Here is a 230,686-nt window from a genome sequence, read left to right as displayed (position 1 = left end):
AACCTGATCTTTAAAGGTTCTGCAAGGAATTTCAACCATCCGATGGCGGGTGCGGCAAAAATTACCATTGCTGAAGTGGAAGAATTGGTAGAACCGGGCGTATTAGATCCTAATGAGATCCATATTCCGGGGATCATGGTGCAGAGAATTTTCCAGGGTGAAAAATTTGAAAAGAGAATTGAACAGAGAACGGTAAGACAGAAAGATTAATTCCTTTCGAAATCCGGTATTGACCATAAAAGAAAAGCGCTGAAATAATTCAGCGCTTTTTTTATTCTTGTGAAATAAGATTTTTTCTTTCCCCGATCTGTTGTCGCCACATCGCGAAATACAAACCTTTTTCTGCAATGAGATGGCTGTGAGATCCTGTTTCTATCACCTGTCCGCGTTCAAGAACATAGATTCTGTCTGCATGCATAATCGTGCTTAAACGGTGGGCAATAAGAACGGTGATCTGTTCCTTTTCTTTGGAAATATCTTTGATGGTAGAAGTTATTTCCTCTTCTGTGATGCTGTCCAGGGCTGAAGTTGCTTCATCAAAAATCAATAAATGCGGTTTTCTTAAAAGTGCTCTTGCAATGGCAATTCTTTGTTTTTCTCCACCACTCAGTTTCAGTCCGCCTTCACCAATAACGGTTTCGATACCTTTTTCAGCTCTTTCCAGCAATGCAGTACAGCTGGATTTCTTTAATGCCATTTCCAGATCTGCCTCGGTAGCATTAGGATTGACAAAAAGAAGATTTTCCTTGATGGTTCCTGCAAAAAGCTGAGTATCCTGCGTCACAAAACCAATTTGATTTCTCAGTTCATCAAAATCAAATTCTTTTCCGTTAATTCCATTGTAAAAAATATTTCCTTCCTGTGGCCTGTAAAGTCCAACCAGTAATTTAACCAACGTACTTTTTCCTGAACCACTTGGTCCCACAAAAGCAATGGTCTCGCCATTTTTCACATCAAAAGAGATATTATTTAAAGCTTTATACTGGGCTGACTGATGTTTGAAAGAAACATGCTTAAACTGTAATTCCTCAATAGCCCCGATTTGCTTGGGATGAAGCGGTTTTTCTTCCACTTCTTTCTTCATTAAATTATCAAAATTCTGAAGAGAAGCCTCTGCTTCACGGTAAGAAATAATGATATTCCCGATTTCCTGCATCGGCCCGAAAATGAAAAAACCGTAGAACATCAGAGACAGGTATTGTCCCGGAGTGACGATGTTTTTAAAAATCAACAGTAACAGCGTCATGGTGATCAGCTGCTGAAGAAAATTAACCATCGTTCCCTGAATAAAACTTAAAGAACGGATGCTTTTCACCTTTCTCAGTTCAAGTCCAAGAATCTTGTAGGTATTGTTATTTAAACGGATCACTTCCTGATTCGTTAATCCCAAACTTTTAACGATTTCTATATTTCTTAAGCTTTCGGTCGTACTTCCTGCCAGAGCGGTAGTTTCCGAAACAATATTCTTCTGAATGCTTTTGATTCTTTTACTCAATAAATTGGTGATGAAAGCAATCAGGAAAATTCCGCAGATATAAACAGGCATAATCGACCAGTGCAAACGGATCGCATACACGGAAACGAAAATGATACTGACTAAAATTCCAAAGAAAATATTAATAAAACTGGTGATGAATTTTACGGTATCTTCTCTTACTTTTGTCAAAATAGATAAGGTTTCACCACTTCTCTGATCCTCAAATTCCTGATAAGGCAATGCCATTGAATGTTTCAGACCATCTGTGAATATTTTTGCGCCAAACTTCTGAGTAATAACGCTTACCGCATAATCCTGAAAAGCTTTGGCAATTCTACTCACCATCGCCGTTCCGATAAGCAACCCCAGAAAGTAAAACACACCGTGATAAACACCACTACCGTATAAATATTGATTCAGATTTCTCGGCAGGAGTTTTTCCTTGTCAAAAAAGTTGGGATGTGTCACCAGCTGATCCAGGATATTACCCGTAATGGCCGGAGCAAATAAAGAAAAAACCTGGTTAATGGTAGCCAGCAGCAAAGAAAGCGCGATCAACCATTGGTAAGGCTTAAGGTATCTTAAAAGTATTTTCATTCTAGTAAATAATGTTGCAAAATTAGAGATATTATTTTGACTTCTGGTATTAACGTGAGCTCGCGTTGAGAAAATTAATATTATGTGGCTGAAAGCTTAAAGTTGCGGAGTACGCGGTGCGAGTTTGAGTGTCGGAGAGCTATGAAGTAAGAGGGTTTGAGTGTTTTAGAGTAGATGAGTTTGGAAGAGGGTTGTCAGTTGCTGTTTTTTTTTGTTGCTGGTTGCTGGTTGCTCTCAACCACAATCAAAAGACCATAATTTCAACCTTAAGTACAATCCCTAGTCCCTAATCCCTAATTCCTAATCCCTGCAACCTGCTATCTGCCACCTTCCTCACCTTTATCTCAACCTTAGCAACAAAGACCTTTTGTATTCAATTGAAAAGAATTAAATTGCAGTCTAAGTTTTTATTATGCTTACAAAAGAACAAATTGCTAAAAGGATTTCAAAAGAACTGAAAGACCGATATTATGTAAACCTGGGAATCGGAATCCCTACATTGGTGGCTAACTATGTTCCGGATGGTATTTCCGTAGAATTTCAGAGTGAAAACGGAGTGCTCGGAATGGGACCTTTCCCTTTCGAAGGGGAAGAAGATGCCGACATCATCAATGCCGGAAAACAGACCATTACCATCCTGCCGGGAGGCTCATTTTTCGATTCAGCCTTCAGTTTCGGGATGATCCGCGGTCAGAAAGTAGACCTTACCATCCTTGGAGCGATGGAAGTTTCTGAGAACGGTGATATTGCCAACTGGAAAATTCCGGGAAAAATGGTTAAAGGAATGGGTGGAGCAATGGACCTTGTAGCATCCGCAGAAAATATTATCGTTGCGATGATGCACGTGAACAAAGCCGGAGAAAGCAAGATCCTGAAAAAATGTACCCTTCCGCTTACAGGTGTTAACTGTGTGAAAAGAGTCGTAACCGAACTGGCTGTATTAGACGTAACTCCTCAGGGATTCAAGCTGGTAGAAAGAGCACCGGGTGTTTCAGTGGAACATATCGTAAAATCTACAGAAGCTGATCTGATCATCGAAGGTGAAATTCCTGAAATGCAATTTTAGATAAAACAAAAACCTTGTCATTGACAAGGTTTTTTTATTGAAAATATCTTTTGAACCATTCTAGTTGACATAGGAAATCGTAGCGTTAAGAAAATAAAATCTGCGAACGTTAAGAAAATTCTACTGTTTGAAGCGCGAGACAAAATTCAAATCGAATAACCCGTATAGAATTCGCGCAAGTTTAGAATTTTTAGTGAGCAGAATTTATTTTTAACGAAGAGTTCCAGGTCTTGAATTTTTGTTTCAAGACAAAAGAAAATAACCTATTTTATGTTTTCAGTTTAAGTTCAACACGACATCGTTGAAAAATCTTAATGAGAAGTTCTAACACTAACACTAACATCTAACATCTAACACTAACATCTAACATCTAACTTCTAATATCTATTTCCCATCCTGCGCCCCAAAAACCTTCTGTAAAATAGAAGTCGTTCTCATTGCAGGTGTATTTCTGATTCCGCTTTCCTTTTCCGCGACCATTTTGAACACCCCATTGATGGTTTCTGTTGTTACATATTCATTAAGATCAGTCGTTACAGCCTGTCCTGTAAAGGTGTTGTATTTGGAGATCAGGTTTTTCCAGACCGTATCAGCGCCTACTTTTCCTAATGAAGCTTTCACTTTAGGTTGAAACGCGGTAAACAGTTGACTTTGTGTTTTGGTCTGTAGATAATTGGTTGCTGCATTATCACTGCTTAACAAAATATTTTTAGCATCCGTAATCGTCATGGATGTGATCGCTTTTGTGAAAATAGGAGCAGCTTCCGTCACGGCATCCTCAGCAGCTCTGTTTAATAATTTTACGCCTTCATCCGCAAGACTTCCCATGCCCAGAGAGCGGAGAGTAGTGTCTATTTTTCTTAATTTTTCAGGCATTAAAATTTTTACGGCTTCATTTTTTAAAAATCCATCAGTCAGAGCCAGTTTCTTTACGCCATCAGTCACCCCAAGGCTTAAAGCTTCTTTTAATCCTGAAGAAATCTGTGTTGAAGTAAGACTTCCAAGATTGATGGGAGAGGTTTTGGTTGGAGTTGCTGTCGTAGTAGTTGAAGTTGTGGTTGTCTCAGCAGGTGTTTTAGGTTTCGCCGGATTGTCAAGATCAACACCGGTTTTAGTTTTAACCGTAGATTTGATAATATTTAAGAGCTGTGCCTGTGAAGAAATTGAAAATAATAATCCTGCGGCCAGTAAAATGCTTTTTCTCATTGTATTTTTTTGCAAATTTAGATGTTTTATTATTTAATAAGTTAAAATGCACCGAAGAGTTTTGGAAAATATTTATATTAGCTAAAACCTTAATCATACCCAGATGCGACGTTTTCTTCTTATATTTTCCACTCTTTTTTCCACTGTTTTTCATACTCAGGTTAAGCCTGATTTAATTCCTTATCCTCAAAGTGTTGAGTTTTCAAAAGGAGAATTTATTTTAAGTAATACAACAGCTGTAAAAGGCAATGAGAAGTCTTTTGAGTATCAGTTTTTTCTTAAATCTTTAAATAAAAACTATCAGTTAGATCTGTCAAAAAATGAACGAACTCATGGAACAGATGTCATTTTTATATCTGTGGATAAGAACAAAAAAGAAGATTATGAAATTAATGTAGCAGAAGACTTTATGTCTGTGATTGGAAAGGATGATGCAGGGCTTTTTCACGGTATTCAAACGATGCTTCAACTTATTCAGAATTCTAAAGATGGTAAAATTCCTGCTGTAAAGATCAAGGATTATCCAAAATTTGCCTGGCGCGGAATGCATCTGGATGTCTGCCGCCATTTCTTTAACGTTGACGAAGTGAAGCAATACATCGATTATCTGGCTATGTACAAGCTTAATACCTTTCACTGGCACCTGACAGACGATCAGGGCTGGAGAATTGAAATAAAAAAATATCCGAAACTTACCGAAATTGGTTCAAAACGTAAAGAATCCATGATTGGAGCTTATGTAGACAATACATTTGATGGAAAACCTTACGGCCCATATTTCTATACTCAGGAACAGATCAAAGATGTTGTTAAGTATGCTCAGCAGAGACATATCACCATCGTTCCGGAAATTGAAATGCCGGGACATGCCTTAGCTGCTTTGTCTGCATATCCTGAACTGGCCTGTACAAAAGGACCGTTTGAAGCGGCTACAAAATGGGGTGTTTTTGACGATGTGTTCTGCCCAAAAGAAGAAACTTTTACCTTTCTGGAAAATGTTCTTGATGAGGTCATGAAATTATTCCCTTCCCAATACATCCACATCGGTGGTGATGAATGTCCGAAAACAAGATGGAAAGAATGCGCCCACTGTCAGGAATTAATTAAGAAAAATAATCTGAAAGATGAACACGGTCTTCAAAGCTATTTCATCCACAGAATTGAAAAATATGTGAACAGTAAAGGCAGAAAAATCATTGGTTGGGATGAAATTCTGGAAGGTGGTCTTGCACCAAATGCCGCTGTAATGAGCTGGACTGGAGTGAATGGAGGAATTGAAGCTGCAAAATCAGGACATTTCGCAGTGATGACGCCCGGAGCGTATTGCTATTTCGATCATTATCAGGGAGATCCGCAGTCGGAGCCTAACGCTTTTGGTGGATTTACGCCTTTAGATAAAGTGTATTCTTATAATCCAATTCCCTCAGAGTTGAATGCGGAGCAGGCAAAATATATCATGGGGGTTCAGGCTAATTTATGGACAGAATATATCACCGATTTTAAACAGGTTCAATATATGATCTTCCCAAGACTCATGGCGCTTTCAGAAGTTGGATGGGGAACCGCAGACCCTAAAAATTATAAAGAATTTGAAAACAGAGTCATTAGCCAGTTCAAAGTGCTGGACAAAATGAAGGTGAATTATGCAAAAAGCATTTACAATATCTCCGGAAAAGTAATTCCTGCCGGCAATGGTGTTTCATATGAGCTTACCGTTTCGCAGGACCCGAAAGGAATCCGATATACAACGGACGGAACAGAGCCTACTCTGAATTCACAGGTGTATCAGGGACCCATCAATATTTCGAAATCTTTAACCGTTAAATCCGCTTATTTTGAGGATGGAAAACTGAAAAGTGCCGTTTCTGCACAGGAATTTGTAGTTTCAAAAACGACAGGAAAAAAAATAACTTTAGAACAGCAGCCAAGTGAAAATTATTCTTTCGGTGGCGCTTTTACTTTAGTGGATGGAATTATCGGAAATACCAGACAGCTGGGTAAAACGTGGCTTGGCTTTCAGGGGAAAGATGTCGTAGCGACTATTGATCTTGGTCAGAAGACAGGTTTTTCAGAAGTTTATTTCAATACTTTAGAAAATAAAGGAAGCTGGATCCATCTGGCGAAATCCGCGCAGATCTTTATCTCTGATGACGGTAAGAATTTTAAAATGATCAAAGAGATCGGAAAAGACGAAATCCAGAGTTCAAAAGGAAAAATAAAGTTAAACGTAGGAAGCCAGAATTCAAAATACATCAAACTCAAAATAGAAAACGCTGGCATTATTCCTGCCGGAAATCCCGGAGCTGACTCAAAAGCATGGCTATTTGTGGATGAAATTGGCGTAAATTAGCCAAAAGTTGAATGATTATTATGCAGAACGATATCCTCACTTCAGAATTTGCTACTTCACCCGAACTGGTTGATAAACTCTATCAATACGGCGTTCCCAAAAGCTATACCGAAGGAGATATTATTCTGGATGAGAATACTTCCATACGCTCTATCCCAATCATTATGAAAGGGATGATCAAAGTGATCCGAACAGACGAAGATGGAAGGGAAATTCTGCTCTATTACATAAAAACCGGAGAAAGCTGCATCATGTCCTTTCTGGGCGGAATGCACAACAAAAAAAGTATGGTAAAAGCCGAAGTGGAAGAAGATACCGAAATCCTTTTCTTACCCGTAGATAAAGCTTCATTGTTCATCAGAGAACATCCGGAATGGCTGGATTATATTTTTAAACTCTATCATAAGCGTTTTGAAGAGTTACTGGAAATCATCAATGCTATTTCTTTTAAAAAAGTAGATGAAAGACTTTTGAATCTTCTCAATAAAAAATCTGAACTTACCGGTTTTAAAACCATCGTTATCACTCACGAACAGCTAGCCAACGAGTTGGGTACCGTAAGAGTTGTCGTATCAAGACTGCTCAAACAATTGGAAGAATCCGGAAAATTAAAATTGGGTAGAAATAGAATTGCTCTTTTATAAGATCATACGAGTCCCGACCCAAGTATTTTACACCAAACGAAAATCTAAGATTTTCAAAGAACTTAAGTGTACTTCTACACGATACTATTTTAAACTTTAAATAAACTTAAGTGTCAAAAAACTTTTGCGCCTTTTGTGGTTAAAAAAATTCGTAAAAAACACCTTATGTAACAAAAGTAGCTGTAAGTTCACTCAACTATCACCATTTTTACAAAAAATAATTAAGAAAAAATGCTGGAAATTATAAAAGAACCCTGGCCCTGGTATGTAGCCGGTCCTTTGATCGGACTTACGGTTCCCGCCTTATTGATTCTTGGAAATAAATCCTTCGGAATCAGTTCTTCATTAAGACATATCTGCGCTGCATGCATTCCGGCCGGAATCAGTTTTTTCAAATACGATTGGAAGAAAGAAGCCTGGAATCTGTTTTTTGTGCTGGGAATTTTTTTCGGGGGAATGATTGCTTCCCATTTTCTGCTCAATACATCCGAAATTACCGTTAATCCGGAATTGAAAAGCGAATTGGCAGGCTACGGCATTACAGATTACACCAATCTGGTTCCTGTTCAGTTGATGAACTTTGAAAGTCTATTCACCCTTCGCGGATTCATCATGATGGTGGTCGGAGGATTTCTGGTAGGTTTCGGAACAAGATATGCAGGCGGATGTACAAGCGGACATGCGATTATGGGACTTTCCAATCTGCAATGGCCGTCATTGGTGGCAACGGTATGTTTTATGATCGGTGGTTTTATAATGGCCAATCTTATTCTGCCGGTTATTCTTTCCCTTTAAACTTTTAAAACAAAATCAATTATGAAAGATCATAAAGAAACCGATATCCGTCATCAGGATACCGACTGTACGAATGAAAGCAGTCTGAAGCATCCATGGTACTACAATCTGAAATATCTTTTGGCTGGAATTATCTTTGGAATTATTTTCGTGAAAGCCGAGGTGATAAGCTGGTTCAGAATTCAGGAGATGTTTCGCTTTCAGTCTTTTCATATGTATGGAATCATTGGAAGTGCTGTTTTGGTGGGAATGATCTCGGTTGGACTCATCAAAAAATTCAATATCAAAACAATATATGGTGAGCCTATAATCATACCTTCAAAAAAATTTAACAAAGGCCAGATCTACGGTGGATTGATCTTTGGTTTTGGTTGGGCCATTACCGGAGCATGTCCCGGACCACTTTTTGCCCAGATCGGGACGGGCGCATTGGCGGTGAGTGTAACCCTTCTCAGTGCTGTTGCAGGAACATGGGTTTATGGTTATTTCAAGGATCAACTGCCACATTGATCATTAAAAAATAAGAAAAAGACTACAGAGCTGATGCCGTGGTCTTTTTTCCTTTTATGCTAGCGGGAAAATTGCTAATTTGGGCGTCAAATACATCTCACATGCAAAGCAGACGAAACTTCATCAAAAAAACAGCCGCCGCTTCTCTGGCACTTGCTGTAAATCCCCTGGATCTCATCGCTAAAGATTTACCTGATCATTCTAAAACAGTTGGAAAGCCAATCGTTCTCTCCACCTGGAATTTTGGTCTGAAAGCCAATGAAGAAGCCTGGACTATTCTTGGAAAAGGCGGAAAAGCGCTTGATGCAGTGGAAAAAGGAGTTCGTCTGGTAGAACTGGACCCTACAGAAAGAAGTGTAGGCTATGGCGGACGTCCGGACAGGGACGGAAGAGTGACTCTTGACGCCTGTATTATGGATGAAAACTATAATATCGGTTCCGTTGCATGTTTAGAACATATCAAAAATCCTATTTCCGTGGCAAGATCGGTTATGGAAAAAACACCACACGTAATGTTGGTTGGAGACGGAGCTTTACAGTTCGCCCTTTCTCAAGGCTTTAAAAAAGAAAACCTTCTCACTCCCGAATCAGAAAAAGAATGGAAAGAATGGTTAAAAACCAGTGAATATAAGCCTGTTGCCAATATTGAAAATCACGACACCATAGGAATGATTGCTCTTGATGCACAGGGAAATCTTTCCGGAGCCTGCACTACCAGCGGAATGGCGTTCAAAATGCATGGCAGGGTAGGAGATTCTCCTATTATTGGCGCGGGTCTGTTTGTAGATAATGAAGTAGGAGCAGCTACGGCTACAGGTCATGGCGAGGAAGTGATCCGGACTGTAGGAACCCATCTTGTGGTTGAGCTGATGAGACAGGGCCGAAATCCTCAGCAGGCCTGCAAAGAAGCAGTAGAAAGGATTGTGAATATTACTAAAAGAAGAAATAAAAACCTGAAAGACATCCAGGTTGGCTTTATCGCTTTAAATAAAAAAGGGGAGTACGGTTCCTACTGTATTCAGGACGGATTTAATTTCGCAGTGTATGATCAGAAAGGAAACCGTCTTGAAAAGCCGGAATTTGCCCTGAAATAAAAATATTTTCCTACCATTCAATTCAATAAAAAAATAAATGTCAAAAATAGAAATAGCGTGTTTCAATCCGGAATCAGCAATAATTGCTTTTGAAAACGGAGCAGACAGAATCGAATTATGTGACGGATTAAGCGAAGGCGGGACAACTCCCGATTTCGAAACAATGAAAGAGCTCAGAGCAAAAATTACTATTCCGATTTTTGTAATGATCAGACCACGGGGAGGAGATTTCACTTATTCTGAAGCTGAATTGGAGCAGATGAAAAAAGAATTGGTTCAGTTGAAATCTTTAGGCGCAGATGGTTTTGTTTTTGGGATCTTAGACCAAAATGATGAGGTGATTATAGAACAAAACAAAGTCTTAGTTGAATTGGCTGATCCTCTTCCATGTACTTTTCACCGCGCTTTTGACCGCGCAACGAATCTTGAAGATTCTTTAGAAAAAGTAATTGACTGTGGTTTTAAAACCATCCTTACTTCAGGTCAGAAACCCAATGTTTCAGAAGGCAAAGAAAATTTGAAAAAACTGGTTGAACTTTCCAATAGCCGGATTGAAATTCTGGTTGGAGGAGGACTTCGCTCTACCAATATTGAGGAAATAAGGGAATTTACCAATGCTGGCTATTTTCATTCTTCAGCAATCACGGATGGAGGAGCTTTTGCCATTGCGGATGAGGTTGTAGCTTTGAAAAATATTTAAATTTTAGAAGTGATATGAGCAGTGTCTGTCATTCTGAACGGAACAAAGTGGAGTGAAAGAATCTCAATTAATAATAAAGATTCCTTCGTTCCTCGGAATGACGAAGTCAGTATTTAAAAATTTATACTTATAACATTTCTAAACTAATTCTTTGATGAATAAATCTATCCTTTTTGTTTTCCTTTTTATTCAAACTATGATGACTGGACAACTTACAGAACGAAGTTTGTCTTCGGAGAAATGGCAGTTTAAGAACACCAAAGAACAGAATTGGCTTTCTGCAAAAATTCCGGGTACCGTTCATCTGGATCTGATGGAGAATAAGGTAATTCCTGATCCTTTTAAAGATGAAAATGAAAAAAAGGTGCAATGGATAGAAAATGAGGATTGGGAGTATAAAACTAACTTTAAAGTATCTGCAAAGGAACTTAAAAATAATCATATTGATCTGGTTTTTAACGGGCTTGATACTTTTTCAGAGATCTACCTGAACGGAAAACTGTTAAAGAAAACAGATAATATGTTCAGAAAATGGAATGTTCCCGTGAAAGAGTTCCTGAAGCAAGGAGATAATGAGCTAAAGATTAAATTCAAATCGGCAGTGAAAGAAGGAAAGGAATTGGCTCAAAAAGTTCAGTTTACAATGCCGGAATCGCCCCGAAGTTTTGTGAGAAAAGCTCAGTATCAGTTTGGATGGGATTGGGGTCCGAGACTGGTGACCGCAGGAATCTGGAAGGATATACAATTGGAATTCTGGAATTCCGCTAAAATAGAGACTGTTAAATACCATCAGAACTTTTCAAATGAAGTTCTGGATTTTAATTTTGAAATTGAGATTAATGCACAGGAAACCGGGAATTATAATTTGAATATTAATCAATTGAACAAGACCGTTTCGCTTAAAAAAGGGATGAATACCATTCGTCTTCCTTATGATATGAGTGGGTTCAAACTTTGGCAGCCCAACGGTTGGGGTGAGGCAAATCTTCATGATTTTAAAATCGAACTTTTAAAAAATAAGACAGCTTTAGACCAAAAAAATATAAAAGTCGGACTTAGAACGGTAGAACTGGTTCAGGAAAAAGATGCAGCGGGAAAATCGTTTTACTTCAAAGTCAATGGAAAACCTTTGTATGCGAAAGGAACGAATTGGATCCCCGCCGACAGCTTTTCACCCAGAGTAAGCAAAGAAAAATACCGGAAACTGATTAAAGATATGAAAGAGGGCAATATGAATATGGTCCGTGTCTGGGGTGGCGGAATTTATGAAGATGATGAATTCTACAAAGCCTGTGACGAGAATGGTATTTTAGTATGGCAGGATTTTATGTTTGCGGGAAGCTTTTATCCGGCTGATGAAGCTTTTTTAAACAACGTCAGAGAAGAGGTAAAAGATCAGGTCAACAGACTTCAGAATCACCCATCTATTGCTTTATGGTGCGGCAATAATGAAGTAGATGAAGCTATTGTCAACTGGGGATACCAGAAACAGTTCAAATATTCAAAAAGCGATTCCCTACAGGTTTGGAAAGACTATAAAAAACTGTTCAATGAGGTGATTCCAAACGCATTACAGGAAAATCTTACTCAGGAAAAAAATATCTACTGGCCAAGTTCGCCATCCATCGGTTGGGGACATAAAGAAAGCCTTACCGAAGGAGATTCCCATTATTGGGGAGTTTGGTGGGGAGAACAACCGTTTGAAATCTATAATGAAAAAGTAGGCCGTTTCATGTCCGAATACGGTTTTCAGGGAATGCCAAGCCTGGAAGCTGTAAAATCTATGTTTTCCGGAGCTCCAGATCTGAATTTGCAAAATCCTACGATCAAAGCTCATGAAAAACATGGAAGAGGCTGGGAAATCATCAATGAGTACATTAAAAGAGACTATAAACTTCCCGCAGACTTTGTTCAATACAATTACATTTCCCAATTGCTGCAGGCGAGAGGTATGAGAATCGCTGTAGAAGCCCATCGTCGTGCAAAACCATACAATATGGGAACTTTATACTGGCAGTTGAACGACTGCTGGCCAGTGGTTTCATGGTCTTCCATTGATTATTTAGGAAACTGGAAAGCCCTTCAGTATCAGATGAAGCGAAGTTTTGAGCAGCAGGTTATTTTAACGGATGAAAAAGACGGTAATTTAAATTTTTACGCCATTAATGATGGAATTAAGAATTTTACTGATGTTAATTTGGAAATCAAAGCAATGAATTTTGACGGAAAGGTTGTAAAAGAAGCCAAAGCCTTTTCAAAAGAGAAAACATTGGAAAGTACTCTGAAATTTGATCCTATTGAAATCAAAAATTTAATAACCGAATCTGAAAAAAATAAAACCTTTTTACAGTTTACCTTAAAAGACAAAGATGGAAAAACCGTCGCTGTCAATAATCATTTCTTTGTTAAGCCTAAAGATTTGCATTTGACAAAACCAAATATCAAGATTAAAAGAATCAAAGCAGACGAGATTGAAATTTCTACAGATGTGCTGGCAAAAGATGTTTATCTGATAGGAGATATTCATTTCAGTGATAATTTCTTCGATCTTCTTCCCAACACTTCGAAAAAGGTTAAACTTTCTAAATCTTTGAAAAATATCGAAGTAATGAGCCTTTGGAATACTTTACAAAATTAAGAAAGTAACAGAAAACAAAAATCTGCATCATCAGCTGAATCAGCGGGAGCATAAAAAAACAAACCTCATAGGTTTCAAAAACCTATGAGGTTTAATAGTACTCAACACAGTATTAATCATCTGCAGCATAAAATTTTATCGAAGATAAAATCCTTGCGCCTTACAACACAAAGCATGCAAAAAATAGCGCCTTTGCGACAATCCAACAACAAAAAGCCTTCCGTAGTTATTGGAAGGCTTCTTTCTATATAAAATAAGTTGGTGCTAATGAATTAATTACTGAACATACGCCACATAACTTTCATTAATGGCGCCATTAGAAGTTTTTGCAAAGAAAGTATAATCTATCCAGAAATATCCGCTGCTTCCCCACGAGGTTCCCCATGAATTCTGAACTTTAAATGCCTGTTTGCTGTCATCATACCCGATCACGCAGATCGCATGTCCTCCATAATTCTGACCGGAATGGGCTTTCCAGATCCATCCTGTGCTTCCCATATTGTAAAAACTGTCATCTACACTTACGGCGATAACAACAGGAAGATTCATGCTCAATAGATTTTTTACACCTGCAATGTCAGTTTTATTCACAGTTCCCCAGCTTGTAAACTTGTGGGTACTGGCTGCGCTTTTCTGTGTCGCATTAGGTTGGGTAGAACATCCCGCATCGGTGTACGGCATTTCGTTCCAGCTGCAGACTCCCTGGTTTTTGATCAGATTAAGTCCCGCAGTTACATAAGCTCCCTGGGCACATGTTCCCACTTTGATTTGGTTGTACACATACTCCGGACTTCTGCTCTGGGTTACCCCTTTAAAATTCAGTTCGAGAGAACTGGCGGCTGCATAAGCGGTAGCCCAGGCAACGCACGAACCTTCCGATCCCTGATTACCCACTGTTGAACTTGGAATAGAGTAGCTGCTTGGAAGACTTACTTTGGCAGCCTCAGAACTTTTCCCCTTAAACTTAAGCGTCAATGCTTCTACATCTGCTTTTTCATAAGAGTTAAAAGTCTGTTCATCCACCAGTCTGGCTCCCAAAGAATACTGCTTTTGGGAAGCCTGTTCCGCTGTTGAAGTGGTGATGTCCTCATTGGAATTACAGGAGGACAGAAATAGCACGCCTAGTGCTAAAGACATTAATTTACTTTTCATATTAATTATTTTTGTGGTTTTGTAAAATTAATAATTTATTCAATATTTTGTGATTTATTATGTGGAAAATATTAAAATTTAACATTAGAAATTAGTCGTATTTAGGAATTATGTCAAGATGGAGTATTCTGAAAATGTGATGTTTATTGAATTTAATGAAATATATTCGCTTTAAATTAATTTTAAATAAGAATAGATTTTTATCATTAAAAATTACTTTTTGGAGGCCATAACTGAAAAATCAACCGTAACTTTGTACCATATTTCTTACACATTATGGTAAATTTTGTTCTGATTGCAGTGTGTATTATCGCAGGAATGGTATTCAAGGCAACAAAATCTATCCATCCTGATGCCCACAAAGGAATTAACACCTGGATTCTCTATCTGGCCCTGCCCGCAGTGTCATTTAAATACCTGCCCAAAGTAAAATGGACCACAGAGATGCTGTTCCCCATTGTGGCCACCTTTCTGATCTCTGTTTTCTGTTTCTTCTTCATGATGTTTTACAGCAAAAGTAAAGGCTATTCCAGACGGTCCAGAAGCACATTGGAACTGACGAGCGGATACAGCAATACCTCCTTTATAGGTTTTCCCCTGATCAGTGCTTTTTATGGTGAAAGCCTTTTAAGTATAGCGATTATCTGTGATCAGACCATGTTTTTTGCCCTTTCCACGATGGGAATTATTGCAGCCGTAAAAGGAGGAAGCAGATCCGGAAAAGTAAGCGCCATATTTATTCTGAAAAGACTCATTACCTTTCCTCCATTAATTGGATGCATCGCAGCACTGACCTTATCACAATTTATTGATTTCACAGCTGCAGAACCGTTTTTTGATAAATTGGCGGCAACAGTAAGTCCGCTGGCATTATTCTCAGTTGGACTTCAATTGAAATTCAACGGATGGAAAAAACTGATCCCTCAGATGTCCGCTTCTATGCTCTATAAACTAATCTTAGCTCCGGCTATCGTACTTGGTCTGGCATTACTTCTTAATATAAAAGGAGATGTAGCGAAAATTACCGTATTTGAAGCCGCAATGCCTACAGTCGTCACCTCCAGCATTATTGCAGAACAGTTCAGATTAAATACCAAGCTCACCAATCTGATCATCGGTTTTAGTATTCTCGTAGGATTCCTTACCTCTGCCGTCTGGTATTACATCACCGAATGGCTTTTCTAAATTAATAGACTGAATATTGATTCGATTAGGCTGAGCTTTTATCCGGCAGCTTAATCAGTGACGCAGTCGAACTCTTTGCCTTCTTAAAATTAAACGTTCTTTAAATCAAACTTTGCGTTTAAAAAATCATACAAATTAAAAATAATCTCTCGCAGATTATACAGATTCAGCAGAGGCCTATGTATTTTAAATCTGCATAATTTGCTCAATCCGCGAGAAATCTTTAGCCCAATATGAGCATCCATATGATGTAGATATAACAAACATATTCAATAGGAACGGGCTTTAGCCTTTTTTACGCAAAGTTCGATTTTGATGGCGCATATGGCAAGGAATGCAAAGAAGGAATCAATAAAATTGGTTCGACTCCTGCAGCTTCATCAGCGACACAGTCGAACTCTTTGGCTTCTTAAAATTCAACGTTCTTTAAATCAAACTTTGCGTTTAAAAAATCATACAAATTAAAAATAATCTCTCGCAGATTATACAGATTGAGCAGAGGCTTATGTATTTTAAATCCGCCTAATTTGCTCAATCCGCGAGAAACCTTTAGCCCGATACGAGCATCGATATGATGTACATACGACAAACATATTCAATAGAAAAAGGCTTTAACCTTTTTTACAATAATAGACAAAAATTTATCTGGGAAAACGGGAAAAGCTCAAAAAAGATAATTGTGTGTTATTTTTTACGCAAAGTTCGATTTGCTAGCGCATATGACAAGGAATGCAAAGAAGAAATCAATAAAATTGATTCGACTAAGCAAGCGTTTTATCCTGCAGCTTCATTAACGATGCAGTCGAAATCTTTGCCCTCTTAAAAACTAAACGTTCTTTTAATCAAACTTTGCGTTTAAAAAATCATACAAATTAAAAATAATCTCTCGCAGATTATACAGATTCAGCAGAGGCTTATGTATTTTAAATCCGCCTAATTTGCTCAATCCGCGAGAAACCTTTAGCCCAATGCGAGCATCCATATGATGTACGACAAACATATTCAATAGGAATGGGCTTTACCTGTTTTACTTTTTAATGATGAAATAATAACGGCTTTAGCCAAAATTTAAATTTCAAACAGTTCCTCATAACAGCAAACACAATCTCAATAAAAAATTGCAGTTCTCTAAAGAAAAATCTAATTTTACACTTTAAAATTTTCCCTTGCAGTACGTCCAAATCGTTTTACCCCTTAATTTAAAAGGATCTTTCACCTATAAAGTCCCTGAAGAGTTGATGCCGGATATTCAGCCCGGAATGCGTGTGCTAGTACCGTTTGGAGGCAAGAAAATCTATACGGGAATTGTTTTTGAACTTCACGACAATGCGCCTGAAAATTTTGTGGCCAAGGAAGTCATCAGTATTCTGGATGACCAGCCGATTCTTCCTGAAGAACAGATCAATTTCTGGAACTGGCTTTCAGATTATTATCTGTGCGGATTGGGGGAGATTTACCGTTTTGCATTTCCTTCCTCTTTAAAACTGGAAAGTGAAACCTATTTAAAATTAAAACCCAATATTACGGTTGATTTTGAAAATCTGGATGTCAATGAAATGTATCTTATTCAGGCATTGGAAGTGCGTCAGTTGATCAATTTAACGGATATTGAAGCCTTTATTCCTAAAAAAGATATCATTAAAACGATCAATTCCCTGATTGATCTGCAGTATATTGAAATAGACGAAAAAATTGCAGAAAAATATAAAGCTAAGGAAGTTGCTTATGTAAAGATTAATGATGAGGTCTTGGGTAATCAGAACCTGACGGAGATTTTGTTAAAACTGAACAAAGCTCCCAAACAGAAAGACCTTTTCCTGGCTATTTTAGAAAAACAGACTGAGCATCCTGATATTCCGGTTAAAAAATCTGAACTGTTTGAGGACGGATATTTCGGAAGCTCCCATTTCAAAGCCCTTGCTGATAAAAGTCTTGTCGAAGAATATTATATGCAGAAAGACAGGATCGAGAGTTATCAGGGAGAAATTGAAGAACTTGAAGAACTTTCCGATGAGCAGAAGGAAGCTAAAATTGAAATAGATGAAGCTTTCGAAGAAGGGAAAAATGTATTGTTGCATGGGGTAACTTCCTCAGGAAAAACACATATTTATTTAGAGAAAATTGAAGAATGCATTCAGGAAGGGAAAAATGTACTGTTCCTGCTTCCCGAAATTTCTCTGACCAAACAGATTACCCAAAGGCTGGAAAAAAAATACGGAAGACAGCTTGGTTTCTATCATCAGAAACTGACGGATTTTGAACGGGTAGAAGTCTGGAGAAGAATCAAACAAAACGATATCAAAATTCTCATAGGAACCCGGAATGCGATGTTCCTGCCGTTTAAAAATCTTGGACTGATCGTTGTGGATGAAGAGCATGACTCTGCATACAGACCAAGAGAAGCTTCCCCTAATTTCAATGCAAAAGATGCCGCACTGGTTCTAGGAAATCTGTACGGAGCGGGTGTAATCCTCGGATCAGCGACGCCTTCGGTGGAAAGCTATTACAATGCACGAAAAGATAAAATAAAATATATCTTCCTGAACGAAAGATTCGGGAATGTGAATCTTCCGGAATATGAACTCATCAACTTTAAAGAAGCCCAGGAATCTAAAAAGGTCTCCGGGAACTTTTCTTTACACCTGATAGATGAGATCAAAAAGACGGTGGATGAAAAAAATCAGGCCATTGTGCTTCATAATCGCCGTGGTTATGCGAATGTCATAGAATGTGAAACCTGTGGCTATGTCAATTACTGTTCGAACTGTGATGTTGTAATGACCTATCACAAGGCTGCGAATGAAATGAAATGCCACTACTGCGGACAGAGAGCCTCAAAGCCCAGAAGCTGCCCGAAATGCCAGTCTGAAAACCTGAATGAAAGAGGAGTAGGCGTAGAGCAGATCCATGAAGAAGTATCCAAACTCTTTCCTGACCATGAAGTAGACCGGATGGATGTAGACTCTATGCGTAAGAAATTTGCGTATGAAAAGCTATACGAAAAAATTGAAGACGGAGAAACAGACATTATCGTAGGAACGCAGATGATTTCTAAAGGTCTTGATTTTGACCATATCGAACTTGTGACTATTCCAAAAGCCGATTCCTTATTATATGTGCAGGATTTCAGGGCAGAGGAAAGAGCGTACCAGCTGATCACGCAGGTATCCGGAAGAGCAGGAAGGGTTTCTGGAAAAGGGAAAATCTTAATTCAGACCTATAACCCTGATCATTCCGTTTTTCAGCTGATTAAGATGAATAATCCGGCGAAAATCTATAAATATATTCTTACCGAACGTCAGAAATTCCACTATCCGCCGTTCACAAAACTCATTATGATCGAGCTGAAGCACCGGAAAGAAGACAAAGTGAACAGAGCTTCCCAGTTTTTAGGATCCATTTTAAGGAAATATCTTCCTGAAGAATGTGTTTTGGGACCTGAAAGAGCTCAAATTGCAAGGCTGAATAATTTATACCAATTCCAAATTATGCTTAAACTTCCACGCGGGAAAAAGTATGATGAATTTAAGAAGATGGTTTTGCTGAGTTTGAATGAATTCGATGAAATCACTGCTTATCAAAGTATTAAAAAAGACGTTTTAGTGGATTTTTAACATTTTTTAACAAACTTTAGGCTCTTTTATAAGACCTCTGTGACCCTTTATCTGACAATAATTTCTACTTTTGGTCGTTGATTAAGTGTTTGGCTCTTTAATTGGATGATTTAACTTATCATTTTTTATTGTGTCAAACTATGGAACCAAAAAAAGATAGATGGTAAATTACAGAAAATATATTTCAAGTGCAGCGGTATTGGCTTCTGGGTTTTTCCTTGCTCAATCTACCGTTTCTACCGTTCTTTATTCACAGGCTTACGATAATCAAAGAAGTACTTTGAATCTGCCTTCTCCCATTACTGCGGTAGCGGAGAAGACAATTTTGTCGGCCAAAGAGCTCGTAGACATAAATGTAAACACAATGATAGCGGATCCTGTGCTGAAAAATGCCAGTTGGGGATTCGTAGTGTATGACCCGAAAACGAAGAAGGTGATCTCTTCGTACAACGAAAATACTCCTTTAGTTCCGGCTTCTACTACCAAATTGTTGACCACGGAAACAGCGTTAAACCTTTTAGGCGAAAACTACCGTTGGATGACACAGCTGGAATATTCAGGGACTATTGATGAAAGTGGAGTTTTAAATGGAAACTTGTATCTGATAGGCAGCGGAGATCCTTCTTTAGGAACCAATAAAGCAGGAGCGTGGTCGTACAGAGACATTGTTTCAGACTTCATGAGCGGACTTTCCCGCGAAGGTATCAAAAAGGTAAATGGTGATATTATCATTCAGACAGCGCTTTTCAAAGGCAATATTACAATGCTTCCGGAAAATGTTGTATGGCTTGAAAACAATAATTACTACCTGCCTGTAGGAACTACCCGCGAGATCAATCCGGCAAACGAAAAGCTGATCGTGAAAAAATCAGGATTTGCTTCTGATAAAAAGTATTTCTACGTTTCTCCTTATGTAAACCAGATGGTATATGCTGAAAAGTATGATGGCGACGGTGTTTTAACAACAAAACTTCCAGATGCTCCGGCTTATCTTGCCAATACGTTCAGAACGACACTGGTGAAAAGTGGAATTGGAGTGACAGGAAAAGTAACGCCAAAAATGACGGATGCGGCACCTGAAAGCAGAAAACTGGTAGCAGCTTATAAATCTCCGACATTAGGTGATATTGTATTCTATACCAACCAGCATAGCGACAATTCTCTTGCAGAAGCTTTACTGAAAACAGTAGGTTATCAGAAAATGGGCGATCAGACTTCAGAATCAGGAAGAATAGTAGTAACCAACCACCTTAAAAATGAAAGCTTCGATATGATCGGGCTGAATTATATGGACGGAAGCGGACTTTCAAGAGGAAATAACGTAACGCCTATTTCTCAGGTGAAATTTCTGACTTCTTTAATGGACGAGAAATATTACAAAACCTATTTCACATCACTGCCGGTAGGAGGACAGTCCGGAACACTGAAAAGAATGTTCATCGGAACCGGAAACGGACAGGTTTTTGCTAAAACAGGAACTTTAAATAAAGTAAAAACTTTAGCAGGATATCTGAAAACCAATTCAGGGAAGACGCTTGTGTTTTCTTTAATGGTCAATAATTATTCAGGATCTGTAGATATGGTGAAGAAAAGAATGGAAAAAATTCTTGAGCCGGCTCTCGATCTTTAAACCATATTTTTTTAATATTTATAAAAACCTTTTAATCCATGATTAGAAGGTTTTTTTTATCTTTGATTACATCTAATAACCTGAGTATGAGAAAATTTTATCTTTTAATCCTAGGCTTTTTAATCTCACAGAATTTTTTTAGCCAGAAACAGGAACCCAATATTGAAATGAAAGGGCTTATCGCAAAAGAAATGAACGCTTTTACGAAAAAGATGATCACCTACAATATCAATCCTAATACCTTAAATTACGATCTACAGTACCAGAGAATGGATGTCAGTCTGGATCCTGCAGTCTATAATATTTCGGGTTCCGTGACTTCTCATTTCAAGCCCACTCAGAATATGAGCAGCATTTATTTCGATCTTTCTGATATCATGGTGGTTTCTCAGGTGCAGTACCATGGAAGTAACCTTACTTTTCAGCAGCTTCCTACTAAAGAAGTAAAGATTGATTTTCCGGCCTCGATTCCTGCCAATACGCTTGATTCACTGACGATCCATTACTCAGGAGCCCCGTCTGCAGGAAATGCTTTCACGACAACAACGCAGGGCGGAATTCCTATTTTATGCACTTTAAGTGAACCTTACGGAGCGCAGGACTGGTTTCCTACCAAGCAGAGCATGAACGATAAGATTGAAAGATTTGATCTTAAAATTACCACACCTTCACAATATAACGTAGCTTCCAATGGAAAACTGATGTCTGAAACCACGCTTCCCGGAAATCAGAAACTGACCTTCTGGAGAACAGCGTACCCTACAGCGGCCTACCTGATCGCCGTTTCCATCACCAATTTCGTTAAACTAAATGATACGATTGGTAATCCGCCGTTTCCGTTTGTGAATTATGTATATCCTTCCACGAATGCCAATACCACCAGTATGGCCAATATAGAATGGACCAAACAGGTCATGAATACTTTTGAAACCTATTTCGGGCCCTATCCTTTCCGTAACGAAAAATACGGGCATATGGAATTCAAATTCAATGGTGGAATGGAGCACCAGACGATGTCATCCATGGGCAGCTGGAGCAAACCATTAATTGCTCATGAGCTGGCCCATCAGTGGTTCGGAGATAAAGTGACTTGCGGAGCTTGGAATGATATCTGGCTGAATGAAGGTTTTGCAACATTCGGGGCTGGTCTTGCGAATGAAAAATTACTGATGACCAATGCCGAATTCAAGAATTTTCTGTTGGGAGAGATCAATAATATTACTTCTGCTCCCAATGGTTCTACGTATGTTCCGGATGCAGAGCTTTCAAGTGTAAGCAGAATTTTCAGCAACAGACTGACGTATGCAAAAGGGGCCTATATCTTGAGAATGATCAAATGGATTTTAGGAGACACCGCTTTCTATCAGGCCGTAAAAGACTATCATGGAAGACCGAATTTAGCCTACAGTTATGCCAGAACTGCAGATTTTAATGCATCGCTTTTACAGTCTACAGGAAAAGATTTCACAGGATTCTTTAATGACTGGCTGTATGGAGAAGGATATCCAAGCTATACCACAAAATGGAAACAGACGGGAAACCAGATCTTTTTCAAAGTTTCACAAACCCAGAGCAGTCCATCGGTAAGCTTTTTTGAAATGCCTTTACCCATCAAAGTCAATGGAACTGGAGGCGAGATTGCTTATTTTGCACTGAATCATACCGCTAATAACCAGGGATTTTTAGAAACCGTTTCTTTTCCGGTTGCCAGTGTTGAATTCAATTATGATTATCAGATTCTTGAGAAAAATTCTACCGTGCTTCAGGATAATACGTTAAGTGTTTCTTCCGTAGAAAAGGATGAATTTGCATTGTACCCTAATCCGGCTAAGAATGAACTGTATCTGAAAGGTTTTGAAAAAGCAGCAGAATATTTCATTCATGCTGTAGATGGGAAGTTAATTAGAAAATCACTTTATAAGCCTGGAAAAGCAATTGGAATTTCAGAGCTGGTTCCGGGGATTTATATTTTTACCATCAATGAACAGCATATCAAATTTATAAAACAGTAAAAATTCACTAAATAATCTATTTTAATTTCAATATGATCACAATAAGTGTGTTTAATTGTGAAGTAATATGGTAATCTGTATTTATTTTTGATTTAAAAAATTATATATTAATTAAAATATTGTGAAATAAATATTTATAAAAAGCCATAAATGCTATAGTTTTTTAGGTAAACATCTATTTTATATAAAATTGACCTTTTAATCTGTGATTAGAAGGTTTTTATCTATATTTAACCGAATAATTTTTCGGGAAATGAAAACACTTTACCTTTTGATTCTGAGCGGCTTGCTTCCGCAAGTGATGTACAGCCAGAATACACATGATCACAATATTGAAATGAAAGGATTGATAGCAATGGAACAGAAATCCTTTGCTCATAAGATGGCCACTTACAATGTGAGCCCCAATACGCTGAATTACGATCTTCAGTATCAGAGAATGGACATCAGTCTGGATCCTGCAGTGTATAACATTTCAGGTTCTGTAACCTCGCACTTTAAGCCTAATCAGAATATGAGCAGCATCTATTTTGATCTTAACAGTACACTTACCGTTTCTCAGGTAAAATACCACGGAACGGATTTAACGTTTCAACAGCTTTCCACAAAAGAGCTGAAGATAGATTTTCCGGCTTCTATTCCTGCCAATACGCTGGATTCCCTGACAATCAACTACTCCGGTGCTCCCTCTTCTGCTAACAGTGCTTTCTTTAATGGAAATCAGGGCGGAACGGCTGTTCTGTCTACATTGAGTGAACCTTATGGCGCACAGGATTGGTTTCCTACCAAGCAGAGCCTGAATGATAAAATTGAACGGTTCGATTTTAAAATTACCACACCTTCACAATATAACGTTGCAGCAAACGGCAAACTGATGTCTGAAACGATACTTCCGGGTTCAAAAAAACTGACCTTCTGGAGAACAGCATATCCTACAGCAGCGTATCTGATTGCCCTTTCGATTACCAATTTTACCAAATTAACCAGTACCATCGGAAATCCACCTTTTCCGTTTGTGAATTATGTATTCCCATCCACCGCTTCCAATACGACGACAATGTCTAATATTGAATGGACAAAACAGGTAATGGATACATTTGAAACCTATTTTGGACCTTATCCTTTCCGTAATGAAAAGTACGGTCATATGCAGTTCCAGTGGGGAGGTGGTATGGAACACCAGACCATGTCTTCTATGGGCAGCTGGAGCAGAAGTATTATCGCTCATGAGCTTGCCCACCAATGGTTCGGGGATAAAGTAACCTGTGCAACCTGGAATGATATCTGGCTGAATGAAGGTTTTGCCACTTTCGGGGAACATTTGGCGAATGAAAAACTCTTAATGACCAATGCCCAATTTATGAGTTTTCTGGTTGATGAAAAAAATACCGTTACCAGTGCGACCGGAGGAAGTACCTATGTTTCAGATGCAGAACTTTCCAACTCAAACCGGATTTTCAGCAGTAGACTTTCTTATGCAAAAGGAGGGTATATTGTAAGAATGATCAAATGGATTTTGGGTGATACGGCTTTCTACCAGGCCGTAAAAGATTATCACGCAAGACCGAATTTAGCCTATGGTTATGCAAGTACCGCAGATTTTAAAGCTTCATTTCTTCAGTCCAGCGGAAAAGATCTTACGGAGTTTTTTAATGACTGGCTATATGGTCAGGGATATCCAACGTATAATATCAAATGGAGACAGACCGGAAACCAAATCTTCTTTAAAGCAGGACAGACACAAAGTAATGCTTCTGTAAGCTTTTTTGAAATGCCGTTACCGATCAAAGTCAACGGAACAGGAGGGCAGACGGCTTATTTTGTTCTGAATCATACGACCAATAATCAGGGCTTCTTAGAAACCGTTCCGTTCCCTGTGGCGAGTGTTCAGTTTAATTACGAACATCAGATTCTGGATAAAAATTCTACTGTGGTTCAGGATAATACACTAAGCGTTTCTTCTGTTGAGAAAGAAGAGTTTGCACTGTATCCTAATCCGGCTAAGAATGAGCTGTATTTAAAAGGAGTTGACAGAGCAGTTGATTATTCTATTTATTCTATTGATGGGAAGCTGATCAGAAAAGCAGTATATCAGCCTGGTAAAGCAGTTGAAATATCAGAACTGGTACCGGGAACCTATATCTTTACGGTTCAGGAGAAAAATATAAAATTTGTTAAGCATTAAAATAGTCATGAAGTTTGAAGTTGGAAGAGGGAAGTGATTGCTGTCTAAAATCAGAACTAAAAGTCTGTTTATTCAGGAACAAGCCTCGAACTATCCTTGTGAAGGTTTTATTTGCCAAGGATATCAGCACCAACTTTCACTTTCTCATCTTAACGAATTTAGATTAAATAAAAAAAAACGGACCTTGAGTCCGTTTTTGTCATTTTTAGAATTGCAGTCACATAAAATAATATCCACAAAAGGCTAAAACAGCTGATAATTTGAATAAAAGTTTCAACAGCCGGAAAGAGATTAGAAGAGTGGATAGTAAAAATAGTGAGCGCGTTCAGCAGATAGTATAGCGTACAGTAATTCCATTGTTAAAATAATTTAAGGTTAAACATATTGTAATGAAGTTTTTATATCAGGAAGCTTTTGTGTCTTCTGGTAGCCCGCGCAGCTCTTTTTCTGGCCGTTTTTACTTTGTGCCGGAACCATTTTTCTTTGAAGAGTTTACGCATCATGTTATCAAAATTTCTGGTCACGACCATATTTTTAAAACCGCGCCATTTTTCAAGAAGGCTTGAAGGAAGAGCCCTTACAGAAACGGAATAGCCTTCGGTTTCATATTGTATATAATGCCACCAGCCGGAAGGGATGTAGAGCGTTTCGCCCGGATTCAGCAGCGCTTCGTAGCCGTTTAAGTAGAGAAGGGCAGGGAATTCTCTGTAGTCGGGATCTTTGATATTGGGTAAGCTGTGAAAGTTGTAAGGCAGTTTATACATCAGATCCGACTGTTCCCAAGGAAAAAGCCAGATTCTTTTGACTCCGTGAAACTGGGTGATAAAAACGTGGGACATATCGATATCAATGTGGTTTCTGGTGATAGATCCTTCGCCACCGAAGAACATGAAAGGAAGCCATTTCAGGACTTTGCCGTTCGTCACATCGTTATAATGAAGATCATCTTTAAGCTCCGGCCTGATGTTGAGCAGATTGAATAAAAACAGTCTGTGTTCTGTAGGCGTTGTGCTGATCAGATCAAGATATTCTGAAAATGTGGTCTGCCCGATCGGGCTGCTGGCCACTCTGTCCAGAGATTCCAGCTCGCTTCCATAGATGTTCACTTTATGATTTCCTGCTATTTCCTTGAAGTATTCATAATTCCACTTTTTAAAAGCAGGACTTGAAGGATCGATGAAATCTTCCATAATAATTGGAAGACGCGGTTTCATGTGATTCTGTATAAAGCTTCGGGAACTTATTGTCTTTACTTTTTCTATTGGAGTCAGTCTCATATTCCTCAGTTTAGATCACAAATATAATTATTATCCTACCAAATTAGTAGACTAATTGTGTTAAAACTGAATTTGAACCCTATTTTTACAATAAAACTTTTAAAAGCTGATATTTTAACACCTTTTTATTAAATTAGCGCATCTAAAAAATTACTAAAAAATGATCTCTGAAAAATATCTTCAACATTTACAGAACGAACTGCAAAACATTGAAAATGACGGTCTTTATAAAAGAGAAAGAATCATCACTTCCCAGCAGAGTGCAGAAATAGAAGCTAACGGAAAGAAGCTTTTAAACTTTTGTGCCAATAATTATCTGGGTCTGTCCAACAATCCGGAGGTGATGAAGGCCTCTCAGGACATGATAGAGTCACATGGTTACGGTATGTCATCTGTACGTTTCATCTGCGGAACACAGGATATTCACAAGCAATTAGAGAAGAAAATCGCGGATTTCTTAGGTCTTGAAGACACGATTTTATATGCGGCATGTTTTGATGCAAACGGAGGTGTTTTTGAACCTTTGTTTACTGAAGAAGACGCCATTATTTCAGACGAACTGAACCACGCGTCAATTATCGACGGAGTACGTCTTTGTAAATCGGCAAGATACCGTTATAAAAATAATAATATGGCTGATCTGGAAGCACAGTTAATTGCTGCTTCTGAAAAAGATCACCGTTTCAAAATCATCGTTACAGACGGAGTTTTCTCTATGGATGGTATTGTAGCAGACCTGAAAGGCGTGTGTGACCTTGCAGACAAATACAATGCTCTGGTCATGGTGGATGATTCTCACGCAACAGGTTTCATCGGAAAAACAGGTCGTGGAACACACGAAGCCAATGAAGTAATGGGCAGAGTGGATATTATCACGTCTACGCTAGGAAAAGCTTTAGGTGGTGCTTTAGGAGGATTTACGTCCGGTAAAAAAGAGATCATCGATATGCTGAGACAGCGTTCCCGTCCTTATTTATTCTCGAATTCATTAGCACCTGGTATCGTTGGAGCAGCATTGAAAGTTTTGGATATGATCTCTGACGACACTTCACTTCGTGATCAGGTGATGGAAAACGCAGAATATTTCAGAAAAGAAATGGTGGCCAAAGGATTTGATATTCCTGAAGGTGATGCTGCCATTGTTCCGGTGATGTTATACGACGCACCTCTTGCTCAGAAAATGGCTGAAAAGCTTATGGATGAAGGGATTTATGTGATCGGGTTCTTCTATCCTGTAGTACCGAAAGGAAAAGCAAGGATCAGAGTACAACTTTCTGCTGCCCACACAAGAGCCCACCTTGACAAAGCAATTGCTGCTTTTGAAAAAGTAGGTAAAGAGCTGGGTGTGATTTCTTAATTAAAATATTAAACTATTTAAAACAGGTTTTATGAAAAAAATACTTCTGATCATCGGTTTTGTATGTTTTCAAAGTTTCTCTGCACAGAGCATTATGGATTTCGATCTTAAAAATGTAGAACTGCAGGGCATGAAACCTGCGACAATAGATAAAGAAATGAAAGATATCGGGATTACAAAGATCCCTTTTGTGACGGATAATCCCGATATTATTTCAAAAATAGAAGGCCCGGAAACGGCAGCTACCATTAAAAACTTCTACACCTTTACGTATAATAACGCTAAAAAGGATGATGGTGGAGTCATGGTTTATGAGTTTAAAACAAAAACGGATCTGGATGTATTTCTTGCCAAAAACTATGAACAGTCCAACAGCAGGATTTTAGTAAAAGGTTTGTTTTGCATTAATATCTGGAGCGATTATGGCCTGCATGTAAAAGGAAAGGAAACCAGTGAAGACCATCTGAACAAGCTGGAGAAGTATTACACGAACCTCGGGGCGAAAAGAGTAAAGTTACAGGAAATGCAGCCTGTTGACGCTACCGATCAATAATTTTTATATCTACTGATGCTTTATACAATAATCAAAGCACTGCATATCATTTTTATGGTAAGCTATTTTGCGGGAATTTTCTATCTCGTAAGAATTTTCGTTTACTATAAGGATACGGACGAATTCGCTGAAGAAAAAAAGAAAATTCTTAGAGAACAGTATACTTTCATGGCCAGAAGGCTTTGGAATATCATTACCGTTCCGGCAGGGATTATTATGGCGGTTTGCGGAATTGTGATGATCTTTCTGAATACCGGGCTGATGAAAATGCCGTGGTTTCATTTAAAACTCACTTTCCTGATCGGTCTTGCCGTTTATCACTACTGGTGCTGGAAAAAAGTACTGAAACTGAAAGAGTTGAACGGACAAACCATCGAAACGCCTAACATCAAACTGAGACAGGCCAACGAGATCGCTACATTTCTTCTGTTCCTTGTGGTCTTTACCGTGATCCTGAAATCTTCAGTGATTGAATACTGGTGGCAATTAATTGCCGGATTTTTCGTTCTTGTATTTCTGATCATGATGACAGTAAAACTCGTTAATAAAAATAAAAAAAACAAATAACTGTTGAAAGTAGAAGGTGTACATGATACATTTTACTTTTTACATTGTACAGAAAAACTATGATTGCAATTTTAAAGAAGGAACTTTGGAGTTACTTTGGAAACTGGAGCGCGTGGGTCATTATCGGCGCATTCAGTCTGATTACCGCTCTTTTCCTGTTTTTTTTCGAGAATGATTCTAATATTTTCGACATCGGAATGGCCTCTCTGCAGAGCTATTTCGTACTGGTTCCATGGCTGCTGATGTTTATTATGCCTGCATTGTCTATGAAGACCTTTGCGGAAGAACAGCAGACGGGAACCCTGAACTGGTTGTTTTCGCAGCCTTTAAAAGTTTCAGACTTGGTAACAGGGAAGTTTCTTTCAGTATGGATCGTTGGGGTTTTATGCCTTATTCCGTCACTGATTTATCTTTATACCATCTATGTTTTAGGTGTTCCGGCCGGGAATATTGACCTTGGAATGACTTTCGGAAGCTATATCGGACTGATCGTGCTGATTGCAGCGTTTTCAGGCGTTGGAATTCTGGCGTCTTCCTTATCGCAGAATCAGATTATGGCGTACCTTTTGGGCGTTTTCATGTGTTTCATCATGTACTTTGGAATAGAGCAGCTGGCGAGCTACAAGCTTTTGGGCGGTGCCGATTTTGTTCTTCAGAATATAGGTTTTTATCAGCATTTTCTTGGCTTTACAAGAGGTCTTATCGATTTTAAAGATGTGGCTTATTTTATTCTGATCATCGGTGCTACGTTATTATTGTCCAACCATTTTATCTCTAAAAAGAAGTAGTATGATGAAGAAGTTCAATATTAAATCTCCATTAGGGATTTTCCTGATCGCCATAGTGCCTTTGGTGATTCTGTTTACGTATTCAGGAATCAGATTAGACTTAACAAAAGAAAAAAGATATACGCTTTCAGACAGTACGGTAAAAGTATTGGAATCTGTGAAAAAGCCGCTTACGGTAGATGTTTATCTGGAAGGAGATTTTCCGGCAAGCTTTAAGCAGCTTCAGAGTGAAACCAGATTTATGCTGGAAGAGTTCAGAAAGATCAATCCGAAGATCGATTTTAAATTCATTGATCCCATAAAGACAAAAATGTCTAAGGACACGCTAATGGCGATGGGAATGCAGCCTTCTGTTCTTCCGGACATTAAAGACGGTAAGATTACGCAGATTACGCTTTTCCCTTATGCTGTGATCAAATATGACAAAAGGGGAGTGTCTATTCCGTTGGTGGTACAGCAGGCAGGAATAGATGCAGACCAGCAGCTGACCAGATCTATTGAAGGTCTTGAATACAGCCTGGTTTCCAATATCAAGAATATCGCAGCGGATAAGAGAAAGAAAGTCGGAATCCTGGTGAATCAGGATGAGCTTGGTCCTGAAGAATTCCATGGTTTTATGCAGTTGGCGCTGGAAAATTATGATGCGGGTCCTGTAGTCCCAAAAAATCAGACAGAACTTACTCTTGAAGATCTTCCGTTACTAAAGCAAATGAGCGCTTTGGTGATTGCAAAGCCAAGAAAAGCATTTACAGATAACGAAAAAGTAATCCTTGACCAGTTCATTATGAACGGAGGGAAAACCCTTTGGATGATCGATGCAGTAAACGCTGAAATGGATACGCTGACAAGATCTCAAAAGGTAATGCCTTTCCCTGTAGATATCAATATGACGGATTTCTTTTTCAACTACGGAATCAGAATCAATCCGGCTTTGGTGAAGGACGTAAAGAAATTTGCCCTGCTGAAACTGGTAACGGGTGAAGTAGGAGGGAATCCTCAGTATACAAGCCTTCCGTGGCCGTATTTCCCGCTTGGAATTGCTGAAAATGATAATCCGATTACGAAAAATATAAACCCTGTAAAGTTTGAATTTCCGACTTCCATCGATACATTGGGCGGAAGGAAAAACATCAAAACAAAGGTTCTTTTCGAATCCAGTGAGAGAACGCTTCTGAAGCAGGTTCCCAACTATGTGGATCTTAAAGAAATTGCCAGTGTAGACAGTCTTGGTCAAATGGAAAAACCAAGCAGACCTAAGATTTTTGCTGTTGCACTGGAAGGGAAATTCAACTCTGCCTATGCATCAAGAATTGAAAGAAAAGGATATCCGGGTTTCAAAGGCCAGAGCCCTGAAAACAAAATGATCGTAATTGCTGACGGAGATGTCGGAAGAAATAAAATGCATAAAGGCGAGCCACTTCCGATGGGAATTGACCGTCTGACGAATCAGGAGTTCGGAAACGAACAATTCCTGAGAAACGCTTTGGATTATCTTCTTGATGATAGTAATCTGATGGCGCTTAGAAACAGAAACATCGAAGAAAGACTTCTGGACAGAAACCGTATCACGGAAGAAAAAGCAAACTGGCAATGGCTGAATCTACTACTGCCTCTAGTAGTAATTGGTCTGCTGGGAGGATTATTCTTCTGGATGAGGAAAAGAAAGTTTGGATAGAATATATAAAAACCACCGCGAAAAACGGTGGTTTTTTATTGGTAGTGGTCACGAGCGGGACACTCGCGCCAGCATTGTTAAATTAAATATAAACGAACTTTAGTCCGTTCATTTCCTAATCCCTAATCCCTAATCCCTAATCCCTAATCCCTAATCCCTGCTACCTATCAACTGCTACCTTAATATTTAAACGGAAGATTCACAATATCAATTACTTTTTCGCCTCTGTTGTTTTTTCCGGCTTCCCATTTCACTTGGTAAGTCGCTTTTTCAGCTGCTTTTTTTACTTCGCTGTTGAAAACTTCATTTTCTCCGTAGGTGGAAACATTCACTACAATGCCATCTGAGTTGACTTTTAGAATGATTTTCGTTTTTAAATTTGTACTGAGCGACTTAAGAACATCCGCATTTAAATTCTTTTTAACGTTTTCAATAAATGCCTTGTTTCCTTTGGGATACTGAGCAGGAAAAGCCACCATCGGCGGGGGAGGAACGGACATGTCCTGAGGCTGCCGCGATTCGAATTTGTCTTTCACTTTTTCTTCTTTTTTTACTTTCTGTGCCAACACAATTCCGAACATCAATGTCAGGATGAGTAAGATTATTTTTTTCATAATAATTAGTTTTTGGTTTTCCTGCTCTTTTAAAGTTTTTCGGATACTACTTATCTAAATCCTAAGGTAGTGAATTTAAATGATCTGATTTTTAAAGACTTTTTAACCTCAAATACCATAAATATTTTCACAAATCACACTATAACGTCATCTATATTGGTATCATTCGTGAAAATATTCGTGCAGTTTGTGTTTTAATAAACGCAAAGGTTTAGCATAACATCGAACAGTTTAAGAAATGCAAAGAGAAAAATCAATCTTCGATTGATTCGATGAAGTGTCTGTATAAAAGTTTTCTTAGTCTATTTGAGCTGAATCGACATTTGTATATATCAATTGAACATTTTCCTGAATTCCAGCGGTGACTGATTCGTTTTCTGTTTAAACAACTTACTGAAAGACTGGGGATGCTCAAAGCCCAGTTCATATGCAATCTCACTTATCGAAAGATGAGTGGTGCTGAGTCGTTCTTTGGCCAAATCAATCAGTTTATTCTGGATATGCTGCTGCGTATTTTGTTGGGTATGAATGCGCAATAAAGATCCGAGATAGTTGGGGGAAATATTCATCTCTCCGGCAACGAATTTTACGGACGGAATTCCGTTTTCTATGAGATTTCCACTGTCAAAATACCGGGAAAGGACTTCCTCAAAACGTTCCAGAAGTTCGTGACTGGACTTTTTCCGGGTGAAAAACTGCCGCTCATAAAAACGTTCGGAATAAATAAGAAGGAGCTCAATCTGGGCTGCAATCAGTTCCTGAGAGAACTTATCGATATTCGATTGGTATTCCTTTTCTATATTTTTCAGAATGTCCACGACAACTTTTTCTTCTCTGTCTGATAAGAAAAGCGCTTCATTAATATCATACTTGAAAAAGTCATACGATTTAATCTTTTTCGTAAGGGAAGTATTCCAGAGAAAATCCGGATGGACCACCAGTAGCCAGCCTGTGGGCTCTACCACAATATCAGACTTCATTTCCAATTTCAGAAACTGAAGCGGAGAAACAAAACACAAAACACCGGAATCAAAATCATATTCCTGCTGACCGTAGTTGAACTTCGCATTCACATTTCGTTTCAGCCCGATGGAGTAAAAATTCTGAATCCATTTCAGTTCATTGTCATCCATCGGATAATTGACCTTGCTGTAATCAATCAGACTGATCAAAGGATGCTCAGGATTGGGAAGATTGCAGAAGGCATGAAATTCTGAAATTGAATTGAAGCGGAAGGGAGGTTTCATGATGCTAATTTAATTTTTTTGAGTGAAACTTGGAATGTATTTTAGTTGCTAGTTGCTAGTTGCTAGTTGCTAGTTGCTAGTTGCTAGTTGCTAGTTGCTAGTTGCTGATTGATTGTTTAAGGGTTTGGCTTTGCACTGTTGAATGTACTGTATACTTTTTGTAATTATAAAGACGATGTAGTATTAGCGTTGTCATCCTGAGCATAAACTGAAGGTTTACGAACGGAGGGCACAAAGGATTTTTGTGTGGTAAAAGTTGTATAAAGTATAATGTAGATTGTACAATGTATTTATAATATTTTTATTCGACTATGCTCACATCATGACATTTTTAAAGCTATATCACCGTAGACACAGTCAGTGTTTCCCATTGTTTTGCATCACCGGTAATAGTTTTAATTTTATTATCCAGGAATTCAGCGGTGCCGCTTCCTAGTAGGAAATGAACCGGCGGATTTTGTTCCTCACTGAGTGCAATGATAGCTGCGGCTCCTTTTTCGGGGTCATTGGGCTGGTTACCGTTGATTTCGTTAAGGTGTGCCTGTTCGGAATTTCTAGCGGTTTCATACACCTGAATTGGATTTTCTGGTGTTTTTACTGAGTCTTTACTGAGAAAATCGGTACGGAAATATCCGGGATAAACCACAGTGGCATGAACTCCGAATTCTTTGATCTCTTCAGCCAGTGCTTCAGTTAGTCCCGCTACCGCAAACTTGGTTGCACAATAGATTCCCCAACCTGGAAAATTCCCGGAATACCCTCCGATTGAAGAAATATTGAATATATGTCCGGATTTCTGCTCACGAAGATAAGGAACTGTATTCCTGATGACATTCAGGGTTCCGAATACATTCACATCGAAATTGGATCTGGCTTCACCATCTGTAAGCTCTTCCAGCGTACCGATCTGCCCGTATCCTGCATTGTTGACCACTACATCAAGCTGTCCGAAATGCTCTATCGTTTTTGATACCGCTGACTGTACATCGTCATTATCCGTTAAGTTCAGTTCAATCGGTAAGAATACGTCAGATGTTTCTCCGACTTCTGAAATTAAAGACTGTGCATTTCTGGTAGCCGCTGCCACACGGTAGTTATTTTCTAATAATTTTTTCACCAAGGCCAATCCCAGACCTTTTGAGGCTCCCGTTACGAACCATACTTTTTTTGTTTCCATTTTTATTGGGTTTAAATAATGGTACAAAGATCGTGGGATCGGAAAGGGTAGACGTAGCCCAATCAATGAATGATGTAATCAGATCGTGGATGAAGAGATTTTTAAAGGACACGAGCGTGACGCTCGCGCCAGCTGGGGGAATTATAAACATAGAATTTATCATTCATATCTATGCATATGGGAATCCCTTGGAAATAATAGGTGTCTTATGATATTCTTTGGTTAATTTATCAATGAAATCTTTTACATCACTTTTATTGACACCAATTCCTAAATACATGGAATTCTTGTGGATAAGAATCATTCCTTTACGATATTGAGGATGGTTTTTATTCTTAAAGTAGAAATCATATTCCCTGTTGGGTTCAGATAAAATAAACGAAAGCATTTCAAAATAATCATCAGTTTCAAACTCTATTTTTCCAAAGTATTGAGGATAGCTAAAATATTCTTCTTTAGGCTTAAATCCGACCAACCAGTTTTTCATAAAATCAAATATAATTTCTTTATCAATGGTAGGGATGTGTATGTACAGATCCGTTAATTGAGATTCATTAATATCAGTAAAATGTTTGACAACATGTAATGTGCGATTACCCAACCTGGGCACAATAATTTCCATTATTTTAATATAGTGATCAATAGATGCAAATGATAATCCAGCCGTAAAGACTACCAGCTTGTTATTTGTTTTTAATAAATAATAAGTATAAACCAGAAAATTTTCTATCGCTGAACATGAGTTTAAGTGGTCATCTTTAAATCCTATTATATCTTCAATTTCAAGTTTTAATTTGTTCTTGCCTCTTAGTCTGTCATAACTGCTACCATAAATTTTAACCGCTTTTTCAATAGGAAAATTCACGGCGGTAAAATCTTTGTTATCAATTAAACTTTGATAATCACTGTCTATGTCTGTTACGAATAAATTCATGCTTTTCAAATGTAATCTGTAGAATTGTAAATATAATAGTTCTTTGTTTAAAATAAAACCACTGTGAAAAACAGTGGCTTATTTTTAAAACGACACGAGCATGACGCTCGCGCCAGCTTGTTTTTTTTTAAAGAACACAAGCGTGAAGCTTACGTAAGACTGGGGATATTATCTACAATTTATGAATTCTGTTAATTGAAAAAATGATATATGAAAGAAATAGAATTACTTTTAAGGGCACCAGTAAAGAAAATATATTTTTTAAATTTTTTCTTTTGCTCATCTGTCAGATAATTATAAACGTTATTATCTATGGTTAGCTGGATACTTAAATCATAGTTAGTTTTATCATTTAATAAATAGTAGTCATAAAAGAATGTATCTCCGCGCCTTATATCAAAAATATCTAATTTTATTTTTAATCTCATTTTTTCTTTTGGTGCTAAGAAGATAAGGTGATCCATCACCAACATATTTCTTTTAGCTTCAAAATCATTTTGCAGGTTATTTTCTTTTTTCCATTTGGCTATTTGCCTTCTTTCTTTAATATCTTTTTTATTTATCTTATTAATTAAATATTCATCCTCTCCAACATCATAACTCCTCATTAAAACTGTAAGAGGTTCATTAGCCACACTGTCCTTAAAGAGTAGAACTGGTGCAAAAAAATTATATGGATGGTCAAAAGAAGTAATTTCATTACCAAGCTCATCTGAGTTATAGCCTTTAAACTTTTTCTTATCAAGAGGTAAAGCATAATAGTCATTAGTCAAATTAATAATATCAATTACCATTTCACCCCTCGATGAAGAACTTTTCTCTAATGAAACTATTTTAATATCAATTTGTCCAAAAGATATAATAGATGAAAAGAAAAGTATTAGAATTATTAGTTTTTTCATTTTCCAATTTTTAATTTAGCATTATTAATAAAGACATTATATCCTTGAATTAAATTACCTATATTATTATTGACAATATCAATTGATATCTGTTCGTATCTAGCTTTTACATTTTTGGCCTCTGGACCATGAACCCTGTAAAGATAATCCTTAGCATTTGATATTTTAGGATTACCCCATTTTTCATCCCAAGAATAGGAAATAAATTCTGAAAAATACCCAAAAGCATTACTTTCATTACGCCCTTTCCTTCCTATCACTTCATAAAATTGGGGTAAAAAATAATAAGTAATTGAATGATTAATTTCATGCCCAATTGCATAAGAAAATTCTAATACATTAGAAATATTATCCATATTTAATAAAATTCTGTAGCCTTCAGCCTTTGCTACAATATCTCTTCTTTTTGTCTCTTTAAAAAATACACTTGCTTTTGGATTTTGTTTTGCGACAACATTAAGTATAGAATTTAAATCACTAAGCAGTCCAACACTTAATAACTTTGGAGCTTGTTCATACTTTGCTTTAGTATTCGCTGGATCATCAAATCCAGCCTGCTTTAACTGATCTACCATTGAAAATAAACTACTAACTGAACCAGCATTTCCAAAATAAGCTTGAGCAAAGATAATTCCACTTAAGCTGGTAAAAGATAACCCCGAAGTTGATCCGCCGCCGCCACTATCGGTTATTCCATAAAAATACTCCATTCCATCTCCCAATCCAAGAAAAGCGGAAACACTGGCACGGTCTCCCGCTCCCAAATAACTGATCATTCCTGTAATAGGTTGATTATAAGTCATACCATCTCCTTTTCTACCGGGTGCTTTTATCTTTCTTCCATCCGGATCAATGAACATGATAGGATTATTGGCGGCATAATTATAAGGTGTAAATCTTCTGTACTGCTCAGCAAGCGGATCTATTACACCCCAACGTCCAATGTCTGCCATATACATTCTGGCTCCATAATCAGTCCAGCCTGTTTCTTTTTGCAGCTCTTTTCCGTTGTACTCGTAATTGTAGGCCGGGTTTCCGGTGAGTGCATTATAGCCTTCGTGTTTTAAGCCAAACGGGTAATAATTGTTTTCTTCAAGAACTTCTGCGCTGCCCGCTGTGTTTTTAGAGTAGCTTAAGCGTACATTTCCCAGATCGGAGCGGTGTAGCTGTAAATGTAATAGTTCTTTTTTGTTTAAAATAAAACCACTGTGAAAAACAGTGGCTTATTTTAAAAGGACACGAGCGTGACTTTGGCGCCAGCTGGGAATTTTGAAAATAGGAATATAAAAAAGTATTAACTCTATGTGACATGCACTCGCATTTTTATAAACCATTACCTTCTGTAAAATCTCTTTTCAATTTATTTTTAAAATCTTCAAAGTTAGAATGAAAAAAATACGGAGGAGGTGTAGAAAAACGAAATATCAACTCATCCATAAAAAAAGCAACTCTTTCCCAACAATTATCTTCGTATTCATCATAATTATATTTATGATGAATATTCTTGCTAAATTCAACAAAATCTTCTTCTGTCAAATGGTATTTACTTTTATACAAATTTATATATTCAAATATTGAAAAGAAGAAATCTCTATACTCATCTAAAGTTAACTTTGAGAGATTTTCCGGATTAAATTCAATATATAATTTTTCTAAAATTTTTCTTATAATAATATCTTTTTCTTTCATATAATCTCTTGAGCATTTTTATAAACCATTACCTTTCGAGATAGAACTTTTCATTTTATATTTGAAATCCTCAAAGTTAGAATCCCAAAAAAATGGTGGATGGTAAGTGTATAAAACCGCTAATTCATCCATAAAAAATCTTACTCTTTCGCCACAATTATCTTCATAACCATCATCTTCATAATTATATACAAAGTCATTTGCAAATTCACTAAAATCTAAGGATGTTAAAAGATATTTATCCTTGTATAAATTTATATATTCAAACATTGAAATAATAAAATCTCTATATTCATCCAAGGTCATCTTGGAAATATTTTCTGGTCTTAGTTCAATTTGTAATTTTTCTTGAATTTGTTTTATAATTAAGTCTCTTTCTTTCATATAATTTATTTTACAGGTTGCCAAGCTGGGGCAGTGGTTTGGATTAATAGTTTATCGAAACCTTCCCCAATCATAGCCATACCATTTACACTCCTCATTTTCCCCTTGTATATTCAAGATGGTTTGTATCATTGTAAATATAATAGTTCTTTGTTTACAATAAAACCACTGCAAAAAACAGTGGTTTTTATTTTTAAAAGGACACGAGCGTGACGCTCGCGCCAGCTTGGGGAAAAAAATCTATTTCATCACCTCCTAAAAAAAACTGAACTGTTCAGTGCGGCAATCGGGAGGGAGTCTCATAATTTTCATCTTTTCAAACTTTTCATTAATTCTACTGAAAAAAATAAATTAACGAATATAAAGATCACTAAACACCAGACAATTGTATATCCTGTTCGTCTTTTTCTTTTAGGCCAATTCTCAAATAGTTCAAAATATGATTTCCATTTATTTGAAAGTGTGAAAAAATATAATGTCGTTCCTATTGCCACAACTACTGGAATAATTCCTCTTAAGTCTGTAATTGAAAGCTTACTTTTAATATTCAATACAATGCTCAAATAAGCATCAATTGTTATAAATATCCATATTTTCAAAGCAATAAGGCATATATCTGCCCTAAAGTCATTTGAAAGAAAAGGGCTGTCATTTTTACTCCAAGCTTTGTAAAGCGTATAATAGGAAAAATAGTATGCTTCCTTAATTTTCATAATTTAAAAACTTTATTTTATTTACCTCCTAGAGGAACTGGTCTCCACCCTGGCCCTAAAACGTCTCGGGTTTCTGAATATCCTTTTTCCGCTCCATTCATAAATCCCTCAAAACCTCCGGTGACAAATGACTCTGCTCCAAAGTAAAAGATGGCAGGAATAGTCCCTACACCAGTTAATCCCCATACACCTACACTAGTATTTACTCCGAACTTTGCCCCTGAAATTTTCCCATTGTACCACATGTATGAATCGGCAGCAATTCCAAATCCCACAGATACCCTTCCCGCTATTCCCCCCCATCTTGCCAATTGAGAAATTGGCATTGACACTTTTGTCATTGGCATATCTCTAAATAAACTCAGGTTTCTACCTGTAAGAGCGTAATTTCCAGATAAACCTCCTCTTATACCCTGTGTATACATTTGCTCTGATTGTACAGCTCCAGCAAAACCTGATAATGCTGCTCCTGTTCCAAAAAACCAATTTCCCTGTCCTCCTAAACTATACCACTTATTCAAAGTATTAGAAGCTTTCAATTTCAACATGTTCAATGTTCCCAGCCCTGTAACATCTGAATCGGGGTCTTCATAATCTGTCCACCATCTTAATGTATTATTCTTATTTATTAATCCACCAGTACCGCCATTAAAAAAGGCTTCCATAAGGTCTTTATACGCTTGCGTTTCTCCAAAAAGAGAGTTCCCATTTCCTCCTCCAAATCCACTTCCCCCTCCTGCATCCTGCCAGAAAGTATTCTGAGTACCATCAAACCAATCTCCACCCATTACGGTAGTAGCAGGATCAAAGTTCCAATGCCCCGAGCCATCCATCCAATTGATCTGTCCGTTTGCCATTCCGGGAACCATTCCATCAGGATCTATAAAATTAATAGGATTATTAAAAGCATAGTTATACGGAGAATGTCTTCTCATCTTTTCAGCCATCGGGTCAATTACGCCCCATCTGCCAATGTCTGAAAGATAGAATCTCGCTCCGTAGTCATACATTCCGGTTTCCTGGAGTTCCTTTCCGTTATATTTGTAACTCTGCCAGCTTCCGAAACCGCTGCTGTTTAAGCCGTTTCCTCCGGTATGGTTCAATCCGAAAGGATAATAATTGCTGGTATCTAAGATTTCAGGAGCGCCTGCGCTGTTTTTGGTGAAACTTACCCTTACATTTCCTAAATGGTCTTTGTACTGGTAAATATAACGGTTTTCCGTGAAACTGTAAAAGCCTTCTGCTGTAGGCACAAAATCAAGTTTCCATTCCGGTGTGCCGCCAATTCCCGGAAACTCATTGATGTTTTTAAATGCCTGCTGTTCAAAAGCGGTTTCGGTTCTGCAAGTCAGGCATATACCTCCGCCTCCTTCGGTATAAGAATACTGGAAACCATCTAAGTAATCTGTAATACGTGTTGTAGGTATGCTGCCTCTTCCATCTTTTGCACTGGTATAGGTTTTTCTCAGCTTGGTTCCGTCTGCACGGTACAGATAGTTTAAATTGGAACGTACAGTCTCTCCCCATGTTGTCTGCACAATCCCGAAAGTATCCGGCAGGTTCAGAAAATTATAAGTAATACTCTGAATGCCTTTGTCCTTCATGGTAATCATATTTCCGTTCAGGTCATAATCGATCATGTTGTTCCCGCCTTCATAGCCGGTATCATTCAAAGAATTTTCGGTGATCTTATCCAGTCGGTTTCCCATATACTGATAAACCAGATCATCTACCATAGTTGAGGTAGTTCCTAAAATGGGAAAAGCGTTTCTTTTTAAGGTACTGATATTCCCGTTCAGGTCGTAAGATACATGCTCATTATAATTATTATTGTAAGGACTGGTAGAATTGGGCTCCGAATAAATTCCGTCCTTAAGCCTGTTCAGAGGATCATAAACGTATGAATATCTTTTAAGGGTATTGTCGGTGGCCATTTTCCAGTCCACTTCTGTAATATTTCCATTATACTGTCCTCCGGCAACATTTGAGGCCTGAGGATTCTGATATTTCAGTTCATAACCAAATAACTGGGTTCCGAGATTGGCAGGATCATTTACTTTAACTAAAGAACCTTTCACATTATACGTGTAATTGATGCTCTGAAGATTATTTCCTACTTTTTTGTTAGAAAGCTGAGATATTTCATTGTAGGTGTTTTCTGTCATCAATTCCGGCGTATTGCCATCAATCTGATGCCATTGTTTTTTCATACGGTTCAGGTTGTCATATTCAAAAGTCTGGGAGATCACTTTTTCAGTATCTGTACTGAGTCTTTTGTGGTAGACTTTAGCCTGCTTTGTTACACCGGCAAAATCCAGTTCGGATTCCGTTTTCGAATAGCCACCCAAATGATTGATCGCATAGCTTCCAATGGGTCTTCTTTGAGTATCATAATAGACGAAGCTTTTGGTCCAGTTGTCATCTTCAATATTTTTTACAAGACTTAAGGTAGGCATCGCCAACGTATTCACCGAAGCATTCTGTGCATCGGTAATAACCGGCTGTCCCAGTATCGTCCCGGGAAAAGCAGGAGTAAAACTGTATGAAGGATAGGTATCATAATAATTGACGGATAAAAGTTTTACCCAGTTAACATTAGGATAAGTTCCGTTGGGATCATAATACACATCCATACCTTCCCGGTTAAAGAAAACGTTTTGAGTTCGTGTTGCATTGTTAGTTCCAAAACTGTTGGCATTAGCTTGCTCGGTCGTTCTTTCTCCTCCTGTGTTGATTCCGGTAAACGCAGCTCTTCCAAAACGGTCATATTTGGTATACAGCCACTGTCCCTTTGCTCTCATTAGAGCGTCCTGTACCGCTACAATCCGATCCTGTTTATCATAAACTATAAATTCCCAACCTTTTCCGGGAACTTTCTTTTCAACCAATCTGTGCCAGCCGTCATAGCGGTACTGATAGCAAAGGTTGTTTAATGTAGTATCATCAATAGAGCTGGATTGTGAAGCCAGCGGAGGGATCACATAAGCTAATTGCCCATATTCATCATATAGGTAATAAGTATCTACATTCTGATTGCCATCCTTTTTTCTGAGAAGAACCGTTTGTCCTTTTTTGTTTTTGAATTCTATACTTACATTTCCGTCTTCATTGGTGACCGTATTCTTAGACAGCGTATTGCTGCTATAATATCCCGGATTATCAATAACATATTTAGTTCTTCCTTCAAACCATGTCGTGGTAACGGTATACTTAGTGAGTTCGCCATCGCTATTGGCATCATAATTAAGATGAGCCGGTTTATTGGACCAGTCATTTCCTACTTGTACAAGCTGATTGACTCTATCTAAAGGTGAGTTTTCGAATATCTTCTCTGAATATATTTTTTCTGCACCATAGACGGCAGGAGCATTGGAAAGTGGGGATGTGTAAATGGCCCCATTCTGGGTTCCGGCCTGTGGTATGGGAAGATAGCTTTTCGCCTGTCTTCCAAACTGATCATATTCAATATGACCTACCATATCTTTTCCCTGTGGGGTTGCTTTTATATCAATCGTCTGAATGGGTTTTCCCCAACTGTCAAAATACTGTACACTTTCTGAAGCTTTTGTACAGTCGTCATTAAGGCAGGTCTTGCTGTACACATAGTTTTCGGAAGAGGTGAGATTGGTCTGTGCAAAATACATGGCTACAAACAAAAAGCTTGAAATACTTAAAATCTTTTTCATGGTTACATTAGTGTTTATAGTTGTATTGGAACTCTTTTAATGTTTTATAAGTAATAGTTCCACCAGGGTCTTTTTCCATTCTTTTCACTCTCGTCAGTCTTCCAGAAAGATCATATTCATAAACTTCCCTTAAACCGGATGGAGGCGTTGTAGTGGTAATTCCCACCAGAGGATCATAAGTATAGGTGGTTATTGAATAATTGGCTAAAGCTGATTTTTTTCTAAAATTATCCAGTGATATCAGTAATGCTGCTTCAATACCTGCATTTATATTATCGCTGTCTGATAAACTAATAATATCTGCTGCCAGTGAAGCTACCTCGCTGTAGGTTGCACCTTCCACTTTTGCAATTAAAGAAGTTTTGTTATAACCATAAATCAGGGCAGTAGCTAATCCTCCGGAATTTGAGAACTGGAGAAGATTTCCTCTGTCATCATAGAGATCCATTTTTAAACTTTCTTTTGTGCTTCCGTCTGCTATATTGGTTTCTATAACAGAGGTTGGTAATAAAGAAGCATTGCTGAATACTGTTTTTGACTTTGAAAGGGTCTTGCCATTTTCTTTGTCCTCTGTTATTACTGGTGATCCGGTCATATATGCATTCTCCAGATGAGCGTAGCCGGGAAGGTTCAGAGGATAAGTAAGGAATTTTTCTCTTATATCTCCGTCAACAACGGATTTACTATAGCTAGGTTTGAAATTTAAATTACTGATCTGAGTTTCAGACTCGTTGTTAAGTGTCCTTCCGCTTTCATAAAACAATTTATCCTTTTGAGTTGTTTTTCTTATATATGCAGGTTTGCTGAAATGTTTATCACCTAACAACAGGTTTAAATTGTATTCAACATCAGAATAAGTATCAAAATTATAGTTGATTTCTTTTGATACCAGTAATTTATTTTGTTCGTCATAAACCTCTTCCTTATAGGGCAAACCGCCTCGGGTAATGTTATAATACGGCCAAAAATAAGTAGGTAACTGCGGTGTTCCTCCGTTCTGGTACTTGGGGTAATCATGGGGTGTTTTAAACGTTTTTTTGATATACCCTTTACCATTTTCTGAAACTTTTACACTGTTGTAAAGTACATAAGCTGACGCGGGCTCACTGTCACTGTCTCTTTCACTATAAAACAAATAGCCACTGCTGCTGTTTGGTAATGTGAAAGAATCGTACCCGTAGTTTATGGTTTTCTCCGGAGTGGTGGCGGACAGACTTTTAAAATATTTGATATTTTTAATTCTTTTTCCTTCTGCAGACATTGAGTTTCTGAAAGGTCCCGGTAAAAATTTTCTTCCAATAACCTGAAAACTTCCCACGCCTTTTGCCCCATCCACTGATGAAACTTCAAGGGTGTAATTCCCCGGATTAACGGTTATATCAACCGTACCTTGAGATGATTGATACGTGAAATATTTATTCAAAATTTCCTGAGTCCCTTTTTTCAGGACAAAAGTAAGACTGGGATGAATGTCAGGTTGTGGCAATTGTGGATAGAAAGGGTCATTGGGATCAGGATTTGGAGGAATCGGATATGTAAAGTCTGAAACGTCTATGGCCAATTCAAATTTTTTAACCTTGCTGACGTCTCCAGGTATGGTGAAGTTGTAAGTTTGGGTAGTTTGAGTATTGATTGGAGAGTTTATTAGAGTTTCTTTAGTCTGAACGGCAGGGTCAAAACCATATTGGTCCAGATATGCCAAATGATCAGGATTGCTGTAGTCAAAAAACTGTTCGTTATTTTCATAATTGTAATTGACAACACCCCCAGTAGGAAGAATCATTTTTTCCAGAATACCATCGGTAGTGCGGCCTAACTCAGTTATATTTTGGTAGGTAAAAGATGTATGCTCAATTTTCACATTGTTTTTATCGTTTTTTCTGATAAAGTTTAAAACACGTTTTCTCTTGAGTGGATCGTCAAAAGGATGCGTAACAATACCATTGTTGATGGTATAACTAGAGTATATTTCCCCTGCAGGATTTTTCAGGCTGATTGTATTCAGCGTGTATGGATCATTCACTGTCTCTTTTAAATTCTCATCATAGGCAAAATCAAATACTATTTCTCCTTTTGTGGTTTTTATAGATTTTATTTTGCAATATTGATAAACAATTCTTCCTGTGCTGAGAATTTCATTTTTCTTATCATATTCCAATGTGGCGATCTCAACACCAATGGGATTAACAATCTTTGTCAGAAAATAGGATGATTTAAAGCTATGAGGAGCTACTGTGTCAGGACATGCGTATTGTCCGTAATCATATTCCTTGAAATAATATTTATAACCATTATCAGCTGTTATGGTAAAATGATCCGCCTTGAACGTTGTCGTGTTGCTATCTCTTACATACTCTATTTTAGCATTGTTCGGGCTAAGATTGATAAGCGTAAATGTATTGGCAGAAACATCTCTTTTAATTCTGAATTTTCCAGACAAACCCGGTATTGCGTAATAATAGAGATCATTGAATTCATTATTGATATGGCCCGGTCTTAAAGGATTATCATAGCATTCATCCAGATCTTCCATAATTTTTTTATAAATAACACTGGTTCCCAATAGCGACCACCCAAAACCTACATCACTGATCCGGTCAGCATTTTCATAATTCTTCACATTATAGCTTAGACTGATCGGGTAGGATATGGCATTATCAGCCATTGGAACGCTCAACAATGGAATATTTATATTGGGTATTCCGGTAGACTCATTAATAGGTATATCTGAATAGCGCGACAGTGAAGCCATGGATGGCGAGGCAATTGGATTGGTCACTACTTCACCAACATTATTTTGTGCATGCCCTTTCTGTATTCCAATGGTTAGAAAAAGTGGCAGAGCCAACATGTTTATAGATATTTTTTTCATCTTAGTTTATTTCTTAATTAATTTAGCACTCGCCGTCTTATTCGTATCTGTCTTTATCGTCACCAGATAAGCCCCCTGAATCAGATTCTGAGTATTGATCTTTGTCACCTTATTCTTCGTCTTCAAGCTCTGAAGTTGTCTTCCACCCATATCGTACAGAATAATATCAGCTTCCTTAAAACCTTGCCCTGAGCCTGTCGAATGGTCAAAGCCTATTTCTACGTAAGCATAGTCTGAAACCGGATTTGGATATATTTTAATATCTTGTTTTTCAATTAATGTATTGATCTGGCTATCTCCCAGTTTCACAATCTTCCAGTTCTCTTTTCCGAGTTCTTCCGCACTGGTTCCTGCCAGAATAATGGAGCCATCTCTGTTTAATTTTATATCTGAAAGCCTTTCTTCTTTCTTTCTGGATTCTCCTGTCACATATTTTCTCCACTGCTCATTTCCGTCCTGATTCAGGTAAAGCATCCAAAACGTTTCATCATCTGTTTGTATTTTTCCTTCTGCCTGCGTATAACCTCCTAAAAGAATTCCTTTTGAAGATTTATCATCAGCTGAATGAAGAACACTCATCCCCATCAGAATATCACGGTTTTTGAAATTGTAAGATTTCTGCCAGATTTCATCACCTCTTTCATTTAAAGAAATTAGCCAAAGATCTGTTCCTTCTTCAATTCCTACCGTTTTATTCCCTGACCTTTCAGATCTGGATTCTCCACCAATTAGGTATCCCGCTGATGTTAAGGCCAATGTTCTGATATGATCATCGCCTTTTCCTCCAAAATTCTTTTCCCATTCTACTTTTCCGGTTTTATCGAGCTTGACGATCCAGTAGTCACCTTCGCCAAAATTATCCGTAGACTTAGCAGTTCGGGACACGGAATACGAGGTTGCCGAAGTTGACTTATCCGTGGAACCCAAAACCCGGATCCCGGAACTTCTCGAGTAAACTCCCAACAACGCTCCACCATCTCTGGTAGGAATCATTTTTTCCACTTCATCCAGGCCTTTTCCACCCAGAACAGTTTCGGAAAGAACTTTACCGTTTTTATCCAATCTGGAAATCCAAACATCTTTTGAACCATAACCGCTGGTTCCCTGAGGTTCTCGAAGGGAACTTTGTCTATTTCCGGCTACAAAAAATCCAAGGTCTGTAGTCTGAATAACAGATCGTGCTTCCTCATCAGAAGAACTTCCCAGTGTTTTCTGCCAAAGTTCATCTCCAAATTCATTGATTCTGATCAGCCAGATATCGGATCCACCTTTGGAATCTTCTTTTTTATCGAGTCCTTTTCCGGAATAAGAAGTTCCGGCAAGAAGAAATCCTCCTTCCTGAGTGGCTACAGAAGCTGACAGATAATCGTGATTCTGCCCTGAGAAATATTTTTCCCAAACCTGTTCTCCTTGCTGATTCAATTTAATTAAATGAAAATCGTAACCGTTATTTTGCTTACCTGTTCCCTGAGGCTCTCGAAGGGAACTTCCCTGAATTGAGCTTCCCGAAATAAGATATTGTTGATCGATAGTTGTTGTAACCTGGCTTAGAAAATTCTGTGTAGAAGACTTAATGTCTTTCTGCCACACTACTTCCTGGGCAGACAGCCCGAGAAGTGTGCACAAGGTTAGTGCACCGGAGTAGAATCTCTTCATCTGTTTGTGTTTTAAGTTAATATTAGTTTTATAAATAATGCTGCAAATTTAACGTTTTTTAACACATTCACAAGTCTCTTTAATGAGATTTAATGTGAACTTTATCACTTCTTCGTGATTCTATGTCGCCTTTAGTTTTAATAAGGTAAAGATATCATCACATAGCGACAAAACGTGTCGTATTATAATCGTCCGGGACTAAATCTAAAGTATTACGGGAAGAGAATAATCAACAGAAATTAAAGTCTAAAGCAAAAAAAAAGAGAAACCGGAGTTTCTCTTTTATTATATATTATTTTCAGTTAAAATATTTTTATCCCTGTAAAACCGGAATGATATGTTCCCACTTCAGCTGCTGTGCATAGTCCAGTGCTGTTTTTCCGTTTTTGGATTTTACATTTTTATCGGCTCCGGCCTGCAGGGCAATTTTTACAGAAGTTAAATTTCCGGCAATTGTTTCTTTGTGAAGAAGTGTCAGGCCATTATCATCCGCATGGGTCAGTTCATCAGGATATTCCTGTAGAAATTTCACGAATTCCCCTTCCATATTTTTACTCATCGGATGCTCTGTCAGATTTTCAGGCTTTTCCTTCTGCTCGTTCACGACGAGGATATCATTGAAATCTCCGAAATCCAGCTGCCAGGCCTCATCATGTTCCTTTCTTTCATCTTCCGGCATATCGGCACGCATTTTATGAATCGTAAATCCGCCGTACGTTTTCGGTAGAAGATTTTCAGATGAAGAAAACAGTTTGGAAAGTCCTTTCGGTTTCTTTACGGCCGGAGTGATGGCAAATAACCAGTCACTGATCTCATTCAGAGGGATTTCAAAATAATCTCCGGCCTGTATATTGGTCAGATCATTGGGGTTATTGATCAGAAAACCGCTTACGGTATCACCGTCAAAATCAATTTCATTGATCCACATATGCTCCACGGTATTTTCTCCGGTTTCTGGATCCTCCTGGCTGAATAAAGCTTTCACACAGGCCAGATCAAGACCCGGTATAATCCTTCTGTTTTCCCAGGACTGCTCCCGCCAGAAATATTTAAAAGTTTCTCTTGCTTTTTCATACGCTTCGATCATTTTGGGATCTTTCCCATCAGTAAATACAAACGAATTCTCTTCCATTGTGATTGGTGATTGATAAGTTAATAGTTGATAATGATGCCGGGTTCAAAAGTGTCTGAAACACTCTTAAACCCGGCATGTTTTATTTCACTAAAGTACGAAAAAATATAAACAAATGTTTGGATTTTCCGGTAAAATTTCAATGTATTTTATTCTTTATCTGCCATTTTAGGTAGGAGGGCAGCGGTTTTGTAGTAACTTATATCTGCGTCAATCTTGCTTTGCAGATTTTTAAAAGTAGCATATTCATAATGTTCCCATTCCTCATCATTATCAGGATTGGGTGTTTTGTCTATAGCCAGTTCCAGTTTTCCGTCTTCCTGATAGCTGAATTCGATAGCGGCATATTTTTCGCCGTTTTCGTCAGAAGCGTACCAGCATTTTGTTGTTCTTTCCGGTATTGGCTGAAGCGTTTCATTATCAAGGATTTGAGAGCAGATAAAGTTTTCAGGGTCATGGTGATAAAAAACGGTCTTTGAAACTAAAGGCTTTTCATCTACAGCCAGCGAATACATTTTGTTGGTGGCAATGATGAAATCTCCGGCATGTTCTCTTTTCTCAATATCAAAAAGGTCGGATTTTTCCTTCAGGTAGTTCACGATCTCTTTTTCATCCTCCTCGTGGTTCATGAAATAATTGATGCTGTATATTTCATCTTCGGTGAGAAATTCAATCTCTTTCAGCACTTCAGAATCTTTTTCGTAATAATATAAATGATAATCGTCTAATTTCTCAGCTTTGGCTTTTGAAATCACTTCGCCAAAAATGTTTTTGTATACTTTTTTCATGTTAGTCGTTTAATGTAGGTTGTGTTACCATTGTGTTTGTGTCAGGGAAAATTGGGAATATCTTACACACCTTTAAATCCCGCAGCCTTTAGATACAATTATCCTGCTTTGGTTAAGTTGGCTTTAGGAATTTTATGCAGTTTTGTGCAGCATTTTTTCAGGATGATTATTCCTGAAGTTCAAAAACCATTGATATTTACAGTTGTGGTAGAAATTCGTTGATAGTGTTAGGATACACTTATCATTAACGGAATTGTGATCCGTTAAAGGGATTAGGGTTTTATTCTGGTTGTCTGTATGACATACCATTTGTACTTTTTCCCATAAGCATGGATGCTGTCCACGACTTTAAAATGTTTACTTCTGTACTCAGTTTTCATGGGTGTTTTTTTTGTGAGTTCAAATATATTTAAAATCAGAGAATTAAGGAATAATATCTGAATTTTTATAATAAGGATTTTTTGATAAGAAACCCGGGTATATCAGATCCATCTCTGAAGCATAAATATATGGGGTGTCTGCATTACAATGTTCGATGGCGGAAAACTCACCATGATCATCATATAAAAGCTCTACACTATACTGGAGCTGTTCGTCAAAATAATATTTTCTGATGATGACTTCTGATCTTCCGTTAAAATAATTTTCTTCCTTTTCATAAATCATCCGGTCATTGTTGTCATAAAGGCTGGTAAGATAAAACTCATCATTCTTTCCCTTACTGTAAGCTGTACTGAATTCTTTCCTGTACCTACCAATATTTTCAGTTCTTATCAAAGAAAAGTCTACCTCGTGGAATGTTTTTATCAGAGCTGAAACTATTTCCTCTTCAGATTCATATTCCGTCATATGGTATTGAAATTCAGTATTCTTATCTACATCGGCTTTGTCAAATGGAGCCGTATGCAGAAAACCTTTCCATAAAAAAAGTATCTCCTTGAGATCTGAGAAAGGAATTTCCTGGAGGTGTGTCTGCTCAGGATCAATATCCTCAAACAGGGCAGAAGTATCCGTGTATCTCATAGTGAGAAAATCAAGATAGATCTCCATGCAGGAGTCGGGATCATAGAAGCCTTCTGAAATAATGAAATCAATCTCTGAAACCATTTCATCAATGCTTTCGTCATCTTTGAAACGGCTTAGAAAATACCCCAGGAAATCATTGTCAATGCGGTGTATGGCTGTTTTCATATTCACCGTCTTATCACCGGGAAAAGTGAAGGGACGGTCTACAAAAAAGAGCTTATATTTTTCTAAAATCTGCATTATTTCATGATTAAATGTATATCAGGACAGACATTGAGATTCAATAGGTTGATTAGTTTTTTATTAAAAAGGTAAAATTTGATTTATTTTATTTCTGTTCGATATTGATTTTTATATTAAACATCTTTGATAAAGTCCTCGTATTCATAGTAAAACCTTTCAAAGCCATCCATTTTATCCCAGAAAAATTCGAAAATTTCCTGCCAGGTATTTTTGTTGAATACAGAAACATCATGTTTTTCAACCCAGATCTTACTGATGACTTTACCATTGTCAAGCGTAAAAAATTCTTCTTTTTGAAAGTCTCCTATAAAATCTTTCAAAATATCTTCCAAAGACCAGATCTTCTCATAATACGCATTCCGGAAGATTTCATCCTTCATTTCGATGTCTAATGAGACCTCCGCTTTTTTATTATCGGCATTAAATTTAAATGACATATCCTTGATCTTCGTATCATAGAGGAGCCATTTTCTGGGAAAAGACTTTCCAAAAGCCGTCCAAAATTCCTTTTTTAGCTGTTGAGCTTCTTGTTTACTGAACATGTGACAAACATAAGAATTTAATGGGAAAAGAACAACGTTATGAAAGTTAATGTATCAATTAGAGAAAATACATTTTTTCGATCATCATGTTCCCATTTATATAATTCAAACTATTTTCTTATTTTTGCTGTAATGCTTTCAAAAAAATCCCAATATGCTTTTAAAGCGCTTTCGTACCTTGTAGAAAAAAGGAATGATGGCCCGGTCCTTATATCCGAAATTGCGGAACGTAAGAAGATCCCTTTAAAGTTTTTAGAAAATATCCTGCTGGAATTAAAAAAGGCAGATATCCTTGACAGTAAAAAAGGTAAGGGAGGAGGATACTTCCTGAGAGAAAATCCTGAAAATGTGAAATTGGCCAAGATTATCAGGCTGGTGAACGGCCCTATAGCCATGCTTCCCTGTGTCAGCTTAAACTTCTATGAAAAATGTGAAGACTGCAATGAAGATCACTGCGGGCTGCATGATGTGCTCATTGAAGTGCGGGACGCCTCACTGAATATTCTCGAGAAAAAAACTTTAATGGATCTGGTTGATTAACCCGGTCCTTTTTTTTGAATAATTAGTCTACTTTTTTGGTAGGATAATATTTTTATTTGATATTTGCAGTAGCCCAAATGGCCCAATCACACTAAAAACTGCTCTGGTGCAGGTTTTAAAAGTTTCCGAGACCTTTAGATCTGCCAAAAGATCTGATCCATGAAACTGAAAAGATAGAGCAGGGGCTGTAATGATATTTAATATGATAATTTCAAGAAAAATTCAGATAAGACTCAATGTATTCTTTGTTACAGCTGCAGTCCTGCTGATCTCCGTTTTGTCCATGTACGAACTCGGCTATATGGATGAACTGCTGAATATTTTAGCCAAAGACAATTATGTATTTTATTGGATGCTTCTGGTAGGAGTTGTGGCAGAAATCGTAGCAGGATCCATGGGAATGGGCTATGGTGTGATTTGTACAACGACACTTCTTTTCCTTAATATTCCGCCTCATATTGTGAGTGCAAGTATCCATTCAGCGGAAAGTTTTACCACAGCGGCGGGAAGTTTAAGCCATATCAAACTCAAAAATGTAAGTAAAAGCCTGGTTAAAAAGCTTGCCATTCCGGCAGTCATCGGGGCGGTTATCGGAGCGGTAAGTCTTACGTATCTGGGAGAATATTATGCTAAAATCACCAAAACGATTATTGCTTTCTATACCCTTTATCTGGGAATCCAGATTTTGTCCAACGCTTTTAAAAAGAAACAGAACCGGGCCATGAAAAGAAAGACCAACCTGACAAGACTGGGTGTCATTGGTGGATTTATAGATTCATTTGCAGGAGGAGGATGGGGCCCATTGGTGACCGGAACCTTGATTAAGAATGCATTTACACCAAGATTTGCGGTGGGAAGTTCTACTGTGGCTAAATTTATATTAACCATAACGGCTGCCGTCACTTTTTTCTTTACCCTCGGAATCCAGCACTGGAATATTATCCTGGGGCTTCTGATCGGTGGAATTATCACGGCTCCTTTTTCTGCTATGCTTACGGCAAAGCTTCCGGTGAAAAAAATGTTTGTAGTCATTGGAATCCTTGTGATTGTGATGAGTTCTATAACTATTTATAAATCAGTTTTTAAATAATCTGAGTTTCTTTAGAAAGTTATAAATTATGAGTTATGAGTTTCGGGGTGATTTTGGTTGCTGGTTGCTAGTTCATGAGTTGCAGGTTGGTAGTAATTAAGCTAATAAATTATCGTCTTATGTCTCATATCTAAAATCTTGATTCTAATATTCACCATTCACTTGCGAAGCAAAATTCACCATTCACATTCTTAATTTAATTGAAAGTCTGACATCTAAAAATCTTGATTCCTAGCTCTTATTTTCCAATCTGTATTCACCATTCACTTGCGAAGCAAAATTCACCATTCACATTCTTAATTTAATTGAAAGTCTGATATCTGAAATCTGAAATCTGATGTCTAAAATAAATACCTTACGCGAACTCAGATTAAATCAGGCCGTATTTGTAGAAAAATAAATACCTGAAAAACATTTTTCGTTTTGAAAATATTCTACTTTTACACCACTAAATATTACAACATGAATTTACATATAGTAGCGCTTTTTAAGTTTAACGAAAACTATCTGATGGACGCTGTAGAACTTTTTCAAAACCTTGTAAAAGAGACGAGAAAAGAGGAAGGATGTCTTCAGTATGACCTTATCGAGGATAAAGATAACAAAGGAACCTTCTTTCTGATCGAACTGTGGGAAAGCGTTGAGCACCATAGCAGACATCTTGGACAGGATCATCTTCTTAATTTCCGTAAAGACGCTTCAAAAATGATGGAAAGCTCTGCGGAAGTGTATAAGGGGTTTAAGATTTATTGATTTTAAAGATTTAAAGATTTAAAGATTTAAAAATTGAAGGATTTAAAAATTCAGGTTAAGTAATCATAGGATCTCTTAATCTTTAAATTTTTCAATGCTTGAATCTTTCAATAAAAATAAAATACCACATAAAAGGCGGTATCAGATTCTGAAACCGCCTTTTGATTAGAAAAAATAGAAAGTATTATAATTTTGAGTTTATTTTACGATAAGCTTTTTCGTTTCCGTACTGCCTCCGAAAGTGATTTTTACCATATAATTTCCGGCAGTAAGGTGAGATAAGTTCAGATCCTGCTTGTAGAAACCAGCCTGATTGCTAAGTTCTGCAGTATGTACTATTTTCCCGGTAAGGTCATAGACCTCTATGCTTCCTTTATTGTTTGCTTTTTCTTTAACGTCAAAAAGAACAGTTACTTTTTTATCAGCCGTTGTTGGGTTTGGATAAATTCCGAAAGAAGCTTTTTTGCTTACTTCTGTAATCCCTAAAGTGGCTGTAATCTTCTTGTATTTGAAATACATATTTCCGGTTTGAGTACCTTCATTGGAAATAAAATACATTCTGTAATAGTCTGAACCCTGTTTTACATAATATACTGCATCAGAATATACTCCAGAAGTAGGCTTCCATGAATGACCGATAGTCGTAATATTACTAGAGAATGCAGTGGATGCAGGAATAGTAGATGTTGCTGTTTCCTGAGTCTCAGGTCTTACTTTGGCTACTGTGATATTTGAATTCTGAATAACCCCGGACATTCTGTACTTCATGGTTTGTGGGTTTCCTTGTTGGTCTGTATAAGGATAATCTGTGTAATATCTTGTAAACATCATATCCCAGTTGGCTCTTGAAGGCTCAAGGTTGGAAACCTTTTCACCGGTAGCAAATGAGAAGTAGTTGAAATAAGCATCATCACTTCCGTTGGCAATTGTTTTTGTTTGTGTAGCATCCCATGAAGAGGTAGCTGCATTCCATTTTGCATATTTAAAAGTATACCCTGAAAAATAATCTTCAATCATAAATTTAACAGATGCTCCCGAAGCGTACTGCATAATGAAGATTACTTTTCCTTCTACATGGTGGTTTCCCGGGTTGTATTCTCCCCATCCGTAGGTTGCGGAACCCTGTTCAAAAGCACCTTCCTGCAGGAAGTTCGTATTGTCAACATTAAAAAGTGGGGCTCCGTAAGAAGCTACGCTATTGCTAGTGATGGTATTCCAGTCAGAGGGGTTAGCAGACACCTGGTACACTTTGATATCATAAGCGTCATTAATTCTTGTTCCAAAATTAGTTGCAGAAGCTCTGTAAAAAGCTACATCCCATGAATTGGCGGGCTGTGATACTATATTATTGGCACTAAAATCGAAAAAAACACGGTTCTGGTAACTGCTCCCCATAGACAGATTAACTGTCGTGTATCCATTAGCATCCGTCTGTGCCAGTACTGTTTGTTGAACTGAAAGTGCAAACAAAGAAGTCAAAAGTAATTTTGTTTTCATAACAAGTAAAATTTATATTCTTATTTAGAATGATTCTACAAAAGTATATAATTATTTTTAATCATTCTAAATAAAAACATGATATTTATCGTGTTTCTATTTAATTCTACGATCAATATTCTTGTTTTTGGAGATAAAAAGAGCCGGCTGGAAAACTTCCAGCCGGCTTTATAAAGGGATACTGTCTAATAAACCTTATTTTTTGATGAACTTAGATTTTATGACTGAACCTTCTGCAGTTTCGATAAGGATATAGTAAACTCCTGTGTGAAGTGTACTGATATCAAATCTTTGTCCGTTTAGTTTTCCTTCTGTAGCTTTCTGTCCTGCAGCAGAATAGATTTGAATATTTTTGGGTGCTTTTGCTGATACAAACTCAAGAGCTGTATTACTAGCATTCACGGCAAACAGCATATTTTCTTTTGATTTCGCATAGTCGGCAACACCTAATGCACCGGCAGCGGTTAATACCACATCATCCATACGTAATGCTACGTGATTCACACTTGCTGTAAATCTGAATGCAATGTACTGATAAGCTGAAGCCGGCACGGTAATACTCGTTGTTGCATCCGTAGGCGATGTCAGATTAATAAGACTTCCTACAGGAGTAAAAGTAGACATATCGGTCGGGCTTGCTACAAGACCTACTTCAAGTGTTCCTGTTCCTCCGGGTGTACCCCCGATAAGAGCAGAACTGAATGATAAAGTCTGAGTACCGTTGGGAGCGACAATTTGTGGTGTGATCAGATAAAATGCCTTATTTCCAGCAAAGAAAGAATAAGCCTGAACAAAACTGTTTCCGGTTCCCGGCTCAACAGTAAGCATTGGTACCAGACTTGGGTTGGTAGGGCTTGAAGAAGGAGGGATTACCGTACTCCATCCTTTTTGAGGAAGTGAACCTGTACCTGTAGTGAAAGAACTGAAATTTTCATTTATAGATGATACTTGCGCATTCGCTGTAAAAGCCGTAAACATTAATGTTCCTAAAAGTAGTTTTAATTTCATAACATTATCTTTATTTAGAATTATTCTACAAAAATAAGTATTAATTTTTAATTGTTCTAAATAATCATAAATTTAATATTCAAATTTTATTATTGTCTACATAAAACCGGTTGTTTTTCATTATAAAATTATTCGCAAAGTATTGGAGATGGAAGAAGACATAGGGAAATGGTTTGAAATTAAAATATAATCCCTGGCTTATTTTATTGCCCTTTTTACACTAAAGCTAATCAGTTAGATTATTGAGACTTTCGCAAGTTATAAGGCTGCTGCTAACTTCCAAACTGCGTATTCCATTAATTTCTCTGTTGATCATTAATAACTCTATTTTTTCATCATATTTTAGTTTTAACAAAAAAATTATGATAAATATCAATATTTAGTTAAAAACATTTATATAGAAGCTTCCGTGGAATGACAATTCTTATGAAAAGGTAAAAAAATAAATAATATTTTTCATTATTTTTAACTATTCTAAATAAAGCGTTATATTTGCCAAAATTTTTACTCTATGAAGAAGAAGGTGCTTTCCGTTCTATCATTATCCATGGCCTTATGGATGAGTGCACAAGAAAAAGATTCTCTTAATCAGAAGAAAATAGAAGAAGTTGTCGTTACGGGACAATATACTCAGCAGTCTATTAATAAATCCATTTATAAAGTAGAAGTTATTAATGCGGAGCAGATCAAAAACATGGCTGTTACGAATGTAGCGGAGGTTCTTAATCAAAATCTTAATATCTTAATACAACCTGACAGAAGCAGTGGAGACTCCAATGCCAATATCATGGGGCTTAGTGGAGAATATACTAAAGTTCTTATTGATAATATTCCTGTGGTGAGCGATCAGGGAATGGGAAACCTGGTTGACCTTACAAAACTCAATGTAAATAATATCGAGCGTATCGAGATTGTAAAAGGATCAATGGGTGTGGAATATGGAAATAACGCTGTAGCAGGGGTTATCAATATTATTACCAAAAAGAATTATTCTAAAAAGTTTAATCTTTCCGCCAGCCTGCAGGAAGAAACAGTAGGAAAAGAGTATGACTGGTTTAAAAAAGGAAACGGACGTCATGTTCAGTCTTTAAATATCGGGTATAAATTATCAGAAAACTGGACGGTTACGGCAGATATCAACCATAATGATTTTCAGGGATATAAAGGAAAATACCAAGGATACAAATTCTTTGATCCGGATAAAGCACTCAGAGGTTACGAATGGCAGCCGAAAGATCAGCTGATAACCAACGCAGCAGTTCGATATGCAAAAAACAATACCTCTTTATTCTACAAGGTAAATTTCCTTACAGAAACCGTGAATTTTTATAATCCGCTTGTAACGGTGGATATATTGGGAGAGGGAAACAGAACATATGTATCAAATGATAAAGATTATTTTACCAAAAGATGGATTCACCAGTTTAATATCCAGACAAAACTGGGTTCAAGAATAAACTATACAGGAGATTTTTCTTACCAAAGCCAGGAAAGAAAATACCAGGATTATAAGTATGACGTCCCAAGCAGAATTGAGAAATCCAGAAATGCCAAAGAAACTTACTACAAATCAGAAGTTTTTTATTCAAGAGGTATGTTCAGCAATTTCCTTAACAGTGAAAAAATCAATTTCCAGTTAGGATACGAATTGGATAGAACGAAAGGTTTTGCGAGCAGTACTACAGGAACTTTCGGAATGACAGGGAAAGAGGATATCAGCAGAACAATTTTCAATTATGCCAATTTCTTATCAGCAGAATGGAAACTGACAAACCGTTTTTCTGTACGTCCCGGAGTAAGATTGGCATTGAGTGATCAATTTGACTCTCAGTTCAATTATTCAATGACGGCAAGATATAACTTTAATGAAAAGTCAGATATCCGTGGTGTTTTCGGATCAGCAAACAGATTTCCGACTTACGATGAGTTATATACCTATATGGTGGACAATAACCACGATATCAGAGGAAACGAAAATCTTAAACCGGAAACGGGATATTCTCTAGGTTTGTTCTGGGACTACAACATCAAAAATGCCAACGACTGGAAATTCAATTTCAGCGCTTCAGGAATGTATCTTGATGTGAAAAACAGAATTGAAAGCGTGATTGTGAGCAACAGCCCACTTAAATATACTTACTTAAATATTGACAGTTATAAATCTCTGTTATTCGGTGGAAGTGTCAATGTAAGAAAAGACAACCTGAGTTTTAACGCAGGAGTTTCTACACTGGGGATTTCACAGGCTTTAAATACAGGAAAACTTAATTCTCCGGAAGACTTTAATTTTTATGTAGAAGCTAATTTAGCTGCTAATTATACCCTTCCAAAAACCAGGACGCTTTTTGCTCTTTATTATAAATACTCAGGCGTAAGCAGACAGTATGTTCATAAGGCAAACGCTCAGGATCCATTGGATCCGGGACAGTATGTTCTTGGGGAAATCGGAGATTTTAACATGATGAATTTTACTGTTTCCCAGCCATTCTTTAAAGATCATTTTGAATTGGCTTTAGGAATAAAAAATATTTTTGATGTATCCAGCATCAGAAACACAACTGTAGCAGGTGACAGTCATAATGCCGGTTCTGGTAACCAGAATCTTTTCTACGGCAGAAGTTATTTTGCCCGTTTAAACTATAATTTTTAATAAGAATTAGAATGAAAAAAGTAATATTTTGCCTTTTATTCGGTGCTTCATTTGTATTTCAATCCTGTATTAATGATAATGAAGATCCTGTAGCGGTAGCCCCTGTTCAGGGTGCCATAGGAGATCCCAATGTAGGAGGGGCTGCACAGCCCAATCAGGTTTGGATTGACTTAAGTGAGATAGATCCGGTTACAAAAGGACCTGTACAGACTCTTACCAAAAGAACAGACTGGGATCTGGCGTTCTATTCGGGAGCCAATTTTAAAGTGGTTATCAATTCATCAATCATGATGGCTGCCGGAAAAATTCCGAACGTTACAACTTTGGATCAGGTAACAGAAGCTAGTGTGACTGCTTTGAAAAATCAGGTACAGGTTGCTAATTTTAATCCTGCCAATGTCGCTTATATTGACGATGTGAAAGGTGATTTCCCAACAGGAACTACTGCAATAGAAGAGATTAAAGCTGTAGATTCCGAAAATGCAGTATATCTTGTGAATATGGGTAAAGAAATTTACTCAGGTTCAATAGCTGTAGGATCTGTAATGACAGGTGGTGATGCAAGAGGATGGAAAAAAGTTCAGATCACAAGAGCCGGAGAAGGGTATAAAGTGAAATCAGCAGATCTTGACGGAAATAACTATTATGAAGTAACAGTAGCTAAAAATGCAGCTTACAATTATAGTTTCGTTAGTTTAAAAAATAAAAAGCCGGTATTCATTCAGCCTGAAAAAAATAAATGGGATCTGTGCTTTACAGTATTTACCAATACCATTACAGGAGCGGGAAGTTATATTTATGCTGATTTTGTAAATAATAATAATGTTGGCAAAGTAGGGGCTTATGAAGTTGTAGTTACTTCAGGCTCAGGAATTGATGCTTACAATAATTTTAAAAAGGCAGATGTAAACGATTCTAAGCTTGTTTACAATGATCATCGTGTCATTGGAGGAAACTGGAGAAATCCGGTAGGAACTAATGGGCTTGAAGTCTATGGTGACCGTTTTTATGTTATAAAAGATTCGGATGGATTTTATTTCAAACTGAAGTTTACAAGACTTACAAAAAGTAAAACAGATAATACCGGAGTAGAAGGAGAACGTGGCTTCCCTCAATTCGAGTATAAACCTTTATAATCAATCAAATAAATCGTATATCATGAAAAAAATAATCCTTGCAGCTTCTATTTTGATGGCAGTCTATTCATGCAAAAAAGAAGAAGGGGCAAAAAAAGAAAATACAACAGAAACCTCTGCTGAGGCTCCGAAAAGCAATAACAAAATCGTTACCTTAAGCGGTGGTGTTACAGAGATTGTAAGTGCATTGGGCCACGAAAAAGAAATCGTAGCAACAGACGTTACCAGTACGTATCCTGAAACATTAAAAACTACAGCTAAAGGCTTAGGTCACGTAAGATCAATGACGATTGAGCCGATCATGGCGGTAAATCCTACTTTAATTTTAGCTTCAGAAAAAGATATCAATCCTGAACTGATGACGAAGATCAAATCTTCAGGAATCAAAGTTGAGGTTTTCAAGCAGGATTACACGGTAGAAGGAACCAAAAAACTGATTGCTGATGTAGCAAAAGCTGTTGGAAATACAGATTATCAGAAATTAAACGATAAAATTGATGCTGATTTAAAGCAAATCCAGCCTATCGCTAAAAAACCTAAAGTATTATTCATCTACGCAAGAGGAAACATGCTGATGGTTTCAGGAACAAAAACACCAATGGATGCACTGATCACCCTTGCCGGTGCACAGAATGCCGTAACCGATTTCGAAGATTTCAAACCTTTGACACCGGAAGCAGTAGTAAAAGCTAATCCGGACGTTTTATTCTTCTTCTCAACCGGCCTTGAAGGCGCAGGAGGAAACGAAGGAGCTCTTAAAATGCCAGGCGTAGCACAAACCAACGCAGGTAAAAACAAGAAGATCATCGCAATGGATGGAGGGTTAGTTTCAGGTTTCGGACCTAGACTAGGAGAAGCAGCATTAGGATTAAACAAACTTTTAATTGAGAACACAAAGTAAACTGTACTTTTATCTAATAATAGGTGCCGTACTGCTTGCTATCATAGCAGTACTGGCGCTTAATACTGGAGTCTACGACTTTGGAGGAATGTCACCCTTCAAAGTTTTATGGCAATATATAAAAGGAGATCCCGACTTATCTATAAGCAACAAATATGTGATCTGGGATGTGCGGGCAGCAAGGATCATTATGGCCATTTTAATAGGAAGCATGCTGGCAGTTTCAGGAACCGGTCTGCAGGGGCTTTTCAAAAACCCTCTGGCGACAGGAGATCTGATAGGTCTTACATCAGGAGCCACACTACTGGCGGCAATTGCCATTGTTTTAGGAGGGCATTTCAAACAGTATCTTCCTGAAGCCGTACAATTTTCAATAGTAGGCATTGCAGCATTTATTGGTTCCTTTTTATCCATGATGCTTGTCTACAGGATTTCTACGGCTGGCGGAAAAACCAATGTCGTGATGATGCTTCTTTCTGGAGTAGCCATTACCGCAATCGGGTTTTCAATCACCGGATTTTTGATCTATATCTCAAAAGACGAGCAGCTCAGAGACCTTACGTTCTGGAATCTGGGAAGTCTGGCAGCAGCAACCTGGACAAAGAATATTATTTTAGCAGTTGTTCTGGTCATTTCTTACATCATTCTACTTCCCAAAGGAAAGGCTTTAAATGCCATGATGCTGGGAGAAAAAGATGCACAGCATTTAGGAATCAATGTGGAAAAGCTTAAAAAGCAGATCATTATTATTGTAGCATTAATGGTGGGAACGTGTGTGGCATTTTCAGGAACCATAGGATTTGTAGGACTTATTGTCCCTTACATTCTAAGACTTTTGTTTAAATCGAATTACACATTTATCCTGCCTTTATCAGCCATATGCGGAAGTATATTACTGTTGACGGCAGATACGTTCAGCAGAAGCATTGTAGAACCTTCGGAACTTCCGATCGGGATTCTTACAGCACTGATGGGAGGTCCTATTTTTATTGCTATTTTAGTTAAATTCAAAAAATCTCTGTAATGATAAAGGCACATCAGATCAGTTACAAACACAAAGACTTCCATATTCTGGACGGGATAGATGTTGCTCTTGGATACGGTGAATTTCTTGCCATTGTAGGTCCGAACGGAGCCGGAAAATCAAGTTTGCTGAGTGTTTTGGCTAATGAGATCAAATCCAGACAGAAAATACTGTTTAAAGATAAAGATATCACCCAATGGGATGTGAGAGAACTGTCTCAGCACAAGGCTAAATTTTCACAGCACAACAGCAATGATATTCCGCTTGATGTAAAAGATGTGATCATGATGGGAAGGTATCCCTATTTTGATGCCCAACCCGGAAAAGAAGATCTTGAAGCCATGAATAATATGATGTACGAAACCGACATTTTTCATCTTAAAGACAGAGAGTACAATACCCTGTCCGGAGGTGAAAAGCAGCGTGTACATCTTTCAAGAGTCATGGCGCAGCTCGAAAATGAAATTGCCCACAAACTGGTCTTTCTGGATGAGCCGCTGAATAATTTAGACATCAAACATCAGTACAAGGCTTTGGAAATTATTAAAAAATTCACCAAAAAAGCCAACAGCGCTATCGTTGTACTGCATGATCTGAATCTGGCAGCCCAGTTTGCCGACAAAATTTTATTAATGAAATCAGGAAAGGTTTCCGCATACGGAACGCCACAGGAAGTATTCACGGCTGAAAATATCAGCCATGCCTATAATTTTCCGTGCACCATCTGCGAACACCCAATCACCAATAACCCAATGATCATTTTTGGATAACCATGGAAAAAGATGAATTAAAAATCCTCGCTCAGAACCTTGCCAATCCACAGGGAGAAAAAGGAATTGAGATCGGCGAGATGATGAACGCTACGAATATCAGCATGACCTTAGAAAGCGTCAAAACGCTTTTAATAGAAGATGATGAACACATCCTTGAAATAGGACACGGAAATGCCGGACATCTGAAAAATATTTTAAGCAGAGCCCAAAATCTGAAATACACAGGAGTAGATATTTCTGAAACCATGTACAATGAAGCGAAAAAGCTCAACAAAGACTTTGAAAGCCAGGCCGATTTTGTATTGTATGAAGGAAAAAAACTTCCCTTTGAAGATAAAACTTTTGATAAAATATTTACCGTCAATACCGTTTATTTCTGGGAAAACCCGGTTGAGTTTCTCAATGAGATCTACAGAGTTTTAAAGAATGACGGAACTTTCGTTCTTACTTTCGGACAGAGAAAATTCATGGAAACGCTGCCGTTTACGGAATACAATTTCACCATGTACAGCAACAGCGAAATGGAGGAGCTGGTTTCCAAAAGCCACTTCAAGAGAATGAAGATTTCTGAAAAAGAGGAAGATATTCAAAGCAAATCCGGAAACGAAACGATCCACAGAATTTATACAGTTTTAACCATAAAAAAATAAAATAATGAGCACGTTAGTTAATGATTTAAAGGAAAAATGGGAAGCTCTGAAAGCAGAAAATCCACATATAAGAATAAGAAACGCTGCGGCACAGTTGGGCGTAAGCGAAGCTGAATTATTGGTAACAAGCATTGGAGAAGGCGTTACGGTTCTGAATGCTGATTTTCCTGCTATCCTTACCGAAGCAGAGAAGCTTGGAAAAGTAATGGCGCTTACCCGCAATGACGAGTGTGTGCACGAAAGAAAAGGAATCTACCAGAACGGTGATTTCAGCAGCCCTCACGCACAGCTTTTCGTAGGAGAAGATATTGACCTTAGAATATTCCTTAACCACTGGAAATCTGCATTTGCAGTAGTGGAAGGAGATAAAAAAAGCCTTCAGTTTTTTGGAAAAGACGGTCTTGCCCTTCATAAGATCTATCTGACAAAAAATAGTGAAGAAGCAGCTTTCGATGCGATTGTAGAGCAATTCAAGGCAGAAGATCAGAACCAGGCGTTTGCTGTTGAGGCGGTGGCTCCAAAAGCACCTGAAAAGGCAGATGCTGAAATTGATGCTGAAGGATTCAAAAAAGCATGGACAGAATTAAAAGATACCCACGATTTCTTTATGATGACAAGAAAATTCGGGGTAAGCAGAACTCAGGCATTAAGATTAGCACCTGAAGGATTTGCTAAAAAAATAGATAATGCTAAAGTGGTGAATGTTCTTGAAGATGCTTCAGAAAAGAATATTCCGATTATGGTATTCGTTGGAAACAGAGGAATTATCCAGATCCACACCGGAAATGTGAAGAAAACACTTTGGCACCAGCAATGGTTCAATGTAATGGATCCGGATTTCAACTTACACCTGGATGTGACGAAAATTGCAGAAGCATGGATCGTGAAGAAACCTACTGAAGACGGAGAAGTAACGGCTATCGAAGTATTCAACAAAGAAGGAGACTTCATCGTTCAGTTCTTCGGAAAGAGAAAGCCGGGAATCCCTGAACTTCAGGAGTGGAAAGATCTTGTAGCAGAATTAGAGAAATAATAATTAGATGATTTTGAATGGGCCGTTTTGTTTTTTAATTCAAGACGGCCTTTTGTTTTTGATGCAGATCACTAGATTTGCTTAAGAATAAATAAATAGCAAATTTTTTTAACCACAAAAGTCACAAAAGTTTATTAAAGACTTTAGTTATTTCTAAAGTTAATACATTGCGCATAAGAAGTACACTTAAGTTCTGTGAAAATCTTTGATTTTCTGCTTATGTATTCTTAATGTTTTAAAATAGTAAAGCTTTTGAAACTAAAGTGTTTAAATAAGTTAAAAGTCTTTTGTGACTTTTGTGGTTAAAAATCAGTGTGCAAATTTGTGTTATTTGTGCAGCAACATTTGTGTAATTTGTGTTTAAATCAATTAAAATCAGCGTAAAAATTTGTATAATTTGTGTTTAAATAAAATAAAAATGAAGAATATTTTCATAGTCGTTTTGCTGGCAGGTTTTTGCTCATTAAGCGGGCAGGATATCAAAGCCTATCAGTTTTATGATAAGAAAGGGAAAGAAGTAAAGACCGAAAAACTGGTTAAAGAACTGGCTGAATATGATGTGGTTTTCTTTGGTGAAAATCATAACAGTTCTATCAACCACTGGCTTCAGCTGAAGGTGACGGAAGGTTTATTCCAGAAGAAAAACGGACAGATCATCCTGGGTGCAGAAATGTTCGAAAGAGATAATCAGGCGCAGCTGAATCAATATCTGGAAGGGAAATTTGATGCTAAAACATTAAAAGACTCTGCCCGTCTATGGAACAATTACGCGACGGATTACAAGCCGTTGGTTGATTTTGCTAAAGCTAAAAAGCTGAATTTTATCGCTACCAATATCCCAAGAAGATATGCGTCTCAAACGGCAAAAGAAGGCCTGGAATCTCTGAATAAATTAAGTGATAAAGAGAAATCTTATATCGCTCAGCTTCCGATTAAAGTGACACTGGATACTCCTGGATATCAGGAAATGAAAGCAATGATGGGTGATCATGCGGAAGGTACGAAAGTGATGAATTTCATCTCGGCACAGGCTACTAAAGATGCTACCATGGCTGAATCTATCCTGAAGAGTATGCAGGCCGGAAAAACGTTTATCCATTACAACGGAAATTATCACAGCAAGGAATTCGGTGGAATCTACTGGTACATCAAGCAGAAGAACCCGAATCTTAAGATGGCGGTGATCTCTGTTTTTGAATCTGAAGATCCTGAACTAAAAGTTCCTGCGAAAGAATATAGCCCGACAGATTTCAATCTGATCATTCCGGCTGATATGACGAAAACATTTTAAAATTCAATAGAAACGGGCTGTGGTCCGTTTTTTTGTTTTAAATAGACAAATTGTTTAAATTTTTTAATAGGAAAAACGCAAAGGAACGCAATTTTTTTCTAATTCGAATGCCTTAAGGCGCAAGGATTTTATCTCCGATAAAATTGTATAACGTTGTCATTACTAGGAGCACATCGACGAAGCAATCTCGTCCTTACCCTTGCTGAAAATCTTAGATTTTCTTGCGCCTTAAAATATCCTCATTTATGTTTAAGCTTTGCGTTTCTTTGCGCTTTTCCAACTATAAAAGGATATAATAAATGTCTGACAGCATAGTTTCAGGACTTTATCCGAAAGGTTTGAATATTTCATGATACCTGAATAAATACTTTTAAAATTCAATAGGAACGGGCTGTAGCCCGTTTAATTTATAAAAATAGCCAAAGAGGGCTTCAGCCCAATTATAGGTTTGAAACACATTAGCTATCTTTGCATCACAAATAGTAAAAATGAAAAAATTATCTTTTCTGCTCATCCTTTTTATTGGTTTTATCAACGCACAAAAATTGACCTCTGGTGAGATTTCTATCATTAATAAAGGGGATATCAATACGGCGATGCCAATTTATCAGACGACAGATGCTGATCAGCATAAAACTTTATTGAATCTTTCCTCAGAAATCAACCCAGTGGAGCTCAATACCGCTGTTTTAGTGAAAAGAATGAAAGAATCTTTGCTTTCAACAGACGGTGGAGTAGGCATTGCGGCACCACAGGTCGGAATCAACAGAAAAGTGATCTGGGTACAGCGTTTTGACAAAGAAGGAAATCCAATAGAATACTTCATCAATCCGGTGATTGTCTGGAGATCAGAATTACAAAACCTCGGCCCGGAAGGAGATTTATCCATTCCCGAATTCAGGGATCAGTTTTACAGAAGCAAAGTGATTCAGTTAGAATATGTGGATTTGAAAGGGCAGAAGTATTCAGAGATTGTGGAAGGTTTTACCGCGGTAATTTTTCAGCATGAAATAGACCATCTTTTCGGAATCCTGATTTCAGATAAAAAAGAAAAAGAGAAGAATGATTCTTATAAGAAAGTGGATGCTTTTAAGAAAAGCGATTCTACGACGAGATAATATCTGATAGAAGCCTTATCTACTGTTGTTCCTTGTATATTTACATTTCGGGAAATTACTACAGCCCCAGAAAGCCCCATATTGACCATTTCTTTTAATAAGGTTCCCCCCACAATCTGGGCATGGAATATTTCGGTTGATAGTAGAGTTGGCTATTACTTTTTTATCTTCAGTACGACTGTTTTTCCTTGCAGTGAGGATTGTTGCGACAATTTCGTTCTTGGTCCGTTCATATATATAAGCTGAGTCATATTTTTTTATGGTTTTGATTAACTTATTGGTATAAACAACATCAGTATATGTTTTGGTCTTTAGGGTTGCCCTTTTTGTAAATGTAATTATTGAGTAATATCGCAAATAAGGATAGTTTTTCAGGACGTGTTTTAAAGCATAAATATGACCCTGATTTTGTAAAATAGGATTGTAAAACTTACGTCTGTACTTATAAATAACCTGAAACCAATACCTGTCTTTTTCATAGCCTAAAATCCAGCCTTTATAATTCTTGGTTTCAATAACAAATATTCCATAATCTGAAACAATAATGTGATCTATTTGTGAAATGGAGCCTTTAATCTTTAATTCTATATTATTCAGGACAATATATTCTTTACTGTTTAATCTTTTAAGAATTTCAGAAACCCTGCGTTCACCAATATATCCTTTTATTTTTGGAGTATAGTATTTAATTAATAGGAAGAATGCTGCCAGAACTGATAGAGAAATAATTAAAAAACTATGATCCATGATGTCTGTATACTAATTCTGTTAGTGTTTTTTTGTTTTCCACTAGTAAATAAAAAATCTGCCTCCAAAGAAACAGATTTTTTATTAAAAAGGAATTAAACTTAGTTATTCGTAACAACAATTTTCACCTCCATATTATTTCTGGTCGCATTGGAATAAGGACAAATCTGGTGAGCCTTTTCCGTTAAAGCCTGTGCTTCTTCGATAGAAACTCCCGGAATATTCACATCCAGTTCTGCTGCCAGACCGAAGCCTCCGTTTTCAATCTGTCCGATGCTGATCTTAGCAGTTACTGTAGTTTCTCCTGTTTTGGTTTTCGCTAAACTGATCACTCTGTTAAGCGCACTGTCAAAACACGCCGAATATCCGGCTGCAAAAAGCATTTCAGGATTGGCAAAATCATCATTACCACCTCCTAAAGCTTTAGGCATTCTTACTTCAAGATCCAAAACTCCGTTTTCACTTTTTACATGGCCGTTTCTTCCGCCTTGTGCAGTTACCTGCGTTGTATATAACGTTTTCATTTATTTTTCTATTTTGTTTAATATTTTTTGGATAGTTTCCTTAAGATGAATAAGATCTTCTGTTTCTATTCCGATCTTATTCTTTATTTTTCCGGGAATTTCACATGCCTTTTGCTGTAGCTTTTTCCCAGCTTCAGTCAGGAAGACTTCAACCACTCTTTCATCCTCTTTTTTTCTTTTTCGGTCGATGATTCCCTTGCTCTCCAGTCTTTTTAGAAGAGGTGTTAAAGTTCCGCTGTCCAGAAAAAGTTTGTCGCCAATATGGCTCACTGCAAGACCGTCGTTTTCCCATAATACCATCAAAACGAGATACTGCGGATACGTAATGTCGATCTCATCAAGAAATGGCCGGTAAAGTCCCGTAATCTCCTTTGCAATCACATAAAGCGGAAAGCAGATCTGGTTGTCTAGTTGTAACGATTTTGAATTTTCCATAAGGCTGAGCATGAAAGGTTTGTTGTGAATATATTACTTTATGATGATAAATTCCTCCATAGGAACTCTCACTTTTTTCATCGTTGAAAGCCAGTCTTTTTCCTCATCTCTATATCCAAGATACAGAAGGCTGACACTTTTTAATCCTAATTCTTTTAATCCAAGAATTTCATCTACCACTTCATTGCTGAAACCTTCTGCCGGTGTACTGTCGATTTTTAATTCCGCAGCCTGAGCCAAAGCAAAACCTAAAGCAATATAAGTCTGACGCGCTGTATGGGCAAAATGTTCCGCAGAAGTCTGATTGCCATACATTTGTTTAAGCATATCTGTATAACTTCCAAAACGGCCCTGTGGCAGTTCTCTTACATCGGTATGATGGTCATACACTTTATCAATTTTTTCATTGGAGTAGCTGTCCCACGCGGCAAACACCAAAACGTGAGAAGAGTCTCTCATCACTTCAGGGTTTAGAGCTCCCGCTACCATTTTTTCTTTTAATTCCTGGTTTTCCACTACAATGATACGGAAAGGCTGAAGTCCTGATGAAGTAGGAGCCAGTCTCGCTGCTTCTAAAATAGTATTAAGATCTTCCTGTGATACTTTTTTTGACGGATCATACGCTTTTACTGCGTGTCTCCATTGTAGGTCTTGTATTAATGACATTTCTATTATTTTAAATTATATTTCTTTATGTAATCATCCCGAAAAATCCGGTGATGAATTTCTTTAGCAAATGTATAACTAATTAAATTGTGTGCAATTTAATTTTAATAGATTTAATTTATAGCGATTTTAGAGAAAAGCTAAATAGGGGTAGTATGGGTTGGAAAGTTTGAGGGTTTTAGGGTTTTAGAGTAGATGAGTTTGAAAGAGGGTTATCAAGTTGCTGGTTAAAAAACGTTCGGGGTTGCTTGTTTGTTGTAAATAAAATGCACAATCTCGGTCTAAACCTTTACCACAACCTTAGTCTAATGTCTGACATCTTGGTTGTTGGTTCTTGAATCTATCATTCACCTTTCACTTGCGAAGCAAAATTCACCATTGACATTTCTAAATGGTAGCCTCAACCTAAAATCAGATATCTAAAACAAATGTTTTATCCCGAACTCACGTTAAAACAATAAAAATCCCCATCATTCTCTGTGATGGGGGATTTTGAAGGATGTGGTTGGTTTTTTTCATCGGCCTGCTTTAAGTGCAGTATTTCGATTGGAAGGAGAGGAAATCCGTGTTAGGGAACTTCATTCACCTGTTTGATAATATTGGTGTTGTTTTCTATACCTATATTATATGCTTTTCCTCTTTTTTTACTCTCGCTTGTTTTTTCCAGAAGGGTTTTATAATCTTCCGCTTTTTTAGACAGGTAAAAAATTTGTGGACTTATTCCAATGGATACACGGGTGAATTCCTCCGGTTTTTCCGGATCTTCAGTGACATCAGTGATGACAGAGTTATTATACCAGGTCAGGTTCTGTGAACTTGAGTTTCCGGAACAGGATGTGATCATAAATAGTAGTAATAGTATATAAGTCCAGGGTTTCATAGAAAAAATATTTAGTAAACAGCTCCTGCAATTAAATTATTAAAACTGCAGAAGCTGTATAAGTTAATTAAAATCCACAGCTTCCAACATTTGGAGCCGGAGATGGAGAACATCCTGAAAGTGATGAGAATATAGTAAGTACACAATTCGTGTTCACTAAGTTATTGTCATACAGATAAGAATTGGAAGGGCTTCTGTAGTATACATTTCCTGCAGTATTAACGTAAGATGATACTGAAGCAGATCCGCAAGTCGTGTTGATACAAGCGTTTCTCCATGCCGTGTCCGTTACAGGTCCGCTAGGGAAAAGGGAAGGATCTATGATTCTTTTTTCAGTAACGCCGGATGCATTTTTATAGCTTACCAGAATGGCCACGTGATAACTCCATGCAACGCAGCAGGTACCGGTAGATGCTTTTAAGTTTCCGTATACAAACTGTTTTTCACAGTCGTAGCCGTTGTTGATCAGGATTTGTCTCATTTTGTGAGCTCTGGCATAGCATCCGTCTACAGGATATCTGAAAGTAATACATGGAGATGACGCTGTAGAAGTACCGCACGCCTGATTTTTGATCAGGGTAAACATGCTGTTCAGCGTAGCTACGTTGGGAAGAACGCTGGTAAGTTTGTTCGTTTCATTTTTAACCTCTTTGGTATAAGCAGATTTGAAAAAGCGAACATCTTCTTCGCTTCCTTTTTCTACTTTCGCAATTTCATGCGTGTTTGGCTTGATGAAAACCTGAATTGGAGATTCGTTTTTCACGGCTTCTCTGATCAGGCTGATGTACGCTTCATTTTCCTTTGTAGGCGTGATGGTATAGAACTGAGCTGTAACGATGAAAGATACTTTCAGGGTACCGTTTTCATCTTCTATTCCCACAGGAATCGTTTTTCCAAGATCAGTCAAAGGCTTTTTGCTCGTTTCGTTCTGACTCATTGGCTGTTCTGCGTTAGAGTCGTTACAGGCATTGAATGACAAGGCTGCCACGAATACCATCATTGATAACAGAAATTTTCTCATAATTTTCATAGTTTGGTGGTTAGTAATAAAATGTATTTATCTAAGTTTTGGTGTGTGTCGTTTTCCAATGAATAATTAAAAAAAATAGTTCACTTTAATGTGATATTAAAAGTAGACAAAAATAGTATACTGACAAATTATTTTCCAATAAAATGTTAAATATTTTAACATATGCTTGAATTAAACCAGTATTTTAGGGTATTGGGATGGGTTTTTAATATCAATATATCGGTAAAATTTCGATAGTCGTAAAACTTAAATTGAAAGCAGAGAGTGACAAGGTGTGTGTTTTGAGACTTAAAAATGTAAAAAGCTACTAATAAAAACATATAAAAAATGTCTGCTTATCATTTTAAATGTTTCATAATCGCAAGGGTAAACAAAGGTTTTTCGAAATGAAACAACTTTAATAAAGATAAACAAAGGCATTCCATTTAAGAGAGTAAAACAAAAGACATTGGAAAAATCTCAAAAATTCAGAAGTTTTGATTGATTTGAAAATCTTGTATTTCGGAGATAAGTGAAACGCCTTTGTTTATCTTACTTTAAAGAAATCAAAATTAATTCTTTGTTTTTCTTTGCGTTAAAGAAACAAAGCATTCTATACCTTATGTATTTGCAACTCATTAAATAATACAAAAAGAAAACCGGCTGTAGAACTACGGCCGGTTTTTATTGTTATTGCGAAGGATATATTATTTGTTTACAAGCTCAGCGCCGAAAACATCTGCAAAATGTTTTCTGATCTTAGCTTTCAGATCTTCCACTTCCTCAGTAGTCAGATCTCTTTCAAGTTCTCTTTTTACAGAAGTCACCTGCTTATCTTTGATCCCGCAAGGAACAATGTATTCAAAGTAACGCATATCAGTATTAACGTTTAGAGCAAAACCGTGAAGCGTTACCCATCGTGATGCTTTCACACCCATTGCGCAGATTTTTCTGGCATAAGGTTTCCCCACATCCAGCCAAACTCCGGTTTCTCCGGGTGAACGTTCCCCTTTGATTCCAAATTCAGCAATGGCCCTGATGATCACTTCTTCCAGATTCCTCATATACAGATGAATATCCGTAAAGAAGTTTTCAAGATCCAGAACAGGATAGCCAACAATCTGTCCGAAACCATGATAAGTAATATCTCCACCACGGTTCACTTTCACGAAAGTAGCGTCAATTTCCTTCAGTTTGTCGGTTCCGGCAAGCATATTTTCTTCATGACCGCTTTTTCCCAGAGTGTACACATGAGGATGTTCCACCAATAAGAAATGGTTGGATGTCGTTATATGCTCTTCTGCCGGTAAATCACGGTTTTTAATTTTGGTATCAATGATATTTTTCATCAGGCTCTCCTGATAATCCCAGGCGGGCTGATATTCTTTGATACCCAGATCTTCAAATTCTACTGATTTATTTTGATTTGTATTCATACGTTGCTGTCTGTTTTCTTAATGAGCATGGAGTTTTGACGTCCTGCCATTTTTCTGACATACAAATTTAGTGAATTTTAACCTTTTATAGAATGGATAAAATCTATGGCAGCATTCTTCCAGTCTTTATGATTCAAGAGCGTATGCACAAAGGCCGTTCCGATAATTCCACCGTCTGCTTTTTCAGTCACATTTTCAAAATCTTCTTTAGATTTAATCCCGAAACCAATCATTACAGGGTTCTTAATCGGAAGGGAAGCCAGCCTTGACAGATAGTTTTCATTTTTCAGAACCGCATTGTCATTTCCGGTGGTTGACGATGAACTTACCGCATACAGAAACCCGGAACTTAAAGAATCTAAGTATAAAATTCTCTCGTCGGAAGTTTCAGGAGTTACCAGAAACGTAAAATTAAGGTTATATTTTTTTATGATCTGCTGATAATTATTTTCAAATTCAATCGGAGGAAGATCAGGAATGATAAGCCCCGAAACTCCGCTTTCCGAACATTCTTTACAGAACTCTTCAAAACCGAAACTCAAAACCGGGTTGATGTAGCCCATCAGAATAATGGGGATATGTATTTTATCTTTGACGGTTTTCAGCTGGGAAAACAGTTTTTCAATGGTCATTCCGTTCTTTAAAGCCTGCTCATGAGCCTGCTGGATCACCGGACCATCTGCTACCGGATCCGAATAAGGCATCCCGATTTCCATCATATCCGCTCCGGACTGCTGGATCAGTTGTATAATATCAGCGGTATCTTCCAGTTGCGGAATTCCTGCTGTGAAGTATATGTTTAGTTTTTTCATTTTTTTTTGTATTAATGTATAGGGTAAAAAGTACAAAGTATAATGTACAAAGTATTAGGTAGAGATACATTGTACATTTTACATCCGACATTTTACAGATTCTTCAAATACGTTTCCATATCCTTATCTCCACGTCCGCTCAGGCAGATCACGACAATATCATTTTCCTTAAATTTCTTTTTATCCAAAACGGCGAGAGCATGAGAACTTTCCAGCGCCGGGATAATTCCTTCCAGTTTTGTCAGTTCAAAAGCAGATTGTAAAGCTTCCTCATCATTGATACTGAAAAATTCAGCGCGTTTCTCTTTAAATAGATGAGCATGAAACGGCCCGATTCCCGGATAATCAAGTCCTGCAGAGATCGAATGGGGTTCAATAACCTGTCCGTCTCCGGTTTGCATCACAAGACTTTTACTTCCATGAAGAACGCCTAATGTTCCCAGGAAAGTGGTCGCAGCTGATTTTCCGGAATCAACACCTAATCCTCCAGCTTCCGCAGCAATGATCTTCACCTCTTTTTCTTCCACAAAATGATAGAAAGTTCCCGCGGCATTACTTCCTCCACCTACACAGGCGATCACATAATCCGGATTTTCCCTTCCTATTTTCTCTTTCAACTGCTCCCTGATCTCTTTTGAAATAATACTTTGAAATCTGGCCACTAAATCAGGAAACGGATGAGGACCTACCACACTTCCGATGACATAATGGGTGGTCACAGGATTATTGATCCAGTCTCTAAGAGCTTCGTTCACTGCGTCTTTCAGTGTTTTTGAACCTGAGGTTGCCGGAATAACTTCTGCCCCCAGCATTTTCATTCTTGCCACATTCGGAGCCTGTCGCTGGATGTCAATCTCACCCATGTAAACGATGCATTCCAGACCCAGTAAAGCACAGGCCGTAGCGGTAGCCACGCCATGTTGTCCTGCACCGGTTTCAGCAATAATTCTGGTTTTCCCCAAACGTTTTGCTAAAAGAACCTGTCCCAAGGCATTGTTGATTTTATGGGCTCCGGTATGGTTGAGGTCTTCTCTTTTTAAATAGATCTGAGTATTGTATTTCTGGCTTAAATTCTTAGCGAAATAGAGTGGTGTAGCACGTCCCACGTAGTTTTTAAGCAGGTCCTGATACTCATTCTGAAACTCCCCGGATTCTATAATCTCAAGATAGTTTTTCTGCAGTTCCTCTACATTCGGGTACAGCATTTCTGGGATGAAAGCGCCTCCGAATTCACCATAATATCCGTGTTCATCAGGGTTTTTATAATTCATTGTATTATTCTTTAGTGATTAAATAAGCATTGTTTTCCGGGCCAAGCTGTCTGAGCAGTTCTTTTGTTTCTCCGGAAGTATTAAAAATTAAAATATCATCATCTTCAGAGCTGATCCATCCGGTTTCATCATTTTCAAGGATGGCTTTGGCTTTATCTTCCAAAATTTCAATATCACAGAGATGATAAAACGGGCGCAGATCTGTAAAACAGAATCCTATAGTTTCAAGATTCCTCTGAATGATATTTTCTGTAAAAGACCGGACCAAATGCGATCCGTATCCTTTTTTCTCCTGAGCAGAAACCAGACCAACCGCCTCTGCAAAAGAATATTGTTTTCCGGAGATCTTCAGCACAAAATCAAAATTAAGCCGGATAACCGAAAGTATTTCACCTTCAGAGCCCAATAGTAAATGAAATTCCGAATCTTTAAAGGACCTGCGAAAGTCTGAAGGTGTCATCTCGCTCCATTCCTGAACTTCCCACAGGTTTAAAATAAATCCTGTCTCGTGATCCGTCAGTTCGTTTGGTTTTTTAATTTGATAATTCATCAGTTAAGCTGTTGATAAAATGGATGTTATGGTTTCGTTGCTGTCTTGTTATCAGTTTTTTATGATGCATAAATTCAATTTTGCTGGTGAGGTCTATTAATGTCGCCGTATCTATTTTAGATTCATACATCGTGACCGCAATTTCCAGGTTGTCAATTAAAAAATAAGGATCGGAATCTTCATAAAGCAAAAAAATCTTTGCATAAATCTTTCCGAGGTCATATTTAATATTCGCCTTAACATGGCTGTCTAAAAATTTATCCGAAATAATAACCAGATAATAGCTGTTCCAAAGGCTGATCCTTTCAAAGAAATACTGGATATCACTTTCATCAAAGCTTTTGATAATGCCTATAAATTCCTGCAACTGCCCGTCTATCGTCCAATATTCCGTATCACTGTCATTTTGAGAAACAAAATTATACAGAGACTGTATTTTTTTATTCCCGAATTTTGGCGGAAATAAGGTTTTATAAAATGTTTTTTTTAACTGATGTATGTTCATCATTTTTGTGTGTATTTTTTTAGAGAGTCCCGAAGGGACGATTTAACTGTAGTAAAGGATGAAGTCCTTTACTTCTACCATTGCATTTAATCCCAAACGTATTTTTCATCATAATCAATATGATGCTTTTCCAACATTTCAATCACTTCATCCTTGAATTTCTGTTTCTGATGATGTATCCGCTGGGTTCTGATGTAATTGGTAAGCCTGTTCACTTCATCTCTACAAACTGAAAAAGCTCCATATCCATCCTGCCAGAAAAAGTTTTCATATTGAGGTCCTTTAGTCTTCATCCATTTCGAAGAATGAGCCTTGATTTCTTGAACCAGTTTCATCAACGGTATTTTCCGTGAAAGAAGACATAAAATATGGATATGATCATCAGTTCCGCCTATCTGCAGGGCCGGGCTTTCAAAATCCTTACACAATACGGCAATATAAGAAAACAACTCTTTCTCTATTTCTTCATCAATGAGATCCTGCCGGTACTTGGTACTGAAAACAATGTGGATGTAGTTTTTTACTAGGGACTGGGGCATTTTATTTGTGTTTTTTATCAATCGGACTGTATCCGATCTTTTGTTAAATCGTCCCTTTGGGACTCTTTCGGTATAATTTTTATTTTTTCTGTGTTTTTATTAATCGGACTGTATCCGATCTTTTGTTAAATCGTCCCTTTGGGACTCTTTCGATATAATTTTTTTATTTTTTCCAGGTCTTTATTTCCCGGTTCTATTTCAAATTTTGAATTGATATCAACAGCAAATGGCTTTTGATTCAAAAGGTTGATATCTTCGATGTTTTCTTCTGAAATTCCACCACTCAGAAGATAGGGAAGAGGAATATCTAATTCATTTAATAAGGTCCAGTCGAACTGTTTCCCTGTTCCTCCGAATGCTTTTCCGTCTGTATCGAAAAGGAAAAAGTCGACAATTGAACGGTGAGAACTCATCGTGTTTACTATTTTTTTTCTGGTTTCAGGATCATTATTCCCGATTCTGATCACCTTTATGATTTTACTATCCGGCTGCAGTTTTTGTCTTAATTCAATAATAAAATCTTCACTTTCATCACCATGCAGCTGAATAAGGTTTAAGCCTGCCTGTTCTGCAATTTGAACAATTCTGTCAGTTTCTTCATTCACAAAAACGCCCGTTTTCCCCTGATGACCAATTTTAGCAATATCTTCCGGTTTCAAATGATTCAGAACATATCTCGGCGATTTTTCATAGAAAATAAAGCCAAGAAAATCTGCTTTCAAGGAAATCAATTCCTGAATCTGATCCGGTTTTGTTAAACCACAGACTTTGAGTTGAGGAAACAGGTTGTCAGTTTCAGCTTTCTGGTTCATAAAATTCATAAAGTTCTTATTTCGCAGTTAATTCATTCCGTTTACGCATCATCAAATCACCACATCACCACATCATCAAATCGTCACATCATCAAATCGCCAAAGTAAAGTCTTCAAACGCTTTCGCCGGATCTTCATTCCTCATAAAATATTCTCCCATCAGAAAACTGTCAAATCCTTTTTCCTTTAAATATGTAAAATCTTCGAGATTATAAATGCCACTTTCAGCAACAGATAACACATCTTTCGGAAGCTGGTCTTTTAACTGTACCGAATGCTGAAGATCAACTTTAAAGTCTTTTAAATTTCTGTTATTAATCCCTACAAGATCAATGTTAGCATTACAATGTTTCAGTTCTTCTTCGGTATGGATTTCCAATAAAACCTCCAGATCCAGTTCATGTGCTAATGCTGTGAACTCCTGAACCTGATTGGGTGACAGGCATGCTGCAATCAGTAAAACCACATCAGCTCCAATGCTTTTGGCTTCATAAAACTGGTATTCATCCACCATAAAATCCTTTCTGAGAATAGGAATGTTGATGTGCTTCCTTACATTCAGAATATCATCAAAACTACCTCCAAAAAAGTCTTTGTCAGTAAGAATTGAAATTCCTGATGCTCCAAAATGTTCATATGCAGAAGCTACTTCCAGAGGCTGAACCTGATCATTGATGATTCCTTTTGACGGAGATTTTCTTTTAAATTCAGCAATAATTCCGCTTTTGTTTTTTACAGATTCTTTCAGAGAAAAAGTTTTTCTTCCGAAAAATTCAGAATTTTTCAGTTGATCAATGGAAATTCCAGCTTTTGAAACTGCAATTTCTTCTTTTTTCCTTGCAATAATTGTATCGAGTATTGTCATTTTTTTTAAAACTAGAAGTTAGAAATTAGATTTTAGAAGTTAGATGTGCAGGAGTATAGTTTAAAGTTTTCACTATCAACTGACAACCAACAACTAGTTATCCATTCACCAATAATTCAAGGCTTCTCAGTGCTTTTCCGCTTTCCAGACTTTCTTTAGCCATTAAGAGACAGTCTTCATAAGTTCCGAATTTCTGAGTGTGGAAGAGGGCAGTGGATGCATTGGCAAGAACTACAGAGTTTTGTTGTATTGAACCGTTTCCTTCCAGAATATTCCTGAAGATCTTCGCAGATTCCTGAGGCGTTTCACCAGCCAGAATACTTTCCGGACTTACGGACTCAAATCCCAGATCTTCCGCTGAGTAAATCTCTTCACCATTTTTCGTAATGATTTTGCTGTCTTGGGTAAGACTTATCTCATCATAACCATCCAATCCATGTACAAGGATAAATTCACGTTCTTCTTTCTGTAACAGATATTGATAAATTCTTGCAATTTCAAGATTGTAAACGCCAATCACGGAATATTTCGGTTTTGCAGGATTGACCAATGGGCCCAAAAGATTGAAAAATGTTCTCAGTCCCAACGCTTTTCTCAAAGCACCTACAGACTGAAGGGCAGGATGAAAATACGGAGCGTGCAGGAAACAGATATTGGCTTTATCAAGATCTTTATTCAACTCGTCTGAATTGTTTTTGAACTGATAACCAAGTTCTTCCATGACATTGGATGATCCGGTAGTAGCAGATGCCCCGTAATTTCCGTGTTTGGCCACTTTCTGTCCTGTTCCTGCAACCACAAAGCTTGCTAGTGTCGATATATTGATGGTGTTTTTACCATCGCCTCCAGTTCCCACAATGTCCATCGTATCATGGTGGTCAAGATGTACAGGAACAGCCATCTGCAGAAGAGCTTCCCTGAAACCTTCCAGTTCTTTTAAGGTAATATTCCGCATCAGAAAAACACTGATAAAGGCGGTCACTTCTGCCGAATTAAATTTATTCTGAGCAATCTCAATCATGGTTGCTTTCGCCTCAGATTTAGACAAAGTGTGATGATTGAACAGGTATTGTAGTATTTCTTTCATTTGTGGAGTTTTTGTGGCGGTGGGAATTTCTATAGTTTTCAATGTAAAAGAAAGTTTTTGATAATAATTTCTCCATCCGGAGTTAAAATGCTTTCAGGGTGGAACTGTACCCCATGCACATCATAGGTTTTATGCTGCAGAGCCATGATCATTCCGTCCTTATCTACAGCCGTGATTTCAAGATCTTCCGGGAAACCTTCCGGATTGACTGCCCAGCTGTGGTATCTTCCCACTTCCATTCCTGAAGTCAGATTTTTGAAAATTTTGGTATTTTCTTTCACCAACTCAGCAGAGGTTGCTACCCCGTGAAAAATTTCTGAAAGATTGATCAGGCTTCCTCCAAAAGCTTCTGCGATAGCCTGTTGGCCAAGACATACGCCAAGAATACTTTTAGTAGAAGCATATTCTCTGATCAAATCGAGTAATATTCCAGCTTCTTCGGGTATTCCAGGGCCTGGAGAAAGGATAATTTTATCATATTTTCCGATCTCTTCCAAAGTAATCTGATCGTTTCTTACGACATCTACTTTCTGATCCAGAATTCGTTCAATGATCTGGACAAGGTTGTACGTAAAGCTGTCATAGTTATCAAAAACCAGAACTTTAAGTTGAGTAGGAGTTTCCGGTTGGTTTATATTGTTGCTCATTTTTTGTTTTTTTATGGGTTGGGGTAGGTTTGCTAGTTGCTAGTTGCTAGTTGCTAGTTGCTAGTTGCTAGTTATTGTTGACTTATCACTCATCACTTTTAACTCATCACTATTTTTCCGGCTTTGTCTACCGCTTTTTTCAGTGCATTTAATTTATTGTTCACTTCCTGCAATTCATTTTCAGGGACAGATTTTGCAACCAGTCCGGCTCCAGCCTGATAATAAAGGGTATTGTTTCTGCTTAAAAAAGTACGGATCATAATCGCCTGGTTACAGGTTCCGTTTAATCCGATCATTCCAATGCAGCCTCCGTAATAACCTCGGGAGTCTTTTTCATATTGATCAATGAGCTGAAGGGCTTTATGTTTTGGGGCGCCGCTTAAAGTTCCCTGGGGAAATGTAGCGGAAACCATATCAAGCGGATTGATATTTTCCGGAAGTTCAGCAGTCACTTCACTTACCATATGAATCACATGGGAGAAAAGCTGGATTTCCTTAAGTTTGGTAACGGTTACGTTTTTGCCCAGTTTTCCAAGATCATTTCTGGCAAGGTCTACAAGCATGGTGTGTTCTGCATTTTCCTTCGGATCGTTTTTCAAAGCCTCAATAGACTGCAGATCCGTTTCCAGATGTCCTGTTCTTTTAAAAGTTCCTGCAATAGGGTGGATGATGGCTTTATTGTCCTTAATAATCAACTGACTTTCAGGGCTTGATCCGAATAATTTATAATTTCCGTAATCAAAAAAGAAAAGATAAGGCGATGGATTGATATTTCTTAGGGCACGGTACACATTGAATTCGTCCCCTTTGAATTTCTGTTCAAACCTTCTGCTTAATACCAGTTGGAAAACATCCCCTCTCATGCAGTGTTTTTGAGCTGTTTTTACCAGTTCGATATATTCTTCATCGGTAAGATTAGAAGTTTCGTTTTCTACTTTTTCGAAAGGGTAGACCGGAGTATTCTGGTTTTTGATCAGATTTTCAAGCAGATAAAGTTCTGATTTTAAGCCTGGAATCTGATTTTCAATAATGTGCATCTCATCGTTGTAGTGGTTAATCGCAATGACATATTGATAGAGTCTGTAACGAAGAATCGGAATTTCAACTTCCGGACTCTGTGGCTTCAAATGAATATCCTCAAAGAACTGTACCGCTTCAAAACTGGTATATCCAAAAAGGCTCTGAGCCGTCTGTTCAATAGGATCGTGCGTGGTTTCACACTCGAAAGTACTTTGAAATTCATCAAAGATATCAGTCAGGTTTTTATCTCCGATCAACTGCTTTACAGGATCTGAACCCGGAAGTTTGATTTCAAATTCAGTCAGGTTTTTCACTTCAATTCCTGCCACAGCATTCACGGCAATAAAGGAAAAGTTATTGTCAATATTCTTGGAATCTGAACTTTCCAAAAGAATCGTATCCCTAAAGCGGTCTCTGATCTGCAGATAGATATTCATCGGAGTATAAAGATCTCCCAGTGTTTTCTTTGAATCGGTTTTTATTTTAATTTTTTGAGTAGTCATCTGACGTGTATTTTTGTTTTGAGTGAAATAAAAAAAGGCTTTAACGGAATCCGTCAAAGCCTATATATTGTGTATTTTAATTATTCTGCTAAACCATTAGCAACATGACAATACCTCCAGACCCGACGAAGAGTTTGAAAGCCACCACCAAATATTGTTGCTCATGTTAATCATGTGACAAATGTAGAAATTTTTTTTATACAAAAACAAGAAAAAGTCCAAAAATTAAAAAACTTAAAATAGAAATCCTTTATTTAAGCTGCTTCAATTCTGTTTTTAATTCCTCGATTTTTTCTTTGTATTCTTCACGGTCATAGCTTTTTAGATAATCTTCCAGTGCGGCAATATATTCTTCTATGAATTCTTTATTTGTTCTGTCCGCCTCATATTTGATCTTAGCAGATTCTATTGGAGCCAATTTTTCATACTTCAGTCTATTGCTTCCTTCCTCAGACTGATCGTAAAGAATCACGATGTTTTTCTCGTACCTCGGTATATATTTTACAGGAAAATTTTGGCCCATCGCAGGAATTCTGATGGCATTCTCAATCGGGTAGATGGTTGCACTGGTCGTCGAAAAGAAGGTTGAAGTAAATTTTCCGTCCTGTTTTTTAACAATCGCTTCGTAATCATGAATATACATGTCATTCAGCGTTGAATTGGTCTCTACATCGGAAGTGATGATCGCCGTACTTTCAATACCGTATTTATTTAAAAACCAAGCATTAAGATATTGTCCGGCAACACCATTCAATATTGCTAAAGGGATAATAGGAGCAAGAAACCATGCTTTTTTGGTCACAAAAGAAAGCAGGCTAAAGAATGCCAGCAGAATAACCACGGTATAAAAACCATGATGACTGGTGAAAAACAGAATTTTGGAGATGAAAATCATAGCTTAAATTTAAAACTATCGGTACAAATAATCATTATCTAAACATTAATTTTCCGGAGAAATATTGGTAACGCGAACATTTGTCATGAGTTTAAACGCTTATTTTTTATATTTTTGTCTAAATTTTATAGAAAAAATAATGAGAAAAGTATTAGCAATTGCATTTATCGGAAGTTTATTAGTGGTAAACTGTTCTAAGAAACCAGATCATTCATTACAGGACAGCAACACGATGCTTGAAGAACCTGAAACTACGACAGTAGTAGATTCTACAGCTAAGAAAGCAGCTCCTGCTGCCGCTGCAACCCCTGCACCAGCTACTCCTGAAGCAGCTAAAACAGATTCTACTGCAGCAAAAAAATAATGAAAAAACTCCTTTTGGCAGGAGCTATGGGATTTTTGATCCTATCCTGTTCTAAAAAAGAAAATACGGAGGCACAGGGTGTACCCGCTGAGACATCCGCTGTTTCAGAGCCGGTAAAAGCTAATCTTTCAGGTGACCAGATCATCGAAACATTAGACTGCTCAGGATGCCATGCCGTGAATGAGAGAATGATAGGACCTTCTTACAAAGAGATCGCAGAAAAATACTCTGATAAAGATATTGAAATGCTGGCCTCAAAGATCATAGAAGGCGGAAGCGGAGTTTGGGGAGGCGTTCCGATGGCTCCTCATCCACAGGTATCTAAAGAAGATGCTAAAAAAATGGTAGAATATATTTTGAGTCAGAAAAAATAAATATGACTACTGAAAAATCCAGTCTGCACACAAGAAATCTGCATCGTAATCCCTATGATTTTGATCAGCTTATTTCTTGTGTGCCAGAACTGAAACACTATGTTTTCGTTAATGCTTACCAAACCAAGACCATTAACTTCAGTCTTCCCAAAGCGGTCAAACTGCTTAATCAGGCGTTACTTTTACATTTTTACAACATTAAAAACTGGGATATTCCTGAGACCAACCTGTGTCCTCCTATTCCCGGACGTGCTGATTATATCCATTATATCGCAGATCTTTTAGCGGAACAGCAAGCTGAAATCCTGACCTGGACTTCTGTATCAGGTTTAGATATCGGAACGGGAGCGAATCTTGTTTATCCCTTGCTAGCCCACCGATCTTACGGGTGGAAAATGCTTGGAACAGATATCAATAAAGGTTCGTTAGACAATGCACAGCAAATTTTAGATCACAATCCGGATTTATCACCTGCTATCGATTTAAAACAACAGCCCGATTCCCATCATATCTTCAAAAATATCATCGAGGCCGGTGACCGTTTTACATTTTCTATGTGCAATCCTCCTTTCCATGATTCTGAAGAATCTGCCATGAAGGGAAATCTCAGAAAAACAAAAAATATCAATAAATCAAAAACTAAAAAACCTTCACTTAATTTTGGCGGACAGCAGTCGGAATTGTGGTGTGAAGGTGGTGAGATCGCTTTTATCTCAAAAATGATTGAGGAAAGTGTTCAGTATTCCTCACAGGTTCTATGGTTTACATGTCTGGTTTCTAAAAAAGATAATCTTCCTAAGCTAAATTCCCTTTTAAAGAAAGTCAAAGCAGTAGATGTCAAAACCATTGATATGGCTCAGGGACAGAAAATAAGCAGAATGCTGGCGTGGACTTTTGCTCCCCAGAAAGAGAGGAAAGCTTGGTTTTAAAGTGAATGGTGAATTTTGCTGCGCAAGTCAATGGTCAATGTTAATCTGGGTGAATAGTTTTAATGGCCGGAGATAATGTCAATAGTGAATTTTGCTGCGCAAGTTAATTGTCAATAATTAATTTGTTCAAAGAAATTTCCTGTGAGCCGATTCAAAATGGATGGTTTACTTTACTGTTCACACTATCCTCTAATCAATTCACTACAAGGTAGATTCACTATTGAGCATTCACATTTAAACCGTTATTCGTCAATGATAACCTCCATCAATAAATTCACTGCGAAGCATATTGACCATTCACCATTCACATTTAACTGCTATTCCTAATGATAATCACCATTAATAAATTCCCTGCGAAGCAAATTCACCATTGCCCATTAACAATTAAAAAATCATCATTGACAAATCACTAAAAATGCCTAAATTTGTACGCTTTTAGAAAAATAAGAAATGCAATTATCAGAACAAGAAATCATTAGAAGAGAAAAGCTGAACAAGCTTACTGAAATGGGAATAAATGCGTTCCCTGCGGAGGAGTATACGATTACAGATACTACAGAATCTATAAAACAGGATTTTTCTGAGAATAAACAGGTGAAGATCGCTGGTAGATTGATGTCCCGCAGAATTCAGGGGAAGGCTTCTTTTGCTGAATTGCAGGACTCTAAGGGTAAAATTCAGGTGTATTTCAACAGAGACGAGATCTGCCCGGGTGATGATAAAGAACTGTACAATGAAGTGTACAAGCACCTTTTGGATATCGGAGATATTATCGGTATCGAAGGAACTTTATTCACGACTCAGGTAGGGGAAATGACGATTTTAGTAAAGAACTTTACGCTTCTTACTAAAGCTTTACGTCCGCTTCCTCAGGCTAAAACTGACGAAAATGGAGTAGTTCACGACGGATTTACAGATCCTGAACTGAGATACAGACAGCGTTATGTAGATTTAACGGTTAATCCACAGGTGAAAGAAATCTTCGTAAAAAGAACAAAAATGTTCAATGCGATGAGGACTTTCTTCAATGATGCCGGATATTTTGAGGTGGAAACACCAATCCTGCAGTCGATTCCGGGAGGAGCGGCAGCAAAACCGTTTATCACGCACCATAATGCTTTAGATATTCCATTATATTTAAGAATCGCGAACGAATTATATCTGAAAAGACTGATCGTTGGTGGTTTTGACGGGGTGTATGAGTTCTCTAAAAACTTCAGAAATGAAGGGATGGACAGAACACACAACCCTGAATTTACAGCGATGGAGATCTATGTAGCGTACAAAGACTACAACTGGATGATGGATTTCACGGAAAAACTGTTAGAATTCTGTGCCACTCAGGTGAACGGAAGTGCGGAATCTACTTTCGGAGAACATACGATCAACTGGAAAGCGCCTTATCCAAGAGTTTCTATGACGGAAGCGATCCAGAAATATACAGGTTTCGATATCACCGGAAAAACTGAACAGGAACTGTTTGATTTTGCTAAATCTATCGGAATTGACGTGAATGAAACGATGGGTAAAGGAAAATTAATTGATGAGATCTTCGGTGAAAAGTGTGAAGGAAACTTCATTCAGCCGACATTCATCACAGATTATCCGATTGAAATGTCTCCATTGACGAAGAAACACAGAAGCAAAGAAGGATTAACAGAGCGTTTTGAATTAATGGTTTGCGGAAAAGAAATTGCTAATGCCTATTCCGAGCTGAATGACCCGATTGACCAGAGAGAGCGTTTCGAATCGCAAATGGCTCTGTCAGAAAGAGGAGATGATGAAGCAATGTTCATCGACCAGGATTTCTTAAGAGCATTGGAATATGGTATGCCTCCAACTTCCGGATTGGGAATTGGGATGGACAGACTGATCATGTTCCTGACAAACAATGCATCCATCCAGGAAGTATTATTCTTCCCTCAGATGAGACCGGAAAAAACGGTTCCTCAGATTGAACTGGGTGAAGATGAAAAAGTGATTCTTGAAATTTTGAAATCAGGAGAACAGCTTGCCTTAAATGATGTGAAACAACAAAGCCAGCTTTCCGGTAAAAAATGGGACAAAGCATCTAAAACTTTGACTAAGAATAATCTGGTGAAAGTAGAGAAGATTGATGAGGTTCTTTTAATGAAACTCGTATAAGCTTACTTTAAAATAAATAAAAACCGGCACAGAATCACTCTGTGCCGGTTTGTTTTTTCCATTTCCGCAACTGAGCCGCGAAATTCTTGAAAGGCGCTGCGGTATTGATATGGATCCATTTCCAGACAGGCCATTTGGCTGGTGTGGTCGCCCATTTTCTCTGTTCAGGAATGAATAAAGTGTCGTGATCCAAAGTCTCAATCCACTCTATAATTTTATTAACCTGATTCTTCAGCATTTCTCTTTGCTGATCAAGGCTGTATGTTTCATACTTATGATAAAAAGATTCGTAAAGTCCTCCTAAATTGTTCCACTTATATCCCTGCGCAGGAGTCTGTACCGTTATTCCTTTCTTTTCATCAGATTCCCACTGCAATAAAAGGCTGGTCCACCCCAGCTGATAAGATATATTCTGTGAAGGACTTTTATCAACTCCCGGTTTCAGAAGATCTTTTTTGTCCTCGGAAATGTCATTAAACTCTTTATCATAAAGCAGATAATTCTTTTTTATCGCTTCTACCAGTTCGGTTTTGTCTGTATACTGAATCATATCTTACTTTCTCTGCTTACTGAATGAAGCCATCAGATAAAATAAAAACGGAAGGATAAACAAAGAACCGAGCATCAGTGCCCAACCCAAAGCATTAATGGTTTTTGGTGGCGCCATATGCTCCAGTAACGAAAGATGTTGTCCGTTTCCAAGCAGGATGATGTCGGGATTGTGCTGATAGGTAGCTGCAATCAGGATCATCACCATCTGAAAACCTGCCAATGCCCGTACAGGAAGGAGCTTTCTCCGATGAAGGGCTCGAAGGATCAATCCTAAAGCTACAGTGGCAAAGGAAATCGCCATGATGCCCAATGGTTTTGAAAACACCCACATTACAAGAGGAATATCAGAAATATAAGCGGTCAAAAATACCAGCATCCCCGTAACCACGACAAAAACCATCGTCTGTCTGGATTTTTTGATCATCAGGGTAAGATCCATTTTGTCACGGGTTTCCCTTAATGAAAAGATAGAAGCCAGATAAGCGCAAAGTGCCACGGTAAAAAGACCTACCGAAACACCGAACCAGTTCAGCCAGCTGAATATATATAAGTCTAAAAATCCAACGGCGTCAGGATTGATCGAATGAGAAACCGTTGCAGCTGCTATCAGTCCTAAGAAAAACGGAGTCAGGAGGCTTGCATAATAGAAAACCTGCGTATATAAAACCTGCATATTGTCTTTCACCGCATCATAATGTCTGAAGGTAAAAGCGGTTCCCCTTGCAATAATACCTAAAAGCATCAGAACCAGTGGAATATGAAGGTAGGTGGACATTGTGGTGTAGATCTCAGGAAATCCTACAAAAAGGATCACGATCGCAATGATCAGCCACATATGATTGGCTTCCCATACCGGTGCGATGGATTCGTACATAATCTCCTGGGTTTTGTGACGGGCTTTTTTATGGGTGAAAAGCTCTACAATTCCGGCTCCGAAATCAGCGCCGCCCAGAATGATATACAGGCAGATAGAAAGCCATAGAAATCCTATTACAACGTAGATCATGATTTTTTGTTTTTATCGTTAAACTGAGCGTCTGTAGGGTCGTAAAGTTTAGGTACCATCTGGATCTGTCTCTTTAAAAGGAAGATGATGATCAATGATAATGATACGAAAATAGCGGTAAAGAAGTAAAAAGAATACTGTATTCCCGGCATTGGCGTTACTGCATCTACAGTTTTCATAATTCCGTAGATGATCCACGGCTGTCTTCCTACTTCGGTCACTGTCCATCCTGCTTCCAGAGCTATATATCCGAAAGGAGTCGCGAACAGGAATATTTTTAAAAGCCAGTTTTTAGTCAGCCATTCCTTTTTAAAGAAGAAGGCATACAGATAAATACTTCCGATAATGATCATCACCACTCCGAAAAAGATCATAATTTGAAAGGCATAGTGAACAACAGCTACCGGAGGCCACTCGTCTCTTGGAAAATCATTTAATCCTTTCACTTCATGATTGAAATCGTTGCTCACCAAAAAGCTTAATACTTTTGGAATTTTAATGGCATATTTTACTTCACCTTTCTCCTGATCAGGAATTCCGCCGATAATGAAGGGGGCTCCTTTTTCAGTTTCAAAGTGAGCTTCCATCGCTGCCAGTTTTATAGGTTGTCTTTCAGCAACAGATTTAGCGGCTACGTCACCACTTAAAGGCGCTCCGAATGCTCCGATTAAAGCAAATCCGGCCGCGATTCTGAATGCTTTGGTATGGAATTCCACATTCTTTTTCTTCATAATTAAAAAGGCGTGAACGCCTGCAACGGCAAATCCTGTTGCGCAGAATGCAGCCACCGTCATATGAAGAGCCTGAGGAAACCAGGCATCATTGAACATCGCTTTGATAGGATCTATATTTAAATACTGCCCGTTGATATAATCGAAACCTGTCGGTGAATTCATCCATGCATTAGCGGCAACCACAAGAATACCGGAAGCCAGTCCGCTTAAGCCTACCAGAAATCCACAAAACCAATGGAACCATTTATTGAATTTTTCCCAGCCATATAAAAAGAACCCGATGGCAATGGCTTCAATAAAAAATGCGGTTCCCTCAAGAGAAAACGGCATTCCGAAGATCGGTCCGGCGTGTTTCATAAATCCCGGCCACAGAAGTCCAAGTTCAAATGAAAGCATGGTTCCTGAAACGGCACCGGTAGCAAACAGAATCGCAACTCCTTTGCTCCAGGCTTTCGTAAGGCCTTTGTATACTTCATTATTGGTCTTAAGGTATTTCCAGTGAGCGAAGGCCATCAGAAAGGGCATCACCATTCCCACACAGGCGAAAATGATATGAAAGCCCAGCGAGAGAGCCATCTGCGCGCGGGCTGCAATAAAATCATCCATATAATCAACTTTTGAGTAAATAAATTTAAGCATAAAATACGGATGTAGAATATGATTTTATACAGATGCTATTTGGGAAATAGGTAATAACTTTAAACTTTTTTAGATAAAACAGGGCTCCTGATTTTAATAAAAACTCTAGACTTTTTTGACATATTTTAACTTTCATAAGTCGAAAAAAATCACGATATTTGTAGGTCTTTGCATTAGGCAAAATTTATTAATTTTATATGAGTCAAAAACAATATACAGCTAGCAGTATCCAGGCCTTAGAGGGTATGGAACACGTTCGACTAAGACCATCAATGTACATTGGAGATGTAGGAGTAAGAGGTCTTCATCATTTGGTTTATGAAGTAGTAGATAACTCTATTGACGAGGCTTTGGCAGGGTATTGCGATACCATTTTGGTAACGATCCACAAAGGAGAGAGCATTTCTGTAAAAGATAACGGTAGAGGGATTCCTGTAGATTTTCACGAAAAAGAACAAAAATCTGCTTTAGAGGTTGTCATGACTAAAATCGGGGCAGGTGGAAAATTTGATAAAGATTCTTACAAAGTATCCGGAGGTCTTCACGGAGTAGGGGTATCTTGTGTGAATGCACTTTCTACTTTATTGGTGGCTACAGTAAGCCTTAACGGTAAATTATATCAACAAAAATATTCAGAGGGAAAAGCCCTTGCAGATGTTGCTGAAATAGGAACTACCGCTGAGAGAGGAACAGAAGTTTTCTTCCAGCCGGATGCTACCATCTTTCAGGAAACTACTTACAACTACGATACTCTTGCAACAAGATTACGTGAACTGGCTTTCCTTAACAAAGGAATTACCATCACACTTGTTGATGAGAGAGCAGAAAACGAAGACGGATCTTTCGCGATGGAAGTTTTCCATTCAGAAGGAGGTTTGAAAGAGTTTGTTGAATTTATCGACGGAAACAGAGAATCTATCATGGAGAATGTAATCTTCATGGAAGCAGAAAGAGATGATATTCCGGTAGAAGTGGCGATGCGTTATAACACGTCATTCAGTGAGAATCTTCACTCTTACGTAAACAATATCAATACCCATGAAGGGGGAACTCACCTTGCAGGTTTCAGACGTGCTTTGACAAGAACACTGAAGAAATATGCTGATGATTTAGGTATTCCTCAGAAAGAAAAAGTAGAAATTACCGGTGATGACTTCCGTGAAGGATTGACCGCTGTGATTTCTGTAAAAGTAATGGAACCTCAGTTTGAAGGACAGACCAAAACGAAACTGGGAAACTCTGAAGTTTCAGGAGCTGTAGATAAAATTGTAGGGGAGATGCTTACCAACTTCCTTGAAGAGAACCCAAATGAGGCGAAAATTATCGTACAAAAGGTAGTTTTAGCCGCAAAAGCAAGACAGGCAGCAAAGAAAGCCCGTGAGATGGTTCAGAGAAAATCTCCAATGGGAGGTTCAGGACTTCCGGGGAAACTATCCGACTGTTCATCTAAAGATCCGGCAGAATCTGAACTATTCTTAGTAGAGGGAGATTCCGCAGGTGGAACTGCTAAGCAAGGTAGAGACAGACATTTCCAGGCTATTTTACCATTAAGAGGTAAGATTCTGAACGTTGAAAAATCAATGCTTCACAAAGTATATGACAACGAGGAAATTAAAAATATCTATACCGCTCTTGGAGTTTCTGTAGGTACAGAAGAAGACAGCAAAGCCCTGAATATGGCTAAGCTGAGATATCATAAAGTAGTGATCATGACCGATGCCGATATTGACGGATCTCACATCTCTACCCTGATTCTTACCTTCTTCTTCAGATTTATGAAGGAACTTATCGAGAACGGATATATCTACATTGCTCAGCCACCTTTATATTTATTAAAGAAAGGAAACAAAAAGATATATGCCTACAACGAGAAAGAGCGTGAAGAATTCACTTTGGAAATGGCTCCGGACGGAAAAGGTGTAGAAGTTCAGCGTTATAAAGGTCTTGGGGAAATGAATCCTGAGCAGCTTTGGGAAACAACCCTGAACCCTGAACACAGAATCTTAAAGCAGGTAACGATTGATAATGCAGTGGAAGCCGATAGTATTTTCTCAATGTTAATGGGAGATGAGGTGCCGCCAAGAAGAGAATTTATCGAGAAAAATGCAAAATATGCGAAGATTGACGCATAATTGTTATTAAAAATATATTAAGAAAAGCTTCTATTTATTAGAAGCTTTTTTTATATTTGGTGAAAACCAATAAAAAATAATAATATGTTAACTCTTTTACAAACAGACCCTTATGATGGGGCTGATGCAATGTCTGGTGCAGCCGCTGCAGGACTGGGAATGGGCTCTATGATCTTCGGATTGCTGATTTATTTATTTTATGGATACTGTATGTATAAAATATTTCGGAAAGCAGGCAGAGAAGATGCATGGGCGGCTTTTGTTCCTATCTATAATATCATCGTACTGCTTGATATTGTTAAGAAACCGATCTGGTGGTTCATCTTATTCCTTATTCCTTTCGTGAACCTATTTGCTTCATGGGTAGTGAATGACAGACTGGCAAAAGGCTTTGGAAAAGAAACTCCGGTGTATACCATTCTTCTTTTCTTTTTTGGGTTTATTTTCGTGCCGGTCCTTGCTTTCGGCAGTGATAAGTACGACAGCAACAGGATTCCAAATGATTAATAATTTATAAAAAAATACAATGAAGACTTCAGAAATGGAGTCTTTTTTTGTGCCTTACTACAAAATTTTAAAATTTAATAAATTATTATTTTAAAGACATTTGATGTTGGAAATTGTAAAATTTCCTTATTTGGAGATATAATTTGCTTAAATAGTAATATAAATAGATTTTAAAAGTGAAGACTTTTCTGTGGTATTAATATTTGTGTTAAAAATAAAAAATTAACATTTATTAAGATTTTATTATTTTTGCCTGATTTTAATAACTATGATGAAAATATTAATTCTAGGTGCACTATCTACAGCTTCTGTATATTTTGCCCAAACCTATCAGGCATCTGCCATTCCCGAAAATTTAAAGAAAAATGCTGATGTAGTGATCAGAAAAGATTTTACAACGGCTCAGATTAATAAAATTGATGAAATCAAATACCAGTTCAATACGGTAACTACGGTCTTAAATAAAGATGGTGACTCTAAAGCTTTGATTTATATCCCTTATAAAAAGGGTGATAATATTTCGGACGTGAAGGTGACTATTTATGATAAAGCAGGAAAAAAGGTGAAAAGTTTTTCGAAATCTGATTTTGGAGACTTTGCCAACAATAGCCAGGGCGTATTTTATTCTGACAACAGGATTTTAGGGTTGTCCTATACTTCAGCCTATTATCCTTATACCATTGATTTTTCTTATCAGATCACCAATGATAATACCATTTTTATTCCTGATTTTGTGCCGTTTTCCTCACCACATATATCGCTTGAAGAAGCGCAGTTTAAAATAATCAATAAATCAGGGATTGAGCTCAGAACCAAAACATATCCTTCAAAATATAACTATGGATCTGTTGTAGCCAACGATAACGGAACCGAAAAAACATATGCTTATAAAAATATTCCTGCCATCGATGATGCTAAAATGCTTCCGCAGCCTGTAAAAATTTTACCGAAAGTGAGTTTTGCTTTGGCTAAATTCAATCTGGAGGGAAAGCAGGGAACGCTGAACAACTGGACAGATTTTGGAATCTGGTATTATACCAACCTTGTAGAGCCTGTTTCTGCACCTACTCCTGCTATTAAAGCTGAGGTGGCTGCTTTGAAATTAGAAGGTTCCACTGAAGAAAAGGTGAAAAAACTCTACCAGTATATGCAGACAAAAACCAGATATATATTCGTAGGACTTGGTATCGGAGGATGGCTTCCCATGCTTCCGGATGAAGTACAGAAAAAAGGATACGGAGACTGTAAAGGGCTTACCAATTATATGAAAACCCTGTTGAATGAAGCAGGTATTCCTTCCAATTATTGCGTTATTAACTCCGGTTCATCGGAGGTGTCGTTTGATCCTGATTTTCCTGCCATGGGTGGAAATCATGCGATCCTGATGGTTCCTACCGAAAAAGGAACTATCTGGCTGGAAAATACCTCTCAGCAGATCGCTTTTAACCATTTGGGATACAGTACGACAGACCGGAATGTTCTTGCCGTCACCAAAAAAGGAATCGAGCTTATCAACACACCAACATATACGGCAGAACAGAACAGAGAGAAGCAGAATCTGAAAATTACCCTTAATGAAGACAGTACCATAAAAGGAGATGGGCAGTTTTCCTATACCGGAAGCCAGTATGACACTAATCTTTTTTATGCCTATCTCTCGCCAAAAGAAAAGATCGAATCCATGAAAAGCAGATTTGATGTTCTGAATTTTGAGAAAGTGGAAATGAAAGACTTTGTGAATGATAAAGACAATGCGGTTGTGAAATTCAATTTGGATTTTAAAGCCAATAATTATTCTAAAACAACAGGGGAGAGTATGATTTTCAGGGCAGTGCCTATTTTCTCCAATGATCATTACAAAGCTGATGAAAACAGAGAACTACCTTTTGAAATAGGACAGTCTTTTGAGGATGAATATGAAATAGATTTTGTACTTCCCAAGAATTATAAAATAGACGAAGTTCCACAAAATGTTACCGTTAATTCCGAATTTGGAACCTACAAACTGACGCTTGTAAAAAACGGTGAATCATTGAAAGTTAACCGTTTCATTAAGATTAATAAAGGGATTTTTCCAAAAGAGAAATACAACGACTATGTGAGCTTTCGTAAAAAAGCATTAAATGGAGATAATGCTAAAATATTAATAACAAAAATTTAAAACATAAGCATGAGAAAAGTATTATTAATAGCTTTCTGTTCTGGGATTTTGATCTCTGTAAACGGTCAGAAACATGAATTTCTGGATCCGCCTAAATTTAGCGATGCCGATCTTAGCAAACCAAAATCTTTGCTGGATGAGAATGCACCTGCTGAGATTTTGTACAGATCAGTACATTTTAATATAGATCCGGCTACGGGAAATTTGCGTAAAAGTGTTTTCAGTAGAGTTAAAATCTATGATAAGGATAAGGCGGAAGAATGGCTAAATCTTGAAATTCCACTTTATCTGAGCTCGGAAAGAGAAACACTGGAAAAGATAAAAGCAGCTACTTACAATCTTGAGAATGGTGCTTCCGTAGCCACAAAAGTAGATAAGAGTTCAAAATATAAAAGTAAGGAAAGTAAATATGTTACCATCAATAAATTTGCTTTCCCCAACGTAAAGAACGGGTCAGTTATTGAGTATCAGTATGAGATTTTATCTCCCTATTTATATTCTGTTCCGCAGGTGCTTATAGAAACCGATGTACCATCCCTTTATACAGAATATATTCTGGATACGCCGGTGAATATATCGTACAATGTAAATTATACGGGATCATTAGTTCCAAGATACAGAGAAGTAGAAGAAAAAGGAATGTATGGATTGGATTATAAAACATACAGATTCGGATATGAAAATCTGAAGGGCTTCAAAACGGAAAAATTTATTAAAAACGATAAAAACTACCGGACCAAAATAAGTGCTGAACTTCATTCCACCATGTTCTCGAAGTTGCAAATGTATTCATCATCATGGGAAGAAATTAAGGATAATCTGTATCTCAGTAATGATTTCGGAGATGAACTGAAAAGAACAAAATTGGCTAAAGAACAAATTCCTGCTACGGTTTCAGCGATGAAATCTGAAAAAGAAAAGGCTGATGCTATTTTTGAATACGTGAAAAATACTTTTATCTGGAATAAGGACAAAGGGATTACGACAGATGAGGGAATAAAAAAAATGCTGGAGACGAAAACTGGAAATGCTGCTGAAATTAATCTTTTTTTAGTCACTATGCTTAGAGAAGCTGGACTGAAGGCAGATCCGCTCATTATTTCCACGGTAGACCATGGTCTTATCAATTTAGCTTCTCCAAGTGTGAACAGTGCCAACTTTGTCATTGCTGCCGTCAGAATAAAAGACAGTTATCAGTTGTATGATGCTACCTCAAAACAGTCCTCTGCCAACAATCTTCCGCCAAGAGACTGGAATGAATACGGTATTTTGATCGCAAAAGATAAAATATTACACATTCAGATGCCCAACCTGTCATCTAGTTTTAACTACCTTACTGCCGAAGCAAAGGTCAATGAAGACGGAAGTATTTCGGGAACCTATTCTGATAAAGATACCGGTACTTATGCAATGTTTGCCAAAGAAAGTTACGATGAAAATACTGAAAAATATAAAAAACAGTATAAAGACAATTTCTCAATAGATTTTACAGGAATTGACTCGAAAATTTTGCAAAACGGAGATTTTGAAAGTACCATGAAGTTTTCTACAGACAATATGATTGATAAGGTAGGAAAAAAAATGATTATCAATCCGATGCTTTTCCTTATAAAAAATTCTAATGAATTTGATCAGACGGAAGAAAGAAAATACCCCATAGACTTTATATCTTCTTACACTAAAGTGAAAAAAGTAATTTTGGAGATACCGGAAGGTTATATGATTGAGACAATGCCTAAAAACAAGAAAATTGTTACGAACGACAAAGAAATAGAGTACAGCTATGTGGCTGAGCAGAAAGGAAACAAACTGGAAATTATTTCTACGACAAAGGTGGTAAGTCCGAACTATCCTAAAGAATATTATCCTGCATTTAAGCAGATTTGGGGAACCGCTTCAAAAAGTGAAAACCAGGTAATCAGCCTGATTAAAAAATCGTAAAGAACAATTTGATTTAGATCTTTAGATTAAATAAAAAATAATTTTACAAAACCATTCATTTTTTGAATGGTTTTTGTATTAATACTAAAAAAATAAATTATGAAAAATACGATTGCCGTTCTGGCAGTTTCTTCTTTTCTTGCTTTTTCAGCATGTAAAAAGGCAGAAAATACAACTACACCTTCTGATAAGACCACTACAACACAGCCTGAAAAACTGGTCGTTGACTCTGTAAAAGTGAGTGATTCTTCAAAGATTGCAGACTCATTGAGCGTGAAATTCACTTCAAAATTACTTGTTTTTCCAACGTTGAAAGAAAAAAAGCTCTTAGACAGTATTTATTTTCATGAGCAGGGAATTAAAGATTTTTCTCAAAAGGGATTACAAGCTTATCTGGATAATCAGAAAAATGAGTACTTCAAATCTACGAAAAGTGAAAGCACAGACTGGCTTTCAGATATTTCCTATGCCCAAAGCTGGTATACAAATTCCTATATGGATTTGATCTCTAATGTGAATGATTATATGCACATCGGATATGTATGGAGCTCATATGAAGGTGGTGCCCATGATAATTTCGGATTTTCAGAAAGAGTTTTTGATCTTAAAAACAATAGAAAACTGGAACTTAAAGATGTGACTTCAATGCCAAAAGCCAAACTGGAAGCGCTGTTGATGAAAAATCTTAATAAGGTAAAAAGCGGAACAACAGATGCTGAAGGAGAGGTGAAAAACTCAGATATGCTATTGGTAGAAGTTATTCCGGCTACAAATAATTTCTATTTTGACCAGAAGAATTTGTATTTCCATTACAGTCCGTACGAAATCGCCGCTTTTGCAGCCGGAGATATTGTTATTCCTGTTTCCTGGGATGAACTGAAAGGAACGCTGAATGCAGAATTTAAAGAAAGAATGAAAATAAAGTAAATTAATGCTTCCGGATCAGGAAGCATTTTCTATTTTTGCGGTAATGGAAAAAGCAGCTTTTATCATTAATCCCTTTTCGGCCAAAAAAAATTATCAGCCGTTTCTTGACGAACTCAAAAAAAAGGTTGACAATCCTTTGTATTATATCTCTGAATCTATCCCGGGGACAGATGATTTTATTAAGGCGAATTTTGACAATGTTGATATTTTTGTGGCCATAGGAGGTGACGGAACCATCTCCACTGTGGCAAGAAATCTTATTAATACAGAAAAAATTCTGGCTATATTTCCGGCAGGATCAGGGAATGGCTTTTCCAATGAAACTAAATTCAATAAAAATCTGGATGAACTTCTGGAAAAAATTAAAGCCAAAGCATTCAGGAAAATTGATACTTTTACGGTGAATGACAGACTGTCGATCAACGTTTCAGGTACCGGATTTGACGGGAAAGTGGTAAAAGAATTTGAAAAAACCACCCGCGGATTCAAAAATTACATCAAAGTCTCTCTGAAGACATTCTTTAATTATAAACCCATCAAGGTTCAGTTTACCGACGAAGCTTACCAGCAGTACAACGGAAGATACCTGATGCTGAATATTGCCAATACCCGACAGTTCGGAAACAACGCTTACATTGCTCCCAATGCAAGTAAAAGTGACGGATTGGTTGATATGGTACTGGTGAAAAAATTCCCACTGACCTATTCAGCGCTTTTTGCGTTCAGGATGTTCACCAAGAGACTGAAGGATGATGAATATGTAACCTACCTTCCCGTTTCAGAAATTTCATTTAAAGTAACCACCAAAAACTGGCATCTCGACGGAGAGTTTAACAAAATAGAATCACCGGTTCATGTGAAGGTCTTGCCTGCAAGTCTGAATATTTTAGTGTAAGGTAAAGGTAAAGGTAAAGGTAAAGGTAAAGGTAAAGGTAAAGGTAAAGGGCGGCCCGGAATAAAAAATAACCAAAAAATTCAATAGGGGTGGGCTTCAGCCCACCTTCACGAAACAAACCGCTATCCCTTTGGCTTTAGCCAAAATCTAAAAATAATAAAACACAAACTCCACAAAAGGTTTAACATCATCATCTGTGAAAATCTGCTTCATCTGTGGTTAAAAAGAATAATTAACTTAAATTCTCTTTTATTTTCCAATCTGAAAACCTAAATTTTTTTTCACAAAAAGTTTTGCTGAGTGTCAACTACAAATACCTAAACTTCCAGCTTCTTCTCAATCTCAGCCGGATGATTCAGACAATACTGTAGCTGCTCTTTATCCAACTGCTTTTCCCAGTTTGCCACAACTACCGTAGCTACAGAATTTCCAATAACATTCGTCAAAGCCCTACATTCGCTCATAAACTTATCAATTCCCAGAATTAAAGTCATTCCGGCAATCGGAATCTCAGGAACGACAGCCAATGTTGCAGCCAGCGTCACAAATCCTGCTCCTGTAACACCTGCGGCCCCTTTTGAACTTAGCATTGCTACCAAAAGCAACATTAACTGTTTCTCTAAAGGAAGATCAATATTCAGAGCTTGAGCGATAAAAAGAGATGCCAGTGTCATATAAATATTGGTTCCATCCAGATTGAAAGAATATCCGGTAGGAACTACCAGTCCAACAATAGCTCTCGAACAACCAGCTTTTTCCAGTTTTTCCATAATTCCGGGAAGTGCGGATTCGGATGAACTGGTTCCTAAAACCAACAGAAGTTCCTCTTTCAGATAAAACATCAGTTTAAAAATACTGAATCCGTTGTACCAGGCAACCGCTCCCAAAACCAGTACCACAAAAAGGATAGAGGTGATATAGAAAGTCCCCACTAAAAAGATCAGATTCAGTACCGAATGGAGACCATATTTTCCGATGGTGAATGCCATTGCCCCAAAAGCCCCGATCGGAGCCAGTTTCATGAGCATATGGACAATTTTGAAAATCGGAGTAGACAGATCCTGTAAAAAATCGGTTACTTTTTGACTTTTTTCTTTGGTTAAAACAAGAGCAACACCCATTAAGATAGCCACCAGAAGGACCTGAAGTATATTTTCGCCAACCAATGGACTGAAAAGTGTTTCAGGAATAATATTCATGATAAAACCTGTCAGTGTAGAGTCATGAGCTTTCTGCTGATATTGTGAAACATCGCCGGATAGAGTAGCGGGGTCAATATTTAAACCATGTCCCGGTTGCAGAATATTCCCGACAATCAGTCCTATGATTAATGCTAAAGTTGAAAATGTAAAAAAATAGATCATTGCTTTTACAGCAATACGGCCTACTTTTTTGAGATCGGTCATATGAGCGATTCCTAAAGTCAGGGTAATGAAGATCACCGGAGCGATAATCATTTTCACCAATTTGATGAATCCGTCGCCGAGAGGTTTCATTTTTTCACCCAATTCAGGATAAAATCTTCCTAAAAGTATACCGGCTATTATGGCAATAATGACTTGAAAATAAAGCTGATGATAGAATTGTTTCGCTTTCAAAGGATTCTTTTTTAGATTTTGAAGCCGGAAAATTAAGAATTTTTATCTTAAAACATGACGAAAGTCAGTTAAATTGATGAATTGGGAAGGAGATGGAGAAAATGAAGATGGGAGATGGGGGTTCTGGAAGTTTTCAGTTTCGGTTTAAGGGATCATTTGCAAAACTTGGCAAAGAGATGAAATTTTTTCAAAGATTCTTTCGGGATATAGTGTTTGCTTAATCGAATCAATGCAATTGATTCACTCTTTATATTCTTAAAGTTATGCGGCCTCAGAATCAAACTTTGCGTTAAAAAAGCTCATCCATTCCCAAGTTTTGAAATTGATTCGGTTTAAGTCTTATGATTGAATTTGGCGTTACAGAAATGAAAAATGCTTCGACTCCGCTCAGTATGACAATGTAGATAAGTAAGTCATGATGAGTGGAGTCGAAGCATATATTGTAATGATAACAAAATTATTCTACCGCAACAGAATCATCCCCGCGGCCATCTGCCACAGCATGAATGTTTCCATTGTCATCCATTAGAATCAGTTCTGTTTTTCCGATGTATTTTATTTTTTCGATCACATAATTTTTGCTTTTTAAGGCTGAGATCGTACTTTCCGGAAAATTATTTTCTACCGTGATTTTCTCCGGAAGCCACTGATGATGGAATTTCGGAGCATTCACAGAGATATTGGCATTCAGTTTAAAATCAACCACATTCACAATAGATTGATAGACAGATGTGGGAATGGTAGTTCCTCCGGGAGTTCCCACCACCATATATGGCTTTCCATTTTTAAGCAGGATCGTAGGAGTCATGGAAGAAAGCATTCTTTTGTTAGGCTGAATAGAATTAGCTTCTCCACCCACAGCTCCAAACATATTCGGAACTCCCGGTTTGATGGAGAAGTCATCCATTTCATTATTTAAAAAGAATCCTGCACCCGAAACCACGACTTTGCTTCCATAATATCCGTTAAGCGTAGTGGTCACAGAAGCTGTGTTTCCGTCTTTATCGATCACGGAAATATGAGTGGTTTGTGTAGATTCATTCGGTTGGCTGATGATTTTTCCCACTTCAGCGCTCGGTGTGGCTTTGCTGAAACTGAAACTTTTCCATCTGCTTTTTAGGTAAGCATCAGAAGTCAGGTAAGTGGTTTTATCCTCGATGAAATCAGGATCACCCATGTATTCCGCCCGGTCTGCAAAAGCTCTTCTTTCAGCTTCAGTCATGATCTGTACAGCCTCCGTTGAATTCTGCTGATACTTTTCCAGATTTTCATATCCTGCCATGGTCAGCATTTGGGCAAGTAATACACCGCCGCTCGAAGGCAGAGGCATAGTAACCACTCGGCTTCCTTTATAGTCAAATTCCAAAGGCTTTCTTTCTACAGCTTTATAATTTTTAAGATCTTCCAAAGTCATGATCCCGTTTCCTTTTTTCATTTCGGAAACCATAAGGTCAGCTGTTTTTCCTTCGTAAAATCCTTTTGCGCCCTGTTTTTGGATTAATTGAAGCGTGGCAGCCAATTCTTTCTGTACCAGAATATCACCTGCTTTCCACGGAGTATCTTTTACAAAAGCGATAGCTGATGTGTTATGTTTAAGGAATTTTTCTCTGTGGGTATTCAGCATTTCAGCTTCCATTTCTGTGATGGCAAATCCTTTTTCCGCTAAATCAATAGCAGGTTGGATGATTTTATCCATCGGAAGTTTACAGTATTTCAAAGTAGCATAAAATCCGGCTATACTTCCCGGTACCCCTACAGCAAGTCTTCCGTATTGGGAAAGATCTGTATTGGCTTTTCCGTTTTTATCAACATACATATCCCTTGAAGCTTTCTTGGGAGCTGTTTCTCTATAATCCAGCGTGAATTTTTCGCCGTTATTTTTAACCCCTACTAAAAAACCGCCGCCGCCGATATTTCCAGCCTGAGGATAAACCACGGCCAGCGCATACTGTGTAGCAACAACAGCATCATAGGCATTTCCGCCCATCTTCATCATTTGTGCACCTGCTTCACTCGCAAGAGGATGGGCAGATACCACTGCACCTTTATTTTTTATTTTTACTTCCTTGACAATGTTGAAATCAGTAAACTGTGCCCAGTATGCATTTCCGGCAAACAGTACTGCTGCAATAAAAAGCTTCTTCATAAGATTTTGTTTAAAACAAAAGTAGATATTTTTTTAATGAAAGTACAGGTGTTTATCTCTATAAAAGCCATTGAAAGATTGAGTTGTTATTAATTATGCATTTGATATTAAAAAAATAAATAGTATTTATAAATATTCAGTAAAAGCAACTATTGTTTGGTTGTTTTTCAAAAAGGTTCTGTTTTAATTCGATTTATTGTATTTTTTATATCATCCGAATTACTACTTTTGAAAAAAAACACATATGAAAAAAAATTACCAGAAAATCGCTTTGTTGGGAGCATTGGTTTTTATTTCCGCAAATATCGATGCCCAAATCAAGGATTCTGTAAAAACAAACCAGGTAGATGAAGTAAAGATCACTGTTGGCTCAAGAAATAAAGCCAGAGTAGCTACTGATACTCCCGTTCCTGTAGATGTTATCAATATTGGATCTCAGTCGGTTTTAAGCCCGCAGACCGATCTGAATCAGATTTTAAATTATGCGGCACCTTCTTTTACGTCAAACTCTACAACGGTAGCCGACGGAACAGACCATGTGGATCCTGCTCAACTGAGAGGGCTTGGTCCGGATCAGGTTCTCGTACTTCTGAATGGAAAGAGAAGACATACTTCTTCTTTGGTGAACATCAATGGTTCACCGGGACGAGGTTCTGTGGGGACAGACCTCAATGCCATTCCTGCATTTGCTATTGAGAGGCTGGAAGTACTCAGAGACGGAGCTTCCGCGCAGTATGGTTCCGATGCCATCGCAGGAGTCATCAATGTCATTATGAAAAAAAACACCAATGCTTTTACGGCTGCCATTACGGCGGGGGCATTCAATTCAAAAGGAGCTAATGATCATCGTGGAGGATGGGACGGAGGAAAATACCAGATTGACTTAAATTATGGAACTAAAATAGGAACAAACGGCTTCATTAATTTCACCGGAAGTTTATTGAGCAGAGACGACACCCGACGGGCAAAATCCGCAACAGGAGATATTTTTAATGCGTATAATGCCATTGAACAGAGAGCTTTGGAAAATGGAGTGAATATTTCTTCACTGTTTGGAAACATTGCCAGCACCCCGAATCAGCAGCAGATCATCAACCTGATTCATCAGTTTGCACCTAAAGTGGGATATTTTACAGCACAGCAGCAAGCGGATATTCAGGCGGCCAATACGATTACCCAGCTACAGAATTTATTAAAAGGTGATGTGACTGAAAACGAATTAGCTTACAGAAAACTGACGAGGGACGACTTTAATATGAGAGTAGGACAGTCTAAATTAACATCCGGCCAGCTTTTTATGAACTCTGAATTTGATCTTTCATCTTCTGTGAAAGGCTATGTTTTTGGAGGCATTTCCTACAGGGACGGTAATGCAGCAGGATTTTACAGAAGACCGAATGTGGCCAGAACTTCTACATCATTGTATCCAAACGGTTTTTTACCGGAAATAGCGTCTGATGTGATTGATCTTTCTTTCGCCGGCGGATTCAAAGGAAAACTGGGGAAAATAAATTATGATATCAGCAATACATTCGGTCAGAATACCTTCGACTATACCATCAAAAATACAGCTAATGCATCCATGATATATCCAGGTAAAAGAGAATTTGATGCAGGAGGATTAAGTTTTTCACAAAATACAGTCAATGCGGATTTTGATACGAAAATAGACTGGCTGAAAGGTTTTAACGTCGCTTTTGGTGGTGAAGCAAGATTTGAAAGATATAAAATAACCAATGGAGAAGAAGCTTCGTGGGCGCTTTATGACATCAATGGAAGAATCCAGACGCCAGCAACTGTTACTTCTTTAAAACCTACGGATTTCTTTGGGAGTACAAGGCCGGGCGGATCACAGGTTTTCCCGGGTTTCAGACCTGCAAATGCTTTAAATAAAGGAAGACAGTCTGTAGCGGCTTATGTAGATACAGAACTTGATGTTACCGATAAATGGCTGTTGAGCGCAGCTTTGCGGTATGAAAACTATTCAGATTTCGGATCTACATTCAATTATAAAATAGCAACACGGTATAAACTGACGGATCAGATCAACTTAAGAGCGGCTCATTCAACAGGATTCAGGGCTCCTTCCTTGCAGCAGATCTATTTCAATGCCACGGCCACTCAATTTGTAGGCGGGACTTCATTTGAAGTAGGAACATTTTCAAATGATTCAGCTGCGGCCAGGCTTCTTGGTATTCCACAGCTAAAACAGGAAGAATCAACAAGTTATTCTACGGGTTTTACCGCAAAAATTCCACAGGCCAACCTTACTTTTACAGTTGACGGATATTATATCAAGATAAAGAACAGGGTAGTCCTTACGGATCAGTTTTCAAGACCGGCGGGTACTTACGCGGCCGGAAGTCCTGAAAAAAATCTACAGGATCTTTTTGATCAGGCCAATGCCAATGCCGCTACATTTTTTGCGAATGCTATTGATACCCAGACCAAAGGAGTGGAAGGCGTGATTTCTCACAGAGGTAAATTTTCGGAAAAACTTTCGTTAAATTCAGATTTGGCGGTAACGGTGTCGAAAACCAACAGAGTAGGAGAGATTCATGGTTCAGAGGCTTTGATCAAGGCCGGACAGATCAATCGTTATTATTCGGAATCCAGCAGAATATATCTTGAAGAAGCAATTCCGAGATTTAAAGCATCTCTGAACAATGCTTTGGAAATCAGTAGATTCAACGTGCTTGTAAGAAATGTGTATTTCGGAAAAGTTACAGATCCCAATCCAATGGATGCCAACGGAGATGGTATTATCTCCGGTGCCATTATTAACGGCCAGGCTGTGGCAACAGAGCATCCTGTGTGGGGTGGAAAGGTTATTACAGATCTTTCGGTGGGTTATAAATTCAGTGATAGCTTTAGACTAACCATTGGAGCGAATAACCTGTTTGATATTTATCCTGATCAAAATTTGGGCCCGGCTACAGTGAAAACTCCGGCTCTGGACAATTCCGGTAATTTGATTTACGTCTCAGGCGCTGCACCTGTGGATCTTACGAATCAGAACCAGTTCGTTTATTCCAGAAACACTTCCCAGTTCGGGATGAACGGGAGATTTCTTTTTGCCCGGGTAAATCTGAGCTTTTAACGATTTCTTTTCAGATATGATGAAAAAGGTGTGTTTTTACATACCTTTTTTATTTTGGTTGATATGATTTTTTTACTTTTGTACAACTCTAAAAAAATATGTAAAAATGGAATCCTATACGGAAAGAATATTGATTACAGGTGCTTTGGGACAGATCGGCACCGAACTGACGAACAGACTTGTTGAAATCCATGGAGCTGACAATGTAGTAGCATCCGGACTGGACAGATGGCAAAAGGGAATTACCGCTGCCGGACATTACGAAAGAATGGATGTTACCAATACACAGCTGGTAAGACAGGTGATTAAAGACTATGAGATCACTACAGTGTATCACCTGGCATCGCTTTTATCAGGGACTTCAGAAAAGCAGCCTATTTTCGCCTGGAAACTGAATCTTGAGCCTCTTCTTCATTTTTGTGAATTGGCAAAGGAAGGGCTTCTTAAAAAGATCTTCTGGCCTAGTTCAATCGCTGTATTCGGGAAAGGAATTCCGAAACATGATGTAGCACAGGATGTGGTTTTAAATCCTACTACCGTCTATGGTATCTCCAAAATGGCAGGAGAAAAGTGGTGCGAATATTATTTTGACAAGCATGGAGTAGATGTAAGAAGTATCAGATACCCGGGACTTATTTCATGGAAAACACCTGCCGGAGGGGGGACTACAGATTACGCTGTTGAGATTTTTTACGAAGCTATCGAGGAAGGAAAATACACAAGTTTCATTTCTGAAGATACAGGAATGCCGATGCTTTATATGGATGATGCGATCAACGCAACTCTGAAATTAATGGAAGCTCCGAAGGAAAGTCTTACCGTTCGTTCGTCTTATAATTTAGGAGGAATGTCATTTACCCCGAAAGAACTTGCCGAAGAAATCAAGAAAGAAATACCGGAATTTACGATCGATTACAAACCGGATTTCAGACAGGCGATTGCAGATTCATGGCCGGCATCCATCGATGATTCTGTAGCGAAAAAAGACTGGGGACTGACCTATGATTTCGGAATTTCTGAAATGTCGAAGGACATGATCAAGAATCTTAAAGTGAAATTGAATAAAAATTAATTACTTAAAGTTAATGTTTAAATATGTTTTATTTTAACATTTGATTTTTAATTACTTATAAATACTATCTAAAATTTAATTTAAATGATTTTACTGACTTTTAACATCTTAAATATAGAGGCTGAAGCCAAAAACAGCGTGCAGATTTCTGATGAAGAAAGACTGAAGATCACAGAAGATAACACCAAAGCTATTCTTCGCATTTTAGATATTCATGACATCAAAGCCAGTTTTTTTGTGGAGATTTCCATCGCGGAAAAACTGCAGAATTTAATAAAAGCAATTTCATCCAAAGGGCATGAAATTGCTTTTTATAATTTCAATTCAAATCTTCAGGAAATTGAAGAAGTCAAAAAAAATATTCAGGATCTTCTCGAAAAACAGATCAGAGGAATCCGGCAGAAAGATTGTAAGTTGCCTCAGGAAAATCTGAAATCGCTGGAGTTTAATTACGTCTCCAATATCGATAATGCAGATGTTCTTTTTCCATTCAAACGACTGAAAAGGGATACCGAAATTAATGAAGAGGATGGGCTTAGTATTGTACCTGAAAGTATCTCACCATACAGTCAGCTTCCGTATAATGATTTTGTGTTTCAGATCCTGCCGATGAACTATTATCAGAGTATGGTTTTTGAAACCCTGAAGAATGATGATTTTGTTTTAATCTATCTAAACTCGTGGCAGTTCACCGATTTTAAAAAATACCGATTCGATATTCCGTTTTACAGAAGCCTCTTTTCAGGAAAGAAAATGGAAGATAAGCTCGACGCTCTTCTTACCTGGGTGAATGAACATGATATGGCGACCTCGCGGATGAAGGATTATATTTTTTAGGTGATAGGTGGCAGATATTAGGGATTAGGGATTAGGGATTAGGGATTTTGCCGAAGGTCGAAACTATGGCCTTTTGATTTGTGTTTTGAGTGGTATTGATGTGAATAGTGAATTTTGCTCCGCAAGTGAATGGTGAATTTTTGGAGTGGATGTTAGATTAGATTTCAGACATCAGACATCAGATGTAAAAAATGATGTAACTATAAACATGCAACGTTATTTTCAACTAGCAACTAGCAACTAGCAACTAGCAACTAGCAACCAGTAACCTGACAACCCTCTTTCAAACTCATCTACTCTAAAACCCTCAGACTCTCAAACGCTCTCACTCTCTCACTCAAAACTAGCTAAGTTCAAACAGCGTAATCTCAGGCAATACACCCACTCTTCCCGGATAGCCCAGAACACCGAATCCTCTGTTTACGTACAGCATTTTTCCTTCGCTTTCGTATAAATCGGCCCATTTTGGGTAACGGTACTGAACGGGAGACCATTTAACGTTTTTCAGATCTAAACCGAACTGCATTCCGTGTGTGTGGCCTGAAAGTGTCAAATGAATGTTTCCGGGGTGTTTTTTGACTACGTAATCGAAATGGGTAGGGTCATGGCTCATCAGGATTTTCGGAGCAGATTCCGGTACGCCTTTTAAAGCATCATCAATCTTTCCGAATTGAGGAAATGGTTTTAATCCCCAGTTTTCAACCCCAAGAATATACAATTTTTCTCCGTTTCTCTCGATCACTCTGTGTTCGTTTCTCAGCATATCAAAACCTGCCTGTCTTTCATAGTCGATAAGCGTGTCGAGGTTTTTCTTCTTGGCATCAAGAGAAGTCCATGTTACGTAGTCTCCGTAATCATGATTTCCAAGTACTGCAAGTTTTCCGTCTTTGGCTTTTATCTTTGAAAATAACGGAATGAAAGGTTTAAATTCATCAGAAATATTATTCACCATATCGCCAGTAAAAAGCACGAGATCAGGGTTTTGCTTGTTGATCAGATCAATGGCATGCTGAAGTTTTGATGGATCTGAAAAACTTCCGCTGTGAACATCAGAAATCTGAATCACTTTATAACCCTCAAAATTTTTCGAAAGCCCCGGAATTTTTACTTTTATTCTTCTTACAGTATGCCTGTATTTTCCAAACGTAATTCCATCGATGAAAAGGGCAGAAAGAACGCCTCCAAGGCCTAGTCCAACGATGCTCAGGAATTTTCTTCTTTCAGGGAAGAAATTTTCCTGTGGTCGTGTTAATCCGATTAAATAGCCTCCGGTTCTGAAAATATCGTCAATTAATAAAAACAGAACCACAAAGATTTTTGGAAGTATAAAGATCAGGAATAACGAAATGGTGATCTGTACCCTAACGGAGCTTTTATCTGTTCTTTGGAAATGAGTAATTTCATAGGCAAAAATCGCGTAAACGGTCAAAGATATCACCCAATACCCAAGCCTGATCCAGAAATTATCTGTTAATGTTCTTATAGCCTGATAGATATAAACTTCCAGAACCAAAAAGATAGCGGCAATGATCAAAAAATTTCTCTGCATGATAAATCTAAAAAAGCACAAAGAATATGTTTCCCTGTGCTTTATATTTTTTTGTTAATTAAATATTTTAAGGAAATCTGTAAACGATAGCATTGATGTTCATTCCGGCACCTACCGAAGTCATCACAATGTTACCTTTATCTTTAAACGTTTGACCCTCCATTTTTCCTTTAATTATTAAATCATACATCGTAGGAATAGTTGCTACAGACGTATTACCAAGGTTCTGAATGGTCATAGGAGAGATCGCATGGTCGTAATCTTTCACATCATAAAGCTTGTGAAGTCTTTCGATCATGGCGTAATCCATTTTTGCATTCGCCTGGTGAATAAGGATTTTGTCAATGTTTTCGATAGAAAGTCCCGCATCTTCAATCGTTTCCTTGATCGCTGAAGGAACGTTTTTAAGGGCGTACTCATAGATTTTTCTTCCCTGCATTCTTACATAAAGACGTCTTTGATCTACGTTTGCGTTGATAGAAGAAGCGTTTTCAAGATAACACAGTTCCGGACCGTTGTCACAGATGGTGTTGTGAGCAATGATGCCTACGTTTTCCTCATCCGTAGCCTGTACAACTACCGCACCGGCACCGTCAGCAAAAATCATTCTGTTTCTGTCATGCGGATCTGTAACACGGCTTAATGTTTCTGCACCTACCACAAGAATCGTTTTTGCAGCTTTTGCCTTGATAAGGTTGTCGGCAAGGATCATGGCTTCTACCCATCCCGGACATCCGAAAATCATATCATAAGTGATGCATTTTCTGTTTTTAATGCCCAGCTTATTTTTCACTCTTGCTGCCATATTAGGCATGAAATTCACATATCCGTCTACAGTAACTTCTCCAAAGTTGCTTGCGTAAATAATGTAGTCAAGGTCCTCGCCGTTTATTTTAGCGTCCTCCAGGGCTGCTTTTGCAGCTTCAGAACCGATCTGTGAGTTGGAAAGATCGTCTTCAATAAATCTTCTGTTTTCTATTTCTGTGATTTCTACAAACTTCGCGATGGTTTCTTCTGCAGGTTTTTCAATCTTAACTCCGTCTTCAGTGTAGAACTCAGAATCCATGAAATAATCTCTACCAATAACTCTGTTAGGAATATAGGATCCGGAACCAATAATGATCGTATTCGGCATTCGTTTAAATGATTTTTTAAAGATGCAAAGTTAATAATTAATATTAATAACGGAGAATTAAAAATATTATTAAATTTGCAAAAATTGTACTTTACAATCGTATGAAAAACAACTCGTCCTTAAAAGGCTTACTTATTGCAGCTGTGGTGTTTATCGTTGCCTTTGGGGTCTACTTCTTTTTTTTAGCCAAGAAAAATTATTTTGTAGTAGACAACCCTACTCCCAATACCTATTATTTTAAAATCAATAATGGTTCTGAGGGAATAATTTCAGCGGGACAGTATGTTCACGTGGATATCAAAAAGGGGAAAAATTCCATCAAGGTTTTCGACCAGAATAAGAAAATGCTCTATGATTCTGCATTTGAAGTAAATAAGATTCGTGGGCTGATTAACATCGCACATCAGGATTATTATATTAATGATCAATATTATGGGTACAATCTTAAAAAAGATTCATTACTTTTGGCCCTGGACAAAATCACAATAGACGGAAAAGATTATTTCGGAGGAGCGAGACGCTTCAACAAGCTTTATACTGAAGATTTTTATTACAATGTGGATGAGGATTACGATAAAGTAATCAAAAACATTCAGCAGGTGGAATCGAGATCAAAGATTTTCAGAAAGCAGGATTTCCTAAATTATTACAAAGAATATTACAAGTTTTAAGTTTTGACAAAAGATATTACCAAAGTTACTCCCTACAATTCTGAGGCTACTAAAAAAAGTCAGGTAGAGGATATGTTCGACAATATTGCACCGAAGTACGACCTTCTGAATCATGTTTTATCTATGAAAATTGATGTTTTATGGAGAAATACATTGGTGAAAATGATGAAAAAAGACAACCCGCAGGAAGTGCTGGATGTGGCTACAGGAACGGGAGATTTAGCAATCACGATTGAAAAAGGAACCGATGCAAAAGTAATTGGTTTAGATTTATCACAACAAATGCTGAATGTTGGCGTTATTAAAATAAAAAAACTTAAATTAGACGGCAAAATTTCCATGCAAAAAGGAGATGCAGAAAATTTACCTTTCGAGGACAATAGATTCGATGCTGTTTCCGTTGCATTTGGAGTAAGGAATTTTGAAAACCTTACCAAAGGTTTGGCAGAATTAAGAAGAGTAGTTAAAGATAACAAGAGTGTTTATATACTGGAGTTTTCAAAGGTTGAGGGGTTCTTAGGTCCATTTTATATGTTTTATTTCAAAAACATATTACCTGCCATCGGCAGACTGGTATCCAAAGATAATAGGGCGTATACATACCTTCCGGATTCTGTAAATGCTTTTCCTTTCGGGGAGAAGATGAAGCAAATTCTTTTAGATACAGGATTTAAGAAAGTAGAATATAAAAAGCTAAGTTTAGGTATAGCCACAATTTATAAAGCAACAAAGTAACCTATGAATAAATTTCTATTAAGAGCACTGGTTTTAGCCTCAGTTAATATTGCTGTTTTTGCAGATGCGCAATTCAGAACCCGAAACAGAATGGATAAGTTGGAAGACTTTGACGAGCAGAAATTCAGTTGGGGTTTTTATTTGAACGGCAACAGGCTAGACTACCGTATCGTCCTTCATCCAAGATATGGTGCGGAAGGTAATCAGAATCTTGTTAAATCCAGAGAAAGCTACAGTTTCGGGGCCGGTTTGATCGCCAAGTGGAGACTGAATGATAATCTGGACCTAAGATTGGAGCCAGGCTTGCAATTTGCTCAAAGGCAGTTGATTTTTAATACCCAGTCCAATGACCAGTATGCTGCCGGTACATTGACTAATCCACCTTTTTTCCCGATCGCTTTAACTGAGAAAGATAAAGTAAGAGAGATTAAATCTACTTTGGTAGACATCCCTGTATTATTGGAACTTCACGGTAACAGATGGTACAATTCAAGACCGTATATCGCAGGAGGAGTGAACTATATCGTGAATCTTCAGTCTAATTCTGATTCTGTGGATGACAACATGCAGCAGGTTTTCAGATCGACTACGCATAATTTTGCATGGTCTGCTGAAATGGGAATTCAGTTTTACTTCAATAAATTCAAACTAACGCCGGCGATCAGAGGAACATTCTTCATGAACAACGAGAAAGTGGCTGATAATGAGACTACACCTCCATACTGGGCGACAGCAATGTCAACGCTTCAGACAAGAGCAGTGATGTTTGTATTGAAATTCGAATAAGAAAACAGACATAAAAAATACAAAAGGAGGTGCATCTGCATCTCCTTTTTTCGTAGCAAATCAAAATATAGAGACATTTATTTTTGTTACTGTTATTATTTTTTTATTTTTGTTGCTAGTTAGAATATACAAAACCTGAAATGCTTCAAGATTTAGAAAACAATTTTTCAGAATTAGAGAGAAAGATTTTCCTTTTACAAAAGAATTATAAAAGTCTTACTGAAAGATTATCCGACTTAACTGTGGAGCATGAAGAACTGAAAACGAAATATGATGAGGAGAGAAGAAGAAATCAGGTATTAGCAGAAGAACAAAAAAATATAAAACTTTATTCAGCAATATCAGGGAATCCTGAACACAACAGATTAATGAAAAACCATATCAACAGATTGGTAAAAGAAATTGATTTCTGTATTGCGCAGCTTCAAAACAGTGGATTATAATGGAGGTAAGAAGAATAACCATCAACATTGCAGGAAGGGTATATCCGCTGAACGTGCCGGCCGCAGAGGAGGAAACTCTGCGCAAGGTAGGAAAGCAGATCGAAAATATGATTAAAGATTTTGAACAGAACTTCGATGTCAGAGACAAACAGGATGCTTTGGCGATGTGTGCCCTTAAACTGGGAACCAACGCGGAAGTCGTTTCTCTGAACTACGAAAAAAATATAAATTCTACCAACGAAAGATTAGTGCAGATTAATCAGTCGTTGAATGAAATCGGGAAATAGAATTCTTTTCCCGTCAGACTGCCTACAATAATTCTAACACATTTAAGGTAAACTCAACGCTAAACAATTACCGAGCAAATGTCCGCTGAATGGCGTGCCGGGTCTCCCGGATTACAGACAGAGGAAATCAGTTCAAATCGTGTTGATTAGGAGTTTACTCTCAATCCCTGAATTGTTGTAGGTTTTTTTTATTTAGATAAGTGTAAGACAATTAAAACTCAATATATATTATGACAACAGCCATTATAGTCGGCGTTATTTGCTTAGTTATTGGCGCAGTGATAGGGATTCTTTTCTCTAAGAGCTCGCTGAATACCAAGGCAAAATTTATTGTAGATGATGCAAAGAAAAATGCCGAAAACCTTATAGAAAAAGCAAATGTTCAAGCTGAATCCATAAAGAAAGAAAAGAACCTACAGGCCAAAGAAAAGTTTTTGGAGCTGAAATCTCAGCATGATGCGGATATCCAATCCCGTGAGAAAAAAATGCAGGAGGTAGAAAAAAGAACCAAAGACAAGGAACACAAGCTGAATGACGAGCTTAGCAAGACCGGAAAACTTGAAAAAGACCTGGACAGACAGATTGCAGATTATGCTAAGAAAAATGAGATCTTAGATAGAAAGCAGCAGGAACTTGATGTAGCAACCACGAAAAAAGTGGAGATTTTGGAAAAAATCGCTAATTATACTGCTGAAGAAGCTAAAGCAGAATTGGTAGAAACCATGAAGGCAGAGGCTAAAACAAGAGCTCAGGCACACGTTCAGAGCATTATGGAGGAAGCACAGCTGAATGCTAAGAACGAAGCCAGAAAAATCGTTGTTCAGACGATTCAGAGAATTGGGACAGAACAGGCTATTGAAAACTCAGTATCTGTTTTCAACATTGAATCTGACGAGGTAAAAGGTAGAATCATCGGTAGAGAAGGTAGAAATATCCGTGCTTTGGAAGCAATGACGGGCGTGGAGATTATCGTAGATGATACTCCTGAAGCTATTCTTCTTTCATGTTTTGATCCGGTAAGAAGAGAAATCGCAAGATTATCCCTACACAGATTGGTGACGGACGGAAGAATCCACCCGGCAAGAATCGAAGAAGTAGTAGAAAAAACAAAAAAACAGATCGAAGAAGAGATCATTGAAGTAGGAAAAAGAACGATCATTGATTTAGGAATCCACGGATTACACCCGGAACTGATCAAGATTGTAGGTAGAATGAAATACCGTTCTTCTTACGGACAAAACTTACTGCAGCACTCAAGAGAAGTAGCAAACATTGCTGCAACGATGGCTGCAGAATTAGGATTGAACGTAAAATTAGCGAAAAGAGCAGGTCTTTTACACGATATCGGTAAAGTTCCTGAGCAGGAATCTGAACTTCCTCACGCTTTACTGGGAATGCAGTGGGCTGAAAAGTATGGTGAAAATGCAGAAGTTGTTAACGCAATCGGAGCTCACCACGACGAAATTGAAATGAAGTCATTATTATCACCGATCATCCAGGTAGCTGATGCCATCTCAGGAGCAAGACCGGGAGCAAGAAGACAGGTCCTTGAATCTTACATCCAGAGACTGAAAGATCTTGAATCTGCAGCCTTAAGTTTCGATGGCGTATCAAGCGCTTATGCGATCCAGGCAGGTAGAGAACTGAGAGTAATGGTAGAAAGCGGAAAAGTGAATGATGAAGTAGCCAACCAGCTTTCTTACGATATATCTGAAAAAATCCAGAATGAACTGACGTATCCGGGACAGGTAAAAGTAACGGTAATCAGAGAAACAAGAGCTGTGAATATTGCAAGATAATAACAGAAAAAGATATTTTATAAAAACCTTTCAAGAAATTGAAAGGTTTTTTATTTTTATCAAAACTTAAAAATGCAAGAACTGTCTTTGTCTTCAAAACTGAAGTACATCTTTTCAATCCCCGTTATCATTTCCGCTCTGGGCTATTTCGTAGACATCTATGACCTGCTTTTATTCGGTATCGTAAGAATTCCAAGTTTAAAAGCTTTAGGCCTGAATCCCGACACTGACGGAACCTTTATTCTCAACTGTCAGATGGTAGGACTCCTTATCGGTGGTGTGTTCTGGGGAATTTTTGGAGACAAAAAAGGACGACTCTCCGTACTTTTCGGTTCTATTCTGGTGTATTCTCTGGCTAATATCGCCTGTGGATTTCTTCCTTACTTTCCGAAAGAGCATCTCGTGTACCAATACGCGGGTTTAAGGTTTATCGCGGGAATAGGACTCGCCGGAGAGCTTGGAGCAGGAATTACCCTTGTTTCTGAAAGTCTCCCGAAGAATTTAAGAGCCATCGGAACTTCCGTGGTAGCCGGATTTGGACTGATGGGTGCTGTTGTGGCTCAGCTTACCGTAGAATTGGCCGGAGGTTGGAATATTTCCTACATCATCGGAGGAATTATGGGAATTATGCTGTTGTTGCTGAGAATCAGTGTTTCGGAATCCGGGATTTATAAAAACATAGTGCATAAAAGCGTCTCAAAAGGCAATTTTCTCTCCTTCTTTACCAATAAAGACCGGCTGACCAGATATCTCAAATGTATTGCCGTAGGATTGCCCACCTGGTATTGCATAGGGATTCTTGCTGTTTTAGCCAATCAGTTTGCTCCTGAATTAGGCATTAAGGATCTGAATCCCGGAAAGGCCATTATGTGGGCTTATATAGGCATTTCTGTCGGTGATCTGATGAGTGGGTTTATTTCCCATGCTTTGAAATCCCGGAAGATGGCTATTTTTTATATGCTGCTGTTCACAATAGTGGGTGTAGCGATTATGCTGTTTGGGAATACCAATACGGAAACAAAATATTATATGTTCTGTGTCTGGCTGGGCTTAGGAACCGGATATTGGGCGATGTTTGTGACCCTTGCTGCCGAACAGTTCGGGACTAATATCAGAAATACAGCGACCACCACCGTTCCCAATATGGTAAGAGGTCTGGTACCTGTAATGATTCTGGCGTTTGATCTGCTTAAAAATAATTTCACGGTGATCATCAGTGCGGCAGTGGTTGGATTGGTGGTCTTTGGGCTGGCCTTTTATTCGGCACTCACGATTTCCGAAACGCATAATAAAGACCTTGAATTTACCGAATAATTAATGTTGTTTAAGAAATGTTCAGATTGGGAATTGCAATTATATCGTAATAAACATAATGAAATCAACGTATTATTAAAATTTTATTTAAATTATGTTGCGAATAATTAATATTTGTTTAACTTTGAAAGGTAACAAAACTATATTGTTTAATCTCAAACCAAATCATGTAACACTATGAAAAACGCTAAGAAATTAAGAAAAGCAGATCTAAAGAACATTATCGGAGGAATCAGCGGAAAACCGGATTTATCACTTTGCGGATGCAGTTGCTCAGGCTCTGTAACCGGACCTTGGTATTGCGTACAGCATATCGCTTGTACGCAAGGGTACAACTGTGGCGAGTCTGCAATTTAAGACTGTATATCAGTAAGAAAACTAAAACATTTCCACATTTAATACGCAAAAGCCTTTTGGGACCTTCCAAAAGGTTTTTGTCATTTTAAAGTTTAGATGAAAATTGATTAAAAACAAATTAATTTTTAGCAAAAGCTTCGAGTCTGAATTTTTAATTGATTTCTCTCAAAAAAATAACAAGGTTTTTCACGCTTAATAATATCCATAAACATCTTTGAAAATCTGTCTTAGTGTTTAAATCTCTTTACATTATTGTTTTTTACCACAGATTTTCACAGAGGAACACAGATTTTTAATCACATGGGATATAAATTTTCATTAATAATAAAAATTCTACAGCTGGAAAAACGCAATCATCTGTGAAAATTTGTGTAATCTGTGGTTAAAAATAAAATAGATTAGTTGGTAATGTAAACCAAACTCCCCACACTTATGGTAATCCATAAAATAACAGCCACAGCCAGCGGCTTGATTCCTATCGTTTTTAAAGTCCGGATCGAAAGAGTAGACCCGATAAAGAATAAAGTAAGATTCAGTCCTGATTTAGCTACTGCGGTGACAGAGTTGCTCAAGCCATCAAAAACAGGAAAATAAGTATTCAGAAGAATAGCAAGGATAAACCACCCGATAAACCACGGTATTTTAATTTTCGACTCTTTGTTTTTAAAAATAAACATCGTGATCACAGAAACCGGGATAATCCATAAGGCACGGGCCAGTTTCACCGTAGTGGCTATTTTTAAAGCTTCATTTCCATACTTTCCGGCCGCTCCAACCACAGAACTGGTATCATGGATTCCCACCGCACACCAAAGCCCAAACTGTTCCTGAGAAAGATGCAGCATATGCCCGATAGCCGGATAAATAAACAGCGCTACAGAATTCAAGGTGAAAATAATAGCAAGACCTAAAGAAATTTCCTTTGTACCCGGCTTGATGATAGGAGAAACAGCTGCGATAGCACTTCCGCCACAGATCGCAGTTCCGGCAGAGATCAGGTAAGAAAGTTTTTTCTCAAGCTTAAATACTCTTCCAAGAATATAGCCGAGAACCATCACCGTGAAAATACTGACAACCGTTAAAAAGAATCCTGTCTTCCCCGCCTGAAGCGCTTCATTCAGTTTGAGCCCAAAACCCAGTCCTACAATAGAGATCTGAAGCAACAAATGAATGTATCTGTGCAAATGCTTTTCGAACGGATTACCAATGAGAACAGCTAAACCAAAACCTAAAGCCAGGGCTATCGGAGAAGAAACCAGCGGGGTAAGACATACAACACCGAGTACAATAAAAAAAGTTTTTCGGATCATTTCATTTTGGATGAGCTCTTTCATAAGATAAGTTTTGAAATCAGACTCCAAAATTCCGAAATATAGTATTACAAAGTAAATCGTATTTTATTATGATGAATAACTTTTGGTTATGGATTGTGAGGTGGGAAAGTTTGAGGGTAGGAGGGTTTGAGGGTTTGAGAGTGGGAGAGTTTGAGAGTCCGAGTGTTTGTAGAGTAAATGAGTTGGGAATAGGGTTGTCAGTTGCTAGTTGCTGGTTGAAAATAACGTTGCTGGTTTATAACGATGCCTTATTTTACATCTGTTGTCTGTGTCTGTTGTTTGAAATCTGACGTCTCTAATATCTGTCCCAAAAATTCACCATTCACTTGCGAAGCAAATTCACCATTGACATCTATTCCGTCTAAAATCAGATCAAAAGACCATAGTTTCAAACTGCGTCACTATCCCTAATCCCTGCTACCTGCAACCTATCATCTAACATTTAACTTCTCACAAATCTCAAAAATAGTCTAATCATCTCCGACTGTTCCCCTTTCGGAAGAATAAAGTGAAAATTTCTTTCAATACTGAAATTCCTGATATCTATGATGGTCAGCGTATTGTTTTTTAATTCGTTTAAAATGGTACTGATCGACAAAAAGGCCATACAGTCCGAATGTAAAAGATAGTTTTTGATGCTTTCACTGCTTCCCAGCTGCATAACCGTGTTGAGCTCTTCGATATTGATTCCTTTTTCCTTTAAACGGTTTTGGATGAATTCCTGAGTACCGGAGCCCTGCTCACGGAAGATCAAGTTTAAGTCGTATAGATCTTTTAGGTTTAACGTTTTCTGAGCTAATGGATGATTAGCTTTTGCGGTAAGAACAATCTCATCAGCTTTAAAAATTTTATAGTCAAAGAAAGATGATTGAGATTCTCCTTCAATAATTCCGAGGTCTATTTTCCCTTCTTTTAAAAGTTCGGAAATAATTTCGGTATTGTGGGCGATCAGTTCGATCTTAATTTCTTTGTAATACGTATTGAATTTAGCCAGGAGTTCAGGCAAAACATATTGTGCAACGCTGGTACTGGCTCCGATAATCAGCTTTCCTTTATGCTGTTCATTCACCTGACTGATCTCAAATTCCAGATCACGGTAGAGATTCCGGATCTTTTCTGCATATTCATATAGAATTTTTCCACTCTGGGTAAGATGTACAGAAGTTCCTTTACGGTCAAACAGTTTTGTACCAAGCTGACTTTCAATTTCTTTAATATGTTTGGTTACAGCAGGTTGGGAAATGTGAAGTTCCTCAGCAGCTTTCGTAAAACTCAGTCTTGAGGCAGCGGTATGGAAAACTTTTAATCTGTAGTCAAACATGGATGGAGCTTATGGTAACAAATTTAGTGAAATTATACGGGTTGGGGAGTTTGAGAGTTGGAGAGTTTGAGGGTTTGAGAGTTTTAGAGTTTGAGTTGTATTGAGTTTTAGGAAGAAAAAAGCAAGATTCAAGAGTCAAGAACCAAAATTCTAGATGTCAGACAATGATTCATTATCTTAATTACTATCAACCAGCAACTAGCAACTAGCAACCAACCAGCAACCAACTCTCCAACTCAAACTTCCTTACAAATCTGAAAAAGACTTCCCTCCATCACTTTCATACCTTCGGTTTTTCGTTTCACCGATCTTTTGTTTTGTATAAATGCTGTTGTGGCCGGAAAGCAAGTAGGAAACAACGCAGGCAATAGCGATATAAACACCTGATTCTGCCCCGAACAGCTCAATCCCCATCAGCATACACGCCAATGGAGTATTGGTAGCTCCGGCAAACACGGCTACAAAGCCCATTCCTGCAAGCAGTCCGAACGGTAATGGAATAAACAGGGATAATGCACTCCCAAGAGTAGCTCCGATGAAAAATAAAGGTGTGACTTCGCCCCCTTTAAACCCTGCAGAAAGAGTAATGATGGTAAAAACCATTTTTAAAGCAAAATCGTAGAGTGGAAGCTGTTGTTTAAAAGATTCCAGAATGACAGGGATTCCCAGTCCGATATATCTTGTGGTTCCCATAGCAAAAACTGCAAAAGCAACAATAATCCCACCGACTACAGGACGAAACGGAGGATATTTAATCTTAGATTTAAAGACAGATCCAGTCCGGTGAATCATTCTGCTGAATCCTGCAGCACAGATTCCAAAAGCAATTCCGGCGAGAATACTATATAAAATGGGCAGAAATTCCAGTTTGGGAATAAGGTCTATATGGTAATGGGTATGTTTGACATTCCAGAGATTGGTGGTCAAGTCTGCGAGAATAGCTGAAGCAAAAGCCGGGAAGATAGCATTATACCGTATTCTTCCGATCAGGAAAACTTCCAGTGCAAAAACGGCTCCGGCCAACGGTGTTCCGAAAATTGATCCAAAACCCGCGGCAATGGCAGCGATAAGCAGAATTTTCCTTTCATTCTTATCAAGTTTAAAGGGTTTGCTGAGCTGGTCTGCAATAGCTCCCGCCATCTGTAACGCCGTTCCTTCACGCCCGGCTGATCCTCCGAAAAAATGCGTAACAATGGTTCCCAGGTACACAAATGGAGCCATTTTAAACGGAATAATTTCTTTCGGATCATGAATATTGTCAATGAGCAGATTGTTTCCTGCTTCTACATCTTTTCCGTAATAATGGTATAAAAGGCCAATAAGAAAACCGGCAACAGGAAGCAGGGCAATGAGCCAGATATGACTTTCTCTGAATTGGGTTGCCCATTCCAGAGACTGTAAAAATTCCGCAGAAGCTGTTCCTACTAATCCACCAATCAGAATACTGATGCACAGCCATTTTGAAATATAAGGCAGGGCAGGGTATTTTCTAAAAAATAATTGGGTATGAAAAATTGCTTTTCTATGAAGTGTCCGTTGTTTTTTTGACATAATAATCCTGATCAGTTATTGGTTAATAATCTCTTAATCAGGCGTCATCAGCTTCTGTAAAGCGGTTGGGTAAGGAAGAGCACCATTTCCTTTATTATGCAAATATAATTATTCTTTGTGAATTTTAAAACTCTTTGAAGTGATGGAAAATTCAAAAGAGTTTCTATTTAACCTGAGTTCGGGATAAGAAATTAAGATTAAGAGGTTGGAAGATGGAAGCTGGAGGATGGAAGTTACTGTTGGACAGTAAGTATTTAACAATTTCTTTTAAATGTATTGAAATAGTTTTAAAAAGATTAATAAAAACACACTCTATTTCAACCTTTGGATTTCAATAACTTCCCTCTTCGAGCTTCTGACTTCCTTTCTTAATCATAAAAACGGAAATGCCTTATCCCGAACTCAAGTTATTTATAAGAACGGTTTCATTTCATCCTCAATCTGCGTTCTGAGATCCATCAGGCGTTTAGCATATTTTTCCTGTTGTTTTTCTTCTTCCGTTTCAGGAATCCATGCAGGGACAGGGAGTTTTTTTCCGTTTTCATCTACTGCCACAAAAACAATGATACAATGGGTCTTTTTAACAAAAGTAGGCTGCTTCAGGTTTCTTGAGAAAACGTTGATCGCAATATGCATACTCGATTTTCCGGTATAAATCACCTGTGCATCTACTTTTACCACTTCCCCGATTTTGATGGGCTCATAGAAACGGATTCCCCCGACATAAACGGTTACCGAATAATTTCCACTCCATGTCGTGGCACATGCATAACCTGCCTGATCGATCCATTTCATGACGCTTCCTCCATGTACATTTCCTCCATAATTCACATCTGAAGGCTCCGAAATAAACTGAAAAGTGATGGGCTTGTTCTGCATCTTTATAAAATTTTAATAAAGTTATTTAATAATTTCCAGAATTTTAGATTAAATCCTACTTTTGAAAGACGAAACTTCAATGAAGAAGGAAATTTAACCTATAACAGCTTTAAAAAATAACAATGAAGAAAGTATTCCACCTTAATACATGTGATACCTGCAGAAAAATTCTTGCACAGTTTGACCTTGCAGACTGGGAACTTCGCGAGATCAAAAAAGAACCCATCACCAAAGAAGAACTGGCAGCGATGTATAAAAAAACAAAATCATACGAAGCCCTGTTCAGCAAAAAATCTACACAGATTAAACTAAGAGGCCTGGACGCAAAATCTCTTGAAGAAAAGGATTTCAAAGACTTGCTTCTGGATCACTACACTTTTTTGAAACGCCCGGTTTTTATTACGGATAATGAAATATTTGTAGGAAATGATAAGAAGAATGTAGAAGCTCTGAGAGAATTCTTTGGAGTGGAAGACTAAAAAATTAAACTAAGCCTGTTGACATAAGATTCTAAATCCCATCAACAGAAAATGAATCAAATAAAAGAGCTACAGATAAATTCAGTAGCTCTTTGTGTTATAGAAATTGAAAATTAAAGCCTTATTATTATGTGATGGTGTATGTTTTTTCGGTCGTTACTGTATAAGTTTCTGAAACCACATTGTCTACAAACTTCCATTCTGCCAGTGAGCTTGCGGAAGTAAATTTCACCTGCAGATATCCTCTTTTATAGAGATTGGCATATTCCAGATCATCTATAAGTATCGAAAACGCCTGAGCCAGTTCTATAGCCTGTGTAGGATCGGAAGTTATTCCAAGATAACCTTCCAGTCCGGGAGAAGATACGGAGCTGCAAGCCAGTTCTGTTCCGATGAAATTTCCCTGTGCATCTGTCAGTTTCCCCAGCCAGGCATTGTGGGTGTCTCCTGCAAGGACTACTACTTTTTTTCCTGCCAGAATAGAGTAGAGCTGCTCTCTCTCCATGAAATACCCATCCCATGCATCCAGATTGTAAGGTAATGTTGTGGTGACTCTTGCTATTTCCTGCGGGGTAAGTGTAGGATCGTGCTGTAGATGTCTCATTTTAAGAACAATAAGCTGGGTAATGGTGTTTTTAAGCAGCAGCATTGTTGCAGGCTGTGCACTTCCGTATTGTTTTATTTCTGCGAGGATTTTATTTAACACCATCAGCATTTCAGCAGGCACCATCATTTTGGTCATTAAAATCTGCTGTCCCAATACTTTCCATTTTGCGGTATCTGCATTGATCTGAGAACCCAGCCACTGCATCTGCTCACTACCGATCAGCCTTCTGCCGGGGCTTAAGAAATCAGTTTTAAACCTTGCCTGATCAAAGTTTCCTGCGGCATCCAGATAATCTGAGTAGTCAAGCTGCTTATCTCTTGCAATTACTCTTGTATCCATCATATAAAGAGACACGATGTTTCCGAAGTTAAAGGTTCTGTAGATTCTCATATCCTTGCCCGTTTTTAAAGGAATGTATTCGCTGTAAGCCTGAAATGCTGCCATTTTTCTGACCTCAAAACTTCCTTCATTAGGCTGATGATTCTCTGCTCCGGATTTATAAGTGTCGTTGGCGAATTCATGATCATCCCAAACGCAGATAAAAGGTTTCTTTTGATGAAGAAGCATAAGATTCTTGTCTCCTCTGTATTGTCTGTATCTTTCACGGTAATCGGCGAGGGTAAGGATTTCCTTCGCCGGTTGATGAGCTCTTCCCAGCGGATTGGTGTAAGGATTGGTTCCATACTGTCCAGGAGCGTATTCATAGATGTAATCTCCAAGATGAACCACTACATCGGCGTCAGATTGGGCTATTGCTCCATATACATTGAAAAGCCCTGCAGGAAAATTGGAACAGGAAACCACGGCCATTTTCACTTCGTTTACAGAATCTGTTTTTGATGGTAGAGTGAGCGTTTCTCCTGTGATGCTGCTTTCTTTGGTCTTAATATTGTAAAACCTGTAATAGTATTTTGTATGAGAAGGAATGTTCTGAACGTCCACTGCAACTGTGAAATCATTCACTGAAGTTACATTCACCTGTCCTTTCCTCACTATATCGGAAAAGCTACTGTTTCTGCTTACTTCCCAGATAATTTCGGCATTAATACCTGTGGAATACCTTGTCCAGATAATGACTCCTGTTTCTGAGGGATCAAAACTGGCTACTCCGGTTTCAAATCCTGCATTTTTCAGATTATCCGGAGCATTTCCGATGTCGGTAAAATCATCATTGGTACAACTTTCAATTAAAGGAGCTATCAGGATTCCTCCCGCAGCCAATAATGAATGTTTAAGAAATTTTCGTCTGTTGATTGAGTTATTATTTTCCATCAATTATTTTTCCCTGCAAAAAAAGATAATTGGAAGAACAAGTCTATTAACTCAGCTTTAATTATACTTTATGATTATTTAATCAGGATAATTTTAAAATAACAGGAATTAATATTTATTAGCTTTTTTTAAATGATTAATTATTAAAGACTTATATTTATTATCACCAAAAAATATGACCATGACAAAAAACTTTTTAAAAACAAAGAATCTTACAAGATCAGCATTAAAAGAGATTATCGGAGGTGTTAGACCACCGATTGTTAACTGCTTTACTCTTTGCGGACCTGGCGGCGGCGTTATTTCCAACACTCCGGGAGTCGGCGATGCCTGCAGTCCGGACAGAAAGGTTTGCTGTATCTGCTATTAATCACAAAAAAAGGCTGTAAAATGAATTACAGCCTTTTTTTGAATATTTTTTTGAACAATTATACGAAAGGAGCTTTCACTACTTTTGCAGGAATGTTCTTATTTCTTACCTGAATAAAAATTTCAGAACCCAGTTTGAAATGAGGTTTGTCTACATAAGCAAGACCCAAACCTACCTTTTTCATTGGAGACTGTGTTCCTGAAGTTACTTTTCCAATTACATTTCCTTCTGCATCCACTACCGGATAATCATGTCTTGGAACTCCTTTATCCTGAAGTTCAAAACCTACAAGCTTTCTCGTAACACCTTCTTCTTTCTGTTTTGCGAAAGTTTCCTTAGAAACAAAATCTTTATCGAATTTAGTGATCCATCCCAATCCTGCTTCAATAGGAGAAGTCGTATCATCAATATCATTTCCGTAAAGACAGAAACCTTTTTCCAATCTTAAAGTATCTCTTGCAGCAAGTCCTGCAGGAACAATTCCTTCCGCTTCACCTGCATTGATGATCGCATCCCAAAGCTCAACAGCATTTTCGTTGTTGAAGTAGATCTCGAATCCACCACTTCCTGTATAACCTGTGTTCGAAATGATCACATTGTTTACACCGGCAACGCTTCCTACGGCAAAATGATAGTAAGGAATTTCAGAAAGATTGGTATCTGTAAGCTTCTGAAGGATCTCAGTAGCTCTTGGTCCCTGAACCGCCAATAATGACATCTCGTCAGAAGCATTGGTCATCTGAGCACCGAATGTGTTATATTTTGAGATATGATTCCAGTCTTTTTCAATATTTGACGCGTTTACTACTACAAAATATTTGTCGTCTTCCATTTTGTAAACAATAAGGTCGTCCACGATTCCTCCGTTTTCGTTAGGAAGGCAAGAATATTGAGCTTTACCGTTTTCAAGAGCATCTACATTATTGGTCGTCACAAACTGTAAAAGGTCTTTAGATCCCGGTCCTTCAATAAAAAACTGTCCCATGTGCGAAACATCGAACAATCCTGCTTTTTCTCTTACTGCAAAATGCTCGTCTGTTACACCAGAATACTGTACAGGCATTTCAAAACCTGCAAAAGGTACGATTTTAGCGCCCAAAGAAACGTGTTTATCGTATAAGGCTGTTTTCTTCATATTTAATTTTTATTTCTTTATTTTAAAGCTGTTGAAAGTTTCGTTGAATAGGTTCATATAATTTCCGTTCCAGAACTTCTGGCCACAGTTGATGGAAACAAGATACAGATCTTTGTCCTTCTGAAATGCCCTGGTGATCCAGAACAGTTTCTCCTTTTCATCAAAATACTCGTAAAAATATTCTGTATAGCCTTTTCTGCCTTTGTTTTCCTTTATTTTGCTTTCCGGCTCTTCAGATTTATAAAGTGCCAGAATAAATTTTTTCATGTCTGCTTTGGGAAGTTCAAGTCCGTGATATTCTGAAATGGTAATCGCTCCAACTTCATTGGATGGGAAAATATTCACAATATCGCTGTCATTGGTAGATCGCCAGCCTTCCGGAACATTGATAGAGTAGCCGGGACTGTCATACACTTTTGCTTTCTGGGCAAAAAACAAACTTGCCGATAAAAAAGCGGATACGAGCAGTATTTTTTTCATCAGTTAAAAATGGTGTTTATATTCTTCAAGGATAATTTTAAACCACTCCGTAAAATGGCCGGGATTTTCAGCGATTTCTTTGTCCAGATTTTCTGTGGAAATGAATCTTACTTCTTCCACTTCTTCAGGGTTTAAATTGAAATCCGTTTCATGTGTTCCTACAAATACGTGGTCGAGTTCATGTTCCCAAAGACCACCTCCTACATCTGCTTTATAGATAAAATTAAACTTTTCCGAAAGCTCAGCTTCAATTCCAAGTTCCTCTTTTATTCTGCGTTTGGCTCCTTCCAGATATGTTTCGCCTTCTCTTGGATGAGAACATACTGCATTGGTCCATTGGTTGGGAGAATGGTATTTTCCGGACGCTCTTTTCTGAAGAAGCATCTCTCCTTTGCTGTTGAACAAAAAGACGGAAAAAGCACGGTGCAGAAGACCGTTGATGTGAGCCTGCTGCTTTTCCATAAGACCCAAAACTTCATCTTCAGGATTTACTAAAACTACAAATTCTTCCATTTCTACAAATGTAAGCCTTATAAATGTATTTTGAAAATTTTTAGTGCAACATCATAGGGCTGAAACGAATGATAGAGGTCATGAAAATGAAATAACCTGAGTTTTACGGAGTGTCGGTTTCATGTTATGGATGAGTAAATATTAACTAAAAACTGCTTTTCATATTCATATACTTTCAAACCTTTATCCCCTAAACTCATCACTCATCATTTTAAAACTCATCACTCTTTAATAATGTACCGATACGGATCAAAAGTGCAGACAGCCCTGCAAAAAGCAGGACAATCCAAAAAGCGTTCATCACAACTTTCATTAATCCTAATTGAGTAACATCAATGAAAGGATAGGGATAAAATCCAGAAAACGCGCCACGAACCAGAATGTATACAAAATAGATAACCGGATACACTGCCCACTTTGGGATCATGCGATAGGTTAAAGCTTTCTTATTTTCATACAGATACCAATAGATTAGAACCAGAATCGGGATGATGCTGTGAAGAAGTTCATCTGCGACGCGCTGCATTCCTGTAGGATTCCATGTCTGACGTAAAAGGATCTGGTAAATGAGACCTACGATAAGGATGTAAACTGTAAGAGCGCTTAAAATACCTGAATTTTCCGGTTTTGAAAGGTTGCTTCTCAAGGACTGATACGTAAAATAAAGTGCTGCGAGCAAATTCGTAAGGATGGTAAAATAACTGAAAAACCTGATTGTAGTTTCTCCGAATGGCAATTTGCTGGTTTCAAGCATTAAATAATACTGGATGGTAAGAGCAAACCAACCTGTAAAACAGAAGAGCAGAGATAAGATTCTTTTCATAAAGAAAATGTGTTTAAGGTTTATAAAGATAACAGGTCGGATTTAATTTCTTACTAATTGTGAAAATGAAATTATAAATGAGAAAATTTTTAACCATAACGGATGAAAATGTGAATAAATTATTTATATTATACATTAAATACTAGTTTTAGTAGTAAATTTTTAACTTAAACTAAGTTTAATGTTTCACTTACTTAGAAAAGGCTTAACTTTGCATCTTAATAATTACTGATGGAATTAGAATACAAAGAGCATTTAAGTCCTATTCTTAAGGACGGGGTAAAAAATTATTTAATAGACATAGACGGTACCATTACAGATGACGTTCCGAATGAAGAACCGGAAAGAATGGTTACCTGCGAACCTTACCCGGATGCACTTGAAACAGTGAATAAATGGTATGACGAAGGACACCAGATCTGTTTCTTTACATCAAGAACAGAAAACCTGAAACAAATCACCATCGACTGGCTGGACAAGCACGGCTTCAAATACCACAGCGTACTCTGCGGAAAACCAAGAGGAGGCAACTATCACTGGATAGACAACCACCTGGTAAGAGCTACACGATATAAAGGCAGATTTACAGACCTTGTAGAAAAGCAGGTAACTATTGAAGTTTTCAAAGAAGATTAAGAAAACATATACAAAGATTTAAAAATTGAATGATGAAAGTGTACGCACTGAAATTCTTTAATTTTTAAATCTTTTCACTTTTAATATCAATTGTATTTATGAAAGTTTTAGCAAATGACGGTCTGGATCAATCTGGAATTGATGCCCTGGCTGAGAAAGGGTTTGAAGTGATCACTGCAAAAGTTCCGCAGGAGTTTTTGGTAGATTACATTAATGAGCATAAGATCCGCACCCTGCTGGTAAGGAGTGCTACACAGGTAAGAAAAGATATTATTGATGGATGTCCGTCGATAGAAATTATCGGACGTGGTGGTGTAGGAATGGATAATATTGATGTGGATTATGCGAGAGAAAAAGGAATTCATGTGATCAATACACCATCTGCTTCTTCAGAATCGGTGGCTGAACTTGTTTTTGCCCACTTATTTTCAGGAGCTAGATTTCTTCAGGATTCAAACAGAAAAATGCCTTTAGTAGGAGATACAGAATTTGCAGGTCTTAAAAAAGCATATACTGCCGGCATCGAATTAAGAGGAAAAACCATTGGTATCGTTGGAATGGGAAGAATAGGACAGGAGGTTGCAAGAATTGCTCTTGGATTAGGAATGAGAGTGGTGGCAGCGGATAACAATGTTGGGAAGGCAAGCATTAAAGTTAAATTTTACAACAATCAGTTCATCAATGTGGATATTGAAACTGAGCCGCTTCAGGAGGTATTGAAGCATTCAGACTTTATTACGCTTCACGTTCCGGCTCAGAAAGACGGATACATGATAGGGAAAAATGAATTTGATATGATGAAAGACGGTGTTGCCATCGTGAACTGCTCAAGAGGCGGTGTTATTGATGAATCCGCTTTGATTGATGCTTTGGATTCAGGTAAAGTGAAATTTGCAGGATTGGATGTGTTCATCAATGAGCCTAATCCTTCTAAAACCATATTAAATCACTCTAAGATCTCCCTGACTCCTCACACCGGTGCTTCTACTCTGGAAGCTCAGGACAGAATCGGGCTTTCTCTGGCAGAACAGATCTCAAGTATTTTACAGATTCAGTAATCACTGAACCGAATAAAAATAAAAAAGCACCTCAATTGGAGGTGCTTTTGTTTTATATATTATTCTTGCTTTTAAGAAGATCTCTGATCTCCGTCAGCAATTGTTGGTCTGCAGTAGGTCCTGCCGGAGCAGCCTCATCTTTCTTAATGATTTTATTGGCTCCTTTAATGATCCAGAACAGAACCAAAGCGATACAAAGGAAGCTGATCACCGCAGAAAGGAAATTACCGTAAGTAACGCCATTCCACGATAGTTTTGAAATATTTTCTGCCCCTGCAGCTTTTAATGCCGGATTCAGTAAAAGCGGAGTGATCACGTCTTCTACCAGTGAGGAAACAATTTTCCCGAATGCTCCACCAATGATAACACCGACGGCCAGGTCAAGTACATTACCCTTAAAAGCAAAGGCTTTAAATTCATTAACAAATCCCATAATTTATATTTTTTTTAATTAGTATACACACAAAAATAGAATTAAAAAATGTAAAAAACATAACTTTTCAGTGTTTTTTTTATTCCATAAATATTGAATTATTGCTTGTGTTTATAAGATCTTTGAAGTGAGATTGTGGTTTTAATTAAATTTTTTACTGGTAAAATAATATCAGTGGATTTTTATTAAGATGATTGGCCCTGAAGCAGAACTTTCGTAATTTGGTGAAAAGTTTGACCTCGTTTTATGAAAATATTTACCGCAGAACAAATACGCCGCTGGGATGCATTTACCATTTCACACGAACCTGTTTCCTCCATACAGCTTATGGAAAGGGCTTCCGAAGCATTAGCCGGCTGGATTTCCGAAAACTGCAAAAATCACAAGAAAATTGCCCTGTTTTGTGGCAACGGAAACAATGGTGGCGATGGATTTGCTGTCGCCAGAATATTATACATGAAAGGCTTCGATGTAGATATTTTTGTAAAGTATACCAAAGGCAAGTTTTCAGATGATGCTTCTGTTAATGTAAAGCGGCTTCGGGATCTCTCCGGAATTTCGGTCAGAGAATTCAAAGAAGCGGATCAGTATAATTTTGATGCCAAAACGGTTGTTATTGATGCCCTTTTCGGAACCGGTTTATCAAGACCTTTGGAAGGAATCTTTAAGGAATTGGTTGAAGTGCTGAATGAGGAAAACTGCATTAAAATTTCTATAGATCTTCCCTCAGGACTTCCTGCCGATCATATGCCTGAAAGTGATGCTGCGATTTTTAAAGCAGATTATACATTAAGCTTTCAAAGCTGGAAAAAGAGTTTTCTCCATCCTGAAACAGGAAAATACACCGGGAAAGTCATCATTTTAGATATAGGACTGCATGCAGGATATCTACAGACGGAAACTACGAAAGATTTTGTCATTAATGAAAAGCTTGTCGATGGTATTTTTAAGCCCAGACAGGATTTTTCACACAAAGGGACGTATGGAAAAGTAACCATTGCCGGAGGAAGCTTTGGTAAAATAGGAGCAGCAGTACTGGCCACTCAATCTGCACTGAAAACAGGAGCCGGTCTTACTTTTACATTGGCACCAAGATGCGGATATGAAATTTTGCAGATATCCTGTCCTGAAGCGATGTTTACAGAAGGTGGGAGTGAATTCATAGACAATTTCGAAACAGAAAATGAAACAGTTTATGGAATAGGACCGGGATTGGGAACTCACGAAGAAACTCAGAAAGGACTGCTGGATTTTCTAAAAAGATATACTAAGCCTTTGATTTTGGATGCCGATGCATTGAATATCATCTCAAAAGACTCTAAAAATTTAACACTGATTCCTAAATTATCAGTGATCACGCCGCATCCCAAGGAATTTGAAAGACTATTTGGAAGTACGGAAAACTCTTTTGAAAGACTGAAACTGGCCCGAGAAAAAGCTGCAGAATTGAATATATACATTGTCCTGAAAGACCATCACACACAGATAGTGAGCCCGGACGGGAATGTATTTTATAATATCACCGGAAATGCAGGGCTTGCCAAAGGTGGAAGTGGAGATATTCTTACCGGAATTCTGACTTCTCTCATGGCACAGGGATATTCTCAGGAAGATGCCTGTATTTTGGGAGTCTGGCTTCACGGAAGAGCTGCCGATCTGGCTGCTGGAAAATATTCTAAAGAATCAATGCTTCCTACGGATGTCATCAATACATTTGGAAGTGTCTTTGACGAACTGAACAGGAGAAACGGAGTGAAACTTTAGAGTTAGAGCGTTTGAGAGTCGGAGTGTTTGAGAGTTAATAGTTTTGCCAGTTGCCAGTTTGTTGTAGGTAAGATACTTTATCTCAATCTAAACCTTTGCCTCAGCCTCAGTCTGAAGTCTGAAATCTGATGTCTAGCATCTTGGTTCTTGGTTCTTGACTCTCTCCCAAACTCAGCTTCAATAGAAAAAGGGCAAATTCACTCAATGTAAATTTGCCCTTTCATTTTATAATTTCCTATTAATCAGGTTTTTCGTTTTCTGCCTGAGTGATTTTGAATTTCTTAGAAATAATCATAATAACTACCCCTGCGATCATAAACGGAATGGAAAGTACCTGTCCCGTATTCAGTCCGCCAATCTGGATGAACTCATCGCCCTGAGGTTCTTTAAGGAATTCTACAAAGAATCTTACAGCCCAAAGAATGATAAAGAATAGTCCGAACAACCATCCCTGCTGATATTTTTTGTTTGTTTTTCTGTATAATACCCATAACAGGATGAACAGTAGAAAATATCCGGCAGCTTCAAGAAGTTGACCAGGGTAACGTGGAACGGTAGGGCCGTATTCACTGCTCTGTTGTGGGAAAAGAATAGCCAATGGAGAATTAGGATCAACAGCTTTTCCTACGATTTCAGAATTGAAAAAATTACCGATTCTTACAAAAGCACCGCCTAGAGCAACCACAATCCCGATTCTGTCATACACCCAGAAAGGATTTTTTTTAATGATCTTGAATGAATAATATAGAGTGGTGAAAATCAGAGCTATCGTTGCGCCGTGGCTTGCAAGTCCTGAAAATCCCGTGAATTTAAATCCGTTTTTTGTACTGATAGGTAAAAATACGCTCCAGAAATCCTCCTTAAAAAGTTCCGGCTGATAGAAAATAACGTGTCCCAATCTTGCTCCTAAGATGGTACCAATCAAAGTCCATGTGAAAAGCGGCTCCAAGTATTTCTGGTTGACATTATCAATTTTAAAGATTCTCAGCATTAAAACATATCCGAAACCAAAGGCGAAAACGAACATCAGGCTATAAAAATGCAGGGTAACCGGGCCTAGCTGAATTCCTTTTGAAGGATCCCAGATTTTGAAAGGTGTTTCAAGCGCTACGGATTCAGATGCGGTGATGGGTTTTGCTGATTTTACAGCATATTTGAATGCGGTGATATTGTCTTTGGTAGCAGGTGTTTCGATCAGTTTGAAATTTTTATCGAAAAGCTGATATTTGAAGGTTTTGTATTTCGCTAAAGTGATAATACTTGATTCGAAATAAGCAGGTTCAAAATTAGACTCGTTAAAGATGACCAGTACATTGCTGTCCGTCGTTTTTTCTGGAAAAGCATTAAGATCAATCACCTCTGTGGTGGAATAGATCTTTACAGGAACACTGGTTCCGTTTACTTTCAGAGTTCCGTCCGATAAACCTCCCGGATAATCCTGGGCGAATGCGAACTGGGTGATAAACGCAAATAAGACGAGATAAATTCTGAAAAATAGGTTACTCATTTCTATTGATTTAATAGTTTGTTACTGATTTAATTTTTTCCGAGGAACAGGGTCGTAGCCGCTGCCTCCCCACGGATGACATTTTGAAATTCTTTTGATCCCCATCCATAATCCCCTGAAAACACCATGCACCTGAAGCGCTTCCACCATATAGTGAGAGCAGGTAGGTTCGTAACGGCAGTTTTTCGGAAGTAAGGGCGAAATAAACCACTGGTAAAATTTTATCAAAATTACCAAAGGAAAACTAATGATTTTATTGAATGTAAGTTTCAAAACAATGCAAAAATAGGGTAAAAAATTTAAAATTAGTTTAATTTTGTTATAAGTTTCAGGGATTCAAAACCTGAATCTGTTCATCAAAAAAATTAAAATATCTTGAGCCAAAATACTCCATTAGCCGAAAAATTAAGACCTAAAACCCTGGAAGAAGTTCTTGGGCAGGAACATCTTACCGGCGAAAAAGGCACGATCAGGAAGATGATCGAAAATAATGCCTTGAATTCACTGATTCTATGGGGACCTCCGGGAACAGGAAAAACAACGCTGGCGGAAATTATTTCTGAAAAATCAGGGAGGAAGTTTTATAAGCTTTCAGCAGTTTCTTCAGGAGTGAAGGATGTACGTGACGTTATTGAGGATGCTAAAAAACAGAATTTATTTTCAGGAAAATCTCCCATTTTATTCATAGACGAGATTCACAGGTTCAATAAATCACAGCAGGATTCACTTTTGCATGCGGTAGAGAAAGGCTGGATTGTTTTGATAGGTGCTACCACAGAGAACCCAAGTTTTGAAGTGGTGTCTGCTCTTTTGTCGAGAAGTCAGGTGTATATTTTGAAAGCACTGAGCTATGAAAAGCTTGAAGAATTGATTGATACGGCTTCACAGAGATACAATAAAGACGAAGGAACTCATTTTAAAATTGTAGAAAAAGAAGCATTCATCCAGTATTCCGGTGGAGATGCCAGAAAACTGATCAATTCAGTGGAGCTGGTCCTTAACCAATACATGAACTCCAGTAAGGAAGAGATCACCAATGCAGATGTTCTGGATATTTTGCAGGAAACCATGGCGCTGTATGATAAAAACGGCGAGCAGCATTATGATATTATCTCAGCTTTTATAAAATCTATGCGTGGCGGTGACCCGAACGGTGCTGTGTACTGGTTGGCAAGAATGATCGCGGGAGGAGAGGATATCAAATTTATTGCAAGAAGAATGCTGATTCTCGCTGCTGAAGATATCGGTCTCGCGAATCCTAATGCTTTGGTGATCGCGAATAACTGTTTCCAAGCGGTGAATGTGATCGGGAATCCGGAATCGAGGATTATTTTAAGTGAAACAGCGGTATATCTGGCCGTTTCTCCGAAAAGTAATTCAACCTATATGGCGATCAATGATGCGCTGGCTCTGGTGAAGCAAACCGGAAATCTGCCTGTGCCCCTGCATTTGAGAAATGCACCAACCAAACTTATGAAAGATCTGGATTACGGTAAAGAATATAAATATGCCCATTCTTATGAAGGGAATTTCGTAGACCAGGATTTTCTGCCGGAAGAGATTAAAAATGCAAAATTATACCAGCCTGGTAATAATGCCACAGAAAAGAAAATCTACGAAGAGCTCAAGAAAAAGTGGAGCAACAGATATTAAAAAAAACAAAAGGATACATTCGCGGTATCCTTTTGTTACTATATAGTTGTTAATAATCTATTTATAATTGGCTACTTTTAAGAAAAGCGTTTTCTTACCGTTATAATCTTTAACTTCTGTGCTACCTATAATGTCACCATAAATCTTTACACTGGTGTCAGGGAACTCATAACCTTCAATAACAACCGCTGTATTTTCAGGAAGTCCGTATTGTTCGTTCAGCTGAGCAAGAGATATTCTGTCCAAACCACCAAGTCCGTTTTTGAATTTTACTTCCGTAAGACCTTTTTCAGCAAGGAAACTGTACTTTTTTAAACTTTGAGGAAGTCCAGCAGCATTTTTATAAACATTTGAACTCTGAACTATAGATTTTCTTGCACTAAACATGTCGGTGGTACCGACAATATCATTGGCAACTGCAAACTTTACAGAAGGATTCTTCTGTGCAGATAATGCTACAGATGACAATATTAAAAAAGAATAGAGTATTTTTTTCATAACCGGGATATGTAACTGTTAAAAACTGGATAAATATAATTAATTTTTATAAAATGTGAATGAATTTTTGGGATATTTTAAATATTGCTTATAAATAAAATGTTTTATTAGGGATTTTTGATTTTTGAAATGTGGTAATTTAAGATAGGATGATGGAGGATGGAAGAGTGAAGTTGTGGCGGTCTGAAGGGAAAGTATAATTATCTTTTATGAATAGAACCTCCCTCATCACTCTTCGTGCTTCCAGCTCAATTGCCCTGTTCCTCTTCCTTCTTGTCTACCATATTTTTAATAATATTCTTCAGTCTCTGGAACGTAAAAGAGCTTAGCAATAAAATAACGCCCAATATAATGAATGCCGTAATTCTTGAGATATTATCCATCTGCCACACATCATAGCTGTACAGTTTCAGAACCATAATTGCTAAAAGGATAAAGCCCATTCTGCTGTATTCCGGAATATTCTTTTTTAAACTGATGTAAATAAAAATACTTGCCAGAACAGTCCATATAATAGGAAGGTAGAGGATGTTGAAATGCTCCCTGGCTTTATAAAGTAGAGAGACATCAGTCACAGAACTTAAAAGATAAGTGTTGTAAAACCCGCAGCTTACCGCAATGACGATGGTCGCTGAAATAGCCAGATAGGATGGTTTTGTTTTGTAAAAACCGGAAATGGCAGAAGCATTCCATACCATATATATAAAAGGAATCCAGTAAAGAAAATGAATTGAATAAAACCCAAAACTAAGTTTTTTATGTAAAACGGCCGTAGCAACTTCTGATGCAGCAAATGAAGCATTGAAAATAATAAGGATAAGGAACAGATAAACCAGTCCGATCTGGATGGTGCTGTCGATATCAAGCTTTTTCCTGAACAGGATCAATACAAAAATATAATAGATACTGAACAGAAACCCGATACTGCTCATAGCTGACCATGGCATATCTGAAATGTGATAAATAATTTCAAGCAGCAACGCGAGATAGATGACACCATAGCTTACAACAGCGAAAACATTTTCAAAGAAACTCTCTACCTGTTTTCCGGTCTCATTGATCCTTTTCAATAAAAAGAGGTTGAAGATAGTAGTACTAATCGTCACAAGGCTGGTTAAAAATACCGGATTGAAAACGATACTCATGTCTTTTGTATTGAAATATTCCGACCATGTCATCAACTGTGCGATGATTACCAGTGGAAACAGAACATAAAAACAGGTCTTGAAAATAGTATGTCCACTTTTTTTCCAGATATAAAGAAGAAGGGAAGCTTCTATCGCCCAAACACTCGTGATAAGATGTGTTTTAAATTGAAGCGCAACTGCTACCGTGATCAGACTGATCGTCAACGCTGCAAAAATTGAATAGCTGAAGCCAAAATTTTTCTTTCCGTATTCTTTCACCAGAAGTACAGCATTGGCTGCCGCAAAAACAAGCGGGAAGATAATAACCGGTTCATAGCTTAAGGTTTTAAATATATAGATCAGTCCGATAATGCTTGAGAAATTAATCAGAACAAGCATTAAGGTATCCCAGGTTGAAAGTGTATTCTTTTTAAAATAATCCTGAAGAGCAAACAGGTAGAAAATAATATAACTGATCATATAAAATAGGATACTCAGCAATTGAGGCTCCTCCGAAGTCCAGTAAAATAAGTAAACAGTCGTAAAAGCATAAGCCGTCCATCCCACACTTTTCCAATGTTTAAGGAATGAGGCTGCCAGCATACCAATATTCAGAAGCGTGATATAAGTAAACAGGAAAGGGTAGTTGCTCTGTCCGGTACTGATCATCAGCGGAGCGGTAAAACCTCCCAGCAGAGCAATAATAATTATGACTTCACTTTTATAATAATAGGCAAGAACGATGGAAATAATGGTAATTAAGGTGGTGACAACGAACGCTGTATTCTGGGTAAACAGATGGTATTCCCGGAAAGCAATCGTAGTGGTAAAATACAAAACGGCAATTCCGCCTCCTGTAATGATAGACGCAAAAACCGCGTAATTTTTTCGCAGAAAGTGTCCTGTCAGCATAATCCCTGCTCCGGCTGCCAGACCCAATCCCGCTCTTGGCGCTTCTCCGATCCAGTTTTTATCTATGGCATATTTTACAAAATAACCGATTCCAAGAACCAGTGTGAAAATACCGACGATGGTCAGAATGTTTTGTTTTAAAAAATCAAAAACAGGTTCCAGCCAGTCTTTTTGTGGTGGTGAAGGAACTTCCTCAATGGCTCTCTCTTCATGCATGGTATGTTCCTGTATCGGATGAGGTACTGCCTGTTCTGCTGAAGGTTCCTGCTCCTGTATATTCTGTTGATGAACTACAATATTTTTTTGCGGCTGGTTGATTTTAGAATTCAGATCACCAACCTCCTTCTCCAGTCTTCTGATCTTATTATTAAGATGGCTGAAGACAAAGATGACTGCTATAATTAATATCGTCAGGAGAATTTCACTCATTCTTTAGTTTTTATCAAATATAAAGCAAATGTTTTTAACCCTATTAAAAATTAATCCATCACATATTCTGTGATGGATTAACTGTGCAGAGCGATTAAATTATGTTCTTAATTAATTTGAAACTTTGTATACGTAGAAAGATCCTACACTGGCTCCTAATAATCCGATATCAAGAGCAGAAGATCCTGTTAGTCCAAATGAGATTTTGTCTCCCGCCTGGAACGTATACAGGGAAGCAATCGTACTTTCGGAGATAGTTAAACTTAAAACCAATGGAACGGTAAGACCACTGAATGAACGGCTGTCAATAAGAGTTCCTACACCCGCCCTGTTTCTGAATATACCAATTCCCGGAGTATTTGTTAGGATAGCAGCCTGAAGGCCCGAACCGTAACGGAACGAAAATCCTACATTGTAAACACCATTGGACGGAATCGTATACGTATTGTCCGTATCCGAGAACAAGGCTGCAGATCCTACTGATCTTTCGGCCGCTAAAAAGTTGACAGCCCTGAAACCTGCTGGGAAAAGACCTAAGCTCAGAAGTGAGATTCCGGTCGTCTTTTTAGCTGAATAAACGCTTGTGTTGGTATTGGCGGCTGTGGAAGCAGCATCAACAATAACCTGTGGATCCACTTTAGCAACCTGAAATGTTCCCTGGTTGACTGCCATGATCTCATAACCCGGTAATGCTGTCACCATAGGCGTGTCACGAATCTTTAAAGTACCGTTTACATCCAAAGCAGCACTTGGAGTTGTTGTGTTAATTCCTACTTGGGAAAAAGCGGAAACCGCGGATAAAGCTAAAATTAAGCTGTAGATTTTGGTTTTCATGAGTAAGTTTTTTAATTAGTTTTCATATTTTAAAATGCAAAAATCGTGCCTGTTTTATGATTTATTTAACTATATATGAATAATTGTATTAATTTTTTAAACAAATGTTTATTATTTGATATATATTATTTCGTAATGTCGTTATGTGTCTTTATTTTTAAATCTTTTAACGAAGGTAAAAATAGATAATTAATTTTATATATCACTAATAAAGGATTTAATTTATCTTAAAAAATTACCTGATACTGTCACTTTTTGTGACATATTGTGCTGCAATTGTGTCAGTGATCTCTGTAGTGGCAGGGTTTCTAACAAAAAACACTGCCGTGTGAGGCAGTGTTTTTCTTATTTAAGTTAATATTTTTTAGCTTTCCAGAAGAAACTCTTTATAATTTCCTAAGAAATCAACTTCCGCGTTGATAGATTGAAGTTCCAGAAGAGCATTTCCATGCAGGATATCTTCCCATTTTCCCTGTACGTTGATAAAGAAAAAATAATTACCGAGTCCTGTTTTCAGGGTTCTGGATTCAATTTTACTGAGGTTCATTTTTCTCCAGGCAAAAACAGACAGAACCTGATGAAGTCCACCCGGATGATCTTCCGGAAGATTGATCAGCATCCCGGATTTTTCACCCAAAACTTCAAGTCTGTCATTTTCATAAGAAGACTGTTGTTTAGAAATAACGATAAATCGTGTATGGTTCTGCTCAAAATCCTGAATATTTCTGTGGACAATATTTAATCCATACAAATTGGCAGCAAACTGATTGGCGACTGCAGCAATTTTCAAATCCTTATTTTCTGAAACAAATTTTGCTGCTGCGGCTGTAGAGGAGAAATCCTGTCTGGTGATATCCTTAAATCGGCTGTCCAGAAAATGAAAGCTTTGTGCTAAAGCCTGCGGATGTGAATAAATCTTTTCTATATCCTCCATTCTGTTTTCGGGATGAATCATCAGATGGTGGGCAATAGGCATGACCCCTTCTGCTTGTATTTTGATGGAAGGGGTTTTGTACAGATAATCCAGCGTCATAGAAACTGTTCCTTCAATGGAATTTTCCAATGGGACTACAGCTTTATCAGCTTCTCCTTTTTCAACGGCATTAAAACAGTCTAAAATATTAGCCTGTGGCAGAAGTTCCCCATCCGGAAAAAGCTGTGTGGCCGCAAGCTGTGTGAAACTTGCATGAGGGCCCAAAAATGCGATCTTCATATGTAGTATATATAAGTGTAGATGAACGTATCATTTAAATTGGAAGTGCAAAGATGCAAATTAGTTTAAAAACAACCACCTTTAATGAATGCATTCCTTCCTCTTACCTGTAACTTCCCACCTCTATCTCCAATTTACTGACGGCAACCTAAAATCTGCAACCTGCTATCTAAAATCTACCTAAAACCTATTCCTTCCAGTGCTCTTCAATCAGCTTCATCAGAAAATCCGGACACCTGATCACTTTATTGGTTTTGGCGTCTAAAAAGAAGAGGGTAGTGGAGGCTTCTGTGATTTTTACCTGCTCCTCATTGAAAATTTCGTACTCAAATTCTATCCTTACGCCTGGAATTTTTTTTACATAAGTATGAATTTCTAATTTTTGGTCATACAGTGCCGGGCGGATATATTTGATTTTATAGTCCGAAACCGGAAGCCAAATTCCTTGGTTTTCAATTTCATCGTATGCCATTCCTATGTTTCTGAACAGTTCAACTCTGCCAATCTCGAAGTACTGTGCATAGTTCCCATAGTACACATATTTCATTGGGTCCGTTTCTCCGTAACGTACTCGTATTGAGTGTGTTGTGTGTATCATTCTTAGTCCTTATTTATGCATACAAATATATTTTTAAATAATCAATACCTGCAATATTTTTTTTTGAAAAGAAAAAATTGGACCTTTGTCTTCCTTCTACAAAAAGTACTAACAACGAACTAATCGGGGCATAAATATGGATGAAAATTTAATGATGATATGGCAGAAGTGCCTTCAGTTCATGCGGGATAATTTGAACGCAGCTGAGGACAATTCTGATCTAAAGAAGCTTGAAAAATCCTTCGACATGCTATTCGATAAGGTACAGCCACTTTCGTTGGTTGCCAATAACCTTACGCTTATAGTGCCGAGCGATTTTTACAAGGAATATATTGAGGATAATTACCTATCCCTGCTTTCTGCTGCCCTGAAGAAAAATCTTGGAAAAGGAGTTAAATTGTGGTACTCTGTCATGGAAAACAGGCCTACCGGAGAGGAAAAGCCAATGACTATGAATATGAAGGGGAAAAGCGTTCCTACACCAAAAATGCAGGAAACAATGCCACAGGGATTCTCTGCCAATATTGTTAATCCTTTTGTAGTTCCGGGAATCAGAAAAGTAAATATAGATTCTAACCTGAAGTCGGACTATTCTTTTGATAATTATATAGAAGGAGAGAGTAATAAATTCGCTGCCACGGTAGCCAGATCTATTGCTAAAAGACCAGGAGCAACAGCTTTCAACCCATTATTCCTTCACGGAGGATATGGAGTTGGAAAGACCCACCTGGGACAGGCAGTAGGCCTTGAGGTAAAAAGCCAGTTTCCGGATAAAGTAGTTCTTTATCTGTCTTCTGAGAAATTCATCCAGCAGTTTATATCTGCTGCGAAAGCCCATAAGCAAACTGAGTTTGCGAACTTCTACCAGATGGTTGATGTTTTGATCATTGATGATATTCAGTTCCTGTCCGGAAAATCTGCCACACAGGACAGTTTCTTCCACATCTTTGACCACCTTCACCAGAACGGAAAGCAGATCATCCTTACATCAGATAAGGCGCCTGCAGATATTATGGATATTCAGGAAAGAATTGTTTCCCGTTTCAAATGGGGACTTTCTGCCGAAATCAAATCTCCGGATCTTTCTACAAGAAGACAGATCATCGTAGATAAATTAAGCAGAGACGGAATTGTTCTTCCTGGTGATATGCTTGATTTCCTTGCTGCAGAAGCTAAAACGAACGTGAGAGAGCTTATCGGGGTCATCAACTCTGTGATTGCTTATTCTACAGTATATAAAACAGACTTAAGTCTTGAATTGCTGAAAGACACCATTAATAAGATTGCAGCGAACCAGAAAAAAGTCATCAACATTCCTTACATTCAGGAGGTGGTGTGCGACTATTTTGGAATCAAAAAAGAACAGCTTCTTTCTAAGACAAGAAAAAGAGAAATTGCCCTTCCAAGACAGTTGGCGATGTATTTCTCAAAAGAATTAACGAATGCTACCTTTACAAAGATCGGTGAAGAGATGGGCGGAAAAGACCATTCAACGGTTATGTACGCTTGTGATACCATTAAAGATGTATCAAAGATCGACAAAGAGGTAAAAAAATACGTTAAAGATCTTGCTGAAAGAATCAAAAAATAGAAAATAATTTAACTGAATAAATTGAAATGGAGAATAGTTTTATTCTTCATTTTTTATTTAGTTTTGCTTCTGCTGAACAGTGGTAAAATCTTTAAATCTTTAAATTATCTAATCTTTCAATTAAAAAAAGCGATATGAAAATACTGATGGTCTGTCTCGGGAATATTTGCAGAAGTCCTTTAGCAGAAGGAATTATGAAGACAAAAGTTCCTGAAAACTTTTTTGTAGACTCCGCAGGAACTATTTCCATGCATGAAGGAAAGCATCCCGACAAAAGAGCAATAAAGACAGCGGCCCATCACAATATTGATATAGCCAACCAGAAATCCCGACCGATTACCAAAGCTGATTTTGACACCTTTGACAAAATCTACTGCATGGATATTGACGTGTATGAAGATGTGATTTCAAAGACTAGAAATGAAGACCAGCGCCAGAAAGTTTCATTATTTCTGGAAGCTGCAGGTGATCACAAAAATGCTGAGGTTTCGGATCCGTACTGGGGAGATATGAATGATTTTGAAGAGGTTTTTCAGTTGCTGGACCGTGGATGTGAGTCTATTAAAAAGCAAATCCTGGCTTAAATAAACCCGCTCAGGGAAGTGGTATTTTTACACAGGGAAAGAAATTCTTACCTTTGTTAAAATAAACGACGAATGGAAATTTCAGCCATCACATTTTCCATTGAACTCGCTCATCATTTCAAACAACCCTCTTTGCAAGAAAGAACTAAAAAACAATAAAATGCTTTTTTTACTCCCCGCTTATTTATCTGAAAACACTTCTATCACTCATTTTTCACCCGTTTTGAAAGAGTACATCATGCAGACCGATTACTTCTTTGTAGAAAACGAAAAAACAGCCAGAAAAGTGGTTAAATTCTTTGCTCCTGAAAAGAAGCAATCTGAGCTGAAGCTGTTTCTGCTGGATAAATACACGGAAAATGCTGACATCAAAGAAGCTCAGAATCTGATGCTGCAGGGACAGGATTTCGGACTCCTTTCTGAGGCGGGGCTTCCATGCATCGCTGATCCCGGAAACCTTATTGTGAAATGGTGTCATGAGAAAAATATCAGAGTAATCCCGCTTTCAGGGCCTTCCTCTATTATTTTAGCTTTGATTTCCAGTGGATTCAACGGCCAGGAATTTACCTTCCATGGTTATCTTCCGATAGATAAAAGTGAGAAGAAAAAGCAGATCCAGCGTCTCGAAAGTCTGGTGCAGCAAACCGGATATTCTCAGATCTTTATGGAAACTCCGTACAGAAATAATCCGCTTTTTGAAGATTTGACCAAATTTTTATCTCCGAACACCAAGCTGTGTATCGCAGCCAATATCAACGATCCTGAACATGAATTTATTCAGACAAAAACCATCAACGATTGGAAAAAAGCAAAGCCGGAGCTTCATAAAATTCCTGCTGTATTTGTACTTGGAAAATAAAAGGTTCAAGAGATAAAACTTCCGAATTTACACTCATTAATTTTACGTCAAAACACTGATTGGTACTAAGAAAAGTGGTAGCTATCGGTGGTTTTGTTGTGTTTGAATTTGAAGATAATTCTTTTGATGTCTTTAATTGAAATAATTTATTAACATAATTAATTTATGTTGATTAATATTAATCATAATTATATTTATTTAAGTTAATTTTTAATTAAATGTATTAATTGCAATATGTTTTTCTAAATTTGAGTACTGCTTTAACGAATTCCGTTTTACTACGCTTCAATAGCTAATCTCGTGCGTTTGATCAAACACAGATTTGAAAATACTGAAGTCCCATTTTTATTAAAAACATGGCGACTACAAAATAGAGTGGAGTCTTTCCGTGGGATTAGCAAACCTTAACAAAAACACCTTAAATAATTAAATATGATTAAACTTAGAATCTTTTTTTCAGCACTATTGTTGTGCATTCTGACATTTTCATCAACACAGCTATCGGCCCATGGCTATGTAATGAGTCCGGCTTCGAGAGGCTACCAGGGAAGTCTTGACAAAGCTACACTGGGTTACACCGCAGCATTGGGAATATATGGCAGCGTAATTAATGAACCGGGCTCTCTTGAAGCCAAAAAAGGATTTCCGGCGTTCGGTCCGGCAGACGGAATGATTGCTTCTGCAAATGGAAGTATTGGAGGAAACACTATTCTGGATATCCAAACTGCTGACCGATGGAAGAAAACCAATATCACAACCGGAGTGAATACTTTTATCTGGAAGTATCTCGCTTATCACGCCACTGCAAAATGGCATTATTATATGACGAAACCGGGCTGGAATCCCAATCAGCCACTTTCCCGTCAAAACCTAGAGTTGATAGGCGAGGTAATTCATAACGGGACGCCGCCACAGGACAATATACCGCATCATATTACCATTCCGGCCAATCGTCAGGGGTACCATGTTATTCTTGCCGTTTGGGATGTGGCAGATACTGCCAATGCATTTTATAATGTAATCGATGTGAATGTACAGTCTACGGTAACGCCTACACAACCGGCTACACCAACCGGATTGGCCAAAATAAGCGTAACAAACTCTTCTGCAAAAATTGGCTGGACACCACAATCGGATGCTGCCTCTTACACGGTTTTTCGTAACGGACAGGCTGTGCAGACTGTAAATGTTCCTGAATTTGAAGATCAGGGTTTATCTGCCAATACAAATTATACTTATGAAGTACAGGCGAAAGGCTCTACTGGACTAACTTCACAGAAAAGTACACCACTTATTGTAAAAACGAATGACCAAAGCACGCCTGAAAAACCTGTAGCTCCATCGAATCTCCACTCAATGGGCGTCACTGAAAACTCTGTTTCGCTGATGTGGATGGCTTCAACACATACATTGGGCATTAAAAATTATCAGGTCTTTGAGAATGGAGTCAAGGTTGCGGAAACAACACAAACCAGTTTCGTACGTACAGGTTTAACCCAGGATACTGAATACCGTTACACTGTAAAAGCTGTCGCGCAGAACGATCAAATCTCTGATGCCAGTAATGAATTAAAAATCAGGACAAAAAAAATAGAAGGCGGAAATGGGCAAGTGTACTGCGGATCACAGCAATATAATCCGGCTAATGCTTATCCAACAGCTCAGACAAGCGTATTCTATGCCTGCAAAATCTGGAAAAATAAATGGTATGCCAATCCGAATGAAGTTCCTGGTAACAATATGGTTTGGGAAGAGATAAGCGCATGTACGGAAGGTCCGAACTGTCAGACAAGCGGTCCTGTTACCTATTGCGGATCTCAGTCCTATAATCCGGCAAAGGCTTATGCGACTGCCGGTACCAAAGTGTTCCACGCCTGCAAAATCTGGGAAAACAAATGGTATGCAAATCCGGGAGAAGCACCTGGAAGCAATGCAGTCTGGAAAGTGGTAAGCAATTGCAATGAAGGAATGGAATGTGCTGCGGGGCGAAATAATCAACAAGATGAACTTTCAGTCATTGTATCTGATAACCTGATCAATTTCGCACCGGAAAGCTATTACGGAAAAATCAGTGAAGTGAAGGTATTTAATACACAGGGACTTCAGATGCTTTCTTCCGGGAATATTTCAAAGAATAGCTTGAATATCAGTACTCTTCAACGCGGAATCTATTTTGTGAAAATTCAGTATAAAGATGGAGGAAGTGTGACTAAAACGATCAAAAAGTAATCGCAAGAAATAATACATCATGAATAAAAAGCCGTCTTCATCGTAAGGCGGCCTTTCTATTAAATTTTATGGACAAAATTGAAAAATTAAATCCGGAAACAGGATGCTGGAAATTCATAAAAATGTACAGTAGTACTGATTTCAGACCTCAATAGCTTCCTTCTTCCATCTTCGGACTTCCTGACTTCTTTCAACATTTAACAGCCCTTAACATCCGCTTTGCATCATTCTTGTGTTACAGAGGATATAACACCAAAAAAATAAATTATGTCAGACAAGAAATTAGCAGGACTTTGGATCGATACGGAAAAGGCAATTGTTGTAAAAAATCACGATGCTCAGAATGCATTCAAGTTTTTCCTTTGCAGCCCGGTAAAAGCAGAAATACAGCATGGAAACTCCAGTGAGAACGCCGCGAATAATGCAGAACGTACGAACAGGGTCAAGTTCTTTAAAGAAGTGGAACATCTTCTGACCAATTCCCAGGAGGTTTATATTACAGGCCCGGGAACTATTCAGGAAGAGCTGAAAAACTATCTTCATGATACGGCTCAATTTAAAAACCTTAAAATAACTTTAGATACGGCACAGAAGATGTCGGACGAGCAGGTGCTCGAAACGGTTAAAGATTATTTCAATGCTTAAGTCATTGATAGTGCAGTAAAAATCCGGATATCACTGATATCCGGATTTTTATTATGATTAAAGTACTGAATGTTATAGGTTGATTATTATCCCGAAGCCAAAACCACGAAACCCGCATCCCGAAAAACTCAGGCTATTTTGGTCTTCCCGCTTTCCACTTTCTCCATAGATAAATAATGATCGGGATGAGTAATAAAAACGGCCAGAATGAGATAATTCCCAATAGAAAACTTACAAAGCTATTCCAGCCTTCCGTTACAGAATCTCCGAAACGGCTTCCAAAACCAATTTTCGAAGTGGCAGAGCTTCTCACTTTTTCTTTGTATAAACTCAAATTGAGTGTACTGTAATTCACACGGTCATCAATAAACCGAAGTCTGCCTTCTGCAACATCTATTTCATCTTCCAGTTCACGGATTTTCTCCTGGATTTCAATCATATCTTTCGTGGTAGAAGCACTTCTGAGCATGTCACGGTACTTTTCCAGATAGATTCTTTTATTGGCTAATTTGATGGAAACATCGGTATATTCTTCCGTGACATCATCAGACGAAATATTTTTGGACAAAACAGAGCCCATACCGTCAGAAAAAGAATTGATCAGCGCATCGAAATTTTTATGCGGGACACGGATCACAAGATCCAGATTATCGTCTACATCCGTGTTTTGAAACTGTTCCGTTTGGATATAAGCATTATTTTTTTTCAGAATATCTGCCACCTGACTCTGGGCTTTTTTAATGTCTCCCACTTGAAGTTTCATATTCCCGTTTTTAATGACTTTTTTGGCGATAGTGTCAATCTTTTTTGGGGCTACGGAAGGTTGCTCTGATGTATTAACGGGTTCTAATTTTTCAGAAACAGAGCTGGCAGGGGCCATCTGATGAACTTCTTGTGGAGGAGGAGGAGCCTCTTCTTTGTATTTAACAATATCAATTGATTTATCGGCTGCCGGAGAGGAATTGGCAACGTCCAGTTCGGATTTCTTGCATGCGCTCATCAAAAGGAGCATACATAAAGGTAAAAATAATTTTCTCATGAATATTTTTTAAAGAATTTTATCAAAAATTATGCTTAAAACTTTAATTGATTAAAAATTCATATTATTTTATTGAAATACTTGTGATTTAATTATTTTAGTTAAGTTTAAATATCATTTGAAATCTAAATTATTTTCTATTTTTATTGAATGAAAAAAAGTCTTTTAGCATTTGTGTTTTCTCCATTCTTACTATATGCCCAGGAAGTTCCCAAACTTACCGATGAAATGGCATCTAAACTACTGGAAAAACCCCTTCACTGCATCAATCAGGAATATCCAAACAAAACAGCTCACATCATCAATAACGCCGGTGAGGTTACTTTGACTCCAAAAGACCTTCATCCGAGTTTTTATGGATGTTTCGACTGGCACAGCTCCGTTCACGGACACTGGATGCTTGTAAGATTATTGAAGACAAAACCTAATCTGGCCAATGCAAAAGACATTGAAAAAATTCTTGAAAATTCGTTAAATAAAGAAAATCTACAGACCGAAGCTGATTATTTCACAAAATATCAACTGACCACCACGTTTGAAAGAACCTATGGCTGGGCTTGGTTGTTAAAGCTGGATGAAGAGCTGACCACCTGGAATCATCCTAAAGCTAAGATCTGGCATGAGAATTTAAAACCATTAACAGATAAGATCTTACAGTCATGGAAGGCTTATCTTCCCAAACAAACCTACCCGAACAGAACCGGAGTTCATCCCAATACCGCTTTTGGTCTTGCATTCGCCATCGATTGGGCTAAAGCGAATCACGATGTGGAATTCGAGAATCAGCTAAAGGAAAAAGCAAAATATTTTTACGGTAAAGATCAGAAAACACCGGCCTATCTTGAACCGGATGGATCTGACTTCTTTTCGCCAAGTCTTGAAATTGCAGACTTGATGAGGAGAGTATTGCCTCAAAAAGAATTCGTTCTGTGGCTGAACAATTTCTACGAGAAGAGAAGCTTGGAGAATATTGAAAAAATCCCTGTAGTCAGTGATCTGAGCGATTACCAGACCGTTCATTTGGTTGGACTTTCTTTCTCCAAAGCCTGGTGTATGAAAGGAATCTCCAAAGCACTTCCTGACGGGCATCCATTGAAAAAAGACTTTAAAAAAACAGCCGATGTATTTTTAGCGAACGGACTTCCTTTGCTGTTTCAGGGAAATTATGGCGGAGACCACTGGCTGGCGAGCTTTGCGGTTTACTCTCTTGAGGACTAAAATATTGTAGGCGCAGAATATATTGGCTACATTTGTGTTATGTCAGCTTTAGAAAAATTCGGTGTTGAAATTTTCACTCAGCATAATATTTTCGAGAGAATTTCTGCGGATAAACCTTTCCGTCCGGAAAATCCTGCCTTTATATTTATTAAATCAGGGACTATAAAGCTCCGTCAGCATTTCAGCGATCTGGAGCTTTCTGCCAATATGTTTATGGTCACCGATCCTCAGACAATTTATGAGATGGTTTCCGTGAGCGGCGATTTCCAGTCCAGGATGGTTTCTTATAAAAGAGAATTTATTTCCGCGTTATCGTTGAAATTCAATAGGTTGATTACTTACCGTTATTTCCGCCAGCAGATGAATAAAGGAGTTCCTTTTCCCGAAAGTGAAATGGAAGTAGTCTGGAAAAGTGTCAATTTTCTTAAATATATTTTGGATTCAGAAACCGAAATGCTTTACAAAAAGGAAATGGTAGAGCATCTTTTCTCTGTTTTCTGCTATCAGATGGCCGGAATTATTTCAAAAGAGGATAATTATTCCATGAACCAGATGTCCAGACAGGAAGAGATCGTTTTTGTATTTCTCACAGATCTGGCCGAACATCATCTGACGGAAAGAACTGTTGAGTTCTATGCCGAGCGGCAGTCGATTACAACCAGACATCTTTCCTCGGTCGTAAAATCCATTACAGGAAAGTCTGCCAGCCAGATCATCGCTTTGATTGTGATGAACGAAGCAAAAGTGCTTTTAAACTCCTCCAATAAACCGGTTTCGGAAGTTTCTTCTATCCTTGGTTTCAGTGATCAGTACGCGTTTTCCCACTTTTTTAAAAAGCATCTGGAAGTAAGCCCGAGACAGTACAGACATCAGTTCGAAAGCTAGAATCTTACATTTGAACATCTTTTTCCAAAATTCAAACATTTGATTGAATTTGTTGTCGCCGTAACTTTGTATTCGTAAAACAAGGTAAAATGACAAATAACATAAAAACAGCACTATCACTCGTGATAGCTCTATTCCCTGCGCTGTTTTTTTCTCAACAGATCAAACAGATGACCGCAGGTGAAGCCGCCGATCTGGCTGTGAAAAACCACCAGCAGTTAAAAGTGGCTGCCCAGAATATTGACATTGCAAAACAGAACACAAACGTTGTAAAACTTCAGCAGCTTCCCAACATCACAGCATCTACCAGTCAGTTCTATTTAGGAGATGCGGTAGCTATCGATAAAGATTTTTCAAACTCTACTAACGTTCCGATGCCTCATTACGGAAGCTCATATGCTGTACAGGCTACTCAACTGATCTTTAAAGGAGGTTTGGTAAGCAAATCCATTGAAATGGCAGGTCTTCGCGAGCAGCTTTCTGAACTGGATCTGGAGAAAAACAAGCTTGATGTAAAATTTCTGGTGATCTCCAATTATCTGGATGTCTACAAAATGTTCAATCAGGAAACTGTTTTTGAGAATAACAAAAAACTCGCTCAGGAACGTCTGAAAAATATTCAGAAGTTCTATCAGCAGGGGATGGTAACCCGTAATGAAGTCATCCGTGGAGAGTTGGCCATCAAAAACCTTGATCAAGGCATTCTGACGCTGACGAATAATAAAAAGATCCTTAATTATAATTTAAATATTGCTCTGGGGCTTCCTTCCGAAACAGAGATCGTTCCCGTTGAAAGTTTAACGGACAAGGAATCCGGAATCGGTATGGATTACTATATGGATCTTGCCCACGAAAGTAATCCACAGCTGAAATCAGCAAAGAAAAACATTGATGTGGCGGATAAAAACATTGAGATCATTAAAACAGATCAGATGCCGACATTATCCGGTTTTGGAGGGTATACTTTACAGCGTCCGATTACGAACAGAAATCCTGTTTTGGATATGTATTCCGGAGGATGGCAGGCTGGTGTTTCACTGAGTTATAATATCGATAATTTATACAAGACCAAAGAAAAAGTAAAGCTTGGTGAATTGCAGAAAACGCAGGCTGGTGATGCGGTGACACTGGTTCAGCAAAATGTAGATATGGCAGTGAATGCAGCCTATGTAAAATACCAGGAATCGATCCAGCAGGCTGACATTCTGAATGATTCGAAAAGACTGGCAGAAGAAAACTACAAAATTACAGAAGCCAAATACTTAAACCAATTGGCGGTACAGGCTGAAATGATCGATGCACAGAATCAGAAACTTCAGTCGGAGCTGGATTTTGCCAATGCCGAGATCAATGTACTGTATCAATATTATAACCTGCTGAAGGCTGCAGGAACGCTTTAATTTTAAAACTGAAAATCAAGATAATGGAAAACAAGGAACAAACCACTCAAAATACTCAGGCCGCTCCGGTACAGTCAGGAGCAGCCGTTAAAAAGAAACAGAATAAAAAGAATAAAATAAGAGCCATCATTTCCAATACGGTTGTCTTTCTGGTAATTGGATTCGGGCTTTTCTGGCTGGTCCGTGAATATTTCCACATCGGAGACAAAACCTACACGGAAGCGGCTCAGGTAGAGGAGTTCATTAACCCGATCAATACAAGGGTTTCGGCTTATATCAAAGACATCAAATTCATCGAACACCAGAAGGTGAAAAAAGGAGATACTTTGGTTATTCTGGATAAAAATGAAATATTAACCCAACTGGGTCAGGCTGAAGCTGCTTATCAGAATGCGATGGCACAGAGATCGGCAACAAGTTCATCCGTTAATACCGTTTCCAATAACGTAAGTGTGATGGAATCCAATATTGCAGGAGCAAAAGCCAGACTTTGGAACGCAGAGCAGAATTTAAACCGATATAAAAATCTTCTCGCTGCAGAAGCGGTGACCAGACAGCAATATGATCAGATCAAAACAGAATATGATGCTCAGAAAGCGGCGTATGAGACTCTGGTGAATCAGAAGCAGTCGGCGAACCTTTCTACCACTGAGGTGAAAAGCAAACTGGGAATTAATGATGCTGAGATTAAAAGAACAAAAGCAGCACTGGATATGGCAAAAATTAATCTTTCCTATACCGTGATCACAGCTCCATACGATGGAATTATGGGACGCAGAACAATCTCTGAAGGGCAATTGATTCAACCGGGTCAGCAGGTTGCTACCATCGTTCTGAACGGTCAGAAATGGGTAACTGCTAACTTCCTGGAAAGACAGATGCCGAATATTAAGATCGGTCAAAAAATGACAATGACGGCTGATGCTTTGGGAGGAAAGACATTTGAAGGAGTAGTCACTGCTATTTCCGCAGCGACAGGTTCAAGATATTCAAGCGTGCCTACAGACAATTCTACGGGTAACTTTATCAAAGTACAGCAGAGAATTCCGGTAAGAATAGAATTCAGCGCTTCCAATAAAAAAGAAGATCTGGAAAAACTGAGCGCGGGGATGAATATGAATGTGAATATTAACTAGGATTGAAAGATTTAAACATTTAATGATTGAAAGATTTTAGAAGGGAGGCCGGAAGTCTGAAGAGAGAAGTTGATGCAGACAGATCATAACTTCCGGCCCCTTTCTAATAATTTCTAATCTTTTTAAACGGAACTTATTGGGAATACAGAAGTATGCAGGCTAAGATAAACTTCCATCTCCCGTCTTTCCGCTTCCATCCTCTAACTTCTAACCTCTAATATCTAATTTCTAAATTCATGTACAACAAAGGACTATATAACGACTGGGTACCAAAACCCGTACAGCTCTTGCTCATCGTACTGCTACTGGCAGTGGTGATGCCGCTGGGTGGGGTATATACAGGAAACATCAGTTATCTGGTGAGTGGTACCGGGGCGATGACAGAATATTTTATGTGGGCGAACTATGCAACCACAATAGGAATGGGGGCTTGTATGCCTATCGTTATCAGACTGAAGATGAGATTCAAGGTCAGGGATAAAATGGCGGTGCTGCTCGTACTTTTGGGAGTGTTGAGCTATATTAATGCGACAACGATGCAGCCAATGATCTTCGTATTTACTGCTCTGGGAATCGGGTTTTTAAAAATGATGGTGACCATAGAGCTGTTTCTTCCGCTTATGGTGATGGTTGGAAACAGAGGAATGTTTTACGGACTGTTTTACACCTTTGTTTTGGCAATGAACCAGGTGGCGGCTTATTATGCGGCGGTGGTTTCCATTAATTACAACTGGCAGCATTTCTATGTGATTGCAGCGGTATTATGTTTTATACTTGCCCTGATCCATTGGATCTTTATGCACAATAAATACTTTGCATTAAAAGTTCCGTTGCATTACATCGACTGGATGAGTATCATGCTGTTTGTATCTACATTTATGTTTTCCGCATATTTTTTTTCTTTCGGGAAACAGCAGGACTGGTGGAATTCGAGAAATATTATGAATGCGAGTATTGCAGCTTTTGTAAGCTTTGCTTTGTTGGTGGTTCGTCAGTTCACCTTAAAAAGACCTTATTTATCATTTAAAATTTTCAAAAAAAATAATGTGCAGCACGGCCTGTTTATGCTATTGTGGTTGGGAATGTTCTTAGGAACGACATCGCTTCAGAATACTTTTGCGGTAGGAGTTCTCGGATATGATCAGCAGACGAATGCAGGACTGAATCTGCTCATGGTTCCCGGAATTATTCTGGCAGGTGTGATTGCCGTATTCTGGTTCAAAAAAGAAATACCATTGAAAATGTACATCTTCTCGGGGTTTTCGGCGATGATGGGGTATGCATTGATCATGTACTTTTCGATGGTTTTAGAATTCAATTATGAGAACTGGTACCTGCCGATGTTTTTAAAAGGATTCGGAATGTGTTCGCTGTTTATTTCAGTATGGTTTTATACCCTGGATAAACTTGAAATGGATGATATGCTGGCGGCAATCGGGCTGGTTTTGGTATGGAGAACGTTTCTGGCGGTGGGATTCTTTTCAGCATTGTATTCATGGTTCCAGTACCGTTTTCAGATTACAGCGGTAGGAGATCTTGCGGTGTACATCGACGGAATGACGGTGACTCCCCAGACTTTGGCGGCCAATATGAAGACCCTTCAGCTGAACGCCATCATTGTATCCGGCAAAAAGATCTTCGGATACATTATTCTGGTAGGTTTTGGAGTCCTCTTGTATGTCATGACGCATCATTTCGGAAAAGAAAGATTCCAGTATCTGAGATTCATCAGAGTGCTTGGTGGTAAATCTGTGATTGCGAGAAGAAGACTCCGCGAACGGAAACAATTATTAGAAGAAATAAAAGACGCAGCCGGGCCTGCGGTGTAAAGATACCTTGTTTTTCATGAGTAAGATCCTTGGCTTTGCGAAGTCCGGGATCTTACGTTTTTATGGCTACAGATAAAACATACCTTCGGACTCAATAAAGTGGTTATGAGTTTTAAATGATGAGTTATTATTTAAGAGGTGCGGAATTTGGGACTTGAAAATATATTGGGTCAACGCCTGTAAAGCTTGAGGAAAATATAAGTTTTTTTTAACGCAAAGGTTTATATAATAATTATGCATAGTTTAAAGGTTGCAAAGACGGAATCGATCTCTGATCGATTTGATTAAGCGGACGTTTAGTACTGATCGCTTCATCAGTGACGCAGTCACACTCTTTGCCTTCCTCAAAGCTGAACGTTAAGAAAATGAAACTTTGCGTTAAAAACTTCTCTGCATTACAAATTTTGAAATTGATATAGTATATGGATGTAAGTGGCAGTTCTTGGCTTAAGCCACAAAACCCCGCATCCCGAAACGTTATAAGATGCTCAGATGTATACTTTGAGCATCCTGAAATCATTAGAAAAACAAATGTCCTGTCCCGGATGCAAGCCTTTTTAATGAAATATGAATAATTTCATATCTTGCTGTTTTTATTTAGAAAGAATAAAAATTAAATTTGGAGGTTTATAAAACTTGAGAAGAAAGAATGAAAAAGCAGTATGCATTCATAGGTCTGTTAGCTTCGGGAGTCGTATTTTCCCAGACAGCGAATGATTCTATAGCCTCTAAAGGTATTGATGATGTAGTGATCGTGGCATCCAGAAAACCTACAAAGATCTCGGATATCCCGGGCACGGTTTGGGTGGTTCAGAAAGAAAAAATTCAGGAACAGGCGAAAAGTGGAGTTCCTATCAAAGAAATGCTTGCCATCCTGATCCCGAGTATGGACATTGGGCCGCAGGGAAGAACCAACTATGGACAAAACATGAGGGGCCGTTCTGCATTAGTCATGATAGACGGTGTTTCGTTGAACAGTATCAGAGCCATCAGCCGTCAGCTGGACGCTATTGATCCGTTTAATATCGAAAGAATTGAAGTCCTTTCCGGAGCCAGCTCTATTTATGGAGGAAATGCAACCGGCGGTATCATTAATATCATCACAAAAACACCTCCAAAAAACGGGATCAGCGGAGAAACGGAATTAGGAGCCAGAACCGGATTCATGGGTAAAGATGATCACGATTTCCGTGCAGCACAGGCTATTGCAGTAAAAGGGGATCAATTTTTCGGAAGACTAGGGGTTGCGTACCAGCAGAATGGTGGTGTTTACGGTGCCGATGAAAAACAGGTTTTAACCGATATTACCCAAACCGACCTTCAGTACAACCAGTCTATTGATATATTGGCAACAGGAGGTTATAAATTTAATAATAAGCATAAAATCACGGCATCCCTTCAGTATTACAATTCTAAATTTAATGGAGACAGAAGTCTTTATTTAGGCCAGAATTTAAGTGCCTTTACGACAAAGAATGCTAACCTTCTGGAAATGCGTGACGGTTTTTCATCCGATAAAAATATAGGAACGGAGCGTTTCATGGGAACGGTGGCCTACAACGGAAACAATATTTTAGGAGGTCAGGATCTGTATGTACAGTTTGCAGCAAGAGGGGAGAAGTTAGGATTTTACCCTTTTCCCGGAAATGTTACTTTACAGAGTGGAAGTAAGGCTTACATGTCTTCTTCGCAACAGGATACCTATTATTCCGGGGTAAAAGCATTATTGTCGAAATCATGGAAAAGCCTTAATGTGACCTATGGAGTAGATATTGATCTTGAAAAATTCGAAGGAGCTCAGTCAGTATATGATATTGCTACAACAATGTCTAGCGGAGGTCTGGTAAACGCAACTCAATACAGTCTCGGAAGATATCCTACCAACCATTCCCAGAGTTATGCAGGATATGTTCAGGCTAAATATGACATCTTACCCAAACTTCAGATCAATGGAGGAATCCGTTATCAGAATATGAATGTAAAAGTAGATGATTTCGTAGGTTCTGTGCAGCAAACGCAAGTTGCCATGGGATACGGAGCTTCAGCTTCTGCTATTCCGGGTGGAGAAAGTTCGTATAATGTAACATTGGCGAATGCCGGTTTACTTTATAAATTCAATGAACAGCATCAGGCTTGGGGAACATTCTCACAAGGGGTGAGTCTGGCAGATCCATCGAAATATTACGGAATAGGTGTTTATAAGCTGAATGGGGCAAACTGGGATGTAACTTCAAGTATCAATGTAAAAGAACAGCCGTTACAAGCCATCAAAACCAATCAGTTTGAAGTGGGGTATCGTATCAACAAAGGCGGATTGAGAGGACAGATCGCAGGTTTCTTAAGTAATTCGGATAAAACGGTTACGGTTGATAGAAAAACCTTCCAGATCCTTGTGAATGATCTTAAGCTGAGAAATATGGGGATAGAAGCTGAGGTTTCTTACTCCATGAACAATGGCGTTTATTTTGGAGCCAGCGGACTTTTGATCAAATCGGAAGTTGATAATAATGGCGAATGGAAGAAGCAGGAAATTTATAATGCTTCCCCTTCAAAATTGGTGACCTACATCGGATATAACGTTAAAAGCTGGTCATTCAGGTTCCAGTCTTTACAGAATTTCAAACTGACGGACGATCTTAAGAATGAAATTGATGGTTACAATACTTCAGATGTAATGGTAGGATACCGTTTCGACTGGGGTAAATTCAATCTGGGAATCCAGAATATTTTCAACACCGATTATCAAACCATCTGGAGCAAGCGTTCCCAGGTTTTATATTCTACCTACGGACTTCCTGAACTGTTCAATTATAAAGGAAGAGGAAGAACATTTAACCTGTCTTATACCTTTGATTTTTAAAAATTTAAATCGAGCCGTTTAGCCTTGATTTAAATACATCATATAATAACAGATCCGGCTTCTCATCATCAACGGAAGCCGGATTTTAACTTTAAAAATTCAGTTATGGCTAAAATTCAAACAGGCCGCATTGTTGCGGAAATGACGAGAAAAGAGTATATCACTGATCATTATATCAGAGTCTATCTGTATTCTCCGGAAGCTCATTTGTTTAAAAATACCACCATCGGAGATAATAATAAGATTGCTGTACCTCCGGTAGGTCTGGATGAAATTCATTTTCCGACACTGGATGAAAACCGTCAATGGGTATATCCTCCGAAAGAAGTGGCTCCTGCCGTAAGAACCTACACCCACAGAGGGATTGATCTTGAGAAAAATGAACTGATCATTGATTTTGTAGACCATGGCGATGGCGGTCCTGCATCAAAATGGGCCCGTGAATCTGAAGCCGGATCCAAACTCGGCATTATGATGAGAACCGAAGCAAAAGAAATGTATCCCGAAGTTGAATGGTACCTGTTTGTAGGAGATGCTACTGCCATTCCTGTTCTGAGCGCGATGCTGGAAACCCTGCCGGAAACAGCAAAAGGAGTCTGCATCATCGAAGTTCACGGAAAAGAAGATGAGCAGATTCTTGAAACCAAAGCTGATATCGAATTTAAATGGCTTCATAACGCCACTCCACACATCAGCAGTGAAATGGCGGATACCGTAAAAAAAATCACCCTTCCGGAAACCACGAAATTCGGTTATGTGGCAGCAGAATTTTCAAGTGTTAAAGAAATCCGTACCTACCTCAGAAAAGAAAAAAACTGGACTGCACAGGAACTTAACGCGTATTCTTACTGGAAAGCCGGTGTAGCGGAAAATGAATCGGAGAAGGATAGACATAAGGAGAAGGATTCGATGGGATAGGTGGGAGATGGTAGGTTTTAGGTTGCAGGGATTAGGGATTAGGGATTAGGGATTAGGGATTAGGGATTTTCGCAGTTGTGAATTATGGTCTTTGATTTGATTTTTTTTTGCGAGATAGATGTCAATGGTGAATTTTGCTTTGCAAGTGAATGGTGAGTGGTGGATTCAAGATTCAAAAGCCAGGAAGCAAGATATCAGATGTCATCAGACGCTGAATTTATTAACTTAATTACTACAAACTAGCAACAAGCAACCGAAAAACCAGCAACTAAAAAACCAGTAATCAACAACTAACAACGTCTTCAGACTCATTTACTCTAAAACTCTCAAACACTAAAACTCTTGCAACCTTCACCCGAAAACCCCTATCTTTGCACTTTTAAAGACGACAATGAAAGATTTAATGGGTAAGGCAGTCTGGGATTATTTTCACAACGAAAATCCTGAGGATCTGCAGACAGAAACTTCAATATCGGAACTGGATGAACTTCCGGTAGATTATCTTTTCAGAGATTTTGAAGAGATGAACGGTATTGAGCAGAAAGCACTTGAACTTGCTCAGGGGAAAGTACTGGACATTGGTGCCGGTGCGGGTTCCCATGCTTTATATCTTCAGAATGAGAGGAATCTTGATGTTTGGGCGCTGGATATTTCACCAAAATCTATTGAAGTCTGCCAATTGAGAGGAATCAAAAAAGCGGTATGTAAAAACATGGTGGATTTTTCGGGAGAAACTTTTGATACGGTTCTGCTTCTGATGAACGGAACCGGAATTTTTGAAAGCCTGGAAAAAATTGATACCTATCTTCAGAAACTGTACACTTTAGTAAGCGACAATGGTCAGATCCTGATCGACAGTACGGATATTCTGTATATGTTCGACCGTGATGAAGATGGCGGCGTTTATATTCCGGCAGGTGGTTATTATGGTGAACTGGATTATATTGTTCATTATAAAGGAGAATCTGAAAACCCAATCAAATGGCTTTATCTTGATTATACAACCCTGAAAAATGCGGCTGAAAATAATGGCTTTACCATAGAAAAAGTAATGCAGGATGAAGATTCTTATCTCGCAAAACTGACTAAAAAATAAACATTTCCCCGTCATTGCGAGTATAGCGAAGCAATCTTAATATTCTTATTTACTAAACTCATCCTTAATGGTTTTATTTTTGAACCGTTAAGATTGTTTAAGTTTTTAAGATCATTAAGTTTAAGCTTTGCCTAAGAGATTGGTTCGCTGCACTCGCAATGACAAGACAAAATAAAAAAGACACACGATTTTTCGTGTGTCTTTTGTTTTATCTGAAATATAGGGTTTATCCTATCTCAATACCGTTTTCTACATTGCTGTCATCCGGTGTTACGAAAGATAGTTTTCCGTCTGGTTTTGTCGTTAACAAGAACATTCCCTGAGACTCAATTCCTCTGATCTTTCTAGGAGCAAGATTGAGTAAGATCATCACCTGCTTTCCGATCAGTTCTTCCGGGGTGAAGCTTTCTGCAACACCAGAAACCACAGTTCTGATATCAACGCCTGTATCTACTTTGAACTTTAATAATTTATCCGCTTTTTCTACTTTTTCAGCTTCTAAAATGGTGGCTGTTCTAAGATCTATTTTAGCAAAATCATCAAAAGAAATTTCTTCTTTCATAGGGTTGGCGTTAGGGTTTGTTTTTTTATTGTTTTGTTTGGTCTGCTCCAGTTTTTCAATTTGAGCTTCGATGACACTGTCTTCAATTTTTGAGAAAAGAAGAGAAGCTTCATTGATTTTATGACCTGTTTCTATTAAAACAGATTGGGTTTCAACATCGCTCCAGTTCACCTGTTCAGCATTGAACATCGTTAATAATTTTTCAGAGCTGAAAGGCATAAACGGTTCACATAACTGAGCTAAAGCTACAGCCAGTTGAGCACCTACAAATAAAGACTGCGCTGCTTTTTCAGGACTGTCCTTAATCGTTTTCCAAGGTTCTTCAGCCTGAAGATACTGGTTTCCGAAACGGGCAAGATTCATTAATGCGGTTAATGCATTTCTGAATTCGTAATTTTCTAAGAATCCTGAGATTTCTTTAGCCGCTTTATTGATTTCTTCCAGTTCAGGACTATTGATGTCTCCCTGAGGAACAACACCGTCATAATATTTATGGATAAGAACGGCCACTCTATTGATAAAGTTTCCGAAAATTCCTACCAACTCAGAATTATTTTTAGTCTGGAAATCTTTCCATGTAAAATTATTATCCTTTGTTTCAGGAGCTGATGAAAGAAGGGCATATCTTAAAACATCCTGTTGTCCAGGGAATTCTTCTACATATTCATGCGCCCATACTGCCCAGTTTCTGGATGTTGAGATCTTATCGTTCTCAAGGTTTAAGAATTCAAACGCAGGAACATTTTTCGGCATGATATAATCACCGTGAGCCTTCATCATCGCAGGGAAAATAATACAGTGGAATACAATATTATCTTTTCCGATGAAATGCACTAGGTCACTGCTTTCGCTCTGCCAGTAATCTTTCCAGTCTTTTCCGTTTTTCTCCGCCCATTCCTGAGTGAAAGAAATATATCCGATAGGCGCATCAAACCAAACATAAAGCACTTTCCCTTCCGCATTCGGAAGAGGAACAGGAACGCCCCAGTTCAGATCTCTGGTCATAGCACGTGGCTTTAAACCATCGTTTAACCATGATTTAACCTGTCCGTAAACATTCGGCTTCCAGTCGTCTTTATGACCTTCAATGATCCATTCGTTGAGGAAGTCTTCGTATTCATTTAAAGGAAGATACCAGTTTTTGGTGTCTTTAAGAATCGGAACATTTCCGCTTAACATCGATTTCGGATTGATCAGTTCTGAAGGAGATAGGGTAGAACCACACTTTTCGCACTGGTCTCCGTAAGCATTTTCATTACCACAGTTCGGGCAGGTTCCTACAATATATCGGTCTGCCAGGAATTCTCCGGCCTGCTCGTCAAAATACTGCTCAGAAACCTCTTCCGTGAATTTCCCTTTTTCGTAAAGAACTTTAAAGAAATCCTGACTGGTTTCGTAATGCTTTTTAGAAGTCGTTCTGGAATACTCATCAAATGAAATTCCAAGATCTGAAAAAGATTTTTTAATGATTTCGTGATATTTATCTACAATATCCTGAGGGGTTACTCCTTCTTTTTTTGCTCTGATGGTAATAGGAATTCCGTGCTCATCCGACCCGCAGATAAACGCTACATCTTTTCCTAATCTCCTCTGAAATCTTGCGTAGACATCCGCAGGAATATATACACCTGCCAAATGTCCTATATGAACCGGTCCGTTTGCATAAGGCAAAGCTGCCGTAATCATCTTTCTGTTTGACATTTTATAGTAAAGTTTTAACGGCAAAGATAAGGAATATCTCACTAAAACCGCCTAAACTTCCACTATAATAAGTTTTTTACTATCCGGAAAGCGTTTAAAGTTAAATTTAGTTAAACAAATGTTTAACATGATGTTAATATTTCATAGGTATTATGCATGACATACATTAGTGTAATTTATTGAAAAACAGATATTTAATTTTAAATAGTCAATCAATTTACATAAAATTATCCAAATTTTTAATAATATTAACGTAATTCTATTTTTTTTATAAATTGCAAAACTGTTAACACAGCTTTTTAAAACGAAACTAAAAAAACGATATTGTGAAAAATTTTACAACGGTATTAAAAATTGCACCGGCCTTTTTACTGGCCAGTTCAATAATACATGCGCAGACCCAAGACTCTCTCACTAAGGAGAAAAAGATCGAGGAGGTGGTACTGATCGGGTATGGAAAGCAGAAGAAAACGGATTTAACGGGTTCTATCACCGCTTTGTCTACAGCAGATTTTAACAAAGGAGCTGTCACCACGGCGGAAGGTCTTATCAACGGAAGATCTGCGGGTTTGGTGATTACCCAATCAGGAACACCCGGGAGTGAAGCTACGATCAGAATCAGGGGAGGATCTTCTCTGAATGCCAGTAACGATCCATTGCTGGTAGTAGATGGTTTGCCACTCGATGGGGTCTCATTATCCACCATTAATCCCAATGATATTGAGTCCTTTTCCATTCTGAAAGATGCGGCGTCTACCGCTATTTATGGTTCCAGAGGGTCAAACGGGGTTATCCTGATTGCCACAAAAAAAGGAAGTAAGAAACTTCGTGTGTCATTAAATGCCTTTACAACAGTCAATACTTTGGCCAAAAAAATTAAGGTATACTCAGGAGATGAATTCAGAAGCATAATTAATCAGTATGCACCTGGAAAAGCAAATTTGTTGGGTACGGCTAATACAGACTGGCAGGATGAAATTTTCAGAACCTCAGTGACTTCTGATATTAATGCGTCGGTGTCAGGAAGTCTGTTTGGAAAAGTTCCTGCCCGTTTTTCCGTAGACAATATGGATAATTCGGGATTGCTGATTACGTCCAGATTCAGGAGAACTACGGCTAACGTTGCATTGAGTCCAAGTTTCTTTGATGATCACCTTAAATTCAATATTACAGGGACCTATTCTTATACTTTCCAAAATAAAGGGAATGAAGATGCTATAAAAAATGCCATTTCCTATGACCCCACACAATCTGTATATGATGTAAATTCCCCATATGCCGGATATAGAGAGTGGATAGCTCCTGGTACTAACCGACCGACTGGTGTAGCTAACCCTGTCAGCATGCTTAGAAATAAAAGTGATGTTCAGAATTTCAAAAGATTTTTCGGAAACATCAATATGGACTATAAATTTCATTTTCTTCCGGATCTGAGATTGATCGTGAACGCAGGTCTTGACAGTAAAGAGCTGGACGGGCATGTGACCACCAATCAATACTCAAGAAACGGCTATTACTCTGTGAAAAATGTTTTCGGATTTTACGGGGAAGATTCCTATTCCGACGAAAGTATCCTGAACAAGAATGCAAACGTTCAGCTGAACTATACCAAAACTTTCGGGAAGTTCAATCTGGAAGCTATGGGAGGCTATGAGTATCAGAACTATCATAAAGTAAGCTCGGCATCGGGGAATACACTGCTATACACCCTTGATCCTGAGAATAACCGGTATAATCCGGATTCTAAACCGGACGTAAACCTGCAGGCTTTCTTCGGAAGATTAAACCTGGGATTTGCAAGTAAGTACCTGCTTACCATTAATTACAGAAGGGACGGATCTTCCCGTTTCAGTAAGGACAACCGATGGGGGAATTTTGGAGGTGTTGCTGCTGCCTGGAAAATTTCAGAAGAGAATTTCTTAAAGGGGAACACTGCCGTTTCAGATTTAAAACTGAGAGCGAGTGTTGGGAAAACCGGTCAGCAGGATATCGGGATTTACAGATATGATTATTTTAAAACTTATAATGTTTCCTCTACGCTTTATTACCAGTTTGGAAACCAGTTTTATGAAATTGCAAAAGCAAATGGCTATAACCAGAACCTTAAATGGGAAGAGAGCTTGAAGTATAATCTGGGACTGGATTTCGGGTTCTTGCAAAATAGAATCAAAGGGACCTTGGATTTTTATATGGCAGATACAAAAGACCTGTTATCAATAGTACCGGAAGGACCTTTAGAGAACTTAAGAATCATCGGACCTAAAAATATCGGTAAACTTCAGTCTAAAGGGATCGACCTTGGATTGGATGTAAAAGCTATACAAAAGGAGAATTTTACCCTGAATTTCAATTATAATGTATCCTACAACAATGTAGACATTAAGGAGCTTGAAGTAAATGGAATTGATAAAGGAGGTGTTGGTTTGGGAGGTTTTGTACAGACGTTCAGAGAAGGCTATTCCCCTTACGCATTCTGGGTATATCAGCAGATCTATGATGCAAACGGAAGACCGGTAGAAGGTGCTTATGTAGACAGAAATGGCGACGGAACCATAACTTCTGCGGATAAATACAATTACAAAAAACCTCAGGCAGATGTGACCATGGGATTGATGACCAATGCGACTATCGGTAAACACTGGGATTTTTCAATGGGTTGGAGAGCAAGTATCGGAAACTATGTATACGACAGGATTTCAGCAGACAGGGCTCACGTAGGAAATATCAATAACACGGTAGACAATACCATCAATAATGCTCCTGTAGATTTCAGTTCCACGAATTTTTTAACGGCAAACAAAATGTCTGATTATTATCTGAAAAACGGAAGTTTCCTGAAGTTGGATAATGTGACCGTAGGATACACCTTTAAAAATTTCATTGGGAATAACGCTTCCCTGAGGATATATGGGGCTGCACAGAATGTTCTTATTATTACCAAGTACAAAAACCTTGACCCCGAAATATTTAACAACGGGATTGATGATTCGATCTACCCGAGAGCGAGAATGTTTACTCTAGGTATTAATGCTAATTTTTAATCCGCTTTTACAATGAAACTTAACAGAATAAAAATATTTAAATTAAGAAATTTAGCCATCGCAGGTTTATTTCTTTTTACAACTTCATCTTGCTTAAATGATCTGGATGTAGAAGTAAACGACGACGAATTATTTACATCAGAGCAGTTTTATACCAATCCGGCTGCCTATAAACAATTCCTTGCTAAAATATATGCAGGACTGGCTGTAACCGGGCAAAAGGCTGGAAACGGAGAATCTGATTTGGGAGACGAAGCTGACGGTGGCCCGAATGAAGGCTTTTCACAATACCTTAGAGGATATTGGCAGTTGCAGGAATTAACCACCGATGAAGCCATTATTGCCTGGGGAGAAAGTGATAACCCTACCATCAAAGACCTGAATTTCAATAACTGGAATGCAGATAATGTTTTCAACGAGGCATTTTTTGCAAGGATATTCTTTCAGATAAGCCTTGTCAATGAGTATTTAAGAGAAACTACCGATGAAAAACTCGCCTCAAGAGGAGTTGCGGAAGATCTAAAGGCTCAGATAAAATTGTACAGAGCTGAGGTAAGGTTTTTAAGAGCTTTATCCTACTATCACGCGATAGATATTTATGGGAAGATGCCTTTTGCTACAGAAAATGATCCCCTGCTTACGAAACCTGTCATGCAGACAAGAGATTTTATGTTCAATTATGTAATCAATGAATTGAATGCTATAGAAGGTGAACTGCCTGCTCCAAGAATGAATGAATACGGAAGAGCAGATAAAGCCGCAGTCTGGATGCTGAAAGCAAAATTATATCTGAATGCCAAAGTGTATACCGGCGCAGATAAAAGTACCGAAGCTCTGGCAGAAGTAGAGAAAGTAATCGGTTCTACGTATAAAATAGCCCAGATTCCTTATGCTAACTTATTTAAAGCGGACAATCATATCAATGGTGCTCAGGAAGAAATCATTTTCCCGATAGCTTTTGATGGAGTTAAAACACGAACTTTTGGAGGAACTACATTCCTTGTTCATGCCAACTGTACCAATGAAGTAGGAGTAACCTTAGGAGTAGACTACGGATGGCAGGGATACAGAGTAAGACAGGAGTTTATGCAGTCAGCAGGAAGTACAGATCCCAGAATAATGAAAGTGCCTGGAAATACAGATCCTGCTTCTATTGCAGACTATCTGAAATTTGATCAGGGAACAAAACTGATCAAATTCTCCAACAAAACATCAACAGGAGCGAATGGAAGCGATGCTAATTTCGTGGATGCTGATTTTCCGCTCTTCAGAATGGCGGATGCCTATTTGATGTATGCTGAGCTTGCGGTAGTCAATGGAAAAGGAAGCCCTGCTACAGCTTTAAATTACATCAATGCACTTAGAACAAGAGCTCTTGCACCTACGGTACAGCAGTCAGCACTAACGCCTGATTTTATCCTGAACGAAAGAGCAAGAGAGCTTTATTGGGAAGGGTACAGACGCCAGGATCTGATTCGTTTCGGAAAATATCTTTCAGGATATACATGGCAATGGAAAGGAGGAAGTATGAGCGGAGGAAATCTGCCGGATTCCAGATTGCTTTTCCCGATACCCAACAAGTATCGTAACTTAAATCCCAACTTATCTCAGAATCCTGGTTATTAAAAAAACAACAAAATGAAGAATCTTTTTAAAATATGGATAGCTCTTTTCGTAGGAGTATTGGTTGTTTCCTGTGAAAAAGACGAGGATCGTGCTGTGATCAGTGAAACAACATCCGCAAAAGTATCGGCAGACAAAAACGCTGTTGTACTCGATGAGCTTAAAGGAAGTGAAACTGCTATCACATTTGCATGGACGAAAGCAGGTTTTAACATTGCTTCTGTCCCGGCACAGCAAATAGAATTTGCGCTGAAAGGAACGGGTTTCAAGAACAGTACGACTTTTAATTTTGATAAAGACGCTGTTTCGGGAGGAATTACCCACGCTGCACTGAATACCATCATGTTTAATATTGGAGCGGTTTCCGATACCGCTAATGATATTGAAGCTAGACTTAAAACTTCAGTGGGAACTGCTCCGTTTTATTCCAATGTAATAGATATTAAAATAACACCTTTTACCCCTAATCCGGATATTATTTATCCTAAAATTAATGTTCCGGGTGCCTATGCAGGTGCAGCGGGTTACGCAAGCTGGACTCCGGCTAATTCTCCTAACCTGTTTTCCCCTGAAAAGAATGACAGTTACAGAGGATTTATCTGGATCAGCAATCCAACAGGTGATAACGGGAAGTACAAATTTACGATCAATCAGGATTGGCCTGGAAATAAAGGTGATGACGGAACAAAAACCGGAAAACTGGTTGCGGACGGGTCAGATATTGTGCCGGCTTCAGCAGGAACCTTCTATATGAAAGTAGATTGGGCTGCCAACACTTATTCTTCTACACTTGCCAACTTTGGTGTCATTGGGGATGCTACGCCTGCAGGATGGGGATCGGATACAGATTTTGTATACAGTCCGGCTACAAAAACCTATGTCATCAATTCAATTATGCTGAGCAATTCAGGCGTGTTTAAATTCAGAGCTAATGATGATTGGGCACTGAAATTCCAGCCTAAAAAAGACGAGCAGACTCTGATTTCAGGAAAAGCGGTACAAAGCTATTTCAATGCTGAAAATACAGTAGAGGGCGACCCTGGCTACAAAGTATCCGAGGCAGGAAACTATAAGATAGAGCTGGATCTTCATAATTCAGCATATTACAAATTAACCGTTACGAAGTTGTAAAATATACCAATTAAGTTGATAAAGTGTTGCTTTACCGCAGCACTTTATCTATTTTTAAGTTTATAAATAGTCATTATGAAGAAAATTACAGTTGGAGCCATGCTGCTCTCAATGATGTTCGTGGGTGTGAAAGCCCAGTCTTTGAAATCACCGGATGGAAAGTTTGAAATGAACTTTCAGCTGAAAGGAGGAATTCCGTATTACAATCTGAAGTACAACGGAGCAGTGGTAGTAGAAGATTCTAAGTTAGGGTTAAGATTATTTAAAGACTCAGCCATCAAATTTGCGTCCGAAATTGCAAAACCGGATGACGCCAAATTTGACCTGAACAACGGGTTCACGAAAACCGATGAAAAACGTGACGCTAAAAACGAAACCTGGCAGCCGGTGCTGGGCGAAAAGAAAAATTATATCAACCATTACAACGAGCTGGCCGTTACCCTGGATCAGGCTTCTACAAGCAGAAGTATTGTGGTAAAGTTCAGACTGTTTAATGATGGTCTTGGATTCAGATATGAATTTCCACAGCAGAAAAACCTGAACTATTTCGTCATCAGAGAGGAAGATTCTGAAATCGATTTTCCTACAGATATGAAAGCCTGGTGGATGGTGGCAGACTATGATTCCCAGGAATATCAGTATCAGGAAACAAAAATCTCCGAAATTCCTGCCAAATGGGACAAAGCATTCGATGCCAATGCTTCACAAAGATTGGTGAAAAATGCAGTTCAGTCTCCGTTAATGCTTAAGAAAGAAGGTAAAGAGCCATTGTATGTGAACGTAGCGGAAGCAGCCGTTTTGGATTATCCGGCTTCCCATCTTGAGGTGGATGCTCAGAATTTTAAATTCAAAACACACCTTACTGCTGACAGGCAGGGAGCAAAAGGATATATTCAAACGCCGTCTGTAACACCTTGGAGAACCATTATCGTTTCGCCAAAAGCAGAAGAAGTGATGGAATCCAAAATGATTTTTAACCTGAATGAACCTACAAAATATACCGATACGTCCTATATTCACCCGACAAAATATATGGGTGTCTGGTGGGAAATGATCATCGGAAAATCCCAGTGGGCTTATTCTACAGCAGAAAATGTTCATTTGGATAAGACCGATTTTTCAAAGCTTACGCCAAACGGAAAACATGCTGCCAACAATACAAAAGTTAAAGAATACATCGATTTCGCTGCAGAAAACGGGTTCCAGGGATTATTAATTGAAGGCTGGAATGTCGGTTGGGAAGACTGGTTCGGTCATTCCAAAGAATATGTTTTCGATTTCATTACGCCATACCCGGATTTTGATATTAAAATGCTAAACGATTATGCCCATTCAAAAGGGATTAAGCTGATCATGCACCACGAAACTTCAGGTTCTGCAACGAACTACGAAAGATGGGCGGATAAAGCTTTTGAACTGATGAATAAATACGGTTATGATGCCGTTAAAACAGGTTATGTAGGCGATATTATTCCAAGAGGAGAACATCACTATTCCCAATGGACAATTAACCATTTCTACAGAATTGCAGAAAAAGCAAACCAGTATAAAATCATGGTCAATTCTCATGAATCTGTACGTCCTACAGGAGAAAGCCGCACCTACCCGAACTATATTTCGGCAGAAGCAGCCAGAGGAACCGAGTACGAAGCGTTCGGAGGAAACAAACCTGATCATCAGACCGTTCTTCCTTTCACAAGATGGATGGGCGGATCTATGGACTATACACCGGGAATTTTCCAGACCAAACTGGATTATTATTTCCCTGGTGACAAACGTTTCGTTAAAACCACACTGGCAAAGCAGCTGGCGTTATATGTAACGATGTACATGCCTCTTCAGATGGCGGCAGACCTTCCTGAGAACTACAAAAAGCATATGGATGCCTTCCAGTTCATCAAGGATGTGGCGGCAGACTGGGATGATACAAAAATCCTTTCCGCGGAGCCCGGAGATTATGTGATCACGGCCAGAAAAGCAAAAGGAACAGAAAACTGGTTCGTAGGAGGGATTACCGATGAAAATAAGCGGGAATACACCGTAGATTTCTCTTTCCTCGATAAAGGAAAAAAATATGAGGTAACCGTTTACGAAGATGGAAAAGATGCAGATTACATCGATAATCCTCAAAGCTATAACATCTACAAAAAACAGATCACCAGCAAATCTAAATTGAATTTCAAGATGGCAAGAAGCGGCGGTTTCGCAGTTTCTGTTAAGCCAGTGAATTAAGATTTAAATTCATAAGTTTGTGATGCCCCGGTTCATTATACATTCGGAAATGGGCCGGGGCATTAACTTTTTTATCAACTAACCATGAAAAACTTTAGTTTACTGATCTGTGTTTTTTTAGCCTGTATGACCAGTGCACAGAAAAAACTTCCTGTCGTAAAAGCGAATTCTAACCAGATGACCATTCTTGAAATAGATAACGGATTCACCACAGACTGGAATGCAGATCCAAATATTAAAATTGATGTCTACACCACATCCAAACTTGATACAGAAAAAAAGACGATAAAAATAAAAACGGACATAGATTCTGCAAGTTTCACCATTAAAAAGGGAGAAAATAAAGACTTTATAGTGCTGTTAAAAGGAAAAGATTCCTGTATGACCCGGATAGCAAGCCTTCCTCCGAAGAATTTCAGCAAAGTAAAGCCTGCTTTTCACGATACGATAAAACTTTCTATCAACGAGCAGAATACCATGTTCGTAAAAACGATATTAAATAAAACAGATACCCTGACCCTTAATTTCGATACGGGTTCAAGCGATCTTACCCTGACCAGAGAAACCTTAAAGAATAAAATCAAAAGCGCTTTAAAATCCGGATCCAATGCATTGGAGATCGGGAACAAAATCTATAAAGAGTTCAGCATTTATCCTGCTGATCTTTCAGGACACGGTACAGAAGGGCGTTTCGGATGGGATCTTTTTGATGGGATGATCGTAGAGCTTGATTATGATAAGGGTATTATGGCTGTTCATTCGCAGCTTCCCAAAGCAGTAAAAAAAGATAAAAGCTATTCCAAACTGGCTATAAAGTATTTCAATAATGTTTTCTTCGTGGAAAGCAGTATTAAACAGGGGAAAAGCATCAACACAGACTGGTATCTTTTTGACACAGGATATCAGAGAACTGTAATGCTGGATGGGCCTATGCTGAAAGAACAGGGCTTTCCAGTGGATACCATGAAGGAAATAAAAAGAGTAATCATGAAAGGGGCACAGGGAAATGAAGTACCGGTGATCACATCAGGACTGGAATCACTTACTTTAGGAAAATATACACTGAAGAACATTCCCGTTCAGGTATTGTCTCAAAGCAGATTGGTAAGCAGATCAAGAATGCATATTCTGGGAAATGAAATTTTAAAAAGATTCAATGTTTTTTTTGACTTTCAAAACAATGTGGTTTACCTGAAGCCTAATAAGTTATTGGATGAAAAATATATTGAACAGAGTTAAGATTACTTTTCAAAATATAATGATTAAATTGAAATCTGATATCAGATAAGGGCGGGAATAAAAAATAGAAATTTTCCCGTTATTAAATAGAAAATTACATGAAATTTATTTTAAAAACGACTGTTGTGCTAATACTGGGATGGGGATGCGTGATGCACGCACAAACGGTAGGTAAGATCATGAAAGAGCAAGGCCCATTTAGGAAAGACACCATTCTTTCCGTAAAAGACACTTATCTTCCGGTTACTGTCATCAAAGGCCGGGAAAAAGGTCCTGTTTTCAGTATTGTCGCCGGCATTCACGGGTATGAATATCCTCCCATTGTAGCTGTTCAGAAAATATTGCAGGAAATAAAACCGGAATCGGTAAAAGGAACGCTTATCATTGTTCCCATTGCCAATATGGAATCATTTCGGAAAAGAACTCCCTTCATCAGTCCCTTGGATCAGAAAAATTTAAACAATGCCTTTCCGGGATCATCAGCCGGAAGTCCTACAGATCAGATCGCTGATTTGATCACCCGAGAAATTATCTCAAACTCCACCATCTTTTTAGATATTCACGGAGGCGATGCGAATGAGGATTTGCTTCCTTTTGTGTGCTATTATGACAGAAAAGATAAGTTGGATAAAACCGTGCTCGCTCACAACCTTTCGGTACAGTCGCAAATGGGTATTATTGTGTCTTATCCCTATAATATCAGCCCTTCTGAACCTGCGAAGTATGCTTTCAAACAGGCCGTACAGCAGGGAATTACAGCACTCAGTATAGAAGCCGGAAAACTGGGAACCGTTCAGCATGAAAATGTGGAGATGATCAAGACCGCAGTCTATAATATGCTTGACTATGTGAAGGTCTACCCGAAAGATCAATCAAAATCAAATAATCAAAATAGCTTCGTTCATCTTAGCCAGCAGGATTATATCCGTGTTCCTGAAAGTGGAATTTTTTACAGCGATCTTAAAAGCGGTGACCGGGTAAAGAAAAAACAGGTTCTGGGCTATATAACAGATGAATTTGGAAACAAAAAACAGGAAATTATTTCAGATTCTGAAGGAATGATCCTGTATAAAGCAGGAACACCTCCGGTGAATAAGGGAGAAACTTTATTCTGCATCGGATACAATGACTATTAACAGCACGTTATCATGAAGAAAATCTATGTAGTAATTGCGCTTTCAATAGCCTCCGCGGCTTTTTCTCAGGCTAAACCTTTGGAGAAAGTAGAACCCGCCTTCTGGTGGAAAGGAATGAGAAACCCTGAGCTCCAGATCCTGGTGTATGGAAAAGATATGGCGCAAAATGAAATTGAACTTTCCGACGGAATTCATATAAAAGACGTGAAAAAAGTTGAAAACCCAAACTATGTCTTTATTACCGTTAATACCAATGAAATCACCGTTCCGAAGTTTAAAATCAATATTAAAAAAGGAAAGAAAAATATAAGTTCGTACGATTATGAGCTTAAGCAGAGAGCTGCCGGATCTGCAGACCGTGAATCTTTTACCTCAAAAGATGTCATGTATCTCATTATGCCGGACCGTTTTGCCAACGGCGATGAAAAGAATGATTCCAGACCTGATCTTATCGAAAAAAACGACCGCAGCCTACCCAACGGAAGACATGGCGGAGATCTTCGCGGAATTATCAATAATCTCGACTATATCCAAAACCTTGGGGCAACGTCTGTCTGGCTGACACCCGTGAATGAAGACAATGAAAAAGTATATTCCTACCACGGATATGCACAGACTGATTTATATAAAATTGACGGACGCTATGGAACCAATGAAGACTATCGCGAGCTTTCACAAAAACTGAACAAACGAAACATGAAACTGGTCATGGATTATGTGACCAATCATTGGGGCGTTTCTCACTGGATGATCAAAGATCTGCCTTCAAAAGACTGGATCCATTGGTTTGACGAAGGGAAAAACGGATTTTACCGTTCCAATTATAAAACAACCACCCAGTTTGATACGAATGCCTCAGAAATTGATAAGAAATATGCGCTGGATGGCTGGTTTGATACCACAATGCCTGATATTAATCAAAAAAATCCGCTGGTCTTAAAATACCTTACCCAAAATGCCATTTGGTGGATAGAATATGCTGATCTCGGAGGTTTGCGGGTAGATACATATCCTTACAACGATAAAGAAGCTATGGCCACTTGGGCAAAAGCTATCACCGACGAATACCCTAAATTCAATATTGTGGGGGAAACATGGCTGTATACCGCCGGACAGATCTCTGCATGGCAGAAAAATTCAAAGACTGGGGAAGCGGCTGGTTACAACTCAAATTTGCCTTCTGTGATGGATTTTATGCTCTTTGCTGATATGCCGAAAGCCCTTAAAGAAAAAGAAGGCTGGGACACCGGAATGGTTAAACTCTACAATGTTTTTACCAGTGATTTCCTTTATCCGGACATCAATAATCTTCTCGTTTTCTTTGAAAATCACGACACCGAAAGATGGAATGAAATCTTCAATGGCGACCCGAAAGCCTACCAAATGGCAATGACTATGATTTCTACGGTAAGAGGCATTCCACAGATCTACTACGGATCAGAAATAGGCATGAGAGGAGACAAAAACAAAGGCGGCGATGCGGATATCCGTAGAGATTTTCCGGGCGGCTGGAAATCTGATACAAATAATTCATTCAATCCTTCTTCACAAACTCCTGAACAAAAGGAATTTTACCAGTTTACCCAAAAATTACTGAACTGGAGAAAAGGAAAAGAGGTGATTCATAGTGGAAAAACTAAAAATTACGCTCCTCAGGACGGCGTTTTTGTGTATTTTAGATATGACGGTAAAGAAAATGTAATGGTCATCCTTAACAATAACAAAAAAGATCAGACGTTAGACTTAAAACGTTTTGCAGAATCACTGAATGGGGTGAAGAAAGGTAAAGATATCATTTCAGACAAGGTACTTTCTATGGAAAAGAGCCTTTCCGTGCCTGCAAAAACTTCTATGATTATTGAACTCCAAAAATAAATTAATTATACAATGAAAAAAATAACTTTTATCTGCACGCTGGTGCTTTTTATACTTGGTTTTAAAGGGGTGAATGCCCAGTCCAACAGTTCTAAATTTGACAAAGATAAAGCAGCCATAGGAATCATGCTGGATGGTTTCAATACTGCCGCTGCAAAATCAGATTTTGATACCTATTTCAATTATTTCGCAGACGAATCTACATTCATCGGAACCGATGCTACGGAAGTCTGGGATAAAAAAGCTTTTATGGTGTGGGCAAAACCTTATTTTGATAAAAAGAAAACCTGGAATTTCACTTCTCTTAAAAGAAATATCTATTTCAGCAAAGACGGAAAACTAGCATGGTTTGACGAAATCCTGAATACTCAGATGAAAATTTGCAGAGGTTCAGGCGTTGTCGAAAAAATAAACGGAAGCTGGAAAGTGAAACAGTATGTACTTTCTGTAACCGTTCCTAATGATGTCGTGGATAAGGTGGTTTTAGAAAAAGCAGCGATTGAAGATGTCTTAATCAAAGAACTGAAAAAATAATGATAAATTCTGCACAGAAAACTTCTTCAGGAACAATAAAACCCAATCTTTCCATGCCTCAGATCATCAACATGAGCATGGGCTTTTTGGGAATACAGATGGCTTTCGGGCTGCAAAATGGAAACGCGAGCAGGATTCTGGCCAATTTGGGTGCCGATGTTCATGAGCTGTCATGGTTCTGGCTGGTAGCGCCTGTGACCGGACTTATTGTGCAACCGATCATCGGGCACATGGGAGACAATACCTGGAGCCCTTTGGGCAGAAGAAAACCGTATTTTTTAATTGGAGCTATTTTATGTGCACTTGGGTTGGTTCTTCTTCCCAATGCAGCCACAGTCACTCATCTTTTTGCAGCTAATGCATTGTTGTTGGCTGTGCTATTTCTGGCGATGATGGATGCTTCCGTCAATATTGCTATGGAACCATTCAGGGCTTTGGTAGGTGATATGCTTCCAAAACATCAGGGAACACTTGGATTTTCGGTGCAGACTATTCTGATTGGCATCGGAGCGGTAGTGGGATCTTATATTCCGGGAATACTGACCTCTATGGGAGTTTCCAATGAAGCGCCGGAGGGTTTTGTTGCCAATAATGTGATTTACTCCTTTTATGTGGGAGCCGGGATATTATTACTAACGATATTGTATACTGTTTTTACCACTAAAGAGTATTCTCCGGAAGAATTTGCTGCATTTGAGGACGGAAAAGAAGCTCCGCAGGAACCTTCAAAATTCGCAGATATTTTTAAAGATTTTGCAGGAATTCCTTCACAAATGAAAAAACTGGGTGCCGTGCAGTTCTTCTCATGGTTCGCCTTATTCACCATGTGGGTATTCACCACAAGTGCACTGGCTACTCATCATTTCGGACTTTCCCCTGAAGATACCCATTCCAAAGCTTTCAATAATGCGGGAGATTTAACGGGAAAATTATTCGGAATGTATAATCTTTGGGCTATACCGTTTGCATTTTTATTAACCCCAATCGCGAAAATGATAGGAAAGAAACAGACCCACGCTCTGGCACTTCTATGCGGAGGTTTAGGTCTTATTTCGATGTATTTTATTAAAGATACCCATCTTTTATGGATCTCCATGATAGGATTGGGATTTGCCTGGGCAAGTATCCTTGCTATGCCTTACGCAATGCTTATTGAAGTGATTCCTCAACGGAAAATGGGCGTGTATATGGGAATATTCAATTTCTTTATTGTTATTCCACAAATCATCAATGGACTATTTGGTGGTCCTATTGTAAGCAACTTCTTTGGAAACCGTGCGATAGATTATATTGTAGTCGGTGGTGTATGTATGCTGATCGGTGCTGTTGTCACCATGATCTTCGTGAAATCTGAAGACGAAACGCCGAAGGAAATTGAGGGAGAAATTAAGCAGGTGCATTTTTAGGGGATAGAAGTTAGAAGTTAGAAGTTAGAAGCGCGAAAAACTTGAATGTCATTATATCAGTACATCACGATAAAATTCAATAAGAGCGGGCTTTAGCCCGCTTTTTTAATAAACCATATTCATTAAGGCTTTAGCCAAAACTTAAAATATCCGGCTAATATTTTCATCTCTATTTTAGAGCTAACGTAAATACTCACATCTTAAAAATCTGCTCCATCTGCCAGATCCGCGAGAGCTAAAAAAATAATACATATCAAAGCTAATTGATATCCTCAATCAATTTTATCTCAGATAAAATCCTTGTGTCTTAAAACATAGGAATGAAAAGAAAACCCTGCACCATTGCGTTTTCCAATAAATAATAAGAAAAAGCTGACTCAAAAATGAGACAGCCTTTTTAATTGACTTCAAGTCAAAAAAATTAATATCTTAACAATTAAACTTACTTACGCTAAAACCGTTTCAATTTCCGCCACAGTCTTCAATAAATTTTCATCTTTCAATTGAGGAACCATCATTCCCTGAGATTTGAAAACTTCTACATCCTTAATCCCAATGAAACCGAATAACGTTTTTAAATAATGCTCCATATTCTCAATAAGTCCGTTTTCATAAACCCCGCCAACGGCAATATTTAAATATAATTTCTTGTTCTGCAGAAGACCTTTTGGCGTTCCATCAGCATAAGAGAATGTTTTCCCGGCAACAGCTATACTGTCGATCCACGATTTTAAAGTGGAAGGAAAAGTGAAGTTGTAAAAGGGAACCCCAATAACAATAATATCAGCTTCCTGAATTTCCTTTAATGCTTCGTCAGAATATTTTGAAGCTTCTTTTTGCTCATCATTCTTTTCTTCGTCCGGAATTCTGGAGGCACTGAAATGATGAATTTCCATATGAGGAATAGGGTTCAAAGCCAGATCACGGATAACAACCGTACTGTTTGGATTTCTATCTAGCAGCTGATTAATTACAGTTTGAGAAAGCTTATTGCTTACAGAGTTTTCTCCGCTGATGCTGGTTTGGATATTTAAAATATTTGCCATTTTGTTTTGAATTTTTTTCGTTTTTATGAATGACAAAATTATTGTAAATTTACTTTCCAAAGTATAGCAGTTACCTAAAGGAAAGTGAAAAAATGGAAAAACAGCACAACCATAAAGATTGTATGCAGGCATTAAAACCGGTTCGCGATACATTAGATGTGATCAATGGCAAATGGAAATTGCAGATTATTATTTCCTTAAATGCAGGAAACAAACGTTTTACAGAAATTGAACGAAGCATTCCGAAGCTCACATCGAAGGTTTTAGCCAAAGAATTAAAAGAACTCGAACAAAACGGCTTGGTTGAAAGAATCGTTAAAGATACATATCCCGTAAGCATCGAATACTGTCCTACACAATATACAAAGACCTTGCACCCCGTTGTAGAATCCTTAAAAGACTGGGGTGAAAACCACCGTAAACACATCTTCGGAATTCCCGCAGAAACTGAAAAACCTGAATAAATGCTCATTAACATTGACAAATCTGCTTAATCAGCAAAATCCGCGTGAGATAAAAAATAATGCATTCCAGAAATAAATAGGGATCAATTTGAATATAAAATTCAATAGGAGTAGGCTTTAACCCGCTTTCAAATTAAGCATACCAATAAAGGCTTTAGCCAAAATTTAAAATCCCACCAGATCAAGGTCACATGAAATCAGATTTTAAAACTAATCAATATCCCCAATCAATTTTATCTTTGATTAAATCCTCGCACTTTAAAATATCCGGAGAGTAATAATCTTGCGCCTTTGTGTTTAACCAATAACAACCCTAAAATCCTTTCTTAACCTACATCAACACTTTCAAACACCTCTATATCCTACATTTGTACCATAAAATAATCACAGTATGAAAACAGTATATCATAAAGCAGATTCAAGAGGCCACGCAGATCACGGATGGCTGAACAGCTACCACACATTCAGTTTTGCCAACTATCAAAATAAGGACAGAACGAACTTTGGAGTGCTGAGAGTATTGAACGATGATACCGTTTCACAGGGAATGGGATTCGGGACACACCCACACAAGGACATGGAAATTATTTCAATTCCTTTGGAAGGTGATTTGGAACATAAAGATTCAATGGGAACGACTGCCGTTATCAAAAAAGGAGAAATCCAGGTAATGAGCGCGGGAACCGGGGTAATGCACAGTGAATACAATAAAAATAAAGATGAAGCCGTAAAATTTCTTCAGATCTGGGTTTTTCCAAAAGAATTGAACGTTGAACCTAGATATGATCAGAAAAGCATTAAAGAAGGAGAAAAGATCAATGGATTCCAGCAGATTTTGTCACCCAATAAAAATGATGATGGTGTTTGGATTCATCAGGATGCATGGTTTAATTTAGCTAATTTTAAAGAAGGAAACGGCAAAAATTATATGCTCAACAAAAAAGGAAACGGAGTGTATGCCTTTGTTTTAAAAGGTAGCGCCAAAGTAGGAGACAGAGTTTTGAACGAAAGAGACGGATTGGGAATCTGGGATACCCAGAGCTTTAACATCGAAGCCGTAGAAGATGCTGAGGTCTTATTGATGGAAGTACCAATGGACTTGCCGGCTTATTTGAAATAGTAATTAATAATCAAAAACATTAAACAGATAAACAATAATGAAAGTTTTAGCAATAGCAGGAAGCAATTCGGATGCTTCAATGAACAGACAGTTAGTAGCCTATGCATCGTCCTTATTTGAGAATGCAGACGTAGAAGTAGTAGACCTGAATCCTTTTGAAATGCCGATTTATAAGCACGAAAGAGAATTGGCAGGCGGTGTGCCACAGGAAGCAAAAGATTTTGCGGCAAAAATCGACGGAGCCAATCTTCTTTTGGTTTCATTACCTGAGCACAACGGAACATACTCTACAGCCTTCAAAAATGTATTCGACTGGGTATCAAGAATCAAAGACAGAACGGTATGGAATGAAGTTCCCATGTTCTTGATGTCTACATCTCCAGGAGGAAGAGGTGGAGCTGGTGTTTTAGAGGCTGCATCGAAGCGTTTCCCTTTCCACGGAGGAAATATTGTAGAAACTTTCTCACTTCCTTTCTTTAATGATAACTTTGATAAAGCTGAACAGAAGATTTCTAACAGCGAGAAAGACAGCGAATTAAAAGAAAAAATCAAGAAGATTGCAGCCATTGAAACCATCCTTGAAAAATAGAATTTGAATATTAATTTAAAATTACTATTTTTGCAAAAAGAAATAAGATGAAATTTCAGACCACTTTTAAAGAATGTTTCTCAGAGAAAGGGAAAACTGTGGGCTCTGAAATTCTGAGATAAAATAACGGCCGATAATCTACCAAGATTGTCGGCTTTTTTATTTTCTAAAATCTAGTAAAAATAAAAATAAATACTAATGTAACAATGTACCAATTTATCAATGTACCAATGATCCTTACGTAACCTAATTGGTAGACTGTTATATTGATAAATTGGTACACTTTAGTACATTAATAAAATTATTAAACATGAGCAACACTTACAAATCAGCAGGCGTAGACAAAGAAGAAGGGTACAAAACCGTTGACAAGATCAAAAAGGCAGTAGGCGAGACCCACAACTCAAATGTATTAAACCATTTGGGAAGTTTTGGAGCTTTCTATGAGATCGGAGGATATAAAAATCCTGTGCTGGTTTCTGGAACAGACGGTGTAGGAACGAAGCTTAAAGTAGCTTTGGATACCAAACAATACGATTCTATCGGTGTCGACTGTTTCGCAATGTGTGCCAACGATATCCTTTGCCACGGTGCAAAACCATTATTCTTCCTGGATTATCTGGCTTGTGGAAAGCTGGATTCCGAAATTGCTGCTGAGATCGTTCTTGGAATGGTGAAAGCATGTAAGGATAACAACTGCGCATTGATTGGTGGTGAAACTGCTGAAATGCCGGGAATGTATCAGCCGGGAGATTATGATGTTGCCGGATTCTGTGTAGGAATCGTTGAAAAAGATCAGATCATTGACGGTTCTACCATCAAGGCTGGAAATAAAATCATTGCCCTTCCTAGCTCAGGATTCCACTCCAATGGATTTTCACTGGTAAGAAAAGTATTCCCGAACTTCGAAGAAGAATTTGAAGGAAAACCATTATACGAAACGTTATTAGTACCAACCAGACTATATTATAAAGATATTCACAGAGTATTGGAAGAAGTGAAAGTTTCCGGTATCGCTCACATTACAGGAGGTGGTCTTTATGAAAATGTACCAAGAATTATCCCTGAAGGACTTTGTGCTTCTATCGATGCGGCCAAAATCAAAATTCCTAGCATAATGCTTGAACTGGAGAAAAGAGGTGGAGTATCCCGTGAAGAAATGTACGGAACATTCAATATGGGAGTAGGAATGATCATCGTTGCTGATGCTGACCACGCTGAAAAAGTATTACATCTTTTAGACGATGCGTACGAAATCGGAGAGATCACGGAGGGAAGCGAGAAAATCAATTTAACAATATAACAATATAACAATGTACCAGTGTACCAATTGAATTCATTGTTACATTGCTAGACTGGTACATTGTTAGATTATCAACATGAAAAATTTAGTTATACTCGTTTCAGGTTCCGGCACCAATCTGCAGAGAATCATAGATACTATTGACAGCGGAGAAATCCAGAATGCAAAAGTATCTCTGGTAGTGGCAGACAGAGAATGTTACGGACTTGAAAGAGCAAAAAATCATAACATAGACCATATTCTGATTCCAAGAGGAAAGAATTTCAGCAGTGAATTGGCGAATGTAATTCCAAAAGATACAGATCTTATTGTATTGGCGGGATTCCTATCCATTCTGAAACCTGAATTCTGTGAAAACTGGACCGGGAAGATCATCAATATCCATCCGGCACTGCTTCCGAAATTCGGAGGAAAAGGAATGTGGGGAATGCACGTTCACAATGCCGTTATTGAAGCAAAAGAAAAGGAAAGCGGAGCTACCGTACATTTTGTAACTCCGGGAATTGATGAAGGGGAAGCTATTCTTCAGAAATCATTTGAAGTGACACCTGAAGATACTCCTGAAACTGTTGCAGAAAAAGTACATCATATTGAATATGAAATATTTCCAAAGGCGATCAATAAGGTTTTAGGAAATCAATAGATAATGTACCAATTTAACAATGTACCAATTTAACAATGTACCAGTTTACCAATTAAATTCATTGTTACATTGCTAGACTGTTACATTGATCCATTGTTACATTAAAAAAGAAATCTAAGTAAATAAAAATAAGTCCGGGGGTGAAAGACCGGGCTACAGTTTGAAATAACTGTAAAAAGTAAAAATTGAAAGCAAAAGTCCCGAAGGGACGATTTAACCAAGCATAGGATTTTTATCCTATGTGAAAAAAAATCAAACATAGGATGCAATCCTATGGGAAAAAATCAAAAAGTAAAAATGAGTAAAAAGAGAGTTTTAATCAGTGTTTCTGACAAAAGCGGATTGATCGAATTCGCCCAGTTCTTGGAAGCGCAGAATTATGAGTTGATTTCTACGGGAGGAACGTTCAAACATTTAAAAGACGCTGGTTTAAATCCGATTCAGATCGATGAGGTAACCAATTTCCCTGAAATGCTGGATGGAAGAGTGAAAACCCTTCACCCGAAAGTTCACGGAGGTCTTTTAGCCGTTCGTTCCAATGAAGAGCACATGAAAACCGTTCAGGAACATGGAATTGACCTGATCGACATGGTGATCGTAAACCTTTACCCTTTCTTTGAAAATGTAAACAAAGACATTTCTTTACATGAGAAAGTAGAATTTATCGATATCGGAGGTCCTTCAATGCTTCGTTCTGCGGCTAAGAATTTCGATTCTGTTACTGTAATTACCGATGTGGAAGATTATGCAACGGTAAAACTGGAAATGGAACAGAACGGTGATACATACATCGAAACCCGTAAAAAGTTGGCAGGAAAAGTATTCAACCTTACTTCAGCTTACGACGGGGCTATTTCAAGAATGCTTTTAGATGAAGAATATCCTACTTATCTTAATGCTTCTTACAAGAAAGCATCTGATTTAAGATATGGTGAAAACCCTCACCAAACCGCAGCTTACTACGTTTCTACGTTTGAGAACGGTGCGATGAAAGATTTCGAACAACTAGGTGGTAAAGAACTTTCTTTCAACAACCTTCGTGATATGGACCTTTGCTGGAAAGTAGTGACTGAGTTCAAAGAAGAAATGGCATGTTGCGCAGTGAAGCACTCTACACCTTGCGGAGTAGCCATCGGAACTTCTGCACTGGAAACCTATCAGAAAACTTTCGAATGTGACCCGATTTCTATTTTTGGCGGAATTGTTGCAATGAACTACAAGATCGATGCAGCAACGGCTGAAGAACTGAACAAAACGTTCCTTGAGATCGTAATGGCTCCGGATTTTGATGAAGCAGCTCTTGAAGTTTTAAGAAAAAAGAAAAACCTTAGAATTATAAAAATCGTTAACCCGGTTTCTGACAAGCAAACATGGGTGAAAATTGACGGAGGAATCCTGATTCAGGATAACGATTCTCATTTCTCAGACGATATCAAAGTAGTAACTGATGTACAGCCTTCAGAAGAGCAGAAAAAAGCCCTTCTTTTCTCTCAGAGAGTAGTGAAGTATGTAAAATCAAACGCTATTGTTGTTTCCAATGGTATTCAGGCCTTCGGAATCGGTGGCGGACAGGTCAACAGAATCTGGGCTACGGAACAGGCCATCGAAAGAGCAAAAGAGAAATTCTCAGGAGATCTTGTTTTGGCTTCTGACGCATTTTTCCCTTTCCGTGACGTAGTAGATTTCTGCGCGAAGGAAGGTATCAAAGCCATCATCCAGCCAGGCGGAAGTGTAAAAGATCAGGACAGTATTGAAGCTGCCAATGAGCACGGTATCCCAATGATGTTTACCGGAGTTAGACACTTTTTACACTAATTAAAATAGAATTAAAAAATAATTTGAGATTGTTTTTATAGCATTCAAAATTATATATTTGTAAATTAGACTAGATAATAAATAAAGTATGAGAATATTAATCATAGGTGAAGGCGGTAGAGAATCTGCTTTAGCAGCAAAGCTTCAGAATGACCCAAGAATTTCTAAAATGTTTTTTGCTAACGGTAATGCTACCACCGATGTAATAGGAAAAAATGTTCATTTATCAGAGATTAAAGAACTGAGAGATTTCGCGATTAAAGAGAAGGTAGATCTTACCATCGTAGGTCCTGAGGCTCCTCTTGTAGCGGGGTTGAAGGATGAATTCAAAAAGCATGATCTTAAAGTTTTCGGTCCGAACCAAAAAGTAGCAAGTCTGGAAGGAAGTAAAGCTTTCTCTAAGAAATTTATGCAGACCTATGATATCAAAACAGCGAAGGCTGTCGTATTTGATTCATACAATGATGCTAAAGAATATGTTCAGACACAGCAGTATCCTTTAGTGGTTAAGGCTAGTGGATTGGCAGGTGGAAAAGGAGTTGTTATCTGTGACAACCTTGAAGAAGCTGAAGCTACGATCCACGACTTCATGATCAGAAGAATTTATGGAGATGCCGGAATCCGTCTGGTTATTGAAGAATATTTAGAAGGTTTTGAAGCTTCAATCATTGCATTCTCAAACGGTGAAAAGATTTTCCCATGTATCGCTGCAAAAGATTATAAAAAAGCCGGAAACGGTGACACAGGACCAAATACCGGTGGTATGGGATCTGTAGCGCCAAGCCCTGATTTTACACAGGAGCACTACGCTGATTTTGAAAAAAATATCTTAGAAACTACCATTAACGGTCTTAAAGGAGAAGGATTCAGCTTTAAAGGAATCATTTTCTTCGGATTAATGGTGACTAAAAACGGAACTTACCTTCTTGAGTACAACATGAGATTCGGAGATCCGGAAACTCAGGTGTTAATGGCACTGATGGAAAACAATCTTCTTGATGTGATCCAGGATTGTATGGATGGAAAAGATATCGAGCTTAAGTTTAAAGACGAAAAAGCGGTATGTCTTGTAATGTGTTCCGGAGGTTACCCAAGAAACATCGAAACAGGATACGAAATTGTAGGAGAAGACAAACTGAAACATTCTAAACTTCTTTATGCAGGTGCCGTAAGAAAAGGCGACAAAGTGGTTTCCAACGGCGGACGAGTTCTGAACGTGGTGGCTACCGGAGCTACTTACGAAGATGCCCGCAAAAAGGTGTACGAAGATGCAGCCCACATTCATTTCGATTACGGATTCTACAGAGAAGACATCGGAAAGTTTTAAAATAAATCACGAAAAAAGATTTGGAACGTTTCCAAGTCTTTTTTTGTAAAACAGTCAATATTAGGTACCAGACACGAGATCTTAGAATCCAGACACACATGTCTGATGTTTGACACCTTGTATCTGATATCATTAATCAATCATCAATTATCATTTATACAATGAACAACGGTATTATCATATTAGATTTCGGATCACAGTACAACCAGCTTATCGGAAGAAGGATCCGTGAGATGGGGGTATATTCTGAAATCCTTCCTTTCAATACACCTTTACAGGATATTTTAGCAAAACAGCCAAAAGGAATCATCCTTTCCGGTGGACCAAGTTCTGTGAATGCAGAAAATGCTCACCTGGTAGAAAAAGAGCTGTATGAGCAAGGGATTCCTGTGTTGGGAATTTGTTACGGAATGCAGCTTACCGCTCATCTTTTAGGCGGAAAAGTAAACAAAGGGGAAAAAGGAGAGTACGGAAAAGCACACCTGGATATCATCAAAGAAAATGCTTTGTTGAAAGGCGTTACTCAGAATTCTATTGTATGGATGAGTCACTTTGACGAAGTAGGAGAACTGCCTGCAGGTTTTGAATTAAACGCAAAATCAGGAGTTATTGCTTCTATTTCCAATGAAGACAGAAAAATCTATTGCGTACAGTTCCACCCGGAAGTTTCTCACACAGAAGAAGGCGGAAAGATGCTTGAAAACTTTGTTTTTGCCATCTGTGATGCTGAGAAAAACTGGAAACTGACGAATTATATCGAAAAAACAGTTGAAGAAATCCGTGAAAAAGTAGGAGACAGCAGAGTGATTCTGGGTCTTTCAGGAGGAGTTGACTCTTCTGTAGCGGCGGTTTTAATTCACAAAGCAATCGGTGATCAGCTGACATGTATCTTCGTTGATACAGGTTTATTGAGAAAAGAAGAAGGCCAGAAAGTAATGGACAATTATGGAGAACATTTCCATATGAACATTAAAATGGTTGATGCTAAAGAAAGATTTCTTTCAAAACTGGCCGGAGTAGATGATCCGGAACAGAAAAGAAAAATCATCGGAAACGAATTTATTCACGTTTTTGATGAAGAATCCCATAAAATTGAAGGCGCTAAATTCTTAGCTCAGGGAACCATTTATCCTGACGTTATCGAAAGCCAGTCTGTAAACGGACCCTCTGCAGTGATCAAGTCTCACCACAATGTAGGAGGACTTCCTGAAGATATGGAATTCGAATTGTTAGAGCCGCTAAGAGAGCTTTTCAAGGATGAAGTAAGAAAAGTAGGTGAGGAGTTAGGTATTCCACATCACTTGGTACACAGACATCCTTTCCCGGGTCCTGGATTAGGGATCAGAGTATTGGGTGCTGTAGACGCTGAAAAAGTGAAAATCCTTCAGGAAGCTGATGATATTTTCATTGAAGAATTATACAAAAACGACCTTTATGAAAAAGTATCTCAGGCTTTCGTAGTACTTCTTCCTGTAAAATCAGTAGGAGTAATGGGAGATGAGAGAACGTACGAATACACCGCTGTCGTTCGTTCTGCCAACACCATCGACTTTATGACGGCAACATGGAGCAGACTTCCATACGAGTTTTTGGATACGGTATCCAGCAGAATCATCAACGAAGTAAGAGGAATCAACAGAGTAGCTTACGATATTTCAAGCAAGCCGCCTGCAACGATTGAGTGGGAATAATCTCACTGTACTTCTTTAAAATAAAAAAATCCTGTTTATATCTTTATAAGCAGGATTTTTTATTAGTATTAAACGATATTCCTATTTGTTGTGTCTATTATTAGCGATGTCACACTGAGCGAAGTCGAAGTGTGTTTGAGTATGTATTAAAGCCTTTGTTTTCAGTATAAAAAAAAATAAATTAAAAATTATTTATCCTCAGAATTATTATACATTTAAGACTCAAACTCATATTCCGGAAAATGAAAATAAAATGTCTGCTTATAATGATCGGCCTTAGCTGGGCTTTGACTGGCTGTATAGTTGCTAATAAAAATATTTCTTCTGCCGAAACCTATCCATGGTTTCCTTTTTCATGGTATGCTGCGAAGATTTCAGGAAAGAATTTTGATAAAGTAGCCATGCTCGTTCCGGTGAAAGTGAATGATTTAAATGCGGATTTTACCTTACAATTCGACCTTGGAAGCGATGCAACTCTGGTGTACGGAAATACTATAGACAGCTATTACAAAGAAAGTGAAATCAAGAACTTCCTCATAGAAAGCTCGAAATCTATGGATAACGGAGGAAAAAACGTGTACAAGACAAAAGGACTGATCTATCATTTAGGAAAACTGTCAAAAGATAATCTGGTTTATAAAGCAGGTTACGGGGATAAAATCACTAAAGATTCCTTATTTACGAAGAAGCCAAAACATATCGGAACTTTAGGCGCTGATGTGTTTAATAATAAAATTCTGATCATCGATTATCCTAACAAAAGAATGTGTGTGCTTGATTCTTTGGACAGCCATTGGAAAAAAGTGACCACGTTTGTAGATGCCAAATCTAATAATGGCAGACTCCATATTCCACTCACTATTGCAGGCAAAACCCATTGGTTTCTGTTTGATACCGGAGCTAGTTTATTTCCGATCAATACCAATAAAGAGCTCTGGACTTCACTGGTAGATCAAACCGCCAAAACGGATACGATTATTGCCAATTCTTGGGGTGAGAAAGTGAAATTTTATGGAAGACCGATCAAAGAAAAAGTATATCTGGGAAAAAGAAAACTGGAAAATGATTATGCCTGGTATAATGAGAACAAAAGACTTCAGGAATTCAATACCACCGAGAATGTAGACGGTCTCACCGGAAATGCATTTTTTGTCAATAATGTTATAGTCCTTGATTTTAAAAATAAGAAGTTTGGGGTGGTGAATTAGAAACAGGACCTACTAATATTTCTATAATTTCCTTTTTATTAAATTAGATTATAAAAATAAAAATCATCGGCAGAAAAATTGTCTAAATCCCTCATGTAATCAAAATAAGTATTATAAATTTCCGGATCTACTGATAAGGACTGGTCATCCAGCGTATTGACCATAATATACTGTATATCATAGCTACTTAAGATGGATTTTATTTGTTGAGAATATGTGTTTTCTAAAAAGATGATCGGGTAATTTAAATGAACATATCCTATAATCTTTTCTTTTGAACTTAAAACGCCGAATTTTTCTGCATTTATTTCAATATCAACATGATAATTCAAAGACAAAACATCTACTGCTGATTCGAAATCAGAGTGCTTCCAATTTGTATTTGAGTTGATTGCTTCCTATATGTTTTGAGTAATATCCACTGTTAAATTAATTTAAATGATTGTGAACTACTTTCCTTTAAGGATTTAAGTTAAAATTTTTCACTAAATTTAAGTAAAATTACGTCAAATGCAAATAGAAACAAGAGCCCTGAGTCTTCAGGATTATGATGAACTGGTAATAACAATGAAACGCGCTTACCCGCAGATGTCCGAATCTATTTGGTCTAAAAAAAGCATAGAAAAACTCACCAGAATATTTCCTAAAGGCCAGATCTGCATCACTGTAGATGGAAAACTGGCAGCTGTGGCACTCTCCATTATTGTGAATTATGACGAATTCGGGGACGACCATACCTATGTGGATATTACCGGAAATTATACCTTCAATACGCATCTTTCCACCGGAAATGTTCTTTATGGAATCGAGGTTTTTGTAGATCCTGAGTTTCGTGAACTGCGTCTGGGAAGAAGACTGTATGATGCCAGAAAAGAATTGTGCGAACTGCTTAATCTGAAATCGATCATTCTAGGGGGAAGAATCCCGAACTACCATAAGTATAGCGACGAACTTTCCCCGAGAGAATACATCAGAAGAGTAAGAGACAAAGAAATCTACGATCCTGTATTGTCTTTCCAGCTTTCCAATAACTTCCTTCCTATTAAAATCCTGAAAAAATACCTTCCGGAAGATGAGTCATCATTGGAAAATGCTGTTTTGCTGCAGTGGAACAACATTTATTACAGCAAAAAACCCAATACCATGCAGGACAGCATCATCCGTTTGGGACTGGTGCAGTGGCAGATGAGGCATTTTAAAAACATCGATGCTTTTTATGAGCAGGTTGAATTCTTTGTCAATGTGATGGGCGACTATAAATCGGACTTTGTCCTTTTCCCGGAACTATTCAATACGCCGTTGCTGGCTCCTTTCAACAAACTTTCAGAAAGAGACAGTATGATCGAATTGGCGAAATTAAGCGAGGATATCAAGAATAAAATTTCAGAACTGGCCATCAGTTACAATGTCAATATTATTTCAGGAAGTATGCCTGTTTTCGATCCTGATAACAATGATTTGTATAATGTAAGTTATCTGCTTCACCGTGACGGCCGTATTGATGAATACCGGAAGATCCACATCACGCCGAATGAAAGAAAATACTACGGAATGAAAGGTGGAAATGAGATCAGAGTTTTCGATACCGATTGCGGAAAAATTGGTCTTGTGATCTGTTACGACGTAGAATTTCCGGAACTGCCGAGGATTTTGGCCGATCAGGGAATGAAAATCCTCTTTGTGCCCTACCTTACAGACACGCAGAATGCCTACATCAGAGTACGCCATTGTGCCGCTGCGAGAGCCATTGAAAATGAATGTTATGTCGCAATTGCCGGCTGTGTAGGAAACCTTCCGGGTGTGAATAATATGGACATCCAGTTTGGTCAGGCTGCCGTGTTTACGCCTTCAGATTTTGCCTTTCCATCCAATGCGGTGAAAGGAGAGGCTACTCCGAATACGGAAATGACCCTTATTGTAGACGTAGACCTTAATCTGCTGAAAGATCTTCATCATAACGGCTCCGTTCAGGTGATGAATGACCGTAGAAAAGATCTCTATGAAACCTATCTTAAGTAAACCTGAGTTTGGGATAAGAATAAAGAACAAAGAGCAAAGAACAAAGACAATTAGACATCGGATAAGAAATTTGAGATAGAAGACAGAAAAAGAGCGGATGGAAGTCCGGCAGCTTCATCAGCGACGAAGTCGAACTCTTAGCCTCCTCCAGCTCAAAAGCATATTTTATCAAACTTTGCGTGAAAAAATCTCATCTCTTCCCCAAGTTTCGCAAGTGATTCCCGAACTCACATAGTAGATTAAAATAAAAGAATATCCTGTCATGCGGCAGGATATTTTAGTTTCATAGCTTTACACCTTAAAATGCAGAGAAGAAATCCAGATCTGTTCCCGGTCTCTGTTGTTCTCAAAATTCCTGAGCATCAGCTTCCGGTCATATTTTATTTTTCCATTGAAATACAGTTTTCCATTAATAAAGACCTTCAATTTTTTATCAGGATTAATCATTTCCGGAGAAAGTTTGAGTGAAAAAGATTGAATACACGATGTTTCGATCTTAAAAACCTGATCGGCATAAATAGCTTTTATCTTCCCTGACTTTCTTGGGAAATCAAAGGCATTTTTATTGACATTTTCCGTGATCAGACTGTCATTCTTATCGTATTGCAGCCATTTTGTGATTTTGAAATTCAATGCTTTATGCCACTGGGCTTTGGGTTGGAGCGTATCAAGCTTCATATCAGAAATCCAATCGATATTTCCATAGTTGTTATCATCGTATTCCCAGGTTATTTCTTTTGGAAACGGATTCCTTCTGCGGCTTTTTAAATCATTGAAAACAGTCTTAACTGCCGGCTCCGATTCGTCAAATTGAGGAAACCAATGCGGAAAACCATTATAACGCTGTTCCTTATAATCAGCTTTGATGTCTTTCATCAGTTGGGTGAAATCATCATTGGCATTCGGAGGATAATAATAATCCTGGTCGGTAGAAAAGTTAATGAAGGAACGGTTCTTTATATTTTCAATAAACGTTCCGCCTGTAAAAACTTTAGGAAATGTATTGAATCCATAGAACCCTGCAAATGAGCCGGGCTGTTTCATAAGATACGAAAACGAACCGGTGGCTCCGTTGGAATGTCCGGAAATAAAGACTTTATTGTCATCCACATTGATGGCCTTTTTGATCTGTTTCAGCATTTCCGGAACCATGAAAAATCCATCATCGGGAGTCATCCAGTTGTATTTTTTTCCACCTTTTGGAAAAACCAGAATGACATGATTCAGATCTGCGTATTTTGTATAAAACCTGTTCCATCCGCCAAGATTTTCTGCCGGCATCTGATAATCGGTAAGGACGTTGTTGCGTACGGCACCATGAAGAAAAAAGAGAACTGGATATTTATTGCCAGGATCATAATTTTTAGGAAGGTGAACAAGATAAGAAGTGTTCGTGGAATCATTTACTTTAAATAAAACGGAATAATTCTGTTGCTTCTTCGCTAAATAAGGAGAAGAATTTTTTATTTGGGAATAGAGTTTAGCTGCATTTTCCTTTTCGTCAAAAGATTGGGCCTTTGTCCTGAAAAATTCGTCCTGAATTTCCTTTAGATCTTTATAAAACAGTTTTTTATCCTGTAATGCACTTTGTACAAGGGTATTCCATCTGGAATCATCAAGTAAATTTTTATATTCACTTTTGGAAGATTCGCCGATTATATAATCCCAGCCGGGATAGCCGTCTTCATCAGCTTTCATTTTTGCAAGAGGGGTAAGATATTTAAAAGCTTTATCTGCATTTTTTAATTCTGAAGCCAGAACCGAAGCTTTATAAAGTCCAGTTCCGTCAATACTGTCTGGATAGATTTTGAAAGCACTTTCGTACAGATCCAATGCTTTTTGATAACCCGTATCATCTTTGGCCTTCCACATTGTTTCCAATGCCTTTTGCGTCAAAGTTGAATAATTTTCCTGCCCGTTGACAAGAAGACATACCAGAAGTAAACTCAATGTTATATAATATCTCATACCATCTAAAATTCGATGAGACAAAGCTATTCATCAAAGACGGTAAAAAATTGTAAAAATGGAACATTTCGTATTATGGCTGCAAACACCAGAAGGTATCCTGATTTCCAAGGATTGTACCCTTATCGAAAAAGCTTTTGGGTGAATTCTCGGTAAAATTTTTATAGGCTTTGTTAAAATGAGACTGGTCGTTGTAATTAAATTCATGCGCCAGTTCCGTGAAATTTCTGTCCGGATTTTCAAAGAGTTTTTCGTTGACGGTTTTTCTGAAAAGCACAATTTCATGGAATTTTTTTACCGAAACCCCTAAATGGGCCTGAAAATTCCTGTTCAGATGCTGCCTGCTTATGCCTAAGATATCGGAAAGCTCTGAAACGGTAAAATCATCACACTGGCTGAAAATATATCGAATAGATTGCTCAAGAATAGCATTTTCAAAACTTTTAAATCGCTTCTCTAAACAGCTATCCAGCAAATTGATGAACATTTCGGGATCCTCCATTGAAAAAAGGGCATTCAGTTCCTGTGGACTGAGAAACTCAAAATCTGTAATATAATCCGTAAAATTCAATGGGCTGTAAAACTGTTGTATTCCCAGAGGATGAAATACAATAACGATTCTATGGACTTTCCCGGATTGTATGATATGGAGTATTTTTTCTCTGATGGGAGTAAAGATTTGCAATGCCGTGGCAGCTTCATCGAAGACGACGTGTCCTTTTTCTTTCTGGATATGGGATTTGTAAAGAGAAATCGTATTGTTGAAATGAGGAAAACACTGGAATTCACTGGTCTCATTATCCGGCTTTATATCCAGATAATAATAATCAACATAGGGTTTGATCAATGAACTTGTAGGTTTGAAAGTTTCAAATGTATTATTCATTATCTATGATTTGTGTTTTTTCTCATTTCAGGTTCAATATAAACAATCTAATGATTTTTATCCTGCAAAAATAAAAAAGAGCAGATGTTTTTCTGCTCTTTGTTGAATATTCCGTCAAATTTTTATGCCAGCTGAGGACATATCACAGCCGGGCAGATCAGTCTTGGACATCTTGGTCTTCCGTCATCCGGGCAGCACTTGTTGGAGCAGTTACCAATAACGATACCGCTACCTGAAATTCCTTTTAATTGTTCTCTTGAAAGTTTGCTGTTACGTAAATTTTTCATTTTGTAAAATTGTATGGGTTAGTTGGTAATTTGTTAAGGATAAAGATAAAAAAATCCTTTTACATAATTGTGTGAGTGAATTTTTTTCATTTTTATTTATTTTATTTTCTGGGCTTTACGAAAAAAAATCAAAGAAGAATGCTATTTTTTTTTCAGGATATTCATGAAATTACTATCTTCACTGATCAATTTAAATATAATATAATGACAGGAACAGTAAAATGGTTTAACGAAACAAAAGGTTTTGGTTTTATTACACCAGACGGAGGCGGAAACGATATTTTTTGCCATCATTCAGCCATTCAGTCTTCAGGCCTTAGAACTTTGAAAGAAGGACAGGCAGTAGAATTTGATATTAAAGAAGGTAAAAAAGGACCTGAAGCAGACAATGTTAAAGTAGTAGGATAATAACTTATTAAGATATTGTTTAAAATAAAGCTGCCATTTCAGGCGGCTTTTTTTTGTGGCTTTTTGGGCTATAAAAAAAGCAACAGGGCTCATTTTTTAACCATTAAGATAAGTGAAGAGAAAATCTAAAGATTTTTTAAGCCATATTTTTTATCATAAAATTTAAGAAATTCATCAACTAAAAACCAGCCACAAAGTGGCGATTTAGCCCAAGATAGGATGCAGTCCTATCAGATTCTCAAGCTACTCACTTCTATACTACATTAATACCATTCTCTCGCAGATTACACAGATAAAGCAGATTAAAAATAGTTTTAAAAGCCCATCATTTAAACCCAGATCAAAAGACAATTCTATATCTGCTTCACCCTAAGATTTACCGTTCAAATAAAAATTAAAATAGCAATAGGAACAATTTTTGGAGTAATTTGCACCAACTATCGAGAAACATATGTTTGACAAGCAGCAAAGAAAACTGAAAAGATCAGCCAGACTTATTTCCGTACTGAGCAAATACGGATTTAAAGATATGCTGGCGAGAATGAATACAGGAAATAAACAGGAACAGATCTCTGCTGATCCGGATGAGGTGATTTCTAAAGGAACAGTATACGAAAGAATCAGGCTGGTACTGGAAGAATTAGGACCTACATTTGTAAAATTGGGGCAGACATTCAGTAACCGGGAAGATCTTCTTCCGCCAGAACTGATCCAGGAGCTGCAGAAGCTTCAGGACAAAGTGGATACGGTAGATATGGATGTGGAAGAAATTCTGGAAAATGAATTCAATATATCCGTCAAAGACCATTTTCAGGAGATCCAGAAAGAACCTTTGGCCACTGCATCCATTGCGCAGGTATATAAAGCTGTTTTGATGGATGGTAGCCCTGTCATTCTTAAACTTAAAAAAGCTGATGTACAAACGGTTATTGAAGATGACTTACTTCTCATCAAAGACCTGGAAAAACTGGTGTCTGCCTATTCTGAAATAGGGGAAAAACTGAATCTGAAACAGGCGATTTCCACTTTTGAAAAATCATTACTCGAAGAAGTTTCCCTGATCAACGAAAAGGAAAATATCCTGCACTTTGCCCGAAATTTTAAAAATAATAAAGAAACGTACGTTCCGAAAATCTATGAGGACTATTCCAATAACAATATCCTCTGTATGGAATTTATTGACGGAATTAAGGTTACCGATAAAGCAGAACTCTTAGCAAATAATATTGATCCTGTAAAGGTTTCCGAAGTAGGATTGAGGCTATTTGTCTCACAGATCCTTGATTATGGATTTTTTCACGCCGATCCGCATGCCGGAAATATCTTAGTCAAAAAGAACGGAAAAATTGTCTTCATCGATTTTGGTGCAGTAGGAAAAATTCAACCGAATGATAAGGAAATCCTTGAAAACCTTATTGTAAGCTTTGTCGCTAAAAATCCACATAAAATTGTACGTCATCTTAAAAAAATGGCAGTCAGCTATGAAATTCCTGACGAAAGACGATTTGAGAATGATGTAGAAGATATTCTGAACTTTGTCCACAGCTCCTCGCTACAGGATATCAACGTTCAGGTGATCATCAATAAAATGAAAGATATTCTGAAAGATAACAGGCTCTATATGCCGGATTATTTTTATCTTTTGTTTAAAGGAATCAGTTTAATAGAAGGAGTGGGAAGAACGATCAATCCGGATCTTGATATTGTCAAAAGCCTTCACCCGTACACCAGAAAAATATTAACCAATAAGATCAAACCTAAAAATCTTTTAAAAACGGGAATGGACCGGATGCTGAATTTCACCGATAACGTAGATGAAATTCCTAAAGAACTCAGATCCGTTCTCCAAAAGCTGGATGACAATAAATTTACAGTGTCCAGTGAAATTAAAAATATTGAAAAGACCAACCAGCTGATCAAATCAAGCATTATCAATTTAATTTTGGCCATGGTCCTGGGGGCAAATATAATTGCTACAGCTATCGTTTTTGTGTCAGAATCCGGCCCGAGAATTGGTGAACTGTCTCTGGTCGCGGTTTTAGGATTTGTATTCTCTATTATATTGGTATTAATACTTTTACTGAGAGTGACGAGGAAGTAGATGAGAAGTTAGATATTAGAAATCAGTTTGAAGGACTTTATGATTTCGGGCTCCCAACTAGCAACTGGTAACCAACAACTTTAAGACTCTGAACCCGCACCCCGCAACAAAAAAACTATGAAAAAACTAATCTTAACCGCCATTACCTTCTGCAGCTCACTGTTATTAGCTCAGGAATCCGCTGAAAAAGGAATTCCTGGAGACTATGATGGCAATGGAACAAAAGAATATGCCTACACCAAAGTCAGTGACTGTACGGATGAATGTGATGGTACATGTGAAACCACCATTTATTTCAGCGATAAAAAAATAAAACCGTTTACGATTTCACCCGCCAACAATGGGGGAGTATACAATCTGGGAGACCTTAATGAAGATGGAAAAGATGAAGTGGGTTTCTATCCAGGCTGGTGTACAAGCTGCTGGCATGTCTTTCATGTTTATACACTAAGTAAAACCGGTTGGAAACCTTTGGTACCATTTATTTCCACTCACTGTTCACAATGGGAAGAAGAAAAATTTCCGATTAAAAAAGATCCTAAAAAGAAAGGATATGTGATCATTACCTCAAGCGAATGGGAAAATGATGATATCAGGATTAAGAGTAAAAGCGTGAAGGTGAACTGAGTTTTGGAGTGAGTGAAGTTGTCAGTTGCTGGTTGTTAGTTCGTAGTAATTAAGTTAATGAATTCAGCGTCTGATGTCTGAAATCTGATGTCTTGCATCTTGGCTCTTGGTTCTTACATCTTAAAATTCACCATTCACACAAGGTTATCCTCTAAATTTAAATACCTATCTTTGCACCATGGAAAAACTCACTTTTGCGGATTTTGACCTGCCGGTTAAAATTCTTGATGTTTTAGCGGATCTGGAATTATTCGAGCCTACACCTATTCAGGAAAAGAGCATTGGGCCTATACTTTCCGGGAGAGATGTAATGGGGATCGCACAAACCGGAACCGGGAAAACATTAGCTTATCTTCTGCCGGTTCTTAAAACATGGAAATACAACAAAACCGGGAATCCTACGGTTTTGATCCTTGTACCTACAAGAGAATTGGTGGTGCAGGTAGCTGAAATTGTTGAGAAACTTACAGAAAATATTACCGCAAGGGTAATCGGAATATACGGAGGGAAAAATATCAATACACAGAAACTGTTATTCAACAACGGATGTGATATTCTGGTAGGAACTCCGGGTAGGGTAATGGACCTTGCCATTGACAATGCTATTTCATTAAGAGAAGTTCAGAAGCTGATCATTGATGAGTTTGATGAGATGCTGAACTTAGGGTTCAGACCGCAGCTTACCCATATTTTCGAAATGATGAAGCCAAAGAGACAGAATATTCTTTTCTCGGCTACCATGACGGAAGCTGTTGACGAAATGCTGGACCAGTATTTTGCCAGTCCGATAGAAATTTCATTGGCAAAATCAGGAACGCCTCTTGAGAAAATTGAGCAGACCGGTTATAAAGTAGAAAACTTTAATACCAAAATCAACCTTCTTGAACATTTATTGAAGACAAATGAAGATGAAATGTCTAAGGTGTTGATTTTTACCAATAATAAGAAAAATTCCGATCTTCTTTTTGCTAAAATTGATGAACTTTTCCCTGAGCAGTTTGACGTTATTCACTCAAACAAATCTCAGAACTACAGGCTTAAAGCCATGAAAAGATTTGAAAATGAAGAGATCAGAGGATTGATTACGACTGACGTAATGGCCAGAGGTCTGGATATTTCAGATATTACCCACGTAATCAACTTTGAAACCCCTGAAATTCCTGAACAGTATATTCACAGAATAGGTAGAACGGGTAGGGCAGACAAAGATGGTAAAGCAATTACATTCGTTACGAAAAAAGAAGAAGCTTATGTGCTTGACATTGAGTTATTGATGGATAAGGATCTTAAGTTTACTGATTTCCCTGCAGAGGTGAAAATAAATCCTAAGAAGATCGCTTCTGAAGAAGATGTGATCATTATGAAAAATCCGGCACAGGTGAAACTGTATGAAGGTGGTGGAGCATTTCATGAGAAAAAGGATAAAAACAAAAAAGAAAACTGGGGCGGACCTTCAAAAAGAAAAGCACCCAAGAAATTTGGAGCTAACAGAGCTCAGCAGAAATCCATATCTGTATCAAAATCTAAGAAAAAGAAATAAAAATAAAAAAAAATCCCGTCAGGGATTTTTTTTGTTTGTACAGTTTATTATTTCATATAAGGCTTCATGACCTTCGTCCAGACTTTATATCCTTCCGGCGTCAGGTGAAGCATATCTTCCACGAAAAGATCTCTTCTTACTTTTCCATTGGAATCCTCCATGGCTTTTGTAATATCGATGAACTCTGCATTGGGTTCTTTTTTCATGAAAGCTGCAATTTTTTTATTAGTTTCTTTCATCTGTGGCCATAGAATTTCGCGGCTCGGAGAAAACTTGATGGAAATGAAATCCACTTCAATATCCGGAAATCTTTGTCGGATTTTTTTGTAGAACGTTTTAAACCTATCGACCACTACCTGGGCCTTCAGGTCATGGTTGTCTGCGAAGTCATTATCACCGCAATAGATGATGATCTGTTTAGGATGATAAGGGTTTAAAAGGTCGTCAGCAAAATCATTCAGATCGGTCATTCTCGAACCTCCGAAGCCTCTGTTGATAATGGTCTTGTCAGGAAAATAGCTGGCAACGTCTGTCCATTTGGTGAAAGAGGAACTTCCTATCAGAAGGATGGCATCTTTTGGTGGTGTGTTTTCCTGATCTGCTTTTTTGAAATTCTGAATATCCTGCCAGAACATCGGCTTTTTATCCTGAGAAAAGGATAGGGCAAAGTACAGCAATAGGAATGCTGAAAAAATCTTCTTCATTATAATCAATTTTAAAATATCTGATAAAAATAATAAAAAACTCCCGATAAAATCGGGAGTCTGTGTTTATCTTTTGTAGGTAACGTAGATCAGATCGTCAGTACCGTCGTTATTGTAATCGTACGCTCCGAACAGTTGGGCTAGTTTCAGATCCTGACTTGTAAGGATTTCAACTCTGTACCATCTTTCGGTATCATTTACATTTTTAATGCTTAACAGCTTAGACTCTTCATTATAGGTGAACTTTCCTTCATTTTTTCCGCCTAGCTGGCAATCAAGACCGTTGGTGGAGTAGTATGTGTAGCTTGTATAATAATCACTTCTGAAATACAGAGTGTTTTTAGCTTCACAATCGGAAGGCGTTTCAGTTAAAAGTACTGTTTTATTGTCTTTTCCGGAAATAGTCTGGATCTTGCTTACCTTCCAGTCTCCGCTCATCATCTCTAATTCATAAGCTTCGAGATTGTCATCTTTACAGGAAGTTAGCGCTAAAGCAGAAAAGGCAAATAAAAGTAGCTGTTTTTTCATTTTCACAAATTTTATAATATGCTAAAATATAAATAAATTTGAAATATCTATAATGAAATCCTGCTTTTTTAAACGAATGTTTATAAATAACAGGATTTTATATTATGAAACTTGGAAAGTGATGGGTTTTTGTAGGTTGCAGAGGAGATTGTGGCAAAGTCAATGGTCAATTTTGCTTCGCAAGTCAATGGTGAGAGCCAAGATGCAAGACGTCAGATTTCAGACATCAGACAATAACTTATTAACTTAATTACTCCAAACTAGCAACCAGGAACTGACAACTCTAAGACGATCTCTCCCTCAAACTCTTTTACCCCGGAATTTTAATAACTCATCTCCACGATCTTATACGCATCTTGAGGCGTCAGTTTTTTATACTCGCCAAGACCGGACCATTTTCTGTCTGTAAAAGCTTTTTCTACTCTTTCAGCAGTTCCTTTGTATTCTTCTGTATATTCTGAAAGTTTTGTTTTAATATCCAGGCTGTGGAAGAATTCCTCCATTTTTTTGATTCCCAGTTCTGCTTTTTCCTCCAGTGTTCCGTCTTTGATCCCCCAAACTCTTTCAGCATACTGAGCTAGTTTTCCTTTCTTCGATTCAAAATTATAACGGTAGTGGGAAGGGGCAATCACGGCTAAAGTTCTTGCGTGGTCGATTCCAAAATAAGCAGTCAACTCATGTCCCATAGCGTGTACCGCCCAGTCTGTGATCACTCCTTTCTGAATCAGTCCGTTCAGGGCCATTGTACAGCACCACATAAAGTTTCCGGCTGCGTCATAATCAAAATCACCTTTCAGTACTTTAGGAGCGGTTTCCTGAAGGCTGATCAGGATACTTTCAGCGATTCTTTCCTGAAGATCTGCAGATGAAGGCGCGGTCATATACTGTTCCAAAACGTGAGTATAAGCATCCGTAATACCGTTTACGATCTGGTTTTTAGGAATTGTTCTGATCACTTCCGGATCTAATACTGAAAACTGTGGGAAAAGACCCGGTCCTCCTGAAGATAATTTTTCGTTGGTTTCTCTTCTTGAGATCACATATCCTGAATTCATTTCAGAACCGGTTGCCGGCAACGTAAGAATACTTCCGAAAGGCATTCCTTCTCCTTCAAAAGTTCTCACTGAATTTCTAAGGATATCCCAGGGCTCACCGTCATAGTTGGCCGCTGCAGAAAGGAATTTAGTCCCATCAATCACAGATCCTCCACCGACAGCAAGAAGATAGTTGATGTTTTTTTCTTTGATAAAACTTAAAGCGTTGATCAGTACTTCATACTCCGGATTGGCAGGAACGCCACCGAATTCATACAGATCATGATCCTTCAGAGCTTCTTTTACCTGATCGTAAACACCGTTGGTTTTGATGCTTCCGCCTCCGTAGATCATTAATATTTTGGCATCTTTCGGAACTTCACGGGAGATCTTAGCGATTTCACCTTTTCCAAAAAGTATTTTGGTTGGATTTTTAAATTCGAAATTAAGCATTGTTCTAAATTTATTTGATTCAAATTTACGGAAAGCAATGCGAAAACTGAGTTAATGAAATTTTAAATTGACTATCACAGAGTTTTATAATAACGATTTTGGGTAGCAGGTAGCAGATGTTAGGTTGCAGGTTGCAGGGATTAGGGATTAGAGATTAGGGATTGTGCCGAATGTTGAAATTGTGGTCTTTTGATTGTAGTTAAGAGCTGGGAGACAGTATTTTAGATGTCAGACATCAGATTTCAGAAATAAATATGGGACGATTATCCATCACCTTAATTACTATGGACCAGCAAGCAGCAACTGACAACCAGCAACTAAAAAAACAAGAACTCTCAAACCCGTATCCCGCCTAATTATCCTTTGACAAAAAAACCTTAGCATCCCGGATAAACTTCTCCTTGTCTTTCTTGATATTTTCAACCAGTTTTTTTCGTTCATCAGGAATACTGAGGTATTTTTCACCCCAAAGATTAATCTCAACAATCAGCGGAATCAGGTCAATTCCTTTCTCCGTAAGATGGTAGAGAATTTTCAGTTTACTGTCCGGATGGTCCTTTTTAGCGATAATTTCTGCTTCCAGTAAGTGCTGCAGCCTTGAAGCGAGAATATTGGTTGCAATCTTTTCATCTGCTTTAAGGAATTCTCCATAGGTACATTCTTTCTTTAACATCAGGTCGCGGATAATCAGCAGAGACCATTTATCACCCCAAATTTCCAGGGAAGAACTGATAGGGCAGTCTGATCTTTTTTTACTCATAGCCATATATTTTAAAATAATACTTGCAAAATGAAAGTATTTGTTTTAATTTTACTTTTGTTTTGCAAGTAAATTTAAACATAAAAAATTGATAAATCAAATGGAAAATTTTGATGTTGCCGTGATCGGGTCCGGCCCCGGTGGTTATGTTGCCGCCATAAGAAGTGCACAGCTTGGTTATAAAACAGTGATCATAGAAAAGTATGATATTTTGGGAGGCACCTGTACCAATGTGGGATGTATTCCCACAAAAGCGCTGCTGGACAGTTCCCATCATTATTCGGAAGCTTACCATCAGTTTGAAGAACACGGGATAAAGGCGAGTGATCTGAAACTGGATTTTCCTCAGATGTACAAAAGAAAATCTGAAGTGGTATCGAAAAATACAGACGGTTTGAATTTCTTAATGAGTAAAAATAAAATTACCCGTTTGAAAGGAATTGCAACCTTTGTCAATGATTCTGTTATCAAAGTGACCAATGGACTTGAAGTCACTGAAATTACAGCTCAGAACTATATCATTGCCACAGGTTCGAAGCCGTCATCAATTCCCGGAGTAGCTATTGATAAACAAAGGATTATAACTTCTACAGAAGCTTTATCATTAGAGGAACATCCAAAATCTATGGTGATCATCGGAGGTGGAGTGATAGGAGTCGAAATGGCTTCCATATTCAGCCGCATAGGAACTCAGGTAACCATTCTTGAATATGCAGATCATCTGATTGCCGGAATGGATCATGAACTGGGAAAAAGTCTTCAAAGAATTTTGAAAAAAGAAGGAATTGACATCCGTTTGGGTCAGTCTGTTTACAAAGCAGAGAATTCCGGTTCTTCAGCCAAAGTATTTTTTAAGGATAAAAATAATGAAGACCACGAACTGGAAGCAGAATATGTTTTGGTAGCGGTGGGAAGAAGTCCTTATACAAAAGGTTTAGGATTGGAAAATACTGGTGTACAGTTGGATGAACGCGGATTTATTAAGGTTGATGAAAACAGACAGACTTCAGTTTCGCATATTTACGCCATCGGTGATGTGGTAGGTGGTGCGATGCTTGCTCATAAAGCTGAAGAAGAAGGAGTCTTGGTTGCAGAAACGATTAACGGGCAAAAACGTCACATCCATTACGACCGTATTCCATCAGTAGTTTATACATGGCCTGAAGTGGCTTCTGTAGGGTTTTCTGAGGAATATCTGAAGAAAAATAATATCACTTATAATGTCGGTAAATTTCCGTTTTCTGCCAGTGCCAGAGCAAGGGCGTCTATGGACACAGATGGTTTTGCAAAAGTTCTGGTAGATCCTAAATACGGGGAAGTACTGGGTGTACACATCATTGGAGCCAGGGCAGCAGATCTCATTGCACAGGCTGTTATAGCGCAGGAATTTGAGGTGACGGCTGAAGATATGTTCCGTATATCCTACGCGCATCCTTCCTATTCTGAAGCCTTGAAAGAAGCTTATCTGATGGCTTCAGGTCAGGGAGCAATTAATATTTAATATAATAAAGAGGTTGTTTCAAAAGGTGAATGGAAATTCTTGCATAGTTTTAATCTGTAAGTATTTTTCAACATAAAAATCTGTGCAATCAGCTTGATCTGCGCGGGTTTTTTATCTTTTGAAACCACTTTTATTTGGAATCGGGTTGAGAAGGTGTATTACAGTTGTCACTTTTAAAATAACCCCCACTGTTTTTAGATTCCAGTTTACCGTTTTTTCTGTTGATCTTTATAAAATATGATTCCCTGATTTCCGGACAGCCCTTAGACTTTGAAAGGTATAGATTAATATGTCTGTCCTCAATTTTATACGAAGCACTTAATTTATTACTTGTATCTACAGAAAAACCATATGTTTGAGCCAATAAAAGAGCTTCCGGAAGATTATCCACCGTTCCGATGAAATCCCTCAGCTGCTGTTCATTGGAAAAATAAACGGATCTTTCTTTTCTGCAGGCAAGAATGTATGAAAAGCATCGGTTGCCGATACATTTCTGGAAAAAACCTTTTTCAGGAAGAGGCTCATTGATGGTCATAAAATCCGGCATCTGGCTTTCATAAATCACCGCTTTTTCAGGATCGGTGTCATTGGTAAGGATTCTCCAGTAGCCATAGTCTTTATCCGGAACGATAAACGGATATAAATACTCTGTTGTATCCAAGATATCCGGAATCTTCCTGTAATCATCCGGAACCGTGGTCTGTGCAAAAAACAGACTGGACATGATAAGGGAAGCGAAGATGATGATTTTCATAAAGGAAGTGCTTTAGGGCAAATTTACGAAAATGGAGGAAGATTTCTTATTTTAAATGGATGTTTGAGAGATAGGAGTTCGGGATTCGGGGCGAGAGAGTTTGAGAGTCTTAGGGTTTGAGAGTATATGAGGTTGCTAGTTGTTGGTTCGTAGTAATTAGACCAATGGATAATCGTCTTATATCTATTATCTGAAATCTGGTGTTTGGCATCTTGTTTCTTAGCTCTTGACTAAAATCGAAAGGGCATAATTTCAACCTTCGGCACAATCCCTAATCCCTAATCCCTGCCACCTGCTACCTAAAATTCTCTACTGCAGTACAATTTTATAGTAACCTTTTTCATCTGTTACATCAATGTTTATCCCTGTAAACGTTAATTTATTGATCTGATACCCATCACAGCCGCCTTTAAACTCAGAGGACTGTATTGAAAAATTAAAAGCTTTAACATTAGACGTGAAAGAATAATTTTTTGTACCGTTATAAGCGCCGACATTTTCTAAAATGATCAGGTCTTCGGATGTTTTGGTTAATTGTACTCCAACCTGATTGTCATCCTTAATTGAATACACCGTAAGGTTTCCATTTGTGATGAGATTTTCATCGTCGGCATTCACGAATTTAAAAGCGACGGTTTGAGGAGCATTATAACAATCTTCACCACAGGCTGTTAAAGTGAAAGCCATTACAAAAAAGGTCAAAATATTTTTCATGGGATTAATTTCTGTGAAGAGTAAAATTAATCATTAAACCGGTGTGTACAAAATTATTATAAACCTGAATTATTATAACGGTTTCTGAATATTTTTAGAACCTGTGCCAGCTGATAATCCGTGATATCAAAATCGTCGATGTTGACTTCTATTTTTTCGTTGTTATGAAAAAAATATAAATAATTAACCTCAGGTTGATAATCATGTTTCGATTCACGGCTGACTAAACGTTTTACAATGATTTTTTCAAGCTGAATTTCATTCCACAAGTATCTAGGATTATCTTTCAGTTGAATTCCTTTTCCATTGATAGAAATCATTATTTTAGATATTTTCTTAATTTCTAGAACAACTTTTATAATGAAATAGATTGTGAATGCTGTTGACAAAGCCATTATAAACATCGTGATAAAGTTGAACTTGATCATGATACAGGAAAGAAAAAAGATTCCCAGAATCACAAAAATACTATACATAGAAATGGCAATGATTCTTCCTGAACGGGAATACTTAATAACAATTTCATCTAAAAGTGTGTTTTCATCATATTCAGTTTTATCATTTTTGTGAATGGTATATTCTTTATAAATAAAAACTCCATTGATAAATGCGCCGATGAAAAATATAATGGAAAGAATGAAAAAATATTGAAGCAAATAAACTCCTATTGATAAAGCTAGAATTCCTAAAATTGAATAGAAAATAATTCCAAATTTCATTTGTGGCGTAAGTTTTTTGCAAAGATATCATTTAAAGTCAATTGACAGGAAGTCTATAGAAAATATTGATTTTGTTCCCAGGTACTCCGTTTTTTTGTCATTTGTCAATTCATTTAAAACCAAAATCCATTACATTTGTTATATGATACACGACCAACGAGCAGAAAAATTCAGGCAGATCGTGGAGAATAAGTTCCAGATCTACAATTCATTATTTATGAGCCTGCCTTATGATAAAATGACCAATATCGGGATGCTTCTTCCGTTCCTTTACGAGGAAAGCCGAAACGGATATGAAGAAGGTAAAACCCCTGAGGGAATTGTCGAAGAATTCTTTAAAAACCATACCGATCTTCAAACGGAAGAGCAGAAACTTGAACTGCTCTTTAAGATCATCCAGTACATCGAAAGACAGGTGGTTTTATTTGACAGTATTGAAGATGCCGCGTTCCCCAACCTTCACTCCGAAAGTGACAGCGGAACGGTGACCAATCTTTTTGAACGTTCATATCAGGACCATAAACTTGAGAAAGTGCGTGAAAAACTGAAAGATTTCACCGTAAAAGTAGTATTTACAGCACACCCGACTCAGTTTTATCCAAGTTCGGTACAGAGAATTATCCAGGACCTGCGTGGAGCGATTACCAGTGATTCCGTGACGCAAATCGATATGCTTTTGCAGCAGTTAGGGAAAACTCCTTTTGTTAATAAAGAAAAGCCGACTCCAATAGATGAGGCGCTTAGTATCATTTCCTATTTAAGATATGTGTATTACGATACAATCGGAGAATTGTTTACGAAGATCAGAAAGACCTTTGGAAACGGACATTTCCATCTGCATGAAGATATTATTCAACTTGGCTTCTGGCCGGGCGGGGACAGAGACGGAAATCCGTTTGTGACGGCCGATGTTACGAAAAGAGTAGCAGAGGAGCTTCGTTCCGCGATTTTGAAATCTTACTACAGTCATTTGAAATTTATCAGAAGAAGATTGAGTTTCAGGGGCGTTTCAGAGGTATTGACGCAATTGAGTGACGATTTGTATGGCGCTATATTTAACGGAAAAATAATTACAGCAGACGATATCCTGAAAAAAACAGATGAAGCAGAAAAAATTCTGGTGAATGAGCACAATTCTCTGTTCTTGGATCTTCTGGCTAATTTCAGAGACCGTGTGAAAATTTTCGGAACTCACTTTGCAACGCTGGATGTCCGTCAGGACAGCAGGATTCATCAGAAGGTGATTGATGAGGTTTTTGCTAAAGTATATGGAAATGCAGAGGCTTCTGAAGAAGAAAAATTCAATACACTGATTCAGCTTGGTGAAAAGGTAGATGCAGACCAGTTTGAAGATATCGTTAAAGATACCTTACTGACCGTATCACAGGTTTCTGAAATTCAGGATCTGAATGGTCACAGAGGAATGAACCGCTACATTATTTCCAATTCCGATGCCGTAAAAGATGTGATGAATGTCTATGCATTTTTCAAAATCTGCGGTTATCAGGATGAAGAGATTAAGATGGATATCGTTCCCCTTTTTGAAACGATGGAAGGTTTGGCCAATTCTGAACATGTAATGAACGAGCTTTATCAGAATCCGGTGTATAAAAAGCATCTTGAAAGCAGAGGAAACCAGCAGACGATTATGCTCGGTTTTTCAGACGGAACAAAAGACGGTGGATATCTGAAGGCGAATTGGGAAATTTATAAGGCTAAAGAGGTCTTAACTAAACTTTCCGTTCAAAATGGAATAAAAGTCGTATTCTTTGACGGAAGAGGCGGCCCACCGGCAAGAGGAGGAGGGAAAACACACGATTTCTACGCTTCGCAAGGAAACACCATTGCTAATAATAAAATTGAACTGACAATACAAGGACAGACGATTACCAGTATTTTCGGAAATAAAGAACAGGCGAAATACAATTTTGAGCAGCTTCTGACCGCCGGAGTGGAAAATGATGTCTTTAAGAACTCTAAAAAAGACCTTACAGAAAAAGAAAGAAAACTAATTGCCGAACTGGCTGATATCAGTTATAAAAAATACTCCGATCTGAAAGCTCATCCTATGTTTGTCCCGTATCTTCAGGAAATGAGTACCCTCGAATATTATGGTAAAACAAATATCGGCAGCCGCCCGTCCAAAAGAGGAAACGGCAGTGAGTTGAAATTTGAAGATCTTCGAGCGATTCCATTCGTGGGATCATGGTCGCAACTGAAGCAGAATGTTCCCGGATTCTTCGGATTCGGATTTGCCATGCAGCAGATGAAAGAGCAGGGAAGACTGGATGAGGTAAAAGAGCTGTATAAAGGTTCAGATTTCTTTAAGACCTTAGTGCTGAACTCGATGATGAGCATGAACAAATCCTATTTCCCGCTGACTTATTACATTAAAAACAATCCAAAGTTCGGTGCATTCTGGAATATATTGTTTGATGAATACACACTTTCAAGAGATATTATGCTGGAACTTACCGGATTCAAAATGCTGCAGGAAGAAGATCCGCTGTCCAGAAAATCAGTGAAGATTCGTGAGAAGATTGTGCTTCCGCTGTTGAGTATTCAGCAGTATGCCCTGATGAAGATCCAGAAAGGAGAAGGGAATAAAGAAGCTTATGAAAAGCTGGTGACCAGATCGTTATTTGGAAATATTAATGCGAGTAGAAACTCAGCTTAATTGATGATAACAACGCCTTTCGATTGAGAGGCGTTTTTTTTTTGTTTAAACACAAATGACACAAATATATTCACTAATGAACACAATGATTTTGTAGAATGATTGTAGGTTTTGGCTGAAGCCTCATTTGATTGTTTATTAAAAGTAAAACGGGCTAAAGCCCGTTCCTCTTGAATATTTTTGTCATAAATATCTCATGTGTGCTATCTTTTAAGGAATTATAAAGTAAAATTAACCACAGATTGCACGGATTGACACAGATGTTTATGGCAATTAAATCTGTATTATCAGCTGAATCTGCGAGAAATTATATTTTTAGAACCCATTTTTATGCATGAAAATTTGTGAAATTCGTGCTAAAACATTCGTGTCATTCGTGTTTGAAAAATCAAACAGAATAATTTTTTTTACTGTTGAATTATAAAGTAAAATTAACCACAGATTGCACGGATTGACACAGATATTTATGGCAATTAGATCTGCATTATCAGCTGAATCTGCGATAAATTATATTTTTAGAACCCATTTTTATGCATGAAAATTTGTGAAATTCTTGCTAAAACATTCGTGTCATTCGTGTTTGAAAAATCAAACAGAATAATTTTTTTTACTGTTGAATTATAAAGTAAAATTAACCACAGATTGCACGGATTGACACAGATGTTTGTGGTAGTTAAATCTGCATTATCAGCTGAATCTGCGAGAAATTATATTTTTGCAACATATTTTTACGCATAAAAATTCGTGAAATTTGTGCTATAATATTCGTGTTATTTGTGTTTAAAAAAAATTATTCTTTTAAGAACTTCTCATAGAAAACCTGGTCCTTCGTCTGAATTTTCAGATAATATGTTCCTTTCGGGAAATCTTCCACTTTTATAGATTTGAGTCCGGTATTTTTTCTAATCAGTTTTCCTAAATTATCATAGACCTCTAGTGATTGGATATCACTTTCAGAAGCCACATTCAGAATATTTTTTACAGGATTCGGGAAAATAGCAAATTTTTCTTTTTTTACAATTTCAGAAGTATTCAACGTCTGATTATAAACATTTCCAAAGTTCAGAATACCATAGCCCATCTGATCTGTATGTCCCGGATAGAGAGAAGCGGTCTGTCTCAGTTTCGTTCTCATCTGATCCCTGCTCATAGAAGGAAAGGCCTGCATGAAACATGCTACACCCCCTGCAGCGATTGGAGTGGCAATGGAAGTTCCATTAACGGAAGTCAATGTACTGTTAGTAACCGTTGCAGAAGCTGTTCCCCTTGCGCTTGCATCAGGTTTTACTACACCTAAGGAGTTCGGGCCATATGATGAAAATCCCGAGGAATTTCCTGCAGAATCTACTGAACCGATTGTGAAAACTTTAGCATTGTCAGCTGGAGTCAGCAAATAGTGCCATGGCTGCACACCGGAATTTCCTGCTGCTGAAAGAACAAATATTCCTTTATTGACAGCTATTTCAGCGGCTCTTGCAATGAAGGAAGTTGTTCCGTTCATATCTGCATACGTGTAGCTGTATCGGGTGTCATCAAAAGTATTGTACCCAAGAGAAGAGGTGATCATATCAACGCCTTTTCTGTCTGCTTCTTCAGCTGCTTCTATCCAGTACAATTCCTCTTCCGGAATTTCACCCACAGCATTTTCACTGCGGTAAAGATAAAAATCGGCATCGGGAGCAGACCCTACAAAAATATCTTTAATATAGCCTCCGATAGCACCCAGAACTGCAGATCCATGATTACTGATAGCGGTATTGTAGACGTTGTTTGTTTTGGTCACAAAATCATACACCGCTTTGATCTGATTGTTGGTTCGTATTCTTTCAAAAGCAGATCCTGTATTCACAAAGGGAAATCCAGCATCAATAACTGCAATGGAAATGCCTGTTCCTGTAAATCCGGCTAAATGAAGCGGCCTCACATTGATCTGGTCGATTTGTGCAGAACCTGAGCCGTAATCAAAAACAGTCAGGTTTTTTTGTGTATCAGAAGAAGTATTCCATTTGTTGTTGCCCGCTGTTTTGGTGACGGTAGGATTATTTTTAGCAAAACGACCTACTGATGATACATAAGGCTGTGCCTGCAAAATGGTGATCTGTGCGGGAGTGGCATTGACAGCTGCTCCGTTGAGCCATTTCGAGTAATCAATTACGGTGAAACCAAGATTCTGAAGGTTCTGAATATAGGACTGTTCGATAGGAGCATCCTGATCATTGAGCGGAATACCGAGCGAAGTACGTCTGTTAAGGGATTTTTGGGTCAGTTCTGAAAGCGGATTGGCGTAAAAAGCAGCTTTGTTCGGTTTGCCTGAAAAATAAACAAAAACAAGCTCTGTCTGCGCATTTACGGCGGAGTAACCCGCTAAAAGACAAATGAGTAAAAGTTTTTTCATAAAGTTATTTTGTATAAAGATAAAACAAAATCAATAAAATTTTTGATAGGATTTTAAATTCCTTATTTTTACACAAATATTTATTTATGAAAAAAATTCAGATGGTTGACTTGCAAAGTCAGTATTACAAAATAAAGAATGATGTAGACAATGCAGTTTTAAATGTAATGGATTCTGCGGCTTTTATCAACGGCCCTGAGGTAAAGTCTTTCCAGAATGAATTGGAATCTTATTTAGATGTAAAGCATGTGATCCCGTGTGCAAACGGAACGGATGCTTTACAGATCGCGCTGATGGCTTTGGACCTGAAAGAAGGTGATGAAGTGATCACAGCCGATTTTACTTTTGCCGCTACAGTAGAAGTTATTCATTTGCTTAAACTGAAATCAGTGCTGGTAGATGTAGATTACGATACATTCACAATCTCTACAGAAGAAATTAAAAAAGCGATTACGCCAAGAACCAAAGCGATCATTCCTGTACATATTTTCGGACAGTGTGCGAATATGGAGGAAATCCTTAAAATTGCCGAAGAACACAACCTGTTTGTGATTGAAGACAATGCTCAGGCAATAGGTTCGGAGTTTACTTTCTCAGACGGAACCCAGAAATATGCAGGAACTATGGCGACTGTGGGAACTACTTCATTTTTCCCTTCTAAAAATCTCGGATGTTATGGTGACGGAGGTGCTATTACGACCAACAATGATGAGCTGGCACACCGTTTAAGAGGAATTGTCAATCACGGAATGTACGAAAGATATTACCATGATGAGGTAGGGGTGAATTCAAGACTGGATAGCATTCAGGCTGCGGTTTTAAGAAAAAAACTGCCCAATCTTGACTCTTACAACGATGCAAGAAGAAAGGCCGCTGATTATTATGACGAAGCTTTTGCTGGAAATGAGAATATTTTAACGCCAAAAAGAGCAGAAAATTCTACCCATGTATTCCATCAGTATACATTGAGAATTCTGAACGGAAAACGTAACGAGCTTCAAAAGTTCCTTACAGAAAAAGAAATTCCGGCTATGATTTATTATCCTGTAGCATTGAGAAAGCAGAAAGCATATTATCAGGAGAGCAATGATGCAGACTTTGTGAATACAGATAAGCTTCTTGAGCAGGTGATTTCTCTGCCAATGCATACTGAATTAGACGAAGAGCAGCTAAAGTATATTACGGATGCAGTGCTTGAATTTATGGCATTATAAATCGTTTTGAAGTGGAATCAAAGGAAAATATTTAAAAGCAGCATCTTATATATATTTTCTGTAATTGTTAATTTAATTGTCATATTTTTTTTAGCAATTGGTTTTAAGGAAGAATACGGTCATAACATTAAAAGTAGAAACTTTCAAGATGTTGAATTTTTCTATTTTTTCTCTGTTATTATCAGTTTATCCATTAATATTTTATCATTGATCTCTTTAATTTTTAAGATGAAGAGAACAATACAGATTATTAGGATAAATTTAATTATGATGGTTGGTTTCTTTTTATTTAAAATTTCACAAGTTAATCTTTTAACCAGTCAAAATGCAGATATAGAAAGAGAGGACTTTGCTACTTTCTTCCCTTTCATTCTTTTTTTTGGTGGATATCTGTATATTGTGGATAGATTCAAATATAAAGACCTTGATGACGAAATAGAAAGCATAGGAAAACACACAGATTAAAAAAAATATAAAGAAAAATGGCAGTACTTGTTACAGGCGGGCTCGGATATATCGGTTCCCATACAGTAGTTGAGCTTCTTAACGATGGTTTTGAAGTCGTTATTGTAGACGATTTATCCAACTCAGAAAGATTTATTTTAAAGAATATCGAGGAGATTACAGGCAAAAAGCCGTTTTTTTATCCTTTCGATTTAAGACGCAGAGAACTCCTTACGCAGGTTTTTGATGCCCATCAGATCGAAGGATGTATCAATTTTGCAGCTTCTAAAGCAGTAGGAGAGAGCCAGGTAAAACCGGTGGATTATTATGAGAATAATTTATTCACGCTGATCAATATTCTTCAGGAATTTAAAGAAAGGGGCCTCTCTAATTTTATATTCAGTTCCTCCTGTACCGTGTACGGGCAGGCGGAAAAGATGCCGATCGATGAGGATACACCGCTGAAGCTTCCGGAAAGTGTTTACGGAAAGACCAAGCAGATGGGAGAACAGATTTTAACAGATTTTGCGAAAGCATACAACAGAAGAATCTCCCTTCTAAGGTATTTTAACCCGATTGGAGCTCATCCTTCAGGAAAACTGGGCGAACTTCCAATGGGAGTTCCCAACAACCTGGTTCCTTATGTAATGCAGACTGCTGCAGGAATCCGTGAGAAACTGAATATCTGGGGCGATGATTATGATACGGAAGACGGAACACCGGTCCGTGATTATATTTATGTTGTGGATCTTGCCAAGGCTCATGTAAGCGCCCTTAAAAAGCTGATGCAGAGTAATGATGGAACGGTGATTGATATTTTTAACCTGGGAACAGGAAAAGGAGTGTCGGTACTGGAAGTGGTGAAAGCTTTCGAAACAGCTAATGATGTGAAGGTTCCTTACCAGATCTGTGCAAGAAGGGAAGGCGATATTACGGTGGCTTATGCCGATGTCCGTAAAGCTGAAAAAGAGCTTCACTGGAAATCGGAGACCTCATTGGAAGAATCATTGAGAACAGTCTGGAAATGGCAGCTGTATCTGGATGCTCAGACCGTTTAAAAGAAGAACTTAAAAAACGATTATAAAACAAATTACAAAATCATTTCCCGCAGTCCTTTTTTATAAGAAAATAAATCTGACTGTCACGGAATTTTAATTGAAATGAGTATGAAAACACAAAAAATAGGTATTACATTTTCCTCATTTGACCTGCTTCATGCGGGACACATCAAAATGCTTGAAGAAGCTAAAACAGTGTGCGATTATTTAATTGTAGGGCTTCAGATCGATCCGTCTCACGACCGTCCGAATAAGAACAAGCCGAGCCAGACCATTGTAGAAAGATACATCCAGTTGAAGGCCGTGAATGCCGTAGACGAGATCATTCCGTATTATACAGAAGAAGATCTGCAGGATATTTTAAAGTCTTTTGTCATCGATGTAAGGATTATCGGGGATGATTATATGGACAGAGACTTTACCGGAAAAAAGTATTGTGAAGAGAAGGGAATTGAGATCTTTTACAACAAAAGAGATCACCGGTTTTCCACCAGCGACCTTAGAAGAAGAATCTACGAAGCTGAAAAAGAAAAATCTGAACAGACTGAAACCGTAAAATAAAAAAAAATCCCGAAAAATATTTTCGGGATTTTTTTTATGTGTAATATGATTACATTGGACCTTGTTGGTCGTCTCCAGAGGCATTGGAGTTGATATCTTTTTTCCTTTTAGGCTGTTCTACTTTCTCCCCCTGCTTGAATCTGTAGGTAAGAGAAACGGAGAACTGTCTCGGTTGCCACTGCATATAAGAATCTCTTACGCTATTGGCTGTGTATGTTGTAGATCTCATGGATCTGGTATTGAAAATATCCTGAACATTAAATGCTAAAGTTCCGTCCCCTTTCCAGATGGTTTTGGATGCACCGAAATTGATGGCATACATATCTTTTCTATCCTGATAAGCCGTTTTCTGGCCACCTCTGTAGAATCCCTGTATCTGGAAACTGAATGTTTTATCAACTTTAATGGTTGAAGAAAGTCTTGCTCTTGTTGAAAAACCTTTACCATTAAAATCAGCAACAGCCTGAATAGGATTACCATCTTTATCAAAGGTGTCATATAGAGTGCTTCCTTTTGTATTATAGCCAAACACATCCACGTTTCCTAAGAATTTCAACCAGCTTGTTGCATCCCAGTTGAAGTTTAAATCTAAACCGAAACGGTCATCCGTGCCCAGGTTAATAGGTTTTGTATGAGATACAATACGCTCACGTTCAATCAGGTTGGCATCAAGGTATTTTTCTTTCAGATTGAATACTAGCATTTTTGTATCATCAGTCTGATGTCTGTAATACAAGGTTGGGTTAATCGTAAATTTCTTTTTTGAAATACTGTATCCAAATTCAAAAGAGTCTACGTATGATGGATTAAGATCTATATTTCCGTCAAAAATATTTTGATTGTCATTATAGTTCGGGTTAGGAATCATAAAGAATGATCTGGGACGGTCAATTCTTCTTGTATAGTTAACCAACAACTGATTATCCTTTGCAAATTCATAGCTTAAATAAACGCTTGGAAATAAATTATTGTAGTTTTTGGTTGTAGCAAGGGCTGGTTTCGAAGGATCAAGGTTTTGATAATTAATATCTACTCTGGATAATTCATCTCTTACACCTACCTGATATCCTAATTTACCTATTTTACTTTTGAACTGTAAATAAAAAGCATTGAAAGTCTCTTTATATGTGGCATCATAAGTATAGGGCTTAAGGAAGCTTAAAGTTGGAGCCTGAACGGTACTCTGCAAAACATCATTACTATAATCATTGGTATTGATATCTATTCTGTAACCCGCCTCCAATTTTGAATTTTCCCCAATCGGCAATTCATAATCAGCTTTACCTATAACCGATTTGTTAACTGTGTTTTGGTTAACAATATTGTTCAGTAAAAAAGCTCCGTTTTGAGTTTCATTAATATCTGTATCATTGTATGATCTGCTTCTCTGTAAGCTCAATGATAAAGATAGATTTTGACCTTTGTCATCAAATTTATGATCTAAACCAAAATCTCCCTGGAAGGCTAAATTATTATTGGTTCCAAAAGTATTTCTGTTAGAAACCCCATTCGGATCTGTGAAATAAGAATATTTGTAATCAATATTTCCAAAATTCTCACTGTCAAAGGTTCTTACAGTTCCTGAAGCGTTTACCGAAGTCTTTTCAGAAATATCATAAACGATACCTGCAGAAGCGTTATAGTTATTGTTTTTACTCTTCGTTTCAGAGTCCTGATTTCTGGTAACTAAATCATTACCTTTCGCTGCGTTAGTGAAAAAGTCATCTGTTCTGGTCGTATTTTTAGATTCTCTGTAGCCACCACCACCATTTAGAAACCATGTAAAGTTTCCTTTTCTCCAGTTAAGGTTGGCGTTCAGGTTGGTTTGGGGAAGATATCCTAAAGTTCCGATTACACTACCATTGAAACCGGTCTTCTTGCTTTTCTTTAAAATAATATTCAGAATACCCGCAGTACCGCTTGCCTCAAATTTAGAAGAAGGATTCGTGATCACTTCAATTCTGTCGATCTGGTCTGCCGGAATACTCTGAAGTGCATTGGCCCCATCATCTATTCCTAGAAGGGCAGATGGTTTTCCGTTGATCAGGAATCTTACATTCGAACTTCCTCTCATCGAAACAGTACCGTCAGTATCCACAGAAACAGAAGGAACGTTAGAAAGAACATCCTGAAGATTTCCTCCTTTACTTACAATATCCTGAGAAGGGTCGTAAGTTCTTTTGTCAAGCTCTACTTTATAAGGTTTCGTTGAGGCTGCAGTGATCACTACTCCCTGGATTTCCTGTGTTTTACCATCCAGGCTGGTGGTTGCTTCCGGCTGTATAGATAAAGCGCCGATGTTTCCAGGGCCTGCAATATTTTTAGTAATAGTGCTCTTCTTGTAGTCGATGGCTTCTACGGTGATATCATAGTTTCCAGGAGCTAATTCCAGTTTGTACTGTCCTTTTTCGTCGGTAAGTACAGCATCGCTTAATGCTTTGTTCACTTTATTGCTGAACGTCACAGAAGCATAAGGAACCGGCTGGTTGTTTTTGTTGACAATCATTCCTGTAACGCCTGCTTTATCCTGGGCAAATGCCATTGCAGCTGCCGAAAGTACAAAAGTAAGTGCTAGCGTTTTTTTTGTGAAAATGTTGACAATTTCCGTCTGATTCATAAGGTATTGTTTGTGTAAAATCGTGAAAGTATAACTTATAACATTGTGAAATCATTAATTGGGTTGATTTTCAAAATATTATAATTTATGTATTATTTATAGATGTATAAGTCGTTTGTAAGTGTTAAAAGTTAATTATCGTATTGTTAAATAAAAGTTAAATTAGTTTTCTATTTTATATTTTTTGAATTCAGCCAGTCCTGATACGCTTTTGCATTGATCGCATGCTCTTCTGCGCTGGCCGTAAATTTATGATAGCCGAACCTGGCCGGATCTGCACACATAAATATATAATTGTTGTTTTCTGCATTTAAAACAGCATCTACAGAGTTTTTATCCACTACACAAATGGGTCCCGGAGGAATTCCTTTGTTAGCATAAGTATTATAAGGCGATGGAGTAGACAGGTGTTTGTAAAATACACGTTTGATCTGTTCCTTAAAATTAGTCTGCTTGTTGATGGCATAAATCACCGTTGGATCAGACTGAAGTTTCATGCCCTTTCTGTAACGGTTCAGGTATAATCCTGCAATCGTCTTCATTTCATCTTTTTTTCCTCCCGATTCCTTATAAACAATGGATGCCAAAGCATAGATCTGATCTCTGCTCAGACCCGACTGCTGTTCCTGATTCTTTCTGTCACTTGTCCAGAACTCATTGTACTGCTCATCGAATTTTTTGAAAAACTCTCTAGGACTTACCGTCCAGAAGAAATTATAAGTATCGATGAAGAAGTATTTCTTTAAATCCTCAGCATTGTTATATCCTTTCTCTACAGCTACCTGATTCAGATCATTCACGAAGTGTAAAGAATCAAGTTCTGTCTTTTTCGTTACCTTCCCGATCATCTGATACATATCCCCGAAATCACCGATTCTGAAGCTGTTTTCAGACTGATTTCCGGCCTTGATCATATTCACAAGGTTGGTGTTTCCTGCTCCCGGTTGGAAATGGTAACGCCCAGGCTTGAAATACTGAGCAAGATCTTTATCTTTGGCAACAGCCTCGAATGCTTCTTTATCTTTTACATACGGACCCACGGAGTCAAGGATCTGCTTAAAATCCGCTTTATGGGGAATTAAGACATAGCCATCCTTTTCTACGTTGTTACCGTAATATTTATTATAAAATCTCAAACCAAAAAATCCTGCCGCTCCAAAAACGATAAGAGCGATAACGAGAACAGTTTTTTTCATTATTAAAAAATTGATTAAAAGTTTGTTTTTAAATAAGATCTATTTTACCTCTAAAAACCTGCTTTGCCGGACCTTCCAACCAGATATTCTGAAAGGAATTTCCGTTTTTCTCAGCATGAACTTTAAGATCGCCTCCTAAAGTTTTAACTTTTACAGAGATTAGATTGTGTTTTTGTAGAAAAGTTAAAGCAGAAGCTGTAACTCCAGTTCCACAACTGAAAGTTTCGTCCTCAACGCCTCGTTCATAGGTTCTTACAAAAATTTCATCATCATTAAATTTTTCAACAAAATTCACATTGATACCTTTTTCTTTATATTTTTCTGAATTTCTGATGCCGTTTCCTTCTGCAAAAACATTGTAATTCACCAGATCCTCCACGTATCTTACATAATGAGGTGAGCCGGTATTCATCACCGTGTCTTCTCCGTCTGCGGAAATTGTATCTACATCAATCATCTTTAATTTGATGATTCCGTTATGAATCTCAGCTTCATGTTTTCCGTCAGTAGCAATGAACTTACATTTATCCTCAAAAATATCCAGGAAGAAAGCAAATGCTACTAGACATCTTCCGCCGTTTCCGCACATCGTACTTTCGCCGCCATCAGAATTATAGTAGACCATTTTGAAATCGTAGTCGCCTTCATTTTCCAGAAGAATAAGGCCGTCTGCCCCGATTCCGAAACGTCTGTCACATAGTTTTTCAATAAGATCTTTCTCTTTGGGAAACTGCAGATCACGGTTGTCTACCATCACAAAATCATTTCCAGTCCCCTGATATTTATAAAATTCCATATTATTTAGTGTAAAATTAACGAGCAAAATTAATATATTTAAAATGAAAAACGAACAGTGTTAGCTGTTCGTTTTCTTATTTATAATCGTTTTATCTAAATCCGCCTCCGCTGGACTGCTGTCTCGTTGTGCCGCTGTTTTGTGGAGTGCTGTTCTGGGAGCTTGAGCTTCCTCTGAACCCGCCGGAAGATTCCGTTCTGGTGCTGTTCTGGTTACTCGGTTGTGAGTTTCTGAAACCGCCACTGTTCTGATTATTCTGGCTTCCCTGATTGTTCTGGTAAGTTCCACCCGTTTGATTTCTGAAGCCTCCGTTGTTGCTTTGTGGTCTTTGGTTGTTGTTACCATTATTGTAACCGCTGTTTGGATTTCTGAATCCGTTTCCATTGCTGTTACTGTTTCCGCTGCCTGTCGGCTGTCCTCTGAATCCGTTGTTCGGTCTTTGGGAAGTTATATTGGAATTGGATCTTCTTTCTACGTATACTTTTCTTCTGCTGTTCCCTGAATTATAGTAATAATAAGGAACACCACTATCATAATAATAATTGACGTCATTTCTGTAATAGTAGCCGTCATTTCCATAATAACCGCCGTTTCCGTAATAACCGGATGGAGCATAATAATTTCCGTTGTTATAATATGGGTCTCCGTAACCACCATTGTTTGCATATCCGTCTGAATAAGCTAAACATGATGTCAGAGTACTAATAGCAACGATACTGAATGCTATTTTAAGTAAATTTTTCATGACTTTATTGTACTTTTTTCTTTTAAACTTTTTTTCCAACTGACGTATCCTAAGATAGCCATTATAGTAAATACCAAATATTGAACCGAAGTGATTCCAAGCTCCTTAAAAATCATCATCGGGATGCATATAAAATCTCCGATGATCCAGAAAATCCAGTTCTCAATGCGTTGTCTGGCCATAAACCACATGCCGACTAAAAATATAGAAGTGGTGATCACATCCAGCCAATTCGCCCAGTCAAGATGATACAGTCCTAAATTCGTACCCTGCATAGAAAACTGATTATCTATATAAGGTTTGTAATAATAGATCAGTGTTACCAGTGCGAGACTTAATATAAAAAGAACGCCTGCGAACATTCTTTCTCTGTTGGTAGCCCAGGAAACATCTACATGAACGTGGTCTTTAGAGTTTTTGGACCATAAGATCCATCCGTAAACACTCATTGCCGTATAATACACGTTGATCATACAGTCGCCAAGCAGCCCGAAATTAAAAAGAATGTACACATAGATCAGGGTGGAGATGATGCCGGTAGGGTATACCCATATATTTTTTTTGATAGAAAAATAAACGCTCAGAATTCCGAAAAATGTTCCTGTAGCCTCCAGCAAGATTTGTAAAGCACTGTAGTTCTCATAAGGCTTTACAAAAAGATCATATAAATTCATGTGATCAAAAATAAGCAAAAAAATAAAATAAGTGAAAAATGAGTTAAATTATATGGACATCAGTTTTTTAAGTTTTATAATTTAAATTAAATGATGAAAGTTTATCAATAAACATTGAAGTTTGTAAATTTTTTATATTTTCGTAAATCTTTAATTAAATAAAAAAACATGTCTAAAATTTGGGTTAAGAAACCAATGAGCGCTTATGAAGCTGATATCAAAAAGAGCCAGCTGAAACGCGTTCTGGGAAAATGGAGCCTTACTGCTATCGGGATCGGGGCCATCATTGGAGGAGGAATTTTTGTGCTTACGGGAACGGGGGCTTATTATAATGCAGGGCCTGCACTGGCACTTTCATTTGTAATCGCGGGTATCGCCTGCGTATTTGCAGCATTATGTTATGCAGAGTTTGCTTCCATTCTTCCTGTAGAGGGATCAGCTTATGCTTACGCTTATGGAACGGTGGGAGAAATCTTCGCCTGGATCATAGGATGGGGGCTGATACTGGAATACGCTATGGGATCCATGACCGTCGCCGTCTCCTGGTCGGGATATTTTGCGAAACTCCTCAAAATGTTCGGGCTGCATCTTCCGGCTTATCTTACCACAGATCCGCAGACTTATATTGCAGCAGGAAATTCAGGTTTCTCTATGAACTTACCTGCGTTTCTGATTGTTTTCTTCGTGATCTCAATCCTTGTAAGAGGAACAAAAGGGGCTGCTAAAGCTAATAATTTCATCGTAGTACTTAAAGTTTCCGCTATTATCTTCGTGATCATTGCAGGAGCTTTTATTATTTTAAACTCTGCTGAGCCATTTAAAAACTGGATTCCTTTCATTCCTGAGCCTACCACCATCACAGAAAATGGGGTATCGCATTCTGCTTACGGTATTGCCGGAGTAGTGGCCGGAGCCTCTGCTATTTTCTTTGCGTATGTAGGTTTCGATGCCGTTTCCACTCAGGCGGGAGAAGCTATTAACCCTAAAAAAGACGTACCGTTTGCCATCATCGCTTCGCTGATCATCTGTACACTTTTATATATCCTTGTTTCTTTAGTGCTAACGGGAATGATGCATTACACAGACTTTAATCCACTTGGAAAATATCCGGATGCGATCAAAGCTCCTGTGGCTTATGCATTTGATATTGCAGGATACGCGTGGGCAGGATACATTATCACCATTGCTGCTACCGTAGGATTGATTTCCGTATTGATGGTAATGATCATGGGGCAGTCAAGAATTTTCCTGGGAATGTCTAAAGACGGATTGATTCCTGCTACTTTTTCAAAAGTGAATCCTAAAACCGGAGTGCCTACGAAAAACCTTCTTATTTTAGGAGTTGTGATTGCTATTGTGGCTTCGCTTACCCCGATTAATGACCTTGCACATATGACGAGTTTCGGAACCCTGTTTGCGTTTACCATGGTATGTGTGGCAGTATGGGTATTAAGAGTAAAAGAACCTGCTTTACAGAGAAACTTTAAAGTTCCGGCTTTACCGCTTATTGCCTGTTTAGGTATTGCGATCAACGTTTATCTGATCTTTAACCTAAGTAAAGAAGCACAGATGTATTCTTTCGCATGGCTGATCATCGGATTCTTTGTATACTTCCTGTACAGTAAAAAACACTCTAAGCTTCAGAACGGAGGTTACGGAGAAACTTTCAAAGCAGAACAGGAGCCTTTGGAAAAACATGATTTAGATTAAAAAACATACAGTCAAAATCCGCAGATTACTGCGGATTTTTTATTTTTGTCTTATATGAAAAAGCTAATCCTCATTGTATTTTCCTTTATGGGAATTTTTACATTTTCTCAACAGATAGAAAGTTTCGAGACCATTCTTAATGATAAAATAAGCATCCGTGCTCTGGAAGTTGATGGCGGGAAAGTCTGGTACAGCGGAACAGATTCTAAGTTCGGGTTTGTTGATCTGAAGAATATCAAAAATCAGAAACAGATCAGATTATCTGAAAAGAAGCTTCAGTTCAGAACGCTGGCGCAGGATAAAGATTCTCTGTATGCTGTAAATATTGAAAGTCCGGCTTATTTTTTTAAGATTGATAAGAAAAATTTAAAATACAGGCTTGTTTTTACTGATATGAGTAAGGCCGCATTTTATGATGCTTTTCATTTTGTCAATCAAAAACAGGCTTTTGCTTTTAGTGATACGGATGATAACAGATTGAAACTGATCATTTACAAAAATGGGGAATGGAGTTTTTTTGAAAATAAAGTAAAGCTAAACTCTGGTGAAGCCGCATTTGCAGCAAGTAATACCAACATTGCTTCCACAAAAAAATATCTGTGGGTTGCCACAGGAGGGAAATCTTCACGAATTTTAAGATTAAATTTTAAAACGGAAGAAATCGAAGTATTCAACACGCCTTTTATTCAGGGAGAATCTTCTCAGGGAATGTATTCAATAGATTTTTATGATGACAACTTTGGCGTTGCAGTAGGCGGCGACTATACCAAGCAGGATGCCAATATCAATAATATTGCTACGACAAATGATGGTGGCGAAAGCTGGCAGATTCAGGCATCCGGACAGAATGCAGGCTACACTACATGTGTAAAAATTAAACCTGGCTCCATGGGTAAGGAAATGATTTCAGTAGGAGATCAGCACATCAGTTATTCTTCTGATTTCGGGAAAACCTGGAAGAAAATTTCAGATGAAAAAGGATTCTTTGTTTGCAGTTGGGTCAATGGAAATACAGTTGTTTTTGCAGGAAAAGACAGGATTTCTGTGATGAAATTAAAGTTTTAACAGAAAGAATAATAACTGCATCAGAATTGTAAATCTTACGTATAGAATTTATCATTCTTGGAGAAATTCCAGTAACCACCGTATTTAGACTCATTATAAAATACGGCCTAATATATTTCATGGTTTAAAATTCATAACTAATGGTTAATTTTGCAGGATGAAACTGGTTTGGTTCCAATTTCATGATTCGATAATATTTTAAATTTTGAAATGAATTCTTTAATAGATAAGTATAATATTCCCGGACCGCGTTACACGTCTTATCCCACTGTTCCTTACTGGGACGAGTCAACATTTTCGCCCGAAAAGTGGCGGGAGACGGTGATCAGGTCTTTTCATGAGAGCAATGCAGAGGAGGGAATTTCTATTTATATTCACCTGCCTTTCTGCGAGGCATTGTGTACGTTTTGTGCCTGTCACAAGCGTATTACCAAACAGCACAGCGTTGAAATTCCATATCTGGAAAGCGTTTTAAAGGAGTGGAAACTCTATCTTGAACTTTTTGAAGAAAAACCGAAACTGAAAGAACTTCACCTTGGAGGAGGTACCCCTACATTTTTTTCACCTAAAAACTTAAAAACCTTATTGGAAGGGATTTTTGAATCGGTGGAAATTGCAGAACATCCTGAATTCTCTTTTGAAGGACATCCGAATAATACCACAAGAGACCATCTTCAGACCTTATATGACCTTGGATTCAGAAGAGTGAGTTTTGGAGTTCAGGATTATGATCCTAAGGTTCAGAAAGCCATTAACAGAATTCAGCCCTTTGAAAATGTGAAGAATGTAACGGAATGGGCGAAAGAAATCGGGTACAGCGGAATCAGTCATGATCTGGTGTTCGGACTCCCACATCAAAGTTGGGAAGCTATGGAACACACGATCAGAAAAACAATGGAGCTGAAGCCTGACAGATTAGCATTTTATTCCTACGCACACGTTCCGTGGGTAAAAGGAGTAGGGCAGAGAGGTTTTGACGAAAATGACCTTCCAAGTGGTGAAGAAAAACGCCGTTTATATGAAGACGGTAAAAAACTTCTTCAGGATTTAGGATATATCGAAGTGGGAATGGACCATTTTTCTCTGGAACATGATGATCTGTACCAATCTTTGATTCATAAAAAACTGCACAGAAACTTTATGGGCTATACTTCAAGCAATACCCAATTGATGGTTGGTCTTGGAATGTCTGCCATCTCAGATTCCTGGTATGCTTTTGCCCAGAATGTGAAAACAGTGGAAGAATATCAGAAGATGGTGGAAGAAGGTCAGATTCCGGTAGTGAAAGGTCATATTCTGGATCAGGAAGACCTTACTGTGAGAAGACATATTCTGAATCTGATGTGTCAACTGGAAACTACATTTACAGATAAAAATTCGTTCCCGGAACTGGAGAATGCATTTGAAATGCTGGAGGAAATGGAGAAAGATGAATTGGTGGAGATGTACGATAATCAGATTAAGATTACAGAAAAAGGAAGAGCATTTACGAGAAACGTCGCGATGGTATTTGATCTCAGAATGATGAGAAATAAACCTGAAACGAGGATTTTCTCTATGACGATATAACAATAGAAGATGAACCGGAAGTTTCTGATTGTTTTTCTATATGTATACACCCTGGCCTTTAGTGTCGTCAAGACGATAAGGCTTCCCAACGAATGGTCTGAAGCCCACTGGCTGATGGATTACCGGTTCGGATTTATAAAAAGGGGACTGGCCGGAGAAATTTTCGGTTACTTTTTTGAGAAAAGTATACTGCACATTCAGATTTTATCTGCTGGTATATTATTGCTTTTGTATACGGCAATAATCATTATTTCCGTCCGTGATACCCTAAAGAATTACAGCATCAGGAAGGTTTTGTTCTATGTGGTCTTTTTTCTTTCACAATATGTTGTGCTATCGGCACATCTTATTGGCTATCTTGATCATGTGATCTTCCTTCTGACCATACTCGCGGTTTATTTAATCAGGAATAAAAAAGTGTTTCTGGCTTCGCTGCTGACCGTGTTTGCGGTAATAATTCATGAGATATCATTTTTTCTGATGGTTCCTGTCTGTCTTTTTGCGCTTCTGGTCTATGAAACGCCCGGTAAAACATTGGTTTTGTTTAAAAAAGTAAGCCTGTTCCTGTTGTTACCCGTAGCGGCTACGCTTTGTGTATCTTTTTATCAGGAATTGTATGGGAAGGAAAATGATCAGTTTATTCTGCATTATCTGGAGAATACAGGTTTTATAAGCCGAAAAGTCGCGGCGATGATTTCCTCAGCTTATACAGAAAGTTTTGGAACCTATCTTAAGCAGGAGAGTCCATTTTTTGTAGAAAGGATGTTTCTGTCTAAAAATGCAGTTAAATTCGGGCTTCCCATCTTCTTTATGATCTATCTTGCAGTCAGACAGTTCAGAAAAGTTAATAAATATATCCTTCTTCTTCTGGCAGCTGTTTCTTTATTTCCGCTTTTGCTTCACGCCATAGCATGGGATACTTTCAGGATATGGGCATTTCCTTTTATGGTTCTTTTTCTGGGATTTTGGGTGTTAAGCAACAGGTTTTCCGATGGGGAAATTTCGGATGAACGCCTCTCCTGGTTTGAAATTTTAATCTTTGTGATTTCAGTTGTGCTGGTAGCTATTTTTCAGAATAATCTTTTTGAAAATGAAATAGAGAGATTATCAAAGCTGGAAAGAATCGTTTTGCTGATTCCAGTATTTTTGGCAGCAGGTTTTCTGTATTTAAAAAAAGCCCCAATAAAAGATATTGAGGCTTAAAATTTTTGTTGAATTGAGAATGAAGAGCCAAGAATAAAGAGTCAAGATCCATGACATTTCATTCAGATTTCAGATAATAACGCATTTACTCTAAAACACTCAGGCACTCAAACTCGTATCCCGAATCTCACTATTTAATCATCAGTTTCTGGCTGTAAGACTTCATGTCCCCCGATTTTATCATCAGGTAATAAGCTCCCGGAGGAATTCCTGTAATATCAATACTGCCGTCATTTTCAATTTTCGCTTTCTCTAAAACTATTTTTCCTTCTGTACTGGTCAGGTCTACGGTGCTGTTTTTGTCTGTCAGTCCTTCAATGAAAACTTTTTCAGAAGCCGGATTAGGATGAATGCTGATAGGATTAAATTCAGAAGTTTCACCCGTTCCCAGAGTTCCGGTGGTGATTTTAAATATTTTTCCGCTGGTCACAGCTGCTACAAACAGTTCTTTCTGGGAGTTCTGCCCGAACGTAGAGAAATTATTTCCTGAACTGGCAGGTCCCCAAACAATGGAATTATCCGCATTCAATATTCCGATCTGGGTAGAACAGTAATCGGCAAAGAAATATTTACCCTGAAGTGCAGGATATTGGGTTCCTCTGTAAACATAGCCACCAGTAATTGAGCATCTGCCTCCGGAGTGGTTGTACACCGCTACCGGGAAAGTCATGGTATTCATTGCTGCACATCCGGCCGTATTGTAGGCATTGTTACCTTCATAACAGCGCCATCCGTAATTGATTCCTGCCTGTGTGATAGGCATTCTGTTAATTTCTTCAATTTGTCCCTGGCCTACATCAGCGATCATGACATTTCCAGTGGTTGTATCAAATGAAAATTTCCATGCATTTCTAAGCCCGTAAGACCAGATTTCGTCAAGTCCGTTTACTGAAGTTCCTGCAAAAGGATTTCCGGGAGGAATATTATACGGTCCTGTGGCATTCACGTCTATTCTCAACATTTTTCCCAGAAGTGAATTGATGTTTTGGGAATTATTGTTGGGATCACCGCCGCTACCTCCATCTCCTGTTACGACCCAAAGATTTCCGTCAGGCGCAAAATGAATACTTCCGCCATTATGGTTGTCAAAAGGTTTTGGAATATTCAGAAGAATTTTTTCAGTCGTAGGATCGCCCAGATCCGGGTTGGTAGGGTTTACGGAATATCTCGCTACGATAATATTTCCTGCTGTGTTGTTGTAATAAACAAAGAAATATCCGTTAGTTGCATATTGGGGATGAAACGCAAGACCCAGAAGACCGCGTTCGCCACCATAAAGAACTTTGGAACTGATGTTCATAAAATCTGCGCTGTTGATCGTTCCGTTGGGCTGGATGATCTTGATGATTCCGTCCTGCTGTACGACGAACAGACGGGTATCATTGGCATTCGTAATCTCAACGGGACTGGTAAGCCCGGATGCAAATTCCACTAAATTAATGCTCTGGGCATTAACGATTAAAGAAGAAAAGATGCAAAAGGTAAAAAATAGATTTTTCATAATATTTTGATATTTAGTGTATTGATACATGAATGAAAATTTTATACCAATCGGAATTTGAAAATTTCATTACGATAAGGAGGAAAAATTATTAAATCTTAAATAGAAATTAAAACCCCGATATATCTGAAAATAAACCATTTCTGTTGTTAAAAAATTCATAAAATAATAATAAAATCATTATATTTGCCGACTTAATTTAACGTAGTTATAACAAAATGCAAGGAAAAGGACTTATTACAATTGTTGCTATTGTACTAGGGTTAATTTGCTTAAATGAGCTATTACCAACTTGGTACGCCAGCAAAATTGAAAGGCAGGCAACTGCTGTTGCAGGAGACAATCCGGAAAAGTATCAGAAAGAAATCACAAGACTTTCTAAAGATACTTTGAACCTGGGATTCACAAAACTTTATTACACTAAAGCCAAAGACAAGGAAATGAAACTTGGTCTTGACTTGAAAGGTGGGATCAACGTTCTTTTGGAAATTAACCAAAGAGACCTGGTGAATGATTTAACGAATTATTCTACCAATCCTGTTCTTATCGAGGCTTTAAACAAGACAGATGAAGTTCAGAAGAATTCTACAAAATCTTATATTGATAACTTCTTTGATCAGTTTGAAGCGATCAACAAAGCAAAAGGGACGAACCTGAAGCTTGCTGATCCTGAACTTTTCGGGAATACCAATTTATCTGAAATCAAGTACAATACTTCTGATGATCAGGTAAAAAGCATCATCAAGAGAAGAATTGATCTTTCTGTAGGGACAGCTTTCGAAGTAATCAGAACCAGAATCGACAAAATGGGTGCTGTGCAGCCAAACGTTCAGAGAGTACCTGGTACGGCGAGAATTTCTGTTGAAATGCCTGGTATGAAGGATATCGATAAAGTGAAGAAAATGCTTCAGACTTCCGCAAAACTTCAGTTCTGGGAAGTACAGCAGGTTCCTGAAATTGCTCCATATTTCCAGACATTGACTACAATGGTGGCAATAAAAGGTGATTCTATGGGAGTTGCGAAGAACACCAACTTCATGAAACTTCTCAACCTTGACAAATTAAGATCAAACGGTGTTGCAAGCGTAAAACTTTCTGATACAGCTGCTGTAAACAAAATTTTGGGCAGCAAAGTAGGTCAGTCATTACGTCCTGCTAACATTAAATATACACAGTTTATGTGGGGTTACAAACCTGAATCTACAGATGGTGAAAGCCTTATACTGTATGCTATCAGAGGTAACATCAGCCAGAAAGCTCCTGTAGACGGTGCTGTTGAAACGGCAAGCATCGGCTATGATGAGCTGAGCAGAGTAGTAGTAGACATGCAGATGGATTCTAAAGGTGCTAAAGAATGGAAAACATTAACTGAGAAAAACGTAGGTAAGCCGGTAGCGGTTACATTGGATGGCAGAGTGTATACTGCGCCAAACGTTGTGGGTGCTATTCCTAACGGTAGAACTCAGATCTCGGGTAACTTCTCTCAGGAGGAAGCTAAAGAACTGGTAGACGTTTTAGGAGCGGGTAAATTACCTGCAGGAGCAAAAGTGGTTCAGGCTACTGTAGTAGGACCGTCATTAGGACAGGAGTCTATTAATGCAGGGGTGATCTCATTTGCTATCGCATTTTTAATTATCATTGTTTATATCATTTTCTATTACGGTGGTGCAGGGGTGTACGCGGTAATTGCAATGATTATCAACTTATTCTATATTTTCGGAATTATGGATTCCGGAGACTTTACCCTAACGCTTCCTGGTATCGCAGGTATTGTACTGACGATGGCCATGGCGGTGGATACCAACGTAATTATTTACGAAAGAACAAAAGAAGAACTATTCGCAGGCAAGAGCATTTTAGAAGCTTATAAAGATGGTTTCAAACATGCATTAAGTGCGATTGTCGATGGTCACTTAACGACATTATTGACAGCTGGTGTACTTTTCTTATTCGGAACAGGACCTATTAAAGGATTTGCTCTGACATTAGGAATTGGTATCTTAATGACATTCTTTACATCTGTACTGCTTTCAAGAGTAATGATCTTCTCCAGACTGAACAAAGGAAAACACCTTTCTGTATGGACGGCTCCTACGAAGAACTTATTCAGAAATACATGGATCGATTTCATCGGAAAGAGAAAATATGCGTACATCGTTTCTGGTATCTTAACAGTAATTTGTGTAGCATCTATTGCGATCCACGGATTCAAATATGGTATCGACTTTACCGGAGGTAGAAACTATGTGGTAAGATTCGATAAAGCTGTAAACGCTGAAGATATCGAACAGAACTTAGTTAAAGTATTCAAAACTGAAGACGGTAAAAACTCTTCTGTGGAAGCTAAAACTTTCGGAAACGATAAGCAGTTGAAAATCTCTACCGATTACCTTATTGAAGACGAATCTTTAAAAGCTGACCAAACGGTAGAGCAGAAATTATTCGATGGATTAAAGGCCAACCTACCTGCTAACACTACATTGCACGATTTCAAATCTGCAGATAAAGAACATGCAGGAATTATTTCTTCTGAAAAAGTAGGACCTACAGTAGCAGATGATATCCAGACTCATGGTATTCTTGCGGTAGTAGCTGCTTTGGCGGGGATCTTTATCTACATCTTACTGAGATTTAGAAAATGGCAATTCTCATTGGGTGCTGTTGTGGCACTATTCCATGATGCGGTAATTATTTTAGGGGCTTACTCATTGCTTCACAAATTTATGCCGTTCAACATGGAGATCAATCAGGATTTCGTTGCAGCGATCCTTACGGTACTGGGTTACTCAATCAATGATACTGTTATTATCTTCGATAGAATTAGAGAATATTTAAGAGAGAAGAAAGCGTTAACATTAGCTGGATTATTTGATGACTCTATTTCAAGTACATTGGGTAGAACGTTCAACACTTCATTCACAACGATTCTTGTAATCTTGGCGATCTTCATCTTCGGTGGTGATAACTTAAGAGGATTTATGTTTGCGATGTTAATCGGTATTGGATTCGGTACCTATTCATCTATCTTTATTGCATCGGCTATCGCGTATGACTTCCTTAAGACAGGAAAAGAAGACGAGGTACACGGCAAAACGACAAGTACAAAAGAAGTACTTGCTTCAAAATAAGACCAACTACAATAAATAAGTAAAGACCGTTTCGAAAGAAGCGGTCTTTTTTTTATGTGAGGTTTGAGGGTTTCCGGGTTACGGGATTTGTATTTAAAAAAATTAATATGTAAAATTCAAAGTTTGAATTTATATTTACCAGTCCAAATCTGAACTCTAAAATCTGGTGTCTAGCATCTTGATTCTTGGCTCTTGACTCTTGATTCCCAACTAAACCCCACAATTTAGAACCATTATATTTCAGATTTGATTAATTTTGCACCACTATGGAAAACTCAAGGAAAAAAGCAGCCATTGGCTTTATATTTATTACTCTGCTCATTGACATTACAGGATGGGGAATCATTATTCCCGTCGTTCCCAAATTAATTGAGGAGCTCATTCATGCCGATATCAGTGAAGCTGCGAAATATGGTGGCTGGCTGGGTTTTGCCTATGCATTTACTCAGTTTATCTTTTCTCCGGTCGTAGGGAACCTGAGTGACAAATACGGAAGGAGACCTATTATTCTGATCTCGCTTTTCGGTTTTGCAGTAGATTATATTTTCCTTGCGCTTGCTCCAACCATTTGGTGGCTCTTTCTAGGAAGAGTTATTGCCGGAATCACCGGAGCCTGTGTAACAACGGCCAGTGCCTATATCGCGGATATTTCTACTGATGAAGACAGAGCTAAAAACTTTGGGCTTATCGGAGCTGCTTTTGGTCTAGGATTTATTATCGGGCCGGTATTAGGAGGAGTCCTTGGACATTATGGAGCCAGAGTGCCTTTCTATGCAGCGGCAGGATTATGTCTGTTAAATTTCCTTTATGGGTATTTTGTTCTTCCTGAAAGTTTAGATAAAGATAAAAGAAGAGAATTCGACTGGAAACGGGCGAATCCTATCGGTTCATTTAAATTTTTAGGTAAACACCCGGAAATTTCAGGATTGATCTTTGCCCTTATTTTAATTTATATTGCTGGTCACGCTGTACAGAGCAACTGGAGCTTTTTCACCATGTATAAATTTAACTGGACAGAAAGGATGGTTGGAATTTCACTGGGTGTAGTAGGGCTTTTGGTAGGTTTGGTACAGGGGGTTCTGATACGCTGGACAACGCCGAAGCTGGGTGAAGAAAAAAGTATTTATTACGGATTGGCTTTGTATGCTCTAGGAATGCTTCTGTTTGCTTTTGCAACAGAGGGCTGGATGATGTTTGCCTTCCTGGTTCCTTACTGTTTGGGAGGAATCTGTGGACCTGCGCTTCAGTCGGTGATCACGAAAAGTGTTCCATCTAATGAACAGGGTGAACTTCAGGGTGCACTGACCAGTTTAATGAGTGCCACTTCCATCGTAGGACCTCCATTGATGACCAATCTGTTTTACTTCTTTACCCATGATGAAGCACCTTTTGAGTTTTCAGGAGCACCGTTCTTCCTGGCGTTTATTTTAATGGCGATAAGTGTGATAATGACCTATTATGCTTTTCAGAAAAAGATAAAAGACTGATCAAAAAACTCTAATTATTTTAAACTAAACAGATCGTATGAGCCGTATTCCCCAATATAAACCTGATGATTTCAAACCCATCCTGGATATAGATTGGGAGGAAAAGAGTATGGCAAAAAAAGAACTGAATGAATTTTTTATAGAACCTCTACAGGTACTTAAGGATGCTAAAACTCCTTCCCAGCCGCATCGGAAAACGGTCAATGATTTTATATTCATCAGAAAGGGGAGTGTAGAAAAAATGGTCTGTTCAAGTCTTTTTGATGTACAGGAAGGAATGATCATGCTCCTTCCTCCGCATAAGATCCGGACATTTATCCATAACACCACCGATGTGGAAGGATTTTACTGTCACTTTTCCAATGACTTTATTGCAGACGGCCCTGGTTTAAGGTATCTGCAGGATATACTGAACCATGCTGATATTATCTACGATCCGACTCTGTTTCTGGATCAGGAACATCGTGAGCGGATTTTTGTGATCCTTCAGCAGATGGAATCTCTGTATCAGCAGAACCGGAATCTGGATCTTATCCGTTTGTATCTTTTTACTTTGTTGGGAGAAATCCGGCATTTTATAGAAAAGCTTCCACGTCATGATCTTTCAGTGAATGAAACGTTGGTTTTTCGTTTCCGGAAGTTGATCACAGGCCAGATTCAGAATTTACATTCGGTGAAGGAATATGCGGATCTGCTCAGTGTTTCTCCTAATCATCTCAATAAAACGGTAAAAAATACAACGGGAAAAACGGCTTCAGAAATTATCAATGAATCTTTATTGATGGAAGCAAAAGCCCTGTTATCATTGCCCCATCTTTCTGTCTCAGAAATTGCCTTTGCTTTAGGCGTTGACGATGTTTCCTACTTTTCACGATTTTTCAAAAAACACAGCGGAATGAGCCCTTCCGATTACCGGAAAGGGATTGATTTGTCCTGATAATCGATTTATATGTTCTAACCATTTTCTCCTGTAATACGGAATTTTGCGGATATAATTGATCACGGTTAAAACATGAAAAAAATAATTCTTTTCGCAGCAGGACTGTTTCCGATGCTGTTTAATTCCCAGACCCATATCCCGGCTTCCAATACGCCTGTGTCATTTGAAGCCTTAGCCGGAAATAAAGGATTTGCTTCACAGATGACGGTAAATAAAGCATTTGAAGGAAGCAAAAGACTAGGGTTCTTCAGTGTGGCCAATATTTCTTCGAAATGGAATGAGAACAATTCCAAAGATGCCATGATTCAGGCTAATCTGACCTTTGAGATTCTCAAAAATCTTCGTCTGGTAGGAGGTTCTCACTACACTCCTAATACAGGCCTTCGACCGACTGCCGGCTTTATGTATGCTAAAAATTTTAATGATTTCTTATTGATTGTCAATCCAAGGTTTATAGGATTTTCCAAAAGCAGCATTGCTGAAGGTTTTGTCATGATAGAGTACAATCCTAAAATCAGTGAAAACTGGAAAGGATATTCCCGAATCCAGGGGTTGTATTCTGAGACGGTAAAAGATGGTGAGCATGCCCGGAGTTACCTGATGCTTAGAGCAGGAGTTAGTTATAAAACCATCACTTTTGGTGCAGGAGCCAACTTTGACAGCTACGGACCTTTTAAAGAAAGCAAGCAGAATTATGGAGTATTTGCGGCAGCAAGATTATTTAACTAGGCCCCAATTTTATACAATCATTTAATTTTTTTATTATGAAAGATTTATTTTTTAAAACGAATGATACATGGACCGGAACTGTTCTCAGATGGACGTTAAGCATCATTTTTATCCCACACGGACTTCAGAAAATGTTCGGACTTTTCGGTGGATTGGGATTCAGCAAAACACTGGAAGTTTTTACACACGATCTGCATCTCCCGTTTGCAGCGGCGTTGACGGTAATTATGGTAGAATTTTTAGGTTCATTCCTTTTGTTAGTGGGTTGGGCAACCAGATTTTGGGCGCTATCCTTTATTGGACTCATGATTGGCATTATGATAACCGCTCATATTCAGAACGGATTTTTCATGAACTGGTTCGGAACTCAGAAAGGCGAGGGCTGCCAGTTTGATATTCTGGTGATGGGAATTGCCGTTGCTCTTTTATTTGAAGGGGCAGGAAGGCTGTCAGTAGATGGATGGTTATTTAACAAAACGAAAAGAAACTAGCCCAAAGACAGAAATCAATAAAACAGGGAAGCCATTACAGCTTCCCCGTCTTCTATTGAAAAATATAATAATGTGTTGAGAGTTTTTACGGATAAAGTGATTTCGTTCCGTTGCTTACTATATTGCTTCCCAATCCGGAAAACGATACAGAGAAATTACTGGAATTAAAGCTTAAAGAACCTGTAGGCGTACATAATCCCAGCGCGTATTGGCACTGTCCGTAGGCACCGGTTCTCTTTGTCACCTTACTTTCACTTTTTGCTTTTCCTAAGCTGATATTGCCCCAGTCGCTCACGTCTACATTAGAAACCGTAGAACCTGAATAGTAGATCGTGATCTGATACCCGACTTCTCCTCTTTTAGAACCCCAAAGCCATTTTGCAGTCCACCATTCTTTGAACCATTTTGAAGCCACCTTCGCCTGAGCATCGGTAGGAGAAACTTCTGTAGTTCCTCTGGCATCCATCATTACAAGACCGGCAAATACATTATCCCAGATAATGCCTGACTCGTTATAGAAACAAAGAGACGTAAATTGCTCTCCTTTATGATTCCATGAAATTTCAAGAACGTCAGTTCCTGTTTTGATTTGTTCTGAAGCCGTTTCTTTAAGTCCTTTTTGAGCTTGAGCCAGTTGATCTCCTGAGAATAATGTTCCTATTTTTCCCACTTTTACAGTTTCCGGAGCCAGAATGTTTCCTTCTGCTGTAAACTGATCTCTGTCAGAAATTAATTCCTGAGAGATGTCTATCCCTTTTTGAGTTGACAGTTTTCCTAGAACTGTGATTCCTGTGATTTGCAGATCATTATTCAGGTACTGTTCAAGATTTTTCTTGGAATCATTAATCTGTGTCTGAACATTCTCCGGAACAACCTTCAATCCGGGTGTAATTTCCTTTTTCAGATCAGCAGATGATACCTTAGAGGCAACAGTTTCCTGCATGATTTCACTGTTTTCATCCTGACAGGCAGTAAGCGTAAGTACCGATATCACGGCAAAAAGCTTGAAAGTAGTAACAAGTTTTTTCATAGTAAATATTTAGTGATTTTGTGTGTAATAAATATAATGAAATAATTGATAACTCCCGTTTATTTGAATTAAATATTTGTTAACTGAAAGTTGTGGGGAGGTTAAGAGGAGGGGAGAATCAAGAGGCAAGATGCTAGATATCAGATTTCAGACATGAGACTTTAATACTGATGTCAATGGTGAATTTTGCTTCGCAAGTGAATGGTGAATTTTTATAGTAGACGTGAGATTTCAGATGTAGGAATGGTGGCTTCGGGCGCCTCAGCCACCAGATATTGCACTCCTGATTGAGTATTCCAATGAATAAGTGATATTCCAAATGGTGGCTGATTTCTATGACGTTACCAAATTATTTATATAATTTTTTTCATAGGGCTTTTGTTTATTGATAACGGCAAAAGCCCTATGGATAATTTTATTTCTCACATTATTCAGTACCAGCATTTTATTTTTTCCCTCAGCTACCTTTCTTAAATAATATTCTCTAAGATCATTTTCCAGTCTTATAGCGCTCATTGCTGCCATATGAAGTATACTTTTTAATGATTTGTCAGCATAGAAAGATAGTTTAGG

At 38.1% G+C, this 230,686-nt stretch carries 194 protein-coding genes, 1 pseudogene and 1 riboswitch (1 of these 196 cut by a window edge); of the genes and pseudogenes, 109 read left to right on the top strand and 86 right to left on the bottom strand.

The window, feature by feature from the left end; translation table 11 throughout:
* Positions 1-210: the final stretch of a CoA transferase subunit A gene (locus IW22_RS10830; RefSeq protein ID WP_034726421.1), read on the top strand. It extends 492 nt beyond the left edge of the window; only the last 210 of its 702 coding nucleotides appear in the window; the start codon falls outside the window, past its left edge; it ends in the stop codon at positions 208-210.
* Between the two features lie 61 nt (positions 211-271).
* Here IW22_RS10830 and IW22_RS10825 read toward each other — a convergent pair whose 3' ends face one another.
* Positions 272-2,074, bottom strand: a complete 1,803-nt coding sequence (locus IW22_RS10825) for an ABC transporter ATP-binding protein (RefSeq protein WP_034726420.1) — start codon at positions 2,072-2,074, stop codon at positions 272-274.
* Positions 2,075-2,486: 412 nt separating this feature from the next.
* Between IW22_RS10825 and IW22_RS10820 the strand changes: the two genes are divergently transcribed.
* Positions 2,487-3,140, top strand: a complete 654-nt coding sequence (locus IW22_RS10820) for a CoA transferase subunit B (protein WP_034726419.1) — start codon at positions 2,487-2,489, stop codon at positions 3,138-3,140.
* A gap of 384 nt (positions 3,141-3,524) precedes the next feature.
* On the opposite strand, the gene IW22_RS10815 is transcribed toward IW22_RS10820, so the two are convergent.
* On the bottom strand, positions 3,525-4,346 hold the full coding sequence (locus IW22_RS10815; protein WP_034726418.1) for a DUF4197 domain-containing protein: 822 nt from the start codon (positions 4,344-4,346) through the stop codon (positions 3,525-3,527).
* Between the two features lie 103 nt (positions 4,347-4,449).
* On the opposite strand from IW22_RS10815, the gene IW22_RS10810 reads away from it, so the two are divergent.
* The 7 genes from IW22_RS10810 to IW22_RS10780 all read left to right on the top strand — a co-directional run bounded on the left by IW22_RS10810 (position 4,450) and on the right by IW22_RS10780 (position 13,077).
* Positions 4,450-6,696: a family 20 glycosylhydrolase gene (locus tag IW22_RS10810; RefSeq protein WP_034726416.1), complete on the top strand. Its 2,247-nt coding sequence runs from the start codon at positions 4,450-4,452 to the stop codon at positions 6,694-6,696.
* Between the two features lie 20 nt (positions 6,697-6,716).
* Positions 6,717-7,340: a Crp/Fnr family transcriptional regulator gene (locus tag IW22_RS10805; protein ID WP_034726795.1), complete on the top strand. Its 624-nt coding sequence runs from the start codon at positions 6,717-6,719 to the stop codon at positions 7,338-7,340.
* Positions 7,341-7,571: 231 nt separating this feature from the next.
* Positions 7,572-8,135 carry a YeeE/YedE family protein gene (locus tag IW22_RS10800; protein ID WP_034726414.1) on the top strand — a complete coding sequence of 188 codons (564 nt, stop codon included), beginning with the start codon at positions 7,572-7,574 and terminating at the stop codon, positions 8,133-8,135.
* A gap of 21 nt (positions 8,136-8,156) precedes the next feature.
* Positions 8,157-8,645, top strand: a complete 489-nt coding sequence (locus tag IW22_RS10795; RefSeq protein ID WP_034726413.1) for a DUF6691 family protein — start codon at positions 8,157-8,159, stop codon at positions 8,643-8,645.
* 101 nt (positions 8,646-8,746) lie between these two features.
* On the top strand, positions 8,747-9,739 hold the full coding sequence (locus IW22_RS10790; protein ID WP_034726411.1) for an isoaspartyl peptidase/L-asparaginase family protein: 993 nt from the start codon (positions 8,747-8,749) through the stop codon (positions 9,737-9,739).
* A 37-nt stretch (positions 9,740-9,776) separates the two neighbouring features.
* Positions 9,777-10,439 (top strand): copper homeostasis protein CutC, encoded by a 663-nt coding sequence (locus tag IW22_RS10785; protein WP_034726409.1) that lies wholly within the window; start codon positions 9,777-9,779, stop codon positions 10,437-10,439.
* Positions 10,440-10,635: 196 nt separating this feature from the next.
* A complete protein-coding gene (locus tag IW22_RS10780; RefSeq protein ID WP_228384030.1) occupies positions 10,636-13,077 on the top strand; it encodes a beta-mannosidase in 2,442 nt (813 codons plus the stop codon).
* 276 nt (positions 13,078-13,353) lie between these two features.
* Here IW22_RS10780 and IW22_RS10775 read toward each other — a convergent pair whose 3' ends face one another.
* Positions 13,354-14,229, bottom strand: a complete 876-nt coding sequence (locus IW22_RS10775) for a C1 family peptidase (RefSeq protein WP_051891191.1) — start codon at positions 14,227-14,229, stop codon at positions 13,354-13,356.
* 276 nt (positions 14,230-14,505) lie between these two features.
* On the opposite strand from IW22_RS10775, the gene IW22_RS10770 reads away from it, so the two are divergent.
* The 5 genes from IW22_RS10770 (at position 14,506) to IW22_RS10745 (ending at position 24,855) form a co-directional block, all read left to right on the top strand.
* Positions 14,506-15,414, top strand: a complete 909-nt coding sequence (locus IW22_RS10770) for an AEC family transporter (protein WP_034726406.1) — start codon at positions 14,506-14,508, stop codon at positions 15,412-15,414.
* A 1,166-nt stretch (positions 15,415-16,580) separates the two neighbouring features.
* Complete coding sequence (gene priA, locus IW22_RS10760; RefSeq protein WP_034726404.1) at positions 16,581-19,028, top strand: primosomal protein N'; 2,448 nt, start codon at positions 16,581-16,583, stop codon at positions 19,026-19,028.
* A 160-nt stretch (positions 19,029-19,188) separates the two neighbouring features.
* Positions 19,189-20,658, top strand: a complete 1,470-nt coding sequence (gene dacB / locus IW22_RS10755; RefSeq protein WP_051891190.1) for a D-alanyl-D-alanine carboxypeptidase/D-alanyl-D-alanine-endopeptidase — start codon at positions 19,189-19,191, stop codon at positions 20,656-20,658.
* 86 nt (positions 20,659-20,744) lie between these two features.
* A complete protein-coding gene (locus IW22_RS10750) occupies positions 20,745-22,670 on the top strand; it encodes a M1 family aminopeptidase (RefSeq protein WP_034726403.1) in 1,926 nt (641 codons plus the stop codon).
* A 253-nt stretch (positions 22,671-22,923) separates the two neighbouring features.
* Positions 22,924-24,855 (top strand): M1 family aminopeptidase, encoded by a 1,932-nt coding sequence (locus IW22_RS10745; RefSeq protein WP_034726401.1) that lies wholly within the window; start codon positions 22,924-22,926, stop codon positions 24,853-24,855.
* Positions 24,856-25,253: 398 nt separating this feature from the next.
* Here the strand turns inward: IW22_RS10745 and IW22_RS10740 are convergent, their stop codons facing one another.
* A complete protein-coding gene (locus IW22_RS10740) occupies positions 25,254-26,132 on the bottom strand; it encodes a cupin-like domain-containing protein (RefSeq protein WP_034726400.1) in 879 nt (292 codons plus the stop codon).
* Positions 26,133-26,292: 160 nt separating this feature from the next.
* Here IW22_RS10740 and kbl point away from each other — a divergent pair, with 160 nt between their 5' ends.
* From kbl to gldG, 5 genes are read left to right on the top strand one after another with little or no spacing between them, the layout of a single operon-like run.
* Complete coding sequence (gene kbl, locus IW22_RS10735) at positions 26,293-27,489, top strand: glycine C-acetyltransferase (protein ID WP_034726399.1); 1,197 nt, start codon at positions 26,293-26,295, stop codon at positions 27,487-27,489.
* Positions 27,490-27,520: 31 nt separating this feature from the next.
* A complete protein-coding gene (locus tag IW22_RS10730) occupies positions 27,521-28,042 on the top strand; it encodes a hypothetical protein (RefSeq protein WP_034726398.1) in 522 nt (173 codons plus the stop codon).
* Between the two features lie 15 nt (positions 28,043-28,057).
* On the top strand, positions 28,058-28,609 hold the full coding sequence (locus tag IW22_RS10725; protein ID WP_034726397.1) for a CopD family protein: 552 nt from the start codon (positions 28,058-28,060) through the stop codon (positions 28,607-28,609).
* 59 nt (positions 28,610-28,668) lie between these two features.
* Positions 28,669-29,397 carry an ABC transporter permease subunit gene (locus IW22_RS10720; RefSeq protein WP_034726396.1) on the top strand — a complete coding sequence of 243 codons (729 nt, stop codon included), beginning with the start codon at positions 28,669-28,671 and terminating at the stop codon, positions 29,395-29,397.
* A 4-nt stretch (positions 29,398-29,401) separates the two neighbouring features.
* Positions 29,402-31,072, top strand: coding sequence for a gliding motility-associated ABC transporter substrate-binding protein GldG (gene gldG, locus IW22_RS10715; protein WP_034726788.1), 1,671 nt, complete (start codon positions 29,402-29,404; stop codon positions 31,070-31,072).
* 179 nt (positions 31,073-31,251) lie between these two features.
* Here gldG and IW22_RS10710 read toward each other — a convergent pair whose 3' ends face one another.
* From IW22_RS10710 to IW22_RS10635, 16 genes are all read right to left on the bottom strand, one after another.
* Positions 31,252-31,686: a hypothetical protein gene (locus IW22_RS10710; RefSeq protein WP_034726394.1), complete on the bottom strand. Its 435-nt coding sequence runs from the start codon at positions 31,684-31,686 to the stop codon at positions 31,252-31,254.
* Between the two features lie 332 nt (positions 31,687-32,018).
* On the bottom strand, positions 32,019-32,933 hold the full coding sequence (locus tag IW22_RS10705; RefSeq protein ID WP_034726393.1) for a helix-turn-helix domain-containing protein: 915 nt from the start codon (positions 32,931-32,933) through the stop codon (positions 32,019-32,021).
* Positions 32,934-33,270: 337 nt separating this feature from the next.
* Entirely contained in the window at positions 33,271-34,110 is an 840-nt protein-coding gene (locus IW22_RS10700; protein WP_034726392.1) for an SDR family NAD(P)-dependent oxidoreductase, read from the bottom strand.
* Positions 34,111-34,279: 169 nt separating this feature from the next.
* The gene (locus tag IW22_RS10695) at positions 34,280-35,044 is read right to left on the bottom strand and encodes a hypothetical protein (protein WP_034726390.1); all 765 of its coding nucleotides are present in this window, start codon (positions 35,042-35,044) and stop codon (positions 34,280-34,282) included.
* Positions 35,045-35,235: 191 nt separating this feature from the next.
* Positions 35,236-35,946 (bottom strand): hypothetical protein, encoded by a 711-nt coding sequence (locus IW22_RS10690; RefSeq protein WP_034726389.1) that lies wholly within the window; start codon positions 35,944-35,946, stop codon positions 35,236-35,238.
* Complete coding sequence (locus tag IW22_RS24815) at positions 35,943-37,097, bottom strand: RHS repeat-associated core domain-containing protein (protein ID WP_117616581.1); 1,155 nt, start codon at positions 37,095-37,097, stop codon at positions 35,943-35,945. The genes IW22_RS10690 and IW22_RS24815 overlap by 4 nt, the downstream gene beginning before the upstream one ends.
* Positions 37,098-37,269: 172 nt before the next feature.
* Positions 37,270-37,635, bottom strand: a complete 366-nt coding sequence (locus IW22_RS10680; RefSeq protein ID WP_034726387.1) for a hypothetical protein — start codon at positions 37,633-37,635, stop codon at positions 37,270-37,272.
* A gap of 18 nt (positions 37,636-37,653) precedes the next feature.
* Positions 37,654-38,019: a hypothetical protein gene (locus IW22_RS10675; RefSeq protein ID WP_034726386.1), complete on the bottom strand. Its 366-nt coding sequence runs from the start codon at positions 38,017-38,019 to the stop codon at positions 37,654-37,656.
* Between the two features lie 308 nt (positions 38,020-38,327).
* Positions 38,328-38,732, bottom strand: coding sequence for a hypothetical protein (locus IW22_RS10670; protein WP_034726385.1), 405 nt, complete (start codon positions 38,730-38,732; stop codon positions 38,328-38,330).
* 17 nt (positions 38,733-38,749) lie between these two features.
* On the bottom strand, positions 38,750-42,418 hold the full coding sequence (locus IW22_RS10665) for a DUF6443 domain-containing protein (RefSeq protein ID WP_081873933.1): 3,669 nt from the start codon (positions 42,416-42,418) through the stop codon (positions 38,750-38,752).
* Positions 42,419-42,425: 7 nt separating this feature from the next.
* Positions 42,426-45,290, bottom strand: coding sequence for a hypothetical protein (locus IW22_RS10660; RefSeq protein ID WP_131401723.1), 2,865 nt, complete (start codon positions 45,288-45,290; stop codon positions 42,426-42,428).
* 6 nt (positions 45,291-45,296) lie between these two features.
* Positions 45,297-46,946: a T9SS type A sorting domain-containing protein gene (locus tag IW22_RS10655; RefSeq protein WP_034726383.1), complete on the bottom strand. Its 1,650-nt coding sequence runs from the start codon at positions 46,944-46,946 to the stop codon at positions 45,297-45,299.
* A gap of 313 nt (positions 46,947-47,259) precedes the next feature.
* Complete coding sequence (locus tag IW22_RS10650) at positions 47,260-48,078, bottom strand: DUF2314 domain-containing protein (protein WP_034726382.1); 819 nt, start codon at positions 48,076-48,078, stop codon at positions 47,260-47,262.
* 149 nt (positions 48,079-48,227) lie between these two features.
* Complete coding sequence (locus IW22_RS10645) at positions 48,228-48,866, bottom strand: hypothetical protein (RefSeq protein WP_034726381.1); 639 nt, start codon at positions 48,864-48,866, stop codon at positions 48,228-48,230.
* A gap of 423 nt (positions 48,867-49,289) precedes the next feature.
* On the bottom strand, positions 49,290-50,132 hold the full coding sequence (locus IW22_RS10640; RefSeq protein ID WP_034726380.1) for a hypothetical protein: 843 nt from the start codon (positions 50,130-50,132) through the stop codon (positions 49,290-49,292).
* Positions 50,133-50,248: 116 nt separating this feature from the next.
* Positions 50,249-50,677, bottom strand: a complete 429-nt coding sequence (locus IW22_RS10635) for a DUF4268 domain-containing protein (RefSeq protein ID WP_034726379.1) — start codon at positions 50,675-50,677, stop codon at positions 50,249-50,251.
* Between the two features lie 132 nt (positions 50,678-50,809).
* Here IW22_RS10635 and IW22_RS10630 point away from each other — a divergent pair, with 132 nt between their 5' ends.
* From IW22_RS10630 to IW22_RS10620, 3 genes are all read left to right on the top strand, one after another.
* Complete coding sequence (locus IW22_RS10630) at positions 50,810-51,217, top strand: RrF2 family transcriptional regulator (RefSeq protein ID WP_034726378.1); 408 nt, start codon at positions 50,810-50,812, stop codon at positions 51,215-51,217.
* Between the two features lie 202 nt (positions 51,218-51,419).
* Positions 51,420-52,307 (top strand): sulfite exporter TauE/SafE family protein, encoded by an 888-nt coding sequence (locus IW22_RS10625; RefSeq protein WP_034726377.1) that lies wholly within the window; start codon positions 51,420-51,422, stop codon positions 52,305-52,307.
* Between the two features lie 462 nt (positions 52,308-52,769).
* Entirely contained in the window at positions 52,770-53,060 is a 291-nt protein-coding gene (locus IW22_RS10620; RefSeq protein ID WP_034726376.1) for a putative quinol monooxygenase, read from the top strand.
* 198 nt (positions 53,061-53,258) lie between these two features.
* On the opposite strand, the gene IW22_RS10615 is transcribed toward IW22_RS10620, so the two are convergent.
* The gene (locus IW22_RS10615; protein WP_034726375.1) at positions 53,259-54,557 is read right to left on the bottom strand and encodes a T9SS type A sorting domain-containing protein; all 1,299 of its coding nucleotides are present in this window, start codon (positions 54,555-54,557) and stop codon (positions 53,259-53,261) included.
* Positions 54,558-54,752: 195 nt separating this feature from the next.
* Positions 54,753-55,565, bottom strand: coding sequence for a T9SS type A sorting domain-containing protein (locus tag IW22_RS10610; RefSeq protein WP_034726374.1), 813 nt, complete (start codon positions 55,563-55,565; stop codon positions 54,753-54,755).
* A 511-nt stretch (positions 55,566-56,076) separates the two neighbouring features.
* Here IW22_RS10610 and IW22_RS10605 point away from each other — a divergent pair.
* The 9 genes from IW22_RS10605 (at position 56,077) to IW22_RS10565 (ending at position 66,141) form a co-directional block, all read left to right on the top strand.
* Complete coding sequence (locus IW22_RS10605) at positions 56,077-58,215, top strand: TonB-dependent receptor plug domain-containing protein (protein ID WP_034726373.1); 2,139 nt, start codon at positions 56,077-56,079, stop codon at positions 58,213-58,215.
* A gap of 11 nt (positions 58,216-58,226) precedes the next feature.
* The gene (locus IW22_RS10600) at positions 58,227-59,351 is read left to right on the top strand and encodes an HmuY family protein (protein WP_034726372.1); all 1,125 of its coding nucleotides are present in this window, start codon (positions 58,227-58,229) and stop codon (positions 59,349-59,351) included.
* A 22-nt stretch (positions 59,352-59,373) separates the two neighbouring features.
* On the top strand, positions 59,374-60,252 hold the full coding sequence (locus tag IW22_RS10595; protein ID WP_034726371.1) for a hemin ABC transporter substrate-binding protein: 879 nt from the start codon (positions 59,374-59,376) through the stop codon (positions 60,250-60,252).
* Positions 60,236-61,276, top strand: a complete 1,041-nt coding sequence (locus IW22_RS10590; protein ID WP_034726370.1) for a FecCD family ABC transporter permease — start codon at positions 60,236-60,238, stop codon at positions 61,274-61,276. Before IW22_RS10595 ends, IW22_RS10590 begins: the two co-directional genes overlap by 17 nt.
* Positions 61,276-62,046 (top strand): heme ABC transporter ATP-binding protein, encoded by a 771-nt coding sequence (locus IW22_RS10585; protein WP_034726369.1) that lies wholly within the window; start codon positions 61,276-61,278, stop codon positions 62,044-62,046. The genes IW22_RS10590 and IW22_RS10585 overlap by 1 nt, the downstream gene beginning before the upstream one ends.
* A gap of 2 nt (positions 62,047-62,048) precedes the next feature.
* Entirely contained in the window at positions 62,049-62,699 is a 651-nt protein-coding gene (locus IW22_RS10580; protein WP_034726368.1) for a class I SAM-dependent methyltransferase, read from the top strand.
* A 4-nt stretch (positions 62,700-62,703) separates the two neighbouring features.
* Positions 62,704-63,732 carry a hemin-degrading factor gene (locus tag IW22_RS10575; protein WP_034726367.1) on the top strand — a complete coding sequence of 343 codons (1,029 nt, stop codon included), beginning with the start codon at positions 62,704-62,706 and terminating at the stop codon, positions 63,730-63,732.
* Positions 63,733-64,150: 418 nt separating this feature from the next.
* The gene (locus IW22_RS10570) at positions 64,151-65,023 is read left to right on the top strand and encodes a ChaN family lipoprotein (protein WP_034726366.1); all 873 of its coding nucleotides are present in this window, start codon (positions 64,151-64,153) and stop codon (positions 65,021-65,023) included.
* Positions 65,024-65,511: 488 nt separating this feature from the next.
* Complete coding sequence (locus tag IW22_RS10565; protein ID WP_051891188.1) at positions 65,512-66,141, top strand: peptide deformylase; 630 nt, start codon at positions 65,512-65,514, stop codon at positions 66,139-66,141.
* Positions 66,142-66,156: 15 nt separating this feature from the next.
* On the opposite strand, the gene IW22_RS10560 is transcribed toward IW22_RS10565, so the two are convergent.
* The 18 genes from IW22_RS10560 to IW22_RS10475 form a co-directional block, all read right to left on the bottom strand.
* Positions 66,157-66,888, bottom strand: a complete 732-nt coding sequence (locus tag IW22_RS10560) for an NERD domain-containing protein (protein WP_034726365.1) — start codon at positions 66,886-66,888, stop codon at positions 66,157-66,159.
* Between the two features lie 101 nt (positions 66,889-66,989).
* Positions 66,990-67,412: an organic hydroperoxide resistance protein gene (locus IW22_RS10555; protein ID WP_034726364.1), complete on the bottom strand. Its 423-nt coding sequence runs from the start codon at positions 67,410-67,412 to the stop codon at positions 66,990-66,992.
* Positions 67,413-67,847 (bottom strand): MarR family winged helix-turn-helix transcriptional regulator, encoded by a 435-nt coding sequence (locus tag IW22_RS10550; protein ID WP_034726782.1) that lies wholly within the window; start codon positions 67,845-67,847, stop codon positions 67,413-67,415.
* Between the two features lie 33 nt (positions 67,848-67,880).
* Complete coding sequence (locus IW22_RS10545; protein ID WP_034726363.1) at positions 67,881-68,513, bottom strand: NAD(P)H-dependent oxidoreductase; 633 nt, start codon at positions 68,511-68,513, stop codon at positions 67,881-67,883.
* 568 nt (positions 68,514-69,081) lie between these two features.
* Positions 69,082-69,393, bottom strand: a complete 312-nt coding sequence (locus IW22_RS10540) for a hypothetical protein (RefSeq protein WP_131401722.1) — start codon at positions 69,391-69,393, stop codon at positions 69,082-69,084.
* A 67-nt stretch (positions 69,394-69,460) separates the two neighbouring features.
* Positions 69,461-70,414, bottom strand: a complete 954-nt coding sequence (locus tag IW22_RS10535) for a protein-glutamine glutaminase (protein ID WP_131401721.1) — start codon at positions 70,412-70,414, stop codon at positions 69,461-69,463.
* A 695-nt stretch (positions 70,415-71,109) separates the two neighbouring features.
* Positions 71,110-71,838: a lipoyl(octanoyl) transferase LipB gene (gene lipB / locus IW22_RS10530; RefSeq protein ID WP_034726360.1), complete on the bottom strand. Its 729-nt coding sequence runs from the start codon at positions 71,836-71,838 to the stop codon at positions 71,110-71,112.
* Between the two features lie 77 nt (positions 71,839-71,915).
* A complete protein-coding gene (gene trpA, locus IW22_RS10525) occupies positions 71,916-72,650 on the bottom strand; it encodes a tryptophan synthase subunit alpha (RefSeq protein WP_034726359.1) in 735 nt (244 codons plus the stop codon).
* Between the two features lie 92 nt (positions 72,651-72,742).
* Positions 72,743-73,921 carry a tryptophan synthase subunit beta gene (gene trpB, locus IW22_RS10520; RefSeq protein WP_034726358.1) on the bottom strand — a complete coding sequence of 393 codons (1,179 nt, stop codon included), beginning with the start codon at positions 73,919-73,921 and terminating at the stop codon, positions 72,743-72,745.
* Positions 73,922-73,925: 4 nt separating this feature from the next.
* Positions 73,926-74,471 (bottom strand): hypothetical protein, encoded by a 546-nt coding sequence (locus IW22_RS10515; RefSeq protein WP_034726357.1) that lies wholly within the window; start codon positions 74,469-74,471, stop codon positions 73,926-73,928.
* Positions 74,455-74,979 carry a hypothetical protein gene (locus tag IW22_RS10510; protein ID WP_034726356.1) on the bottom strand — a complete coding sequence of 175 codons (525 nt, stop codon included), beginning with the start codon at positions 74,977-74,979 and terminating at the stop codon, positions 74,455-74,457. Before IW22_RS10510 ends, IW22_RS10515 begins: the two co-directional genes overlap by 17 nt.
* Before the next feature lie 83 nt (positions 74,980-75,062).
* Positions 75,063-75,515, bottom strand: a complete 453-nt coding sequence (gene tnpA, locus IW22_RS10505) for an IS200/IS605 family transposase (RefSeq protein WP_034726780.1) — start codon at positions 75,513-75,515, stop codon at positions 75,063-75,065.
* Between the two features lie 125 nt (positions 75,516-75,640).
* Complete coding sequence (locus IW22_RS10500) at positions 75,641-76,336, bottom strand: phosphoribosylanthranilate isomerase (RefSeq protein WP_228384029.1); 696 nt, start codon at positions 76,334-76,336, stop codon at positions 75,641-75,643.
* A gap of 82 nt (positions 76,337-76,418) precedes the next feature.
* The gene (trpC, locus tag IW22_RS10495; protein WP_034726354.1) at positions 76,419-77,192 is read right to left on the bottom strand and encodes an indole-3-glycerol phosphate synthase TrpC; all 774 of its coding nucleotides are present in this window, start codon (positions 77,190-77,192) and stop codon (positions 76,419-76,421) included.
* A gap of 97 nt (positions 77,193-77,289) precedes the next feature.
* Positions 77,290-78,279: an anthranilate phosphoribosyltransferase gene (trpD, locus tag IW22_RS10490; RefSeq protein WP_034726778.1), complete on the bottom strand. Its 990-nt coding sequence runs from the start codon at positions 78,277-78,279 to the stop codon at positions 77,290-77,292.
* Between the two features lie 38 nt (positions 78,280-78,317).
* On the bottom strand, positions 78,318-78,926 hold the full coding sequence (locus tag IW22_RS10485; protein WP_051891187.1) for an anthranilate synthase component II: 609 nt from the start codon (positions 78,924-78,926) through the stop codon (positions 78,318-78,320).
* 98 nt (positions 78,927-79,024) lie between these two features.
* The gene (locus IW22_RS10480; RefSeq protein WP_034726353.1) at positions 79,025-80,449 is read right to left on the bottom strand and encodes an anthranilate synthase component I family protein; all 1,425 of its coding nucleotides are present in this window, start codon (positions 80,447-80,449) and stop codon (positions 79,025-79,027) included.
* A 250-nt stretch (positions 80,450-80,699) separates the two neighbouring features.
* Positions 80,700-81,344: a hypothetical protein gene (locus tag IW22_RS10475; protein ID WP_034726352.1), complete on the bottom strand. Its 645-nt coding sequence runs from the start codon at positions 81,342-81,344 to the stop codon at positions 80,700-80,702.
* A gap of 139 nt (positions 81,345-81,483) precedes the next feature.
* On the opposite strand from IW22_RS10475, the gene IW22_RS10470 reads away from it, so the two are divergent.
* The 4 genes from IW22_RS10470 to lysS all read left to right on the top strand — a co-directional run bounded on the left by IW22_RS10470 (position 81,484) and on the right by lysS (position 85,156).
* Positions 81,484-81,708: a hypothetical protein gene (locus IW22_RS10470; RefSeq protein ID WP_034726351.1), complete on the top strand. Its 225-nt coding sequence runs from the start codon at positions 81,484-81,486 to the stop codon at positions 81,706-81,708.
* Positions 81,708-82,082, top strand: a complete 375-nt coding sequence (locus tag IW22_RS10465) for a c-type cytochrome (RefSeq protein WP_034726350.1) — start codon at positions 81,708-81,710, stop codon at positions 82,080-82,082. The genes IW22_RS10470 and IW22_RS10465 overlap by 1 nt, the downstream gene beginning before the upstream one ends.
* 2 nt (positions 82,083-82,084) lie before the next feature.
* Entirely contained in the window at positions 82,085-83,011 is a 927-nt protein-coding gene (gene rlmF / locus IW22_RS10460) for a 23S rRNA (adenine(1618)-N(6))-methyltransferase RlmF (RefSeq protein ID WP_034726349.1), read from the top strand.
* A gap of 450 nt (positions 83,012-83,461) precedes the next feature.
* The gene (lysS, locus tag IW22_RS10455) at positions 83,462-85,156 is read left to right on the top strand and encodes a lysine--tRNA ligase (protein ID WP_034726348.1); all 1,695 of its coding nucleotides are present in this window, start codon (positions 83,462-83,464) and stop codon (positions 85,154-85,156) included.
* A gap of 34 nt (positions 85,157-85,190) precedes the next feature.
* Here lysS and IW22_RS10450 read toward each other — a convergent pair whose 3' ends face one another.
* Genes IW22_RS10450 through IW22_RS10440 form a run of 3 tightly spaced genes read right to left on the bottom strand, consistent with a single transcriptional unit; the run spans position 85,191 to position 88,054 of the window.
* On the bottom strand, positions 85,191-85,706 hold the full coding sequence (locus IW22_RS10450; RefSeq protein WP_034726346.1) for a ClbS/DfsB family four-helix bundle protein: 516 nt from the start codon (positions 85,704-85,706) through the stop codon (positions 85,191-85,193).
* 3 nt (positions 85,707-85,709) lie between these two features.
* Positions 85,710-86,714: a cytochrome d ubiquinol oxidase subunit II gene (locus IW22_RS10445; protein ID WP_034726344.1), complete on the bottom strand. Its 1,005-nt coding sequence runs from the start codon at positions 86,712-86,714 to the stop codon at positions 85,710-85,712.
* Entirely contained in the window at positions 86,711-88,054 is a 1,344-nt protein-coding gene (locus IW22_RS10440) for a cytochrome ubiquinol oxidase subunit I (protein WP_034726774.1), read from the bottom strand. Before IW22_RS10440 ends, IW22_RS10445 begins: the two co-directional genes overlap by 4 nt.
* Positions 88,055-88,284: 230 nt before the next feature.
* Here IW22_RS10440 and gyrB point away from each other — a divergent pair, with 230 nt between their 5' ends.
* The 6 genes from gyrB to IW22_RS10410 all read left to right on the top strand — a co-directional run bounded on the left by gyrB (position 88,285) and on the right by IW22_RS10410 (position 96,650).
* On the top strand, positions 88,285-90,219 hold the full coding sequence (gene gyrB, locus IW22_RS10435) for a DNA topoisomerase (ATP-hydrolyzing) subunit B (RefSeq protein ID WP_034726343.1): 1,935 nt from the start codon (positions 88,285-88,287) through the stop codon (positions 90,217-90,219).
* Positions 90,220-90,303: 84 nt separating this feature from the next.
* A complete protein-coding gene (locus IW22_RS10430; protein ID WP_034726342.1) occupies positions 90,304-90,726 on the top strand; it encodes a DUF5684 domain-containing protein in 423 nt (140 codons plus the stop codon).
* A 268-nt stretch (positions 90,727-90,994) separates the two neighbouring features.
* Positions 90,995-92,887, top strand: a complete 1,893-nt coding sequence (locus tag IW22_RS10425; protein WP_034726341.1) for a DUF3857 domain-containing protein — start codon at positions 90,995-90,997, stop codon at positions 92,885-92,887.
* A 9-nt stretch (positions 92,888-92,896) separates the two neighbouring features.
* A complete protein-coding gene (locus IW22_RS10420; protein WP_034726340.1) occupies positions 92,897-94,828 on the top strand; it encodes a transglutaminase domain-containing protein in 1,932 nt (643 codons plus the stop codon).
* Positions 94,829-94,927: 99 nt separating this feature from the next.
* A complete protein-coding gene (locus tag IW22_RS10415; protein ID WP_034726339.1) occupies positions 94,928-95,755 on the top strand; it encodes an RsiV family protein in 828 nt (275 codons plus the stop codon).
* A 4-nt stretch (positions 95,756-95,759) separates the two neighbouring features.
* Positions 95,760-96,650, top strand: coding sequence for a diacylglycerol/lipid kinase family protein (locus IW22_RS10410; RefSeq protein WP_228384028.1), 891 nt, complete (start codon positions 95,760-95,762; stop codon positions 96,648-96,650).
* 317 nt (positions 96,651-96,967) lie between these two features.
* Here the strand turns inward: IW22_RS10410 and IW22_RS10405 are convergent, their stop codons facing one another.
* Positions 96,968-98,248, bottom strand: coding sequence for a dicarboxylate/amino acid:cation symporter (locus IW22_RS10405; RefSeq protein WP_051891186.1), 1,281 nt, complete (start codon positions 98,246-98,248; stop codon positions 96,968-96,970).
* 457 nt (positions 98,249-98,705) lie between these two features.
* The gene (ggt, locus tag IW22_RS10400) at positions 98,706-100,394 is read right to left on the bottom strand and encodes a gamma-glutamyltransferase (RefSeq protein WP_034726336.1); all 1,689 of its coding nucleotides are present in this window, start codon (positions 100,392-100,394) and stop codon (positions 98,706-98,708) included.
* Positions 100,395-100,638: 244 nt separating this feature from the next.
* Between ggt and IW22_RS10395 the strand changes: the two genes are divergently transcribed.
* The 3 genes from IW22_RS10395 to IW22_RS10385 all read left to right on the top strand — a co-directional run bounded on the left by IW22_RS10395 (position 100,639) and on the right by IW22_RS10385 (position 105,403).
* Complete coding sequence (locus IW22_RS10395) at positions 100,639-103,494, top strand: TonB-dependent receptor plug domain-containing protein (protein WP_034726335.1); 2,856 nt, start codon at positions 100,639-100,641, stop codon at positions 103,492-103,494.
* Positions 103,495-103,600: 106 nt separating this feature from the next.
* Positions 103,601-104,566, top strand: coding sequence for an NAD-dependent epimerase/dehydratase family protein (locus tag IW22_RS10390; RefSeq protein ID WP_034726333.1), 966 nt, complete (start codon positions 103,601-103,603; stop codon positions 104,564-104,566).
* Between the two features lie 84 nt (positions 104,567-104,650).
* On the top strand, positions 104,651-105,403 hold the full coding sequence (locus IW22_RS10385) for a polysaccharide deacetylase family protein (protein ID WP_034726332.1): 753 nt from the start codon (positions 104,651-104,653) through the stop codon (positions 105,401-105,403).
* A gap of 343 nt (positions 105,404-105,746) precedes the next feature.
* Here IW22_RS10385 and IW22_RS10380 read toward each other — a convergent pair whose 3' ends face one another.
* Both IW22_RS10380 and IW22_RS10375 read right to left on the bottom strand, forming a co-directional pair.
* A complete protein-coding gene (locus tag IW22_RS10380) occupies positions 105,747-106,952 on the bottom strand; it encodes a metallophosphoesterase (RefSeq protein ID WP_034726331.1) in 1,206 nt (401 codons plus the stop codon).
* 67 nt (positions 106,953-107,019) lie between these two features.
* Complete coding sequence (locus tag IW22_RS10375) at positions 107,020-108,087, bottom strand: 3-oxoacyl-ACP synthase III family protein (RefSeq protein WP_034726329.1); 1,068 nt, start codon at positions 108,085-108,087, stop codon at positions 107,020-107,022.
* Positions 108,088-108,188: 101 nt separating this feature from the next.
* Here IW22_RS10375 and IW22_RS10370 point away from each other — a divergent pair, with 101 nt between their 5' ends.
* The 8 genes from IW22_RS10370 to IW22_RS24000 all read left to right on the top strand — a co-directional run bounded on the left by IW22_RS10370 (position 108,189) and on the right by IW22_RS24000 (position 114,479).
* Positions 108,189-108,758, top strand: coding sequence for a hypothetical protein (locus IW22_RS10370; RefSeq protein ID WP_034726328.1), 570 nt, complete (start codon positions 108,189-108,191; stop codon positions 108,756-108,758).
* 3 nt (positions 108,759-108,761) lie between these two features.
* Positions 108,762-109,493: a bifunctional demethylmenaquinone methyltransferase/2-methoxy-6-polyprenyl-1,4-benzoquinol methylase UbiE gene (gene ubiE, locus IW22_RS10365; protein WP_034726327.1), complete on the top strand. Its 732-nt coding sequence runs from the start codon at positions 108,762-108,764 to the stop codon at positions 109,491-109,493.
* Positions 109,494-109,496: 3 nt separating this feature from the next.
* A complete protein-coding gene (locus IW22_RS10360) occupies positions 109,497-110,279 on the top strand; it encodes a porin family protein (RefSeq protein ID WP_034726326.1) in 783 nt (260 codons plus the stop codon).
* 140 nt (positions 110,280-110,419) lie between these two features.
* Positions 110,420-110,722, top strand: a complete 303-nt coding sequence (locus IW22_RS10355) for a hypothetical protein (RefSeq protein WP_034726324.1) — start codon at positions 110,420-110,422, stop codon at positions 110,720-110,722.
* Positions 110,722-111,009 carry a cell division protein ZapA gene (locus IW22_RS10350; protein WP_034726323.1) on the top strand — a complete coding sequence of 96 codons (288 nt, stop codon included), beginning with the start codon at positions 110,722-110,724 and terminating at the stop codon, positions 111,007-111,009. Before IW22_RS10355 ends, IW22_RS10350 begins: the two co-directional genes overlap by 1 nt.
* Before the next feature lie 230 nt (positions 111,010-111,239).
* Positions 111,240-112,808: a ribonuclease Y gene (rny, locus tag IW22_RS10345; protein ID WP_034726321.1), complete on the top strand. Its 1,569-nt coding sequence runs from the start codon at positions 111,240-111,242 to the stop codon at positions 112,806-112,808.
* 72 nt (positions 112,809-112,880) lie between these two features.
* Positions 112,881-114,122 carry an MFS transporter gene (locus tag IW22_RS10340; RefSeq protein ID WP_034726320.1) on the top strand — a complete coding sequence of 414 codons (1,242 nt, stop codon included), beginning with the start codon at positions 112,881-112,883 and terminating at the stop codon, positions 114,120-114,122.
* A 177-nt stretch (positions 114,123-114,299) separates the two neighbouring features.
* Positions 114,300-114,479 carry a hypothetical protein gene (locus IW22_RS24000; protein ID WP_047448256.1) on the top strand — a complete coding sequence of 60 codons (180 nt, stop codon included), beginning with the start codon at positions 114,300-114,302 and terminating at the stop codon, positions 114,477-114,479.
* Between the two features lie 398 nt (positions 114,480-114,877).
* Here IW22_RS24000 and IW22_RS10335 read toward each other — a convergent pair whose 3' ends face one another.
* The 4 genes from IW22_RS10335 to IW22_RS10320 form a co-directional block, all read right to left on the bottom strand.
* The gene (locus tag IW22_RS10335) at positions 114,878-115,813 is read right to left on the bottom strand and encodes a YeiH family protein (protein ID WP_034726770.1); all 936 of its coding nucleotides are present in this window, start codon (positions 115,811-115,813) and stop codon (positions 114,878-114,880) included.
* Positions 115,814-116,255: 442 nt separating this feature from the next.
* A complete protein-coding gene (locus IW22_RS10330; RefSeq protein WP_034726318.1) occupies positions 116,256-117,134 on the bottom strand; it encodes a LysR family transcriptional regulator in 879 nt (292 codons plus the stop codon).
* A gap of 246 nt (positions 117,135-117,380) precedes the next feature.
* Entirely contained in the window at positions 117,381-118,685 is a 1,305-nt protein-coding gene (locus tag IW22_RS10325; protein ID WP_185113578.1) for a voltage-gated chloride channel family protein, read from the bottom strand.
* A gap of 31 nt (positions 118,686-118,716) precedes the next feature.
* Positions 118,717-118,784: riboswitch (Fluoride riboswitch) on the bottom strand.
* 312 nt (positions 118,785-119,096) lie between these two features.
* A complete protein-coding gene (locus tag IW22_RS10320; protein WP_034726317.1) occupies positions 119,097-119,564 on the bottom strand; it encodes an acyl-CoA thioesterase in 468 nt (155 codons plus the stop codon).
* A 122-nt stretch (positions 119,565-119,686) separates the two neighbouring features.
* Here IW22_RS10320 and IW22_RS10315 point away from each other — a divergent pair, with 122 nt between their 5' ends.
* Positions 119,687-120,043, top strand: coding sequence for an arsenate reductase family protein (locus tag IW22_RS10315; protein WP_034726316.1), 357 nt, complete (start codon positions 119,687-119,689; stop codon positions 120,041-120,043).
* Positions 120,044-120,170: 127 nt separating this feature from the next.
* On the opposite strand, the gene IW22_RS10310 is transcribed toward IW22_RS10315, so the two are convergent.
* Positions 120,171-121,922 carry an alkaline phosphatase D family protein gene (locus IW22_RS10310; RefSeq protein WP_034726315.1) on the bottom strand — a complete coding sequence of 584 codons (1,752 nt, stop codon included), beginning with the start codon at positions 121,920-121,922 and terminating at the stop codon, positions 120,171-120,173.
* Between the two features lie 181 nt (positions 121,923-122,103).
* Between IW22_RS10310 and IW22_RS10305 the strand changes: the two genes are divergently transcribed.
* A complete protein-coding gene (locus tag IW22_RS10305; protein WP_131401720.1) occupies positions 122,104-122,292 on the top strand; it encodes a hypothetical protein in 189 nt (62 codons plus the stop codon).
* Between the two features lie 58 nt (positions 122,293-122,350).
* On the opposite strand, the gene gcvT is transcribed toward IW22_RS10305, so the two are convergent.
* The 4 genes from gcvT to IW22_RS10285 all read right to left on the bottom strand — a co-directional run bounded on the left by gcvT (position 122,351) and on the right by IW22_RS10285 (position 125,243).
* Complete coding sequence (gcvT, locus tag IW22_RS10300) at positions 122,351-123,427, bottom strand: glycine cleavage system aminomethyltransferase GcvT (protein WP_034726310.1); 1,077 nt, start codon at positions 123,425-123,427, stop codon at positions 122,351-122,353.
* A 9-nt stretch (positions 123,428-123,436) separates the two neighbouring features.
* On the bottom strand, positions 123,437-123,907 hold the full coding sequence (locus IW22_RS10295) for a hypothetical protein (protein ID WP_228384027.1): 471 nt from the start codon (positions 123,905-123,907) through the stop codon (positions 123,437-123,439).
* A 3-nt stretch (positions 123,908-123,910) separates the two neighbouring features.
* On the bottom strand, positions 123,911-124,420 hold the full coding sequence (idi, locus tag IW22_RS10290; RefSeq protein WP_034726307.1) for an isopentenyl-diphosphate Delta-isomerase: 510 nt from the start codon (positions 124,418-124,420) through the stop codon (positions 123,911-123,913).
* 211 nt (positions 124,421-124,631) lie between these two features.
* Positions 124,632-125,243: a Pr6Pr family membrane protein gene (locus IW22_RS10285; protein ID WP_034726306.1), complete on the bottom strand. Its 612-nt coding sequence runs from the start codon at positions 125,241-125,243 to the stop codon at positions 124,632-124,634.
* A gap of 231 nt (positions 125,244-125,474) precedes the next feature.
* Here IW22_RS10285 and IW22_RS10280 point away from each other — a divergent pair, with 231 nt between their 5' ends.
* Positions 125,475-125,879, top strand: coding sequence for a phosphoheptose isomerase (locus IW22_RS10280; protein WP_034726304.1), 405 nt, complete (start codon positions 125,475-125,477; stop codon positions 125,877-125,879).
* Between the two features lie 98 nt (positions 125,880-125,977).
* On the top strand, positions 125,978-126,937 hold the full coding sequence (locus IW22_RS10275) for a D-2-hydroxyacid dehydrogenase (RefSeq protein ID WP_034726302.1): 960 nt from the start codon (positions 125,978-125,980) through the stop codon (positions 126,935-126,937).
* Between the two features lie 52 nt (positions 126,938-126,989).
* Here the strand turns inward: IW22_RS10275 and mscL are convergent, their stop codons facing one another.
* Positions 126,990-127,370: a large conductance mechanosensitive channel protein MscL gene (mscL, locus tag IW22_RS10270; protein WP_034726301.1), complete on the bottom strand. Its 381-nt coding sequence runs from the start codon at positions 127,368-127,370 to the stop codon at positions 126,990-126,992.
* A gap of 246 nt (positions 127,371-127,616) precedes the next feature.
* Between mscL and IW22_RS10265 the strand changes: the two genes are divergently transcribed.
* Positions 127,617-129,134: a bifunctional ADP-dependent NAD(P)H-hydrate dehydratase/NAD(P)H-hydrate epimerase gene (locus IW22_RS10265; RefSeq protein ID WP_034726300.1), complete on the top strand. Its 1,518-nt coding sequence runs from the start codon at positions 127,617-127,619 to the stop codon at positions 129,132-129,134.
* A gap of 238 nt (positions 129,135-129,372) precedes the next feature.
* On the opposite strand, the gene lgt is transcribed toward IW22_RS10265, so the two are convergent.
* Positions 129,373-130,221, bottom strand: a complete 849-nt coding sequence (gene lgt / locus IW22_RS10260) for a prolipoprotein diacylglyceryl transferase (protein ID WP_034726766.1) — start codon at positions 130,219-130,221, stop codon at positions 129,373-129,375.
* 441 nt (positions 130,222-130,662) lie between these two features.
* Entirely contained in the window at positions 130,663-130,914 is a 252-nt protein-coding gene (yidD, locus tag IW22_RS10255) for a membrane protein insertion efficiency factor YidD (RefSeq protein ID WP_034726298.1), read from the bottom strand.
* Between the two features lie 102 nt (positions 130,915-131,016).
* Between yidD and IW22_RS10250 the strand changes: the two genes are divergently transcribed.
* Positions 131,017-132,294, top strand: coding sequence for a replication-associated recombination protein A (locus tag IW22_RS10250; protein WP_034726296.1), 1,278 nt, complete (start codon positions 131,017-131,019; stop codon positions 132,292-132,294).
* A 57-nt stretch (positions 132,295-132,351) separates the two neighbouring features.
* Here IW22_RS10250 and IW22_RS10245 read toward each other — a convergent pair whose 3' ends face one another.
* The 5 genes from IW22_RS10245 to IW22_RS10225 all read right to left on the bottom strand — a co-directional run bounded on the left by IW22_RS10245 (position 132,352) and on the right by IW22_RS10225 (position 137,905).
* Entirely contained in the window at positions 132,352-132,792 is a 441-nt protein-coding gene (locus IW22_RS10245) for a hypothetical protein (protein WP_034726295.1), read from the bottom strand.
* A gap of 248 nt (positions 132,793-133,040) precedes the next feature.
* Complete coding sequence (locus IW22_RS10240; protein ID WP_034726294.1) at positions 133,041-135,260, bottom strand: DUF2339 domain-containing protein; 2,220 nt, start codon at positions 135,258-135,260, stop codon at positions 133,041-133,043.
* Between the two features lie 111 nt (positions 135,261-135,371).
* On the bottom strand, positions 135,372-136,094 hold the full coding sequence (locus tag IW22_RS10235; protein ID WP_034726292.1) for a hypothetical protein: 723 nt from the start codon (positions 136,092-136,094) through the stop codon (positions 135,372-135,374).
* A gap of 364 nt (positions 136,095-136,458) precedes the next feature.
* Positions 136,459-137,307: a prephenate dehydratase gene (pheA, locus tag IW22_RS10230; protein WP_034726289.1), complete on the bottom strand. Its 849-nt coding sequence runs from the start codon at positions 137,305-137,307 to the stop codon at positions 136,459-136,461.
* A gap of 187 nt (positions 137,308-137,494) precedes the next feature.
* Positions 137,495-137,905: an acyl-CoA thioesterase gene (locus IW22_RS10225; RefSeq protein WP_034726287.1), complete on the bottom strand. Its 411-nt coding sequence runs from the start codon at positions 137,903-137,905 to the stop codon at positions 137,495-137,497.
* Positions 137,906-138,041: 136 nt separating this feature from the next.
* Between IW22_RS10225 and dnaA the strand changes: the two genes are divergently transcribed.
* The 5 genes from dnaA (at position 138,042) to IW22_RS10200 (ending at position 143,813) form a co-directional block, all read left to right on the top strand.
* A complete protein-coding gene (gene dnaA / locus IW22_RS10220) occupies positions 138,042-139,496 on the top strand; it encodes a chromosomal replication initiator protein DnaA (RefSeq protein ID WP_034726286.1) in 1,455 nt (484 codons plus the stop codon).
* Between the two features lie 134 nt (positions 139,497-139,630).
* Entirely contained in the window at positions 139,631-140,080 is a 450-nt protein-coding gene (locus IW22_RS10215; protein WP_034726285.1) for a low molecular weight protein-tyrosine-phosphatase, read from the top strand.
* Between the two features lie 160 nt (positions 140,081-140,240).
* Positions 140,241-140,939 carry an SAM-dependent methyltransferase gene (locus IW22_RS10210; RefSeq protein ID WP_034726282.1) on the top strand — a complete coding sequence of 233 codons (699 nt, stop codon included), beginning with the start codon at positions 140,241-140,243 and terminating at the stop codon, positions 140,937-140,939.
* Between the two features lie 432 nt (positions 140,940-141,371).
* Positions 141,372-143,168: a lytic polysaccharide monooxygenase gene (locus tag IW22_RS23650; RefSeq protein ID WP_081873931.1), complete on the top strand. Its 1,797-nt coding sequence runs from the start codon at positions 141,372-141,374 to the stop codon at positions 143,166-143,168.
* Between the two features lie 267 nt (positions 143,169-143,435).
* Positions 143,436-143,813 (top strand): hypothetical protein, encoded by a 378-nt coding sequence (locus tag IW22_RS10200; RefSeq protein WP_034726281.1) that lies wholly within the window; start codon positions 143,436-143,438, stop codon positions 143,811-143,813.
* Positions 143,814-143,946: 133 nt separating this feature from the next.
* On the opposite strand, the gene IW22_RS10195 is transcribed toward IW22_RS10200, so the two are convergent.
* A complete protein-coding gene (locus IW22_RS10195; protein WP_034726279.1) occupies positions 143,947-144,852 on the bottom strand; it encodes a DUF4349 domain-containing protein in 906 nt (301 codons plus the stop codon).
* Positions 144,853-145,002: 150 nt separating this feature from the next.
* Between IW22_RS10195 and IW22_RS10190 the strand changes: the two genes are divergently transcribed.
* From IW22_RS10190 to IW22_RS10155, 8 genes are all read left to right on the top strand, one after another.
* Positions 145,003-146,070, top strand: coding sequence for a DUF2891 domain-containing protein (locus tag IW22_RS10190; RefSeq protein ID WP_034726278.1), 1,068 nt, complete (start codon positions 145,003-145,005; stop codon positions 146,068-146,070).
* Between the two features lie 39 nt (positions 146,071-146,109).
* A complete protein-coding gene (locus IW22_RS10185) occupies positions 146,110-146,955 on the top strand; it encodes a helix-turn-helix domain-containing protein (protein WP_034726276.1) in 846 nt (281 codons plus the stop codon).
* Positions 146,956-147,044: 89 nt separating this feature from the next.
* On the top strand, positions 147,045-148,355 hold the full coding sequence (locus IW22_RS10180; protein WP_034726274.1) for a TolC family protein: 1,311 nt from the start codon (positions 147,045-147,047) through the stop codon (positions 148,353-148,355).
* Between the two features lie 23 nt (positions 148,356-148,378).
* Positions 148,379-149,491: an HlyD family secretion protein gene (locus IW22_RS10175; RefSeq protein WP_034726272.1), complete on the top strand. Its 1,113-nt coding sequence runs from the start codon at positions 148,379-148,381 to the stop codon at positions 149,489-149,491.
* A gap of 236 nt (positions 149,492-149,727) precedes the next feature.
* Positions 149,728-151,320 carry a transporter gene (locus tag IW22_RS10170; RefSeq protein ID WP_034726271.1) on the top strand — a complete coding sequence of 531 codons (1,593 nt, stop codon included), beginning with the start codon at positions 149,728-149,730 and terminating at the stop codon, positions 151,318-151,320.
* A gap of 649 nt (positions 151,321-151,969) precedes the next feature.
* Positions 151,970-154,180, top strand: a complete 2,211-nt coding sequence (locus IW22_RS10165; protein WP_034726270.1) for a TonB-dependent receptor — start codon at positions 151,970-151,972, stop codon at positions 154,178-154,180.
* Between the two features lie 105 nt (positions 154,181-154,285).
* Positions 154,286-155,098: a siderophore-interacting protein gene (locus IW22_RS10160; RefSeq protein WP_034726269.1), complete on the top strand. Its 813-nt coding sequence runs from the start codon at positions 154,286-154,288 to the stop codon at positions 155,096-155,098.
* A 391-nt stretch (positions 155,099-155,489) separates the two neighbouring features.
* Positions 155,490-156,194 (top strand): class I SAM-dependent methyltransferase, encoded by a 705-nt coding sequence (locus tag IW22_RS10155; protein WP_034726268.1) that lies wholly within the window; start codon positions 155,490-155,492, stop codon positions 156,192-156,194.
* Positions 156,195-156,420: 226 nt separating this feature from the next.
* Here IW22_RS10155 and metG read toward each other — a convergent pair whose 3' ends face one another.
* The gene (gene metG / locus IW22_RS10150; protein WP_034726267.1) at positions 156,421-158,457 is read right to left on the bottom strand and encodes a methionine--tRNA ligase; all 2,037 of its coding nucleotides are present in this window, start codon (positions 158,455-158,457) and stop codon (positions 156,421-156,423) included.
* A 326-nt stretch (positions 158,458-158,783) separates the two neighbouring features.
* Here metG and IW22_RS10145 point away from each other — a divergent pair, with 326 nt between their 5' ends.
* From IW22_RS10145 to IW22_RS10105, 9 genes are all read left to right on the top strand, one after another.
* Positions 158,784-161,498, top strand: a complete 2,715-nt coding sequence (locus IW22_RS10145) for a SusC/RagA family TonB-linked outer membrane protein (RefSeq protein ID WP_034726265.1) — start codon at positions 158,784-158,786, stop codon at positions 161,496-161,498.
* Positions 161,499-161,510: 12 nt separating this feature from the next.
* Positions 161,511-163,124: a RagB/SusD family nutrient uptake outer membrane protein gene (locus IW22_RS10140; RefSeq protein ID WP_034726264.1), complete on the top strand. Its 1,614-nt coding sequence runs from the start codon at positions 161,511-161,513 to the stop codon at positions 163,122-163,124.
* Between the two features lie 12 nt (positions 163,125-163,136).
* Complete coding sequence (locus IW22_RS10135) at positions 163,137-164,252, top strand: SusE domain-containing protein (protein ID WP_034726263.1); 1,116 nt, start codon at positions 163,137-163,139, stop codon at positions 164,250-164,252.
* A 75-nt stretch (positions 164,253-164,327) separates the two neighbouring features.
* Positions 164,328-166,484 carry a glycoside hydrolase family 97 protein gene (locus IW22_RS10130; protein WP_034726261.1) on the top strand — a complete coding sequence of 719 codons (2,157 nt, stop codon included), beginning with the start codon at positions 164,328-164,330 and terminating at the stop codon, positions 166,482-166,484.
* An 84-nt stretch (positions 166,485-166,568) separates the two neighbouring features.
* Positions 166,569-167,723 carry an aspartyl protease family protein gene (locus IW22_RS10125; RefSeq protein ID WP_228384026.1) on the top strand — a complete coding sequence of 385 codons (1,155 nt, stop codon included), beginning with the start codon at positions 166,569-166,571 and terminating at the stop codon, positions 167,721-167,723.
* 98 nt (positions 167,724-167,821) lie between these two features.
* Positions 167,822-168,859 (top strand): succinylglutamate desuccinylase/aspartoacylase family protein, encoded by a 1,038-nt coding sequence (locus tag IW22_RS10120; RefSeq protein ID WP_034726259.1) that lies wholly within the window; start codon positions 167,822-167,824, stop codon positions 168,857-168,859.
* 12 nt (positions 168,860-168,871) lie between these two features.
* Positions 168,872-170,734 carry a glycoside hydrolase family 13 protein gene (locus IW22_RS10115; RefSeq protein WP_034726257.1) on the top strand — a complete coding sequence of 621 codons (1,863 nt, stop codon included), beginning with the start codon at positions 168,872-168,874 and terminating at the stop codon, positions 170,732-170,734.
* Between the two features lie 12 nt (positions 170,735-170,746).
* A complete protein-coding gene (locus tag IW22_RS10110) occupies positions 170,747-171,268 on the top strand; it encodes a nuclear transport factor 2 family protein (protein ID WP_034726256.1) in 522 nt (173 codons plus the stop codon).
* The gene (locus IW22_RS10105; protein ID WP_051891184.1) at positions 171,268-172,674 is read left to right on the top strand and encodes an MFS transporter; all 1,407 of its coding nucleotides are present in this window, start codon (positions 171,268-171,270) and stop codon (positions 172,672-172,674) included. Before IW22_RS10110 ends, IW22_RS10105 begins: the two co-directional genes overlap by 1 nt.
* A gap of 446 nt (positions 172,675-173,120) precedes the next feature.
* On the opposite strand, the gene IW22_RS10100 is transcribed toward IW22_RS10105, so the two are convergent.
* Positions 173,121-173,720, bottom strand: coding sequence for an FMN-dependent NADH-azoreductase (locus IW22_RS10100; protein ID WP_034726255.1), 600 nt, complete (start codon positions 173,718-173,720; stop codon positions 173,121-173,123).
* 92 nt (positions 173,721-173,812) lie between these two features.
* Here IW22_RS10100 and IW22_RS10095 point away from each other — a divergent pair, with 92 nt between their 5' ends.
* The 10 genes from IW22_RS10095 to IW22_RS10045 all read left to right on the top strand — a co-directional run bounded on the left by IW22_RS10095 (position 173,813) and on the right by IW22_RS10045 (position 185,899).
* A complete protein-coding gene (locus IW22_RS10095) occupies positions 173,813-174,184 on the top strand; it encodes a winged helix-turn-helix transcriptional regulator (protein WP_034726254.1) in 372 nt (123 codons plus the stop codon).
* A gap of 391 nt (positions 174,185-174,575) precedes the next feature.
* A complete protein-coding gene (locus IW22_RS10090; protein WP_034726252.1) occupies positions 174,576-175,304 on the top strand; it encodes a pirin family protein in 729 nt (242 codons plus the stop codon).
* A gap of 37 nt (positions 175,305-175,341) precedes the next feature.
* Positions 175,342-175,893, top strand: coding sequence for an NADPH-dependent FMN reductase (locus IW22_RS10085; RefSeq protein ID WP_034726250.1), 552 nt, complete (start codon positions 175,342-175,344; stop codon positions 175,891-175,893).
* Between the two features lie 310 nt (positions 175,894-176,203).
* On the top strand, positions 176,204-177,196 hold the full coding sequence (gene purM, locus IW22_RS10080) for a phosphoribosylformylglycinamidine cyclo-ligase (RefSeq protein WP_034726248.1): 993 nt from the start codon (positions 176,204-176,206) through the stop codon (positions 177,194-177,196).
* A gap of 76 nt (positions 177,197-177,272) precedes the next feature.
* Positions 177,273-177,839 carry a phosphoribosylglycinamide formyltransferase gene (purN, locus tag IW22_RS10075; protein WP_034726246.1) on the top strand — a complete coding sequence of 189 codons (567 nt, stop codon included), beginning with the start codon at positions 177,273-177,275 and terminating at the stop codon, positions 177,837-177,839.
* A 297-nt stretch (positions 177,840-178,136) separates the two neighbouring features.
* Positions 178,137-179,654, top strand: coding sequence for a bifunctional phosphoribosylaminoimidazolecarboxamide formyltransferase/IMP cyclohydrolase (gene purH / locus IW22_RS10070; protein ID WP_034726758.1), 1,518 nt, complete (start codon positions 178,137-178,139; stop codon positions 179,652-179,654).
* Between the two features lie 88 nt (positions 179,655-179,742).
* Complete coding sequence (purD, locus tag IW22_RS10065; protein ID WP_034726245.1) at positions 179,743-180,981, top strand: phosphoribosylamine--glycine ligase; 1,239 nt, start codon at positions 179,743-179,745, stop codon at positions 180,979-180,981.
* Between the two features lie 161 nt (positions 180,982-181,142).
* Positions 181,143-182,672, top strand: a complete 1,530-nt coding sequence (guaA, locus tag IW22_RS10060; protein WP_034726244.1) for a glutamine-hydrolyzing GMP synthase — start codon at positions 181,143-181,145, stop codon at positions 182,670-182,672.
* Positions 182,673-182,938: 266 nt separating this feature from the next.
* Entirely contained in the window at positions 182,939-183,880 is a 942-nt protein-coding gene (locus IW22_RS10055) for a hypothetical protein (protein ID WP_165571876.1), read from the top strand.
* A gap of 510 nt (positions 183,881-184,390) precedes the next feature.
* Complete coding sequence (locus IW22_RS10045; protein ID WP_034726240.1) at positions 184,391-185,899, top strand: carbon-nitrogen hydrolase family protein; 1,509 nt, start codon at positions 184,391-184,393, stop codon at positions 185,897-185,899.
* A 291-nt stretch (positions 185,900-186,190) separates the two neighbouring features.
* On the opposite strand, the gene IW22_RS10040 is transcribed toward IW22_RS10045, so the two are convergent.
* The 3 genes from IW22_RS10040 to IW22_RS24355 form a co-directional block, all read right to left on the bottom strand.
* Positions 186,191-187,867 carry an alpha/beta hydrolase-fold protein gene (locus tag IW22_RS10040; RefSeq protein WP_034726239.1) on the bottom strand — a complete coding sequence of 559 codons (1,677 nt, stop codon included), beginning with the start codon at positions 187,865-187,867 and terminating at the stop codon, positions 186,191-186,193.
* Between the two features lie 73 nt (positions 187,868-187,940).
* Positions 187,941-188,753, bottom strand: coding sequence for a helix-turn-helix domain-containing protein (locus IW22_RS10035; RefSeq protein WP_034726237.1), 813 nt, complete (start codon positions 188,751-188,753; stop codon positions 187,941-187,943).
* Positions 188,754-188,875: 122 nt separating this feature from the next.
* Positions 188,876-189,040, bottom strand: a complete 165-nt coding sequence (locus IW22_RS24355) for a hypothetical protein (protein ID WP_165571875.1) — start codon at positions 189,038-189,040, stop codon at positions 188,876-188,878.
* Between the two features lie 204 nt (positions 189,041-189,244).
* On the opposite strand from IW22_RS24355, the gene IW22_RS10030 reads away from it, so the two are divergent.
* The 4 genes from IW22_RS10030 (at position 189,245) to IW22_RS10015 (ending at position 193,716) form a co-directional block, all read left to right on the top strand.
* Complete coding sequence (locus IW22_RS10030; RefSeq protein ID WP_131327873.1) at positions 189,245-189,448, top strand: cold-shock protein; 204 nt, start codon at positions 189,245-189,247, stop codon at positions 189,446-189,448.
* Positions 189,449-189,899: 451 nt separating this feature from the next.
* On the top strand, positions 189,900-191,549 hold the full coding sequence (locus tag IW22_RS10025; protein WP_034726236.1) for an ABC1 kinase family protein: 1,650 nt from the start codon (positions 189,900-189,902) through the stop codon (positions 191,547-191,549).
* A 117-nt stretch (positions 191,550-191,666) separates the two neighbouring features.
* Positions 191,667-192,176: a hypothetical protein gene (locus tag IW22_RS10020; protein WP_034726235.1), complete on the top strand. Its 510-nt coding sequence runs from the start codon at positions 191,667-191,669 to the stop codon at positions 192,174-192,176.
* A gap of 178 nt (positions 192,177-192,354) precedes the next feature.
* Positions 192,355-193,716, top strand: a complete 1,362-nt coding sequence (locus IW22_RS10015; protein WP_034726233.1) for a DEAD/DEAH box helicase — start codon at positions 192,355-192,357, stop codon at positions 193,714-193,716.
* Between the two features lie 47 nt (positions 193,717-193,763).
* On the opposite strand, the gene IW22_RS10010 is transcribed toward IW22_RS10015, so the two are convergent.
* The 4 genes from IW22_RS10010 to IW22_RS09995 all read right to left on the bottom strand — a co-directional run bounded on the left by IW22_RS10010 (position 193,764) and on the right by IW22_RS09995 (position 197,195).
* Entirely contained in the window at positions 193,764-194,420 is a 657-nt protein-coding gene (locus IW22_RS10010; RefSeq protein ID WP_034726232.1) for a GDSL-type esterase/lipase family protein, read from the bottom strand.
* Positions 194,421-194,486: 66 nt separating this feature from the next.
* Positions 194,487-194,948 carry a lipocalin family protein gene (locus tag IW22_RS10005; RefSeq protein WP_034726230.1) on the bottom strand — a complete coding sequence of 154 codons (462 nt, stop codon included), beginning with the start codon at positions 194,946-194,948 and terminating at the stop codon, positions 194,487-194,489.
* A 323-nt stretch (positions 194,949-195,271) separates the two neighbouring features.
* Positions 195,272-196,435, bottom strand: coding sequence for an iron-containing alcohol dehydrogenase (locus IW22_RS10000; RefSeq protein ID WP_034726229.1), 1,164 nt, complete (start codon positions 196,433-196,435; stop codon positions 195,272-195,274).
* Positions 196,436-196,787: 352 nt separating this feature from the next.
* Positions 196,788-197,195 carry a winged helix-turn-helix transcriptional regulator gene (locus IW22_RS09995; protein ID WP_228384025.1) on the bottom strand — a complete coding sequence of 136 codons (408 nt, stop codon included), beginning with the start codon at positions 197,193-197,195 and terminating at the stop codon, positions 196,788-196,790.
* 100 nt (positions 197,196-197,295) lie between these two features.
* Between IW22_RS09995 and lpdA the strand changes: the two genes are divergently transcribed.
* Positions 197,296-198,696 (top strand): dihydrolipoyl dehydrogenase, encoded by a 1,401-nt coding sequence (gene lpdA / locus IW22_RS09990; RefSeq protein ID WP_034726227.1) that lies wholly within the window; start codon positions 197,296-197,298, stop codon positions 198,694-198,696.
* Positions 198,697-198,826: 130 nt separating this feature from the next.
* Here the strand turns inward: lpdA and IW22_RS09985 are convergent, their stop codons facing one another.
* The 3 genes from IW22_RS09985 to IW22_RS09975 all read right to left on the bottom strand — a co-directional run bounded on the left by IW22_RS09985 (position 198,827) and on the right by IW22_RS09975 (position 200,883).
* The gene (locus IW22_RS09985) at positions 198,827-199,450 is read right to left on the bottom strand and encodes a hypothetical protein (RefSeq protein WP_034726224.1); all 624 of its coding nucleotides are present in this window, start codon (positions 199,448-199,450) and stop codon (positions 198,827-198,829) included.
* A 309-nt stretch (positions 199,451-199,759) separates the two neighbouring features.
* The gene (locus IW22_RS09980) at positions 199,760-200,164 is read right to left on the bottom strand and encodes a hypothetical protein (protein WP_034726221.1); all 405 of its coding nucleotides are present in this window, start codon (positions 200,162-200,164) and stop codon (positions 199,760-199,762) included.
* Positions 200,165-200,220: 56 nt separating this feature from the next.
* Positions 200,221-200,883: a hypothetical protein gene (locus tag IW22_RS09975; protein WP_034726220.1), complete on the bottom strand. Its 663-nt coding sequence runs from the start codon at positions 200,881-200,883 to the stop codon at positions 200,221-200,223.
* Between the two features lie 142 nt (positions 200,884-201,025).
* Between IW22_RS09975 and IW22_RS09970 the strand changes: the two genes are divergently transcribed.
* A complete protein-coding gene (locus IW22_RS09970) occupies positions 201,026-203,560 on the top strand; it encodes a phosphoenolpyruvate carboxylase (RefSeq protein ID WP_034726219.1) in 2,535 nt (844 codons plus the stop codon).
* Between the two features lie 790 nt (positions 203,561-204,350).
* On the opposite strand, the gene IW22_RS09965 is transcribed toward IW22_RS09970, so the two are convergent.
* Positions 204,351-205,955, bottom strand: coding sequence for a S8 family peptidase (locus tag IW22_RS09965; protein ID WP_034726218.1), 1,605 nt, complete (start codon positions 205,953-205,955; stop codon positions 204,351-204,353).
* An 86-nt stretch (positions 205,956-206,041) separates the two neighbouring features.
* On the opposite strand from IW22_RS09965, the gene IW22_RS09960 reads away from it, so the two are divergent.
* The 4 genes from IW22_RS09960 to IW22_RS09945 all read left to right on the top strand — a co-directional run bounded on the left by IW22_RS09960 (position 206,042) and on the right by IW22_RS09945 (position 209,232).
* A complete protein-coding gene (locus IW22_RS09960; RefSeq protein ID WP_034726216.1) occupies positions 206,042-207,169 on the top strand; it encodes a DegT/DnrJ/EryC1/StrS family aminotransferase in 1,128 nt (375 codons plus the stop codon).
* 228 nt (positions 207,170-207,397) lie between these two features.
* On the top strand, positions 207,398-207,634 hold the full coding sequence (locus IW22_RS24250; protein WP_131401719.1) for a hypothetical protein: 237 nt from the start codon (positions 207,398-207,400) through the stop codon (positions 207,632-207,634).
* A gap of 17 nt (positions 207,635-207,651) precedes the next feature.
* A complete protein-coding gene (gene galE / locus IW22_RS09950) occupies positions 207,652-208,671 on the top strand; it encodes a UDP-glucose 4-epimerase GalE (RefSeq protein WP_034726211.1) in 1,020 nt (339 codons plus the stop codon).
* A gap of 108 nt (positions 208,672-208,779) precedes the next feature.
* Positions 208,780-209,232, top strand: a complete 453-nt coding sequence (locus IW22_RS09945) for an adenylyltransferase/cytidyltransferase family protein (protein WP_034726209.1) — start codon at positions 208,780-208,782, stop codon at positions 209,230-209,232.
* A gap of 49 nt (positions 209,233-209,281) precedes the next feature.
* On the opposite strand, the gene IW22_RS09940 is transcribed toward IW22_RS09945, so the two are convergent.
* The 5 genes from IW22_RS09940 to pnuC all read right to left on the bottom strand — a co-directional run bounded on the left by IW22_RS09940 (position 209,282) and on the right by pnuC (position 215,260).
* Positions 209,282-211,849 (bottom strand): TonB-dependent receptor domain-containing protein, encoded by a 2,568-nt coding sequence (locus IW22_RS09940; RefSeq protein ID WP_034726207.1) that lies wholly within the window; start codon positions 211,847-211,849, stop codon positions 209,282-209,284.
* A 170-nt stretch (positions 211,850-212,019) separates the two neighbouring features.
* The gene (gene mltG / locus IW22_RS09935) at positions 212,020-213,045 is read right to left on the bottom strand and encodes an endolytic transglycosylase MltG (RefSeq protein WP_034726205.1); all 1,026 of its coding nucleotides are present in this window, start codon (positions 213,043-213,045) and stop codon (positions 212,020-212,022) included.
* Positions 213,046-213,073: 28 nt separating this feature from the next.
* On the bottom strand, positions 213,074-213,841 hold the full coding sequence (dapF, locus tag IW22_RS09930; RefSeq protein ID WP_034726203.1) for a diaminopimelate epimerase: 768 nt from the start codon (positions 213,839-213,841) through the stop codon (positions 213,074-213,076).
* A 91-nt stretch (positions 213,842-213,932) separates the two neighbouring features.
* Positions 213,933-214,586: a hypothetical protein gene (locus tag IW22_RS09925; RefSeq protein WP_034726754.1), complete on the bottom strand. Its 654-nt coding sequence runs from the start codon at positions 214,584-214,586 to the stop codon at positions 213,933-213,935.
* Positions 214,583-215,260, bottom strand: a complete 678-nt coding sequence (gene pnuC / locus IW22_RS09920; protein ID WP_034726202.1) for a nicotinamide riboside transporter PnuC — start codon at positions 215,258-215,260, stop codon at positions 214,583-214,585. Before pnuC ends, IW22_RS09925 begins: the two co-directional genes overlap by 4 nt.
* A 168-nt stretch (positions 215,261-215,428) precedes the next feature.
* Here pnuC and IW22_RS09915 point away from each other — a divergent pair, with 168 nt between their 5' ends.
* The 4 genes from IW22_RS09915 (at position 215,429) to IW22_RS09900 (ending at position 220,807) form a co-directional block, all read left to right on the top strand.
* Complete coding sequence (locus IW22_RS09915) at positions 215,429-216,970, top strand: APC family permease (RefSeq protein ID WP_034726200.1); 1,542 nt, start codon at positions 215,429-215,431, stop codon at positions 216,968-216,970.
* A gap of 54 nt (positions 216,971-217,024) precedes the next feature.
* Entirely contained in the window at positions 217,025-218,035 is a 1,011-nt protein-coding gene (locus tag IW22_RS09910; protein WP_034726198.1) for a WD40/YVTN/BNR-like repeat-containing protein, read from the top strand.
* Positions 218,036-218,245: 210 nt separating this feature from the next.
* Positions 218,246-219,604 (top strand): oxygen-independent coproporphyrinogen III oxidase, encoded by a 1,359-nt coding sequence (gene hemN / locus IW22_RS09905; protein WP_034726197.1) that lies wholly within the window; start codon positions 218,246-218,248, stop codon positions 219,602-219,604.
* Positions 219,605-219,613: 9 nt separating this feature from the next.
* Positions 219,614-220,807: a hypothetical protein gene (locus IW22_RS09900; RefSeq protein WP_034726196.1), complete on the top strand. Its 1,194-nt coding sequence runs from the start codon at positions 219,614-219,616 to the stop codon at positions 220,805-220,807.
* Between the two features lie 130 nt (positions 220,808-220,937).
* Here the strand turns inward: IW22_RS09900 and IW22_RS09895 are convergent, their stop codons facing one another.
* Positions 220,938-222,308: a PQQ-dependent sugar dehydrogenase gene (locus IW22_RS09895; protein WP_034726193.1), complete on the bottom strand. Its 1,371-nt coding sequence runs from the start codon at positions 222,306-222,308 to the stop codon at positions 220,938-220,940.
* Between the two features lie 218 nt (positions 222,309-222,526).
* On the opposite strand from IW22_RS09895, the gene IW22_RS09890 reads away from it, so the two are divergent.
* The 5 genes from IW22_RS09890 (at position 222,527) to IW22_RS09870 (ending at position 229,083) form a co-directional block, all read left to right on the top strand.
* The gene (locus tag IW22_RS09890; protein ID WP_034726190.1) at positions 222,527-225,436 is read left to right on the top strand and encodes a protein translocase subunit SecDF; all 2,910 of its coding nucleotides are present in this window, start codon (positions 222,527-222,529) and stop codon (positions 225,434-225,436) included.
* Between the two features lie 266 nt (positions 225,437-225,702).
* Positions 225,703-226,923: a TCR/Tet family MFS transporter gene (locus tag IW22_RS09885; RefSeq protein ID WP_034726188.1), complete on the top strand. Its 1,221-nt coding sequence runs from the start codon at positions 225,703-225,705 to the stop codon at positions 226,921-226,923.
* Between the two features lie 37 nt (positions 226,924-226,960).
* On the top strand, positions 226,961-227,860 hold the full coding sequence (locus IW22_RS09880; protein WP_034726187.1) for a helix-turn-helix domain-containing protein: 900 nt from the start codon (positions 226,961-226,963) through the stop codon (positions 227,858-227,860).
* Between the two features lie 75 nt (positions 227,861-227,935).
* Positions 227,936-228,592 (top strand): hypothetical protein, encoded by a 657-nt coding sequence (locus IW22_RS09875; protein ID WP_034726186.1) that lies wholly within the window; start codon positions 227,936-227,938, stop codon positions 228,590-228,592.
* A 35-nt stretch (positions 228,593-228,627) separates the two neighbouring features.
* Positions 228,628-229,083 (top strand): DoxX family protein, encoded by a 456-nt coding sequence (locus IW22_RS09870; RefSeq protein WP_034726185.1) that lies wholly within the window; start codon positions 228,628-228,630, stop codon positions 229,081-229,083.
* A gap of 85 nt (positions 229,084-229,168) precedes the next feature.
* Here IW22_RS09870 and IW22_RS09865 read toward each other — a convergent pair whose 3' ends face one another.
* A complete protein-coding gene (locus tag IW22_RS09865) occupies positions 229,169-230,113 on the bottom strand; it encodes a hypothetical protein (RefSeq protein ID WP_034726183.1) in 945 nt (314 codons plus the stop codon).
* Positions 230,114-230,446: 333 nt separating this feature from the next.
* Positions 230,447-230,686, bottom strand: a pseudogene (locus IW22_RS24625) (IS110 family transposase); the annotation flags it as partial.

The sequence above is a fragment of the Chryseobacterium sp. JM1 genome (assembly GCF_000737715.1).
In the GTDB taxonomy this organism is placed as follows: Bacteria; Bacteroidota; Bacteroidia; order Flavobacteriales; family Weeksellaceae; genus Chryseobacterium.
Note: the sequence above shows the minus strand (reverse complement) of the source record. Positions and strands in the feature narration are given on the sequence as shown.

Bases quoted from the DNA above. Each gene is read 5' to 3' on its own strand.
- IW22_RS10825 (WP_034726420.1), bottom strand. From the start codon at position 2,074: ATGAAAATACTTTTAAGATACCTTAAGCCTTACCAATGGTTGATCGCG.
- IW22_RS10820 (WP_034726419.1), top strand. From the start codon at position 2,487: ATGCTTACAAAAGAACAAATTGCTAAAAGGATTTCAAAAGAACTGAAA.
- IW22_RS10815 (WP_034726418.1), bottom strand. From the start codon at position 4,346: ATGAGAAAAAGCATTTTACTGGCCGCAGGATTATTATTTTCAATTTCT.
- IW22_RS10810 (WP_034726416.1), top strand. From the start codon at position 4,450: ATGCGACGTTTTCTTCTTATATTTTCCACTCTTTTTTCCACTGTTTTT.
- IW22_RS10805 (WP_034726795.1), top strand. From the start codon at position 6,717: ATGCAGAACGATATCCTCACTTCAGAATTTGCTACTTCACCCGAACTG.
- IW22_RS10800 (WP_034726414.1), top strand. From the start codon at position 7,572: ATGCTGGAAATTATAAAAGAACCCTGGCCCTGGTATGTAGCCGGTCCT.
- IW22_RS10795 (WP_034726413.1), top strand. From the start codon at position 8,157: ATGAAAGATCATAAAGAAACCGATATCCGTCATCAGGATACCGACTGT.
- IW22_RS10790 (WP_034726411.1), top strand. From the start codon at position 8,747: ATGCAAAGCAGACGAAACTTCATCAAAAAAACAGCCGCCGCTTCTCTG.
- IW22_RS10785 (WP_034726409.1), top strand. From the start codon at position 9,777: ATGTCAAAAATAGAAATAGCGTGTTTCAATCCGGAATCAGCAATAATT.
- IW22_RS10780 (WP_228384030.1), top strand. From the start codon at position 10,636: ATGATGACTGGACAACTTACAGAACGAAGTTTGTCTTCGGAGAAATGG.
- IW22_RS10775 (WP_051891191.1), bottom strand. From the start codon at position 14,229: ATGAAAAGTAAATTAATGTCTTTAGCACTAGGCGTGCTATTTCTGTCC.
- IW22_RS10770 (WP_034726406.1), top strand. From the start codon at position 14,506: ATGGTAAATTTTGTTCTGATTGCAGTGTGTATTATCGCAGGAATGGTA.
- dacB (WP_051891190.1), top strand. From the start codon at position 19,189: ATGGTAAATTACAGAAAATATATTTCAAGTGCAGCGGTATTGGCTTCT.
- IW22_RS10750 (WP_034726403.1), top strand. From the start codon at position 20,745: ATGAGAAAATTTTATCTTTTAATCCTAGGCTTTTTAATCTCACAGAAT.
- IW22_RS10745 (WP_034726401.1), top strand. From the start codon at position 22,924: ATGAAAACACTTTACCTTTTGATTCTGAGCGGCTTGCTTCCGCAAGTG.
- IW22_RS10740 (WP_034726400.1), bottom strand. From the start codon at position 26,132: ATGAGACTGACTCCAATAGAAAAAGTAAAGACAATAAGTTCCCGAAGC.
- kbl (WP_034726399.1), top strand. From the start codon at position 26,293: ATGATCTCTGAAAAATATCTTCAACATTTACAGAACGAACTGCAAAAC.
- IW22_RS10730 (WP_034726398.1), top strand. From the start codon at position 27,521: ATGAAAAAAATACTTCTGATCATCGGTTTTGTATGTTTTCAAAGTTTC.
- IW22_RS10725 (WP_034726397.1), top strand. From the start codon at position 28,058: ATGCTTTATACAATAATCAAAGCACTGCATATCATTTTTATGGTAAGC.
- IW22_RS10720 (WP_034726396.1), top strand. From the start codon at position 28,669: ATGATTGCAATTTTAAAGAAGGAACTTTGGAGTTACTTTGGAAACTGG.
- gldG (WP_034726788.1), top strand. From the start codon at position 29,402: ATGAAGAAGTTCAATATTAAATCTCCATTAGGGATTTTCCTGATCGCC.
- IW22_RS10710 (WP_034726394.1), bottom strand. From the start codon at position 31,686: ATGAAAAAAATAATCTTACTCATCCTGACATTGATGTTCGGAATTGTG.
- IW22_RS10705 (WP_034726393.1), bottom strand. From the start codon at position 32,933: ATGAAACCTCCCTTCCGCTTCAATTCAATTTCAGAATTTCATGCCTTC.
- IW22_RS10700 (WP_034726392.1), bottom strand. From the start codon at position 34,110: ATGGAAACAAAAAAAGTATGGTTCGTAACGGGAGCCTCAAAAGGTCTG.
- IW22_RS10695 (WP_034726390.1), bottom strand. From the start codon at position 35,044: ATGAATTTATTCGTAACAGACATAGACAGTGATTATCAAAGTTTAATT.
- IW22_RS10690 (WP_034726389.1), bottom strand. From the start codon at position 35,946: ATGAAAAAACTAATAATTCTAATACTTTTCTTTTCATCTATTATATCT.
- IW22_RS10680 (WP_034726387.1), bottom strand. From the start codon at position 37,635: ATGAAAGAAAAAGATATTATTATAAGAAAAATTTTAGAAAAATTATAT.
- IW22_RS10675 (WP_034726386.1), bottom strand. From the start codon at position 38,019: ATGAAAGAAAGAGACTTAATTATAAAACAAATTCAAGAAAAATTACAA.
- IW22_RS10670 (WP_034726385.1), bottom strand. From the start codon at position 38,732: ATGAAAATTAAGGAAGCATACTATTTTTCCTATTATACGCTTTACAAA.
- IW22_RS10665 (WP_081873933.1), bottom strand. From the start codon at position 42,418: ATGAAAAAGATTTTAAGTATTTCAAGCTTTTTGTTTGTAGCCATGTAT.
- IW22_RS10660 (WP_131401723.1), bottom strand. From the start codon at position 45,290: ATGAAAAAAATATCTATAAACATGTTGGCTCTGCCACTTTTTCTAACC.
- IW22_RS10655 (WP_034726383.1), bottom strand. From the start codon at position 46,946: ATGAAGAGATTCTACTCCGGTGCACTAACCTTGTGCACACTTCTCGGG.
- IW22_RS10650 (WP_034726382.1), bottom strand. From the start codon at position 48,078: ATGGAAGAGAATTCGTTTGTATTTACTGATGGGAAAGATCCCAAAATG.
- IW22_RS10645 (WP_034726381.1), bottom strand. From the start codon at position 48,866: ATGAAAAAAGTATACAAAAACATTTTTGGCGAAGTGATTTCAAAAGCC.
- IW22_RS10640 (WP_034726380.1), bottom strand. From the start codon at position 50,132: ATGCAGATTTTAGAAAAATATAAGCTCTTTTTTGTAGACCGTCCCTTC.
- IW22_RS10635 (WP_034726379.1), bottom strand. From the start codon at position 50,677: ATGTTCAGTAAACAAGAAGCTCAACAGCTAAAAAAGGAATTTTGGACG.
- IW22_RS10630 (WP_034726378.1), top strand. From the start codon at position 50,810: ATGCTTTCAAAAAAATCCCAATATGCTTTTAAAGCGCTTTCGTACCTT.
- IW22_RS10625 (WP_034726377.1), top strand. From the start codon at position 51,420: ATGATAATTTCAAGAAAAATTCAGATAAGACTCAATGTATTCTTTGTT.
- IW22_RS10620 (WP_034726376.1), top strand. From the start codon at position 52,770: ATGAATTTACATATAGTAGCGCTTTTTAAGTTTAACGAAAACTATCTG.
- IW22_RS10615 (WP_034726375.1), bottom strand. From the start codon at position 54,557: ATGAAAACAAAATTACTTTTGACTTCTTTGTTTGCACTTTCAGTTCAA.
- IW22_RS10610 (WP_034726374.1), bottom strand. From the start codon at position 55,565: ATGAAATTAAAACTACTTTTAGGAACATTAATGTTTACGGCTTTTACA.
- IW22_RS10605 (WP_034726373.1), top strand. From the start codon at position 56,077: ATGAAGAAGAAGGTGCTTTCCGTTCTATCATTATCCATGGCCTTATGG.
- IW22_RS10600 (WP_034726372.1), top strand. From the start codon at position 58,227: ATGAAAAAAGTAATATTTTGCCTTTTATTCGGTGCTTCATTTGTATTT.
- IW22_RS10595 (WP_034726371.1), top strand. From the start codon at position 59,374: ATGAAAAAAATAATCCTTGCAGCTTCTATTTTGATGGCAGTCTATTCA.
- IW22_RS10585 (WP_034726369.1), top strand. From the start codon at position 61,276: ATGATAAAGGCACATCAGATCAGTTACAAACACAAAGACTTCCATATT.
- IW22_RS10580 (WP_034726368.1), top strand. From the start codon at position 62,049: ATGGAAAAAGATGAATTAAAAATCCTCGCTCAGAACCTTGCCAATCCA.
- IW22_RS10575 (WP_034726367.1), top strand. From the start codon at position 62,704: ATGAGCACGTTAGTTAATGATTTAAAGGAAAAATGGGAAGCTCTGAAA.
- IW22_RS10570 (WP_034726366.1), top strand. From the start codon at position 64,151: ATGAAGAATATTTTCATAGTCGTTTTGCTGGCAGGTTTTTGCTCATTA.
- IW22_RS10565 (WP_051891188.1), top strand. From the start codon at position 65,512: ATGAAAAAATTATCTTTTCTGCTCATCCTTTTTATTGGTTTTATCAAC.
- IW22_RS10560 (WP_034726365.1), bottom strand. From the start codon at position 66,888: ATGGATCATAGTTTTTTAATTATTTCTCTATCAGTTCTGGCAGCATTC.
- IW22_RS10555 (WP_034726364.1), bottom strand. From the start codon at position 67,412: ATGAAAACGTTATATACAACGCAGGTAACTGCACAAGGCGGAAGAAAC.
- IW22_RS10550 (WP_034726782.1), bottom strand. From the start codon at position 67,847: ATGGAAAATTCAAAATCGTTACAACTAGACAACCAGATCTGCTTTCCG.
- IW22_RS10545 (WP_034726363.1), bottom strand. From the start codon at position 68,513: ATGTCATTAATACAAGACCTACAATGGAGACACGCAGTAAAAGCGTAT.
- IW22_RS10540 (WP_131401722.1), bottom strand. From the start codon at position 69,393: ATGAAACCCTGGACTTATATACTATTACTACTATTTATGATCACATCC.
- IW22_RS10535 (WP_131401721.1), bottom strand. From the start codon at position 70,414: ATGAGAAAATTTCTGTTATCAATGATGGTATTCGTGGCAGCCTTGTCA.
- lipB (WP_034726360.1), bottom strand. From the start codon at position 71,838: ATGAATACAAATCAAAATAAATCAGTAGAATTTGAAGATCTGGGTATC.
- trpA (WP_034726359.1), bottom strand. From the start codon at position 72,650: ATGAAAAAACTAAACATATACTTCACAGCAGGAATTCCGCAACTGGAA.
- trpB (WP_034726358.1), bottom strand. From the start codon at position 73,921: ATGAATTATAAAAACCCTGATGAACACGGATATTATGGTGAATTCGGA.
- IW22_RS10515 (WP_034726357.1), bottom strand. From the start codon at position 74,471: ATGAATTATCAAATTAAAAAACCAAACGAACTGACGGATCACGAGACA.
- IW22_RS10510 (WP_034726356.1), bottom strand. From the start codon at position 74,979: ATGATGAACATACATCAGTTAAAAAAAACATTTTATAAAACCTTATTT.
- tnpA (WP_034726780.1), bottom strand. From the start codon at position 75,515: ATGCCCCAGTCCCTAGTAAAAAACTACATCCACATTGTTTTCAGTACC.
- IW22_RS10500 (WP_228384029.1), bottom strand. From the start codon at position 76,336: ATGAATTTTATGAACCAGAAAGCTGAAACTGACAACCTGTTTCCTCAA.
- trpC (WP_034726354.1), bottom strand. From the start codon at position 77,192: ATGACAATACTCGATACAATTATTGCAAGGAAAAAAGAAGAAATTGCA.
- trpD (WP_034726778.1), bottom strand. From the start codon at position 78,279: ATGAAAGAAATACTACAATACCTGTTCAATCATCACACTTTGTCTAAA.
- IW22_RS10485 (WP_051891187.1), bottom strand. From the start codon at position 78,926: ATGAGCAACAATATAAACCAACCGGAAACTCCTACTCAACTTAAAGTT.
- IW22_RS10480 (WP_034726353.1), bottom strand. From the start codon at position 80,449: ATGACTACTCAAAAAATTAAAATAAAAACCGATTCAAAGAAAACACTG.
- IW22_RS10475 (WP_034726352.1), bottom strand. From the start codon at position 81,344: ATGATTTTCATCTCCAAAATTCTGTTTTTCACCAGTCATCATGGTTTT.
- IW22_RS10470 (WP_034726351.1), top strand. From the start codon at position 81,484: ATGAGAAAAGTATTAGCAATTGCATTTATCGGAAGTTTATTAGTGGTA.
- IW22_RS10465 (WP_034726350.1), top strand. From the start codon at position 81,708: ATGAAAAAACTCCTTTTGGCAGGAGCTATGGGATTTTTGATCCTATCC.
- rlmF (WP_034726349.1), top strand. From the start codon at position 82,085: ATGACTACTGAAAAATCCAGTCTGCACACAAGAAATCTGCATCGTAAT.
- lysS (WP_034726348.1), top strand. From the start codon at position 83,462: ATGCAATTATCAGAACAAGAAATCATTAGAAGAGAAAAGCTGAACAAG.
- IW22_RS10450 (WP_034726346.1), bottom strand. From the start codon at position 85,706: ATGATTCAGTATACAGACAAAACCGAACTGGTAGAAGCGATAAAAAAG.
- IW22_RS10445 (WP_034726344.1), bottom strand. From the start codon at position 86,714: ATGATCTACGTTGTAATAGGATTTCTATGGCTTTCTATCTGCCTGTAT.
- IW22_RS10440 (WP_034726774.1), bottom strand. From the start codon at position 88,054: ATGGATGATTTTATTGCAGCCCGCGCGCAGATGGCTCTCTCGCTGGGC.
- gyrB (WP_034726343.1), top strand. From the start codon at position 88,285: ATGAGTCAAAAACAATATACAGCTAGCAGTATCCAGGCCTTAGAGGGT.
- IW22_RS10430 (WP_034726342.1), top strand. From the start codon at position 90,304: ATGTTAACTCTTTTACAAACAGACCCTTATGATGGGGCTGATGCAATG.
- IW22_RS10425 (WP_034726341.1), top strand. From the start codon at position 90,995: ATGATGAAAATATTAATTCTAGGTGCACTATCTACAGCTTCTGTATAT.
- IW22_RS10420 (WP_034726340.1), top strand. From the start codon at position 92,897: ATGAGAAAAGTATTATTAATAGCTTTCTGTTCTGGGATTTTGATCTCT.
- IW22_RS10415 (WP_034726339.1), top strand. From the start codon at position 94,928: ATGAAAAATACGATTGCCGTTCTGGCAGTTTCTTCTTTTCTTGCTTTT.
- IW22_RS10410 (WP_228384028.1), top strand. From the start codon at position 95,760: ATGCTTCCGGATCAGGAAGCATTTTCTATTTTTGCGGTAATGGAAAAA.
- ggt (WP_034726336.1), bottom strand. From the start codon at position 100,394: ATGAAGAAGCTTTTTATTGCAGCAGTACTGTTTGCCGGAAATGCATAC.
- IW22_RS10395 (WP_034726335.1), top strand. From the start codon at position 100,639: ATGAAAAAAAATTACCAGAAAATCGCTTTGTTGGGAGCATTGGTTTTT.
- IW22_RS10390 (WP_034726333.1), top strand. From the start codon at position 103,601: ATGGAATCCTATACGGAAAGAATATTGATTACAGGTGCTTTGGGACAG.
- IW22_RS10385 (WP_034726332.1), top strand. From the start codon at position 104,651: ATGATTTTACTGACTTTTAACATCTTAAATATAGAGGCTGAAGCCAAA.
- IW22_RS10380 (WP_034726331.1), bottom strand. From the start codon at position 106,952: ATGCAGAGAAATTTTTTGATCATTGCCGCTATCTTTTTGGTTCTGGAA.
- IW22_RS10375 (WP_034726329.1), bottom strand. From the start codon at position 108,087: ATGCCGAATACGATCATTATTGGTTCCGGATCCTATATTCCTAACAGA.
- IW22_RS10370 (WP_034726328.1), top strand. From the start codon at position 108,189: ATGAAAAACAACTCGTCCTTAAAAGGCTTACTTATTGCAGCTGTGGTG.
- IW22_RS10360 (WP_034726326.1), top strand. From the start codon at position 109,497: ATGAATAAATTTCTATTAAGAGCACTGGTTTTAGCCTCAGTTAATATT.
- IW22_RS10355 (WP_034726324.1), top strand. From the start codon at position 110,420: ATGCTTCAAGATTTAGAAAACAATTTTTCAGAATTAGAGAGAAAGATT.
- IW22_RS10350 (WP_034726323.1), top strand. From the start codon at position 110,722: ATGGAGGTAAGAAGAATAACCATCAACATTGCAGGAAGGGTATATCCG.
- rny (WP_034726321.1), top strand. From the start codon at position 111,240: ATGACAACAGCCATTATAGTCGGCGTTATTTGCTTAGTTATTGGCGCA.
- IW22_RS10340 (WP_034726320.1), top strand. From the start codon at position 112,881: ATGCAAGAACTGTCTTTGTCTTCAAAACTGAAGTACATCTTTTCAATC.
- IW22_RS24000 (WP_047448256.1), top strand. From the start codon at position 114,300: ATGAAAAACGCTAAGAAATTAAGAAAAGCAGATCTAAAGAACATTATC.
- IW22_RS10335 (WP_034726770.1), bottom strand. From the start codon at position 115,813: ATGAAAGAGCTCATCCAAAATGAAATGATCCGAAAAACTTTTTTTATT.
- IW22_RS10330 (WP_034726318.1), bottom strand. From the start codon at position 117,134: ATGTTTGACTACAGATTAAAAGTTTTCCATACCGCTGCCTCAAGACTG.
- IW22_RS10325 (WP_185113578.1), bottom strand. From the start codon at position 118,685: ATGTCAAAAAAACAACGGACACTTCATAGAAAAGCAATTTTTCATACC.
- IW22_RS10320 (WP_034726317.1), bottom strand. From the start codon at position 119,564: ATGCAGAACAAGCCCATCACTTTTCAGTTTATTTCGGAGCCTTCAGAT.
- IW22_RS10315 (WP_034726316.1), top strand. From the start codon at position 119,687: ATGAAGAAAGTATTCCACCTTAATACATGTGATACCTGCAGAAAAATT.
- IW22_RS10310 (WP_034726315.1), bottom strand. From the start codon at position 121,922: ATGGAAAATAATAACTCAATCAACAGACGAAAATTTCTTAAACATTCA.
- IW22_RS10305 (WP_131401720.1), top strand. From the start codon at position 122,104: ATGACAAAAAACTTTTTAAAAACAAAGAATCTTACAAGATCAGCATTA.
- gcvT (WP_034726310.1), bottom strand. From the start codon at position 123,427: ATGAAGAAAACAGCCTTATACGATAAACACGTTTCTTTGGGCGCTAAA.
- IW22_RS10295 (WP_228384027.1), bottom strand. From the start codon at position 123,907: ATGAAAAAAATACTGCTCGTATCCGCTTTTTTATCGGCAAGTTTGTTT.
- idi (WP_034726307.1), bottom strand. From the start codon at position 124,420: ATGGAAGAATTTGTAGTTTTAGTAAATCCTGAAGATGAAGTTTTGGGT.
- IW22_RS10285 (WP_034726306.1), bottom strand. From the start codon at position 125,243: ATGAAAAGAATCTTATCTCTGCTCTTCTGTTTTACAGGTTGGTTTGCT.
- IW22_RS10280 (WP_034726304.1), top strand. From the start codon at position 125,475: ATGGAATTAGAATACAAAGAGCATTTAAGTCCTATTCTTAAGGACGGG.
- IW22_RS10275 (WP_034726302.1), top strand. From the start codon at position 125,978: ATGAAAGTTTTAGCAAATGACGGTCTGGATCAATCTGGAATTGATGCC.
- mscL (WP_034726301.1), bottom strand. From the start codon at position 127,370: ATGGGATTTGTTAATGAATTTAAAGCCTTTGCTTTTAAGGGTAATGTA.
- IW22_RS10265 (WP_034726300.1), top strand. From the start codon at position 127,617: ATGAAAATATTTACCGCAGAACAAATACGCCGCTGGGATGCATTTACC.
- IW22_RS10245 (WP_034726295.1), bottom strand. From the start codon at position 132,792: ATGAAAAAAATACTCTATTCTTTTTTAATATTGTCATCTGTAGCATTA.
- IW22_RS10240 (WP_034726294.1), bottom strand. From the start codon at position 135,260: ATGAGTGAAATTCTCCTGACGATATTAATTATAGCAGTCATCTTTGTC.
- IW22_RS10235 (WP_034726292.1), bottom strand. From the start codon at position 136,094: ATGAAAACCAAAATCTACAGCTTAATTTTAGCTTTATCCGCGGTTTCC.
- pheA (WP_034726289.1), bottom strand. From the start codon at position 137,307: ATGAAGATCGCATTTTTGGGCCCTCATGCAAGTTTCACACAGCTTGCG.
- IW22_RS10225 (WP_034726287.1), bottom strand. From the start codon at position 137,905: ATGATACACACAACACACTCAATACGAGTACGTTACGGAGAAACGGAC.
- dnaA (WP_034726286.1), top strand. From the start codon at position 138,042: ATGGATGAAAATTTAATGATGATATGGCAGAAGTGCCTTCAGTTCATG.
- IW22_RS10215 (WP_034726285.1), top strand. From the start codon at position 139,631: ATGAAAATACTGATGGTCTGTCTCGGGAATATTTGCAGAAGTCCTTTA.
- IW22_RS10210 (WP_034726282.1), top strand. From the start codon at position 140,241: ATGCTTTTTTTACTCCCCGCTTATTTATCTGAAAACACTTCTATCACT.
- IW22_RS23650 (WP_081873931.1), top strand. From the start codon at position 141,372: ATGATTAAACTTAGAATCTTTTTTTCAGCACTATTGTTGTGCATTCTG.
- IW22_RS10200 (WP_034726281.1), top strand. From the start codon at position 143,436: ATGTCAGACAAGAAATTAGCAGGACTTTGGATCGATACGGAAAAGGCA.
- IW22_RS10195 (WP_034726279.1), bottom strand. From the start codon at position 144,852: ATGAGAAAATTATTTTTACCTTTATGTATGCTCCTTTTGATGAGCGCA.
- IW22_RS10190 (WP_034726278.1), top strand. From the start codon at position 145,003: ATGAAAAAAAGTCTTTTAGCATTTGTGTTTTCTCCATTCTTACTATAT.
- IW22_RS10185 (WP_034726276.1), top strand. From the start codon at position 146,110: ATGTCAGCTTTAGAAAAATTCGGTGTTGAAATTTTCACTCAGCATAAT.
- IW22_RS10180 (WP_034726274.1), top strand. From the start codon at position 147,045: ATGACAAATAACATAAAAACAGCACTATCACTCGTGATAGCTCTATTC.
- IW22_RS10175 (WP_034726272.1), top strand. From the start codon at position 148,379: ATGGAAAACAAGGAACAAACCACTCAAAATACTCAGGCCGCTCCGGTA.
- IW22_RS10170 (WP_034726271.1), top strand. From the start codon at position 149,728: ATGTACAACAAAGGACTATATAACGACTGGGTACCAAAACCCGTACAG.
- IW22_RS10165 (WP_034726270.1), top strand. From the start codon at position 151,970: ATGAAAAAGCAGTATGCATTCATAGGTCTGTTAGCTTCGGGAGTCGTA.
- IW22_RS10160 (WP_034726269.1), top strand. From the start codon at position 154,286: ATGGCTAAAATTCAAACAGGCCGCATTGTTGCGGAAATGACGAGAAAA.
- IW22_RS10155 (WP_034726268.1), top strand. From the start codon at position 155,490: ATGAAAGATTTAATGGGTAAGGCAGTCTGGGATTATTTTCACAACGAA.
- metG (WP_034726267.1), bottom strand. From the start codon at position 158,457: ATGTCAAACAGAAAGATGATTACGGCAGCTTTGCCTTATGCAAACGGA.
- IW22_RS10140 (WP_034726264.1), top strand. From the start codon at position 161,511: ATGAAACTTAACAGAATAAAAATATTTAAATTAAGAAATTTAGCCATC.
- IW22_RS10135 (WP_034726263.1), top strand. From the start codon at position 163,137: ATGAAGAATCTTTTTAAAATATGGATAGCTCTTTTCGTAGGAGTATTG.
- IW22_RS10130 (WP_034726261.1), top strand. From the start codon at position 164,328: ATGAAGAAAATTACAGTTGGAGCCATGCTGCTCTCAATGATGTTCGTG.
- IW22_RS10125 (WP_228384026.1), top strand. From the start codon at position 166,569: ATGAAAAACTTTAGTTTACTGATCTGTGTTTTTTTAGCCTGTATGACC.
- IW22_RS10120 (WP_034726259.1), top strand. From the start codon at position 167,822: ATGAAATTTATTTTAAAAACGACTGTTGTGCTAATACTGGGATGGGGA.
- IW22_RS10115 (WP_034726257.1), top strand. From the start codon at position 168,872: ATGAAGAAAATCTATGTAGTAATTGCGCTTTCAATAGCCTCCGCGGCT.
- IW22_RS10110 (WP_034726256.1), top strand. From the start codon at position 170,747: ATGAAAAAAATAACTTTTATCTGCACGCTGGTGCTTTTTATACTTGGT.
- IW22_RS10105 (WP_051891184.1), top strand. From the start codon at position 171,268: ATGATAAATTCTGCACAGAAAACTTCTTCAGGAACAATAAAACCCAAT.
- IW22_RS10100 (WP_034726255.1), bottom strand. From the start codon at position 173,720: ATGGCAAATATTTTAAATATCCAAACCAGCATCAGCGGAGAAAACTCT.
- IW22_RS10095 (WP_034726254.1), top strand. From the start codon at position 173,813: ATGGAAAAACAGCACAACCATAAAGATTGTATGCAGGCATTAAAACCG.
- IW22_RS10090 (WP_034726252.1), top strand. From the start codon at position 174,576: ATGAAAACAGTATATCATAAAGCAGATTCAAGAGGCCACGCAGATCAC.
- IW22_RS10085 (WP_034726250.1), top strand. From the start codon at position 175,342: ATGAAAGTTTTAGCAATAGCAGGAAGCAATTCGGATGCTTCAATGAAC.
- purM (WP_034726248.1), top strand. From the start codon at position 176,204: ATGAGCAACACTTACAAATCAGCAGGCGTAGACAAAGAAGAAGGGTAC.
- purN (WP_034726246.1), top strand. From the start codon at position 177,273: ATGAAAAATTTAGTTATACTCGTTTCAGGTTCCGGCACCAATCTGCAG.
- purH (WP_034726758.1), top strand. From the start codon at position 178,137: ATGAGTAAAAAGAGAGTTTTAATCAGTGTTTCTGACAAAAGCGGATTG.
- purD (WP_034726245.1), top strand. From the start codon at position 179,743: ATGAGAATATTAATCATAGGTGAAGGCGGTAGAGAATCTGCTTTAGCA.
- guaA (WP_034726244.1), top strand. From the start codon at position 181,143: ATGAACAACGGTATTATCATATTAGATTTCGGATCACAGTACAACCAG.
- IW22_RS10055 (WP_165571876.1), top strand. From the start codon at position 182,939: ATGATCGGCCTTAGCTGGGCTTTGACTGGCTGTATAGTTGCTAATAAA.
- IW22_RS10045 (WP_034726240.1), top strand. From the start codon at position 184,391: ATGCAAATAGAAACAAGAGCCCTGAGTCTTCAGGATTATGATGAACTG.
- IW22_RS10040 (WP_034726239.1), bottom strand. From the start codon at position 187,867: ATGAGATATTATATAACATTGAGTTTACTTCTGGTATGTCTTCTTGTC.
- IW22_RS10035 (WP_034726237.1), bottom strand. From the start codon at position 188,753: ATGAATAATACATTTGAAACTTTCAAACCTACAAGTTCATTGATCAAA.
- IW22_RS24355 (WP_165571875.1), bottom strand. From the start codon at position 189,040: ATGAAAAATTTACGTAACAGCAAACTTTCAAGAGAACAATTAAAAGGA.
- IW22_RS10030 (WP_131327873.1), top strand. From the start codon at position 189,245: ATGACAGGAACAGTAAAATGGTTTAACGAAACAAAAGGTTTTGGTTTT.
- IW22_RS10025 (WP_034726236.1), top strand. From the start codon at position 189,900: ATGTTTGACAAGCAGCAAAGAAAACTGAAAAGATCAGCCAGACTTATT.
- IW22_RS10020 (WP_034726235.1), top strand. From the start codon at position 191,667: ATGAAAAAACTAATCTTAACCGCCATTACCTTCTGCAGCTCACTGTTA.
- IW22_RS10015 (WP_034726233.1), top strand. From the start codon at position 192,355: ATGGAAAAACTCACTTTTGCGGATTTTGACCTGCCGGTTAAAATTCTT.
- IW22_RS10010 (WP_034726232.1), bottom strand. From the start codon at position 194,420: ATGAAGAAGATTTTTTCAGCATTCCTATTGCTGTACTTTGCCCTATCC.
- IW22_RS10005 (WP_034726230.1), bottom strand. From the start codon at position 194,948: ATGAAAAAACAGCTACTTTTATTTGCCTTTTCTGCTTTAGCGCTAACT.
- IW22_RS10000 (WP_034726229.1), bottom strand. From the start codon at position 196,435: ATGCTTAATTTCGAATTTAAAAATCCAACCAAAATACTTTTTGGAAAA.
- IW22_RS09995 (WP_228384025.1), bottom strand. From the start codon at position 197,195: ATGAGTAAAAAAAGATCAGACTGCCCTATCAGTTCTTCCCTGGAAATT.
- lpdA (WP_034726227.1), top strand. From the start codon at position 197,296: ATGGAAAATTTTGATGTTGCCGTGATCGGGTCCGGCCCCGGTGGTTAT.
- IW22_RS09985 (WP_034726224.1), bottom strand. From the start codon at position 199,450: ATGAAAATCATCATCTTCGCTTCCCTTATCATGTCCAGTCTGTTTTTT.
- IW22_RS09980 (WP_034726221.1), bottom strand. From the start codon at position 200,164: ATGAAAAATATTTTGACCTTTTTTGTAATGGCTTTCACTTTAACAGCC.
- IW22_RS09975 (WP_034726220.1), bottom strand. From the start codon at position 200,883: ATGAAATTTGGAATTATTTTCTATTCAATTTTAGGAATTCTAGCTTTA.
- IW22_RS09970 (WP_034726219.1), top strand. From the start codon at position 201,026: ATGATACACGACCAACGAGCAGAAAAATTCAGGCAGATCGTGGAGAAT.
- IW22_RS09965 (WP_034726218.1), bottom strand. From the start codon at position 205,955: ATGAAAAAACTTTTACTCATTTGTCTTTTAGCGGGTTACTCCGCCGTA.
- IW22_RS09960 (WP_034726216.1), top strand. From the start codon at position 206,042: ATGAAAAAAATTCAGATGGTTGACTTGCAAAGTCAGTATTACAAAATA.
- IW22_RS24250 (WP_131401719.1), top strand. From the start codon at position 207,398: ATGAAGAGAACAATACAGATTATTAGGATAAATTTAATTATGATGGTT.
- galE (WP_034726211.1), top strand. From the start codon at position 207,652: ATGGCAGTACTTGTTACAGGCGGGCTCGGATATATCGGTTCCCATACA.
- IW22_RS09945 (WP_034726209.1), top strand. From the start codon at position 208,780: ATGAAAACACAAAAAATAGGTATTACATTTTCCTCATTTGACCTGCTT.
- IW22_RS09940 (WP_034726207.1), bottom strand. From the start codon at position 211,849: ATGAATCAGACGGAAATTGTCAACATTTTCACAAAAAAAACGCTAGCA.
- mltG (WP_034726205.1), bottom strand. From the start codon at position 213,045: ATGAAAAAAACTGTTCTCGTTATCGCTCTTATCGTTTTTGGAGCGGCA.
- dapF (WP_034726203.1), bottom strand. From the start codon at position 213,841: ATGGAATTTTATAAATATCAGGGGACTGGAAATGATTTTGTGATGGTA.
- IW22_RS09925 (WP_034726754.1), bottom strand. From the start codon at position 214,586: ATGAAAAATTTACTTAAAATAGCATTCAGTATCGTTGCTATTAGTACT.
- pnuC (WP_034726202.1), bottom strand. From the start codon at position 215,260: ATGAATTTATATGATCTTTTTGTAAAGCCTTATGAGAACTACAGTGCT.
- IW22_RS09915 (WP_034726200.1), top strand. From the start codon at position 215,429: ATGTCTAAAATTTGGGTTAAGAAACCAATGAGCGCTTATGAAGCTGAT.
- IW22_RS09910 (WP_034726198.1), top strand. From the start codon at position 217,025: ATGAAAAAGCTAATCCTCATTGTATTTTCCTTTATGGGAATTTTTACA.
- hemN (WP_034726197.1), top strand. From the start codon at position 218,246: ATGAATTCTTTAATAGATAAGTATAATATTCCCGGACCGCGTTACACG.
- IW22_RS09900 (WP_034726196.1), top strand. From the start codon at position 219,614: ATGAACCGGAAGTTTCTGATTGTTTTTCTATATGTATACACCCTGGCC.
- IW22_RS09895 (WP_034726193.1), bottom strand. From the start codon at position 222,308: ATGAAAAATCTATTTTTTACCTTTTGCATCTTTTCTTCTTTAATCGTT.
- IW22_RS09890 (WP_034726190.1), top strand. From the start codon at position 222,527: ATGCAAGGAAAAGGACTTATTACAATTGTTGCTATTGTACTAGGGTTA.
- IW22_RS09885 (WP_034726188.1), top strand. From the start codon at position 225,703: ATGGAAAACTCAAGGAAAAAAGCAGCCATTGGCTTTATATTTATTACT.
- IW22_RS09880 (WP_034726187.1), top strand. From the start codon at position 226,961: ATGAGCCGTATTCCCCAATATAAACCTGATGATTTCAAACCCATCCTG.
- IW22_RS09875 (WP_034726186.1), top strand. From the start codon at position 227,936: ATGAAAAAAATAATTCTTTTCGCAGCAGGACTGTTTCCGATGCTGTTT.
- IW22_RS09870 (WP_034726185.1), top strand. From the start codon at position 228,628: ATGAAAGATTTATTTTTTAAAACGAATGATACATGGACCGGAACTGTT.
- IW22_RS09865 (WP_034726183.1), bottom strand. From the start codon at position 230,113: ATGAAAAAACTTGTTACTACTTTCAAGCTTTTTGCCGTGATATCGGTA.